159 protein-coding genes and 1 tRNA gene (1 of these 160 running past the window's edge) are annotated in these 230686 nt (G+C 44.3%); 90 read left to right on the top strand and 70 right to left on the bottom strand.

Features of this window, described 5'->3' with window-relative positions; all coding sequences use genetic code 11:
- The first annotated feature begins 86 nt into the window (after positions 1 to 86).
- Positions 87 to 1754 (top strand): alpha-L-fucosidase, encoded by a 1668-nt coding sequence (locus tag CPIN_RS21060; RefSeq protein ID WP_012791863.1) that lies wholly within the window; start codon positions 87 to 89, stop codon positions 1752 to 1754.
- A 99-nt stretch (positions 1755 to 1853) separates the two neighbouring features.
- Entirely contained in the window at positions 1854 to 2957 is a 1104-nt protein-coding gene (locus CPIN_RS21055) for an endo-1,4-beta-xylanase (protein WP_083781124.1), read from the top strand.
- 136 nt (positions 2958 to 3093) lie between these two features.
- On the opposite strand, the gene CPIN_RS21050 is transcribed toward CPIN_RS21055, so the two are convergent.
- Both CPIN_RS21050 and CPIN_RS21045 read right to left on the bottom strand, forming a co-directional pair.
- Entirely contained in the window at positions 3094 to 3417 is a 324-nt protein-coding gene (locus CPIN_RS21050; protein ID WP_012791861.1) for a nuclear transport factor 2 family protein, read from the bottom strand.
- 19 nt (positions 3418 to 3436) lie between these two features.
- The gene (locus CPIN_RS21045) at positions 3437 to 4231 is read right to left on the bottom strand and encodes an SDR family oxidoreductase (protein WP_012791860.1); all 795 of its coding nucleotides are present in this window, start codon (positions 4229 to 4231) and stop codon (positions 3437 to 3439) included.
- A 127-nt stretch (positions 4232 to 4358) separates the two neighbouring features.
- On the opposite strand from CPIN_RS21045, the gene CPIN_RS21040 reads away from it, so the two are divergent.
- Positions 4359 to 4736: a winged helix-turn-helix transcriptional regulator gene (locus tag CPIN_RS21040; RefSeq protein WP_012791859.1), complete on the top strand. Its 378-nt coding sequence runs from the start codon at positions 4359 to 4361 to the stop codon at positions 4734 to 4736.
- Between the two features lie 62 nt (positions 4737 to 4798).
- On the opposite strand, the gene CPIN_RS21035 is transcribed toward CPIN_RS21040, so the two are convergent.
- A complete protein-coding gene (locus CPIN_RS21035) occupies positions 4799 to 7114 on the bottom strand; it encodes a histidine kinase dimerization/phosphoacceptor domain -containing protein (RefSeq protein ID WP_012791858.1) in 2316 nt (771 codons plus the stop codon).
- Between the two features lie 665 nt (positions 7115 to 7779).
- Complete coding sequence (locus CPIN_RS21025) at positions 7780 to 8487, bottom strand: Crp/Fnr family transcriptional regulator (protein ID WP_044219333.1); 708 nt, start codon at positions 8485 to 8487, stop codon at positions 7780 to 7782.
- A 272-nt stretch (positions 8488 to 8759) separates the two neighbouring features.
- Here CPIN_RS21025 and CPIN_RS21020 point away from each other — a divergent pair, with 272 nt between their 5' ends.
- Positions 8760 to 9365 carry a methyltransferase domain-containing protein gene (locus CPIN_RS21020; protein ID WP_012791854.1) on the top strand — a complete coding sequence of 202 codons (606 nt, stop codon included), beginning with the start codon at positions 8760 to 8762 and terminating at the stop codon, positions 9363 to 9365.
- 467 nt (positions 9366 to 9832) lie between these two features.
- Here CPIN_RS21020 and CPIN_RS21015 read toward each other — a convergent pair whose 3' ends face one another.
- Positions 9833 to 11713, bottom strand: a complete 1881-nt coding sequence (locus tag CPIN_RS21015) for an amidohydrolase (protein WP_012791853.1) — start codon at positions 11711 to 11713, stop codon at positions 9833 to 9835.
- A 652-nt stretch (positions 11714 to 12365) separates the two neighbouring features.
- Between CPIN_RS21015 and CPIN_RS21005 the strand changes: the two genes are divergently transcribed.
- The 8 genes from CPIN_RS21005 to CPIN_RS20970 all read left to right on the top strand — a co-directional run bounded on the left by CPIN_RS21005 (position 12366) and on the right by CPIN_RS20970 (position 27326).
- Positions 12366 to 16949 carry an FG-GAP-like repeat-containing protein gene (locus CPIN_RS21005; RefSeq protein ID WP_012791852.1) on the top strand — a complete coding sequence of 1528 codons (4584 nt, stop codon included), beginning with the start codon at positions 12366 to 12368 and terminating at the stop codon, positions 16947 to 16949.
- Positions 16950 to 17767: 818 nt separating this feature from the next.
- Entirely contained in the window at positions 17768 to 18832 is a 1065-nt protein-coding gene (locus CPIN_RS21000) for a hypothetical protein (RefSeq protein WP_012791851.1), read from the top strand.
- Positions 18833 to 18849: 17 nt separating this feature from the next.
- Positions 18850 to 19500: a hypothetical protein gene (locus tag CPIN_RS20995; RefSeq protein ID WP_012791850.1), complete on the top strand. Its 651-nt coding sequence runs from the start codon at positions 18850 to 18852 to the stop codon at positions 19498 to 19500.
- Positions 19501 to 20065: 565 nt separating this feature from the next.
- On the top strand, positions 20066 to 22510 hold the full coding sequence (locus tag CPIN_RS20990) for an RHS repeat-associated core domain-containing protein (protein WP_083781122.1): 2445 nt from the start codon (positions 20066 to 20068) through the stop codon (positions 22508 to 22510).
- A gap of 129 nt (positions 22511 to 22639) precedes the next feature.
- On the top strand, positions 22640 to 23170 hold the full coding sequence (locus CPIN_RS20985; RefSeq protein WP_012791848.1) for a hypothetical protein: 531 nt from the start codon (positions 22640 to 22642) through the stop codon (positions 23168 to 23170).
- Between the two features lie 4 nt (positions 23171 to 23174).
- On the top strand, positions 23175 to 23720 hold the full coding sequence (locus tag CPIN_RS20980) for a hypothetical protein (RefSeq protein WP_012791847.1): 546 nt from the start codon (positions 23175 to 23177) through the stop codon (positions 23718 to 23720).
- A gap of 459 nt (positions 23721 to 24179) precedes the next feature.
- Complete coding sequence (locus CPIN_RS20975; RefSeq protein ID WP_012791846.1) at positions 24180 to 26102, top strand: ATP-binding protein; 1923 nt, start codon at positions 24180 to 24182, stop codon at positions 26100 to 26102.
- Between the two features lie 21 nt (positions 26103 to 26123).
- On the top strand, positions 26124 to 27326 hold the full coding sequence (locus CPIN_RS20970; RefSeq protein ID WP_012791845.1) for a ComEC/Rec2 family competence protein: 1203 nt from the start codon (positions 26124 to 26126) through the stop codon (positions 27324 to 27326).
- Between the two features lie 276 nt (positions 27327 to 27602).
- Here the strand turns inward: CPIN_RS20970 and CPIN_RS20965 are convergent, their stop codons facing one another.
- The 10 genes from CPIN_RS20965 to CPIN_RS20915 form a co-directional block, all read right to left on the bottom strand.
- Positions 27603 to 29489 carry a UvrD-helicase domain-containing protein gene (locus CPIN_RS20965; protein WP_012791844.1) on the bottom strand — a complete coding sequence of 629 codons (1887 nt, stop codon included), beginning with the start codon at positions 29487 to 29489 and terminating at the stop codon, positions 27603 to 27605.
- A 20-nt stretch (positions 29490 to 29509) separates the two neighbouring features.
- On the bottom strand, positions 29510 to 31852 hold the full coding sequence (locus tag CPIN_RS20960; protein WP_012791843.1) for an ATP-dependent endonuclease: 2343 nt from the start codon (positions 31850 to 31852) through the stop codon (positions 29510 to 29512).
- 514 nt (positions 31853 to 32366) lie between these two features.
- Positions 32367 to 33293 (bottom strand): DUF4238 domain-containing protein, encoded by a 927-nt coding sequence (locus tag CPIN_RS20955; protein WP_012791842.1) that lies wholly within the window; start codon positions 33291 to 33293, stop codon positions 32367 to 32369.
- A gap of 885 nt (positions 33294 to 34178) precedes the next feature.
- A complete protein-coding gene (locus CPIN_RS20950) occupies positions 34179 to 35039 on the bottom strand; it encodes an IS3 family transposase (RefSeq protein ID WP_245552119.1) in 861 nt (286 codons plus the stop codon).
- The gene (locus CPIN_RS20945) at positions 35036 to 35353 is read right to left on the bottom strand and encodes a transposase (protein ID WP_012788446.1); all 318 of its coding nucleotides are present in this window, start codon (positions 35351 to 35353) and stop codon (positions 35036 to 35038) included. The genes CPIN_RS20950 and CPIN_RS20945 overlap by 4 nt, the downstream gene beginning before the upstream one ends.
- Positions 35354 to 35391: 38 nt before the next feature.
- Positions 35392 to 37275 carry a GmrSD restriction endonuclease domain-containing protein gene (locus CPIN_RS20940; RefSeq protein ID WP_063715255.1) on the bottom strand — a complete coding sequence of 628 codons (1884 nt, stop codon included), beginning with the start codon at positions 37273 to 37275 and terminating at the stop codon, positions 35392 to 35394.
- A gap of 332 nt (positions 37276 to 37607) precedes the next feature.
- Positions 37608 to 38510, bottom strand: coding sequence for a hypothetical protein (locus tag CPIN_RS20935; protein WP_012791840.1), 903 nt, complete (start codon positions 38508 to 38510; stop codon positions 37608 to 37610).
- Entirely contained in the window at positions 38507 to 41755 is a 3249-nt protein-coding gene (locus CPIN_RS20930) for an RNA-directed DNA polymerase (RefSeq protein ID WP_012791839.1), read from the bottom strand. The genes CPIN_RS20935 and CPIN_RS20930 overlap by 4 nt, the downstream gene beginning before the upstream one ends.
- A gap of 197 nt (positions 41756 to 41952) precedes the next feature.
- Positions 41953 to 43064, bottom strand: a protein-coding gene (locus tag CPIN_RS20925) for an IS3 family transposase (RefSeq protein ID WP_148230517.1) whose coding sequence is annotated in 2 segments (ribosomal slippage) — positions 41953 to 42812 and positions 42812 to 43064 — 1113 coding nt in all. Because the reading frame shifts where the segments join, the coding sequence is not laid out codon by codon here.
- Between the two features lie 684 nt (positions 43065 to 43748).
- A complete protein-coding gene (locus CPIN_RS20915; protein ID WP_245552131.1) occupies positions 43749 to 43931 on the bottom strand; it encodes a helix-turn-helix domain-containing protein in 183 nt (60 codons plus the stop codon).
- 521 nt (positions 43932 to 44452) lie between these two features.
- Between CPIN_RS20915 and CPIN_RS20910 the strand changes: the two genes are divergently transcribed.
- The 5 genes from CPIN_RS20910 (at position 44453) to CPIN_RS39655 (ending at position 49047) form a co-directional block, all read left to right on the top strand.
- Positions 44453 to 45394: a histidine kinase gene (locus CPIN_RS20910; protein WP_044219318.1), complete on the top strand. Its 942-nt coding sequence runs from the start codon at positions 44453 to 44455 to the stop codon at positions 45392 to 45394.
- Positions 45395 to 45533: 139 nt separating this feature from the next.
- Complete coding sequence (locus CPIN_RS20905; protein WP_012791836.1) at positions 45534 to 45944, top strand: hypothetical protein; 411 nt, start codon at positions 45534 to 45536, stop codon at positions 45942 to 45944.
- A 1-nt stretch (position 45945) separates the two neighbouring features.
- Entirely contained in the window at positions 45946 to 46152 is a 207-nt protein-coding gene (locus tag CPIN_RS39390) for a hypothetical protein (protein WP_012791835.1), read from the top strand.
- A gap of 1118 nt (positions 46153 to 47270) precedes the next feature.
- Complete coding sequence (locus CPIN_RS20890; protein WP_012791834.1) at positions 47271 to 47528, top strand: hypothetical protein; 258 nt, start codon at positions 47271 to 47273, stop codon at positions 47526 to 47528.
- The gene (locus CPIN_RS39655) at positions 47425 to 49047 is read left to right on the top strand and encodes a recombinase family protein (RefSeq protein WP_148230797.1); all 1623 of its coding nucleotides are present in this window, start codon (positions 47425 to 47427) and stop codon (positions 49045 to 49047) included. Before CPIN_RS20890 ends, CPIN_RS39655 begins: the two co-directional genes overlap by 104 nt.
- Here the strand turns inward: CPIN_RS39655 and CPIN_RS20885 are convergent.
- Positions 48998 to 49080, bottom strand: a tRNA-Leu gene (locus CPIN_RS20885). The genes CPIN_RS39655 and CPIN_RS20885 overlap by 50 nt on opposite strands.
- A 386-nt stretch (positions 49081 to 49466) precedes the next feature.
- Here CPIN_RS20885 and CPIN_RS39385 point away from each other — a divergent pair.
- The 6 genes from CPIN_RS39385 (at position 49467) to CPIN_RS20855 (ending at position 54309) form a co-directional block, all read left to right on the top strand.
- The gene (locus CPIN_RS39385) at positions 49467 to 49637 is read left to right on the top strand and encodes a hypothetical protein (RefSeq protein WP_245552021.1); all 171 of its coding nucleotides are present in this window, start codon (positions 49467 to 49469) and stop codon (positions 49635 to 49637) included.
- A gap of 429 nt (positions 49638 to 50066) precedes the next feature.
- Positions 50067 to 50387: a LytR/AlgR family response regulator transcription factor gene (locus tag CPIN_RS37675; protein WP_012791831.1), complete on the top strand. Its 321-nt coding sequence runs from the start codon at positions 50067 to 50069 to the stop codon at positions 50385 to 50387.
- A gap of 213 nt (positions 50388 to 50600) precedes the next feature.
- Positions 50601 to 51170, top strand: coding sequence for a hypothetical protein (locus CPIN_RS20870; RefSeq protein ID WP_012791830.1), 570 nt, complete (start codon positions 50601 to 50603; stop codon positions 51168 to 51170).
- 62 nt (positions 51171 to 51232) lie between these two features.
- Positions 51233 to 51532, top strand: a complete 300-nt coding sequence (locus tag CPIN_RS20865; protein WP_012791829.1) for a hypothetical protein — start codon at positions 51233 to 51235, stop codon at positions 51530 to 51532.
- A 77-nt stretch (positions 51533 to 51609) separates the two neighbouring features.
- Complete coding sequence (locus CPIN_RS20860) at positions 51610 to 53385, top strand: ABC transporter ATP-binding protein (protein WP_012791828.1); 1776 nt, start codon at positions 51610 to 51612, stop codon at positions 53383 to 53385.
- A gap of 54 nt (positions 53386 to 53439) precedes the next feature.
- The gene (locus tag CPIN_RS20855; protein ID WP_012791827.1) at positions 53440 to 54309 is read left to right on the top strand and encodes a putative outer membrane beta-barrel protein; all 870 of its coding nucleotides are present in this window, start codon (positions 53440 to 53442) and stop codon (positions 54307 to 54309) included.
- Positions 54310 to 54356: 47 nt separating this feature from the next.
- On the opposite strand, the gene CPIN_RS20850 is transcribed toward CPIN_RS20855, so the two are convergent.
- From CPIN_RS20850 to CPIN_RS20825, 6 genes are all read right to left on the bottom strand, one after another.
- Positions 54357 to 54758 (bottom strand): VOC family protein, encoded by a 402-nt coding sequence (locus tag CPIN_RS20850; protein WP_012791826.1) that lies wholly within the window; start codon positions 54756 to 54758, stop codon positions 54357 to 54359.
- A gap of 130 nt (positions 54759 to 54888) precedes the next feature.
- Positions 54889 to 58080: a reprolysin-like metallopeptidase gene (locus tag CPIN_RS20845; protein WP_012791825.1), complete on the bottom strand. Its 3192-nt coding sequence runs from the start codon at positions 58078 to 58080 to the stop codon at positions 54889 to 54891.
- Between the two features lie 266 nt (positions 58081 to 58346).
- Positions 58347 to 60605, bottom strand: coding sequence for an FG-GAP-like repeat-containing protein (locus CPIN_RS20840; protein ID WP_012791824.1), 2259 nt, complete (start codon positions 60603 to 60605; stop codon positions 58347 to 58349).
- A gap of 138 nt (positions 60606 to 60743) precedes the next feature.
- Positions 60744 to 62993, bottom strand: a complete 2250-nt coding sequence (locus CPIN_RS20835; protein WP_012791823.1) for an FG-GAP-like repeat-containing protein — start codon at positions 62991 to 62993, stop codon at positions 60744 to 60746.
- 140 nt (positions 62994 to 63133) lie between these two features.
- The gene (locus CPIN_RS20830; protein WP_012791822.1) at positions 63134 to 63718 is read right to left on the bottom strand and encodes a Crp/Fnr family transcriptional regulator; all 585 of its coding nucleotides are present in this window, start codon (positions 63716 to 63718) and stop codon (positions 63134 to 63136) included.
- A 10-nt stretch (positions 63719 to 63728) separates the two neighbouring features.
- On the bottom strand, positions 63729 to 64190 hold the full coding sequence (locus CPIN_RS20825) for an Lrp/AsnC family transcriptional regulator (protein ID WP_012791821.1): 462 nt from the start codon (positions 64188 to 64190) through the stop codon (positions 63729 to 63731).
- Between the two features lie 152 nt (positions 64191 to 64342).
- Between CPIN_RS20825 and CPIN_RS20820 the strand changes: the two genes are divergently transcribed.
- The 3 genes from CPIN_RS20820 (at position 64343) to CPIN_RS20810 (ending at position 66540) form a co-directional block, all read left to right on the top strand.
- Positions 64343 to 64675, top strand: a complete 333-nt coding sequence (locus tag CPIN_RS20820; RefSeq protein ID WP_012791820.1) for a cupin domain-containing protein — start codon at positions 64343 to 64345, stop codon at positions 64673 to 64675.
- Positions 64676 to 64759: 84 nt separating this feature from the next.
- Positions 64760 to 65656: an EamA family transporter gene (locus CPIN_RS20815; RefSeq protein WP_012791819.1), complete on the top strand. Its 897-nt coding sequence runs from the start codon at positions 64760 to 64762 to the stop codon at positions 65654 to 65656.
- A gap of 257 nt (positions 65657 to 65913) precedes the next feature.
- A complete protein-coding gene (locus CPIN_RS20810; protein ID WP_012791818.1) occupies positions 65914 to 66540 on the top strand; it encodes a class I SAM-dependent methyltransferase in 627 nt (208 codons plus the stop codon).
- Here the strand turns inward: CPIN_RS20810 and CPIN_RS20805 are convergent.
- The gene (locus tag CPIN_RS20805) at positions 66524 to 66994 is read right to left on the bottom strand and encodes a GNAT family N-acetyltransferase (RefSeq protein ID WP_044222087.1); all 471 of its coding nucleotides are present in this window, start codon (positions 66992 to 66994) and stop codon (positions 66524 to 66526) included. The genes CPIN_RS20810 and CPIN_RS20805 overlap by 17 nt on opposite strands.
- A gap of 72 nt (positions 66995 to 67066) precedes the next feature.
- Entirely contained in the window at positions 67067 to 69796 is a 2730-nt protein-coding gene (locus CPIN_RS20800) for a family 78 glycoside hydrolase catalytic domain (RefSeq protein WP_012791816.1), read from the bottom strand.
- A gap of 358 nt (positions 69797 to 70154) precedes the next feature.
- On the opposite strand from CPIN_RS20800, the gene CPIN_RS20795 reads away from it, so the two are divergent.
- The 4 genes from CPIN_RS20795 (at position 70155) to CPIN_RS20780 (ending at position 75667) form a co-directional block, all read left to right on the top strand.
- On the top strand, positions 70155 to 72362 hold the full coding sequence (locus CPIN_RS20795; RefSeq protein ID WP_012791815.1) for a hypothetical protein: 2208 nt from the start codon (positions 70155 to 70157) through the stop codon (positions 72360 to 72362).
- A 320-nt stretch (positions 72363 to 72682) separates the two neighbouring features.
- On the top strand, positions 72683 to 73885 hold the full coding sequence (locus tag CPIN_RS20790) for an MFS transporter (RefSeq protein ID WP_044222084.1): 1203 nt from the start codon (positions 72683 to 72685) through the stop codon (positions 73883 to 73885).
- 138 nt (positions 73886 to 74023) lie between these two features.
- Complete coding sequence (locus CPIN_RS20785; RefSeq protein ID WP_012791813.1) at positions 74024 to 75217, top strand: acyltransferase family protein; 1194 nt, start codon at positions 74024 to 74026, stop codon at positions 75215 to 75217.
- Between the two features lie 69 nt (positions 75218 to 75286).
- On the top strand, positions 75287 to 75667 hold the full coding sequence (locus CPIN_RS20780) for a hypothetical protein (protein ID WP_012791812.1): 381 nt from the start codon (positions 75287 to 75289) through the stop codon (positions 75665 to 75667).
- A gap of 6 nt (positions 75668 to 75673) precedes the next feature.
- Here the strand turns inward: CPIN_RS20780 and CPIN_RS20775 are convergent, their stop codons facing one another.
- The 3 genes from CPIN_RS20775 to CPIN_RS20765 all read right to left on the bottom strand — a co-directional run bounded on the left by CPIN_RS20775 (position 75674) and on the right by CPIN_RS20765 (position 77949).
- Positions 75674 to 76159 (bottom strand): PPC domain-containing DNA-binding protein, encoded by a 486-nt coding sequence (locus CPIN_RS20775; RefSeq protein WP_012791811.1) that lies wholly within the window; start codon positions 76157 to 76159, stop codon positions 75674 to 75676.
- A 54-nt stretch (positions 76160 to 76213) separates the two neighbouring features.
- Positions 76214 to 77290: an alpha/beta fold hydrolase gene (locus CPIN_RS20770; RefSeq protein WP_012791810.1), complete on the bottom strand. Its 1077-nt coding sequence runs from the start codon at positions 77288 to 77290 to the stop codon at positions 76214 to 76216.
- 182 nt (positions 77291 to 77472) lie between these two features.
- Entirely contained in the window at positions 77473 to 77949 is a 477-nt protein-coding gene (locus tag CPIN_RS20765; RefSeq protein ID WP_012791809.1) for a YMGG-like glycine zipper-containing protein, read from the bottom strand.
- A gap of 221 nt (positions 77950 to 78170) precedes the next feature.
- On the opposite strand from CPIN_RS20765, the gene CPIN_RS20760 reads away from it, so the two are divergent.
- Positions 78171 to 79712, top strand: a complete 1542-nt coding sequence (locus CPIN_RS20760) for a right-handed parallel beta-helix repeat-containing protein (RefSeq protein WP_012791808.1) — start codon at positions 78171 to 78173, stop codon at positions 79710 to 79712.
- Positions 79713 to 79782: 70 nt separating this feature from the next.
- Here CPIN_RS20760 and CPIN_RS20755 read toward each other — a convergent pair whose 3' ends face one another.
- Entirely contained in the window at positions 79783 to 80697 is a 915-nt protein-coding gene (locus CPIN_RS20755) for a hypothetical protein (RefSeq protein ID WP_148230605.1), read from the bottom strand.
- 120 nt (positions 80698 to 80817) lie between these two features.
- Here CPIN_RS20755 and CPIN_RS20750 point away from each other — a divergent pair, with 120 nt between their 5' ends.
- The 6 genes from CPIN_RS20750 to CPIN_RS20725 all read left to right on the top strand — a co-directional run bounded on the left by CPIN_RS20750 (position 80818) and on the right by CPIN_RS20725 (position 89621).
- Positions 80818 to 81363, top strand: a complete 546-nt coding sequence (locus CPIN_RS20750) for a sigma-70 family RNA polymerase sigma factor (RefSeq protein ID WP_187294673.1) — start codon at positions 80818 to 80820, stop codon at positions 81361 to 81363.
- Between the two features lie 55 nt (positions 81364 to 81418).
- On the top strand, positions 81419 to 82567 hold the full coding sequence (locus CPIN_RS20745; RefSeq protein ID WP_012791805.1) for a FecR family protein: 1149 nt from the start codon (positions 81419 to 81421) through the stop codon (positions 82565 to 82567).
- A 190-nt stretch (positions 82568 to 82757) separates the two neighbouring features.
- The gene (locus CPIN_RS20740; protein ID WP_012791804.1) at positions 82758 to 86018 is read left to right on the top strand and encodes a SusC/RagA family TonB-linked outer membrane protein; all 3261 of its coding nucleotides are present in this window, start codon (positions 82758 to 82760) and stop codon (positions 86016 to 86018) included.
- 14 nt (positions 86019 to 86032) lie between these two features.
- The gene (locus CPIN_RS20735) at positions 86033 to 87547 is read left to right on the top strand and encodes a RagB/SusD family nutrient uptake outer membrane protein (RefSeq protein ID WP_012791803.1); all 1515 of its coding nucleotides are present in this window, start codon (positions 86033 to 86035) and stop codon (positions 87545 to 87547) included.
- 24 nt (positions 87548 to 87571) lie between these two features.
- Positions 87572 to 88426, top strand: a complete 855-nt coding sequence (locus CPIN_RS20730) for a PKD domain-containing protein (protein WP_012791802.1) — start codon at positions 87572 to 87574, stop codon at positions 88424 to 88426.
- A 145-nt stretch (positions 88427 to 88571) separates the two neighbouring features.
- Entirely contained in the window at positions 88572 to 89621 is a 1050-nt protein-coding gene (locus CPIN_RS20725; RefSeq protein WP_012791801.1) for an acyltransferase family protein, read from the top strand.
- Between the two features lie 47 nt (positions 89622 to 89668).
- Here the strand turns inward: CPIN_RS20725 and CPIN_RS20720 are convergent, their stop codons facing one another.
- From CPIN_RS20720 to CPIN_RS20710, 3 genes are read right to left on the bottom strand one after another with little or no spacing between them, the layout of a single operon-like run.
- Positions 89669 to 91819, bottom strand: a complete 2151-nt coding sequence (locus CPIN_RS20720; protein WP_012791800.1) for a DEAD/DEAH box helicase — start codon at positions 91817 to 91819, stop codon at positions 89669 to 89671.
- Positions 91816 to 93132 carry an ATP-binding protein gene (locus CPIN_RS20715; RefSeq protein ID WP_012791799.1) on the bottom strand — a complete coding sequence of 439 codons (1317 nt, stop codon included), beginning with the start codon at positions 93130 to 93132 and terminating at the stop codon, positions 91816 to 91818. Before CPIN_RS20715 ends, CPIN_RS20720 begins: the two co-directional genes overlap by 4 nt.
- Complete coding sequence (locus tag CPIN_RS20710; RefSeq protein WP_012791798.1) at positions 93129 to 94928, bottom strand: tellurite resistance TerB C-terminal domain-containing protein; 1800 nt, start codon at positions 94926 to 94928, stop codon at positions 93129 to 93131. Before CPIN_RS20710 ends, CPIN_RS20715 begins: the two co-directional genes overlap by 4 nt.
- Positions 94929 to 95161: 233 nt before the next feature.
- Between CPIN_RS20710 and CPIN_RS20705 the strand changes: the two genes are divergently transcribed.
- The gene (locus CPIN_RS20705; RefSeq protein WP_012791797.1) at positions 95162 to 96499 is read left to right on the top strand and encodes an alkaline phosphatase family protein; all 1338 of its coding nucleotides are present in this window, start codon (positions 95162 to 95164) and stop codon (positions 96497 to 96499) included.
- 83 nt (positions 96500 to 96582) lie between these two features.
- On the opposite strand, the gene CPIN_RS20700 is transcribed toward CPIN_RS20705, so the two are convergent.
- Together CPIN_RS20700 and CPIN_RS20695 are read right to left on the bottom strand one after the other, a co-directional pair.
- Positions 96583 to 97005, bottom strand: coding sequence for a VOC family protein (locus CPIN_RS20700; RefSeq protein WP_012791796.1), 423 nt, complete (start codon positions 97003 to 97005; stop codon positions 96583 to 96585).
- 101 nt (positions 97006 to 97106) lie between these two features.
- Entirely contained in the window at positions 97107 to 97607 is a 501-nt protein-coding gene (locus tag CPIN_RS20695) for a DinB family protein (protein WP_012791795.1), read from the bottom strand.
- 579 nt (positions 97608 to 98186) lie between these two features.
- On the opposite strand from CPIN_RS20695, the gene CPIN_RS20690 reads away from it, so the two are divergent.
- A complete protein-coding gene (locus CPIN_RS20690; RefSeq protein ID WP_012791794.1) occupies positions 98187 to 106688 on the top strand; it encodes a T9SS type B sorting domain-containing protein in 8502 nt (2833 codons plus the stop codon).
- A gap of 93 nt (positions 106689 to 106781) precedes the next feature.
- Entirely contained in the window at positions 106782 to 107327 is a 546-nt protein-coding gene (locus tag CPIN_RS36860) for a class I SAM-dependent methyltransferase (RefSeq protein ID WP_052306847.1), read from the top strand.
- A gap of 41 nt (positions 107328 to 107368) precedes the next feature.
- Here the strand turns inward: CPIN_RS36860 and CPIN_RS20680 are convergent, their stop codons facing one another.
- Entirely contained in the window at positions 107369 to 109027 is a 1659-nt protein-coding gene (locus CPIN_RS20680; RefSeq protein ID WP_012791792.1) for a lectin, read from the bottom strand.
- A gap of 484 nt (positions 109028 to 109511) precedes the next feature.
- Between CPIN_RS20680 and CPIN_RS20675 the strand changes: the two genes are divergently transcribed.
- The gene (locus tag CPIN_RS20675) at positions 109512 to 110987 is read left to right on the top strand and encodes a PhoX family protein (protein ID WP_044219304.1); all 1476 of its coding nucleotides are present in this window, start codon (positions 109512 to 109514) and stop codon (positions 110985 to 110987) included.
- A 73-nt stretch (positions 110988 to 111060) separates the two neighbouring features.
- A complete protein-coding gene (locus CPIN_RS20670; protein ID WP_012791790.1) occupies positions 111061 to 112857 on the top strand; it encodes a cytochrome-c peroxidase in 1797 nt (598 codons plus the stop codon).
- Between the two features lie 228 nt (positions 112858 to 113085).
- On the opposite strand, the gene CPIN_RS20665 is transcribed toward CPIN_RS20670, so the two are convergent.
- Positions 113086 to 113733 carry a response regulator gene (locus tag CPIN_RS20665; protein WP_012791789.1) on the bottom strand — a complete coding sequence of 216 codons (648 nt, stop codon included), beginning with the start codon at positions 113731 to 113733 and terminating at the stop codon, positions 113086 to 113088.
- 31 nt (positions 113734 to 113764) lie between these two features.
- Positions 113765 to 116818, bottom strand: coding sequence for a sensor histidine kinase (locus CPIN_RS20660; protein ID WP_012791788.1), 3054 nt, complete (start codon positions 116816 to 116818; stop codon positions 113765 to 113767).
- 213 nt (positions 116819 to 117031) lie between these two features.
- On the opposite strand from CPIN_RS20660, the gene CPIN_RS20655 reads away from it, so the two are divergent.
- The gene (locus CPIN_RS20655; protein WP_012791787.1) at positions 117032 to 117535 is read left to right on the top strand and encodes a 2'-5' RNA ligase family protein; all 504 of its coding nucleotides are present in this window, start codon (positions 117032 to 117034) and stop codon (positions 117533 to 117535) included.
- A gap of 346 nt (positions 117536 to 117881) precedes the next feature.
- Here CPIN_RS20655 and CPIN_RS20650 read toward each other — a convergent pair whose 3' ends face one another.
- Complete coding sequence (locus tag CPIN_RS20650; protein ID WP_012791786.1) at positions 117882 to 118346, bottom strand: peroxiredoxin; 465 nt, start codon at positions 118344 to 118346, stop codon at positions 117882 to 117884.
- 80 nt (positions 118347 to 118426) lie between these two features.
- The gene (locus tag CPIN_RS20645; protein ID WP_012791785.1) at positions 118427 to 118645 is read right to left on the bottom strand and encodes a hypothetical protein; all 219 of its coding nucleotides are present in this window, start codon (positions 118643 to 118645) and stop codon (positions 118427 to 118429) included.
- 98 nt (positions 118646 to 118743) lie between these two features.
- Between CPIN_RS20645 and CPIN_RS39380 the strand changes: the two genes are divergently transcribed.
- The 3 genes from CPIN_RS39380 to CPIN_RS20635 all read left to right on the top strand — a co-directional run bounded on the left by CPIN_RS39380 (position 118744) and on the right by CPIN_RS20635 (position 122066).
- Complete coding sequence (locus tag CPIN_RS39380; RefSeq protein WP_245552020.1) at positions 118744 to 119475, top strand: gluzincin family metallopeptidase; 732 nt, start codon at positions 118744 to 118746, stop codon at positions 119473 to 119475.
- Positions 119476 to 119479: 4 nt separating this feature from the next.
- Positions 119480 to 120622: a M1 family aminopeptidase gene (locus CPIN_RS39375; RefSeq protein ID WP_245552019.1), complete on the top strand. Its 1143-nt coding sequence runs from the start codon at positions 119480 to 119482 to the stop codon at positions 120620 to 120622.
- 205 nt (positions 120623 to 120827) lie between these two features.
- Entirely contained in the window at positions 120828 to 122066 is a 1239-nt protein-coding gene (locus CPIN_RS20635; RefSeq protein WP_012791784.1) for an IS4 family transposase, read from the top strand.
- 107 nt (positions 122067 to 122173) lie between these two features.
- Here the strand turns inward: CPIN_RS20635 and CPIN_RS20630 are convergent, their stop codons facing one another.
- Positions 122174 to 123103, bottom strand: coding sequence for an AraC family transcriptional regulator (locus CPIN_RS20630; protein WP_012791783.1), 930 nt, complete (start codon positions 123101 to 123103; stop codon positions 122174 to 122176).
- Positions 123104 to 123260: 157 nt separating this feature from the next.
- On the opposite strand from CPIN_RS20630, the gene CPIN_RS20625 reads away from it, so the two are divergent.
- The 3 genes from CPIN_RS20625 (at position 123261) to CPIN_RS20615 (ending at position 126719) form a co-directional block, all read left to right on the top strand.
- Entirely contained in the window at positions 123261 to 124790 is a 1530-nt protein-coding gene (locus CPIN_RS20625; RefSeq protein ID WP_012791782.1) for an aldehyde dehydrogenase family protein, read from the top strand.
- Positions 124791 to 124981: 191 nt separating this feature from the next.
- Complete coding sequence (locus CPIN_RS20620) at positions 124982 to 125344, top strand: DUF779 domain-containing protein (protein ID WP_012791781.1); 363 nt, start codon at positions 124982 to 124984, stop codon at positions 125342 to 125344.
- Positions 125345 to 125480: 136 nt separating this feature from the next.
- Positions 125481 to 126719 carry an IS4 family transposase gene (locus CPIN_RS20615; protein WP_012791321.1) on the top strand — a complete coding sequence of 413 codons (1239 nt, stop codon included), beginning with the start codon at positions 125481 to 125483 and terminating at the stop codon, positions 126717 to 126719.
- A 337-nt stretch (positions 126720 to 127056) separates the two neighbouring features.
- On the opposite strand, the gene CPIN_RS20610 is transcribed toward CPIN_RS20615, so the two are convergent.
- The 3 genes from CPIN_RS20610 to CPIN_RS20600 all read right to left on the bottom strand — a co-directional run bounded on the left by CPIN_RS20610 (position 127057) and on the right by CPIN_RS20600 (position 130567).
- Entirely contained in the window at positions 127057 to 128829 is a 1773-nt protein-coding gene (locus CPIN_RS20610; RefSeq protein WP_012791780.1) for a cellulase family glycosylhydrolase, read from the bottom strand.
- A 71-nt stretch (positions 128830 to 128900) separates the two neighbouring features.
- Positions 128901 to 129305: a ribosomal maturation YjgA family protein gene (locus CPIN_RS20605; RefSeq protein ID WP_012791779.1), complete on the bottom strand. Its 405-nt coding sequence runs from the start codon at positions 129303 to 129305 to the stop codon at positions 128901 to 128903.
- 20 nt (positions 129306 to 129325) lie between these two features.
- Positions 129326 to 130567 carry a helix-turn-helix domain-containing protein gene (locus CPIN_RS20600; RefSeq protein WP_187294672.1) on the bottom strand — a complete coding sequence of 414 codons (1242 nt, stop codon included), beginning with the start codon at positions 130565 to 130567 and terminating at the stop codon, positions 129326 to 129328.
- Between the two features lie 482 nt (positions 130568 to 131049).
- On the opposite strand from CPIN_RS20600, the gene CPIN_RS20590 reads away from it, so the two are divergent.
- Positions 131050 to 133935 carry a TonB-dependent receptor gene (locus tag CPIN_RS20590; protein WP_012791777.1) on the top strand — a complete coding sequence of 962 codons (2886 nt, stop codon included), beginning with the start codon at positions 131050 to 131052 and terminating at the stop codon, positions 133933 to 133935.
- Positions 133936 to 133965: 30 nt separating this feature from the next.
- Positions 133966 to 134775, top strand: coding sequence for a tyrosine-protein phosphatase (locus CPIN_RS20585; protein WP_012791776.1), 810 nt, complete (start codon positions 133966 to 133968; stop codon positions 134773 to 134775).
- Between the two features lie 103 nt (positions 134776 to 134878).
- Here CPIN_RS20585 and CPIN_RS20580 read toward each other — a convergent pair whose 3' ends face one another.
- A complete protein-coding gene (locus CPIN_RS20580) occupies positions 134879 to 138157 on the bottom strand; it encodes an RHS repeat domain-containing protein (protein ID WP_012791775.1) in 3279 nt (1092 codons plus the stop codon).
- A gap of 217 nt (positions 138158 to 138374) precedes the next feature.
- Here CPIN_RS20580 and CPIN_RS20575 point away from each other — a divergent pair, with 217 nt between their 5' ends.
- From CPIN_RS20575 to CPIN_RS20520, 12 genes are all read left to right on the top strand, one after another.
- A complete protein-coding gene (locus CPIN_RS20575) occupies positions 138375 to 139052 on the top strand; it encodes an NAD-dependent epimerase/dehydratase family protein (protein WP_012791774.1) in 678 nt (225 codons plus the stop codon).
- Positions 139053 to 139262: 210 nt separating this feature from the next.
- Complete coding sequence (locus tag CPIN_RS20570; protein ID WP_148230604.1) at positions 139263 to 143543, top strand: DUF6443 domain-containing protein; 4281 nt, start codon at positions 139263 to 139265, stop codon at positions 143541 to 143543.
- A gap of 10 nt (positions 143544 to 143553) precedes the next feature.
- Positions 143554 to 143883 carry a hypothetical protein gene (locus tag CPIN_RS20565; RefSeq protein ID WP_012791772.1) on the top strand — a complete coding sequence of 110 codons (330 nt, stop codon included), beginning with the start codon at positions 143554 to 143556 and terminating at the stop codon, positions 143881 to 143883.
- Positions 143884 to 144351: 468 nt separating this feature from the next.
- Entirely contained in the window at positions 144352 to 144825 is a 474-nt protein-coding gene (locus CPIN_RS20560) for a (2Fe-2S)-binding protein (RefSeq protein ID WP_012791771.1), read from the top strand.
- Between the two features lie 8 nt (positions 144826 to 144833).
- On the top strand, positions 144834 to 147008 hold the full coding sequence (locus CPIN_RS20555; protein WP_012791770.1) for a xanthine dehydrogenase family protein molybdopterin-binding subunit: 2175 nt from the start codon (positions 144834 to 144836) through the stop codon (positions 147006 to 147008).
- A gap of 36 nt (positions 147009 to 147044) precedes the next feature.
- Positions 147045 to 147704 (top strand): hypothetical protein, encoded by a 660-nt coding sequence (locus tag CPIN_RS20550; protein WP_012791769.1) that lies wholly within the window; start codon positions 147045 to 147047, stop codon positions 147702 to 147704.
- A 3-nt stretch (positions 147705 to 147707) separates the two neighbouring features.
- Positions 147708 to 148826 (top strand): XdhC family protein, encoded by a 1119-nt coding sequence (locus CPIN_RS20545; RefSeq protein WP_012791768.1) that lies wholly within the window; start codon positions 147708 to 147710, stop codon positions 148824 to 148826.
- Between the two features lie 11 nt (positions 148827 to 148837).
- Positions 148838 to 149437 carry a nucleotidyltransferase family protein gene (locus CPIN_RS20540; protein WP_012791767.1) on the top strand — a complete coding sequence of 200 codons (600 nt, stop codon included), beginning with the start codon at positions 148838 to 148840 and terminating at the stop codon, positions 149435 to 149437.
- Complete coding sequence (gene moaA, locus CPIN_RS20535) at positions 149437 to 150417, top strand: GTP 3',8-cyclase MoaA (protein ID WP_012791766.1); 981 nt, start codon at positions 149437 to 149439, stop codon at positions 150415 to 150417. The genes CPIN_RS20540 and moaA overlap by 1 nt, the downstream gene beginning before the upstream one ends.
- A gap of 98 nt (positions 150418 to 150515) precedes the next feature.
- On the top strand, positions 150516 to 150881 hold the full coding sequence (locus CPIN_RS20530; RefSeq protein ID WP_012791765.1) for a winged helix-turn-helix domain-containing protein: 366 nt from the start codon (positions 150516 to 150518) through the stop codon (positions 150879 to 150881).
- 83 nt (positions 150882 to 150964) lie between these two features.
- Positions 150965 to 153517: a TonB-dependent receptor domain-containing protein gene (locus CPIN_RS20525; protein WP_012791764.1), complete on the top strand. Its 2553-nt coding sequence runs from the start codon at positions 150965 to 150967 to the stop codon at positions 153515 to 153517.
- A gap of 129 nt (positions 153518 to 153646) precedes the next feature.
- The gene (locus CPIN_RS20520) at positions 153647 to 154546 is read left to right on the top strand and encodes a helix-turn-helix domain-containing protein (protein WP_012791763.1); all 900 of its coding nucleotides are present in this window, start codon (positions 153647 to 153649) and stop codon (positions 154544 to 154546) included.
- On the opposite strand, the gene CPIN_RS20515 is transcribed toward CPIN_RS20520, so the two are convergent.
- Positions 154543 to 154776, bottom strand: coding sequence for a DUF6965 family protein (locus tag CPIN_RS20515; RefSeq protein WP_012791762.1), 234 nt, complete (start codon positions 154774 to 154776; stop codon positions 154543 to 154545). The genes CPIN_RS20520 and CPIN_RS20515 overlap by 4 nt on opposite strands.
- Positions 154777 to 154853: 77 nt before the next feature.
- On the opposite strand from CPIN_RS20515, the gene CPIN_RS20510 reads away from it, so the two are divergent.
- Both CPIN_RS20510 and CPIN_RS20505 read left to right on the top strand, forming a co-directional pair.
- A complete protein-coding gene (locus CPIN_RS20510; protein ID WP_012791761.1) occupies positions 154854 to 155279 on the top strand; it encodes a hypothetical protein in 426 nt (141 codons plus the stop codon).
- 23 nt (positions 155280 to 155302) lie between these two features.
- Entirely contained in the window at positions 155303 to 160330 is a 5028-nt protein-coding gene (locus CPIN_RS20505; RefSeq protein WP_012791760.1) for a DUF4132 domain-containing protein, read from the top strand.
- Here CPIN_RS20505 and CPIN_RS20500 read toward each other — a convergent pair.
- Positions 160320 to 160538, bottom strand: coding sequence for a YwbE family protein (locus tag CPIN_RS20500; RefSeq protein ID WP_012791759.1), 219 nt, complete (start codon positions 160536 to 160538; stop codon positions 160320 to 160322). The genes CPIN_RS20505 and CPIN_RS20500 overlap by 11 nt on opposite strands.
- A 41-nt stretch (positions 160539 to 160579) precedes the next feature.
- Entirely contained in the window at positions 160580 to 162811 is a 2232-nt protein-coding gene (locus CPIN_RS20495; RefSeq protein WP_012791758.1) for an ATP-binding protein, read from the bottom strand.
- A 238-nt stretch (positions 162812 to 163049) separates the two neighbouring features.
- On the opposite strand from CPIN_RS20495, the gene CPIN_RS20490 reads away from it, so the two are divergent.
- Positions 163050 to 163895 (top strand): LamG domain-containing protein, encoded by an 846-nt coding sequence (locus CPIN_RS20490; protein ID WP_012791757.1) that lies wholly within the window; start codon positions 163050 to 163052, stop codon positions 163893 to 163895.
- Positions 163896 to 164333: 438 nt separating this feature from the next.
- A complete protein-coding gene (locus CPIN_RS20485) occupies positions 164334 to 164897 on the top strand; it encodes a hypothetical protein (RefSeq protein ID WP_012791756.1) in 564 nt (187 codons plus the stop codon).
- Between the two features lie 110 nt (positions 164898 to 165007).
- On the opposite strand, the gene CPIN_RS20480 is transcribed toward CPIN_RS20485, so the two are convergent.
- Both CPIN_RS20480 and CPIN_RS20475 read right to left on the bottom strand, forming a co-directional pair.
- Positions 165008 to 165829, bottom strand: a complete 822-nt coding sequence (locus CPIN_RS20480) for a phosphodiester glycosidase family protein (RefSeq protein WP_012791755.1) — start codon at positions 165827 to 165829, stop codon at positions 165008 to 165010.
- A 25-nt stretch (positions 165830 to 165854) separates the two neighbouring features.
- Entirely contained in the window at positions 165855 to 166403 is a 549-nt protein-coding gene (locus tag CPIN_RS20475) for a putative glycolipid-binding domain-containing protein (protein ID WP_012791754.1), read from the bottom strand.
- 80 nt (positions 166404 to 166483) lie between these two features.
- On the opposite strand from CPIN_RS20475, the gene CPIN_RS20470 reads away from it, so the two are divergent.
- Positions 166484 to 166990, top strand: a complete 507-nt coding sequence (locus CPIN_RS20470) for a hypothetical protein (protein WP_012791753.1) — start codon at positions 166484 to 166486, stop codon at positions 166988 to 166990.
- A gap of 107 nt (positions 166991 to 167097) precedes the next feature.
- Here CPIN_RS20470 and CPIN_RS20465 read toward each other — a convergent pair whose 3' ends face one another.
- The 3 genes from CPIN_RS20465 to cysC form a co-directional block, all read right to left on the bottom strand.
- A complete protein-coding gene (locus tag CPIN_RS20465; protein WP_012791752.1) occupies positions 167098 to 169467 on the bottom strand; it encodes an ABC transporter permease in 2370 nt (789 codons plus the stop codon).
- An 85-nt stretch (positions 169468 to 169552) separates the two neighbouring features.
- Positions 169553 to 170377 (bottom strand): sulfotransferase, encoded by an 825-nt coding sequence (locus CPIN_RS20460; protein WP_012791751.1) that lies wholly within the window; start codon positions 170375 to 170377, stop codon positions 169553 to 169555.
- A gap of 12 nt (positions 170378 to 170389) precedes the next feature.
- Positions 170390 to 170950: an adenylyl-sulfate kinase gene (cysC, locus tag CPIN_RS20455; protein WP_012791750.1), complete on the bottom strand. Its 561-nt coding sequence runs from the start codon at positions 170948 to 170950 to the stop codon at positions 170390 to 170392.
- Positions 170951 to 171476: 526 nt separating this feature from the next.
- Between cysC and CPIN_RS20450 the strand changes: the two genes are divergently transcribed.
- Positions 171477 to 171848, top strand: coding sequence for an RIFT barrel domain-containing protein (locus tag CPIN_RS20450; protein ID WP_336469986.1), 372 nt, complete (start codon positions 171477 to 171479; stop codon positions 171846 to 171848).
- 46 nt (positions 171849 to 171894) lie between these two features.
- Positions 171895 to 172056, top strand: coding sequence for a DUF6250 domain-containing protein (locus CPIN_RS39650; protein ID WP_222838262.1), 162 nt, complete (start codon positions 171895 to 171897; stop codon positions 172054 to 172056).
- Between the two features lie 2 nt (positions 172057 to 172058).
- Here the strand turns inward: CPIN_RS39650 and CPIN_RS20445 are convergent, their stop codons facing one another.
- The 4 genes from CPIN_RS20445 to CPIN_RS20430 form a co-directional block, all read right to left on the bottom strand.
- Positions 172059 to 172340 carry a hypothetical protein gene (locus tag CPIN_RS20445; RefSeq protein WP_012791749.1) on the bottom strand — a complete coding sequence of 94 codons (282 nt, stop codon included), beginning with the start codon at positions 172338 to 172340 and terminating at the stop codon, positions 172059 to 172061.
- An 83-nt stretch (positions 172341 to 172423) separates the two neighbouring features.
- A complete protein-coding gene (locus CPIN_RS20440; RefSeq protein ID WP_012791748.1) occupies positions 172424 to 173506 on the bottom strand; it encodes an AI-2E family transporter in 1083 nt (360 codons plus the stop codon).
- A gap of 180 nt (positions 173507 to 173686) precedes the next feature.
- Positions 173687 to 174868 (bottom strand): DUF4369 domain-containing protein, encoded by a 1182-nt coding sequence (locus CPIN_RS20435; RefSeq protein WP_083781121.1) that lies wholly within the window; start codon positions 174866 to 174868, stop codon positions 173687 to 173689.
- 100 nt (positions 174869 to 174968) lie between these two features.
- Positions 174969 to 175595: a response regulator gene (locus CPIN_RS20430; RefSeq protein WP_012791746.1), complete on the bottom strand. Its 627-nt coding sequence runs from the start codon at positions 175593 to 175595 to the stop codon at positions 174969 to 174971.
- A gap of 249 nt (positions 175596 to 175844) precedes the next feature.
- Between CPIN_RS20430 and CPIN_RS36855 the strand changes: the two genes are divergently transcribed.
- The 7 genes from CPIN_RS36855 to CPIN_RS20395 all read left to right on the top strand — a co-directional run bounded on the left by CPIN_RS36855 (position 175845) and on the right by CPIN_RS20395 (position 193579).
- Positions 175845 to 186533: an Ig-like domain repeat protein gene (locus tag CPIN_RS36855; RefSeq protein WP_012791745.1), complete on the top strand. Its 10689-nt coding sequence runs from the start codon at positions 175845 to 175847 to the stop codon at positions 186531 to 186533.
- 51 nt (positions 186534 to 186584) lie between these two features.
- The gene (gene porV / locus CPIN_RS20420) at positions 186585 to 187715 is read left to right on the top strand and encodes a type IX secretion system outer membrane channel protein PorV (protein WP_012791744.1); all 1131 of its coding nucleotides are present in this window, start codon (positions 186585 to 186587) and stop codon (positions 187713 to 187715) included.
- A gap of 139 nt (positions 187716 to 187854) precedes the next feature.
- The gene (locus CPIN_RS20415; RefSeq protein ID WP_012791743.1) at positions 187855 to 188166 is read left to right on the top strand and encodes a hypothetical protein; all 312 of its coding nucleotides are present in this window, start codon (positions 187855 to 187857) and stop codon (positions 188164 to 188166) included.
- A 150-nt stretch (positions 188167 to 188316) separates the two neighbouring features.
- On the top strand, positions 188317 to 189291 hold the full coding sequence (locus tag CPIN_RS20410; RefSeq protein WP_012791742.1) for a sugar phosphate isomerase/epimerase family protein: 975 nt from the start codon (positions 188317 to 188319) through the stop codon (positions 189289 to 189291).
- 143 nt (positions 189292 to 189434) lie between these two features.
- Positions 189435 to 190244, top strand: a complete 810-nt coding sequence (locus CPIN_RS20405) for an SDR family NAD(P)-dependent oxidoreductase (RefSeq protein ID WP_012791741.1) — start codon at positions 189435 to 189437, stop codon at positions 190242 to 190244.
- Between the two features lie 33 nt (positions 190245 to 190277).
- The gene (locus CPIN_RS20400; RefSeq protein ID WP_012791740.1) at positions 190278 to 191195 is read left to right on the top strand and encodes a helix-turn-helix domain-containing protein; all 918 of its coding nucleotides are present in this window, start codon (positions 190278 to 190280) and stop codon (positions 191193 to 191195) included.
- Between the two features lie 617 nt (positions 191196 to 191812).
- The gene (locus tag CPIN_RS20395) at positions 191813 to 193579 is read left to right on the top strand and encodes a M23 family metallopeptidase (protein ID WP_012791739.1); all 1767 of its coding nucleotides are present in this window, start codon (positions 191813 to 191815) and stop codon (positions 193577 to 193579) included.
- 145 nt (positions 193580 to 193724) lie between these two features.
- Here the strand turns inward: CPIN_RS20395 and CPIN_RS20390 are convergent, their stop codons facing one another.
- The 5 genes from CPIN_RS20390 to CPIN_RS20370 form a co-directional block, all read right to left on the bottom strand.
- A complete protein-coding gene (locus tag CPIN_RS20390) occupies positions 193725 to 194042 on the bottom strand; it encodes a hypothetical protein (RefSeq protein WP_012791738.1) in 318 nt (105 codons plus the stop codon).
- Positions 194043 to 194245: 203 nt separating this feature from the next.
- Positions 194246 to 194668, bottom strand: a complete 423-nt coding sequence (locus tag CPIN_RS20385; protein WP_012791737.1) for a hypothetical protein — start codon at positions 194666 to 194668, stop codon at positions 194246 to 194248.
- Positions 194669 to 195680: 1012 nt separating this feature from the next.
- Positions 195681 to 198200 carry a YfhO family protein gene (locus CPIN_RS20380; RefSeq protein ID WP_012791736.1) on the bottom strand — a complete coding sequence of 840 codons (2520 nt, stop codon included), beginning with the start codon at positions 198198 to 198200 and terminating at the stop codon, positions 195681 to 195683.
- A 105-nt stretch (positions 198201 to 198305) separates the two neighbouring features.
- Entirely contained in the window at positions 198306 to 199634 is a 1329-nt protein-coding gene (locus CPIN_RS20375; protein WP_012791735.1) for a hemolysin family protein, read from the bottom strand.
- 43 nt (positions 199635 to 199677) lie between these two features.
- A complete protein-coding gene (locus CPIN_RS20370; RefSeq protein ID WP_012791734.1) occupies positions 199678 to 200034 on the bottom strand; it encodes a winged helix-turn-helix transcriptional regulator in 357 nt (118 codons plus the stop codon).
- A gap of 96 nt (positions 200035 to 200130) precedes the next feature.
- On the opposite strand from CPIN_RS20370, the gene CPIN_RS20365 reads away from it, so the two are divergent.
- Together CPIN_RS20365 and CPIN_RS20360 are read left to right on the top strand one after the other, a co-directional pair.
- Entirely contained in the window at positions 200131 to 200874 is a 744-nt protein-coding gene (locus CPIN_RS20365) for an SDR family NAD(P)-dependent oxidoreductase (protein WP_012791733.1), read from the top strand.
- A 231-nt stretch (positions 200875 to 201105) separates the two neighbouring features.
- Complete coding sequence (locus CPIN_RS20360; protein WP_012791732.1) at positions 201106 to 202083, top strand: terpene synthase family protein; 978 nt, start codon at positions 201106 to 201108, stop codon at positions 202081 to 202083.
- A 31-nt stretch (positions 202084 to 202114) separates the two neighbouring features.
- Here CPIN_RS20360 and CPIN_RS20355 read toward each other — a convergent pair whose 3' ends face one another.
- Together CPIN_RS20355 and CPIN_RS20350 are read right to left on the bottom strand one after the other, a co-directional pair.
- Complete coding sequence (locus CPIN_RS20355) at positions 202115 to 203917, bottom strand: ATP-binding protein (RefSeq protein ID WP_012791731.1); 1803 nt, start codon at positions 203915 to 203917, stop codon at positions 202115 to 202117.
- Between the two features lie 231 nt (positions 203918 to 204148).
- The gene (locus CPIN_RS20350) at positions 204149 to 205312 is read right to left on the bottom strand and encodes a cytochrome P450 (protein WP_012791730.1); all 1164 of its coding nucleotides are present in this window, start codon (positions 205310 to 205312) and stop codon (positions 204149 to 204151) included.
- Positions 205313 to 205528: 216 nt separating this feature from the next.
- Here CPIN_RS20350 and CPIN_RS20345 point away from each other — a divergent pair, with 216 nt between their 5' ends.
- Positions 205529 to 205894: a toxin-antitoxin system YwqK family antitoxin gene (locus CPIN_RS20345; protein WP_148230602.1), complete on the top strand. Its 366-nt coding sequence runs from the start codon at positions 205529 to 205531 to the stop codon at positions 205892 to 205894.
- A 96-nt stretch (positions 205895 to 205990) separates the two neighbouring features.
- On the opposite strand, the gene CPIN_RS20340 is transcribed toward CPIN_RS20345, so the two are convergent.
- The 3 genes from CPIN_RS20340 to CPIN_RS20330 all read right to left on the bottom strand — a co-directional run bounded on the left by CPIN_RS20340 (position 205991) and on the right by CPIN_RS20330 (position 212838).
- On the bottom strand, positions 205991 to 207502 hold the full coding sequence (locus CPIN_RS20340; protein WP_012791728.1) for a reverse transcriptase family protein: 1512 nt from the start codon (positions 207500 to 207502) through the stop codon (positions 205991 to 205993).
- Positions 207503 to 207950: 448 nt separating this feature from the next.
- Positions 207951 to 209609 carry an SWIM zinc finger family protein gene (locus CPIN_RS20335; protein ID WP_012791727.1) on the bottom strand — a complete coding sequence of 553 codons (1659 nt, stop codon included), beginning with the start codon at positions 209607 to 209609 and terminating at the stop codon, positions 207951 to 207953.
- Positions 209610 to 209619: 10 nt separating this feature from the next.
- Positions 209620 to 212838, bottom strand: a complete 3219-nt coding sequence (locus CPIN_RS20330; RefSeq protein WP_012791726.1) for a hypothetical protein — start codon at positions 212836 to 212838, stop codon at positions 209620 to 209622.
- Positions 212839 to 213009: 171 nt separating this feature from the next.
- Here CPIN_RS20330 and CPIN_RS38695 point away from each other — a divergent pair, with 171 nt between their 5' ends.
- Both CPIN_RS38695 and CPIN_RS20320 read left to right on the top strand, forming a co-directional pair.
- Positions 213010 to 213408 (top strand): DoxX family membrane protein, encoded by a 399-nt coding sequence (locus tag CPIN_RS38695; protein WP_012791725.1) that lies wholly within the window; start codon positions 213010 to 213012, stop codon positions 213406 to 213408.
- Positions 213409 to 213411: 3 nt separating this feature from the next.
- Positions 213412 to 214350, top strand: a complete 939-nt coding sequence (locus CPIN_RS20320; RefSeq protein WP_012791724.1) for a polysaccharide deacetylase family protein — start codon at positions 213412 to 213414, stop codon at positions 214348 to 214350.
- Positions 214351 to 214473: 123 nt separating this feature from the next.
- Here CPIN_RS20320 and CPIN_RS20315 read toward each other — a convergent pair whose 3' ends face one another.
- Positions 214474 to 214929: a NanQ anomerase/TabA/YiaL family protein gene (locus tag CPIN_RS20315; RefSeq protein ID WP_012791723.1), complete on the bottom strand. Its 456-nt coding sequence runs from the start codon at positions 214927 to 214929 to the stop codon at positions 214474 to 214476.
- Positions 214930 to 215033: 104 nt separating this feature from the next.
- Between CPIN_RS20315 and CPIN_RS20310 the strand changes: the two genes are divergently transcribed.
- The 4 genes from CPIN_RS20310 to CPIN_RS36850 all read left to right on the top strand — a co-directional run bounded on the left by CPIN_RS20310 (position 215034) and on the right by CPIN_RS36850 (position 220493).
- The gene (locus tag CPIN_RS20310; protein ID WP_012791722.1) at positions 215034 to 216473 is read left to right on the top strand and encodes a sensor histidine kinase; all 1440 of its coding nucleotides are present in this window, start codon (positions 215034 to 215036) and stop codon (positions 216471 to 216473) included.
- Entirely contained in the window at positions 216460 to 217152 is a 693-nt protein-coding gene (locus tag CPIN_RS20305; RefSeq protein ID WP_012791721.1) for a response regulator transcription factor, read from the top strand. The genes CPIN_RS20310 and CPIN_RS20305 overlap by 14 nt, the downstream gene beginning before the upstream one ends.
- Before the next feature lie 89 nt (positions 217153 to 217241).
- Positions 217242 to 219785, top strand: a complete 2544-nt coding sequence (locus tag CPIN_RS20300) for an outer membrane beta-barrel protein (RefSeq protein ID WP_012791720.1) — start codon at positions 217242 to 217244, stop codon at positions 219783 to 219785.
- Positions 219786 to 219806: 21 nt separating this feature from the next.
- Complete coding sequence (locus CPIN_RS36850; RefSeq protein WP_012791719.1) at positions 219807 to 220493, top strand: hypothetical protein; 687 nt, start codon at positions 219807 to 219809, stop codon at positions 220491 to 220493.
- Between the two features lie 29 nt (positions 220494 to 220522).
- Here CPIN_RS36850 and CPIN_RS20290 read toward each other — a convergent pair whose 3' ends face one another.
- Positions 220523 to 222985, bottom strand: a complete 2463-nt coding sequence (locus CPIN_RS20290; RefSeq protein WP_012791718.1) for an outer membrane beta-barrel family protein — start codon at positions 222983 to 222985, stop codon at positions 220523 to 220525.
- Positions 222986 to 223291: 306 nt separating this feature from the next.
- Between CPIN_RS20290 and CPIN_RS20285 the strand changes: the two genes are divergently transcribed.
- The 3 genes from CPIN_RS20285 to CPIN_RS20275 all read left to right on the top strand — a co-directional run bounded on the left by CPIN_RS20285 (position 223292) and on the right by CPIN_RS20275 (position 226033).
- On the top strand, positions 223292 to 224419 hold the full coding sequence (locus CPIN_RS20285) for a sensor histidine kinase (protein WP_012791717.1): 1128 nt from the start codon (positions 223292 to 223294) through the stop codon (positions 224417 to 224419).
- Between the two features lie 7 nt (positions 224420 to 224426).
- Positions 224427 to 225164, top strand: coding sequence for a LytR/AlgR family response regulator transcription factor (locus CPIN_RS20280; RefSeq protein WP_052306844.1), 738 nt, complete (start codon positions 224427 to 224429; stop codon positions 225162 to 225164).
- A gap of 314 nt (positions 225165 to 225478) precedes the next feature.
- On the top strand, positions 225479 to 226033 hold the full coding sequence (locus CPIN_RS20275; protein WP_012791714.1) for a hypothetical protein: 555 nt from the start codon (positions 225479 to 225481) through the stop codon (positions 226031 to 226033).
- A gap of 174 nt (positions 226034 to 226207) precedes the next feature.
- Here the strand turns inward: CPIN_RS20275 and CPIN_RS20270 are convergent, their stop codons facing one another.
- A complete protein-coding gene (locus CPIN_RS20270) occupies positions 226208 to 226843 on the bottom strand; it encodes a class I SAM-dependent methyltransferase (RefSeq protein WP_012791713.1) in 636 nt (211 codons plus the stop codon).
- Between the two features lie 1489 nt (positions 226844 to 228332).
- Here CPIN_RS20270 and CPIN_RS20265 point away from each other — a divergent pair.
- Entirely contained in the window at positions 228333 to 228893 is a 561-nt protein-coding gene (locus tag CPIN_RS20265) for an NADPH-dependent FMN reductase (protein WP_012791712.1), read from the top strand.
- Here CPIN_RS20265 and CPIN_RS20260 read toward each other — a convergent pair.
- Together CPIN_RS20260 and CPIN_RS20255 are read right to left on the bottom strand one after the other, a co-directional pair.
- Positions 228865 to 229866: an outer membrane beta-barrel protein gene (locus tag CPIN_RS20260; RefSeq protein ID WP_012791711.1), complete on the bottom strand. Its 1002-nt coding sequence runs from the start codon at positions 229864 to 229866 to the stop codon at positions 228865 to 228867. The two genes, CPIN_RS20265 and CPIN_RS20260, sit on opposite strands and share 29 nt — an antisense overlap.
- Before the next feature lie 72 nt (positions 229867 to 229938).
- Positions 229939 to 230686, bottom strand: partial view of a BamA/TamA family outer membrane protein gene (locus CPIN_RS20255; RefSeq protein ID WP_187294671.1) — the 3' portion only. 419 nt of this gene lie beyond the right edge of the window; only the last 748 of its 1167 coding nucleotides appear in the window; its start codon lies beyond the right edge, outside the window — the gene reads right to left on this strand; the stop codon is at positions 229939 to 229941.

The following is a 230686-nucleotide window of genomic DNA, read 5'->3' as shown; positions in this document are numbered from 1 at the left end:
GCTTAGATGCTATTTTACGTCATTTATATCGATTTCTTTCTTAAATTATATCCGTTAACTGTAATTATAACACTTAATATTTTAAGATGAACAGAAGAACAGTAATAAAACAATTGGGGAAGGCGTTACCAGCTACGTTTTTGTCAAAGAAACTTTCAGCTATATCTGCTATCAGCTTAAATATAGGGGAGAAAATTATTGATGGACCATTTGCACCTACGTGGGAATCTTTAGCACAATTTAAGACACCGGAATGGTATCGTGACGCCAAATTTGGTATCTGGGCGCATTGGGGGCCACAGTGCCAGCCGGAGAATGGTGATTGGTATGCCCGTGAGATGTATATGGAAGGGAATCATCATTATAATTTCCATCTGAAGAAATATGGCCATCCTTCAAAATTTGGGTTTAAGGATGTGATAAATGACTGGAAGGCTGAGCAATGGAATCCTGAAGAGTTATTATCACTATATCGAAGAGCTGGTGCCAAATATTTTGTAGCATTAGCTAACCATCATGACAATATGGACTTATATGACAGTAAGTATCAGCCAGAATGGAATAGTGTCAAAATGGGGCCTAAAAGAGACCTGATCTCAGGATGGGCGAAAGCTGCCAGAAATCAAGGTCTCCATTTTGGAGTCAGTGTACATGCTGCACATGCCTGGAGCTGGATGGAGACAGCTCAGCGGGCCGATACAGAAGGTCCTTATGCCGGTGTACCTTATGACGGCAAATTGCGAAAGTCTGAAGGCAAAAGCAAGTGGTGGAATGGCCTTGATCCCCAGGCACTTTATGCGCAGGATCATCCTCTTAGCGAGAATAGTCTGGATAATAGCATGATACATCGTCAATGGAACTGGGGGAACGGTGTTTGTCCTCCAACCCGGGCCTATTGTGAAAAATTCTATAATAGAACTATCGACCTTATCAACAGGTATGATCCGGATCTGGTATATTTTGATGATACCGCATTACCATTGTGGCCTGTAAGTGACGCGGGATTGAGAATCGCCGCGCACTATTACAATCGGAGCATAAAGAACAGGAATAAGCTGGATGTGGTAATTAATGGCAAAATATTGAACGAAGAGCAGCGTAAATGTATGGTATGGGATATTGAAAGGGGACAGAGTAATAGCATTGAACCATCATCCTGGCAGACGGATACCTGCATTGGCGGATGGCATTATGACCGAAATATTTATGAAAAACATGGTTATAAAAGTGCACAGACCATCATACAAACACTTGTAGATATTGTTAGCAAGAATGGTAATTTGCTGCTCAGTATACCCGTACGTGGTAACGGAAGTATTGATGAGGACGAGCGGAACATCGTTGAGGAGATAGGACAGTGGATGCGGGTCAATGGCGAGAGCATATATGGTACAAGGCCATGGATAGTATATGGAGAAGGACCGTCACTTGAAAATGCTGTTCCTTTGAATGCACAGGGTTTTAATGAAGGGAAAGGCCGTCCTTTTGAAGCGACGGACATAAGGTTCACCACAAAAGGAGAGGTGCTGTATGCTACAGTGTTGAAATGGCCGGAAAATGGTGAAGTGAAAATAGGGAGCCTGGCGGGTAGCAGTAACCTTGAGCCGCGTGAGATCCGAAAAGTGGAACTGCTGGGAGATGCAGGCGAGTTGTTTTTTGAGCGTTCTTCTACAGCGCTCAAAATAGTTCTCCCTGAGAGACATTCGTTATCATCTTATGCTGTTGCTTTAAAGATAACTATGGCTACATCTTGATGCTGCAGCGTTTCATAAGAACAAATACTGATGAATTTTGAGCCAGGAAGGCAAAGCGGAAAAATTTGACAGTTAGGAAATTATACGCCACTTTTAGTTATGCTTAGACAATCAGGTTTTCATAGGATAACAAAACACCTGCTGATATGTGTCTCAGGCGTTTTTTTTGCAGGCTCCTCTTTAGCCCAGCGTACACCCGAAAAAGGCTTAAAAGACTACTACGGGGCCATGTTTCCCATTGGCGTAGCGGTCTCTTCGCGTGCCTTGCCGGGAAATGAAGGACAGTTCATCATTTCGCAGTTCAACAGTGTAACTCCGGAAAATGATATGAAGATGGGCGTTATTCATCCACGTGAGCATGAATATGACTTTAAAGGGGCAGATGCTATTGTTGACTTCGCGGTCAGGAACAGGATGAAGATAAGAGGCCATACGCTTTGCTGGCATAGTCAGGTGGCCGGATGGATGTTCACCGATAATAAGGGGGATACAGTATCCAAAGCAACCTTATTGCAGCGTCTAAAGGAACATATTACAACCGTTGTGACAAGGTATAAGGGAAAGATATACGCCTGGGATGTGGTCAATGAAGCGATCAGTGACAGACACGGCGAGTTTTACCGCAATTCAGCATGGCTGCGGATCTGTGGCCCTGAGTTTATTGAAAAAGCATTTGAATGGGCACATGCTGCTGACCCGGAGGCAGTGCTTTTTTATAACGATTATAATGAGATAGACCCCGACAAGCGGACAAAGATCATCCAGATGATAAGAGCGTTGCGGAAGAAGGGCGTACCGGTCCAGGGCGTTGGATTACAGGGGCACTGGGCTATTAACGAACCTTCTGGGGCGCAGTTGGAGAAGACCTTTGCAGATTTTGCTGTTTTAAAGATTCCTTTGCAGATCACGGAACTTGATATTTCTGTTTATCCGAAAGAGCATGAAGCCAGGGCAAGGCGTGCGAATGACTATGATACCAGTTTTACAAAAGAGAAGGAAATTGCCCAGGCAGCACAATACCAGGTGTGCTTTGAAATATTCCGTAAGTACAAAGCATTGCTGACCGGTGTGACTTTCTGGAATATATCAGATAGGCATAGCTGGCTGGACGATTTTCCTGTAAGGGGCAGAAAGGATTATCCTTTGTTGTTTGACAGGAATTTTCAGCCTAAAAAGGCATTTCAGGCCGTTGTCGCTTTTTAGATGCAGGCGTTACGTATTCCCGTCACCATGAGGTTCGCAAAGCCCTCTCCGTTTTCGTGATTCTGATAGTAGAAAACCGCCGTATTTACCGGCGGCTTCCGTAATCTATATAAGTGCAACTTGATGATATGCCAATTTATCCGGTGACCTTCAAAGATGCTATGAGCTCGTTCTTAAATTCCAAATGGAACTTTAATACTATTGGACTTCCTGGGAAAGTGCCAGACACTTTTGATGTTAGCACTCCGTTTGATCCGGATTGCTCATAATTTAGAGGCTCCATTGAAGATCGATAAATCTCATTTGCATGTTCGATCCATTGGCGAATTTCTTCCTTGCCGTTATGGATTCTGCCTTCGTCATGCACAATGGCCGTTACAGTGAAGCAGTCGGTATAAGCCTTGCTATCATAATTATTTTGTGTCTCTATAAAACGTCCTACTACTTTTGGTAATTCCATGATGATGTGATTTAGGTTTTTAGACTGTAGGTATTGTTCCTCCGTCGATGACGAAATTTGTTCCTGTTAAGTATTTAGCTCTCGGTGAAACTAAAAAGCCAACCAATTCTGCGACTTCTTCCGGTTCGGCGGGTCTGCCATAAGGTATTCCACCCAATGCATGCATGACACTTTGCTGAGCTTCTTCTACAGTACTATTTGCATTTCTTGCGATCTCGCCCAACCAGGCTATCGATGCTGTTGTATTTATCCATCCCGGCGAAACAGTCAGCACGCGGACACCTTTAGGCGCAACTTCATTTGATAAGCTTTTACTGTAATTGATTAATCCTGCTTTTGAAGCCGCGTACGGCAACGTAGAATCATATAGCGGCAATTTGCCCTGGATGGAAGCGATGTGAATAATTACACCACTTTTCCGATCGATCATTTGCGGTAAAAATCCTCTGTCAAGCCTGACGGGAGCAAGTAAATTTGCTTGTAAGGTTGATATCCAATCCTCATCATTCAATGCTGAAAAGCCACCGGCGGGTGTTGATGAACCACCAAGGTTGTTAACCAGGATATCCAGCCTGCCATAGGTTGACAGCACTTCGCTGATTACTTTTTGCGACTCTTCTGGCTTGCTTAGGTCTGCAGGAACAAAATAAAGGTCTGCATCGGACTGTTCGGGTTTGTTCCTCGCGGTAATGACTACTGTTGCACCAGCGGCCTTTAAGCGTTCTGCGATTGCTCTGCCAGCCCCCTTGGTTCCACCTGTTACTAAAGCTATCTTACCGGATAATTCGTTGCTGTAGTTGAATTGCTGTTCCATGTGTTTTTTTGTTTGTAGTGCAAATCTCGATAGTATGCGGGAAGCAAACAATTACGGGCTTACGAATCAGATACGGACAAATTTATCCGTATTGACCGTTCATCGGGGGTGATGTATATTTGTAACTATGTACATTAAAAAGACTACTCCGACGCTCAATTGTGGACTTGACCTGGTTGGTGAAGTATTGTATGGAAAATGGAAGATCCGTATTCTTTGGTTCATCCATATAGGCAACTTACGGCCAAGTGAACTTCAGCGGAAAATTCCGGATGTAACCAGACGGGTGTTGAATGTGCAACTGAAGGAACTTGAAGATCATGAATTGATCACTAAAAAGATCTTTCCGGTTTTGCCTCCAAAGGTAGAATACAGTCTTACTGAATTTGGCGAAACACTCATTCCGTTGATTCAATTCATTGGTCTTTGGGGCGACGAACATGAGGAGCGGCTACGTAGGGTCATTTTGCAGCACAATGCTGGGGCATCGATTACAGAAAATTAGTTTCATCGCTTTAACTGTTTCAAAGACAAACCTGACTATAACAAAGATGTATACATCTTAATTTAGTTCGCCACATATTTTGACACGGGCGGTAACTCCCGTTCCCTTTCGACAATTGTCGGTTTATTGTAGACCTTGAAAGGAAATTTTAAAAAAATAGTCAAACCATGATTATTTTCGATCGAAAAAGTCCCTTCCAGTTGTTTAATCAATCCTTCCAAAAGTGTGATCCCAAGTGTATTTGAAGTTGTGGGATTGAAATCTTTGGGCAATCCTACACCGTCATCGCTGATTTTTATCTCTATGAAGGCTCCTACGTGTTTAACAAGGACATTGATATGGCCCCGTTGATGATCAGGAAATGCATATTTCAATGCGTTGGTCACAGTTTCATTTAAGATGATGCCTACAGGTACCACCTGGGAAACATCGAGGGTGATCTCATCGATCTCACACGTTATCGCGACCTTGTTCATGCTGTGATTTAAAGAACTGTTCAATGAGTGAACTAATTTTTTAATATATAATGAAAGATTGATCTCCGTCGTGTTATCCGTCTTATATAATTGATCATGTATCAACGCGATCGCATGCACGCGGTTCTGGCTTTCCAGTATCGCTTCCTGTGCTTTCTCATTCTTTACATATTCTGATTGTGTATCCAGCAGGCTCATAACGATCTGCAGATTATTTTTTACACGGTGGTTCACTTCTTTGAGTAGCAGGTCTTTTTCCCCAATGAGCTGATTCTTGTCCGATACCAGATGCTGTAAAGAAATATTTTGCTGGTCAATCTCAGATTTCTGAAGCAACAAAAGCGCATTGCTGCGTTGTTTTAACCTGTAACGGCTATAAATAAGTGCAATAATGATCAGTAATAACACAATTCCGCCAATGGTCACCTTATGGAGAAGTTGGTTACGTTTCAATTTAATATCACTTATCAGTGCTTCCCTGGTAAGCGAGTCTATATGCCTGTTTTTTTCCAGTGTCTCATTTTCAATATGAAGTAGGGAGATCTGATAGTTTTTGGCGATATTATCAATTGAATCTTTAATCTCCTTTTCTTTAAGAAAGTGCTTCATAGCAGACTTCGTATCTCCTTGTAATGACACCAGCTTATAATAACGGTATTCGGCCGTTCTGATACCCGCTGCATAATTTAGTTTGTGCGCCATGGTGGCATACAGCTCCGTATAGCGGTAAGCTTGTTTCACCTGTCCTATCTCCGAATAATAGGCGGCGAGGGAGTTATAGGCGTTCATGCGTTCTGTGACGTTCTCACTGGAGATTGCCTTTAACAGACTTGTTACGTCCTGTACATATTTTTCAGCATCTCCGAAGCGTTCTGCATAGACCAGATTATTTAAAAGCTCCACTGTTACCGATAATTTTTCCGGGTTAGTAACAGCCCGGTTTTTCATTTCTTCGAGTAGTGCTAAAGCTTTAGAGAGTTCGCCCGTGCGGGTGTATGCTAATGCCAGTATTGAAGACCCGGCATCCATAAAGCTCCGGTCGTTGTAACGCTTTGCCAGCCTTAATGCATCAACGGCATATGGAATCGCCTTGTTATAGTCCTCCAGTTTAATATAAGTAGACGCGATAAGATGGTTAATTAAACTGACCTGTAACGTTGTATCGTTGACTTCTTTGGCTGTCTCAATCGCCAACATATTATATTTTAAGGAATTGCTATAATCGCCTAAATCATACGATATCCTCCCGATGTTCCAGTAAATCCCCTCAACAGTTCGGCGACTTACTCCTTTTCCTAAATTTAAGGCTTCGAACAATAGCCTAAGTCCTTCGGTAATTCGATCTGCATTAAATAACAGATCGGCGTTTGCCATTAGCAAAAAGGAGAGCCAAAGAATATTCCCGTTTTTTCTAAATACACTGATAGCCTTGCTCATATATAGGATCCTGTTTTGAAGGGAGACCGGATCAGAAATAGAGTAGTACTGGGCGATAAGGTGATATGATCTTCCCTCCCCATCGCTATTGCTATGCATTTGAGAGAATGTCAGCGCATTTTGAGCAGTCGTCAGACCCGTTTCGCGATCACCTCGATTATAATAAGTTTCTGCACTGAGCAGCATGGCATTAATAATTCCAAAATGATAGTCGAGCCGGCGACTTAGTGCTGCAGCCTGTGTTGCGAACGAGACAGCTGAATCAATGTCTTTCTCGTCCTGGGTAGGTTTTTGAAGCATTAAATGTCCCAGGGCCAGTTGCACCTGGACCTTAGTCGTATCATTGGCACTTTTTGCCAGTTTTTGCCTTAATTCCGACAAAGGTAATTCATCCAGATTGCTGGTTTGTGCCAGTGATGAATTTGTAAATAGAATCAAGAAAATGACCAATAATGCGTTTCTCATAATTTGTTTGCTTCGAAATGGCAAAAACTTCTACACCGCATATAACGGCAATTGAGGTCCAAACTCTAAGTTATACAAAACTACAATACCTGCTCAAAATAACCCTAAAGGAATTGAAAGGTCTAGTTGCTGGCAGCAAATGCCTGATAAAGGATTTCGTGTGATTGACTGATTACTAAAACTGAATTGGGGATGTTCTGATGTGCTACCCATGCAATAATATCATCTATCATTCTGCCTAACACAGTTGTAGGAGTAAAGTAGCTAAAACTGGACACTATTTCAAAACCGGTGTAATATTAAAAATCGGGGTTTTACAACTCCGATTTTTTAATTTTGATATGTCCAATAATTTTCTCACTTCTGAAAGTGCCGCACTCTGTGTACGAAATCTCACTTCGGTCTGGTTAAATATACCATCTCCCCAATGGCTGTATTTCTCCATAAATTCATCAAAATATAATATATGTAAATCAATATAGGATTTGATATTCAATAGCTTCCTTACGCGTGTAAAAATTTGTTCTCTTTTCTTATTTCCAACTTTAACCATAGCTTGTTATTGCGGCAATACTCTAGTGTATTATCATTTCGGAATAAGTCTTGACCTGAAAATACGCTGTACTTTTGTCAAAAAAATCCATCTCACGTGATTTGATGTGACATTATTGATAATTCGTCATTTTTATCAGTGACTTTACATCATAAATTATAATTTTTCTGCCTATTGTACCTACAATGTTATCTTTTTTTAACTCCTTTAACATTCTGACTACATTCTCTTCTGTGGTGGCGGTCATACTAGCCAGATCTTTACGGGAAATAGTGATGCAGATATCTCCCGTGTCATATTCAGACGATTTATATTTTTCTCTCAGGACAATCAGTGAGATAGCCAGACGCTCCTTCGCAGAGTGCCGGGCTACGATCGACAAACTGTTTGAAAGGACGTTGTATTCATGGCTAAGTGCCCCTAACAGGTGCCTGGACAAATTAGCAGAAGATTCTATTGCCAGAAGGAAAGCATCTCTTGGAATAAAAGCGATCATACAATCTTCCAGAGCAGCAGCAGAGTCAGGGTAAGTATTGTCCGCCAGAATGGCGTGATATCCAATTAATTCTCCGGCATTTGCCACATATATTATGTGTTCGTTGCCATTTCTGTCTTGCTTGTATTTTTTGACTTTTCCTTCTTTGATATAATAAATGCCAAAAGCGGGATTGTTTTCTCTAAAGATGATCTGTCCCTTCCGGAAATTTTGTGCTACCGCATCTGATAACAATCTCTCCGTTTCATTTGTGGTTAAACTTTCCAGTATTGACCTGGAACGAAAAATCCATTTATCTATCGGGAAGATACCTTTTAAACTCATTTCAACAGAATATAATAAGTGAAAATTGACTTTTATCAACTTTAAAGTTGATTACTTACAAAGTTAGTGAAACTTTAAGTTGATAATTTCGTGTTATGAATATGCAACACTATAAAAGTGCGCTTTATTATACCAATGATCATGAATGGATCAATTTTAAGTATAAACCTGCTATGGTCGGTATTCCCCTCCTTACATGACAACGACAATTTGTTATCTTCCCCGGAATACGCATCAAAAATACAGCCGGTATCAACGCATCGAAAACCATCATGATTATAGATAAAAGAACATTGAAAGAGACCTTTTTAACAAATAATACTTTTGACGAGTTGTATCCACCGACCATACGTAGTTTGTCCCGCTTACATTGGACACCGGTTGAGATAGCTCAAAAAGCCAGCAAATTTTTGGCGGTTACACCTGGCTCGAAAATACTCGATATTGGATCTGGTGTTGGCAAATTCTGTCTGAATGCAGGATATTATCACCCTGATTGTGATTTTTACGGTGTAGAACAAAGAGGTAGTCTGATCACAGTAGCTAATCAGGTTCAACAACAATTAGGAATTACAAACACAACATTCATCCATGCAAATTTCACGCAACTGGATTATTCAAGATTTGATCATTTCTATTATTACAACTCGTTTTACGAAAATCTGATTGATGAAAGCCTGTATATTGATCATAACATTGCTCATTCTGAGAGCTTGTACGACTATTATACAAAATATCTATATAAAATTCTCGAACAAAGACCTGAGGGTACCCGCCTTGTTACATTTCAAAGCTCGTATGAGCGTATTCCGGGAGCATATCGTTTGGTCGAAAGTGATGTGGATATGTTATTTAACTGTTGGATTAAGGCCAGATAATTATATTTTTAAGACGAAAGGACAGTAATCGAACTTTTTGATAGGATATTTGTCCGCCAAATCTGATGACCAGATCATTCGGGTTGTCTTGTGTCTTGAAGCCGCCATACAGGTTTGCATGGAAATAGCCACAACAGATCTTATCAAGTGGCTGAATAGGTGCAGTCCGATGAATGTAGATTCCAAACAATGCAGTAATATCAAATCGGCCAGGATAGCATTACAAAATAGCAATGTATCAAGACCTCAATAAAATGAAATCTGACCAGTGATAGTAGTCCTCATTTTAAATATCGGTTAAATGTTCAGATACCGCGGACAAAAACGAAGTTTTCTGCAAAATCATTTTACCGGCATGTTTACGAATCTTGGAATTGACCTGTCGCTGGCATTACTCCAAATACAGTTTATATATTCGAACTGGAGTAATTAAGAACGGCCATGTTAGTGACATGGCCGTTCTTTTATCATACTACGCCTGCTTCTTGCAGCACTGTACTATATACTTTTAAACCTGCTACCCATGTTTCCACCACCTCGATATTCCGCATATTCATAAATGGGTTCTCCATCGTCAGTGGATCCTGCGCCAGTACGACAAAGTCCGCAAAGTTCCCTGCCTTCAACGACCCAGTCCACTGCTCTGCATAACACTGCCATGCTGCATCGTAGGTAATGGCTCGCAAAGCCTGTTCGTGCGTGATACATTCTGCTCCATTCAATACCCCTGCTTCGTCATCCGCCTCCATTTTCCTTGTGATAGACTGCTCCATCATTCTCAACGGTCCCAGCGGACTTACCGAATTATCGCTATGCAGTGTGATCTTCATACCCAGTTGCAGCGAACTGTTACAGAGATCCAGCATGTTTGATTTTTCCCCAAAGATCGCCTCCTGGAAAGCATACCCCCAGTACCCCACGTGCCCAATCAGGAAACTTGGAGAGACCCCCAGATTTTTCATGTCTATTAGGTTTTGCTGTGTTGTTAGGGAGCAATGCTCTATCCTGTGTCGCACCCCCGCCGAAGGATCAGGAATAAATTCCTTAAATGCGTCAATCGCAAATTGAACTGCACGATCGCCATTCGCATGGATCATCACCGGCCAATTTTTTACCTTTACAATCTCTTGCATCAGCTGTCGGAAATCTTTTGGAGGGATCACCGGCTTTTCATCGTATTTGTCTGCGAAATTGTACACGCCATAGTTGTGAGCAGGATTACATAGATAAGGGTCTGACTGATATCCTGTCAATCCCTGGTTAGAACCATCAGAGATCACTTTCACATGACTCTTGTAGATGTCCTTGTATACGGTTGGCGGAACAGGGAAATCTTTTATTTTACTCAGGTCCTCCATAGAGTTACATACTTCGGCTGCACCGATACGAACAGTCCCCTCGTTCACTGCCAGATATGCTTCCAGTATTTCCTGCTGCCCCTTATTCATTCCCGCATCATGCATAAAGGTTACACCCCTGGAATTGGCAGTATCAAAGATCTGTTTTAAATAGATAAATGATTTCAGGAAAAAGTCTGCTTTCTGTAATGGGGGAATGGCTTTTAATGCTGGGGTCATCTCCGCGCTTTCCTGCAACTGCCCCTTTGTTTTCTCTTTGTAGTCGTCAAAGGAAGAGTAGGTGTTTAACAGGTCGATGTTATCCGGGAAATTCCAGATCAGCCACAGTGCTTTTGTATTTACATACAAGGTATGCATAGATGCTGCGATAATGCACACCGGCGCATCTGTGGTAATGCTGTCCAGCAGGTCGATGTCTATCGTTAACAGCTCTTTATTATTTTTTAATAAAGGCATCAGCGCCGGATCAAGACCTGCCCCCAGGTACCATAACGTAGGATCCAGGCTGGCTAATTTTTTCGCCTCTTTAGCAATATTTTTGCCTAGAGTGGCAATGTTGTAGTCGGGTCTCAGTATCTGGCCGTCAAATGCACTCAGGTCTGCCCAGCCCATTAACATAGCTGTAGGAACGAGGTGAATGTGTGGTTCAATCAGACCGGGCAGCAAGGTCTGGCCTTCTTCCAGTTCCCTGCTGGTATAACCGGGATAGGAGTCCTCCATAAATGCGGCTACTTCCTCTCTGGTGCCCGTCTTTACGACAATACCTTCTGCAAAACCAATAGCGCCTATAGATTCAACGGCGCCATTGATCATAGGGCGGATAATACCGCCGGTGACCATGAATGGTGTTGTTTGCGCTGCTGTTTTAAATGTCTTTTGTTTTGGGAGCTTAGCGAAATTTTCAGGAGTGAAGAGCTCATCTTTCAGGATTTTCAAAATGGGGTTGCTACACGCACAATGCGTGCATCCGTGGTGATGATGGTGTTTCATATGATTTGATTGATTACAGGGTTTGGTTATTCTACTGCGAAAAGCACATGGAGTATAACACGGAATTAGCCTTATTGTTCGCTTGACATTTGCGCTTCTTTCAATTATTCGGGATCCTATAGATCGAAATGATAAATAAGCATCAAAATCCATTTTTTGAAATAATTCAATAAATATGAATAAGAGACGGAAAAAATTGACAGTTAGCAAATTATACGCCACTTACAGGGACACTGGGCTGTTAACGAACCTTGTGGGGAACAGTTGGAGAAGACCTTTGCAGATTTTGCTGTTTTATAGATTCCATTGCAGATCACGGAACTCGATATTTCTGTTTATCCGAAAAAAGCATGAAGCCCACGCAAGGCGTGCGAATGACTATGATACCAGTTTTACAAAGGAGAAGGAAATCGCGCAGGCAGCACAATACCGGTATGCTTTGAAATATTCCGTAAGTACAAAGCATTACTGACTGGTGTGATTTTCTGGAATATATCAGACAGGCATAGCTGGTTAGACGATTTTCCCGTGAGGGGCAGAAAGGATTATCCTTTGTTGTTCGAATTGCACGCCTTTTTTTATTCGTTTACAACGGTTTATGTAAGATAAAATTGATATATTTGCGCCCTATATTGCCGATAATCTCATATTAATGCAACATCCCTACCTGAAAACAGTCTTTAAAAGCTTCTTATCCTTTGTTACTATTTATGTTTTTTCCCTTTCACCTGCATATGCTCAAATGCGACAGATGTACCTGGATGCTGATGAAGATAACAATATTAAGAAGGTGAGTTTTTATTCTCCGAATGAGGGATTTGTGGCCTTTTCGAATTGGATCGGCTATACTACAGACAGTGGCCGGACATATACCAAGAAGTTTATTACAGTCAGGAACGTCGATTACGGCAGCTATACGAACATCAATATAACTTTTGGGTTTGGTATCGGGGGCGTGAAAGCCTTCGACAAGAACACCCTTATCGTATATGGAGATTATGGGCTGGTACCATCTATTTTATATTCTGTTGATGGCGGAAATTCTTTTAAGCTGGTATTCCATTCACAGTATAATCCTTTACAACTGAGTACCGGGATAAAGGATATTGTTTTTCCTCAAAATGGTAATATTGGCTATGCTGTCGATGCCGACCGTATTCTGAAGACGACAGATAAAGGGATTAACTGGTCAGTGCAGACAGTGATGTCTGGCAGCTATTTTGACCATATCGAGGCCGTTGATAACAATAACATCATTACAATAAGTACCAACTATTATACAAACAAGTTATTAAAGACCAGCAATGGAGGAACTTCCTGGCAGCAAATGACATTGCCTCGAACGGGCATTCTGACCTATGCGTATTTTCTGGACGCCAACGTCGGGTGGTTAAGCATGTATAGCGGGGCATACCGCTACTTTTATAAAACAACAAATGGGGGCCAGCAATGGACACTTCAGAACGACGTTGAAGCAACTCCCTTCAATTGTTATAAGATGCGGTTTACCGATGCCAATACCGGCTATGCGCTGGTAGCGCCTTACCAGGTTTATAAAACAACAAACAGCGGCGTAACCTGGGAACCGCTCTCAAGGGAAAATAATTTCACTTATCTCGGTTATTCCCATAATGATCTGCAGTGTCTTTCCTCAACACAGTTGTGGGCAGGAGGGGATCATGGGTATCTGGAAATGACGACAAACGGAGGAGGTACTCCAATAGCCGCTTATTTTAAAACAGACACAACCGGAATGTATATTGCTGGCAATATTCGCCTGTTAAATTTTTCCCATACGGGATCTCAATATCAGTGGCTGGTTAATGGATCTGTGGTAAGCACCAGTTATAACGCACTCTATACACATGACATTAGCAGGTATGTTGATACAGTGCAATTAATCGTCTCTGCCGGAGGAGTCTCCGACACCCTCACAAAATACCCGCGGTTTAACGCATTGGAATCTCCCCAAGTCTCCTCCTATTATCCAAAATCGGGTAGTAAAGGCACATTCGTAACGATATCAGGTTCAAAATTCTCTAACGTATCTGGTGTTTCGTTTGGTGGTATACCTGCAGCTTCCTTTACTGTGTTATCAGATAAAGAGATTACAGCTGTCGTTGCCGGCGGTGGTACCGGAGCCATCACATTTAAGCAGCTTTATAGCAACATTAAGGTCGGTGAATTCACGTATAATCCACCACCAGTTTCACCGCCTCCGGTAATTAAGACCGTCAGTCCCTCTGCGGGCATGATAGGCTCCACGGTAACAATCACCGGTAGTGGCTTTAGTTCAACCGCTTCCCAAAACCAGGTGTTCTTCGGAACTGTTCCGGCACAGCTACAGACAGTCTCCTCCGGACAAATCGTATGTACCGTGCCTGTTGGCGCTAGTTTAGGAACTATTCAGGTGCTTAATAAGGACAATGGTCTTTTGGGAGAATCTTATTCTCCTTTCAATGTGCCGTTTGCTGACAGCACGGAGAATTTTACACTTAACTCTTTTAACGAAGGTCTTATTCTAAATAAAGGCAGAGGAATTCCCATGCGTGTGCAAGGCAGAGATATCGACGGAGATGGAAAACCTGATCTGGTTTTAAATATGAGCATGGGGCAGGGTGATTCGCTGGCTGTTTACCGTAATACAACGAAAGGAAGGTGGCTTTCCTTTGCACCGAGAGTGAATGTTGGTTATGTTTATTTCCCTACAGATGCTGGTTTTGATATAAACGACCTGGACGGCGACGGCCGCCCTGACGTCGTGATGCCAACGAATGAAGCGTTGGTAAAGGTACTCAGGAATACGAGCAGTCCGGGCCTTATTTCGTTTGACAAGGAATATCTGGTTCCTGCCGAAAGAGGTACTCAGGAAGCGGTCATTGCTGATCTCGACAACGACGGAAAGAATGATATTGCGGTGACGTCATTTGAAGATTATCGCATATGTGTAATGAGGAATACGAGCGTGTTGGGCTCCCTCTCTTTTGGTGTTACACAAAATTTCGATGCCTCAGAGACAGTAGTAGGGATCGCTGCCGGCGATCTGGACGGCGACGGGTTGAAAGATATTATCGCCTATCCTCACTATAGCAAAAATCCTGGTATTCTGTTGTATCGGAATACCAGTATCAGAGGGAATATTTCTCTCGATTCCTATGTTAGAATAAGCGTGCCGGGCGTCAGTTTTTCGGCCAGCTTTATTACAATCGTGGATTTCGATATGGACGGCAAATCAGATATCGTTATTTGCAATGACGATAACATATCCATACTTCATAATAACAGTACTTCGGGACACCTTTCCTTTTCACCCCCTGTTTCCATGTATTTGCCAGGTAGCAATGGACATGGCGGATGTGTGTCAAATTTTAGCGGAAGTATGAAACCGGATGTAATGTCAACAGCTAACGCATTGCCTCGTCAATTCGTCATGGGAAAGAATACTTCCTTGCCTGGTAGTCCTCAACTGGCTGGTCTCGTATACGGACCTAGCTACAACTCGACCCATATGTTTGCTTATTCATTTGGAGCTGCGGATTTTGACGGAGATGGCAAGCCTGATCTGGCTGCATCGACCCTTAGCGATTACCAGCAAGTTGTTGTGTATAAAAATAATGTCGGTGTTCCGATAATCACTCCTATGTGTACCAGTAGGGAAGGAGGTAACACGCTGGTGTCCGATATCAGCGGAACGGCATATCAATGGCAGCAGGATGCGGGCAGTGGGTTTGCCAATGTTGTTAAAAGTGCAAACCTGTCCGGCGAAACGACAAACACCCTGCAATTGGATAGTACACCTGTATCCTGGAATGGCTATAAATACCGGTGCGTAGTCGATGGACGTTACAGCAGCACCTTTGCACTGCAACTAAATTATACCACTAGTCCTGGCGTAATCGTTACAGCTACTGATACCACTTTCTGTCTTGGAACAAATGTAACCTTTGCCGCAACTGATTCTACCGGCTATAAACATGATTATCGTTGGCAGTGGCAGATTAATGGTAAGAACACCGGTTACTTTCTGGACGATACGCGTACCTTCAATATACTGGAGGATCTGGACCAGGTGCGGGTGATTCTCTCGTATAATGATATTTGCGGCCTCCAACATAGCGATACCAGCAGTACCATAACCGTACATGTAAACGGCGATACGGCTTCTGTGCAGATAAGCGCGTCTGACCTAACTGCCTGTCTGGGAACACCTGTCACATTTACAGCAACGCCTGTGAATCCGGGCAGCCTACCGGTATATGACTGGAGGATAAATAATATATCCCAGGGAGTTAGTACTGCGACATTTACCAGCTCAAGCCTGAGAAAAAATGACTATGTACATGTATTGATGAAAAGCGCTGCCACTTGTGCATATCCAAACCCTGCAAAGAGTAACCTTCTTACAATGGCGCTAAAGGATACGATTGCTCCGTCTGTTAGCATATGGACCCTAAACCGTACAGTTTGTAACGGAACTGAGGTTTCGTTTCTGGCAATTCCGGAAAATGCCGGCCCGGTGAACAACTATCAGTGGATGGTGAACGGTATTGCTACAGGCACGAACGCAAATGTCTTCCGCAGTTCGATGCTACAGGACAAGGACGTCGTTCAATGTGTGCTTACCAGCCCTTCTGTTTGCCGTCGTCAGCCTCAGGCAACCAGCGGTATAATTATAATGAACGTAAGCACACCTGATATCAGGATTTCAGGGGATACAGTAGTTATTGGAGGTATGAAGAGCCAGTTGACAGCTATCACCTCCTATTGGGATACGGATCTACAGTATCAATGGCAGGATAGTACCCATTTGCATGGTTGGAAGGACATTAGTGATGCTGTTGGGACTGTGATAAAGTATGCTCCAGTTAAAAGCGGGGACAAGGTCAGATGTTTGGGCAAGACCGATGCCGGTTGCATATTTACCAGCTATCCAGTTTCCATGAGGATTAGTGTGCCTACGGCTACGCCTGAAACGCCTTCAGTCAGTATGGGTTACCGCTGGTATCCCAATCCTGTGAGCTCAACGCTCTATATCCAGGACGAAAACCGACTTGACTGGGTTTCTACAATTACTGTTTTCAGCACTTTAGGTATAAAGGTAATGGTGATGAACAATGCCGATAGAAAGGAAAAGATCGCCCTCAATGTATCAGCCTTACCAAGCGGTGTGTATTTTGTGGAAACGAAAAGGAAATCAGGTAAAACGAGACATTTTGAGTTTCTGAAGATACAGTAGTTGTCTTTACCTGGTGTTAACTGGAAACATCGAAGGGGATGTGTTTTGAAGCGTTTGCTATGTTTATCAGTTTCGGGGAGTCGACATGTGCTAATAGATCTTTTAGTCAAATATGAGCTGGATCAGGAATGACAGACGCTGCACAATTATGGTAACAAAGAGGAGGCTGGGGAAAAGATACAGCTTAGCGATGCGGTGATAACAACCAAAGCCGACTTTGCTCGTTATGCGGTAAATTGAATCGATCGGGGATCTGGATGATGGAAATTATATGCCAGTCCTTGACGGATATTATGAACCGGCAGAAAGGCTAAAGACAGTTTCCAGCTGATAAAATTATTTAGGTTGGGGATTTTAGGTGTTACATGGTCTTAAAAAGCAAAAGGTCGGAGATAGAGCGGATTTTATATTTTCTGTGCCCGGTAGCGGAATAAAATCGAACACAGTTTATCAATTATTTATCAATATTTTAATCATATTTTCCATAATAGGACGGACGAAAATATCTTAGATTTAAGTGTGAGTAAAAGAGTGTAGCCGCCGGGCACTTTACACCTGGTTACGTGAACATGTTTTAGCTGAATGTAAGGGACAATGCACAGCAGCGTATCGATGCCCATCTAGATGCGGAGCCATCAACTTAGTAGCTGCGAGTGAAGTTGTTGGACTTATCCGTAAGTATCCTGATGCGCTGTTACCCGGTTTTTTCGTACTCTTATGCAGATAGCCAACTGCTTAATGAGTTTACCAGCGCCTTTTATTTTGGCTTTTCGAATTTAGCATCAGCAAATGCTTTATATTAGAGTATAATACCACCCATGATAAAAAGCTTGTTCTTTCTTGCGGCGCTGCTGCTGTCTATGATAATCCATATATCAGCTCAATCTCACGTTGCTACGAAGGGGTCCTTTTGCAGATATGCCAAAAACAGCCTGAGAAATAAAAATGTGTATGCAGAAGGTCATACGCAATGCCCTGCGTGTGATGCAGAGGATGCAAAAGAAGCTGTTGCCCGAAAAGCGGAGGACAAGCGCCGCGCGGACGTGAGAGCTGCGGAACGCGCCGCAATGGCCCTGGCGGAGAAACAGGCGCAGGAAACAGCACTTAAAAACAAAAGGGCGGCGGATAAAGGCGTTACGGAACTCGCGGTAACAATGCCCGCCAATAAAGCAAACACTGGAACTCCCACTAAGAAGGCATTCGTTGCAGTAGACGGAATGGCTGCAGGTTGCCTATACGACGACGCCGAAACGGACAATCATTTAGTATCTTCTATGATTTTTGACATTAACCAGGGTGAGCGCAATAACCGGGTTTATAAATTGTACAAGGACATTAATTACTTCGTGCTTAACAACAAGAAAATCCTGGACAATGATGAATTCAAAGCTTGTATTGGTGCAAGAAGACCTAGTCTGAATCCGGAAAACCGTGACAAATTTCCACCAAGTATCGGGATCGCTATCTTAAACGAAACAGCAGGCAATCATGTAATTTCCGATCTGGTAGACGCTACCGGCAAGCGATTGCTGAATGATGACAACATCTCGACAATAGTTCACTTTTCCGGGGACTATTTTATATTGCTGGAAGGAAAGTCTTTTGGGCGCGGTGCGGCCCCGCATGCTTCTTATGACTTTCCTAGCGGTGCAATATATAATTACAAAACCAAACGGCGGCACGAACTGCAGCCGTTTCAGTCGGCTAATCGCAGGCATGTTGAAGTAGGCTGGGTGGTGAATGGTACTTATATGGATAAAAAGAAGCTCCGCGATAAATCCACTTATGATGCTTTTTTTGAAGTGATTACCGGCGATCATGTCAGTATGATATACTACATTACCAAAGAGGGCAAACTGGAAGCCGATGAAATTAGTAAGTAAACTAAAAAAGTGACACCTTGAAATATCTTTTCCTGCCGATACTACTGTTCGTTAATATCTTTTCTGTACAGGCGCAAAAGTTAGCTTACGAGCGTGCGGATCACTATACAAAAGTATTAAGCAGCTACCAGATGGATGGCAATAATATCTCCTATACTATCCGCGGTTCAAAATATGAATTCAGCTATCCTGAAACCAGTTTCAAGATAGCTTTCTATAACCAACTGGCCACCCATGCCGTATACGTCAAATACGGAGGGAAGGAGGTGCTTTTCTTGACGGATAGCATCAACATGGCGAAATTAAAAGGAATTACCCGCCACGAAATGAGTGATGAGGTAATTATCGTCAGGATACATTTAGAAAGAGGTGCATCCTCAATTATCCGCGATATCGAAGAAGGAAAAGTAGTGTCAAGTATAAAAAAAGAACACGTCGACGTTTACTTTAAAAACGGCGCCACACTGGGTGGGTTTATCAGTACCCTTTATCGGCTGTGTTTTGAAATGAAGGTAGCGCAAGGCTTGATTACGCAGGCAGAGGTGGATACACAAAACCACGACTGGGGTATGACACCGGAAAAGTTTATCAAGAAATATCCGAATTCCATTTTTAACATGGAGGCGGAACAGATTATAGAAAAAAGAACGAAGACGCAAGGAGAGTAGAGGACCACCACGCCCATAGCAGATATTCCGCTTGTGCCCAGTAGTGGAATAAACTCGAACCAACTTGTGCTGATTATTAATAAGTTAAGTTATGAAAGCTAGATTATTTGAAATAACGTGCCGCAATCATAGCTTCGCAAAGCAAAAATTCTATTTCTATAATTACACTCGTTCACTGGTGATAGAATAACGAGCTTTAAAAACTACTATTATTCATGAAACATATATTGCGCATCTTGTTCCTTTGTATTATTTGTACTGGCAATATATGTTCCAAAGCGTTCGTAGGTCTGTCGCCATCTCCATACTACACTGGTATTAGGTATACCAAAAAGAATTGTTGTCCGCAATAAAGATGCCTTGTTTTTTAACATATGCTTGATTACTTCAGCCTTAAAAATTCCTCTATAGCTTCCGTTGCGAATGCTTAACTCCGCAAGACCACGTTCCTGATAATGTAATATCCAGTCGCGAACAGTGCTTTTGCGCAACCCAGTCTTCTTGCTGCAATTCTGCAGGATTCTTTACCGGCCTTAATAGAACGAATCGTTAAAATCTTCGTTTTTTGGCTGTATTTGCTTTGTTTATTCATAATAAGTGCCCCCAAAAGTGTCTAACTTTTTGGGGGCATTTCATATCTTCACTGACACCACTAACTTATACTTTTTACGATAATTATAACTACCCTGGTAAGCTCGCTTTTGCGGGAGCAGATACCTTGAAATTGCAGGCGTCGGATACACTTTATCCGACGAGAAGACCGGTGACAGATATGTTGCAGGGATTGGTGACAGGCACTAAAGTGCGGGTACTGGGTACAGATAAGTGGCTCACAACGACTCCCTACTATAATGATAAGTGGCAGGTTGTACAGACTATTAGTGAAAATAACCAGGGTGGTAAAGATATAATTTCAACATTGTATAATTTTAAAGGTGTAATACTGACAGCTTATCTGCGTCATCAGAATCCCAGAAGTGTGACGGCACAGACGACTTTGCTGACAAGCATGACCTATGATAACGGAGGCCGTCTATTGACAGTACGTAAGCGGTTAAATGATAATGTGGCTGACGAAAAAATTATCGCATCCAACAGCTATGATGAATCCGGCAGGCTGCGTCTTAAACGTCTGGGAGTCACAGCAGCAGGAAGTCTATTAGATACATTAAATTATGCCTACAATATCCGGGGTTGGTTACAGGGCATCAACAAAAACTTTGTAAATAGTGGTAATGTCGCATCTAACTGGTTCGGACAGGAACTGAGTTATGACTATGGTTTTACAGATAATCAGTTTAACGGCAATATCGCCGGTGTTAAGTGGAAAACCCGTGCAGATAGCGCCATGGCATATGGCTATAATTATGACAGGTCCAATCGTCTGTTAAGTGCAGCCTTTACCCAGAGAAATGGTGACAACTGGGCATTGAGAGTAAAAGACTTTTCTGTCACTAATATAAGTTATGATGCGAATGGCAATATCAAAACGATGTTGCAGAAGGGAATGGTTGGTACAGCTAGTAAAACGATTGATAGTCTGGTATATACCTATCCAGCGAATAGTAATAGGTTACTTGGCGTAAGAGAAATTGATTCATCTATTACGAGACCTGCAATGTTAGGGGATTTTATAGATGGTAATACCGGTACTAAAGATTATTCTTATGATGCGAACGGTAATATGATCGCAGACCTGAATAAAAAAATTGCTTCCATTACCTATAATCACCTGAATCTTCCTGAAGTTATTACAGTAACTGGTAAGGGAACAATTACCTACACCTACGATGCTTTAGGTACTAAATTATCAAAAACAGTCGTTGATAATATGGGTAGTAGTCCTATGACGACTGTCACAAGATACGACGGCGCATTTGTTTATAAGCAGGACAGTCTCGAATTGATCAGCCATGAAGAAGGTAGGATAAGAGCTGTTTATAACAGTGGCGCAGCCATCCAATATGCATATGATTATTTCGAAAAGGACCATTTAGGAAATGTCAGAACAGTTCTGACAGATCAGACGGACTTTACGATGTATGCTGCTACTATGGAGACAAGCATGGCAGAGAAAGAAGTTGCGTTATTCAGCAATGTGACCGAAACCAGAGTTGACAAGCCAGCAGGATATCCTCAAGATGAGACAACGCAGGAGAATAAATCCGTAGCTAAATTAAATGGCAAAATTGGAGGAAAGAAAATAGGACCATCTATAGTGCTGCGAGTAATGGTTGGTGATACTGTACAGATCAATGCACGGGCCTTTTATAAATCTGAAGGACCGACGGATAACGGAAACCAAGCACCTATTGAGGATATGGTGTCGGGTTTAGTGCAGGCTTTTGGAGGTGGCACTAGCGAAGGGTCTTCACATGCGGCGACGGATATATCAAATGGAACTCCGTTTACTAACGATTTTTATGAAAATGCCTATCAGCGCCTAAAAGAGAAAAATTCTGATAATGGTTATTCAGATCGTCCGAAATCATATTTAAATTTTGTATTGTTTGATGATGATTTTAAATTAGTAGAGGATAATAGTGGTGTTAGGCAGGTGAAGTCGAGTCCGGATGAGTTGCAGGAGATTGGTGTAGAAAAAATGGCTGTGGCGAAGAGTGGCTATATGTATGTTTATACCAGCAATGAGAGTCAGCAGGATGTGTATTTTGATAACGTAGTGATGGGAGTGAGTAGTGGGCCGTTGTTAGAAGAAACACATTACTATCCTTATGGGCTGACGATGGCGGGTATTTCTACAAATGCGTTAAAGGGAGTGAATTATGCCGTAAATCGGCATAAATATAATGGGAAGGAGTTGCAGACTAAAGAGTTTACAGATGGTGCAGGCCTAGAATTGTATGATTATGGAGCAAGAATGTATGATAATCAAATCGGCAGATGGCATGCAATAGACCCTTTGGCAAGCAAATGGAATAACTATTCTCCTTATAATTATACATTGAATTCTCCCGTAAATTATGTTGATCCCAATGGCAAAGATGTATGAATCGGTGTTCAGATAGATGGAAATGGTAATTGGACAATTACTTTTTCATCAACTATTTATGTAACTGGGTTTGAAGCCGATCAAAGAGTAGGTGAATATAACTCGTTCCTGAAAAATCACACTAACCTTTTGAGTAATACCTCAAAAAATGAAGATGGAAAGACTACAACTACTGTTAATTTAGATTTCAAGTATGAGCTGGCAACAGAGAAAGATATAGCTAGACTTAATGATGAAAAAACTAGAAATGGAGATAACTTACTTCAACTTGAGGATTCTGAATATCAATCTGCTTCTGGTGGATTTAGTAAGGAACTATATGCTAAAGATAAAAATCCTGTGCCTGGCAAATGGGACAGGATAGGCATAGAACACTTCACAGACTTTTCAACAAGAATGGGGAATTCTCATAAGCCAGAGGGACGTTATTATGGCTCTGCTCCGACAGCCTTTCATGAGGTGATGCATTTGTTCGGACTGAAAGATTGGTATAAAAATGTCACGGACCAAAGAGTGGTGGGTAATGATGATATGATGAATAATAGCCATTCAAGTTCTCCCATAATGCATCAAATTCATTGGAATAATTGGGGTAAGGATATAAAAGCTAGGCAACAGCAGGAAGGTAATAGTTTTATTTTAAATCATTTTGTTGAATAGTTTTATGAAGCGTCATCTAGTTTTATATTTTATGCTCATCGTTGGTTTCTCTTGCAACCGTGTAATGTTTGTAGAGAAAAAAGATTTAATTAATAGTCATAAAGGATATCTTATTTTTTATTATGAATCAGAAGAAGCTTTATTTTTCCCTTCGAAAGATTCTGTTGATTCCGAGTTTCTAAGTAAGTCGCATAAAGATGGATATAGGATTGCAAGTAGTGAGAACGACTTAGTTTACCTAAGAAAATTGGCCGTCAGCCAAGCTATTGTTAAAAATATATTGCAGAATGGCAGATCAATACAAGTGCCGGACTCAGTGAAACTTATTCCTGTGAAAGTAAAGTACTATTGGGGAGAAAAAAGTGCATTGAAACTTCAGAAAGCTATTGATGGTTCGAATTCCATAAGATTTGAGTATTCGAATAAGGAAATAAAGCTTTCTTATAGAATTTATGATTATAGACGTGTAATGTCAATTGATCTTATAAGAAGAAGTGATATAGAAAAATCCGCGCGGCTGTATGTGCCATCCGGTCAACATGAAAATTAGTTCTAGGTGGTGGGTGTAAGTAACATGATATGGCTAGTGAATGAGATGTTTGGTGTGATTATTAAAAAGTTACAATTTAGGTGTTCAATTCTGAAGATACAGCAACCACTGAATGACGGGGAACTCCTGGAATTATTATCCCATTCCTAACAATCCGGGTACACATTCAATCCGACCTTTCCGCTTTAGTGCCCAGTGGCGGTAGATACTCGAACCATTTAGCTTTTATAATCAGTAAATTAGTCTAATGCTGTTTGAAAACGTTGATTTGATAGTCCTTTACGTCTGACTAACAAGTATGTAAGTTTAAAACATATGGAGTGACTAGATTTATGTGTCATTGGGGGTATATAAAAAGGTGGTATTAATGAGTTTTTGGCCAAAATCTGTAAAAATTGTAGATTTATCAATTCCCGAAAATACTTTCATGAAGCCCCCATATTATAAACATTGACATCTATGAGTCAAAAACAATACGCCTCATTCTCAGACAGATTTCTTGAGTCGTTTGCTGGCTCTTCTATATTTAGCGAGCCGAAGGTTGCAATAATCGAATTAATAGCTAATGCTTGGGATGCTGGTGCAACTGAAGTCAAAATTAAATGGCCAGAAAAACATGAGGATCCTTTTGAAATAACGGACAATGGTCATGGAATGACAGAAACAGAGTTTGAGACCAGATTTATGGTACTTGCCTACGAAAGGCTTAAGGAGATGGGAGGATTCGCTCATGTTCCTCCTGATCATAAAGATAAGATTGCCTTGCGACCAGCCTTCGGAAAAAATGGAAAGGGACGTTTGGCTAGCTTTGCTTTCGGAGAATCGTTCAAGGTCTCAACAACAAAGCAGGGTATTGAGAGAATATTTAGAATTTTCATTGATAATAATAATCGTCTCGCGTATCAAAAGATTGATGAGAAAGAAAGTAGCATTTCTCATGGTACTACTATCTTTATTGAGAAGGCATTTAAACCTAGATTAAGTTTTGAGGATGCAAAGAAGGAAATCGGAATGCGATTCTTAGTAGATCCAAATTTTACTGTTTGGGTTAACACTGAAAAGGTCAGCTTTGAGGACGTTCCCAAGAATCATATCAAAGAATATAATGTTGAGATTAAAGATATTGGGATTTTTCCTGTTAAAGTTATTGACGTTCAGGCTACGGACAAATCTACGCAACTTCATGGTATTGCTTGGCAGGTTAAGAATCGTTTAGTGGGTGAGTGTACCTGGAAAGGGAGTGGAAGTGAACATTTGATAGATGGCAGAAAATCTGTAGCGAAGAGATATATATTCATAGTCAATGCTGATAGTATCGAAGATGCGGTACTGCCAGATTGGACAGGCTTTAAAAATTATGATGATAAATACAAAAAATCGTGTATTGCTATTTATACCAGTGTAAAGGAGCATATACTTGATTTGACAAAAGGACAAAGAGAAGAGGCGTTTAAAGATATAGAGGGTAGTATAAAGCCTACATTGAGGAAAATGGGTATAGTAAGCAGAGAGAAATGGGAGAAATTTGTAAGGGAAGTGCAGGAGGAATGCCCATCAATTGGAAATGACGAGTTGGAAAAAATCGCTTCGTTATTGGCGAAACTTGAAACTTCTGAATCTAAATACGGCTTAATTAACACCTTGGCGAATGCCTCTGTTGAAGATCTAGATAATCTCAGTAAGATTATTGAAGAATGGGATATTGATGTCGCAAAAATCGTATTAGACGAAATAGAATGGAGAACTAAATTGATAGAAAAGTTGCAATCGAAGGTGTTGAATGAGGGTTCAGATGAAGTTCAAGAACTTCAACCACTCTTTCACAGAGGGCTTTGGATTTTTGGTCCTGAATATGAGACTATCGAATACACATCGAATAAGGGAATGACTCAGGTGATTCAACAGTTATTTGGCTCTGAAATAAAAGGTAGCTCCACAAGGCCAGATTTTGCAATTTTAAAGGATGGGACTGTGGGATTATATTCATTGCCCAAATTTGATGAAGATGATTTTGGCGAAATAGGGGTAGATCGTTTGGTTGTAATTGAATTAAAACGTCCTGGTATTCCCATTGACCGAGAACAAAAAGGACAAGCATGGAAATATGTAAAGGAACTTTTTTCCAAGGGGTTGCTGAAAGATTACTCTCAAGTTGTTTGTTTCGTACTAGGTAGTAAAATTGATCCACTCGAATCAGGAAAGAGCACTGAGATGAACGGTAGAGTGGTGATTTTTCCCATGGAATATGATATGGTGATGCGAAGGACAAAGAGTAGATTGTTAAACTTACATGAGAAAATACGTCAGGCACCATTTCTGAAAGAGACAAGAATAAGAGCATATTTGAACGACAAAGCTCAATTAAATATGTTCGAAGCGTGATGTAACGTAACTTATGTTTGTATGTTTGAACTTTCCCATCTTAATAGTGAAATATTCATCTATATTGAATCGATAAGTATTTCTAATAAAACGCTATTAACAGATTTTATAGAATCAAATAACTTTTCTCGTTTTTTTGAAATTTTGGGGCTTGAATTTCCTATAGATGGTCCTACTATGCTTTTATTCAAAAACTATGAATATCGGAAAAGAGAAGGGTCTATTTATTCTTTGAATCTATCGACTATTGACAGATTAAGACAAGAAGAAAGAGTCTCACTTATAGAGGATTCTTTTATCGTTAGAGCAGAAATAGATTTGACGGGAATTAAAGAGGATGTCTTTGGAAAGTCAGTCAGTCATAGGTTTTTGGAAGAAAAATACTTTTGGACTTATCGTTTTCACCTTGGGTCTGCGTATGGACGCACTTTTCAACTACCGAATAAGGGCGGAACAAGATTAATTATAAAGGATGTTGGACAGGGAAGTTGGACGGAAATTGAAGTAAACAAAAAGTTGACATTGATTTTCGATGCAGGAACTCATTATTCAACAAAAGCTTCTAAGGTTGCTTCAATGTATGATAATCGAGATTTATTATATCAAAATGATTGTCCCGGATTGATAATTTCACACTGGGATGTTGATCATTATCATTTTCTAAAAGTGATGACCGATACCACAATATCATCATTGAAGTTTATTCTTTGCAGAAATTTTACACCGTCATTGATGTCCCGTGTAATATTCTCAAGGCTATCTAGACTTAATAAAAACTTCATATCAATCAACGCGGATACACGGAAAGTATTTATAAAAGAGACCCCACTTTTCTCTTATTATGATAATAAGCGATTTACAATTTTTAATTCTGGATATAGTCGAAGTAGGAATAAGGATGGACTTTCCTTACTAATTAGAACTGCAACTAAAAGCGTGCTTTTGACAGGCGATCAGCATTATGGGCAATTCGATCATTTTGTTATTCCTGGTTATCTAAACTATAAGCATCGACATTATTTGATAGTTCCTCATCATGGAGGAAATGCGGGGTCGTATAATTTTAACTTACAGCCGAACGTGAAGAAAGAGGATGCAATCATATCGGTTGGCAGTAACACTTATGGGCACCCATTCCGATCAATTCTAAAATGTCTGGGGACTGCAAAATTTAATGTACGTAGAACTGATATCGTAGGAAGGGATATAGATATTCATCTTTAGGTAAAAATTTTCAGGTGTAATATTCACGGGGCCTAGTCCGGAATCGAACTCGTTTTAGATTGATTACCAAAAAATTATAAAATATGGAGATAAGCTATAGAAACGTCAAATCCCGCTCTAAGAGCGGGATTTGACGTTTTTGTGCCACAAACCGGAGCCTTTTCGAACCAAATGGTATTAATTGTCAATAAATTAAGAGATTTGTATGGTTCGGCCTCATTACACACGCAAGTGGTAAATAATATTTCAGTAGCAAACGCTCCAATATACCGATGCTCAACCTAGTTTATGCTCCATAATTATTTGATCATCTGAAAATATACTATCTTTTAATACCGCGAGCGCCTCATCAACGTCTTGGACAAACCATATTACTGCCAAATCTTTTTGAGCTCTCGAACAACAAACGTAAAACAATCTCCTGGTACGGTCCAAAACGGATTCGGTTCCCTCTGAGATATTTTCGGTATCGGTATCCGAAAGAGGTTTAAGTCCGAGTAGTTTCTCATAGGAGTACAAAGTGGACCTTTTGCCTTCCTCGTCATCCAATATAACTATAACACGCTTAAATTCGGATCCCTTTACGTCATGCTGCGTTGAGTACACAGACTCTTCTCTTATATACTTATCATATCCTAATAATTGGTTGACTGAGCATTGAAAGTATTTCTCAAGTACACGTGATATAGCTTCTGCATTCTCAATCAATAAAGGTTCATCACGTAGCTTGGCGGCTATTCTTTCATCAAGAACAGCTAAACGTCTCGTTTCAATAAGATCTAAGATTTGGGCAACAGAAATGTTCGGGTCAGCAAACAAGGCAACTAGTTCTTTTATAGTTTGATCCAAAACCTTCAGGTCTTCTGCACTAATTTTATGCTTCTGCAAATACTCTTTTTCTAAAATCGGCGAAAATGCTCTAAGCAGAGTCATCACGTTGGACTGTTTTCCAATTGACTGAGCCTCGATTAAAGGGAGTATATATTTCTGGAATAAGGAAAGAGCCCAGCTATTTCCTTCGCTGAAGCCGCTTCCGATGGACTCTGGCGTTCCATCCTTAAAAGCAGCATGCAGTTGTTCAAAGCCTAATCTTTTTGCTGCCATTCGGTGTTCCAATACTAAAATTTTCAGATCGGAGCCACTATCATCGCGCCAGGCAGGATCTTGTTCCTCGCGAGCAATAAAATTCCTTACCTTTTCCACATTCGTTGACCTCTCTTCGTTAGCAGGTAATATGAATAACCGTGCTGAACCTACAACCGGAGTTAGCATACCGCCAACGTTTTCCATTTTACCACCTGTTTGTTCAATTTGATCTGCCGGTTTTCTTATCAGATTGATCAGTTCCAATACGGCAGAAGCACATCGAAAATTTTCCGGCTTAACAATAGTTTTCCAATTATCTCGGTCAGGAATTTTTCCAATCCCTGTTAAGTAGATTTTTTGCATGGGATCTCCAAAAAATCCTAAACAAAAATCCGACTGCTTTTGGGCGTCTACGCTAAGAAAACATTCGACAACGTTGGGGGCAGTATCTTGGCTTTCATCAATGAGTAAAAACGGAAATTTTTGTATAACTATTTTCTTTAGTAGGGTCTTACCTTGTATTAATTCTGGTACCATTCTGAGTATATCAGCATGTCCAATTATGCCCTTTGTGTAATCTGCCCCAGTCTCATAGCGAAAATTGTTCACGGAATCTATCAATCTGCTAACCTCTTCCAGTCGCAAGAACTCTGCTTGGTCTTTATCCTTAGTTTTTTGCTGTACCCTAGGGCCATATTCTTGGATAGCTTGCTGAATTTTCGCTATTTTCTCTCGTACCCGCTGTTTAACCCAGTCTTTAATGTCTTTTTGAAACGGGCTGATAATCTCCCAAAGGAAGCTATGGATTGTTGATACATGAAATAAAGAATCTCCCTGCACATCTCCGATAATTTCATCAACAGCATTGGTAGTATAAGTAACACAAGCTATTTTCTGGCGTTTTGCCCTAAGTTGATTGCCGTATCTACTTCTAATGTAATCCAGTCCTTTAATAAGCGAGGTGGTTTTTCCTGATCCTGCACCTGCAATCATCACAAAACTTTGCTTGGTATCAATACAATTCCTTAATTCGTGATCAGCTGAAGTGTCGGGTTTATTGATTCTACTGGTAGCCATAGTAATAAATAATTAAATAATCATTCAAAAGTATTGGGTTCTTTTTCTCCTTCCTCAGCAGGGAATGTTGGCTGTAGTATAGTATCCTCATGAATATTGACGTATTCAGGTAGGGTATTGAATGGGTGGGGTGGATTTAACATTTTATCTAGCCAATATAAGCCATCTTTAATATAAACTGGAACGTTCCATTCGTCCGCATTTGCCATTAATAGACCCAATGCAAAATTTGTTTTTTCGAAATTGGATGACTGTACTCGTCGGCTTATTCGAGCTGAAATTTCACTAACGGTTAGTTGCTTTGTCTTTAGAATGACTCTTAGGTTGAGGTGTTTATTTTCAATTTTTTGCGTCCATTCTAGGTTTTCGAAAGCAAATGCTTCTTCTAATGTGCGCCCGCAATTAGTATCAGTTTTACCTTCCCAATTTATCTCCACTTTGTTTTGGAAACAAACTTGAACAGAAGCGCGGTTGGTGGCCGATTGGATGCGGGTACGCTCCTGTTCAGAACAGGTTAGGATCTCAGCTATTTTTGTTTTTTTAGGTAACCAGTGCCGTAAAGTATAATTTGACGTGATGGCATCGGGCGTACTGTACGAACATGCCCCAGTCTTTTTTTTCGTTTTACCTTTCTGCTCCTCTTCTTCGCTATCCTCCTCATCATCGTAATCATCTTCTTCAATATCCTCCTCATTATCCTCTTCTTCACTTTTCTCGCTCTTATCTGCGCTTTCTGTCGTTTCATTGTTAGGAGGGAGTGGTTTAGGGGGAAACACACTATCCAGATCTGTTATGACAAGGGTGGTTAAGCCAAGAAAAGAAATCAATTGCTCGAATCGATACGCAAAGGCCCCTCCCACCTCAATTACTGATAGATAATTGGATTGCAGGCTTTTTTGGCATTTTTCGATCATCAGTGGCAATAATAATCTTTCCACATTTCCCTCAACCAAGATGGCTGCATCTGCAAAAAATAAATCGCAATGAGTCAATTTCATATACTTCTCGAGAAACTCCCGAGAGTCTTTTTCACTCTCATTGTAAAAGGTAGACAGGTTCAATACCTCAGACACTGGAGATTTTGAAACTTCGGAAGTTCGCCTGAAGTATCTTATCGGTAAAAATCCACTTTCATAAATAATATGCGGAGAGTGGGTACTGACGATCAGCTGGGTATTGAAGCCGTCATTCTGCCCGCTTGGATTAATGATATTTAGAATTTGCCGGATAAATACCTGTTGAAGTTGTGCATGTAGATGTGCTTCTGGCTCTTCTATGAGAATCAAATGTAATGGTGCTTTAGTATCTGTATCTTCTTTCCATCGCTCATGAAAATCTAGAATTTCAATCACCATATAGATTAGGTTTTTAAATCCAAGTCCATTATACTTATCCGGAAGGTCTAAATCGCCAATAGAATAATGCAATTGTGCGTACTGGCTTACTGATTCCTGACTATAGGCGGCTTTGATGACAAGTTTAGGATTAGTAAAACCTGGATAGCCTAATTTATTTAGGCTATCTAATGTGGGCTGAAATACCTTTTCCAGATGCTGGGTTAGCAGTGATTCGGAATCAAACAAAGCCTTATAGATCTCAGGATCGTTTTCTCTTTTTTCTAGGTTGCGATCGTAAAATCGGTTAAACCTTTTCGACAGATCCTCCGATCTGCCTGTGGATATGTTATCTGAGAGATGACGTTGGGCGTTTAAGAAGTCTACTTTGATCAAAGATCTGATTATAGCAGCACCAGTTTTCTTGTTGTCTTTATCTTCATGTAGAGCATGGGGAGTGTAGGAGGGATCAATGATGTTATAGTTCCGATCAAATTGTGTAGCGTCTAAAACAAAATAATTGATTTCATATTCCTGGTTAAGTCTTTTGGTTAAGTAGTCGGACAGATCCTTGGGCCAGGGCTGAAACATATCTTTCCCCTTTTTCTGGGCATCTGCCTTGGCAGTCTGGTATTCTAAAAGTAAGTTATCATGTCCTTTCGGCGCATACATTAGTCGTATTCCTACCGGTTGCGAAGCCCAATCCAGATTGGGTAGTAGGTCAATAATATAGTTCAAATCATCTTCACTAACTTCAAACCATAAATCGAGGGAGATTGTTGGCAGCTTGTAAATATCTTCGACAATATTGGTTGACTGGGAAATATCCTTAATTAGTTTCCAGCAATCGACGCTGAAGTCATGTAAGGAAAAGTCAGCCTTTCCACTGAGAAATGACTGAAATATATGAGTGGCAGAGGTCTTACCACTATTGTTGGCTCCTACAAAAATTGTTGTGTCCTTTTGTATATTAATTTTAACGTCTTTAAGCCTACGGTAGTTTTTTATGCATATCGTTTTTAGATACATAAGTTTGGGATGTTAAAGGTGTTGACAATCGTTCAATGTGGAATTTGCATTCAAGGCAATATGTGGCAATATATGGAATATCTAAAAACGTTAGCTCCCACTTAAAATAAATGGGTATCATTACTTATGTAATAGATGTGCAAACGAACTGTAAATACCAAAAAATACAAACTAGGTGGTATTTTTTTTCATGCGAGGAGGCTATCTTTATAAGACAGCGTTTAACGGATTTTTCGAGGTATAGGTACCCTTTCGGGTGTAATTAAGTTGATTTTTTTTACCAGGCGTTTGAATATATAGCTCGACCAATTTGATCTTAGTTCTGCAAGGTCTGAAGGCTATTGTAGAACGGTGTATTATGGATCCGGAAATATCCTCTGTGTATAGTATTAAGCACTATTTTTATTTCTTAGTCGTGTCGGGATGTATCAGGAGGGCCTAAATAAGGAATCTAGGCAACACGTTCAAATAATTGGAATTTTATAACTGCAAATTGTCAGAAATGCTATTTTGACTATTTGTAGATTTCCAAGATACTTCTGTCACGTGCGAAAATAGCCTTCATGCTTATGGCATGGGTTGACAGATTAAGCGTGTGTACTACAGATTGGTCAATCCACTCATGGTAGATCGTTTTCTCTATCAGCCGGTTGTCTTCTACATGCTTCGAATTCAGGTATAAACATGCCTCAGGTGATATTGGAAAATGAAACTCGTAATCTCCCTCAAATCCGCCTAAGCTGACCACCTTACCATCATATATTGTAAACCCGGGATTATCAGACGTGATGAACTGCCAGCCCACTGGAGGATGCAGTATGTATTGTTTTAACCGGTAAAAATCATTAGTTAATTCAGCAATTACTGTAAACTGGCCCTTGTTTATGAATGCACTGAGGTACATATCATATTGATAATTAGCGTCCCGGGAGCGGTTCGCAAAATGTGTTCTTATTTTCGTTTCCAGATGCGACACAGGCTCTTTAAGACCAGTTTGTTCTGACAGATATTCCCTAAACCTTTTTATGCCTTCCTCACTTTTATAACCGTTTTTAAATGCTTCAATAAGTCCTTCGCGGGTTGAAGGGTTTCTTCTCTTTATAGTGGCGAGTGTTTCCAAAAAAAGGCGATATCGATGCTTGTCTATTACTTGTGCGCCCCGTTGATATTTGATAATAGTTCCAATAATTTTTCCATAGCCAATCTCCTGGTATTTAAAAGACTCTTTTTCTACGTAGTAGTCATCGGTATTGTCATGGTTCAACAGATTACGTTTATCCTTAAAACGGTTTGCATCAACCTCGTAGCAGACTTGAGCAGGCGTTTTGAGCGATATTTTCCTGTAATCCTTTTTAAATTGCCAAAGCGAGTTTTGAAAATTGGTAAAGACTTTTAAATATCCTTCCGGAACGTAGTGATGTTTGGTGGGAGGATTGTTCATTGATGCGAATGTTTTATAAGGTTTTTTATTTTTCGTCACTCTATCCACCGGCTGTATAAAGCCGAGGCTTGGCGTTACTGCAATTTATGACTTTGTCGGTTATGTATTGCTTTTTTAAATCCAGCAACACCTTTTTGAAAGAAATCTAAAATCGATAAAGGTGTTCACACAAGCGGTGGATTTACGATTGCGTTGAATATAGCCCGTGATGTTGGGATTTTAAAGGCGAAACACCTCGAAATTGCTTGACAGGTACTCAATGCTGTCTGACAAGGTCTAGTCAACTATCATTCATGTTCTAGATGCTATATGTTTAGTCAAATGGATGTAAACTTCTTTCTTTTTAGGCTTGCTAAACTCTATGTATAACGAGAATATCTATGGATGGTATCAAACAGCATAAAACACTAAACACACTAGTATTGCGGGTTTAGTGTTTTATGTGCCCAGTAGCGAAGTATAATCGAACCCGATAGCGTTGCCATCATTAGATAAGGGTAATAGACTTCTAGGTCTAGTTCATTATAGTATTTCCTGTTTGTTTATGGGTTTTAAATTTTTTAGTGCAATGCAAAGAACATTTGGTAACATAGCGGATGCTAAATGGAACATGTCTGACTGGCTCATCAAATATTGACTATTGCATAATAAAAAGTTATCGTTCTTGGTAGTCTAATGCTTGTTGGATGAATGTCATCGCTTTGTCTATGTCGGAAATAGAGTGAATACCAAATTCTACATCGCCATTTCCCCATCTTCCAAGTCCGGTGATATCCTTACACAAATTTTCAGGATCAATAATCTCGGAGAACGGCATATTTAGCGACAAACGAAGGCGGGATTTCTGCGGATCAATGGATTTGCAACAAAAAAATAGACACCAGGTTAAGCCGCTTGTTTGATTAAAGAATTTCCAAATTGTTCAGGTGTCATATATCCCAGTCGGGAGTGTATTCTCCTTCGATTATACCAGATTTCTATGAACTCAAATATTTCTCTTCTGGCAACCTCAAAGGAATCGTAAATGATGTTAATCCCTGTTTCTGACTTGAGAATTTTGAAAAAGTTTTCACATACACTATTATCCCAGCAATTTCCTTTACGGCTCATGCTTTGCCTTATTTGACCTGATTTGAGCAATATCCGAAATTCATGACTGGCATATTGTACGCCTCTGTCTGAATGGATGATCATATGCTCTTTTACAGACCTGTTCCTGATAGCCATTTTCCACGCTGCTACTACTGTTTCTGCTGCTGTCATCCCTTTACTCATCGCCCATCCCAGTATCTTCCTGTCAAACAGATCCATAATGACAGTGAGATAGAGCCACCCGGATTTTGTACGGATATATGTAATGTCTGAGACCCATTTTTCTGATGGTGACGTTGCAGTGAATTCTCTGTTTAATATGTTAGAAGATACCTCTTTGTCATGATTAGAATCCGTAGTACAGACTTTAAACTTACCTACAATTACACTACGGAGCCCTTTTGACCTCATGATCCGGGCTACTCTCCGTTGTGATACATGTATTCCATCTGATTTGAGTACCCTGGTTACTTTAGGACTTCCATACCGGCCTTTGCCAGAACGGTATATTGCTTCAATTCTATCGCTTAGAGCGTGATTCTCAATCGCCTGTTTTGAAGGTTTTCTAATTAACCAGGCATAATAGCCACTGCGGCTTACTTTAAACACTTTACACATCTTCCCGACATCAAATTTGCCACTATGATTCTTTATGAACCTGAATATTTGTTGCCTTCCTTGGAGAAGATGGTTACCGCCTTTTTTAGGATTTGATTTTCCATTTCCGCCTCCTTGAGTGCTTTCTTCAAAGCCTGGATCTCCTTTTGCTCCGGTGTCAGATCCTGCTTCCCATTGCCAGGAAAACTGCGTGCGCCACTCTCATTATGCTCTCTGGTCCAACGACGAACCATATCGACTCCTATACCAAGGTCTTTAGCAACATCTGAAGCCGCTTTGCCCTTCAGATAAAGTTCTACTGCCATCTGCTTGAAGGCCTTATCGTAGCTACGTCTTTGTTGTTTACTCATTACTTCAAAGTTAAGAAAACGAGCTTAACTCTGTGTCCTCACAAATGTAGCAGTTCCACAATGTCAACAAAGTTAGTGGAGGTTTTATATGCGATATAGAGCTTTTTTACATCCTCTGTCACTGATTCATCTAGCGCTAATATTCGTATTCTTAACACTTCAAAAAGGCGGAGCATATCGCCAGTTAATGCGTCAAAGTTGTTAACGGAATATTGACTATCTTGCGCGCGCTGTACTTCGGCAACAGCTGTCAGCTTTGCTTCCGGAAGTTTCGGATAGCGCCAAACCGCAGACGCTATGTTCGCTAATTCTTCCGCACGTTCCTGAATCTGTTTTTCATTCCAAACATCTACCTTGCGCAGGTAGTTATTAAGGTTTAGTGGGGATTGATTGAACCCACCTTCAATCTTCTTTTTATATAAAAAAGACCGATCGCTTAGTTCTGAGTTATACCCCGTAAGCGTTAGATTCCCTAGTGTATGAAGCCAGGATTTCTGTATCTCTCTCCAATTTTCGCCCAGCATCTCCTGCCAATCAGAGTTAAGTTCTTCATTTTGCGGTAAAATATGTTCAACTGTATATGAATTGACAGGCACAACTTCCTTCCTGCGGTAGTTTTCCATTTTATCTAGGAAGTACATCTTCTGCCTGAAATTATATAAATCCTTGATCTTGATTTCTCTATTAAATTCGTTTTCTTTGGGAAAACGCTTAGAGCCTTCGAATAAACACATAGTTGCAGCAAGACTATCTACATAGTCCGACTTGTCAATGGATTTATACAAAGTAAGAAATGTTTTATTGAGGCTGTTCGTTGGCACTCCACAAACTGCTCGTCTAAAGATGTAGCTTATGATCAGATCTAAAATTTTCAGAAATGCAATCTTATCAATAGTATTCCTACTATAATCATTGTAAACTGCTAATAAGAATGGATAAGCGGTGTCAACTTTGAGGATAGTGATCACCTTGAAGGCGGCTAGTAAACTTGCGTCTTTCTCCTTTTGCAGCACCATATTTGCATAGTATGCTGCATATTTGGTAAGCTCAGCAAGGAGATCTTTTATAAGCCATCCACTGGTGTAGGTTTTAAAGTCCGCATAAACTGCTCCAGTATTAGATATTACGTTGGTTTTTGCTGATAAATAGTCCCTTACAAAGCGGTCGAAATGCGTAGTATATTCATTACCGAAGCTTTTCTCCATCGGATACCAGTAATTCTCATACAATGCTTGTTGCATATCGATGTCCTGTCCCATTAGAATGTAATTTCGGATTAGATCCGCCTGTGACAGATCTAATCCGGTGGAATTCATACTTTCAAAGATGAGCTGGGGATTGTCTTTCTCCTTTTCAAGAGTTACATCTACAACAAACAGTTTCATCAAACCGTTATATATTTGAGATGCATTTTCACTCGTAATTTGACCCTTAAAATACTCATAATTTTCTGTCAGCCGCAACGAATGATCTTCGGGTGGTCGACGGCCGTCCAGAAGATTACAGTATGTCTCTTTGTCCTTTCTCGTCAACAGTAGTTTATACCCTAGTTCTCCTTCCTCCTCTGGATTGAGCAGGTAATAGTTTCGAAGTTTTGCGACGTTTGTTTCTAACTCTACTTCGTTCGCTTTCATAAACTCGGAAAGCGCCAAAATCACAAGGCTTACAGTGGTGACACGCTGTTGACCGTCAATAATTAACAAACGCGGCACATCTGTGGTATTGTAAATACTTTCTTGGAAGTACACGACAGAGCCAATAAAATGACCATTGGACGCCGTATTTCCTCCAATTTTTATTATGTCACGAAATAGTTGCTGACATTGGCTGCGTTGCCAACTATAAGTTCGTTGATAAACAGGGATTACGAATTGTTTGGGGCCTTTAACAACTGCTAAAAGGCTAGCTGCTGTTGCTTTCATTTTAGTTAAATTGGGTACATCGTTAGAATATGCAGTCTACATTGGGCTATTTAACCTTGGCATAATGCAGTCTGTCCATATTGGAGTTTTATAAAGTGTTTGCGACTATAAGAACATAAGCATAATCAAGCGGCTCTACTTCAATCACTAATTCAATGTTAGAATGTATAAACGACTTTTTCATGTATGCTGTCATTTAAGACTATTTAAAATTTTTTAGTAAGTAAAAATCCTTTATTGCTTGCCGTGATTAAATTAAGCAGGTTCGCAATGTCAATTATCAATATTGGGATTTGTTAAAGCCGCTTAATTATCTATACTATAAAGAACACTCAAGCGTTATTGTTTGATTTTATTTTGGGATATGAAGGAGGCGAAGCTTTGAATTTAATATTCTCCTTGTCATCTCTTATAAAATCAAATTCTTGTGCGGTATTTAGTGACTTCAGAGGTATATTTATAACATGACTATTAAACATTCTTTGCCCAATATATTTGTAAATAGTCCGTTCATTAGGATCACTGTATGGAGAAATGGATACAGTGCCTCCATAATACCCTGTATTACATATTGTCACATTACAATATAAAAGTCTGGTCAATGACTCTGCCATTGCGAAATAGGTGTTTAGGTCTTTGTTTAACGAAATAATAAATAAATGATGAATTTGCCCTTGGTAAAAAGCCATACGTTCTATATCAAATATATCAGAACAGATCATGATGCCGAAATTTCCAAGATCTTGAGATTGAAATATATACATGTTTTGTTCAGGATCGGAAGAACACTTACCTATGTTGGCAATCTCTTTCTTAAACATACTTCTTTCCATATATGTAAAATAGGTTTTTCCGAATTGCATTGAGGTTAGTTTAATCGAAGGACTACCTGTATCAACTTGATCGGGGAAACATATTATTCCCCGATTGCGAATCCGAGTTTTATCTATTGGATTCTGTTGAAAGTCTATACCAGAAATTATAATAACGTTATGCCTTTTACTTAGGGATTTTATAGTATTAATTCTAGCTACTGGGAGATGTAGTTCGGGAATCAATATTATGTGTGGCTTTCCATCGACTCTAAGCATTTCAATCAATCCAGTTTTAATTTCTTCCCAAACTCGTTCAGCTATAATTGGATTGATATTTAAAGAAAACGGAGGTGTCCTATTCCACGAAATATCGGGATTAATAACAGGTTGTATCATCCCTAAGGTTAAAAACTCTTTCATAAGGTATCAAAAAAGAAGTTACTTGATTTATTTAAATCGTCAAGATTAATGTATACAAGCTGCCTTGGCTCACGATCTATAACATTCCAATGGCTTTTTTTCAACTTGTCCTGAATTTTTCTTAAAAGCGAAAGATAGTCATTGATTCCTGATATTTTTATTTCATCACTAACTTTTATATACTCATTTTGATAGAAAATGTCGTTAAAATCTGTTTTTGAAAAGATTGCATTCAGAAGAATTCGCAAGTCTGATGATATAGGCTCATTCTCAAGAGCAATATATGCGCTACTATATAGTTGATCGATAAAAGTTATCTTGTTAGCAGCAGGGGGCCAGGTGAAAGTTTTTGATAACAATTTAATTAAGAGTATTGATAATCCAATCACAATTGGTATTTCAGGACTTCCCATAAACGGTAATATGGTACTCTTCCAACGTGATTGAATAGGGTAAAAGCGATGATCATAAATAAAGTGTCTTTTATCAGCAAGTTTGATTTTATGCTTACTAACAATTTTTTCCCATTCAGCCCAGTTTAAATGATGCTGAGTACCCCATTCCACTGGAATTAGATAATTTGAAGGGTGGACATACTTATAGTTAGATTTACTAACGGCAGAAAAAATATTTTTATTGACTTGTCGATTAACTTTTAATAAGCTAGATGAAATTTGTTTTATTATCTCGATTAGCGACCATTCAGTCAATCTGGGGTCTATCCAATTTAAATCGCGACTTTCAAAGAGCAACTTATCAAGCCACTGCTCCATGCTTATATATTTTGTATCGGCTCGTGTTAGAATTTTATGAATTGAAGGATAATGTTTAACACATTTAAGATAAGATCTTGTGTTGCTTTTTTCTTTGAGAGATTTAAGCATATCGTATGTAAATCCGTTACTACTTATGAGATTTGACATTTCTGAATATGGATGCAGTAACTTATTTCCTTTTGCTGGTATATTATCAATGATTTCTGTGATTTTTTTGTAAGGGATTAGATGTGGAAAAAGTGACAAAATACTCCAGCTCAAAGGATCGCTTAAATCAACTTTATTTACGGTTTGCGAAAAGAAGGCATCTTTTAATCTCCAGTTGTAATTAGATAAGTAATACCAGATTTGATTTGTGCTGTATATTTTATTTTTAAGTGCCTTTCTGGATCTAATAACATTTTTAATATTTAAAAACTCCGTTTGGGTTGATAGCTTGAATATCTCAGGAAGCTGTTCCAGAACGAATTTCTTTGATGTATTTAGATTTTCGCGCGCTTGTTTAGAGAAAGGATATTTTCCGGATAATGATGAGAATGATTTCGTGTTAATGTCAATTGAATTACGAATAAACTCATAAGAACAATGAGTTTTCCAGAATAGTGATTGATCATCATTTAGTAAGAAAAATGATTTTTCAAGGTTGACTTGTATATTTGTAAAGCAGTACGAAATTAGGTAAGTAAAGCTGCGCTCATGGATACTACATTTTCCGATTGTATTCAGTATCTCATTAATACCAGGGTAGCCTGTTTGAAAACAAAACTCAATGCATTTCTTCCATAACTTTACTTTATCGGGATTTTCTTTTAATGCTTTTAAGAGCAAGTTGAAAATCCCTTCTTGTTTTTTTCGGACTTTGCTAATTTCTAGCGCTAGTGTGTTAGCTATAAAATGCCTCCCTGCCTTGTCTTTTAGTTTATTCTTGAATTCTTGTTCTTCTTTTTTATCTTTCGGAATTCTCTTTTGGCCTTCTTTCAATTTTTTATATAAATTCTCAACAGCATCTTTGTTATTTTCATACGATGGATCAATAATTGAGAAATCCGGTTTAATTTCTAGTGCCAACCTACATAGCTTGCTCGAAGCAAATGACATCTTCGTATCGGGCCGAATTTCAGTTTTTGGGAATTCTGCAAGTAGTAGGTGCTTAAGGTCGATTTCAATATTGTCAATATCTTCTTTTTCCAGTAGATTGAAGTCAATGTTGTTGATATGTGAGACTTTTTTCAAAGTATTGGTCATCAAAGGGGTCGGAAACTCTACATCTAATTCATAGCTGACATCTTCTTCATTCGTATATGCAAATCCATTATTTTCGTCATAACTTAAAAAGTTTGCCGGTTCGATTTTGGATGGTTGGAATTTTAAAGAAGCGTTAAGCTTTGATATATTATTATTATAAAAATTTAGGAATGTAAGAAGTGCTTCTCTTGATTGGGCAAGTACTATATGATCATCTACATATTTGAATACCGCTATATTCTTATTTTTATTGACAAATTCATCAACTGCTTTATCAAGATCTAAGACCGCTACGTTAGCTAAAAAACCACCGACAACCAATCCAGTTGGTATGCCCCTGTAATTTTGAACGTTGGGTAAATCAAAAAGATTGCTATCCCGAAGATCCTGCTGATTCCATCCTTTAGTATTTAATGGAAAAGTTAGCATTTTATCTATCAACTTTAAAATCAGATTAACATCATCTCTTCTTGAGCCATTTTCTTTCGTTAAGCAAGCTGTAATATTTTCTATTATTTTAAATGAGTTTATAGTTGGAAAAAATTTCTCAAAATCTAGACTTACCCAGCTGAGTTTCGAATATTGGCCTTTTTTCCAATAGTCTTTCTTCAAGTATTTAGCGCTCTCGAATTTTGTGGCCGCCGCTTGTTCATAGACCGATAGCTCTTTTTCATCATGTATGTCTGTTGTTTTGAAGTGAGTCGTTTTGGCTAAGACTTTTATTGTTAATGCGATATGTCTTTTATATAAAGGCCAACTCTGTCCCCATTTCCTATAAACGTATTTAGACGTGTTTTTGAGAGACCCTTTTTTGAATATTATTCTTTCATCATGGGTGTTTTTTTCAAACCAAACAGGTCTATATAATCGATTGCCATAACTCCAGTCTGGCATTTGATCTTCTACATATTTCCCAATAACGTTAACTATTGCCATCCAGATAAGCTGATCATCAAGGCTAATGTTATAATATGGTCTGATACGCTTTTCACCTGTAGAACTACTTTTCTTTGGGAAGGGGAGTGGCTCGATCGGTTTTGGCGTGTATTGATCCTTTTTTATTAAGTCGATTATGTCGGCAATTCTCTTGGGAAGGGTCGCTTCATATTCAGCTAATACTAATGGATCATACCATTCATTCAGTTGCTTTATATAGAAACTAATTTTCTTAAATGCTATAAAGAAGTTTTCTTTATCTAAAAATTGATCCTCTAATCTTAACATATTCTATAGGAATATTGGTGGGAGAGTTAATAAATAATACTTTCAGTACCGGTCTCTATAATTGATTTTGATGCCTGTATAATGGCTTGTTCGCTTTTATTATAGATGATATCGATCTTTTTTCCAGCTAAAAAATAGCCATAGCCAACTTAAACTGGTAAATGTAACCGAAGGCCGGTCAAGTGTAAGTACCCCGTTTAGCAAACAGTATTCTTCTGGAGAATCGTTTCTTCAAGAACCATGTTTTTCCACTCTTCTGGGGTAAGATTATTTAATGCTTCATGTGGTCTACGCTGATTGTATTCTTCCAGCCACTCCTCTGTTAACTCTCGTACCTGGTTAAGGTCAAAAAATAAGTATGCATCAAGAACAGCCTCACGATATAGACGGTTAAACCTTTCTATATATCCGTTTTGCATTGGCTTACCTGGCTGGATGTATTGAACGATGATATTATTCGTTTTGCACCATAGGCAAAACTTTGTAGAAGTGAACTCCGGTCCATTATCTACTCGTATACTATTCGGCTTACCACGTGTTGTCAATATTCGGTCCAGTACCCGCGTAACCCTCTTGGCAGATAGGGATGTATCGATCTCAATAGCCAATGCTTCTCTTGAACAGTCATCCATTACATTAAAAGTCCGGAAGCGTCTATTACCAGTCATACTATCACTCATAAAATCCATACTCCAACTAACGTTAATCATTTGTTGCCTGATCAGTGGTTGCTTTATCCGGGCGGGTAATCGTCTTTTCCCTTTCCTACGTTTGTTGAGTTTTAATAGCCTATAAACACGGTAAATCCGTTTATGATTCCATTTATGGCCTGCCCTCCGCAAATAAGAGGATAGCTTCCTGAAGCCGTAATTAGGATGCTTAAAAGCCAATTCCTGCAATGCAATAATAACTGCATTATCATTCTTACGGCTATTGTAATAGAATTGAGATCGTGGAAAGGATACAAGTCTACAGGCCCTACTCACAGAAATACCTTCTTCACTAACCAGCTCATGCGCTATTTGTCTTTGGGTGGCAGGGCCCAGCCTTTTTTTGTGAAGAGATCTTTAAGAAGTTGATTATCCAGGGATACATCAGCATACATCCTTTTCAGACGCGCATTTTCTTCTTCTAGATCTTTCAAACGCCTTACATCTGAGGCTTCCATACCTCCATAACGACTCTTCCAATTATAGAAAGTCGCTTCTGAAATGCCGTGTTGTCGGCAGATCTCTTTGGTCGGTATCCCGGATTCTTGTTGTTTAAGGATAGAAACAATCTGGGATTCTGTAAATCTTGTTTTTTTCATGATGAACAGATTAGTTTAAAATTAACACTTTTATCTAATTTTAAACTGTCTGCCGTTAAGGGGTACTTACACAAGGAGCTGATCAAATATGGGTATAGTGCATAAGTTGAATAGATGTGTATGTGTACAATTATTTTAATTAAGTCTAAAACAATAGTTTTTAAAAGATCAAACATTAACGGTGGAATTTTGGAGCGAATGAAGTTTTAGGCGATAATTTCCTTCTTTAAGGCTCTCCTTCTAGTTAGCGCCAAGATTGAATTTCAGAAGTATTATAACCTTGTTATATAAATATTCGAAGAGCATTTATATTTGGGTTTTAATCCTCGATATACTTTGAACAATTGGTATCCGCTAAGCATGAGGTCAGTTTATAAACTAATAAATAAGAGTTCGGAATTTTTCAAGGCGGATTATGGTATTAAAATTTATTTCTAACTTATTAATTATCAAATGTATTATGGTGGTATTACTATTTACAATTAGTACAATTTTAAATAGAATACTGTGGTCGCTTAGCTTGTTGTATGGCCTATATTTCTATAAAACTTCGACTAATAGACCAATCTATAAATTTGTTAGGATTTGCTTACAATACTAACAATTATAAAGAATCTGTTTAATAATAAGGTGATTGCATTATTACACCACCTTTAACTACAATTAGTGAACTGCTATAGGCGGCTATAGAGGAGCGTCTGGTATAAAATCTTTTATCGAACATCCAAAAAACTTCGCAATCGCGTTCAAATGTTGAAGATTGTATTTCTCCCTTCTTTTAGGATTCTCACAATGCCCCACAAATGCATCATTAAATCCAGCCCCCTGGGACAAATCGATCTGACTCACCTTCCTAGCAGTTCTCATTTCCTTTACCTTTTCAATCACATATTGGTCTAACGGGGACTTAATATTCATCTTTTTGCTCGCGAATAAAAATATTCTAAAAATATTCAGCACATGTACTTGTCCATGTATATTTATTTCTTATCTTAGACTCACAATTATCAAATTAACTATATGAAACAAGATATGCGTATAACTAATACGGATACAGGATAGTTTTGTACATTTACAGACTCAAAAATATTTTATTGAAGCTCGCTTCTTACTTAATCCAGCCCGTGGAAAGTCGAAATTCTCAGGTATGCTAGGATGATAAGGAGAGTGCTCACGTTATTGGCGTGGGCCTTCTTGTCTGCATACAGCCCTTCGACTGGCTCCACGGCGGCAAGATGTGCTTGCGCCTTTTTCTTTTAGAAAAGGTACAGCCCTCTTACGCCTATACACTTCCGAAAATCATTCAAAACTTACAGGATTAACCAAACGGTAGCTAAGATATCCATCTTGGTCCAGGATCTTATTACCTAAAGCTGTAAATCTTAAAAATGAAGAAACAAATGACTTACTCTGAAAAGAGTGGGACTAGCCAGTCATTGCTTACTAAAAGCGAAACCGAATATCCTTTACAGGTATTCAATAAGGTTTTCATGAAGTATAGCTTGGAGTCTATTCTTCAGAGTATGAAAGCGGTTTTTACGGCATCATTCAATGTTGATCTTCAAAGAATGATTGAGGCTGGGCATATTTTGGCAAGTTCATCACAGCAACCTCGAACAGATGAAGATTTTGCCAACTGCCTACATGCCAAGCTGTTATTAGTGATGATAGATATGATTGATGCTCAATTGGGACTTGCTGAAATTGCGATGAATAGGCTGATGGAAGAGCATGAATTTCATCTTTTCGCTACCAGGCCAGAGATAGCCTGTCACATAAGCACATTTCGTCTGATTATGGCCCGGAGTAGGCACTTATTACGGGATATTAATCACAAGGTCAAGTTTAGTGGAGGTGATCTCACCCTAAATCCCAATATGGCAAAGTTCAATCTGGCAATCTTTATTGATGAGGTGACAGCCCCATTTAAATTATTCGAAGATGCAACAGGCAGAGTGGTCGAGATAAGGAACACAGTTGAATCAAGTCAAAACCTACTAACGGATAAGGTCATGCTGGACATAATAATGTCCAGTCTTATACACGTTGCATATGCCCACAGTAGAAAATCGACAAGGGTGTTCATATTAGTCGAAGCAGTAGCTGAACGGCTTTCAATTAGCGTGAAAAGTGAGGGAAAGCAAATGTCCAATGCCGATGTTGAAAATCTTTTTAAACTGCTTAATGGTTCGATAACACTGGCTAATAACTGGGGAGCGAACTTATATATGGCGAAGAAATGTATTGATGCGTTAGATGGCGTGATACGAGTACTTAGTGAAAAATACGAAACAGTCATTCAAGCCAGCCTACCATGCCTTTTGAGATAGCTGTGGCCGTAATGTATGCTCTGTGCATTGGATAGATCAAATGTGCCACCGAAATAGAGCTTAAGACTGACACACAAACCATTGTTTAATAATTCCTAGGCATTATTCCTTAGTACAGTCAAGGAGTAAAAATTCCACTATGATTCCCGTAAGAGCTAAAAAGAAGCTATCAATTTGTTTGGTTGACGAAGACCGGCTAACTAGGTCTGGCTTGGCACACGTTCTGGACAATATGGATATCTATATACCAATCATTTGTTCCAATTTCTATGAGTTGATAGATGAATATTTATGTTATACGCAAAAAGGGCCGCCCAATTTTATTATCTCGGAATGGTACAAAGACTTTTCTGATCCTGATTTCCTGGTCATTTTCAGTGATAGTCCACTAGCTATAATTCCGATAATTATCCTAACGGATGCGAGTAGGATCAAATCAGTTAAACCACCACGTGAAATGGATATCATTGGTACACTAGCCAAGCCTGTCAGTAGAAAAGAGCTTAAAGAAATGCTAACCAGTTACATAAAACATAAAAACGCAGAATAAGATGACTGAAATAAAAAGCTATTCTAACAATTTTTTAAATGATCTGATGACTTCCCTTGAACATGCACCAGATGAATTTACTAGTGCCATCAGTAAGGGTCTTCGATGGAGCAAAATAAGGTTAAAAGCAAATATGGAGGCTGATGCGCCTGTGGAGATTGATCTAATGTCTATCAAGGAGGCTGAGCATGTTTTAAGAATATATTAGCATTCTATTGTCTTTCATTTACTACTGAAACGATCACTCCACTGGAAGAAAAGATTGAACACTTCGCAGAAGCCTATTCAAAATATGCTGAAGTTATCGGACACTCATTTCAATACTATGATAAGAGATTTAGTTGCAGCTTTGGAAAATGCACCGGCCTTATTCAAAGAATGTGTTTGTTCAAATTTAAAGTGGCAACCCAGTAAATTCGACTCGTATCGTTTGGCGCCTGTAGCCAAGGATTATGATACATATACTGTTTTTAACAAAAAGCAGGTTAGCATAATTATTCCAATCTATGAGTCCCTTGTTATGTGCCAGATACATGATAGAGCGTTCAGATGGGATAAGCACCAGTTAACTTAATAATGCTTCCAGCAAGCCATTGAGCTCATATTCATATTATGAAAGGATACTTATACGAATGTTCGTGAATAATCCATAGCTGAAATAAACATAGGGTTTTATCTTGAAGGGAACACCGGTAATGGATTCTTCCTCCGCCGGTTTTTATTACCAACCATAAAAAAATAACTATATCCATATGAGAAATTTACCTGAATGGCACGAGAAGCCATTGGAATTGACAGTTGAAGAGATTTCTGAACCGATGTCGGTTGTTTCAGATTTCCTTCATTCTTATCCGTTGCCGGAATTTAGGGAGTATCTGCGATCACTTCTATTAATGGCATGTAGCGATCAAGATTGTAACGCGTCATTTAATATCATTCTGTGTGAGGATGTTATTCGATTAGTAGAGGCATGTAGTATAATATTAAAACGACGCTATGGAGAACCGACAGTGTAGAGATAGCCAATTAGTTTGTCTAGGTTTCCACCATTTTCCGACTCTTTTTAACTTGTTTCGATCTATTTCAACTAAAAGTCAAATGGATTTCAACTCGCGGGCAAATGGAAGTCGACTATTAGCCGATGCAGTTTATCTAGTCTTGAAACAGATTTACGCCATTTTAAATGCTCCTGAATATGGTTTACGACTGAATGGTGGAAAATAATCTGAGCAAATTCGAGCAAGTTTTTTACCATACATGACATTTCGAAGAAAAGCGGGAAAGTAGATTTTTGGGTGGCTGTATATTGGTCTCTTATTGAATCATATGAAACATGAAGTCCAACGTCAGTTACCCGCCAAGCCCTCAATCGAGGAAGCAAAACGAATCCTTCAGGCAGATCAATACGCTTATACAGACGAGGAAGTTACAATAATAATTGATTTCATACATCGTCTGGCCGCTATTGATCTGAATATCTATGAACAATCAAATCCACAAATCCATCACCTTAAAGACTACAACAATGATCAATCAAAGAAAAGCATTTCTATATCCAAGAGTAAGCACAGACGAGCAAGCTGACGGTTATAGCTTGGCCCATCAAGAGGAAGTATTAATACGTTATTGTGAGAAAGAGAATGTACAGGTAGTTGGCATTTACAGGGAAGACCATTCGGCAAAGACGTTTGACAGGCCGGAGTTTCAGAAGATGCTGCATGTAATCAGCAAAAACAAAGGCATTGTTGATCTGATATTATTTTCTAAATGGGATCGCTTCTCCCGAAATGTCGCCGCTGCCTACGAAATGATCGGTAAGCTGAAAAGGCTATCTGTAGAACCTCAGTCCATCGAACAGCCTTTGGACATGGATATACCAGAAAGCAAGATCATGCTGGCAATCTATCTTACTACACCGGAGGTAGAAAATGACCGGAGAGCCCTAAATACACTTCACGGTATGCGGAGAGCAAAGAAAGAGGGAAGATACCTGGGTATTGCCCCAATTGGCTATAAGAATGGACGGGACGCCCAGAACAAGCCCTTCCTTATCCCCAATGAAAAGGCAGAGACAGTCCGTTGGGCGTTCGAAGAGCTATCCAGGGGTATATGGGATATTGATACACTAAGGCGTATGGCAAATAGAAAGGGACTAAAAATAGGTCGTAGCCAGTTCTGGAGCCTCGTCCGTAATCCTGTTTATTGCGGGAAAGTCTTTATAGCTGCCTATAAGAACGAACCCGCTCATTGTGTAAAAGGTATCCATGAGCCTATCATCCCCGAAGGTCTATTTGACGATGTTCAGGACGTGCTAAAAGGGAAGAAGCGGAATGTCAGGGTCAATACCTTCACAGAAATTGATCAGCAACTCCCTCTAAGAGGTTTCCTAATATGCCCTCGCTGCGGAAGACTATTAAGTGGGAGTGGATCAAAAGGTAACGGCGGTATCTATTACTACTACCACTGCCAATCCGTAAAGTTTTGTAAAGAGCGTTTTCGGGCAGATACCGCTAACGAGGCATTTGTTAGACAGTTATGCCAGATAGCAGTCAATGCACCTATCATCGACTATTATTGTCAGCTTATCAGTAATTCACTAAAGAAGGATAACCAGGGGAAGGAGCAGGAGCTAAAAGAAACACAGGCTGAAATAGACAAGCTCTATACAAGAATACAAAACGCCCGTTCTTTGCGCCTGGACGATGAATTTACCGCAGAAGAATTTAAAGAGATTAAGACAGACCTTACCAAGAAGATAGAAGACCTGGAAAAGAAGAAGACTAAATTAATATCCACCAACGACAACTACCAGGAATACCTTTCCCAAGGCGGCGAAATCATAAAGAATATTGCTAATCGCTATATCACAGCTTCCCCAATAGGCAAAAAACAAATCATTGGTTCGATCTTCGCAGAAAAGCTGATTTTTTCAGAAAACAAATTTCGAACCACAGAACCAAACGTCATCCTCGAGCTGATAAGCAGGCCCAGAGCGGGCTCCGACGACTATAAAAAGCAAAAGGTCGGAGACTTTTCCGACCTTTCCGCTTTTGTGCCCAGAACAGGAATCGAACCTGCACACCACAGGGGAACTGCATTCTAAGTGCAGCGCGTCTACCAGTTCCGCCATCTGGGCAACTACTACATTCAACACTTATCCCACAACATCAATCCTATTTTAAATTAAACCTTTTTTCGAAAGGAAAAAATACACTTCCCTTAAAAAACACATCCTGAAACACACAAAACAAAATGTTAGAACCAAGACGGTTATACAATGCAAACAATCACCTGCATCACTAACGCATTTAAATATTGTAGAAGAAAATTTATCCGACAACCATACCCGAAATTGCGTAAAACCCGCACACCTGATTTATCTATTTTTACCATAAAAACATTCTTATGGCAAAAACAAACAACCCGTTACTAACCGGGTACAAGGTTAGTAAAAACGCAACAGGCAAGCAGTTTAGCCTAAAAAGCAGAAAGGGACGCACATTCATTACTAAGTATCCTGACATGAGTAACGTAGTCCCGTCTGTAGCCCAGCTACAGGAGAAATCCAGGTTCGCTGACGCGGTAAAGTACGCAAAGAGCATCGTACATAATCCTGTTTTAAAAGCAGCATATAAACCACGACCTGGATCCACCGTTTATCATAGCGCTATTAAAGATTTCCTGGGGCATTAACATGAAAAATATATGGGCTCTCACTACAACAGCTTCAGATATTCTTTTAATAATACTTATCCTACGTTGATCCTACATTCGTGAATGTAAGATCAACGTAGGATAAGTACTATTAAAAGACATTTTTTTCACGGACTTCGCAGCGAAATGATCGCGAGGTTATTATTTTTCCTAAAATTGTACATTGAATCTTAACCCGTCCGGTTACCGGACAAATAATTAACCCACAAAAAATACAGTTATGTATTACGCAAACAATTTAACTACCAATGTAAAAATCATCACCAGCTCTTCAATCGCTCAATATCTACTGTCTGCTCCATCCTTCCTTCGACTTCGACTTAGTCTCCTTCCTGTCCTTCGACTTTGCGCATCTTTCATTTCTCACCGCATCAATTCTACATTACCTAACTTAATCCGACAAATCTTATGCAAAAGCCACTATTACTCCTTATTAAGGATACAACCCGTGAAAAAATAGAAAATGAAGAGATACTATATGCTACTGTTGAAAAGCATTATACCAAGATCGTACTTATCAATGACAGAAACTTTATAGTAAGAACCAGCCTCCGGCGATTTGAAAAGAGACTTCCCCCTAACCTTTTCATCCGCATCCACAAGAATTATATAGTCTGCCTGCGCCATATCAGGTATGTCGACACAGTCGTCACTATGAAAAACGGCGAACCGCTCCCTATCAGCAAAGAATTCAAAGAATCCTTCCTTAGCAATTTTGACATCATTTAAAATATTCGCGTGTACACGATTTGGCGTCCTATGCACACGATTTGGCGTCCTGTGTACATTGCCAAAATTCGTTAGCATAATCGGCCTAATATTGTATCAGCAATCGTGAACAACGGGTCTGCGCCTAAGACAGGAGAGGGGCGCCTCTTGTCTAACCTGGTGATCATGATTATGATTAAAACAACATTTTTTAATCACAAAAACTGAATCACAATGGCATACGTAAAAGACAATATATTTATCACCGGTGTATCCGGTACAGTGGGTAAAAAGATGAATTTCCGCGTCAGGAAAGGTAAGACAGTCGTAGCTGTTAAGCGTGGTCCTAACACGATACCGCCGACAGACGAACAACAGGAAGTACGCGAACAATTCGTTATAGCATCTTTATATGCACAAAGCGCTATGAAAGACCCTGTGGTGAAAGCGGAATATCAGAAAGTTGCCAGGGGCGGTCAGACTGCCTACAATGCTGCTTTCAAAGATGCTGCAAAACCACCAGTAATTGATAGCGTGGGTATAAACACTTATAAGGGAGTTATCGGAGATGTGATAAAAATCTCCGCCAGAGATGTCATCACCCCTAAATCCGTAACAGTAACCATCTCCTCACCGACGGGAACTGTATTAGAACAAGGTGATGCCATCATCGATGCAACTAACCAACGCATCTGGACCTACACGGCAACCGTCGCCAACGCGACATTACCCGGTACTCGCATCGTAGCTACCGCAACAGACTTGCCTGGAAACGTCACAGAGAAGGAAGTTGTCATCTCCTAAAACAATCATCGGGCGTCCGCATACAGCGGACGCTCTTTATCTCACAATTAAGCTAACATATCATGAGAAATAAACAATTACTGGCATCCGTACAGGCCAATATCCGATTCGTTATTACTGATTACTACAAAGGCGCCATCAATGACGTCATCTACATGGTCATCAGAAACACTGCCCGGGTAATTGTAAACATCATCTCCGTAGATGGTAATGTACTGGAGTCCGGTCAGGCAAATAATAACAATAACGTATGGAGCTACCGCACCCTGATCCCTAATCCGGACTTTCCAAGTGCAAAATTGCACATCAAGGCCATAGATGATCAGGGACATCAGGAGGAGCTGTCCGTCTCGTTTTTTTAACCGGTGTAAGAGAGAACATCCGGACAACCGCGTCCGGATGTTTTTATATCTTTGTACCTTACAAACCACCGAATACTATGGCCAACCCATATATATCCCTGTTGCGGACAGCCTGGATTTATGCGCGAAAAGAACGGAAAAGGTATGTATTGGTATATGCCATGTTCGTCGTTTCTGCCATTATCAACGCACTATATCCCGTATTACTGGGATGGTTTATCAACAAGATCCAGCAGGATACACAGCAGGTATTACATTATGCATTCCTGTATGCAGGCAGCTACTTTGTACTTAAATTACTGGAATGGGCCTTTCACGGCCCCGCCCGTGTAATGGAGCGTGAGCTCGCTTTTAATCTCAGCCGTAACTTCCTGCAGGAACGATATCACCAGGTATTGCACCTGCCGGTAAAATGGCACCAGGACCATCACAGCGGCGCTACGATCAACCGCATACGTAAAGCTTACGAAGCCCTGAAAACTTTCTTCGATCACGGCTTTATGTATCTGCGGGCAGTCGGTAAACTCATTTTCTCGGTAGCTGCCATCGTATACTTTTCGCCGCTGTTTGGTACCATCGGTGTTGTGCTCGGTATCATTACCATCTGGGTAATCTTTAAGTTTGACAAACCTTTTATCCGGACCCTGGATGAAGTGAACGAAAAGGAACACGTCGTATCCTCCACTCTGTTCGACAGCCTTTCCAATATCATGACCGTCATCACCCTGCGATTGGAAAAGAGTATGGAAACCGGTCTCCTGGGGAAAGTACATCAGATCGTACCACCGTTTAAAAAGAATATCCGGATCAATGAATGGAAATGGTTTGTGGCAGATGTGCTGATTACGGTGATTTATTGTGTGGTAGCCGTTGGTTATATCATACAGTACTGGCAACCCGGACAGGTGTTTTATATCGCCGGACTGGTCACCTTACTGGGATACGTGAACCAGTTCACCAGCGTATTCTACGACTTCGCCTGGCAGTATACCGATATCACCCAATACAACACCTATGTACAAACGGCAGCCAATATTGATGAAGCATTCAAAAAACAACACCGCCCGGATGCACCCACAGATCTGCCGGATAGCTGGCAGATGATCAGTATAAAAGACCTGAACTTCTCCCATCGCGAGGAATACGCCGAACATGCACCGCAAAGCCTGCACGGACTGAACATCCAGATTCCCCGGGGGAAACGTATCGCATTGATAGGAGAAAGCGGTAGTGGTAAAAGTACCTTACTGTCTTTGCTGAGGGGATTATACGATCCTCAGCCCGGTATGGAACTCTCCGTAGATGGAAAGATATATGATATGGATACGCTCAATGAAACCGTCACCCTCTTTCCGCAGGAACCGGAAATATTTGAGAATACTATTGCTTATAATGTCACACTCGGACTCCCCTTCAGCGAGGCAGATATTGAAGAAGTCTGCGAAGGCGCACATTTTACCGATGTGATCAGACAACTGCCCCTCGGACTGGAATCTGATATCCGGGAGAAAGGGGTCAATCTCTCCGGCGGACAAAAACAACGGCTTGCCCTGGCACGTGGTATACTCGCCGCCCGCGAAAGTGAAGTAGTACTGCTCGATGAACCTACCAGCAGTGTAGACCCCAAAACGGAAGTCATGATCTACACCAAACTATTCAAGGCTTTTGCAGATAAGGCAGTCATCTCCTCGATTCACCGCCTGCACCTGCTGACACACTTCGATTATGTATATATACTCCAACAGGGAAAAATTGTCGGGGAAGGCACTTTTGAGCAGCTGAAGGAGCACAGCCCTATCTTCCAGGAACTCTGGAAACACCAGAAAGATACCATGGGCAAACATTATCAATAAGCATTACAAGGTAAAAGGTTAACTTTAAACTGCCTCAAAATAATAAGGCACAAGATGAAAAGAATATATTTTCTGTTGCTTTTGCTATCCCTGCCTACACCTATATTGTACGCCCAGGAACGGAAACCATTTCCTACATCAGAAATCTCTGTCGGCGCCCAATACGCTATCCCCCTGGGGGATTTCAGAGAAGGAAGGGCCACTTTTGTTGATGTGAAAGATCCCGGATACGACTATGGTATCGGTGGAACCGTGAAATACCTGCTCCGCCTCAATAGTATGTATGGTTTTTCGCTGCAGACGGGCGCCGTAAGATACCATCCGAAAGCATCTGCTACAACCACTACCGGCGGATTTACAGCTATCCCCGTTAAAATAGGCGCACAACTCAGGTATCAGTCCTTATTCGCAGAACCACAATTCGGATTTACCTATTTCGCAGATAACAATACCTTCTATCAAAGCGGCTCAACTACCTATGGCCTCACCATCGGCACCTATATCGCTAAACATATTTCGCTTTCGGCAAACTATGAACGTTGGAATAAAGGCGGGTTTGCCGCCAGTCATATCGGTGTAGGAGTGGCATATGCCTTTTCTCTCAGAGGACTACATACCATCGACAGTTTGATGAAAGAGCGGACACCACCACCATACAAAGCCCGTCCTGTATATGATAAAACCAGTGAAGACTGGAAAACACAACGATCTTATAAAGCACTGGGCTGGGTATCAGTCGGTGTAGGGGTGCCATTGACACTCCTTGGTCTCGTAACTGCCATCGCAAGTGCGGAAACAAACAGCATTAAGCCCGCCACCTACCAGTGGTTATTGGGTTCAGGGGCTGTCGTTACTTCAGCAAGTATCCCTTTCTTCATCTTATCCCACAAGTATAAAAAGCGGACCATCATACAGCCGCTCTGATAAATAAAAACACCGGAGAAGCACTTTCTCCGGCGTTTACAATCAGTTTACTCGAACCTTTTTTGTGCTTCCTGTGACACAGGAGTGAAGAGATTCACCAGGTTCCCATCCGGATCCCGGAACAATAAAGAACGATTGCCCCAGGGCATCGTCGTAGGTACCTGTACCACGTCCTTTCCAGCTATATCGGCTACCGCAGGATATTGTTCATCTACATTATCTACCTGAAATTCAATGATAACGGAACGGTTGCTGGCAGGAACAGCGATGGGTGTTTCACCGAAAAAAGCCAGTGTACGCGTACTGCCGATCGCCAATGCCGCACGGGAAGTCTTTAATTCGGCAAAATCGTCGGTAAACCAGGTAAACTTCGCTCCCAGAGCGATCTCATAAAAGTTTACCAGGCGTTTAATATCATCGGTAATGATGCGGACTGATGAAAGCGTCATGTCTGTTGATTTTGTTTAGAATGACACAAAGTAAAAGGGGGCAAGTGACAACCCTATGTCAGCAGCCCATAAAAAAAGCCAGTACCTGGACAGGTACCGGCTTTTTCATATCTATTATTCATTATCAAAATTATTGCTTGATGATCTTCGTCATATTCACCTCTTTCGCACCGTTCCTGATCTTCAGAATATAAACACCTGTCGGTAATGTGGAAATGTCCAGCTGCGTATTCACCGGATTCATTTCACGGCGTAATACCACACGACCATTGACATCATACATCGTTACGGCAGATTTTCCTTTGAAGCCTGTCAGATTAACGTTCACTACGTTATTAGCAGGGTTCGGGAATACCGCTACTTTAGGGAGATCTCCGCTGCTTACATCCGTGCTACGGCTGGCAGTACCTAACTGTACGCGCAATGTATAACAAGATGTAGTACTGTTAGCGCCATTGTAACCATATACCTGTGCATAATAAGTACCTGGCGTCATATTTCTGCTGATCGTTTCACTGCTCGTACCACCCGCCTGTGAAATGGCCAGCTGTGTACCGGCACTGTTCAGCAGTTTCAGGTCATAGTCGCCTGGTAAGGTACCCAGGGTGATAGTGATCGTACCTGCAGTGGTGATCACAAACTTATAATGATCGATGTCACCAGACGGACTGATAAGACCCGTAATATCCGTATTGAATGGAATAGTAGCTGCACCGGCAGTATTACCATTGGTAGCAGTATCCTTGTTATTAGCACAGGTTGGCGGTGTTTGGGTAGTGAACTGTGCACTCGCATAAGCGCCATTACCATCGGAGCAGTTTGTCCTCACTCTCCAGTCGTATGTAGTGGTAGCGGTTAATCCAGTCAGGTTCGCAAATGTTGCTGTCGCTCCAGCCTGGACATTGATCCAGGTAGCACTTGCAGCTGGTTTATAATCAACATCATAACTCAATGCACCGCTTACAGCCGTCCAGCTGATAACAGCAGCAGTCGTAGTTACCGATGTACTGCTTAAACCACCAGGTGCGCTACAGGATGCACTTGGCGTAGTTGTGAGCTGTCCGACAGCATAAGAACTACTATCGCTCGCACAATGTGACCTTACTCTGTAATCATATGTATGTCCTGCCAGCAGACCTGTCAGGTTAACGCCTGTAACAGTAATGCCTGCGGCAGCACTGATCCAGGTAGTATCTGCGACTGCTTTGTAATCAACGTCATACGATACTGCTCCACTTACATCTGCCCAGGTGATCGTAGCAGAAGTAGCGGTAATCGCTGAATCGCTCAGTCCTGTCGGAGAAGTACAGGATGATCCGGATACAATCGTGAAGTTGGTATTGGAAATGTCAAAGAAGATATTTCCTACAGATTCGACTTTTATTCTGGCTGTCGTTGTTGGTGTGTTAGGAATGATAACCGACTGACTACCATCATTCGGTGTACTGCTAACTAAGGTGCTGAATGTATTACCTCCGTCAGTAGAAATGGAGATCTTAACATTCGCACAACTTACGGGAGAAGCGGTTGTATTGGCCACATTCCAGGTGATATTCTGGGAAGAATTACCCGCCCAGGAAACAGCCGTATTAGGAGCCGTTACGGAGAATGGTCCGGAGGTATTGCTGACAGTAACCGTCATATCCGAGAAGTTGGTCTGTCCGATAGTCACCGGCGCGGTAGAACTATAAGGGGCATTATCTCTTACTGTTAAACGGAAACGCAGGGTCCTGGACACAGCACTTAATGCCTCTGTATTCGCGCCTGCATCACCACCGGTTAAAGGACCAGAGACTAAGTTACCGGCGAGGACGGTCGCCAGTTTAGGGAAGTACCTGGTAGGTGAGGTAACTGGCGGCAATGAGATCCAGTTCGGACCAGTAGCTTTGGTCGGACTGGCCACACTGCTGGAGCCTGTTTGTGAAGAAGAGGCATTGTCAAATTGTTCCCAGGCATATGTCAGTACATCAGATGGATTAGCGTCAGTAGCGGAACCAGTCAGGACAAACGGCGTGCTGATAGGAATGGTAAAATTACCACCGGCACTTACTACTGGCGTAGCGTTATTGCCAGATATAACGGTTGTTACAGGACAACTCTTAGTTGCCAGGTTTGCCTGGATCTGTGCAATGGAAGCCGCATGGAAAATATCAATAGAATGCGGCGCCAGATCCTGACTGGTGATACCGGCATACCCCATGATCGTGATACCTGAACCAGGTTCAACGTTCACACCTGTACCTTCATTGCTCATAGAAAAAGTGTGGTTAGCGCCTAACTGGTGACCTACTTCGTGTACCACATAGTCGATATCGAAATTATCGCCCTGTGGAATCGCATCAGCAGGAGAGGTGAATCCACTTCCTTTTGAATTATCAACACAGATACAACCGATACAACCAGCGTTACCGCCACCACCGGATGCACCAAACAGGTGACCGATATCGTAGTTGGCAGCACCGATTACGGAGTTCAGGGTACTCTGTAATTCACCGTTCCAGGCGCCACCGGCTCCTGAACTGGCAGAAGAATACGGATCTGTGGAAGCATTATAATAGAATACACTGGTAGTGGAAGCCACCAGGTTAAGATGGATCGCAAGATCCTTCTCATACACCCCGTTACAACGGGTCAGCGTAGCGTTTACAGCGGCCAGTACTAAGGCTACCTGTGAAGCGCTGGTAGCGCCAAAGTAATTGGAGTACTCAGCGGTTACCGATTGTGCCAGCCGTAATGTCTTGGCATCACCGGTGGACCGGCCTGCAACATCAGGTATGCGGCTGCCTATGTCAGTCGCCAGTTGTTGCTCAGGAGTGGAACATTTCCAAGGTAAGGTATTCGCTCTTTTCTTGAATACAGTATATACTGTATGGTCAGCAGAATACGGCTCAATAAATTCATTTTCTTTCCCGGTACGGAATACAGTCGTCTGTATACCTTCGGGAGATATGCTCAGTTTTAACGTGGCATATTTGTCGGTAATACCCTTTCCCGAAAAGGCTCTGATATCCGGGAACCGGGCTTGTAAAGCAGGTTCGAAATTGGATGCTTCTGTAATTTCGAATTGTTCAATCTGTCCGTCGGCATTGGGTAAAGAAATAATGGTAGCATGTGCGGACTTATTACCGACCGATCTGAAAGCCTGATCTCTGAAAGGGGTGAAATTGAGATCAAACAGTTTAAACTCAGTAGGGAAAGCAAGACGGGCTACAGCTTTATCGGTACTAATTCTGGCGCCGTCGGTGTGTGGCCTCCAGTAGTCCTGTGCAAACGACAGTGTACTGCACAGTAGTGCAGTTGCGAGGAGTAGAAGTTTTCGCATTTTTACTCAGGGTTTTAATTATTAAGAATAGTAGTCTTCATAAATGTAAAAGAACTCGCTGCAGCGGTAAATGTATTGGTCTGTAATATCCACATGCCTATAGATAATTTTCCACAATATGATGTTGTTGATGCTATTCCTGACAGGCGCTCGTTATTATATAACAGGCAAAGAAGTTTAGATTGGTTGTGGGTTGCTACAATAACAATGGCCTTGCAAAAAAGCAAGGCCATTGTTTCATCTTCGGATAATTATATTATATCAGCTTATTGCTTAATTATCTTTTCCCGGAACACCTTGCTGCCGTTCCGGATCACCACAAAGTATATGCCAGCTGTCAGTCTGCTAAGGTCAACTGACTGCTGATAACTGTCTATATTCCCCGCTTTCACTACCTGCACTATTCTACCTTGTAGATTCATGATCTGTATTTCAGTAGGTAGCTGGCTGTCTAAACCCTGCAGCTGAACAGAGAGGTTGTTAACTGTCGGATTAGGAAATACTTTTACAGCGGAAAAGGGATCTGCAGGAGATGCCGTCATCTTACCGGCTGTTGTTGCCGCGAGCAATCCTGCGGAGCCTGCGCCACCGTGATAAACAAATGCTGCACCTTCCGCTTCCTGCCCGTTTGTATACAGCATAGCGCCAATCACTACATCACTGTACCCATCGCCGTTAACATCGCCTGCGCCAGCAACACTGATGCCGAGTAACGCGTCTTTCTGGTTGGATTGTATGGTTGATGCAGGTACAGGATTAAGACCGGTGGCTCTACCATAATAAACGTAGGCCATACCTTCCCCTTTCTGGTTGATATCATTGCTCTGGCCTAATGCTCCCACTACGATATCGCTAAATCCATCGTTATTGATATCTCCGGCAAAGGCGACTGATACACCGTAGGAAATAGAATCTGCGTTTCCTTCCAGGATAGTAGCCGGAATGGTGTCGATGCCCGTGGCATTACCATAATATACCCATACAGCACCTTCCTGGGACTGGCCATTGGAGTAGACGGTTTTGCCGACAATAATGTCAGTATGTCCATCTCCATTAATATCTCCGCCGGCCGCCAGCGCATAGGGAGGATGTATAGATCCTGCGGTAATTGTCAGTGAACTACCTGGTGTGGTAGCGAGACCGCCAGGTCCACCGAAATAGACTAAGACCATATTGCCGGTGCCAATGATGAGATCATTGTAGGAATCACCGTTTACATCGCCCGCGGACTTTACATGATTGCCCAGATGCAAACCTAACTGATTACCTTCAATGACTGTCCACGCAGTATATTCTGCTCCCCAGGGACTTCCGGGAATGATTGTTACAATACCTTCACCGGTTTGCCCATGGGAGCCGTATCCGGAGCCTACAACGATATCATCGATAAAATCTCCGTCAAGATCTTTAGAGATAGTAATCGCATCTGCGAACGTTCCATAGGCAGGGTTCCCATAAATGATTACAGGTGTGGTAGTAATACCGCTCGCCGCCCCGTAGTAGATACAAATACCATCCAGGTTGATCGTGCTGTCATAAGAAGCAGTAGTGACTATATCGTCAAAACCATCATCATTTACATCCCCTCCGCCGGCGATAAGTGTACCGTCCTGTCCGCTAACAATGTTGGAGGTCAGCATAGAAAATCTCGTCGGATTAATACCACGGTTACTGCCATAGTAAACAAATGCAGCGCCATTTCCGCCATTGGGATGATCATATCCCGGAGCGCCTAGAACGATGTCGTCATAGTTATCGCCATTGATGTCACCCGCACTGGATACAGAATATCCGAGAAATGCGAACGACTGATTGCTTTGCAGAAAGGTATTGGCATTCTGTGGGGTACCATTTAGTACAATCGGATCGATGGTAACAGGATAAACTGCCTTTTCAACGTCAACTGCTATCTGGAACTGGTTATTGTGTACAGAAAATTGAGCCGGTAAAATAGTGCCCTTTGCATCCCATACTTTAAGATCATTATAGGAAAGCAATTGCTGACCGTTACTGAATGTCAGACTGGTCTCATTACGCTTTGCAATCTGCCATCCTTCAGCTGCCTGTAGTTGTACATTGATTGTATGAGCCTTTACTGCCGGTTGCTGAATGATAAAGTTCTGCCGGATACCGTCCTCATTATTAACGTATTCAACGGTATAATGATTATCATGGTTAAATTGTACGGTACCATCGTTCAATTTAACAGCGGTCTGTGTGGCAGACCGGTATAGCGGACGACCATCCGCAGCGACTCCTTTTACTGTTAATCCGAATGACCATTGTTGTGAGGCATCCCGGGGAGCAATATGCATTTCCTGAGCGGTATAGGTGGCCCGCAGACTATTTTTCCGGTTCGTACTCTGGTAGATGCCCGCGTAATTTTGCCAGTGGATAAAATATTCGCTACGCGCGAGTTGTGTCTGGATCTGGTCAAGCGTACCTTTTTCAATGATAGGGTCTGTGTTTGCATGTGCGGAGCAGACAGCAAGCAGCATACTGCCAAGCAGGTAGAGTTTTTTCATGGTGAGGTAATTGTGTCGTATGATAGGTTATAAAATATAGGGTTGACTGATAATGATCGTGGTGAGGTAAATAGCTGAATGACTGTCATAACAACCTTACTGATTAACACTGTTATGACAGCTATTCAGGATATTGACTTATTGTTTAATGATCTTTTCGCGGAAGATCTTACTGCCATTCCGGACAACCAGGAAGTAGATACCAGGGGTCAGTTTGCTGATATCAATAGATTGCTGGTAGCCTTCTATACTACCCGCCTGGGTGATTTGTACGGTTGTACCCTGTATATTCACGATCTGGATATAAGTAGGGCTATGGCTATCTAAACCCTGTAATTGAACGGACAGGTTATTGACGGCGGGGTTAGGGTATACTTTTACTGCAGCGGATGCAGGTGTTTCTATTTTGGCGCTTGTTTCCGGAGGTGCTGCCGCCAGTAATCCTGCCAGACCAGCTCCACCGTGATAGACAAATCCGGCTCCTTCGAAAGGCTGCCCGTTAGCATATATAAAGGCGCCAACCAGCACATCGCTATAGCCATCACCATTCACATCCCCTGCACCAGCCACACTAAATCCCAGACATGCATTCGCCTGATTAGATTGTATCGTGGATGCAGGAACGGGATTAATACCATTAGACCGCCCGTAAAATACATATGCAAATCCTTCATTTCTCTGGTTAATGTTGTTGCTTTCAGAGATTGCACCTACAACGACATCACTGAATCCATCAGCATTGACATCCCCTGCAAAAGAAATTTCGACCGCAAATTGAGTAGAGTCTTTATTTCCCTCCAGCACCTGTGCAGGAACGGAATCAAGACCTGTAGAACTGCCATGATACACAAATACGGCGCCTTCAAGCGACTGGCCATTTGAGTAATTCGGATTACCTACAATGAGGTCACTGTATCCATCCCCGTTAATATCTCCGCCGGCTGAAATTGAAAAACGCTCATCCGGTATACTTAATGTCATAGTAGTCGCTGGTGTTATCTCAACACCGGCAGGACCGCCATAATAGGTGAGTACTTTGTTGGCAGCTGCCACTACAATATCATTGTAGCCATCATTATTGATATCGTTAGCGCCCATCACCCTGGTACCCAGCTGGAATCCGGCCTGATTACCTTCAATGATTGTCCAGGCGCTATTTTCGATACCCCATGCATTACCATAGATGATCGTTACGATACCTTCATATATCTGTCCATGTGAGGACGTGGTTGAACCTACAACAAGATCGTCTATTTCATCTCCGTTCAGGTCTTTAGCAATCGCTAAATATCCCGCCAGTGAGCCATAAGACGGATCGCCATACAAAATTTGCGCGGTAGTATCCAGGCCGGTTGAGGTGCCATAATATATGGCCAAACCTCCCTGGTGCTGGCTGTCAGCGGGAACATTAATGGCGATGTCGTCAAAATTGTCACCATTCAGGTCGCCGCCACCGGCCATACCGGCAAAATATTGTCCGCCGTTTACCGAGTGGGCTAACGTTGTTTTAACGTTTGGATTAATGCCACGGTTGCTGCCGTAATAGATGAATACTGCACCATAGCCACCCGATGTAAGGTGATAAGATGGCGCCAGCAGCATGACTTCATCGCGACCGTCGCCATTGATATCTCCGGCTGTAGCTACCCTGAAACCCATCAGTGCATTCTCCTGATTACTTTGCAGAAAGGTATTGGCATTCTGTGGTGTCCCGTTCAGCACAATCGGGTCAATGGTAACAGGATAAACCGCTTTCTTTACATCTACTTCTATCTGCACCTGGTTGTCACGTACGGAGAAATGCGCAGGTAATATCGTACCCCTGGCATCCCATACTTTCAGGTCATTGTAATAAAGCAGGTGCTCCTGGTTGCGGAATGTAAGACTGGTTTCACTACGTTTGAACGTCTGCCATCCTTCAGCTGTCTGGAGTTGCACACTCAGAGTATGCACCTGCACTGCTGGTTGCTGAATGATAAAGTTCTGGCGGATACCTTCATCATTATTGACATACTCAACGGTGTAGTGATTGTCATGATTAAATTGTACCGTACCATCATTCATTTTAACGGAAGTCAGTGCAGCAGGCTGATATAGCGGACGACCATCCGCCGCTACTCCTTTTACTGTTAATCCGAATGACCAGGGTTGTAGTGTGTTACGGGGGGTAATACTCATTTCCCGACTTGTGTATGTAGCCAACAGACTATGTTGACGGTTCGTGCTCTGGTAGACGCCGGTATTGTTTTCCCGGTTGATAAAGTATTCGCTACGCGTGAGTTGGGTCTGAATCTTATCAAGCGTGCTTTGTTCGATAATAGGGCCGGTATTTGCATATGCCGTACAGACAGCAAACAGCAAACCGCCAAGCAGGTAACATTTTTTCATGGTAAAATGGGTGTGGCTTATATAGGTGATAAAATATAGGGTTGAATGATTATTTGGGACTTGAGGTAATGGTTATTTCCGTCTTGTAAATATAATCAAAATAATAGATAATAAGTGCGGAGGTTACTGCGTTTACCGTCTTATTTCTTCGTTAATATTCTTCTTCTTAATCTACTCAATGTAGCAGGCGTCAGTCCCATGTATGAAGCAATCATGTGCTGTGGGACTCTGTTCACTATCTGCGGATATGTACTCACAAAATGCTGATATTGCTCTTCTAAAGGGAGTCTGAAAGTGGATGCAAAACGTTTTTGCAAAGCGAGATAGGCGTTGGTGATAATTAAGCGCATATACGTCTCATATTTACCTAATTGCTGAAGCAACTCTTCATGTGCGCTCTTGCTGATCAGGAGGATCTCTGTATCTTCCAATGCATCAATACTCTGGGTGGCCGGTTCGCCGGTGAGGAAACTGTAAAGGTCTGCAATGGTCCATCCTTCTACAGCAAACTGTGTGATACGCTGATGACCATTCTCCTCCGGCAGGTACATCCGCAGCACCCCCTTTTCTACAAAAGCAATATGCCGGGACACTTCTCCCTCATGCAGCAGGAACTCCTTCTTTTTTATTTTCCGGGGAACGACATGCGCTTTGATGATCGCCGTCTCTTCTGCTGTTAAAGGAACTTTCTCGTTGAATCGCTGGAAGAATAGATCGTAGGTCATGGACACTTAATTAAAAATGAAGAGCGGTGGACTGTTTGATATTGGTAATCACAAAAGAACTCTGGATTTTGCTGACATTGGGAATGACCGCCAGTTTAGTTGTGATAAACTCGTTAAAGGCGTCCAGGTCTTTTACCACCACCCGCAGGATATAATCAAAGATGCCCCCGGTTACATATGCGTCCGCTACCTCTTCCAGGGCAGTGACCTGTCTTGAGAATTCCTGGACATAATCGAGGCGCTGACTGTTTAAAGAGACCGATATAATAACGGAGAAATTCAGTCCTACCTTCCTGGGATCCACAATTGCTACATATTCCTTTATATAGCCCTCATTTTCGAGTTTCTTGATCTTGTCGTAAATCGCACTGCGCGACATGTTTAAACGTGTCGTAAGGTCTCCTATGTCGAATTTTGCATTTTTCTGCAATATCCTCAGCAGCTCAAGTTCCTGTTTATTTAGCTGTTCCATCGGATTTTTTCCGCCAAGGTAAGGAAAACGGGGAGTCTTTCTGTACAGAAATCAGGGAATAGGCATCATATCAGGACATTTTCCGTAATTATACCACATGCTTACTACTTAATTCAATTTACTATAATTTTATCCGCACAAAATGCAGTTACATGTCCAAGGTGTTTATTTTAAATGATATTGAGCGCAGAGAGATCCTGCCAGGTTTCCAGGCAAGATTCGTTCATACCGATAACATGACCCTGAGCTACTGGGATGTTACCAAAGGGGCGGTATTACCCCTGCATAAGCACCTACATGAGCAGGTGACACAGGTAGAGGAAGGTGAGTTTGAACTGACGATTGCAGGAGATACGAGGGTATATACAAAAGGCATGGTGGCAGTGATTCCTTCTATGGCAGAACACGGCGGCGTGGCCCTGACAGATTGCAGAATTTTTGACATATTCAGTCCGGTGAGGGAAGACTACAAAGCCCTCCGATAATCGAAGCTAACTCATACGGATCACTCGTTACCTTGCTGCATGTTCCCATGCGGACAGGAACAGTCATTTCCAAAAATACAGTTGATGAAAAAGTATATACTATTTGTCCTGACCGGCGCCGCCAGTTACGGGATGCTCTCTTCTTTTGCGAAAACAGCCTATCGTGAAGGATATAACGCGGCTGAGATTACTTTCGCACAGGCAGCTATCGGGGCTTTGTTACTCTGGATGCCGGTGCTTGTCAAAAGGATACGGGAAAGACAGGCGCCTTCATTGGCAAACTGGCGACTGCTACTCGCCGGTATGGGGATCGGCATTTCTACTTATACTTATTACCTGGCAGTCCAGTACATTCCAGCCTCTCTTGCCATCATACTACTGATGCAGATGACCTGGATGAGCACATTCATGGAATGGCTGCTTTTTAAACGGAAACCATTGACGATTGAGTTATACGTAACTGCTGTAATCCTGGCGGGAACCGTGCTGGCCGGTAATCTGCTACAGGTGGGAACATTTGAGTTCTCCCTGATTGGCATCGCATATGGTTTGTTGTCGGCATTGACATACGCGATAGCTGTTATTTGTACAAGCAGACTCGGGACAAAAGTGCCGATGTTTGAAAAGAGCGCCATGATGATTACAGGTTCGGCGGCTATTATCTTCATGATCAATTTCAATAGCCTCCGGCTTAGCGAACATTTTGACGGCAGACTGTTGCAATGGGGAACCTTCCTGGCACTCTTCGGTACTGTCATTCCACCGGTATTGTTTACGAAGGGGATGCCTAAAATAGGCGCCGGACTGAGTGCCATATTAGTGACGATGGAACTACCCGTAGCGGTGCTTTGTGCGCATTTTATATTGAAGGAGGAAGTCAACTCCCTGCAGATACTTGGTATACTGCTGATGCTTGGCGCCATCATTTACCTGAACATCTACAAGGAAAAGAAACCGGTACAGGAATTCGCAGAATTATAGATCCGCCTGATTATCAGGAGACTTTGTGTGCCTGTTTGGCGATCCGCTGCCGATGTACAAAATAATAAAAAACAGTCCCTGTAAAATAGGCAAGTACATCTAAGGGATCTGCCGTCGTATTCGCAGAAAAAACGGCAACAGGTATTCAAAAACAAGCCCTGTATACGCCGCCATCCATAAGAGAAAGGAGGGGGATAGCTGAAAAGGAGAGAAGCGGATTAAAACGGGCGTTCCGGAATTATCGCTTACCTTTGTTCATGGATATCAACAATCAGACAAACTACTGGGATAAGGTCGCCGACCAGAAAGTATTTACCCACCCACTTGATCTTCCCTTCTTGCAGCAACACATTGGTAAGGATGCTGCCATACTCGACTATGGCTGTGGATATGGCCGTATCGTAGCTGAATTACTGGCAGCAGACTACACAAATGTTACCGGCTTTGACACCTCAGAAAAACTGGTTCAAAGGGGATTGGATCAGCAACTGCCGCTACAGCATGTGGAGAACGTGGATGTATTGCCCCTGTCGGAAGCTACAATAGATGCGGTATTACTCTTCGCTGTACTTACCTGTATACCTACGAATGCAGGGCAGCAACACCTCATTGACATCTTATACGACAAGCTGCGCCCGGGAGGAATTATTTATATCAGTGATTACTACCTGCAGGCTAATACCGACCGTTATACCTGGTATGAAGGGGATAAAGACAATTACGGTGTTTTCACCTTACCTGAGGGCGCCACACTCCGGCACCATCCCAGGGAATGGATACAGACACTGTTAAAGCGCTTTACCATCCTGGATGAACAGATTATCAGCGTAAAGACGATGAACGGGAATCCGGCAGAGATCTTCCAGCTTATTGCCCGGAAATAGTCAGCTCCTTTTCAAAGCAGACACTATCCGGCAGGTCTGTATATGGCGGGTAACTAGGAATACGCTTATAACCGAGCCGCTGGTAGAGACCTAATGCCTCTTGCTGTTGACTACCGGTTTCAAGGACGGTCTTCCTGAAACCCAGTTCGACAGCCCAGTGTTCCAGTTCCTGCATCAGTAATTTACTGATGCCTTTTCCTCTTGCCTGTTCCCGCACAAAGACCCTTTTTACTTCTACGGCTTCTTCATCGTAAGACTTGAAACAACCGCAGCAAACGGGTATGTCATTCAGATAGATGATTACGGCAGTATCCAGTAATTCCAGTTTATTATGCTGGTCATAAATATCCATAATGTCTCCGTTGCGTTGGCGCAGGTCAGCATCCAGTTCGTGTATGAGTAACTGGAAGTCGGCATGTGAACTGGCAGTTCTTTGCAGGGTGATCTTATCCATGATGCCGCTAAGGTAATAACAAAAAGGGCCGGATGACACATCCAGCCCCATGAATTTGCAGCAATAACAATCTCAACTTCCTACTACAAAATGATATTGTCCGGAACCGACTTCCAGTGTCGTCACACCTTTATCTGTACCGGCCACTTTAATATCTTTCTGACTGGCAACAGGCTGTCCGCCTTCCAGTACTTTATTCCCTTCTTTCACCGGTATATATACCGTCGCTTTTGTGTTTGCCGGAATCTCCACATCCAGTGATAATTGTCCGTTTTCGAGCTTCCAGGAAGAACTGATCATTCCGTAATAAGTCAGCAGATTAGCGGAAACCTGGGTCAGCGTACCTCCGGGATGTGGCGCAATGGTGATATGCTTGTAACCAGGCATCTCTTCTTTCGTATCTATACCTGCGATCACTCTGTACATCCAGTCACCGATAGCGCCGTATGCATAGTGATTGAAGGAATTCATACCCGGTGTTTCAAAGGTATGATCGGGCTTTTCTCCATTCCATCTTTCCCAGATCGTAGTAGCACCCATTTTTACGGGGTACAACCAGGAAGGATAGCTTTCCTGCAATAACAGGGAATAAGCCAGATCCGTATAACCAAAACGGCTCAGCACATGACACAGGTAGGGTGTACCAAGGAAACCGGTAGTTAAGTGTGTATTATAACTTTTGATATTTTCTGCCAGACGGCCGGCTGCCTGTGCACGCAGGTTTTCCGGCAACATATCGAAGTTCAGGGCCAGTACGTAGGCGGTTTGCGAACTGGATACCAGTCGACCGTTAGGCGTCAGATATTCTTTACCAAAAGCTGTTTTGATCCGCTGTAAAAGCGCCGTATAGGTATCTACGTCAGCCTGTTTACCTAGTACTTTGGCCGCATTGATCAACAATTGTGTGGAATGTGCATAGAAACACTGCGCGATCAGGTATTTATCGGTAATAGCGGCCCTGCCGTCATTATCATCATCGGGACGGTAGAAGAGCCAGTCGCCGAAATGGAAACCGGTATTCCATAAGTCCTTCGGACTGTTCTTATGGATGTACTCCACCCATGATTTCATACTGGGGTACTGTTGTTCCAGGAGGCGTTTATCATCGTAAGCCAGGTACATATTCCAGGGTACGATGGTAGCTACATCCGCCCAGCCGGCAGAACCCATAGCATCATTTCCGAGGACGTTTGGTACAACAAAAGGTACGCTGCCATCTGCCCGCTGATCTGCTGCGACGTCTTTCAGCCATTTGGCAAAGAAGTTATTGACCTGACGGTTAAAGGCAGCCGTTCTGGAGAATGCCTGCGCATCGCCGGTCCAGCCCAGTCGTTCATCACGTTGCGGACAATCTGTCGGTACATCCAGGAAGTTGCCCTGTTGTCCCCATTGGATATTATGCTGTAACTGGTTGATCAATGCATTAGAACAGCTGAAAGAACCTGTTGCAGGCATGTCAGAATAAAGCACGATAGCGGTAAAGTCCTCCGGCTTGATAACGCCTTTATAACCTGTTATTTTCACAAAACGAAAACCCTGGAAAGTGAAATGCGGCTCAAACTGTTCTATGCCATTCCCTTTAAAAATGTAAGTATTTTTCTGTTTGGCCAGACGCAGGTTCTCTGTATAGAAATTACCCGCTTTGTCCAGTACTTCCGCATGTTGCAGTACGATACTGTCTCCTGCACGTCCATTGACGCGTACCTGTACCCATCCCACGAGGTTCTGACCAAAATCGATCACCTTTTCACCTGCCGGCGTAGTGAGTATTTTAAGTGGTTTAATTTGTTCGTGTTTCCTGATAGGCTCGTTGATCGTGGATATCAGGGTACTTTTAGTCGTATCAGGACTTAACTGTACCCCTGCCCAGTTTTTGTCATTATAATCAGGATTGCACCAGCCCTGCTTTTCTTTGCGGGCATCGATCGTCTCTCCATGATAGATCTCGGAATAAAGGATGCTGCCGGTAGATGACTTCCAGCTGTTATCGGAAGTGATTACTTCCTCCGTACCATCCGTATATTGGATATTCAGTTGAAAAAGTAAGCCGATGCGTGAGCCGAAGTGGTTCCTGCTATCTCCCCAGGCGAGATAACCGCTGTACCAGCCAACCCCCAGCGTAACACCGATGGCATTATCGCCCTGGCGTAACAGATCGGTCACATCATATTGCTGATACTGTAATCTTTTGCGGTAAGTGGTCCAGCCAGGTGTCAGAAAAGCATCCCCGACACGTTTGCCGTTGATACAGGCTTCATAAAGACCACGGGCCGTGACATAGGCAGTGGCGGACTGTATCTTTTTCCCCGCATTGAAGGTTTTGCGGAACAGGGGACTGGGCCTTGTCAGACTGTCCAGTTTAACACCGGGCTCTATCCAGCTTGCTTTCCAGTCGGACGACTGTAAAAGGGCCATCTGCCACTGTGCTACCGGGCTCCAGTCAGAAGCACGACCACTTTCATCCCAGACCCTTACCTGCCAGTAGTACTTCTTACCGGAGGAGAGCGCATCGCCCTGGTAAGGGACGTGTATGGACTGATCAGAGGTGATTTTACCACTTTGCCAGACCAGTTCTTTGCCCTGGTTTAATTGTTTGGGGGAAGTGCCTGCCCTGAGTTCGTAAGCAGACTGCCGGATATTTCGCCTGCTGCCGGATAATTGCCAGCTGAAAAGAGGATGGGTTACATCGACTCCCTCCGGATTATGGCGATTCTCACAGAGTAGTGAATCTACCTTTGTCTGTGCGGCAGTATCCGCAACGGACAATCCGAGCAGGAAGCATAAAAGACCTGTTTTGTACATGACGCGGAAATTGTGGTTAGTATTTAAGAGGTTGAATATAGAGAATGTTCATCTTAAACTGTCCTGTACTGTCCTATTGTTGCCTGACGGGAAGAGAATAAGATTCCCGTATTTACTACACATAAACCAGGTATTAATACGCTTGTCAGAAAATGGCTATTAAAAGACCTTTGTATCGGCGGGACAAGAGAACTCCAATAACGTTATCAGCACACAAGTTTTCATCACAACATCAGCATTACCCCAAAAACGCCAGCCCCCCAAAAGTAAGATTTCCATTGTCATGTGATACGCCGTGCGCCTCGCACTGTTCTATCACGTATTCCGTTTCCGTTTTTAACCTCAAAAATCAAACAACATGGAGAAAGCAATTCTGACAGACAACCTGCCTGAAGAACAGGTTAAACTGTATCTGGAAAACCGTAAATTATTATTGTTATCCAAATTCCTACCCCAGCAGACGGCCAGCATTACTTACTGGGAACAGCTGCTTTGCGTAGGCTTTAACCCCGATGTATCCCGTCTGGAAGCGGTAGTCAGCGTTAAGCAGGCTTTCGGCTACAGTGGAGGATTATGTAGTGCCGGCTCTCACGAGTTTGTACGCTTCTTTGTAGATTATCATGATGGTGCCGGTTTCCAGGATGCGGGCGTTACCAGCTTTAAAGTAGCGGATATCCCGGATCCTGCACCACAAACAAAACATCCGCTGCATTACATGGTGTACCTGTTCCTGAACGATGAGGCGCACCGCCGTTTCACCAATTGTGAAACGGCCATTATACCTACTGTAAGGGCTGTCCTGTCCTGGAATACGGTTCCTTCTCCAAACCCGAATGACATTCCTCATTTCGGCAATGTCGTAAACGCGGACATTCAGCTGAAAAGAAAACGGATCATCATCTGGGCGGATCTTATCAAGGAATTGGGCATCCAGGAAAAACTGGATATCCTGCCACATATCGACGAACAGTTTAAGGTGCCTGTGATCGATAAACCGCTTCCGCCGATTGAACAGTACTACAGGGCGTACAAGTCCGCCGGCGTGGAAGATCACCGTACCTTCTTCAGCAGTATTATGCCGAATATACCGGAAGTAGCCAAATTCCAGGCCCCGGAAGCCGCCTATGACCTGGAGGCCGCCAGTAAACTGGGGATCAAGATAGCAGATCTGACAAAGCTTATCCTGAGTCCCATATTTGATAACAACAAAGCCAATGTTAATTATGAAGAAATGACCTGTGTGGGTCTGAATACCAATACCGATACACTGGGTGCGGTCATTAAAGTGAAGAAATCCAGTGGTTTCAGTGGTAATATGTGTACCGCAGGTTCTAAAGAGCATGTTGCTTTCTGGGCGGATTGGAACAACGATGGCACTTTCGATGAATACCTGGGTACAGCCAGCGTAGTCGTACATGATATCAGTAACATTCCGAAAGATGGTCTGTATTACAATGTAGCCCTGCCGGTCGATCTGACTAAACGTCTGAGAAGCTGCGAAACACCGAATATCATCAGGATACGTGCGGTGATGTCATGGCAGACCTTACCTTCTACGACTGATCCGAATGCCTTGAATTACTATGGTAACCGTATCGATGTACGGGTACAGGTAAGACCAGGCCAGCTGGATGGTGGCAAACTGGGTATTAATCTTTTCGATGTGAATGGTGTTGCTATCAGCAACATTGACCAGGTAGCAATTACCACCAGGGGGCTTGCTTATTCAGGCGCGAGTTTCCCGAATGCAGCTTATCCTTTTGGCGGATTAATCAAACTGAGTGGTATGCTGACCAACAGTGGCGCGTCCGGTACCACTTTCTATAAAGTACAGTTCCTCGATACCAGCAGCGGAACCTGGCAGGATGTGATGGATAAACAGAAATTCCAGATCATCGAAGGCAGTGTACAAACGCTGCATGACCAGGATCCTTCTGCAACAGGAGGCTGGCTGACCTACCTTCCTGCCGTGCCTGCGAAGGCAGAAAAGCTTTCCCTGCTGGCATTCTGGGACAGCGGTAGCCGCAACGGGTTGCATAAACTGAGAGTATTGTTTACCAAAGATCCACTGTTTAATCCGGTGAATATCAGTTACTCCTCCGAAGTATTTATCTATCTGGATACTACCGGTTATACTGTCAACGGCGCGCCTTCTTCTACGCTCGATCCTGGCAGTACACTGGATGTGATCATTGCGGGAGGCGATTGTAAGTTCTACAAGAAAGGCGATATCATCAGTGGTCAGCTAAAGGTGCTGGACAAATACTTCAGCGGATGGAGTTTCAGTCTGCAGCCTGCGGCGCACATCGTACCATTGGGTACGCCACTGAGTACCTTTATTGCGCCGGCTTCCAGAACGGTGGTTAGTCTGGCGGATAATGGCGACAATGGCACTTCCTTTACCATTAACACGCAGTATTTGCAGTCCTGCGGATATACCATCCGCCTGAGTGCAACAGACAGGTCCTTGCTGGGTTATAAGATCGTCTTCCTGGACGGCTCTTATATCTACAACCTGACCAGTCATTATGCGGAAAAATACCTGGGTTTTGCAATACTACCATAAACAATTAGGAATTAAGAATTAGGAATTAGGAATTAGGAATTAAGAATTAGGAATTAAGAATTAGGAATTATATGGAAAAGCGTTCCTCCAACGAAGAACGCTTTTCTATTTAAGACAATTTGTAACGCTTTCTTCAAATCAGTCAATTCAAACCAATACAACCTAGTACCTTAAATTCTTAATTCTTAATTCTTAATTCTTAATTCTCTTCCCATTACCTCCCAATTCCACCTACTTCCACCTTCTCACTTAAATTCCTAATTCCTAATTCCTAATTTTTATCTCACTTTTGCGCAGTGAACGACTCAACAGCAACGGCAGTGACTCAAACATCTACAGCAATTCGGGCCGAAAGGGGCAGTGTCCGCTTCCGGCGTATTAAAAACAGTATTTTTCTCTCAGGGCTTTCTGTATTTGCCCAGTTATATCTTTTTCAACCCGTATTACCGCTATTATGTAAGGAATTTGGCGTGACACCGGCACAGAGCAGCTGGGCGGTATCAGCGTCGACAATGGGCATGGCAGTAGGTTTGTTTATCTTCTCTTTCAAGGCAGATACAGTACCCCGTAAGCACCTGATGGGCTTTGCAATGCTGGGATCTGCGGTATTAACCTTAGTATCTGTCTTCATTTATAATTTTCATTTGCTGATAGCAGTGAACTTTCTGAAAGGGGCTATACTGTCGGGCGTGACGGCAGTTGCCCTGGCTTATTTGTCAGAGGAAGTAGCCAGTGCATCCCTGGGACTGGCGATCAGTTTATACCTGAGTGGCAATGCGATCGGTGGAATGGCAGGAAGGATTGTGGTAATGTTGATAGCCGGTTGGGCGGATTGGCGTTGGGCGGCAGGATGTATTGGTACCTCAAGTCTGATACTGGGTTTGTTCTTTATCAAAAGACTGCCGGCTTCCAAACACTTCGTGGCCTTACCGGTGAATGTAGGGCAGAAATGGCAGCAAATGGGCTCCTTTTTCCGGCAACGGGTGATGGTACTGGTCTATTTTGCCGCCTCATTGCTGATGGGCGCTTTCGTAAGTATTTATAACTATACGGGTTTCCGCCTGGAAAGTCCGCCGTTTTCCCTGCCCCATTACGTGATTGCCGGCATCTTCCTCATGTATACTGTAGGCGTATTAGGTACGATGGTCGCCGGACGACTATCCGACAGGATACCGCCTGCAAGACTGATCAGGGTATTTATTCCTGTCATGGGAGCAGGGCTGCTGCCGATGCTGATACCGGAACTGATCTCCACCGCCGGCGGACTGGGGGTGTTCACTTTTAGTTTCTTTGCTACGCATACGCTGGCCAGCAGACTGATATCGCAGGAGGCAAAAGAAGGGAAGAGTACGGCAACCTCTTTGTACTGGTTGTTTTATTATGCAGGTTCTTCATTTATAGGTACCGCCACGGGCGTGGTACTGACCAGTTGGGGATGGGATTTGTTTATTGTTGCGCTACTCGTATTGGTACTGGGGGGAGGCGGACTGGTGTTTAGTGCAGGCAGGAAACCGGCAACCTAGCAGACCTTTATTTTAACAGAACAATACTGATTTTAGCTGTTTTTTTCGATATTTGCGCTGCCTATACGGGTACTATCCATGTCCTGATTGATGTTATTGTAGTTAATAAAGGCAAAATCCAATACCGAATTAAAAGATATGCAGCAAGCGAAAGTTTATTTTAAGGGTCTCAACGGGTTGCGCTTTTTTGCAGCCTTTCTGGTACTCATGCAACATGCGGAGTCCATCAGACAAAAGTATTCTTTATTCAACCTTGCAGACTACACACTTTTTAATTCCGGCTCTATCGCGGTAGAGTTTTTCTTTGTATTAAGCGGTTTCCTGATCACATACCTGCTGTTAGAAGAGGAAGCAAATACAGGTACAGTTAATATCAGGCATTTTTATATGCGGCGCGTGCTCAGAATATGGCCCTTATACTACATACTCCTGATCATCGGTATCTTACTGATACCTGTCGCCATTAAAGCGCTGCATATAGAATATACCTCCCATTTTCCGGTTGCTACGGCCAGTTTGCTTTTTGTCTTTTTCCTGCCCAATCTTGTCGAAAGTATCTGGGGAGCGGGCTTTCTTGCGCCTTTGTGGTCAATAGGCGTAGAAGAGCAATTTTATTTCTTCTGGGCGCCACTGGTGAAATATTTCAGGAAGAACGTCATTGTCATCTTTGTGACGATTATTGTATTACGCGGACTCTTTTATGCCTATTATGCGACGCATCCTTCCACCTCGCTGCTGCGGTTTATCTATACCATGAAGTTTGAAGCAATGAGTCTTGGCGGATTGGGAGCCTGGTTACTTTATAATTTCCGGGAGCGCATGATGCAAACAAAAATATTCAGCCTGGGATGTCAGGTGTTGTTTTTAGCACTGATCGTTGTACGACTTAGCTGTCATAAGTATTTAACAGCAGATACTACCTGGATAGGAACGATTTATACTGCTGTATTCGGGCATTTTTATTCGTTTCTTTTCACCTGCTCGCTTTTCCTGTGGCTGATCCTTAACACGTCTTCAAATCCTAAGACCATTTTCCATACAGATAATAAAGTGCTTAATTTCCTCGGGAATCTTTCCTATGGTATCTATATGTATCACGGTATTGTGTTATTTGTTACCATCATATTCCTGAAGAATACCTTGCGCGTCTTATCTCCATTAAGTGCTACCATTACACTCTATACGGCTGCTACCGGTATTACGATACTGACGGCTTATATATCTTATCGTTTTATCGAATCCAGGTTTTTATTGCTTAAAAAGACATTTGAAACAAAGGCGGCATCAAACGCAACAAAAAATAAAGCACCAGAGGCAGCGCAAGTTGCATAAAGTCTGTCCTTTTAGCTAATTAGGCTGCTTTTCGTCATATTATTAGCCCATAATGCCAATTTTACCACTATGGTGACCATTGTAAAAGACATCGATCGTATTAACGAAATACTGCAGCAACATAAGGACTGCAACGCACAGATCTGGGCTTATAGCATTTCTCTCCGGCGTATGGCCGTTCGTTTATGGACGGATATAAAAGGTGAACAACTCATGCTGGTATGCGGCGGCGTATTTTATATTCAGGGCTTTATAGAGAGGGAAAATGCGAATGTCAGTCTTTCAAGACGCCCCGATGATATGCATGAATGGGCATACACGCTGACAGACGATGCAGCAGGGTTTAAATTACTCGCATATAATGGTATTATCCTGGCCCGCGGAGATTTCAGTGATTTCAACTTGCACTTTGATAGTCTTTTTGACTTCGAGAAAGCTATTGATGAATAAGCGGACTTACTCCCTCAGTTGTAACACATTCGCCCCGATCTTTTCATCTTTTACTCTTTTAAACCGCTTATCGTGCACCGTAATCATGATCTCTACAGATCCTGTACTCACGGTGGCGCCCAGCATATGTCCACCGTAAGCCTGAAAGGTGTTGTCGGTAACCACCCCATGTGCGTGAATGGATACGGTATCCTGTTGCCAGGCAATGCTCCCCTGCATACTGGCCAGTTCTACGTTATCAAATGACCTGGGATCATATTGCTTGGTCTGCTGATTAAAAAAGCCAAATTTCGCATTCACAAAGCCCATTCCGGTGAAGTTAGCCGCCGGGATGTTCTCCTTCAGCATAAATGCTTCAAGTTGGGCAAAAAGGTCATCACCCTGCTGTAATACCATCAGATACCCTGCGGGCACTTTCACATAAGGAGATTGCGCGTTGGCTGCCAGTCCGACTGATAACAACTGTATCAGGAAGTAAGCGATCTTTTTCATAATGAAGCTTTACACTCCATCAGGAACGAATAATGTGCCATCGGCAGGTCCGGACTACCGTTTTGCAGATACTTCCAGCAATTCTTTCAGATATACGCCCCATGCGGCAGGCAGTGAATTCGTACCATGACCAACTGTTTTATCCGTAATAGGCAGGAGGACATAACGACCATATGCTACCTTTTTAATTTCCCGTTCCATTACACCGAGTTCCGCAGGATTGATCTCGTCATCCGCTGAATTGATGGCATATACGGTGGCTTTTATCTTTTGGAGATAAGGAGAGGGATCGTAATACCGGGAAGCCTCCAGGGCGTAAATAACATCATTGGCATCCAGGGCAGCCAGATTAGCACGTCTCATATGCGCCACAAGCGTATCCGCAGCAATACGTGTAGGAGCAGACAGCTGCAATTGCAGCGGACTGCTGTTCATGAAGAAAAAAGAAGACAAAGCACCACTCATACCCAATACAGGCTGTGTTTGATACTCGCCGTTATTCCAGGCAGGATCCATTTTAATAAGATCGATGGCCATTTTACGCATCATCCTGTTACGGCCGGCAATAGGTGCTGGCTGACAGGCCAGTGGCATGATTGCGTCCATAAAGTCGGGATAGGTATAACCCCATACCCAGGCGTGCATCGCTCCCATGGATGTGCCCAGTATCAGGCGAAGATGATCGATCCCCAGGTGTTTGGTAACCAGTTCATGCTCAGCAGTGACCATGTCATTGTAGGTATAGTTGGGAAACTGCATATGCAGACTGTCACTCGGACGGCTCGATTTCCCATGACCAATCGCGTCGGGTAGTATGATAAAGTATTTTGTGGCATCCAGTAACTGACCCGGACCGAATAGTTCCCCGGCAAACTGCTTTGAAAGAAACGCAGCTGCAGAAGAAGTGGTGCCATGCATGATCAGTACCGCATTGGCTATTTTACCATCTTTTCCCTTTTTCGGGCTACCAATGGTGTAATAATGCAGGTTGAGTGCTGCGAGTTCCTGCCCGTTTTCAAACGTATAATGTGCAATGGTATAATTGCCTTCCTGTGGTTTGGGATAAGCCGGTTGTGCATAGGTATTGACGGATAGAAACAGGGAGAGGAGCAGTGTATACGTTTTCAGCATGATGATGGGATTTATTGACCGCAAGCCGAAAAGTAGAGATAATAGCGCGGTTTTTATAACCGCCTGTAATATTTCCCGGGACAAGCCGGATAGCGCAAAACAGGGCTTATAAAGGGGTAATCAATAAAAATCCCGGACGCTCGATACGTCCGGGACCTCAAAAAATGTATTCCTGCAAGCAATTACTGCTTGTTAGCTTCTTTTTTCTTTTTAGCGTGATCAACGATCGCACCGATACCGGCACCTGCACCAGCACCTACTACAGTACCAATAGCCGCACCTTTCACACGGTCGTTCTTGTTGATGATCGCACCTGTTACCGCACCGGTACCAGCACCTACAACGGCGCCTTTAGCAGTATGGCTCCAGCCTTTTTTCTTTTCAGTAGTAGTAGTTGCAGTAGAAGCAGCAGGAGCGCTGTTGTCTTCACTGTTACTATTACTGTGATGTACGGTTGCTGGTGCACTGCTTGCGCGTGCTTTTTCAACAGCCTTCATGGAATCAATCGCCTGTTGTTTTGCTTCGTTTACTGCGTTCGCATTATTAACAGAATCTACAGCCGCCTGTTTGGCACTTTCAATAGCTTCTTCCTGTGACGCTTTGTTATTACAGGCGAATAGCACCGTTACGGTTGCTAAACTCAAAAATAACTTTTTCATAGCCTGACTTTTTATGGTTTATCAATTTATACAGTACAGTAGACAAAACTATGCCATTTTTTATGAATCTACCTAATTATACTGGAAATTAATTTTATGTAGATAGTGGTTTTTTATTATTCGTTTTATTTTCAAATAATTATGTTTTTGTGACGGTCCTTTTGTGGACGCAGAAACGTCTTTACCGATGAACTTTTCCCTCATTAACAAAACAAACCACTATGAAGAATGCCATCGCATGCCTGTTATTGGCGACCCTGATTGCCTGTACTAAGAAAGAAGACAAATTACAGGAACAAACGACTGATGCCCATCCCGAACTGGTCATCACCAATTACTATGTCAACGGTACTTCGGGTAATGACGCCAATGCCGGTACAACTGCCACGACTGCCCTGAAAACCATTCAGGCAGCACTCAACAAGACCACCGAAGGAGCAGGCAGCACCATTTATGTAGCGGGTGGTACCTATAAGGAACGGCTTAACTGGCCGCATTCCGGCGCTTCTGCGGCTGAACCCATTACGCTGACCAACTACAGCGGAGGTACAGTAATACTGGATGGCGTAGGCGCCACCAATAATGCGCAGAATGCCATGATTAATGTCAGTAGTAAAAGCTATCTGAGGATCAACAACATCCGTATTGCCAACAACATCAGGAGTTTTGCCTCCGGAATCTATATCAGCGGCGCTGGTACGGATGTACAGATTACTTCCTGCCGTATTTATAATATCGGCTGGACAAGCGACTCTACAGCGGTTCCTTCTTCTGCGAATAATGCGAATCCACTGGTGATAGTCGGTACTACACAAACCGCCTACTCACAGATCTATGTGGGCAGTAACCAGATATACGCCTGCAACACCGGTTATAGCGAAGGACTGACCATGTCCGGTAACGTCAACAACTTCCTGATTGAGAACAACATCGTACACCATATCAAAAACATCGGTATAGATATGACCGGGCATTATAGCTGGACGGGTGCACCGGATAGTGTGAACTTTGCCCGTAATGGGAATGTGAAAAATAATGTGGTGTACAACTGTGTATCTCCGGTGGCTACCAGTGGTGGTATTTATGTAGATGGTGGTAAGTGGATCAACATCGAAGGAAATACCAGTTTTAACAACGGCGCAGGTATTACTGTGGGTTGTGAGAATGCAAACAATACAGCGGAAGGTATCAATATCCGCAGCAACTTTATTTACAATAATAAAGAAGCAGGTCTTGTAATTGGTTCGAATGCAGCAGGTAGTAAAGTAGCCTGGTCTTCAGCTACTAACAACACCTTGTTTAAGAATTACACCAACGGCGGGTGGGGAGGAGAGATCAGTCTCCAGCATACAGATCATATCACCCTCTCTAATAATGTCGTACAGTCAGCCAGCAACATTGTGGTGATTGCCCTGTTGGGATATACCAGCACCAATCTCGCCATGAACTATAATAAATATTATACGGCTTCCGGTACGGCCAATACCATCACGTTTGACTGGGGTGGTATCAATGGTACAAGTTATGGTTCGCTGGCCACCTTCAAGAGTGGTACCGGACTGGATGCCAACAGTACTTATGGTATCCCGACTTTTATCAACAGTACGCTGGCTACACTGAACCTGCATCTGGCAAGTGGGTCGGCCTGTATTAACGCCGGTGATCCTGCTTTTGTGCCTGCATCCGGCGAACTGGATATCGACAAGCAGTCGCGTAAGCAGAATAACAGGGTGGATATAGGCGCAGACGAAACAGCATTATGATACGTGTAAAGTAGCTGGAAAGAAAAAGGTCCGCAATTGCGGACCTTTTTGAATTTATTGGGATGGTAGTTTATGCGAATTTACGAATTAATAAATGCGCTGTATCTTTTTCTATGTACATTCCGCGGGTTATTTCAATTTCATTTGTTAACGGCGCCTTATTTTGATTATCAGAATCAGGTTGTTGTTCAAACGCAGATACAGAAATAATATTGTTATCAAGACATTTTGGACAATAGTGGATAGATACCTTCACGATCTCTCTTGTTCTTGCATAGATAGGCGCAAGCTTACTATAGTAGCTTACCTCCGGCAGAAAATTATATACATGATTTTCACCTGCGCCACCCAGAATTGAAAAGAAGGAACCTGTTTCTGTTACAAAAGCATCCTTCTGATCGTAGAAGCGGTCGCATCCCTCACAATAATATTGTTTATCCTCCAACAGGAACTTCACCGGCAACATAAAAGCAATAAATTCTATCACATAAAAGAATCCTGTGAGTCCGCCGCTAAAAGGAAACCGTCCCGCCGCCCTGTTAAAATGATCCGTATCTATCTGCACGATCCGTCTTGCGATGATTTCAAAAGTCGCAAAGGGATTAAAGACACCCTCCAGGAAAGAATATCCGGAATTCCATTGCTGGTTATAAAACGTCCACTGAGCTGACCATGCCAGGTAGCAGAATAGTGCTGCCAGTGATACATTTAATACATGATGTCTGCTCTTACTGAAAAGCCGCAATAAAGTAAAAGCGACAATACTGGCACAAAGTACCCCAAAGAGTAAGATGAAGTTCAGATAAACAAAAGAGATAAAGTTGGTAAGAAAGTAAAACAACCAGCCGATCAGTACGGAAAGAGAAATACCACCAAATAAAGAAAGGAACAGTCGTTTAGGCTTAATCAATCCTGAGGCCTTATAGAAAGTACCAGCAGCGTGCATAGGGATATGGTGTTTGAATAAAGATAAATCTGTATGCAAGATAAGAAGGATAAGTATAGTTTTTTTGTATTTTTAGATAGTTAACATTTTAAAGCAGCTAAAGGGAGACAGCGGATTTTACGCATGCAGCCAGATACCGATACGGAACTGTTACAAAAAATGAGGCAAGGCGACGAAAGCGCCTTCCGGCAGCTATACGACCGGCATAGCAGGCAGGTGGCTGCGTTTATTTTCCATCTGACACATTCTGCTGTTGACGCAGAAGACATTCTCCAGGAGACTTTCCTTACACTCTGGACAAGCAGGGAACAGCTGCCCGCTATCGTCAATCCAGCCAGTTATATCTTTATCATCGCCAGGAATAAAACCCTGGATCATCTCCGAAAAATAGCCCGGCAACAGAAACTGGTGGATCATGTGTGGGCCAATATATCCGCCACTGCAGATGCCCTCGATCTGGAACTGGATGCCCGGGAAAGCCAGCAATTGATCAATACCGCCCTTTCACGGCTCAGCGAGCAGCAACGTACTATTTTCCGCCTGAGCAGACAGGACGGACTTGATCATGCCACCATCGCCGACAAACTGCATTTATCCAAGAGCAGGGTTAAAAACGTACAGGTGGAAACACTCCGCTTCATACGTCAGTTTCTGTCACAACATGCTGAATTTCTGTTGCTTCTCTGCCTCCTGAGCAACTTCTGAAAAAATTATCCAAAACCACGGTCCTTTATTCTCTCACGTTCGTCTTTATAGTTATATGCCTGATCACCAACAAAGAATTGCTTATCTATTAGCACGTTATGCAGACAAAACATGCAGCCGGGAAGAGCTGGATGAACTGTTTTCTGCTATTGGTCAGGGTGATGGTCCGGAAGGACTGGAACAATTGCTGGAAGAGATATGGCAGGCAAGACATCCTGCCCCGGAGATTGATTATGAAGCAGTGTACCGGCAGATTAAACCCGCTGTTCCGGTACGGAAGACTATTCCCCTCAAAAGAATCGCTATCGCTGCATCGTTATTGTTACTGGCTGGTACCGCCTACTGGTTGCTACCATCCAAACGGACCGGAAAGCAAGCGACGGTGCTGATACAGCCTGCTCAGCGGCGTATTCTGCCGGCGACCAATAAAGCCGTACTGACATTATCAGATGGTACGACAGTGCCGCTGGATAGTACAGGGAAACAGCTGATTCAGCAGGGTAACGTAGCGATCAGACAACAAAACGGACAGCTATTATATGCCAGTCAGCCAACAGATGGCAATATTCACTATAACAAACTCACCACGCCAAGAGGAGGACAATTCAGACTCGTATTGCCTGATGGCACTAAAGTATGGCTGAACTCAGCTTCCATGTTACGCTACCCCACCACTTTCTCAGGAAAGGAACGCGTTGTGGAACTGGACGGACAGGGATACTTTGAGATCGCAGCCAATGCGCAGCAACCATTTAAAGTAAAGGTGCGTGACATGGAAGTGCTTGTATTGGGCACAGACTTCGATGTAATGGCCTATGGGGATGAAAATTCAGTTAATACCACATTGCTCACCGGTAGCATACTGGTGAAGGAAGGCAGTACAAAACAATTGTTACAACCTGGACAACAGGCAGTGATAGACAACCAGGATCATCAGCTGACCGTAAAAACAGCTGACATCAGAAAAGTAACCGCGTGGAAGAACGGCATGTTTGTTTTCAATGACATGGCTTTACCCGCCATATTAAGAGAAGTAGCCCGCTGGTACGATGTAGACATCGTTTATAAAGCCAGCCCCGGAGCGGAATTATACGGAGGCGGTATAGGAAGAGACCTGCAGCTGGCAGACGTACTGGCCCTGCTGGAAGGGAATGGCTTTAATCATTTCGGGATTGAAGGTAGAAAAGTAATTGTATTACCATAATTAGTATCAACCAGAAAGATGCGTTGATAAAACCGGAGATGCTCGCAACACCTCCGGTCAGTTATCTGGCATCCTCAATAATCGCTGTAAAGACCATTTAAGTACTACCAAACATTGCAAAAGTATGCATTTCGACTGTTATGTACAGGCCCGCACACTGCGCGGGCTATCAACCAAAATTTGCCTGGTTATGAAATTGACCACGTTCCTGCTACTGGTGATCATCTTACAGGTGAGTGCCGCAGGATATTCCCAGAAAGTGACGCTGACGGCCAGGAATATGCCGCTCCGCGATGTGTTTACCGAAATCATCACACAGACAGGCGTATCCATCGTATATTCTGAAAGTGTACTGGCCAATACGGCCCCCGTCACTTTCCGTGTGAAAGACGCCTCCGTCCGTGAAGTACTCGACCTCTGCCTCCACAATCAGCAGGTCATCTACGCACTCGAAGGAAAGAACTTTGTCATAAAGAAAACGATACCGCCACCTGCCGGAACCTCTCCTCAGGCAGATACGACCATTACCATCAGGGGGACTGTCAGCGCTGCCGCCGGAGGACCATTACCTGGCGCCACCGTACTGGTCAAGGGTACCCGGAAAGGCACCCAGACCAACGGAGAAGGGCAATTTACCTTATCTGGTGTACGCAAACAGGACATCCTGATCATCAGCAACATTGGATTTACCACCCGGGAAGTCGCTGCAACTGAACAGGTCACACTGCAACTGGAAGAAGATACCCGCAACTTCAATGAAGTCATCGTAGTGGGTTATAGCGACAAAAAGAAAAGTGAACTGACCAGCGCCGTAAGTGTGGTATCTGCTGAAAAACTTAAAGATGTTACCACCAATGATGTCGGTAGCATGTTACAGGGTAAAGTTGCTGGGCTGCAGGTAGTGAACAGTTCCGGTGTGCCTGGTACAGCTGCCGAACTACGACTCCGTGGTGTGTCTTCTGTGAATGCCTCCCAAACGCCGCTCTTTGTTGTAGACGGTATCATCGGCGGTAACTACGACCCGAATGACGTAGAAAGCATTACCGTTCTGAAAGATGCCGGTGCTACCGCGATGTATGGTTCGCAGGCAAATGCAGGTGTCATCATCATCACTACTAAAAAGGCAAAACTGGGGAAGACGCGTTTTGAAGCAAAGGTCACTACCGGCTTCCGTAAACCGGATTTCGGGAAGATGGAAATGATGAATGGCAGCGAACTGTATGAGCGCCATAAAGAGTTTTACCGGGACTATATCCCCGGCACCGATAATAACTCCTATAAAGTAGATATCCTGAAATTCTACGCAGAAAGACCCAAAACACTGCAACAACAGAACTACAACTGGCTGACTACCATGTTCGGCACTGCTCCCGTAGAGAATGTCTATATCTCTGCCAGTGGTACTTCTGAAAAAAGTGAATACTATACCGGCCTATCGTATTATAATGAAAGAGGTACTTTCATGAATACAGGCTTCCAGCGTATCAACCTGCGTGGTAACTCCACCTACCATTTCTCCAAAAATGTAAGCGTTACCAATAATATCAATATCAGCGGTTCCACGGGCAACAGCTACAACTATGAGGATGTTTACTATGCTTATCTGAATATGCCCTGGGACAATCCTTATGACGCCAATCGTAACCCGGTATATGTAGACGGTAATGTTGGTTTTAAATGGTGGTCCAGGGATAAGGTGAATCCTATCCATACCATCAAAAACTCCAACCACCCTTATAAAAACTTTGACGTCAACTACGACCTCGGACTGAATATCAATATCACCGACTGGCTGTCTTTTTCCAGCAGTAACCGCGCAGCTGTCAGCTATAACAAAGGATCTGACTATTATTCTCCGGTTGTCGCCGGTTTGTATAACAGCACCGGTTACCTGAATGAACTCAGCACCTTGTCATATGGCGTTATCTCCAACGACCTGCTGAAATTCAATTTCCACAAGGGAGATCATACCATCAGTGGTCTGGCAGGTATTGCGATTGAAAACAGCAAAACAGAAATATTGGGCGCTTCCGGTAAAGGATTGCCTGAAGGCTTATCTGTGCTGAACGTTGTATCCAACAACCAGCTGGTAACCGGTTCTTATGACCAGGCTATCATCCAGTCGTTTATCTCGCAGCTCAGTTATGGCTATAAGGACAAATACTTCCTCACAGGTTCCTACCGTGTAGATGGATCAACCGCTTTCCCGGCCAGCAAACGTTATGGTTCTTTTCCGGCAGTATCTGCTGCCTGGCAGATCAGTCATGAAGATTTCCTGCTGCACAGCAGGCTATTCAGCAACCTGAAAGTACGTGCCAGTTATGGCGTGACAGGTACACAGGATATAGGCTCTTCCCGTTACCTGGGATTGTATGCGTTAAGCAGCCAGTATAATGGTGGAACAGCGGCGACGCCTTCTCAGTTGCCAAGCCCGAACCTGACATGGGAGAGTAAAAGGCAACTGAACGCCGGACTGGATATCGGCTTATTTAACCGCATCAACCTGACGATCGATGCTTATAATAACGTGACGGATAACCTCCTGCTACAGGTACCGCAACCCCTCTCTGTAGGGTTTGAACAACGTTGGGAGAATGTAGGTAAGGTCATCAATAATGGGATAGAACTGGGTATCAATACGGTCAATATCAAGACGGAAGATTTTGAGTGGACCACTGATTTCAACATCAACTATAACACCAACAAACTGAAGGAATTACCCAGTGATATTACCCGCACACAGCCTACCTGGAGTATTTCCCAGATCTATCGCAATGACGGTAACCTGTATGAATTCTATATGCCGAAATGGTTAGGCGTAAATAAGGAAACAGGCGCCCCACAGTGGGAGGTGATCAACAGGGATGCAAATGGCAAGGAGATCTCCCGGTCAGCCACTTCAGACTATGCCAGCGCTACCTACCAGGAGGTAGGTTCCGCTTTGCCTAAGTTACAGGGAGGCTTCACAACACAGTGGACCTACAAGAACGTATCATTAAGCGTCAATGCCTATTACCTGACGGGCAACAAAGTATTCAGCAACAGTCTGCGTTTCGTGATGAATGATGGCAATGAGCCTTACTACAACCAGATCAACCTGCCTTCGGATTACAAGATATGGACGCATCCCGGTGATGATGCAACAGAACCTAGTCCGCAAAATGCTGCCAATTCCACAGAAACCTCCACCCGCTATCTGAAAGACGGCGACTTCCTGGCCATCAGGAATATCTCCTTGTCCTACAAACTGTCAAAAGCCTGGATGACCCGCTGGCATATGGATGGAGTAACACTGTCGCTGACCGCGGATAACGTATACACATTCACTAAGTTCCTCGGACAGGACCCTGCTACGACTATTACCTCCGGCAGTTATGTAATGCCTGGCGTATCGGATTTTAAGTATCCAAATAACCGCCAGTTTCTGTTCAACATCAACATCAGGTTCTAGTAAACTTACAGCTCATGACAACCAGATCTCTTTTACTCATAATTGCATTTCCGCTGCTTTTTGGCAGTTGTCTGAAAGACGTGAATCCCAGCGATTCACTGACTACCGGTACACTGACGCAGACGGCCCAGGGATTGAAACAGGCATTAAATGGTGCATATGCTTTATTTAAAGATCACGTGGAATTTAACGGTACCACCGATCTGAATAACATGTACCTGCGGCAGTATTTTCAGATGAGCGATTTCGCCAGCGATGATATTGTGTGTGCACAGACGACCACAGATCCGCTGTATTACAGCTTTTCGCTGAATCATACGCCTACGCAGACAAACAGCCGTTATTTCTGGTATATCTCCTACAAGATCATCAATGATGTCAATACGGTTATCGAGGCAGCGGAAGCTGTCCAGAACCCGGATGCCACCATTAAACAGCTGCTGGGAGAGTGTTATTTTATGCGGGCTTTCTGTCACTTCAATCTGGTAAAACTATATGCCCGCCCTTATACGGAGAACCCGGGTGCTGATGGTGTAATATTACGTACTTCCACCAGCGATCCTTCTACCAAAGCCCGCTCCACCGTAGCAGAGGTCTATGCATCTGTGATTGCGGATGCAGAGAAAGGCGCTTCGCTGATGCAGCAACAGCGTGGCGTACAATACGCTTCACAGGAAGCTGCCTGGGCATTATTATCAAGAGCCTACTTATATAAAGGCGTGAATGACAGCACGATCTACTATAGTGATAAGGTCATCAATTCAGGCCGGTTCGGTCTGACCGATACAACAGGTTTTAAGACCATGTTTGCCAATGCAACGGGCAGTAAAGAGACGATCTTCTGTGTCGCGTTTACGACCGTGGATGATTATGGTAAAGCGGGTTCTATCGCCTCTATGATCTATTCTGATGGTAACTCCGGATGGGGAGAGGAGTTCGCTTCACAATCGCTGCGCGATACTATGTCGGCCTATACGGAAGACGCCCGTTGGGCTTATATTCTTCCTTTAAAAGATGGTAGCGGCAATTTGCAGAAAAAGAACGGTATTGAGACTTATTACATTATGAAGTTCTCCGGACAAGCAGGTAGTCCTACGCTGAGTTCCCCCATCATGTTCCGCCTGGCGGAGATGTACCTGAACAGGGCAGAAGCGAAAGCCAAGGCAGGGAATAGCACCGGGGCTTTAGACGACCTGGATATGATACGGAAGAACAGGGGATTACAGCATGCCCTCTATGGGGGAAAAGTGCCGGCAGGTAAGACGGCCCTGGAAACCGTACTAAAGGAAAGAAGGATTGAACTGGCTTTTGAAGGACACCGGGTGTATGACGTTTATCGCAACAAACAGGTGATGAACCGTACCTACTGGGGCTACCACCTGCCAGGGCTGAAAGAGTCTGATATAGACCTTAGTAAACGTCCTGCGGGCTATGAGAATATGGTCATCAATCCGGACAATAAACGGGTGATCTATTACATTCCCATCGATGAAATACAGACCAATAAACTGTGTTCACAGAATCCTTAATTCATCTTTAAATGCCTGATCATTATGCAACTCAGATATCTCTTTTTAAGCATTATAACAGCCGCATTTCTCAGTGGATGCAGCGATAAAGATAAAGTAACACCGGATGCTGATCTGTTCTACGAAGTGAGTATTAACGGGAATGACGTCACTTTTAGCAATAAGACCGCCGGCGCCGTCTCCTACAAATGGGATTTTGGAGATGGTACCAGCTCTGAGGAGGAAAGCCCGGTGCATACCTATCCGGGGAAAGGAAAATATGTACCGACCCTGTATGCCACCACAAAAGAGGGTAAGGTGACCGAGGGATCTACCGTTGTTTATATTGCGAAGTCTTCCCCTGTGAAAATGAATGACAATACTTTGTCCGACTGGGATGAGGTAACCGATTACCAGGTTACTTCCGGTGCGGGAGAAACCTATTTCAGAAAGGCTAAATTTGATTACGACGCGTCTTATGTATACGTATACCTGGAGGTGAATTCCAGGGCGGCCAATGCCGATATTTATGACTTCTACATGGATACGGATAACAACCCTGGTACCGGTCTGCTGACAGGCACGTTCCCGGGCGGAGGTTATGATGTATTGCTGGAAGGCGCTGTACTGGCCGACTGGTTTGATGCTTTCTATCATAAAGGCGCACAGGACGCTTTTACATTTGATGCTTCCGGTGTGACGGAGTTCGTTACAGTGGGGGCCACGCAGCAGGAGGGAAATGTGCTGAAGTTTGAGCTGCGTCTGTCCCGTGCGAAACTGAAAGGGCTGGCGGCTACAACAGCCCTGCGCCTGGGTATTCAGGCTACGAAAGGAGATTGGTCTGCTACCCTGGGCAATATGCCCGATGGCAGCACATCCGTATTGATCAATTTTGAGTAATATGTGTGTGTACTTATAGAATGCAGTATGGTGCAGCATGGGCATGTCCGCAAAGAATCTCTATCCATGGGATTTTTTGCGGACATTTATAAACACCAGGGAACAACATTGTCCTACAATTCTTAATCTTAATTCCTGATTTTTCATGAATAATTCCGGTCGTTTATTATCGCTGGACGTCATGCGTGGACTGATCATGATATTGCTGGCGGGAGAGAGCTGCCGGGTATATGAATCGCTCCATGAATGGCATGACAACGCTTTTATCAGACAGTTCTTTCATCATCCCTGGCATGGCCTTCGCTTCTGGGACCTGGTACAACCGGCATTCATGCTGATGGCGGGTACCGCTATGTATATCTCGTATCAAAGTAAGCTGAGAAAAGGCGTTTCCTGGTCGCAGAACTTCAAACACATCCTCATTCGTAGTCTGAAACTATTCCTGTTAGGAACAGGCTTGCATTGCATTTATGCAGGCAAACTGGTATGGGAGCTCTGGAATGTGCTGACACAATTGTCCATAACAGGCATTATTGCGTACCTGGTCATCGGACGTTCTTATACTTTTCAGATGGTTACCGGCTTTCTGCTGATATTACTCAATGATGTGTTATACCGGACTATCCTGGTACCTGGTTTTGACCAGCCTTTTGTGGAGTACCATAATTTCGGCGCTTACATGGATACCTTATTGATGGGCAAGATTAACCAGGATGGCTGGGTAGCGATCAATATCATTCCGACGGCAGCACATACCATATGGGGTGTAACGGCAGGTAAATTGCTTTCCTCCGCAATGAATAGCAGCCGTAAAACCGCCCTGTTAGCGATAGCGGGCGCTATTTTGCTTGTTTTAGGATTTGGAGTGGACCTGGCCGGTATTTCACCGATCATCAAAAGAATCAGTACCGCAGGCTTTGTAATGGCATCTGCCGGCTGGGTATTGCTGATACTGTCATTTTTATACTGGTGGATTGACATAAAAGATCACCGGCGTTATACCTGGATACCTGTAGTAGTAGGCATGAATGCCATATTTATCTATGTCTTTTTCGAAACGGTGGGTGCACAATGGGTCAATGGGGTGGTTGCGATCTTCATTCCCTGGCATATCGCTGCAGCATTAGTGACGTGGGGACTGGAATGGGGCTTGTGTTACTGGTTGTATAAGAAAGGGATCTTTTTCAAGTTATAGTAAAATGGGCTGTTCATTATAGTGAACAGCCCATTTTTATTGATTTATTATTTAACAATAGTCTCCGCCAGGATCGGTGTCGCCAGTTGCAGTCCTTCCAGGAATGCGGTAGTCCCGGGGATGTCAAAGCTGTTTTGCAATACATATTCCACCTTTAACTCAACAGGCAGATAAACGGCCCATTTGCTTAACCGGAAGCCATCTTCCCCATTTTCAAACAGGGTGCTTACATGCATCTTTATGTTCAATAACTGATGCCGCAGATTAGCAACCAGCTCGTTCAGATTGATACTGTTATCAAACACCCTGAGCCTGCTTTTTCTGTCCTCCAGTTCAGCCGCGATATGCAGTGTTTTGATAAGGAAGAATAAGGTTTCATTGATCTTAGTTCCTGTAAAGGTATAGATATCTATCTCCTTATGCTTTACGATCGCCGGCCGCACGGCAGACAGATGATCCAGTCTGAAGTCCTTAAATAACAGTTTGATTTCATTAACACTGTCAATCGCACTATCATCTGCTTCATCCCTGTTTAAATCAGCATTCAGCAATTCCATCATTTTCTGTCTGATACGGGGATGTACATCTCCGCTACCGCTGGTAAATACCGGTTTCTTGCCGTCATTGGCAGGGATGACGAATATCTTCTTTGCCTTCAGGTCAATATCGGCAATCTTCCAGATTTTAGCCGACAGTAAGATGTTGTCGTTTACCTCCAGCCAGGGTGTTAATTCCAGTTCCCCGATAGTGACGCCTGCATGAATCACCTTCAGCATGACTGCGGACATAAACATGGAGTAAAAGTCCCGGGAAGTCGTCAGCTTTTCTCCTTCAGCCCCTACAATCAATTCCCTGCGCAGGTCTTCTATATATTCCGACTTAATCATATAATCCAGCAGGGAATCTATCTCAGCGGCGCTGAAACGGCTGAATACAGGATTATTTTGCAGCCTTTGCAACAGCGCCTGTCTGCCTAAACCATTTGTCTCTTTCAGGATGGATAATGTCTGATGAAACATTAAGTCATATGGCTTTTCCTGACTGTAAACCGGTTCAACGAACTGTTCTTTGAACAGCTCCCAGCAGGCAAATGACTGTAAGGTAGACCAATGTTCTGTTGCGTATAATAACAGCTGGCTTTCGTGTCCTTCTCTTCTGCCGCTACGTCCTACGCGCTGAATAAGAGAAGCGATGGAATGAGTTGCGTCTACCTGTATCACGGTTTCTACGGTACCGATATCGATACCCAGTTCCAGCGTAGAGGTACAGGCAATACAGAAGTTATTACGCTTGTTGGTTTTGGCAAAATCTTCCACATATTCCCTTAGTTCCTTGTCGACCGCCGAATGGTGTGAAAAGAAATAAGGGTGTCCTTTCTTCCTTTCGGACACCCGTTTGAGCTTCACGGCTATTTCCTCCGCATTCCCACGGGTATTGGGGAAGATGAGTACTTTACTGTCTTTTACCTGGTTATACAGTTCTTCGATGAACTGCGGAGTGTATTCGTCCTCCTGTTTGAAGTACTTGAAACGGGCATTAATTCCCTTTGCTGTAGGATCGATCAGGACCTTTGTATGAGCAGGATCGCCGGTAAAACGTTTAGGCTCCTCATAGTCGCCTACCGTCGCCGAAAGCCCCACAATACGCGGCTTCTTGTCAGCAGCAAGATCATTGATCCTGGACAATAATGAACGCAGGTGCATCCCTCTGTCGCTACCCAGGAAAGTATGGATCTCGTCTATTACAATGAACTTCAAACGAGAGAACAGCGCTCTGGCATGTTCCGGGTGATTGGTGAAAAGAGATTCTATCGACTCCGGCGTTATCAGTAAAACCCCTTCCGGTTGTTTCAACAGCTTCTTTTTAGCCGCCTGATTGGCCTCTCCGTGCCACCTGGTGATACTGACGTCTATATAGCGGCAAAGGTCTTCCACACGCACAAACTGGTCGTTGATCAATGCGATCAACGGGGAGACATACAGCACCTGTACACCCGGCTCTTTAAAATCCACTTTGGAGAGAATAGGCAGAAAGGCGGCTTCCGTTTTGCCGGAAGCTGTTCTGGATACGAGTATATAATTGTCTTCCGTACCCAGGATCCGCTTAATAGCGGCGGACTGTATCGGTCGGAAGGCTCCCCATCGTTTGTCATTGATATACCGGCGTATCGGTTCTGAGAGTAAAGCAAATTCACTCATATTTCCTTGATATTTTCAAGGTCTTCCTCTACTGGTCTTTCGTCCTTTACTTCTATATCAGCAAAGAGTTTTGCTTTGTCAAAACCAGGGTTTTGCCGGAGTATGCTCATGATATTCAGGAAGTCCCTGATCACTTCCCTGGGTGTCAGGAATTCGCTGGCGCCCGGTCTGTTGAACAGTTCTTCCATGAACAGTTGTATATCTTCACTGGTGATGTCTACATTGGTTTTGTAATTGATATCAAAAACCTGTTTCAGCTTTTGCAGCAGTACAAAAATCTCTGTTTCATTTAAGGGCATCAGGCGGATCACTGGTTGTGCGAAATCCCTGATTTCCTGCGATTCAAACTTGTTTGTTTCCAGTCTTGATTTCAGCGCCTGGTAACTGAACAAGCCCCTTCTTTCATTTTCCAGGAACTCGCGGGTGCCGGCAAAGTTGAAGAACAGGTTGCTGACTTTACCCTGGAAACAGTCGTTATAGATGCTCAGGATCTTCTCATAGTTTTTCTCCCGCATGACAGCCGTAGGGATCTTATAGAGATTGATTGCCTCGTCCAGGTTGATCATAAAACCGCTATACCCGATGCTGACAAACAGTTTACAGAAGTTCTTCAGCATATCATAGAAGTTATCATCACCGATGATATCCCTTACACCCAGATCCTGTCTGGCTTCTGTTTTGGTATGGTATTCTCCTTTCAGCCAGCGAAGGGCATTTTTCCGGAGTAATTCATCATCTTTGATATAGCCCTGGTAATACTTCATGATCACCAGACCGAAATCAAAACCGCCTACGTCCGTCAGTTCGTTGACGGTGCGCATGATATAATCCTGGATCAGTTTTTCGTACTGTTCATTCCTGATATCCTCGATAGATATATTGTTTTCCTGCGCAGCTTTCGTGATGATCTGTTCGATCCATTTTTCCATCAGGGTAGACAATGCGCCGCCTTCCGGTTTGGTTTGTATCGCCAGGTTATCGATGATTGCGGTATATAATGCCAGGGACTTACCATCATTGGCATATATGCGGTTTTGCGGCGTAAAATCAGCATTGGCTACAACAAACTTCTGCTTCATTGCCACGGTATTCAGTAGGTGCATCATAAATGACTTACCCGAACCGAAATCGCCGATCCAGAACTTCACCATACTGTGTCCGTTCTTAACGTCTTCCAGGGCATTTATAAATGCCTGTATTTCTGCAGAACGGCCTACAGTGATATGTTGTACACCTGTTTTGGGAACAACGCCGCCTAAGAGGGAGTTTATAATGGATGTGGCTTCCCGTGGTTTAATGTTTTCTATCATCATACGGTAATGGTTTGAAAATAACTTTCGGTGATGGTATAAGTATCGTCATATTCCTCAATGAGCAGGTCGTCCAGCACCTCATAGCAACTGCTATTGATGCTTTCGATCAGCTGATCGCGGAAGAGTTTTCTTTCTTTGGCGAAATGACCCACCTTCTCTGCAGGCAGGGAAAAGGCATTTTCTTTGAATACGGACAGTAGTTCTTCCTGGTGCGTATTTAACACAATCCCTTCTGCAAAGGCGATGGCGCTTTCTGTTTTTATCTCTACCACCGGAGGCAGCAGCGTGATGGAGGCTATCGGAGGTAAACCGGGCGCTTCTTCCGGTTCGTCGTCCTGTAATAATTTATTCAGGCTTTCTACTGTTTCATTATGTGCGGAGATGACGGCTTCAATAGCAGCGGCGTCCAGTTGCACAGTTTTTCTCTTCTTGGCGAAAATACCAGGTACCTCTTCCAATGCTGCCTTCAGATTAAGCGTCTGTACCAGGTTACCCGCTACCAGCTCAAAAGACTGCTTTTCCTGTTCTGTTTTAAACAGGCTTTTATGGATGTTTTTAGGCAGCTGCTTCTGGTCGGCCTTTTCAGAGCGCAAATCGGCATGCAGGTACTTCAGGTAGAACCTGACTGCATCCTGGCGATCGTAGGAGGCAAAGAGTTTGGAGGCTTCAAAGAAGATGTTTTCCTTCTGTGGATTGTTGATATTCAATGCGGCCAGTTGCATTACTTCGCTGATGCATCCGGCATAGTTATCCTTGCTGACTTTCTGCTCGATCTCGTCAAAGTATAAACGCCACCGGGTATTGTTCTGGGCATTCAGCTGAATTTCCGTGACCCTGTCGGCAGGAGGGATGGCCTTTTCTCTGCTGACAAGCGCCTCGGCAACAAATTGACCTACCTGCTCTTCAAATGCGGCACTATATTTATCGTAAGGAAAATCCTCGTTCAATTTTCTTTTCTGACGATATTTTTCACGTACTGCATTTTCCGCCCGTTTGAAAATAGTCAGGTAAATATCGCTTTCCAGCCTTTCCCGGTAATAGACCGCATCGTTCTTTGATTTACCCGGGTAAAGCACCTGCATCGCATTATCGGTCAGGTTGCTGATACAGGTCTCAAATGAACTGTCCTGTTGTTTATATACTTTATCGATGGCCTTGATACAAGCCAGGTATAAACGGATAACAGCGATACAGCAGCCTTCTACGGACAGGAAGATATTGTCCGGATTCCAGAACTTATTCAGCCACTCAGCCTCCCGTACATTGAGATATAGCTTCTCTTTAAACCGATGCCCCAGTTTGGCATTCTCCTCATAATAGCTGGGCGTATTATCCGTAGTAGCCGCCGGCGTAACAGCAGGCGGAGGTGTTTCGCTATAATCGATGATACTGCCTTCCTGGCTGATGTCGATCACGTCGATTCCATTATAGGCAGGCGGAGGAGGCAAAGCAGGGGCTGTTGTGCCTGGATCGGCAAGTTGCTGACGTTCCTGATGATAGCTGATCACTTGTTTATACACGGTTACCAGTTGCTGTTCATCATAATGATCCGCCAGCAGGAGCTGGAGCGTACCTTCAAATAAGCAGTCATATTCATAAGGAATAACCCTTACAGGAGCGATGCCGGTATATACCTGTTGGTTTAATAATGCCTTGTTTAAAAGCGTGATCTCGTCCTTCTGGAGCAGGGAGACCGTTTTATTCGCTATCTCGTAAAAGTTCTCTTTAGGGTTGCCTGGAAAACCATAAGATTTAAGGTAATTTGTCCATTCCTCCCTGAAAAATCCGTCCATCATTTTGCGCAATCTCGGGTAATAGTAAAGGGATTATCTTGTTGACACTACATAATACGTGGTTGTCTTGCTTCCGCTAGTTTAATATATATTCCTGAGTAATTCGTTAATACCTTGTTAACGAAGTGTGAAAGTCGGCTGATTGCCCGGCAGGAGGGACGTAACAATTTCTTAACCTTCCCGGCTGACGGTACCCACTTCATTTTGCGGTTCTTTTATAAAACAACGACAGCGAAATGAAGCGTTTCTATGCAATCGCGGGCGGACTGCTGTTAACATTGTCAGCCGCCGCACAAAAGGTAAACCACGTAGTACTGATCACTATTGACGGATTCCGTCCCGACTTCTACCAGGACGCCTCCTGGGGAATGAACAACCTTCGTATGATGAAGGACAGCGGTGTATCAGCAGATGGCGTAAACTGTGTATTCCCGAGTGTTACATATCCGGATCACACGACGATTATTACCGGGGTAAAACCAGCCAAACACGGTATCTATTACAATGCGCCTTTTGAAGAGGGGAAAGCCAGCGGCAAATGGTACTGGTATTATAACGCGATCAAGGTACCAACACTGTACGACGCCGTACATGCAGCTGGTAAAACCAACGCGAACGTAATCTGGCCGGTATCTGTAGGCGCACCGGTAGATTACAATATTCCGGATGTATGGCCCCTGGGCAAAAAAACGGACAGGAGAGACGCCACCGCTGCCGCAACAACACCAGCGTCTCTGTGGCAGGAAATACAGAACAATGCCACCGGAAAGCTGGGTCCTGAAGATTTCACCATGGTCAGGGAAGAACTGGTAATGGACGAAAACGTAGCCAGAATGGGCGCTTATATCATCACTAAATACAAACCCGCTTTTACGACCTTACACCTGGCCTGCGCTGACCACTATGAGCATATGCAGGGCAGAGATGGTTTGCTGGTAAGAAAAGCCGTAAGTGGTGCAGACAGGGCAATCGGTACGATACTGGAAGCGCTGATCAGAGCCGGTATCAAAGACAGTACGGCTGTTATCGTTACAGGCGACCACGGATTTGTAAATATTAAACAGTCATTTTCTCCGAACGTATTACTTGCTGAAGCAGGACTGATTAAAGACATCGATAAGGCAGACTGGAAAGCGCGTTTCCATGCCTCCGGCGGTTCTGCATTCCTGCATCTGAAAGATAAGAACGACAAACAGTCACTGGAGAAAGTAAAAGAAATACTCGCACATCTGCCAGCCGATCAACAGCAATTATTCAGGGTGATCGATCGTAAACAGCTGGATGCAATCGGTGCAGATCCCAATGCGGTACTGGCATTGGCTGCTGTTCCGGGTGTAACAATCGGAGGCGCTGTAAAAGGTGCAGTACTGAAAGATGCAAAAGGTGGAACACACGGTTACTACCCTGATTTCCATGAAATACAGACCGGTTTTGTAGCATATGGGCCTGGTATTGCAAAAGGAAATAACCTGAAGGAAATGGACCTGACGGATGTAGCGCCGCTGATTGCAAAACTGCTTGGCTTACAGTTTAACACGGCCGACGGAAAAGTGCCTGCCGGCGTACTGAAATAATTGACCCTGCCTGTGAGAAACCCAATAAAAAGCCTTAAAGTTCTTCATTGAACTTAAGGCTTTTGCTTGTCATCAGGATCTTCTTACTGGGGTTGTACGTCAAAACTCACCATCCAGTTGATGTCGAATTTGTCGGTAACCATACCAAACAAAGGGGCCCAGAAAGTCTTATCCAGCGGCATAGTGACTTTACCGCCGGCTGCCAGTCCGTCGAAGATCTTCCTGGTTTCTTCTTCGGAAGCCGTTGAGATGGCTACGGAAAAGTTAGTACCAATCCGAATATTGGCACTCTCCGGACCGCAATCACTGCCCATCAGGATGTCTTTACCCCCCACAGGTAATGCAACATGCATGATATGCTCGGCATACTTTGGATCGACCCCTTCTCCGGGCATGTCTTTGAACTTGGATATCATTTGGAATTCTCCTCCAAACACAGACTTGTAAAGGTTGAACGCTTCCTCGCAGGTACCATTAAAAAGCAGGTAAGGATTCAATGAAGCCATATCAGTTTATTTGAGAGTTATACAATACATTAAAATTACCATGATCTCCGCTTTGTAAAGAGGGTTGAATAAGACATACACACGGTGAAAACAGGACAAGTTTATTGTCTGTCCCAGAAAGCAGGTGGCTCAATACCCAATGCCCGCAGATATACATACCCCTGTGCCCTGTGATGGATTTCATTATCGATCCAGTAAAACAGGATAAAATAAATAGGACCTTCCCACTGACCAAAAGCCAGATCAATCTCATGAAAACGCGCTACAGGTATTTGTGGCCATAAACGATTAAGCTTTTCCGTTAGTTGATCCCAGAGCGCCAGCAGGTCGGCTTTTGTTTTCGGACCACGGCCGTTTTCATACGTAGAAAAGTCGGTTGACCATTTACCGGTAAGTATACCATCAATACCTGGGTCATTCATACTGATCATTTCCAGCGCCAGTTCTGCGAAAGGACGCATACCGCCGACAGAAAATGAAAACAGGTCTTTCTCCGGAAATGCTTCAATGACTTTACGGGTTAATGTGCGGTGTCCCTGCCAGTGAGTGAGCAGTTCCGCCGGGGTAATAACAGATGGTGTGCTGATCAGTTCCTGTGTCATGTTCAGATGATTTTAGTAATGAATGTTTCGCTTGACAATACAAAGAAAATCAGGCGAAGTGACAGCCCTATGTCAGTAGTATTCCGGCACTATAAAAAAACACAAATAGGAGCTAAGGGGTTCACCTGAAACACCAAAAAGCTAAAATCAGCCCCATCTTATCGTGATGATTGATTATAAGCGAGTTGCTAATAGAGTCACAAATATGGCTTGTTAATCTGGCCTTTACCGGCAATGTGGATAACTCAAATGTGGATAACTTTTAAAAAGAGTCCTTTAGTTTTTAAACGACTGACTATCAGATTTCATAACCAGAGTCCGCTGCCTCACCATACCTGAAGCCTATATTATATTACAGTACGCATTTTTAATATTTTCATATTATTTATACTTTTAATTTTAAAATAGTAATATATTTTAGCTATACTACTTATGCCTATGAACACTCTCTACGTCTCCTGTTACATATCGATGGGAATGGAGAATGGGGCTTTTTCAAACATTAAAACCTTGTCCGTCAACTAATAGTAAATGCTTAAATGTAAAACTGTTAGTCGACTATTTACGAAATCCCTATTGATGAAAAAGCTTCTAATACTCCTATGCCTGTTCCTGGTTGGTGCATTTGAAATGGTGCATGCTCAGACAGTGTATGTGAACGTACCGGACACGGTATGTATGTCTACAACCAATGCGACAGCGAATCAGCAGAAGTTCTCAAGTATGAATGCAAGAGTAACTGGCACCGGTATTACCGTGACACAAAAGGCGACGTGGGAGATCACGACGCCTAATGGCACTGATGCCGACTACGAAGTGCTCTATTCTGAGAATAATGCTGCTGATAAGCCTACGAAACTGAAGAATACCACAACACTGACGTTGCAGTTCCTGGTACCAGGTAACTACACCTTCAAAGCCACCATGACCTATACAGGATCTGACGGGGTAACAAGAACAGTGGTAGAGACAAGAATGCTGCACGCTGTCAACTGTACGATCACTACCTGTGGTGATGGCTCATCAACAATGGCAGGTTTTTCGGAAGATTTCGGAGCAATGAATATCGGGGTTGACCGTAGAAACTATCCGGTGGATGGTGTTGTATTATATACCTACCAGCCTAACGGTGCATTGACAGAAGATAATTATGTGATTTCAAATAACCCAAGACTGGCAAGAGATACCTGGGCGAATGTAACTGACCATACCGGCGGCTTCCGTGGCGGTATGCTCGTCGTGAATTCCTCCATTACACCGCGTCAGTTTTATTCAAAGACTGTCACTGGTCTTTGTCCGGGTTCTATCTATAACTTCAGTGCCTGGTTATTAAACGTCAACACAGGAAACGACCTGACAGATTGTGGTAACTATCAGTATGCAGGTGTTACTTTCAAAGTGGTAGACGCCAAGACGCCAACAAGGGTACTGAATGCATTTGATACTCGTTCCGTATCGATGATGCTGGGGGCTAAGGGGCCCACCTGGCAACGTTATGGTGGTACCTTCGTCGTACCCTCGGATGTAGACTCCGTAATAGTATATATAGTAAATAACAAACCGGGAGGTTGCGGAAACGATATCGCCATTGACGATATCGAATTTTCTTATTGTAGCCCTAACATCGTATCAGAAATAGATGGTGATAAACAAAGCCTGGCAGAAGTATTGTGTGAAGGCGCGCCTATTACACTGACTTCCAGCTATGCGCCTGCTGACTACTTCACTGATCCGGTGTTTGAATGGCAGATGAGTGATGACGAAGGTAAAACATGGTTGCCTGTACCATTCGGAACATCTACAGGTAATAAATTGATTATAGGAGACGGAGAACTGAAAGGCACACGGAAAGTGGCGTCCGATTATTTATTCCGTACCATTATATATGAAAGAGGCAGCGACCAAAGCATCTGTGCATCTCCTTCTTCTGAGATCAGACTGACGATCCTGCCGATGCCAAACCTGACACTGACTGCCAGCCAGGTGTGTGCCGGCGATAACGTAGACCTGGAAGCTTCCGGTGGATTTGACTCCTATAGCTGGAAAGATTTGCCTGGTTATACTGGTACCACCCGTACGATCGTAGTAGACAAGGATACGGCGATCACGGTGTTTGGTTATGTGAACTATGCAGATGGTCATACCTGTCAGGATGAAAACAGCATTTTCATCGGTACCGTACGTAATCCGGTACTGGATGTTTTCGTGTCCAACTCAAATGTTTGTATCGGCGAATCAATTGACATGAAGATCAACAGCGTACTGAGTGGTTACAATATTCACTGGTTCAGAGGTCCTGACGTAAACGGTAACAAAGTAGCGATGCCTGAGTACGATGGTCTCACCGATATCACCCAGTACCAGATCGGTTCCGTTGCCGACAGTGTGTTCAGTGTAGTGGTAAGTGATCCGGCTAATATCTGTGTGGTAGAATCTGATCCTATTATTATTAAGTCCTCTGTCACACCGATCACCCAGCTGAAACCTAACACAAAGACTTTCTGCGCAAGCACGAATGCATCAGGTAACTTTACCGTGGAAGTAGACAAGGTTACTGGCGCTGCCGGTACCTGGAGAGTGGAAGAGATCTTCGGCCCTGCAGTAACCGACGACGTAATTGATGATTACGTAAGAATTCTGCTGCCATCGGCGGAAAGAACAAGGGTGACGATCAAGAAACCAGGTACTTCCGTAGTACTGTCCTGGACACTCAGAACAGCCGCTAACAGTGGTTGTACAACTGTAGTACTGGATACCCTGAACCTGCTGCTCGATCCGACCTACTCAAATGCCGGTCCGGATACAACCCAGTGTGGTACAGATAATGTCTTCACCATGAACGCCAGCAAACCTGCTCCTATAACAGAACTGTATGGAGCGGCTGAGGAAAGAGGTAAATGGACGCTGATCTCCGGTAACGCAACGATCGCTTACGATACTGCTTATAATACAACTGTAACAGCCCTCGATCCGGAAGGCGATATCGTTTTGAGCTGGACGATCACGAACCTTGGTGGTTGTGTGGCGAATACAGATATGGTGACCCTGCATAAGATCGGTAAACCGATCATCAGACTGGCAAGTCCTGCGAAGGCATGTACCAGCAAAGGGTTCTTCATGCTGGACACCTTATCTACCAAAGGCACGCCAACCATCTATTCTATTGCAGCAGCAACACCGGCAATGCCAGGATTTGTAGCAGTGAACAATCAGCCATTGTCATGGCCACTGCGGGTGAATATCCCAACTAATCTGGCGCCGGGTACATATAACTTTAACCTGAGCTACAGAACTGCTAAATCGGGTTGCGATTCTACCGTTCCGTTTACGGTGAATGTAGAAACTGCACCAATAGCAGCAACAAGTATTACTTCCAGCACAACCGGCGTATGTGGCAGCGGTTCCGCTACACTGACCGTAAATGGTGGTAGTCTTGGTCTGCAGGCTGACGGTGTAACGCCTAATGCGATATGGGCATGGTACGCGGGTGGTTGTGGTACAGGTACCCGTCTGGGTACTGGTCCGACCATTACTGTACCACTGACTGCCGTAACTACTTTCTATGTAAGAGCTGAAAGTCTGGGCGCCTGTGATACAACTGCCTGTGTGAGCACAACAGTTACCTTCACCGGTATGCCAGCGAATATCAATGCGGGTCCTGATCAGTCTAAATGTAACACCACTGCCTTTACGATGGCTGCAAGTGTAGCCACTCCGGGTACAGGTACATGGGTACTGCCTGCTGGCACAACGGCTACCGTAACAGCCGGTCAGAGCAACAATCCTGCTGCTGTTATTAATGTACCTGCCGGTATCACAGTAGACGCCGTATGGAGTGTAACTAATGGTACCTGTGTGGCAAATGATACCGTAAGACTGATCAACTATGCATTACCAACCCTCGCTAATGCAGGTCCGGATAAGGCACAATGTGGTAACACGGCCTTTACCATGGCTGCCAATGCAGCGGTAACCGGTACAGGCGTATGGACCCTGGTGGCCGGTAGCACGGCTACCATTGCTGCAGGACAGGCAAACAGTCCGACAGCATTGATCACGGTTCCAACCGGTTCAACGACAAGAGCGATCTGGACCATCACCAATATGCTGTGTACAACCAGTGATACGGTTGTGCTGACCAGCACTGCCGGACCAACTACCGCAAATGCCGGTCCTGACCAGGCACAATGTGGTAATAATAACTTTATCATGGCTGCAACACCGGTTACTACCGGTACGGGTACATGGACCCTGCCTGCAGGTAGCCCGGCTACCATTACTGCAGGACAGGCCAATAACCCGAATGCAACTATTACCTTACCAATAGGATCCACCACCTTTGCAATATGGACAACTTCCAGTGGTACCTGTACCACGGTTGATACGGTGCAACTGAGCAACGGCTTAGCTGCAACAGTAGCTGCTGCCGGTCCTGACCAGGCACAATGTGGTAACGGCGCCTTTACACTGGCAGCCAACACCGCAACAATCGGTACCGGTAGCTGGACAGTAATCTCTTCTACGCCTGCAGGGAATGTACTGCCAGCTGGTGTAGCTAACAATCCGACAGCTAGTCTCAGTTTGCCTGCCGGTACAACAGTCGTATTACGCTGGACGATCTCCAACGGCGGCTGTGCTACTTCCGATGATGTGGTACTGTCAAACAGTCTGGCGCCTAATCCTGCTGCTGCCGGTCCTGATCAGTTAAAATGTAATGTGGCTGCCTTCACCCTTGCTGCCAACAGCGCAGCTGGTGGCACCGGCAGATGGGATGTGATCTCCCCGGCAGGTTATACTTTCCCTGCTGCGGATGTAGCTAATCCTACCGCTAATATTAATATACCTGCAGGTACTGAACTGACACTGAAATGGACGATCGCTAACGGCGGTTGTACAACAAGTGACACCATCTTACTGGGCAACTATGCACAGCCAGCTGCGGCTGCTGCTGGTGCTGACCAGTCCCAGTGTGAAGGTCTTGACTTTATCATGGCGGCCAACAAACCATCTGTAACAGGAGCTGTCGGTACCTGGACCCTGGTAAGTGGTTCCGCCACTATTGCTGCCGGCCAGGCCAATATGGACACCGCACACATCACATTAGCGTCCGGCGCTACGGCTGTTTTACGTTGGTCTATTAGCAACGGTAGCTGTACCAGCTCCGATGACGTTACCTTAACAAGCATTCCTAAACCTACAACTGCGACCGCCGGTCCTGACCAGCAGCATTGCGAAAATGCACTGTTCAACATGACCGCTAACACACCGGTAACAGGTACTGCTACCTGGAGTCTGCCTGCCGGAACGACTGCAACTATTCCTGCGGCTGACAGAAACAACCCTGCCGCTGTAGTCACCGTACCTGCGGGTACGACCGTTGCCCTGGCATGGGTGATCTCCAACAGTACCTGTAACTCGGTGGACAGCATCACGCTCACCAACAGCGTAATGCCAAACAATGCAGTTGCGGGTGGTGATCAGGTACATTGTGATGACGCTAACTTCACCATGAATGCTAATAACGCTTCTCCGGCTACTGCTATCGGTACCTGGAGCGTTGTCAGCGGTACCGCCACCATTGCTGATATACACAGCGCAACATCTACCGTAACTGTTACTGCCGGTAATACGGCTACATTACGCTGGAGCATTGCCAACGGATTATGTTCTTCCACTCCGGATGATGTGGTGCTGACTAACCAGCCTGCTATCCTGGGTAATACCATCACTGCTGATCAGGTACTTTGTGCAAGTGATGCTCCTGCTTCCCTGAGAGGTGGCACCATCACCGGTGGTACCGGTACGTATACCTTCCAATGGCAGGTAAGTACGGTGAGTGCGGTAACCGGTTTCACAAACGTAATGGCTGCAGATGGTACCAATGAAATATTTACGCCGCCGGCGATCTCCCGCCATACCTGGTACAGACGTGTGGTAATGTCTGGTGCATGTACCGGTAACATCAGTAACGCAGTGATGCTCACCCTGATGAATATTCCGCCGGTTGTGATCTCCGTTCCTGATCCACTTTCTATTGATTGTGCAGGCGGTGTAGATCCTGCTACTAAATTCGGCACGCCTGTATTCAGCCATGCACCATATGATAATGAGCAGCTGGCAATCACCTATAATGATGTAACTACCGTAATTGATGCCTGTGCGACGACTGTCACCCGTACCTGGACAGCAACTGACCGTTGTGGTCTGACAACCCAGGCACAACAGGTAATCACCATTACAGATAAAACCAAACCTGTATTCACTACGACAGCTCCGGCTAATGTAACAGTGAATTGTGATGCCGTACCTGCTGCCGCAACATTGACAGCTACTGACAATTGCGCTGGTACAATGACCATCACTCCAATTGAAGAAAGACAGGACGCTGGCGCAAGCTGTCCTAGCAATTATATCCTGGTGCGCAGATGGGTCGCTGTGGATGCCTGTGGCAACAGAAGCGATACCCTGATGCAGATCATCAATGTAAGAGATATGACGCCGCCGGTATTCGATGCACCTGCGCCGGCTAACATCACCGTTGATTGTGATAAAGTACCTGCTGCTGCGCCGATGACGGCTACTGACAACTGTTCGCCTGGTGTTATCACTGCTAATCCGGTGGATACCCGCAAAGCGATCTCCGGTAGCAAATGCACCGAAAACTATCAGCTGATCCGTACCTGGACCGCTACCGACCTTTGTGGTAACAAAACAGTACTGACCCAGACAATCACCGTACAGGATACCATCAGACCAAGATTCTCCGTAATCGTACCTGCTGCTGTCACTGTTGATTGTGATAAAGTACCGGGTGTGGAAAGCGTGACTGCGACAGATAATTGCACAGCGAATGTATCCGTGAAACTGACTGAGACAAAACAATCATTGTCAAGCTCCTGTCTGAACAGTTATAAACTGACCCGTACCTGGATCGCGTCCGATAATTGCGGCAACACGGCCACTATGCAACAGGTAGTAACCGTACAGGATACCACTAAACCGGTATTCGTTGTAGCGCCTCCTGCTGATACCACCGTTAGCTGTAACGCTGTACCAGGTCCTCCGACAACCCTGAGAGCGAGCGACAACTGCGGTACCGTGAAGATCTCTTACACCCAGACACGCGAAACTATTCCTGGCGGATGTGCGGGTAACTACCTCCTGATCCGTACCTGGACAGCGAAAGATGCTTGTAATAACGCTACCATCGCCCGTCAGGTGATCACTGTAACAGATACCACTGCTCCATTGATCGATCCGGCGCCTGCTGATATCACCATTGGTTGCAGCGATGCGATCCCTGGTGCAGCTGCCCTCTATGCGGTGGACAACTGTGATGTGAACTTCCCTAAGAAGGTAACCATGGTACAGGATCCGTTCGTAGTAGACAAGTGTAACGGTTATACTATCGTAAGAAGATGGAACATTTCGGATGCCTGCGGTAATGCGGCTATTGAAAGAGTACAGACCATCACGGTAAATCCTTGTCCGAAACCGGAACTGGATCCGAACTTACCGGCGAACTGCTCTTCCAACACCAAATTTGCCATACTCTTAAAGAATAAAGTAAGCAAACCTAAATTCACCCTGATCAGCGTAATCCCTGCTACAGCAGTTACGACGCCATTGACGCAGAATAGTAACGTATTCGATCTGAACGGCGCTACACAGGCTACTTTCGCTGTAATCGACGGTAACACCGGCTGTTCTTCTGACACCGTAACCTATGACCTCCGGTATATCGAGAAACCGGTGGTTGATCTGGGTGCAGATGTAGCTGTATGTAATGGTGGATCCGTAACACTGGATGCGGGTGCCGCAAATGCCGGTTATAATATCCGCTGGTCAACGGGTGCAACTACCCAGACCATCGTAGTGAATACACCTGGTACTTACTATGCGACGGTATTCAACGGTATCTGTGCAACGACCGACTCTGTGAAAATGAGCGTGAATAATCCACCGACCATCGATATGGCTGATACCACTATCTGTGAAGGCAGCACCCTCCGTCTGGATGCGACTACTTCCGGCGCAAGCTATGTATGGAGCACGGGTGAAACAACGCCTTTCATCGATGTTTATATGCAGGGTACTTATACCGTAGACGTAACACTGAACGGTTGTACGACGCATGATGAACTGGATGTAACTGTAGCAACTGCGCCAAACATCACCCTGAGTGACGATATGGAGATCTGTCCGAATGAAACAGCGATGCTGACGGTAGATCCTGATGGTGGTAACGTACGCTGGAATAACGGCGAAGTGACCAACTCGATCGTCGTATCAAGACCGGGTGATTACTGGGTAGCGGTGAACCGCAACAATTGTGTGGTAACTGACACGGTAAGAGTAGTATTGAAGTCTAAACTGGATATCAATATAGGACCTCAACGTGATATCTGTGCCGGCGGCCGTGTAGTACTGGATGCTACCAACGACGATGCGGTGTCTTACCTGTGGAACGATGGTGATACCAACCCGATAAAAGAAGTAACAACGCCTGGCAGATACACAGTATCCGTAATGGACAGATTCTGTTCTGCTATTACCATGGATAGCGTAGATGTAGTTGTAGCAGGTATTCCGCCGTTCGATCTGGGCCGCGATACCACCCTGTGTCTCGACAATGTGCTGAACCTGAGAGTAGATGCAGGTGCAGGCAACCAGGTACGCTGGCAGGATGGTACTACAGGAAACACCTATAAAGTGACCAGCACCGGTTATTATACCGTAACGGTATATAACGATTGTGGTTCCGCAACTGACCAGATAGCCGTAACCTTCAAACCTTGTGAACCTGAACCAGGCTTGCCAACCGCCTTCACACCAAACGGCGATGGTAAGAACGATGTGTTCAGACCAGTTGTCAAAGGTCCGATGTATGACTACGAGTTAAGCATCTACAACCGTTGGGGTACCCTGGTGTTCCGCAGCGTTGAATCCAGACTTGGATGGGATGGCCGTTACCTCGGAGCACTCGTGGATAGCGGATCGTACATCTGGGTAATGGGTTACAGAGAAAAGGCGGCAGGTCCGAAGATCGTGCTCAAAGGACAGATCACTTTATTGAGATAAGAAGAAGTGTAAAGTACAATAGGCAAAGGCGTCCCGGGTTGATCACGGGGCGCCTTTTTTTAACGTACCTTTATCCATTTTGGAAGTATTATTATGGATAACAGAATGTTGTGGAATGAGCGATATACAAAAGGATTACCTGCCCTGGAAATACCAGACCCGTTTTTTGTAAAAATGTATGAGGAGCATATCAGCAAGGAATTCCCCAACGGAGGGATTGCCTTAGATCTGGCAGCAGGTACCGGCAGGCATACGCTGTTCTTGTCAACAGACAACTGGCAGGTCAGAGCAGTAGATATTTCAGATGTGGCCATGGAAAGACTGGCAGAGAAAGCGGCCGGTCGGCCGGTGCAGACAATCTGTACAGACCTGGCGGAATATGCTTTTCCCCAGGCAGCTTTCGACCTGATCGTACTGTATTATCATTTTGACCGGGCACTGTTTGCTGCTGTCGGCAAAGCCCTGAAACCCGGCGGATTACTCATCAGTAAACAGGCGGTAGGAAAACCAGTTAATCCACACACCTTACAGGCATATGAACTATTACAACTAACGGAAGGACTGGAACAAATCAGCTATGCGGAAAGACCTGTAAAGGAAAGGGGAGTAGCAGAATATTTGGGTCGTAAACCTTTTTAAATAAGAAGCGGACGTCTTTTTAAGACGTCCGCTTTCGTTTATTACTGGTTGATTTTGAACTTTTCTGCAGCACCAATTGTCGTCTTGGTGCAGGTCATACGGGCCATACCGTCTTCTGCCGACAGATAAGCGCCGTTGTTACCTCTGAAGGAAATTGTACCATCACTGTTACTGATCCATTCAAACTGTTCCCATGGACCAACAGACGCACGGTTACAATTCACCGCCTGCGTACCATTCTCTGAGCAGACATAATTACCCTGATTACGCAGCGCAACTCTGCCACCACCTGCATCCACTACGGTAAACTGTTCCCAGGACTGTGCCACGGCACGGTTACAGATCATGGGCTGTGTATTGCCTTCACTGCATACATACTGGTTGTTGAAGCCTTTAATGGTCACTGTCTGACCAATCGGGATCACCGTACCACCAGGAATAGTCGGCGTCGGACGAACAGCCGTCAATGCAATCTGTCCTTTCAGCATACGACCACCATCACCGGTCAGGCGCAGGTAATAATCCGAAGAACAGGCCGTACCATCTTCATCCAATGTACGGAAAGCGGAACCCGCCGGTATCTGACTGATATTCTCCGCTGTCTTGGCAATCTGGTTACCTTCATTGTATTCATCAAACATGGAGATGTAAATACCCTGACATCCCACTCTGACCATGTTATAGAACTGACGCCACATAAAGTCGCCATGGGCGCGTTGTCTTTCCTGCAGATCGCCTGGTAATACGCATGGCTGATAATCAATACCATTTGCATTACAATAAGCCTGGTCAGGCGTATTGACATTGGTATAGAAATTATCCGCATCGTTGACATTACCGATACGTCCCACCATCCATGGCGAGATCATATTCAGCGCTTTGTAGGTGTTCAGGAATCCGGGTCTGGAATCGCTGGTTTCATTCCGCCAGTGAGTAGGGATACCTCCGATTACATAACAACCCTGGCTTTTGAACCAGTTAATTACCTCCAGACAAACAGCTGCTGACCAGGGGTGGTTATCGTCATTAAAGCCAAAACCCCAGATACATACCACCGGCTTACCATTCTGATAAGCGTAGGCTGTTGAGGATGTGTAAGCGGACATTTTGTTGGTCCAGTCAGTCTTGATCTCTGACTGCATGTTAGTCCAGCCGCTAACATCATACATGATGTAAAACTTACGGCCATAGGTTTCTGCCGCCGTTTTCACTTTAGCAGTGATGGCATCCCTTACCGGACCTTCCTGTCCATTCGGATTGAAACGCTGTAACGCGGCAACGTCGATGTTATGCTGCTGCATCCAGAGGAAGTGAGTATTTACCGTCTGGTCAGAGAAGGAAGAGAACAGCTTTGCCGGTTGTCCGTTGTTCAGCGCAGGCCAGGCAGTTGTGTAAGTGTTGCTGTAATCCCTTACATCAGGCCAGGACTTGATACCGTTGTTGGTCGCAGAAGGCGACTGGCCCCAGTTCTGCGTCCAGTGCCACCAGGCATTGATAGGAGAGCCATCTCCTGTACAGGCAAACCAGCCCTGGTAACCGACTGTGATTTTCCCCACCACATCACCTACGGGAGATGCCTGGGCGTTTGCCAATATATTCTTTGTGCCGGAGAGAGTGTCAGCCTCAGTGAGGCTTTTTTTGGTACAACTGATAGCAAAGAGGAGACTGATCGCTACGAGTACACGATTGCTGATTTTCATAGTATGTGTGTTTTGTTCGGAATTTACCGGTAATGGATCTGGAGAATGAGGGTTTAAAATCAGTAAATAAAAAGTATATGGTTGCTGCGCGAACGATGGAATTATAGGATGCGTTACTTAAACGGCAACACGTTCCGGATTATTGTAAGCTGCCATAAGATAATTTTGGATATCGCAAGAACCGGGTTGAATGCGACTGCCGGTGAATCTACCTTCGACTTGTCAAGATTAGTTTACTATGCATCTCCCCGCTGAACCTTCCATCCTTATTTCGGTACTCCTGTTGTGCTGATCAGTACCTGCAATTAGAACGGCTCTTGTAACCTTGCCCGATATCTTCTGTCTTCTGGTTGGGATGGCGTTGTATGCTGGGGCCAGCCAATCGGTTCCCCATGCCTGATTTTTTCTTCACATTCATTTAATACCTTTTTAACATTACGGCAACATGGGCGCTGGATATTGCGAGACTCAAATCTATCAACCCATGAAGCTTAATTCTCTGATGACCCGTATCAGTCCGCTGGTGGCAGCGGCACTGATAGCAAGCTGTAGCAATGACACAATTGACAACACCAAGACACCTGAAACAGGGTCAGGTATTGAGGCACATTCCAACACGCCTTCCCTGGTAAAATCGCTCTCCGGCTTTGACAACCTGAAAATTTATCCGCTGATCAGCAGTGATGATACCCTGCCTGGTTCACCGGCATTCAGATACGGTGCACAGCCAGATGGTGCTGGTATGATGAAAGATCCTAACGGAGAGGGTTACATCATGATCAATAACCACGAGATCCTCTTTTCTGTGTCGCGCGTATACCTGGATAAGTTCCTGAAACCGGTAAAAGGCGAATACATTGTAGACGCTGAAGGCGGTAGTATGCGTCTTTGCTCTGCTACACTGACCAGTGCTGCAGAACATGGCTTTGGTCCGATGTTCCTCACTGCCGGTGAAACGGATGGTGAATCAATGATCCACGCGATCGATCCACTGGGTTCCGCTGACCTGAAAAAGTCAAACCGTACCAAACCTGCTTTAGGTAAATGCAGCGCTGAAAACGCCGTGCCTTTATCCAAAAATGCATTCCCTGGTAAGACTGCTGTCTTCATTGGTGAAGATGAAAGCAGCCGTCAGGGTCTTGGTCAGGTAAACCTTTACCTGTCCAATACCGTAGGTGACCTGAGTAACGGTACGCTGTATATGTTGCGTCGTCTTGATCAGAACATCGTAGAAACGGACATGGAAGTGGGCAAGTCATATGATGTGGAATTCGTAGCCTATGAAAACGTGCCAACCAGCACCGGCGCTGAACTGGCTGCCCAGACAGTTGCTAAAAAAGCTATCCAGTTTGCCCGTGTGGAAGACCTGGATTATGGTAAAGGTTCTGTTGAAAATAACCGTAAACTGTACTTCACTGCTACCGGTGTAAGCCAGTCCGATAAGAAAACACCTGTTGCCGGTCTGACCATGTGGGGCCGTGTATACCAGCTGGTGCTGGATGCTGCTAATCCACTGAAAGGTAAACTAACGCCATTACTGGATGGTAATGTTGATCCGGGTAACAGCGTAGTAAATCCGGATAACCTTTGTGTAACGGAGAACTTCGTCTACATCCAGGAAGATGGCGATTCTTATTATGCTGATAACAAACACGACGGTCGTATCTGGCAGTATAATATCGCTACCAAAGCGCTGAAACCTATGCTGGAAATGGACCAGCGTCGCAATGATGCTGCATTCAACAGCAAATACAACCCGGCCAATGAAACCCGCCTGGGCTCCTGGGAATATGGCGCTATGTATGACATTTCTGACCTGGTGGGTAAACCAAACACCTTTGTGGTAAATATTCACCCGCACACCTGGACGGACAATAAATTTGCCAACGCAGATGGTAGCGGACTGACAACCAACAAAGAAGGCGGTCAGACTGTGATCATCACCGGTATCGAAAAATAATCCTCTTGTTTTACTGTCCTGAAGTATACAGTTTCCCTTCGTAAGGAGGGAAACTTTTTCCATTCTACAGCATATGAAACTCAGCAAATCTTTGATTGCCGGTGTAATCGTCCTCAGTACCTGGCTATCATGTACCAACACCACACCATTTGCAACAACAAGCAGTTCTGCAGACCTGGACAGCCTTGTTCACCAGTGGCTCAATCAGCATATGGATTCCCTGGAAGCAGGCGCTACGCGTTTACAGTCACTGGCAGCAACACCGGCAAAGGAAGCGGAACTACGGGCTGCTTTTAGTGATTGCAGGCGATTGTTCAAGCAACTGGAATGGTTCAGTGTTTATTATGCACCGGCTACTTCCCGCCAGCTAAACGGACCACCTTTACCAGAGATAGAAGTGGAAGAGAACAAAATGAGTGATCCTGCGGGGCTGCAGGTAATGGAGGAACTGTTATTCCCCTATGATACAAGCGCATCCGCTGCACTGTTAAAAGAAGCAAAAGGGTTTATATCCAGCCTGATTCCTCTCAGACATACCATTGAAAATACCCGTTTTGATACCGCCCACATCTTTGATGCCTGTAAAATGGAAGTATTCCGCGTGGAGGTATTGGGTATCAGTGGTTTTGATACGCCTTTGTGTGGATGGGGCATTCCTGAAACAGGCGTGGCACTGTCGGCTGTAAAGGAAATGATGGCCTTTATAGCAGCGCCGGATAATCTCCTTAAAAGACTGGATCGAGTAATAGCGGTAACAGAGCAAGCAACAAGTCCCGGTGAATTTGACTACGCGCTATTTATGTCCCAACAGCTACATCCACTTTCGGCAGCAATGACCGACTGGTTTTACAGTGCCGGCTTACAACCTATTGCATATCCGCAGGCACTGAAGAATACCGCGCGTACCCTGTTCGACAGCAGCGCCTTTAATACCGCTTATTTCGTACACAATGCGGATGCGGTTCCTACGCCGGAAAAGGTGGCACTGGGAAAAATGTTATTCTATGAAAACAGACTGGCCGGTAACGGTCAGAGAAGCTGTAGCAGCTGTCACATGCCGGAGAAGGCATTGACGGACGGTATGCCTAAAAACACTTCCCTTGACGGCAGTGCCACCGTACTGCGCAATACCCCGACTTTATTATATGCCGGTCTGCAACAGGCCCAGTTCTATGATATGCGTTCCCCGACGCTGGAAAATCAGGTGCTGGACGTTCTGCATAACGAAGCCGAGATGCAGTCTTCTCCGGAGAAAGTAGCCAGCTGGCTGAATCAGGAGCCCGCTTTAAAATCGCAATTTAAAGCAGCTTTCCCGGACATTCAGGATACTATACTACCAAGACACGTTACAAGGGCGATCGCCGCTTATATCCGCGAATTACACCCTTTCCGCTCAAACCTGGACAACTATATGAGAGGTGACAGTAATGCGCTGACGGGGCAGCAGAAAAAAGGGCTGAACCTTTTCATGGGAAAAGCGCGTTGTGCCACCTGTCACTTTATGCCGCTTTTCAACGGTACTGCAGCGCCCTCATTTGCCACCACAGAGTCGGAAGTACTGGGTGTACTGGTTGCTCCCGGAGTAGCTAAACTGGATCCTGATATGGGGCGATATACGCATACACAGCTGGAAGGACTGCAATATGCCTTTAAGACGCCCACTATCCGTAATATCGCTAAAACGGCTCCTTATATGCATAATGGCGCTTATAAGACACTGGACGAGGTAATGGAATTCTATAATAAAGGGGGGGCTGCCGGTTACGGTATCGATCTGCCGGGTCAGACGCTGTCTGCGGATCCCTTGCATTTATCCGAAGAAGAAAAGAAAAGCATCATTGCTTTCATGGAGTCATTGACGGATCACTAATGACCTGTAGAACCAGGTAATAAAAAAAAAGAGCCCTGAGAACAGGGCTACACCAGATAAATTAACGTAAACAGATCATTTAGTTTTTTGTCTCCTGTCGGAGTATATCTTGCATAATTTCTTTTTGATACCTGAATTTCTCCCGAAGGTAGCCTATCTGCACATGTCAGAAAATCACCGAAATCGGGGAGAAGGGGGACCATTGATGGCGCCTTCCGGTAGAAAGTACTATACGATACGTTGATTTATGGCCAGCGCAACCGCCTCTGTCAGAGAAGCTACGTGCAACTTTTCATAGATCTTCTTCACATGGCTGCGCACCGTTTCGTAACTGATATTCAGGTCGCTGGCGATCATCTTGTAACTTTGTCCGTTCACAATACAGGTCAGCACTTCTTTCTCTCTGGCCGTCAGATTATAGCTGTCATTGTTCGGCTCCGGCTTCTGTACGGCACTTTTCTGTAAAAGATTCAGTACGCGGCGGGCGATGGATGGACTCATGGGAGAGCCACCCGTTTGCAGCTCCTGTATGGCGTCAATCAGCCTTGTGTTCAGGTGATTCTTCAGAATATACCCTGAAGCCCCTGCACAGATAGAGTCAAAGACCCTGTCATCGTCCTCAAACACCGTTTGAATGAGGATCTGTACATGCGGCACTTCTTTTTTAAGCTGTTTGATCGCTTCAATACCGCTGATTTCCGGCATTTCAATGTCCATCAGTACTATGTCGGCACTACAGTTCAGCACATCGTTCACACAATTCCGGGCGTCGCTGAACACGCCTACCACCTCGATGGAAGGAGCCGTATCCAGTAACAGCCTGATGCTATTGCGAATGTTTTTGTTGTCGTCAAAAATGGCAACGCGTATACTCATGTTTCGTTTTTTTGTTGTTACCCATATGCTATCAGGTAACCGGAAAGCTTAATTTTAAATATGTCCCTTTTAATGGTTCACTTTCTATGCCCAGGTCCGCATTCATTTCGCTGGCCCGGTGCCGGATATTACTAAGTCCATTACCAGACAGTGTCAGTACTTCCGGACTTTTCACCGCATCATGATCAAATCCTATACCGTCATCTTCAATATCCAGCTCCAGCATGTTTTTACGGTAGCTGATATTAACTTTGATAAAGCTGCAGGCTGCATGTTTCAACGCATTGTTGACCGCTTCCTTGAATATCAGGTAGAAGTTCTTACGCTGGTTCATGGCCAGGTTCAGGTCTTCTATTTTCTGGTCGCAGCTAAAGATGAACTGTATCTTTTTCGCGGTACATAATGGTTTTGCGTAAGATTCCATGCGTTTCACGATACTGCTGACATGGTCATTCTTTGGATTAATCGCCCAGACGATATCCGACATTTCCGAGATCATTTCATTGGCCGTATGGCCGATCGTGTTCAGCAGCTCTTTCAGCTGTTCTGTCTTTTGCTGATCATTATAGATTTTAGCTACCTCACTATAGACGGAGATACCACTTAATGTAGAGCCCACACTGTCATGCAGATCCTGGGCAATACCATTCCTGATGGCATGTCTTTTCAGCAGTTCATTGATCCGGTAACGGTACAGCAGGTAAATAGCAGCCGCAATGACCAGTGTGCATACCAGGTAAAACCACCAGCGGGTCCAGAAAGGAGGGATGATGGTAATATGCAGCGCTGTTACCCTGTTACCGAATACGCCTTTCCAGTTGCTCGCTTTGACCAGGAAGGTATATTCGCCTCCTTTCAGATTAGAGTAATAAGCAAAATTCCGTTTCCCTACGTTGTTCCAGGTCTTATCTACACCAGCCAGCATGTAGGAGTATTGTATATTATCGCCGCTGAATTCCGGGGCAGAAAACTCAATGGAGAAATAGTTTTGTTTATAGTCCAGTTCAATGGTCTGTTTTTGCAGCAGACCGCTGTAGGAATTATTGAAGATCTTAAAGTCGGTCAGGTAGACAACAGGCTCCGTATTAATCAGGGAGATCTTCTCAGGCTGAAAACTGAGGTAATAATTCGTACCGCCTACATAGATATTCCCCTGCTCATCCTGGTACATATAACCATTAACTCCTCCGTCCTTTTTCAGCGTCGGCGGTTCGTAACAGCTATAGATCTTTGCAGCGGGGTCATATTTGTGTATATGCCCGTTGCAGACCATCCACACATTGCCATCTTTGTCAGTTTGCAGTCCTTCCGTCAGATTACTTGATTCAGGGATATGCTGTGCCTTCTGGGTATGCACATCTAGGTAATTCAGTCCGCCGCCATAAGTACTGATCCAGATATTACCGGCCTGTCCTTCCATGATATCATATACATCATCATTGCTGATACCTTTGAGGTACTTTATCTGCTGTCCGTCCTTCTGTGGCCAGTCGCCCAGGCCATGCCGGGTAGTGGCGAGCCAGATATTACCACTGGCTGCCTTGTACATTTTACGGATCAGGTTATCCTTGATATTATATCTTTTTAATATTGCATGTACAGAGTCGCTACGCGTCACCCAATGCTGCTCTTTAAAATCGTAATAGCTCAGGTAATGACCATAAGGAGAGACAATGAGTACAGGGTGCGTATCCATGGTGTCTTTGACAATAGATACAATCCTGGAAGAGATCAGCTTTTTCATCACCGGATCTCCTTCCGTATTAGGCAGGGTAGACAGTGTCTGTTTCAGCGTATCATATATGAAAAGCGTGTAATCAGTGCCGATATAAAAAGTGCCGTCGCTATCCTGGAAAAACTTGGTCACACTTAAAGGTTGTCCTTTCCAGCTTAACTGCCGGTGCTCAAAGGGCTGTTTTCCGGGCGGTTTGATAAAAATCCCGTCATTGGTACCTATCCATAACCTGCCACCGGCATCCTTGTAAAAATCATAGATGCTTATGTCTTTACCCGTTCCCGGCAGGAAGACCTGTTTAAAAGGGTAGTAGAGGGGATTATGATAACTGATGCCGTTATTCGTAGCTACCCAGACAATATTATTCCTGTCGATATAGACGTCATTGATATGGTCATTGACGATCGAACCATCTGCAAAAGGCTGATGCCGGTAATGGGAGAAATGATGCTGTGCAGGATCATAGACTATCAGACCGGAGTCCTTTCCGCCCATCCAGAGGCGATTCGCTTTATCTTCTGCAAAGGCATTGACTTCATCATTCGGGAAAGAGTTTTTACCCGGCGTGTAGCTGAAACTTTCTTCCCTGTCGCGGACGTGGTCATAGTGATACAGGACTTTATCCCAGGCGCCATACCACATATCGTTATTGTGGTCGCGGAATAACGCTGTAACGGATACGTGTGACAGTTTTGCGTAAAGATCATCATAGCGCCTGTCTGCCGAGTACTTCAACGTACGTGCATTGATCTTTAACAATCCGCCGCCTGCACGACCTACCCATACACTGTCATTTGCGTCCATGCTGAGTGACAGAATAGCCGTGGTGCCAGTTTTCACCGGATGTGAAAACTCGCCTGTCTTTTTATTAAATCTTCTGGTACGATAGTTACCGGTACCCACCCACAGATAACCGTGCTGATCATCCACGATCGCATTCACATGATTATCCGGAATACTTTTTTCACTGCCGTCCGTATAGCGGTATTGCCTGAATTGCTTATCGGGGGACTGGCGGTAGTCGTATGCACTCAGGCCGCCATCTTCTGTTGCAATCCAGATAATGCCATTCTCGTCTTCAAGCAGGTCGCTGATGATATTACCCGATATGCAGGTCGTATCGCCGGGAGTCTTTCTGAATATGGTAAAATATTTACCGTCGTATCTATTCAGTCCGTCCTCTGTGCCAAACCATATAAATCCCCTTTTGTCCTGCAGGATGCAGTTAACTTTATTGTGGGAAAGCCCGTTTTCAGTCCTTAGCGTATTGAAATAAGGCGTCTCTTGTTGTGCTCTAATGGTTTGGGTTAACATGATGATCGTTACCAGTAATAGGTAAGCTTTTCTCATGATAGGTTCTTTCTCTGCTGATTTTGTTGCATCCTCAAAATTAAGCGTTTAATAATATTAAATTGTAACCGGCTGTTCATTTTTTAAGCTGTCTACGTTAATTTGTTATGCGTGTTATAACATGCGCTTTTCTATAAGCTTTATCAGTAACGGATTTCGTCGCATCTTTGTTACACAGAATCGTTTAATATTGAGTAGAATTTAATATAGAAAATGAGTAGTATCCTGATCGTTACATTGGAGATGGAAGAAGTGTATCAACGACATTTTACTGATCTGCGTGGGAAATACTTCCCTGCACATGCGAATTACCTGGATGCACATATTACATTATTCCATCACTTACCGGCAGGTGAAAGTGAGATTACAACTGCCCTGGAGAAGGCTGCACAAAGAAAGCCTGTGACGCTGAAAGTAGCGGGGATCGTACATTTCGGGAATGGGGTCGCTTACAGACTGGAATCGGAGGAGTTGCAATTGTTACATGTAAGTCTGCAACAGGCTTTTGAACCATGGTTGATCCGGCAGGATAAACAAACACTGCGACCACATATTACAGTACAGAATAAAGTGACGAATTTTAAGGCGCAGCAACTGCACGAAGCCTTGTCGCAGGATTTTACGCCTTTTGATATAAAAACAACCGGTCTGAAGACCTGGCGTTATTTACATGGTCCCTGGAAAGCAGAAAAAATGTTCCCATTTATAACGCTATAGCATTACTTAATTTAGTAAATTACGCTACTTCTTTTACTGTCTCCTGAAGATAGTCAGACTATACTTATCTTACATTAGTGCTGCGTTTTCAACGCAACACTAATGTAAGATAACCATTATCTAAGTACTATATAGCCTTCCTTATAATAATACCGGAACACCATTCATTAACCATTTCAGAAATTTCTAAAGCGTGCTGCTGTATTACCTCTTGAGAAAATCATATATAAAAAGTATTGGTACATCTGGACACACTATTCATCCATTCCTAATTCTTAATTCTTAATTCCTAATTGAAAAAATGCCTGTACAGGGCATGAACCCTATACAGGCAATATGTAATAAACTAAACATTAACACGCAACATCGCCAGCATTTTTTCTGCATGTGCATCTCCTTTCAGAAAGCCTCTGAAACTGGCTTCAATCTTTCCGTCCAGTCCTACGAGGAATGTTTCTCTACCCGTCAGGAACAGTACATTTTTGACACCGAATTGTTTCAGCAGCTTATTGCCCGGATCGCTCAGCAGCGTAAATGGTAATCGGTGATGCTCCTTAAAGGAACGGTGGCTTTCCACGCTACCGGCGTTAATACCGATCACGATAGCGCCGGCATCTGTAAAATCGGCATAACTATCCCGGAATGAGCAGGCTTCTTTTGTGCAGACAGCGCTTTCATCTTTCGGGTAGAAATAGATAACGAGCTTTTTCTTGCCGACGTAGTCGCGAATATTAAATAGCTGGCCGTTCTCGTCCTGTAAACTGAAATCAGGAATACGATCGCCGGTACTTAATGTTTGAGTCGTTGCCATTGCTGTGGTTTTATTGTGTTTGTAATTGATACAGCAAAACTACCAGCAGCAAAGCAGAAACAATTTAACCTAAGTTAAAATCACTGTTTCGCCAGATAATTATCTATCGCCATCCCTATTTCCTTGGTTTCAGGTGTTTCATTATCCGTTCCGTCTTCAAACCAGTGGTTAGCGCCTTCATTATCCTGCTTCAGGAAAAGTACCAGGGTCTTGTCAGGAAAAGCTACCTTAAAACGATGCTTATCGGCTTGTTCTATCGTCAATGGGCCGTTATTGTGATCAATGGTGAAAGTATTCATATGTGCCTGTTTTTATGATGAGTGGTACAATCATTATGCCTGTTTCAACCTACTATTCTGAGGGGTATGTATATTTGCAGGATATCTAAATACTACTTATGACCAGAATGCTGATCGCCCTGATGCTGATGCTCGGTTATGCCGGCATGGCTTCAGCCCAGGAGCTGTATGTACCCCGCAACATTAAAAAGGCCTATGCCAATAAGACCAGATCGAAGAACGGACAACCCGGGGAACGTTACTGGCAGAATAAAGGCCGTTATGATATACAGTTAAAGGTCAATGCTCCTTCCGGCGTGGTATATGGCCAGGAGAATATCCGCTATATCAATAACAGTCCTGATACACTGCGCAGTCTGGTGATCCGCCTGATCTGTAATCTGCATAAAGTAAACGCACCCCGCTCCGGTTATGTGGGGAGAGACTTCCTGACAGAAGAAGGCGTCATTATCGATACTTTTCTGGTTAACGGCGCCAATGTGCCTTTTGACAACGATATCGCCACGGTAGGTAATGTAAAACTGCCTGCGGCGTTGAATGCTAAAGACAGTCTGGACCTGCATGTCAGCTGGCATTATACTCTTTCTCAACAGAGTGGAAGGGAAGGTAAAATAGACAGTACTACTTTCTTCCTCGCCTATGCCTATCCACGTGTCTCCGTATATGACGATTACAATGGCTGGGATCTGATCGAACACATGGACAGGGTAGAGTTCTACAGCGATTTTAATGACTATAATGTGGCTGTAACTGTGCCCAAAAACTATGTAGTGTGGGGAACAGGCGTTTTGCAGAAATGCTGCCGATGTATTACAGCCGGAGATTGCTAAAAGATTGAAAGACTCTTATACGGCTGACCAGCTGATGCATATCGCCAGCAAAGAGGAAATGAGCAGTGGCAAGGTAACACAGCAGAAAGACTGGAACACCTGGAAATTCACGGCGGCTCACATCGCTGACGTTACGTTTGGTACCAGCAATCATTATGTCTGGGATGCATCCAGCGTAGTGGTAGACAGCAGTACCGGCAGACGTACCAGCGTTCAGGCCGCCTACGATGATGCTGCCGAAGACTTTCATCATTCTGTGGATTTTTCCCGCTATGCCCTGGATTGGTTCTCCCGTAACTGGCCAGGTATACCATACCCTTTCCCGACAATGACCGCTTTCCAGGGTTTTGCGGATATGGAATACCCGATGATGGTCAATGATGCGACTGTAGGCAAACAGTTAGGTTTTGCGCAACTGGTACAGGATCACGAAATCGCGCATACGTATTTCCCTTTTTATATGGGTATTAACGAAAGCCGTTATGCCTTCATGGATGAAGGTTGGGCAACCACTTTCGAATACCTGATTGGTATTGCCGAAAAAGGAAAAGCAGCGGCGGATAAATTCTACCAGTTATTCCGGGTAAGATCTTACATCAATGATGCATCCGCAGAAGAAGATCAGCCGATCATTTCGCAGTCTCACCAGTTAAGCGGTGTCGGTTATGGTAATAACGCCTATGGCAAGCCTTCCCTTGCTTATCTGGCACTGAAAGACCTGCTGGGCGATCAGGCATTCCGTAAATCCCTGCACGCATATATGAACAACTGGAATGGTAAACATCCGATGCCATGGGATTTCTTCAATTCCATTAATACCGCTTCCGGTCAGGATCTGAACTGGTTCTGGAACAACTGGTTCTTCAGCAATAATTATATTGACCTGCAATTGACAGATGTAAAGACGAAGAAAGACAATGCAGAACTGACGATAATGAATAACGGCGGATTCGCGATTCCGTTTGATGTTGTGGTGACCTTTGAGGATGGTAGCAGCAAAACAGTACACCAGACACCTGCTGTTTGGAAAAACGGCGGCAAACGTATTACCGTCAATGTACAGGTTAATAAATCAGTGAGTGCGGTAAAACTGGATGGAATCATCTATATGGATTACACGCCAGCTGATAATGAATGGAAGAAATAAAGAAAAATTAGGAATTAGGAATTAGGAATTAGGAATTAGGAATTAAGAATTAAGAATTAAGAATTGAAATGCAGCGGAGATCTTCGCGGTAATTCTTAATTCTTAATTCTATAGTGTCCGGTAAAAATATGGGATTAAGTCATAAAAAAAGGAGGCCGAGGTCTCCTTTTTCAGTAAGTTTAAGTTACCACACTAGAACTTACTTATGAGCAAAAGTAAATTTTTTTCCGGACAGCCGATTTTTAATCAACTACTTTCTTTTATACCAACCACGTTGATAGATAAAGTCTGTAGAGAGACAAACGCAGATTACTATTATAAGCATTTTAAGGCTTTTGACCATTTGGTAACAATGCTATTTAGTAGTTTTCATCAGTGTACTTCATTACGAGAGCTTCATACAGGATTGTTAGCCAACCAGCATCGGCTTCACCATTTGGGCATTAAACATACCCCGCGTCGAAGCACTATTTCCGATGCTAACAGGACGCGTCCGGTGGCGTTTTTTGAAAAGCTCTATCATCGTCTATATAACCATCATTATCAAGCGTTTTCCCCGGACAGCCGAAAGAGAAAATCGTTGGTTGACCGGTTATTCATAGTGGACTCGACGACGGTCAGCCTATTTTCTAATGTAATGAAGGGGGCAGGTGTAATTAGAATGGACGGCAGAAAGAAGGGAGGAATAAAGGCGCACGTATTGATGACGGCCAAAACAGAACTACCAAGCTTTACTATTCTGACGGAAGCTGCCAAAAATGATAGAATCATTATGCCACAGTTAGAGCTCTTGCCAGGTTCTATAATAGCCATGGATAGAGCTTATGTGAACTATAAACTCATGAAGGAATGGACTGAAAAAGAGATCACGTGGGTAACTCGTGTAACCAAGAGTATGAAAATAAAATTATTGACACGAAACAGATTAAAAATACTCCATAAAAGAAAAGGTATCCTAAAAGATTGGGTTATTCAACTAGGTAACCCTCTAACAGAGGAGAAAACTCCTGTACAGACGGCGCGTGTAATCAGCATTTACGATAGAAATACAAAAAAGAAAATACATCTGTTAACAAACAATTTTACTTATACGCCGACAACGATCAGGAAATTGTATCAAAAGCGATGGGCAATCGAAATGCTTTTTAAAAGAATTAAGCAGAACTCTCAATTAAACAATTTTTTAGGTGAAAACAAGAATGCTATAAGTATACAGCTCTGGTGCACGCTAATAAAGGATTTACTGACAAAGATCGTAAAAGACAAGCTGACAGAGAAAGGGAGTAAAAAATGGTCTTTTAGTAACCTAACTGGCTTTCTAAGGTTACATCTTTACACTTATATCCACCTAATGAATTTTCTGGCAGAACCCGAGTATGCACTTTTACAGCATAATAAGGGGCCAGATCAGATAAACCTGCAATTGAAATTATTCTCCTTTTAAAAAAAAAGGGGGGCTTACTTTTATAATAGCAGTAAGCCCCTCCCATCTATATTGAGTTTGAAAGGAATAAAGGGGTAATCCCAATTTTAACCGGACACTATAGATTCTTAATTCCTAATTCCTAATTGACACTGATAGACTTTAGGCGTAGTACCTTCTATCTTCCGGAATACCCGGATAAAATAATTTACATCGGTAAAGCCGCATAGCTTACTTACATCGTAAATGGAGCTTTGCGGCTTTGCCAATAACTCTTTCGCCAGTTTGATTCTCTCTTTGTTGACATATTCCACTGGCGTGATCCCAAACTGCTCCCTGAACCATTTAAAGAACAGATTCCTGCTCAGATACGCCTTTCTGCTCAGAGCATCTACCGCAATCTTTTCTGTCAGGTGTTCCCGGATATAGTGTAGCACAAAATTCAGGCGATTGCCGTTATTATCCGCTACACTGCTTTCTACGGCCTGTCCCAGCTGCTGACTTTGCAGGAGCCGGATCAGCAGTTCTTTCAGTTGCAGATCTGCATAGATATTCTTGGATTTATCCTGACTGGTACAGATACGGATCAGTTTATTGATGAGTTCTGTAATTTCATGATTATTCTCAAAATGGTACTGGTGGAAGGATAGCTGCCAGTTCTGCCGGCCTTCTCCGCTGTTATAGTAATTATTGAGATAATCCACCGTTTCGCGGATGTAAACGTCATCGATGGCGAGCGCAATACACTGTGTCGGATTCTCGGCGGTGGCTTCCGGAAAATCAATGATCATGGTTTCCTGCGGAGGCACAATCACAGTTTCGCCCGGGAGGTAATCAAAAGAAGGTTTATCGGAGAGATGCATCACCTTTTTGCCCCTAATCATGCTGGTGATGACCAGGTCGTTGAAAGTGAGTGGTACGTGATACGCCTGCTCATAACTTTCAAAAATATTCAGTTCACAATTGCGCAGATTGAACACGCGTCTGTTTTCGACTAAGGTCTGTAACTCACGTGGAACGGCAAGGTCAATTTTCTGCAAATAATTTTTTATCTGCATAAGAGTAATGTGTTTACTATTAACAAGTTAACCAAATTTTCCGCCTTCTCAAAATTAAGGTACGATCGTGCTATAAATAAGTACGAAAATATCCGTGTCTTCTGCTTAGTTCATGATCTTAGCAGTATTATTTCATGTTAAACCAAATTCCACTACTATGAGCATTGCATCATCTGCTGCCCCTTCAACCCTGGCGGCACGTCCTGAATTCAAACCCAGATATGATCACTTTATAAACGGTGAATGGGCGCCACCATCCAGCGGTGAATATTTCGATAACATTTCCCCGATTGATGGTAAAGTATTTACACAGGCTGCGAGGGGGAATGCTGCGGATATTGACAAAGCCATCGATGCAGCACATGCTGCTTTTACATCATGGGGTAAAACAGCTGCTTCCTACCGCAGTAATTTACTGCTCAAGATCGCACAGATCGTGGAAGACAACCTGGATTACCTGGCAGTTGTGGAGACAATAGATAACGGTAAACCGATCAGGGAAACCAAAGCGGCGGATCTGCCGCTGGTAGTTGACCACTTCCGCTATTTTGCAGGTGTAATCCGCAGCGAAGAAGGCACCATCAGCGAACACGATGAAACTACTGTAAGCATTAATCTGCACGAGCCGATCGGTGTTGTCGGACAAATCATCCCCTGGAACTTTCCCCTCCTGATGGCTACCTGGAAAATAGCGCCCGCACTGGCTGCCGGTTGTTGCGTGGTAGTAAAACCTGCTGAACAGACGCCGACCAGTATTATGGTACTGATGGAACTGATTGGTCAGGTACTGCCAAAAGGCGTATTGAATATCGTCACCGGTTTTGGAGTGGAAGCAGGTAAACCGCTGGCTTCTTCGCCAAAAGTGCAGAAAGTGGCATTTACAGGCGAAACTACCACCGGTAGACTGATCATGCAGTACGCATCAGAAAACCTGATCCCGGTAACTATGGAACTGGGTGGCAAAAGTCCGAACATTTTCTTCGAAAGCGTAGCTGACGCAGACGACGACTTTTTTGATAAAGCAGTGGAAGGCGCCGTATTATTTGCCCTCAACCAGGGTGAGGTATGTACCTGTCCCAGCCGTATACTTGTACATGAACATATCTACGACCGTTTCATGGACCGCGTGATCCAGCGTACAAAAGCCATTAAAATGGGTAATCCGCTGGATGCAAACGTGATGATGGGTGCACAGGCTTCCGAAGACCAGTACCAGAAGATCCTCAGTTACCTGGATATCGGTAAACAGGAAGGTGCAGAAGTGCTCACAGGTGGTGAAGCTTTCCGTCAGAACAGCGGTCTTGAAAATGGCTATTATGTGCAGCCGACCCTGCTAAAGGGAAACAACAAAATGAGGGTATTCCAGGAAGAAATATTCGGTCCGGTAGCCTGCGTGACGACGTTTAAAACAACAGAAGAAGCCATCGCCATCGCCAACGACACCCTGTATGGCTTAGGCGCTGGTGTATGGACCAGGGATGCGCATGAACTATACCAGGTACCCCGCGCGATCAATGCCGGTAGAGTATGGGTAAACTGCTATCATGCTTACCCTGCACATGCGCCTTTCGGTGGATATAAGAAATCAGGTTTTGGCAGAGAAACGCATAAGATGATGCTGAATCACTATCGTCAGACCAAAAACATGCTGATTTCTTATGGTAAACAGAAATTAGGTTTCTTTTAATAATCGAAATCAGCTAATTAGGAATTAGAGAATTAGGAATTAGGAATGTCAATGCGGCGAAGATCAGAGATGAAGGCTTCTATTATGCTTAAAAAATAATGCTGAATCTTGACTCGTAAGTCCTGAATCCTGATTCCCGACATTTTGTTCCTAATTTCTAATTCTTCATTCCTAATTCCTAATTGAATTTCATGACCGCTCGAATCATAGCAACAGCTGAAGCCATATCCTTGATCAATGAGCTCCGTCACACGCATGGCCCCCTTATGTTTCATCAGAGTGGGGGCTGTTGTGACGGATCTCAACCGATGTGCTTTCCGGAAGGGGAATTTAAAGTAGGCGCATCGGATGTATGCCTGGGCGAAATCGCCGGGTGTAAATTTTATATGAGTGCGGACCAGTTTAACTACTGGAAACACACACAGCTGATTCTGGACGTCATCAGAGGACGTGGTAGTAGCTTTTCACTGGAAATTCCATTGGGAGTCAGGTTTCATACCCGTTCCCGGGTGTTTACGGAGGAGGAGATGACGGAACTAAGAATTAAGAATTAAGAATTAAGAATTAAGAATTAAGAATTAAGAATTAAGAATCTATAGTGTCCGGTAAAAATATGGGATTAAGTCATAAAAAAAGGAGGCCGAGGCCTCCTTTTTCAGTAAGTTTAAGTTACCACACTAGAACTTACTTATGAGCAAAAGTAAATTTTTTTCCGGACAGCCGATTTTTAATCAACTACTTTCTTTTATACCAACCACGTTGATAGATAAAGTCTGTAGAGAGACAAACGCAGATTACTATTATAAGCATTTTAAGGCTTTTGACCATTTGGTAACAATGCTATTTAGTAGTTTTCATCAGTGTACTTCATTACGAGAGCTTCATACAGGATTGTTAGCCAACCAGCATCGGCTTCACCATTTGGGCATTAAACATACCCCGCGTCGAAGCACTATTTCCGATGCTAACAGGACGCGTCCGGTGGCGTTTTTTGAAAAGCTCTATCATCGTCTATATAACCATCATTATCAAGCGTTTTCCCCGGACAGCCGAAAGAGAAAATCGTTGGTTGACCGGTTATTCATAGTGGACTCGACGACGGTCAGCCTATTTTCTAATGTAATGAAGGGGGCAGGTGTAATTAGAATGGACGGCAGAAAGAAGGGAGGAATAAAGGCGCACGTATTGATGACGGCCAAAACAGAACTACCAAGCTTTACTATTCTGACGGAAGCTGCCAAAAATGATAGAATCATTATGCCACAGTTAGAGCTCTTGCCAGGTTCTATAATAGCCATGGATAGAGCTTATGTGAACTATAAACTCATGAAGGAATGGACTGAAAAAGAGATCACGTGGGTAACTCGTGTAACCAAGAGTATGAAAATAAAATTATTGACACGAAACAGATTAAAAATACTCCATAAAAGAAAAGGTATCTTAAAAGATTGGGTTATTCAACTAGGTAACCCTCTAACAGAGGAGAAAAGTCCTGTACAGACGGCGCGTGTAATCAGCATTTACGATAGAAATACAAAAAAGAAAATACATCTGTTAACAAACAATTTTACTTATACGCCGACAACGATCAGGAAATTGTATCAAAAGCGATGGGCAATCGAAATGCTTTTTAAAAGAATTAAGCAGAACTCTCAATTAAACAATTTTTTAGGTGAAAACAAGAATGCTATAAGTATACAGCTCTGGTGCACGCTAATAAAGGATTTACTGACAAAGATCGTAAAAGACAAGCTGACAGAGAAAGGGAGTAAAAAATGGTCTTTTAGTAACCTAACTGGCTTTCTAAGGTTACATCTTTACACTTATATCCACCTAATGAATTTTCTGGCAGAACCCGAGTATGCACTTTTACAGCATAATAAGGGGCCAGATCAGATAAACCTGCAATTGAAATTATTCTCCTTTTAAAAAAAGAGGGGGGGCTTGCTTTTATAATAGCAGTAAGCCCCTCCCATCTATATTGAGTTTAAAAGGAATAAAGGGGTAATCCCAATTTTAACCGGACACTATAGAATTAAGAATTAAGAATTAAGAATTAAGAATTAAGAATTAAGAATTAAGAATTAAGAATTAAGAATTAAGAATTAAGAATTAAGAATTAAGAATTAAGAATTAAGAATTAAGAATTAAGAATTAAGAATTAAGAATTAAGAATTAAGAATTAAGAATTAAGAATTAAGAATTAAAACGCGAAGATCTCCGCTGCATTCCAATTCTTAATTCTTAATTCCTAATTCCTAATTATTTACGGGACAGGGGACTTCTCAAAACGGATGGCCTTCAGGTCAAATCCTCCCGATTCGGCGGATAAGCGGAGGGTTTGGCGGCCATTCTTTAACGGAATGTTATTGAGGGTATAGGTCTGCCATGCGCCATTGGTGTTCTCTTTCGCCGGAATAACCGTTACTTTTCCAATAGGTTTACCGTCAATACTCAGCGCCAGTTTACCCGGAGTTTTACCAGGAGCCGCCACAAATGAAATATTATATCTGCCTTTCAGCAGTACAGTCACCGTATACTTCATCCACTCACCGGTCACAATATCCGTTACATAATAAGTATCCTTTTCTGTCGAATCAGCAACGATGTCAATACCGTCGTTACGATATGTTCTGCCGCGATTGCCGCCAGTCCATTTCGGGTTGGAAATGCGATAGTTAGCCGTATCTGTATCAAAATAAGCTGCCCGTAATGCACCCAGATCATAATCTACCGCTTTGATTTCGCCTTTGTTATTGATATTATTGGCTTTAAATGGAAGCGTTTTATCACTGAACGGCTGGCGGATCATCGCATCAATCACATCACGGTGCAGGATGTTCCGGTTGATATTTGCACCTCTGGCTACTTCCATCAGTCCTTCGTAGGCTACATCTGCAGACGGTGCGCTGCCTTTACCGCTAACATAGTCTATTACGCGCATGTAGTTGTCATTTGGCATGATCTCCAGTGGGTTATTAGCGCCTAGTTTCTTCAGCGGCCACCAGGACCAGCCTATATTGTTCTTTTCAAATAAACGGATCGCTTCTGTGAACCATACATTAGAGTTTTCACCGGTTTCACCCAACCATACCGGCACATTGTATTTCTGGCGGAAGTCAAGGATATGCTGTATAGATTTCGTGTCGTTCAGATTCCAGTATTTATGAAAACTCAGCACCATGTTCTTATCCCATGGCGGCAGGATGCCGTTGTAATTGTTTCCCCAGCCATTTCCCTCAATAATGATGATATGGCGGTCATCTACTTCCCGGATAGCGCGGGTAATATCCTGCATAAGTTTTTTCAGAGGAACGTTGTTTTGCTCCTTCAGACCGTTTTTGTCACTGTCCGGATCTTCAAAGCCATAATTAGGCTCATTCAGGATATCGTATGCACCGATATAAGGTTCATTATGGTAACGTTCGGCCAGTTTTTTCCAGAGCGCAATGGTCTTCAGACGGTCAGGCTCACTTTCCCATAAAGAAGGTTTGGAACCATCCCTGTCGGAGATATTCAGGTCATTCCCCTGTCCGCCTGGCGCTGCGTGCAGATCCAGGATCAGGTACATATGATTGGCCTTACACCAGGACAGCAGGCTGTCCGTCATCGTAAATCCCTTTTCCAGCCAGGTGTTTTGTCCGGCGACAGGCTCTTTGTCAACCGGCAGGGTATACAGATTAAAGTGCATGGGTAAACGAACGGAATTAAATCCCCAGGCTTTCAGAGAATCAATGTCCGCTTTCGTCGTGTGATTGTTCAGCCAGGCGTCGTAGAACTCCTGTGTTTTCTCCGGACCAATCAGCTTTTCAATGCCAGCGCGGATCTTATATTGCTGGCCTTCACCATTTACCCGGAGCATATACCCTTCCTGAAGCATCCAGCCTCCCATACCGATACCCCGCAACAGTACATTTTCTCCCTTTTCATTTACAATTTTGGCGCCCTGGGCTGCAAGAAATCCCTGGCTCCATCCCTGTAATGGTTTGAGGGAAATGGATGATAGTAATAATAACGTGACGCTTTTAAATAGTTTCATAACCAATTTATTATAACGAATAAAATTGCCGAAGGAGAAAATAGGCATTTATGGGAAAACAGGAAAGGAGTTTAGTGAGCAAAGCTACGGTGTTCCAGTAACCAGCCAATACCCAGACCAAGTAAGCAACCTATGAAATAGCAGACACAGTCGCTGAGGGCAAAATCATAGCCCAGTATCAGCCCAAAGGGAAATGTTCTTCTCAGTTCCACGATCCACGGGGCTTTATACAGCTGTTGTAACTCAATGGCAATGCAGGCAAGATAGCTGATAATGCCAATTTTCAGTAATTCTGTAACCGGGAAGAGAAAGCGTAAAAGGAAGAACAGACAGGTGGCATACAGTATATCACCGCCATAAACACTTATGATAGACGGAAAATAACCGGGATAACGGCGGGTAGCCAGACCTAATGGGATTGTCAGTAAAAACAGTATGAAATAAAGGAGGACTTTCCTTGTTTTGATAGGGCTCATATAGCCAAAGATAGGAAAGATTACAATGTTTCAGTCCGCATCTCGGCGACGGAACGGAGGTATGCCGTGGGCGTCAGCCCCGTTATTTTCTTAAAATACTGATTAAACGAAGACTTGGCCTTGAAGCCGCAATCAAAAGCGAGGGTCAGTACATTTACAGGAAGCGCTCTGCTACTCATAAACTGCATCTGTTGGATAGCTCGTTCGATGCGCATTTCATTAATAAACTGATAAAAGCTTTTGGAAGCATAGGAATTCAACGCTTCGGAAAGATGGTATTTGCTGATGCCAACGGAACCCGCCAGTTTATCCATATTCAGATCCGCATCCGTAAATATCCTTGTTCGTTGCAGGTGTTGTTCCAGCTTATCCATGATCTCACGATGCTCGGTAATCGACAATTGGGTTCTGCGAACAGGAGAGGACTGTGCACTGATATCTTCATCGTCTATCGCCGAATCCTGTACTATCGCAACATGCGCCGGTAATGGTTCAATTTCCATTACAGCTTCCGGTATATCGATCACATTTGCCTTCTCTGCAGGTATCTCTTCCTGAATGGCTGGTATTACAACTGTTTCCACATACATCGCCGGCGGAACGACTGCCACATATTTATAACGGATAATGATAAAACACACCACCAGCAGGATCGAATATATAATGTCCCTGCAAAAGATCTGGTCCTGATATCCTAACAGGTGCAATGCATTGATACCCTGAAAAATAAGTGAAACAACGGTGATCGCTAACAAACAATAAGAGATCCATTCTATCAGCTGTAACTCCTGTGGTTTATTGCGCAGATTTTTTCGCGCGACCCGGAGCGTCAGCATAGGAAAAAACGCGCCGGCAGCTAACATCGTCCAGGTCGAAATCTGATTATAGACCAGCAAAGCCGCATATCCCGCCTGTAAAGAGAATTCCAGTACACATACGACAGTCAGATAACCGATCGCACCTAATATAAACGGAATGAACACATACCAACGCGACGCAGGAATGAACGATTCATCTTTATTTTTAAGTGTATATAGATAAAGCAGCGGACCATAACAGAAACCAATGAAGGTGTTCATCTGTAACCGGATATGCGCATCACTGACAACAGTATAGATATAGAATTTTGTCGCCAGATGGGCGGCAATACATAACAACAGCAAAATAAGCAAAGCGTCCGCCTTACTTTTCAATCTGTTCGTCCATAGTAATAGAACGGCTGTAAATGCCTGGAAAGTCCCTATTGCAATAACATAGATCATATGTGTGCTCGTGTTGCTAAAATATAAAAACAATGTTATCACAATGTTATCTTGATGAAAACCAGTACCAAACATGATTTACAAAGACGTTATCTCTTGAAAGAGTGTTGAATGGAGACAATCCCTTCACAGCGAAGGATTTCAGATGGGGACCCTGGCCTTAGCTCTTGAAGTATGCTCAGCATTAAATAGACATCTCAAAGCCCAACACGCCTCCCAGGCTCCATATATGAGCACTTCAAAGAGCGTCAGTCGGAGATCCCATCTTAAACAACCACAATCGTTGATGGTATTCGTTGATAAAACACGCGGTTTCATCTCCTGTAAGACTATTCGGTAACGATTTCTTAACCTTCTTTAAATATTTGATTTTCAATCTTTGTACGTACGTCTCGACTGAAAAGAACGCCTGTAGGTAGCATTCGTTGCATACGGTCGCACAGGCAATCAGGAAGGGACAATTTTGTGGAAAATCATACGACATGTATTTTCTTTTTAAGCAGAAAACAACACAGGTAATATCGCCGGCAAGACTAATATTATTGTCAGCCATGGTATTGCCAGCGATGTTTACAAATGCACAGACTATTAAAGGAACCGTGTCAGGTAAAGAAGGACAGTTACCTGGCGCATCCGTACAAAGTCCTGCTACAAGACAAAGCACCTCTACTGACCTGAACGGAAGTTTTACACTCAACACACATACAACAGGCAAAGTAAAGGTCCTGGTATCTTATATAGGACATACATCAGAAGAAATAGAACTCGATGTTAAAAACGGTATCAATGATGCCGGTGTGATCATACTGACACCTACTGAAGGCCAATTGGGTGAGGTACTGGTAAAAGGTACAATGGCGCCGTCCCAGATCAAAGCCCTGAGTATCAAAAAGAACTCCCTCGCAATAATGGACGTGATCGCGGCAGATGCGATTGGTAAATTACCCGATCGTAATGCCGCGGAAGCGGTACAACGCGTACAGGGTGTCGCCGTCGCCCGCTACCACGGAGAAGCAGATGCCGCGACAGTAAGAGGAACGCCTTTCGCCTGGACATCTACCATGTTCAATGGCAGCCGCCTGCCGAGCGCCAACGTAACTGGCGGACGGAACTCTGTCCTGGATGCTGTTCCTTCCGAAATGATCCAGTATGTACAGGTTGCCAAAGCCCTGACACCTGATATGGAAGGCGACGCTATTGGTGGCAGTATTAACTTCATTACCCGCACCGCTCCGGCAAAAAGACAGTTGAATGTCAGCGCTGCCGGCGGTTACAATACCTTCTCTCAGAATGGCACCTACAATGGTTCTGTCGTATACGGTGACCGTTTCTTTAAAGGTAAACTGGGTGTAATGGTAGCCGGCGCAATCTGGGACAGACAATGGGGAACCGATTCTTATGATATCGCGTACAATACCGGTCTGACCGATCCTACCCAGCAGAAATCCATCAGTACCGTGATGCTGAAAAGATATATGGGCCGTCGCCAGACTTATGGCGGTAATGTAGGACTGGAATATAAATTCAACACCAGCAATAAGATCTATTTCCGTGGACTGATGGATAAATTTAACGATATCCGTCCTGTATATGAATCTTATGTTGACTATAATAACAGCCGTTATCAGTATAACTACCGTTACTCTTACTACCAGACCACATTAAACGGTGCAGAATTAGGTGGTGAGCATCAGCTGTCTTCCCGCATAAAAATGGACTGGGCAGTGAGCGACTATTACACTAAATTCTTCCTGGAAACACCTCCGACAAACAACAATAAAGGCTTACCTATTGCTACCTTCCGCCAGAAAATCAACGGTGGATTCAATAATCTCTCTTCAGACGGCAAACGTTACTGGGGATTTGACTCACCAGATGGCATTGGCGGAGATCCCCTGCATTTTGACGCTGGTTTAAAAGATCCTTCAGAAGTAATGGATGCCTCCAAACTGACTTTACAACAGCTGGTCATCTCTCAGCTGGATACCAAAGAGCATGACAAAACCGCACAGCTGAATTTCAAAGTGAATGTTGCTACTAAGGTGAACCTGAAATTCGGTGGTAAATACCGACATAAGGACCGCACGTCTACTTTCGGCTCCAATATCGTGTACCTGCCGGGGGCAGCCCTGGGTATCCCCAATTCGCCTGCTTTGCTGACACTTTCCCAGTTACAGCGAACAGCTTTCCCGGAAAAAGCGGGTTTCTTTACAAAACTGAAGAGCAATCATGATAATCTGATGATGGACCCTATCACCAAGGAGCAACTCCTCAATCTGTACGACCCGGCGACCTTGAAAGCCAATGGTTTCGGTGACTATACCTCCGCTTCTAACGCAACTAATATCTATACCGGCACAGAAAACGTAGCCGCTGGTTATGCGATGGCAGAAATAGATGCTACTGACAAACTAAAGATCGTGGCCGGTGTGCGAAATGAGTATACATCATTGAACATGCAGGGTTCCAAAGCGACCAAAGATGCTACAAGTGGCGCTACTAATATCAGTGACGTAGAAGTGAAAAACAACTACAATGCGCTGTTACCGATGTTGCACCTGAAATACGCGCTCAATGATCATGCAAACCTGCGTGCAGCTTATACCCGTACTTTTATCCGTCCAAACTTTACCGACCTGACACCAGGTGAGTCGATCGATAATTCAAAATCACCTGTAACCATCACCAGGGGAAATCCTGCTTTGAAACCAACCTTCTCCAGCAATTTCGATGTAATGGGAGAATATTACTTCAATAACATCGGTTTGTTATCCGGAGGAGTATTCTACAAACAGATCAAAGACGTGATCTTCTCTGACAGAACCACGTATTCTGAGAATGGCGGCAGTTATGTACTGACGCAGGCAAGGAACCTGAATGATGCTAAACTCTTTGGTTTTGAAGGCGGTATCAATAAACGCCTGAGTTTCCTGCCTGGTATCCTTGCTGGTCTGGGCGTAGAATTCAACTACACCTATATCCACTCTGAAGTGGAAGTACCAAGAACCGGTACTGGTCTGTCGGACAAAACAAGTCTTCCCAACCAGTCTAAAAACATCTTCAACAGCATCCTGTTTTACGAACGTAATGGCATCATGGTACGTCTGGCGGGCAACTACCGCGGCGCTTCCGTAGAAACGATCAATCAGGCGGCAGGTAAGGACTTCTATGTATGGACAGACAAGAACTTCACCATCGACGCTTCTGCAACAGTCAACATCACTAAAAGCCTGCGCGTTTTCGTAGAGCTGAATAACCTGACCAATGAACCCCTCAGATTATACATGGGCGACAAACGCCGTGTAACCTCGACAGAGTGGTATGGTAGCCGCGGGCAGGCAGGTATTCGTTGGGATATTATCAAATAACTTTCTCAAAAAAGACAAAACAGCTGTAATATGAAAAAATTTGTATTGGCCTGCGCCTTGCTGGTGCCGTATATCTCGTTTGCCCAGTTGGCAGATAGTTCCAAACGTGTGGTAAAGATGCAGGGCACCGTTAACTTTCGCGATGCCGGCGGATATACCACCAAGGATGGTAAAACTGTAACCTGGGGCAAAGTGTACCGTTCTGCGGATGTAAGCAAGTTGACGGAACAGGACCTGGTAACACTTGAAAAACGTAATATCCATACGGTGATCGACTTCCGTGGTGTAAAAGAATCCGCCGCTGCTCCAGATCATCTGCTACCGGGTACTAAATATACTCTCAGTCCGGCTGGCAGTGATAGTCTGCCTGGTGCAGGACAGATCATCCAGCAGATCAAAGAAGGTGGCTTCCTTGAGAAATTCTATAGCAATACAACTCCGTTAGGCGAGCGTTACAGGCCCCTGTTCCGGCAGCTGCTGGAATTACCTGAAGGTGAAGCGATCATGTACCACTGTACCGGTGGCCGTGACCGTACCGGTATGGCAACAGCACTATTCCTGTATGCCCTGGGCGTACCACAGGAAACAATTGAAGCCGATTATGTAGCGAGCAATGTATACCTGGAACCCATGAATGCCCGGATGTTCAAATCATTTACAACAGGCACAGGACTGGATGAACAGACTGTTCGTAAGGCGATGGAACTCAGACCAGAATATATCAGGGCGATGTTCGCAGCTATCGTAACAAAGTATGGCTCTGTAGAGAACTTCTTTGAGAAAGAGCTGGGCGTCGGATCTAAACAGCTGAAACAGCTGAAGAAGAAATACACCATTTAATAGCATATTGAAACCTTGATAAAATGCCTTTACTGGCATGGATGATATCGCAGGAATTGCCTTCCGTATGGAATGAGTGGTTCCTGCGATTGTATTTGAGATATCACTGACTAACAGGATGCTGGTATCTGTAATCAAAGTGTTTGATAATATTCCCGTCAACATCTTTTAACGTTGCCAGCCGTTGAAAACTGTCATATTGATAATATGTTACCCGTCCGGCAGGATCAGTTTCACTAGTCACACCTGCCTGTGGAGAATAGGTATACGTATACACCTGTGTACTGTTATCTGCAAAGGCCGTCCTGATCTTATTAATTTCATCCCGTAGTGCCTGATCAGAGACCGGATTATTAAGTACGCTGGCATTTACAAGTTTGATTACCTCGCCATATGTGGCGCCGACTATGCGGGCCACCGGAAACTCATTACGATACCCCCATAGATATACTTCAGGTACATCTTCCGTTTTCGCCTGCTCCAGTAAATGAGCATCAGTATCATACCGGACAAACTGCAGGCGGCTTTCCATTGGATCATCACCATAGATCAACTCTTTTGAAGCTGGTGCTATGAAAGTATGAAAGAACCCGAAGTTGGTTTTTTCCCTATAAATCTGCACATTATCACGCTTAACGATCGTTTCTATTTTCTCATGCTGGATATTCCTGGCAAGCATACTATCATATACCGCTATACCCCGAAAGTCAAGAGGATACTTATATGTTTTGGATAGGACACGCTGATCGCTGTTAGTGGATGTCTCATTGATTACCTGTAGGTTATATGGATCATATTGATAGCTTACTTTGCTGACCAATACATTCCCGTTGTTATCATAAGTGCTGTCCGTTCTGGAACGCAATATTGGCCAGTATTGGCAGATTTTATACATGCTACCAATAAAGCTCCATTTACTACCTTCCGGGCAGATAGTAGTCGGATAGCCATCTGATTTACGGATACCGATCTTCGCGCCCCATATCCAGGCAAAATTTGCATTTCCACCCGCATTGTTCAGTGCGTATTCATTCATCGTAGCCTTAAGAATTGTACCTGCCGCATTATAGATTTTATGCGCCAGCAATAACCCTCTCAGGTCTTCTTTGCTGGATTTAGGCGCATAGGGATACCCATTGCCGCCTTCATCATACAAGCCGGTGATGGTATAGAAGAAATCTTCCCGGCCATTTTCTCCGCGTTCCCCGCTGAGTATACTTACTTTGGAATAACCCACAGGAGATCCCTGCGTTCGTCCGAGGGAATTTAAGGAAGTAGAATACCTGGTAAAATAGGACAGATCACCTGTTTTATATGGTTGTCCGCCGCCTTCTGAAGTGGAAACATTACAATAGTAAGCGGTAAATGTAACATCCTCATATTTAGGCAGATCCAGTAGTATGCCGGACGAGATACTGTCATTGAGCATATATTGGTAACGCCTGACAATATCATTACGATGACTAACCCCATCAAACAGTGTAATACGTTTTATTCTATTGCCACCCGCCATCTTGCTATACACAGGGGCGGCAGGCATATAGTTGTATTTCTTATAGTACACACTTATCCTGGCCTGTTCGGTAGCCAGGTCCCGCCGTGCGATCAGATAGTAACGTTGTCCGCTGTTTAATGTAAGTGCCATCGTAAGTGTCTGATTACGCGAGTCTCCGGCCGCCGCTTTTAAGCGCCAGTTGGCGTCATAGACCAATACTTCCGCCAGTGCATCACCAGCGATCTTCCCTTTTACAAAGTAGGTAATCGTTGTTTTTTGTCCGACGATATCAGGCACTACAATCATTACGGTGTCGGCCGCTTTCCCTGTTGTTGTTCCGATAAAGTTTGTATTAGCGGTGAGAGCGGCATCAGTCATAACTGAATCCGTTCGCCGCGGCAAATACTGGTATTGTGCATTATAGTACGAATATCGGTGAGGTTCATAGTCAAACGTTGCTACGCCACCGGTAGGATAAGTGATTGTTTGCAGCAATCCTTTCTGCATATAAACGGAATCCGGTTCACGGTTAGCTCCCGCTAAAACATTCCCCATATTATCATCATAAGCAGGTATTAGCGTCCCGTTATTTTTCCCGTTGAAATATCCCCAGTGATCCTGTGACATTGATTGCTTAGCCGGCAATGTCTCCGGATCTATGTATGAAAAGAGATACTTTAACGTGTCAGTCCCACCTGTTTCATAAAAGGAAGATAACAGCATTCGTTTACTCAAAGGGTCTGATTTCGTGGCATTTGTATACTGCTGATTGAAAAGAAACTTTTTATATAGTGTAAATCCGGCGTAGCTGGCTGTGAAGATTTCCAGACCCATTAATCTATACTTATTACCTGAATTGACATCTTTGCGATCACTGCTCCTGGTAAGTTGTATTTTCCCGCCGTTATAAGTAATGCTATTCAATACATGCGTATGTAATGTCTGATAATTCAGTGTATAGCTCTCTCTGTGCGTATCCATGAAACCTCCCCCGGAACAGGGGGAATTGCTTTGTCCTGGCAACAGATCATACACGGTATAGGAGGGTAGGCCATCTTCATAAGTGTATGTCAGCGGCGTATAATTGAAAGTGATGCTGTCCCGTAATGTAGCAGAGACTATTCTCGTAAGAAACCATGCGGAATTGCCTGCATTCACACTTATTGCATCTCCCGGATAAGTCTCCGAACTGGTAGATGAATGTTCTATGTTCCTGAATTCATACCTGTTGCCATCTTCTGTAGTGATGGTAAAACCGGCTGTCTGATTACCTGCTAATCGCCATGTTTTGAATGGAGAGAAGAAAACCTGCCCGTTCTTATCAAAGAACATTTTCGCCGTATGCCCGCCAAAATTGAGAAAATAGATATCCGGTGAGAGATCAACACGTCCTTCTCCTATATCTTTTTTATTACAGGTACTAAGACTATTGAGCCAGCTACCGGGATTAGCATCCGTATACAGCGGCAGTTTTGTTGACTTAGCGGCGGCAGTATAACCCGGTGTGGTAACCAGTTCATCATTCTTTCCCATCGCAGACCTGGTGATGACGCCACCTACGGAAAGATCCCAGCCTAATCCGACCCAATTACCTTCCTGATCAACAGGAATCCCGCCACCGCCCGTATAATTCAGCGTGATCGGATGACGAAGCGCACCTGATTGAATGACAGCCAACGGAAAGCTGATGTTGGCCGTACCACTGTATGTACTGACTGGAATATCGGTGACTTTAACCAGTTCGCTGGCAGTAGAAGATGGCTTATAGACAGTCGTTGGCGCTGTCATGTCAAAAGAAGACCGTTCCTGTGCATAGCTGTAGCAGGTGCCAGTTACCAATAATAAAAGGAAACACCATTTCCGGTGAAATGAACAAACAGTAAACATAACAATCCTTACGGAACTTTAATGTGATGCGGTTAACCTGTGCACAATGGCCCAGGGTGTTAACAAGCAATATGGTTTAGAAAAATCGTGCAGCTGTTTCATAGGATAACAAAATGCGGTGCTGAAACAGTACGATAGCGAAATAAGGGAATTTTTTATTACGAAAACGTTAATCCGATGTGAATGACCTTTGCCGATTTATACTATCTTGCTGCTGATGAAAATAAAAGCCATTATTACAGGTGCGACAGGAATGGTAGGAGAAGGCGTGTTGCTGGAATGTCTGCAAAATCCTGATGTAGAATCTGTGCTGGTGATCAGCCGGAAGACATGTGGTGTTACGCACACCAAATTAAAGGAGATTATTCACCAGGATTTCTTTAATCTGTCGCCTATCCGTATGCAGCTGGTTGGATATAATGCCTGTTATTTCTGCCTGGGCGTATCTTCAGTGGGCATGGACCAGGAGACCTATTACCGGCTTACCTATACGTTGACACTACATGTGGCGGATGTATTGAGTGAACTTAATAGTGATATGACGTTTTGTTATGTGTCAGGCGGGGGTACCGATTCTGCAGAGAAAAGCAGGATGCACTGGGCCAGAGTAAAAGGAAAAACAGAAAACGATCTGATGAAACTGCCTTTTAAAGCAGCCTTCGCTTTTCGACCCGGTTTTATCAAAAAACTGGAGGGGCAACAGTATGTACATAAATTTTATAAGTATATCAACTGGCTGTTCCCGATTGGAAGATTCCTGGCTCCGGGAGGCTTTTGTACAATGAAAGAACTGGCCCATGGCATGATGCAGGTCACATTACAGGGATATAAAACCCGGGTTCTGGAGGGAAAAGACATTATTGCGGCAGGGAAGGCACACATGGGCGTTCAATAACGCATAAGAAAGGTGGTGATATCTGAATTTCACCACCTTTTTTTCATATTAACCTCGCATTAACTTTTTTCTGCAAAAGATTGCGTTATTTCGTTTTCATTACACCATTGCTTTGTACTTATGACACGACCATACCATTACCTATATTGTTAATCCCGTTTTCAAGGGACTTATTTATTAACCATTGTTAGTTACCAATCTGCTTTTTCTATGCAGCTAAGAACCATTATTTGTACACCCATCACGCGGTTATTGTGTGTGATGATACTGACGTCAATATTGGCGGTAATAGCCAGCCCATATTTATTGGCGCAGAACAAGCCGGCTGCTACTCGTGTGCCGGTTGCAAAGCCTGTACCCTTGCCTCCGGCTTATTCATTGACGACGATAAACAGCATACGTAGCTGGACGCCTTCCCGTCCATTTACTGATCCGGCTCAGGTAATTTCGCCGTCCAGGACAGTGGCAGAAGTCAGCTTGGAAACCCGGTATTTCGATGGGTTGGGGCGCCTGTTACAGACGGTCGACAAGCAGGCCAGTTCCATGGGGAAAGACCTGATTATGCCCTATGTGTATGATGCCTTTGGCAGAGAGCAGTTTGATTATCTGCCTTATACGCAGAAAGCAGGGGCGCAAAACGGGCAGTTTAAACAAACACCATTCAGCGAGCAACAAGCGTTTTACAGAGATATCGGTTTGTCTCCCGGAACAGGCGCTGACAGCATTTATTATTCACAGACCTTATACGAACCATCACCGTTAAACAGGGAAATACAGACATGGTCGCCCGGGAATACCTGGGCAAAAGAAGGCGGTAACCACCCTGTAAAACAACAGTATCTTATTAATACGATAAATGACTCTGTGCGGTGCTGGCGGCTGTCTCCCGGAACGACAATGCCAGTGAGCAATAGCATATACAATGGCGGATGTCTCTATAAAGAAGTGACGGTCAATGAAGCCGGCGTGCAGACAATCACTTACCGGGATCTGGAAGAACTTATCATCCTGACAAAAACACAGCTGTCCGCCAACCCGGGAAGCTCACACATGGGATGGCTTTGCACCTATTACATATACGACAACATTGGCAATCTGCGCTTTGTAATCCCGCCCAAAGCTACAGATATTCTCCGGGGAAACTGGACACTCTCCACTACAATAGCAAGTGAATTGTGTTTTATATACCGGTATGACAATCGATCACGTATGATCGTCAGGAAGATGCCTGGCGCGGACAGTGTTGAGATGGTCTATGATAAACGCGACAGACTGGTGGCCAGCAGAGATGGTATTATGCGCATCATGGGGCAATGGCATGTCTGCTGGTATGATCAGTTGAACAGGGAACTGAAAACCGGATTGGTCAATCTTGGGGATAACAGAACTACATTACAGCGACGTATTGATCTGATATCCCCCGGAAAGCAGGATACCTTTGCTTTTGTCAACGCTGGGCAAATCCGGCTGCTGACGTATACGTATTACGATACATATAATTTCCCGGACAGACAGGCATATACAATTGCCGATCTCTCTAAGTTACCCGCCGGAGCCAACCTATATGCAGAAGTCCTGCCTGATTTAGCCAGTAGTAAAACAAAGGGGCTGGCGACAGGGAAGCGCGTCCGTGTAGAAGCGACGGACCAGTTTATTACCTCTTCCGTTTACTATGATCATAAAGGGCGTATTATTCAGACGATTGCCAATAATATGGCTGGTGGAAAGGACGTTGCCAGTAGCCGCTACGACTTCCGTGGGAAAATACTCAGTACCTATCTGCGACATACGAATCCACGCAGCGTATTGACGCCGCAGACGACCGTACTCACTATGTTTGATTATGATGCCAGGGGCAGACTGGATTCCATCAAAAAACGGATCAATGATGACCTGGCGAATGAGCGAACAATTGCTGTTAATACGTATGATGAATTGGGGCGACTGCGTACAAAAAGGCTCGATGTGACAGGAGTGAATACGCAATTGGAAACATTGCAATATGAATATAATATAAGAGGGTGGTTGAAGTCCATTAACGGACAATTTGTAAATACTCCCAATTCCACTACTAACTGGTTCGGACAAGAATATTGTTACGATGATGGTTTTGACAGCATCTCATATACCGGTAATATCGCCGGCATTAAATGGAAAAGCGGCGCTGATGGTATCGCCCGCGCGTATGGTATGGGGTATGACAAAATAGACCGTTTAACATATGCAAGCTTCACACAACAAATCAGCAGTAGCTTATGGACAAACGAAAAAGTCGATTTTTCCGTTAGCGGACTAACATACGACGTAGCAGGAAATATATTATCGATGAATCAAAAGGGCTTGAACGGATTGACTATCAGGACCATTGACAGTCTGAAATATGATTATTTTGCAAATAGCAACCGCTTGAGCTTCGTCACCGACAAGGCCAATGATCCAACCAGTATTTTAGGCGACTTCCATGAACAGGACAACCGGGAAGTACAGGATTACTGGTATGATTCTAACGGAAATGTGGCCAAAGACAGGAACAAATCCGTCGACACCGTATTGTATAACTACCAGCAGTTACCAGCCATTCTCCTGGCGAAAAACAGGAAGGCAGCCATCTATAACCTCTATGCTGCAGGTCAGCGTGATCTGCTGGCAAAAATGGTATCCGATACAAGCGTAGTACCACACCAGTTCCGTGTAACGAATTATATCAATGGTTTTCAATATGAACAAGACACGCTGCGATTCATCACCCAGGAAGAAGGACGTATAAGACCCATCTATCAATCAGGTAAGCCGGTTCGGTATACAATAGACTATTTCATCAGGGATAATCTGGGTAACGTTCGGATGGTGCTTGGCACCAGGCGTGACACGACAATCTACCGGGCCACTATGGAAACGGCAGTCGCCGCAAAAGAAAATGCGATTTTCAGTAATATAGAACAGACACGTAGTAGTAAACCTGTTGGCTATCCTGAAGATAAAACGACAGCGGCGAATGCTTATGTCGCCAGACTGAATGCGGTAAACGGGCAAAAGATAGGTCCGGCTTTAGTACTGCGCGTAATGGCAGGAGACAGTATTCAGATAGGTGTGAGGGCCTTTCTGAAAGATCAGGGCGCTTCAAGAAACAGCGTAAATGCAGACGGGATGGCGGCCGCTTTGTTACATGCGTTGAGTGGCAACGCGGAAAATAACACAAAGTATAATCTGCAGGAGGATATCCCGTTCTCCGCAGGTATCAGTAGCGATATCTACACACAGCTAAAAGAAAAAGATCCTGCAGAAAATCTACCAGATAATCCAAAGGTTTATCTATGCTTTGCCGCATTTGATGAACAGTTCAGTCTTGTCGGTCAGAATGCAGGCGCGAAACAGGTACAACGTACAACAGATGTCTTACAAACGCTGGTATCGCCTTCAATGCGGATACAAAAGAGCGGATATATTTATATTTATACCAGCAATGAAAGTGCACGGGATGTATACTTTGATAATCTGACAGTTACACGAATCAGTAGTTCGTTGTTAGAAGAAACGCATTACTATCCGTTCGGGCTTATCATGGCTGGTATCAGTTCTTCTGCGATAAAAGAAAATGCATATCCAGTAAATAAAAAACTATACAATGGTATCGAGTTTAATACGGATCTTGACCTGAACGAATATGACGCATTCTACCGAACATTAGACCCACAGACCGGCAGATGGAAACAGATTGACCCAAAGATTGAAAACATGGAGGCATGGTCACCTTATGCTTCGAATTTCAATAACCCGATGCGTTACAGCGATCTGCTGGGAGATGAACCCATACCTATAAAAGGAGTCTTTAAGACATTAGGGGCTTTAGCCAATATAATGGCGAACACGCTATTCAGAGTGACTGCCGAGAACCGGAAGGAGAATATGGCGGTCGTCCGGAATGCGGTTAATAAAGGAGTAGAGAATTTTAAAGGTCGAATAGCTACCGGAACGACTACTCCACAACTGATTTATAAAGAACTGAGAGAGAATCCCCTGGCAGCAATTACTGGCCTGGGAGGTTTAGAACTGAAAGGTGCGGCATTTGCAGTAGAGGAATTTGTGGCGACGTCGAAGGCAGGTGGAACAGGAGGGAAGGTGGCAGTAGAAGGGGAAATGGGGGTGAAGATGTCGGGGAAGTTGGATGGCGCGGGTAGGGCGGCAGAATATGGAGGAGGTTGGGAGAGTGCAAGTTTGAAAGAGGCTATTGAGAAGTTTGCGCCAGGGGCTGAAGGTGTGGCGAGTGAAACAGGAGGGAAAACACTTTTTGTTAACAAAGAAACTGGAGTACAGATAGTATATGATAAAGGGGGAAATTATTTTCGAATACAGGACACGAAGATAAAAGGGCAAAGAGTCTATCTCGATTGGAATGGGACACTACCAAATAATAAAATAGTTAATGGAAAGCAGATGGGAAGATCAAAGGGAGAATATAATCAAGCTACACATTTTAGAAACGTTGACTAATTTTAAACATATGAGAAGTATAATAGTACCGAAAGATAGAGAAGCTGATATTCTGTTAGATACGGATGAAGCAACTCCAGAACAATTAATTATTATTTCATTTGATAATGCCGAATTTAAGGAATTGTGGGATGCAGGTATTTTTCATCTAATCAACGAGATGACTAATTCCTTGATAGATGTTTACGAGGACGATGCTATTCGGGAGAAATATAAACTTCAATTGGTTCTTGACAGTAAGATTTTTGATATACCTGTAGCAACTGACAAACTGAAGCAAATAAAAAACCTCTTCCAAGAGGCCCTTCAACGAGACACCGGCGTATACTTTTATTTTTAACGCTTATCGGGTCGATGAATCCATCGTCCTGATAAGCCATAACCAATACTCCATCTCTGCGATGATGACTATTTAACTAATCATCGCAGAGAACCACTCCTTCACCTAAACGAAACATCCCTTATTTAAGCAATCCAATTACCACCATTAAGTTTGATTTTTACAACCATACAACCTGTCGTTATTTCCTTAAAAACATAACGAACACACTGTTATAAGCCATATACCTCTTCACTAAACTTTGAAATTTATAGTTATCTGTTTGAATATTACAATTCTCATAAGCCCGCTTCGAACTAAATTTGCTTTTAAACGTTAACGATTCAGGAAGCAAAGGTCAAGTTTGATAAGGATTACCCATAAGGAAGCCTGCGGTACTATTACACCGTATGCGGGTTTATTCGCTGTCAATCCCCCTGCCGTACGTCAACCTATTTAGATCTATTATTTACAGAAAAGCAATTCTTTATGGTTAAGCTTAAAATCAACCAGAAAGAGTATTCAGTGGACGCCAGCCCTGACATGCCATTATTATGGGCATTAAGGGATGTACTGGGATTGACTGGTACCAAGTTCGGTTGCGGAATGGCGCAATGTGGCGCCTGTACCGTGCATTTGGATGGAGAAGCAGTACGTTCATGTGTGACACTGGTGTCAAGAGCCGTCGGGAAAGAAGTCACTACGATTGAAGGACTATCCGCAGATCCGACCAATTACCTGCAGAAAGCATGGCTGGAAATCGATGTACCGCAATGCGGCTATTGCCAGTCCGGACAAATTATGTCTGCAGCAGTATTATTGAGAGAAAATCCGAATCCAACAGATGAAGACATTGACAACGCAATGTCCGGGAATATTTGCCGCTGCGGCACCTATCCCCGTATAAGAAGGGCTATTCACTTAGCCGCACAAATGCAGCGGGAAGGAGGTAATGGAAAATGAGTGAAATAATGAACACGAGCAGGCGTAATTTCCTGAAAACCGGCGCCGTATTGGGTAGCGGTCTCCTGATCTCATTTACCATCCCTGGTGCGAAGAAAGCTGCTGCCGCTGGTGCAGCTTCCATGCTGGGCCCTCAGAGCGGAGCTGCATTTGCCCCCAACGCCTATCTGCATATCACTGCTGATAATCAGATCCTGATATATCTCGCCCATGCTGAAATGGGCCAGGGTATCTGGACAACCTTATCAATGCTGATCGCTGAAGAACTGGATGTGGACGTCAATAAGATGGTGGTACAACACGGTGACGCATGGAAACCGTATAACCATACCTTGTTTGGCATTCAGATCACCGGAGGTTCCAGTACAACTTATTCTGAATTTGACAGGTACCGTAAAGCCGGAGCGACCGCCAGGGTGCTGCTGGTAGAAGCAGCTGCAAAGAAATTCGGGGTGAGTCCGTCTGAATGTAAGACGGAAAATGGGGTAGTAACTGCGGGCGGTAAAACTGCCACTTACGGTGAATTGGCCACTGAAGCGGGTACACTGACTGCTCCTGCTGACGTACCACTGAGAGACGCAAAAGACTGGAAATACATCGGTAAAGGCGTTAAACGCCTGGATACACCGGCTAAAATAAACGGTACTGCAAAATTCGGTATGGATGTGCAGTTTCCGGGTATGCTGACAGCTGTCGTGTTACACGCACCTGTTTTCGGCGCGAAAGTGAAATCCGTGGATGCATCTAAAACAAAAGCTATCCCGGGTGTGAAACAGGTCGTAGAGATCCCTTCAGGGGTGGCCGTATTGGCGGACAACTACTGGGTGGCTAAAAAAGGTCGCGCGGCATTGAAAGTAGACTGGGACCTGGGTCCTGGTGCACAGGTTGACTCCAAAGCCATGCTGGCAGAATACAAAAAGCTGGCGCAAACGCCTGGCGCTCCTGCCAGCAAAGCGGGTAATGTTGATACAGGGATGTCCAGAGCGGCTAAAACGGTAGAAGCGGAATATAGCTTCCCTTATCTGGCTCACGCCCCTATGGAACCACTGAACGTGACCATCGAACTGAAAAATGGTCAATGCCAGATATGGTGTGGTACTCAGATGCCAGGGATGGATCAGGTGGCCGCTGCAAAAGTACTCGGACTGCAGCCCGAACAGGTTAGAGTAAATACTACTTTCCTTGGTGGGGGCTTCGGTCGTAGGGCTACGCCGGCATCTGATTTTGTAATCGAAGCTGCACAGATCATCAAGGCAAGTGGCAAACCCCTTGTGAAAATGGTATGGGCGCGTGAAGATGACGTGAAAGGTGGTTTCTATCGCCCGGCTTTCGTACACAATGTGAAAGTTGGTCTGGATGCCAATGGTATGCCGATCGCCTGGAAACATAACATCGTCGGTCAATCCATCATGGAAGGCACCCTTTTCGCCGCTATGATCAAAGATGGTATCGATGCCGCCTCCGTAGAAGGAGTAGCCGATTCTCCTTATGTGGAAGCGGTACCAGACAGACTCGTTACCTTACACTCGCCTAAAAATGCAGTACCTGTTCTATGGTGGCGCTCTGTTGGTCATACCCATACGGGTATGGTTATGGAAACCGTTATCGACGAACTGGCACATGCCGCCGGTAAAGACCCGCTGGCATACCGCCAGGAACTGCTGAAAGAACACCCGAGACACCTCGCTGCGCTGAACCTGGCTGCTGAAAAAGCAGGATGGGGGAAACCGGTAGCAGCCGGACGATTCAGAGGTATCGCCGTACATGAGTCCTTCCAGAGCTATGTAGCGCACGTAGTGGAGATTTCCCTGAACAGCGACGGTACTATCAAGGTACATAAGGTGGTGAGTGCGATTGACTGCGGACTGGCAGTAAATCCTGACGGCGTAAAAGCACAGATAGAAAGCGGTATCAATTTCGGGGTATCCGGCGCACTGCTGGGTGAGATTTCCCTGGAAAACGGTCGCGTACAACAAGGCAACTTTAACGATTACGTGGTATCAAGGATGTTTGATACTCCGGCGGAAATAGAAGTACATATCGTGAACAGTACAGGTAAAATGGGCGGTGTCGGTGAACCCGGTGTGCCTCCCGTAGCCCCTGCTATTGCCAACGCATACTTCGTTGCCACCGGCAAACGCCTGAGAGATCTGCCTTTTAATAAGACGATCCTGCATGCTTAGGCATTCGTCCTGATTATTTACACGTAAAGCGATGTTATGGCACAATCAACTAAAAACCAGAACTTTAATAAAAAGAAGGCCATTTACCTGCTGTTCGCTGTAACGGCAATTTCTTCGGTTGTAGTATCTTTCCGTACGGATGCGTTCAATATGATCCCAAGAGGGGAAAAAGTGACGCCGCCAGTAACGGAAGCCGCAGAGCCGGACAGCGTCATCTCTAAAAAGGCCTTTCTGCAGGCTTATAAGGTGCTGATGCACCCGCGTTGTATGAACTGTCACCCAACCGGAGACAGACCATTACAGGGCGACGACAGCCACATACATACCATGAACGTACAACGTGGTGTGGACGGTAAAGGACTTTACGCCATGAAATGCTCCAACTGTCACCAGCCACAGAATACGCCTGGTCTGCACATGCCTCCGGGTAATCCGAACTGGCACCTGCCACCAGCTGATATGAAAATGGTATTCCAGGGTAAATCTCCGAGAGAACTGGCGCAAACCATGCTGGATAAAAATCTGAACGGTCATAAAGACTTCAAAGACCTTATCGAGCACGTATCCAAAGATTCTCTCGTAGGTAGCGGATGGAATCCGGCCGAAGGGCTGGCTCAGCTGCCAATGACCCGCGCAGTATTTGTGAAACATTTCAAAACATGGCTGGATAAGGGTGCTTATCTGCCTGATAAATAAAGAATGAAGGAAATCGAGGATATCATACGAGCGTACAAAGCGTCCCGGCAATCGGGAAAAAAGGTAGCATTGGCGACCGTTGTACACGTGGAAGGTTCTTCTTATCGTCGTCCGGGTGCGAGAATGCTTGTGACGGAAGACGGAGAGATGACCGGCGCTATCAGCGGCGGATGCCTGGAAGGGGATGCTTTAAGAAGAGCATTGCTGGCCATCATCCAGCAACAGAATAAGCTGGTGACCTACGATACAACGGATGAGGATGACGCAAAGATCGGTGTACAGCTGGGTTGCAACGGGATCGTGCATATACTGTTCGAACCCATCGATCCGGATGCCCCCCACAATGCCATCCGCCTGCTGGAACAGGTATTGGAGAAACGCGAGGACGCCGTATTAGTAACTCTTTTCAGGTTAAACCAGGCTGCTCAGCAGCCTGGTACCTGTCTGCGCTATTCAGGTAATACCTTCTCAGGCAGCCTGGAAGACGGTGAACTGAAAACCACCATCATGAACGATGTCCTGGAAGTGTTCAGTACCAGACAGGGAATCGTTAAACAGTATGGTGAAGAGAAACCAGCCCTCCACGGATTTGTGGAACTGCTGAAACCACCTGTTTCGCTGATCATAGCCGGCGCCGGAAACGACGCTATGCCACTGGTGGAAATAGCCCGTATACAAGGCTGGCATACCACGGTGGTAGACGGAAGACCACTCTATGCGACCCCCGCCAGATTCCCGGGAGCCGGCAGAGTGATCGTCAGTAAGGCAAAAGAAGTGCTGGATAAAGTGACCATCGACGAAAGAACGGTATTCGTGCTGATGACGCATAATTACAACTATGACCTCGCACTGCTGGAATTACTGCTGCAAAAAGAAGTAACTTACATCGGTACGCTGGGGCCAAAGACAAAGCTCGAACGCATGCTGGATGAACTGGCGGCTAAAGGCATCACCGTAAGTGAAGAAGACAGGGCCAGGATCCACGGTCCCGTGGGCCTGGACATAGGTGCAGAAACAGCTGAGGAAATTGCATTGTCTGTGACGGCTGAAATAAAAAGCGTACTTTCAGAGAGGACCGGCATTCCTCTCCGGGATAAAAGCGGGCCGATACATACTTTGTAAATCGTATGGATATGGAAAAATACGGTGTAATCATTCTGGGAGCGGGTAATTCTTCCCGCCTGGGACAACCGAAACAATTGCTGATGTACAAGGGCAAAACCCTGATCTGTCAGATGGCTGAAGAGGCGATAGCAGCAGTAGGAAGCCCCGTTGTACTCGTAACAGGTGCAAATGCACCCCAGATATTGGAGAAATTGTGCGGATTCGCCATCGAAATAGTAGAGAATGAACAATGGTCGGAAGGTATGGGCTCTTCCATCAGCACCGGAATGAAAGCCATCGCCAAACATTCCGGCCTCACAGGTGTCATCATTATGGTATGTGATCAGCCTTTCGTAAATGCAGCCTTGCTGCAACAACTGATCGATCAGCAGACGATCGCCGGAAAAGGCATCATCGCCAGCACATACGATAATACAGCCGGTACTCCCGTTCTTTTCAGCAATACTTATTTTGACGCACTTACCGCTCTCGAAGGACAGCAGGGCGCTAAAAAGATATTACAGCAGTCTACCGATGACCTGGCACTTGTGCCATTTCCCTTAGGCGCGCTGGATATAGATACCGCTGAAGATTATCAGCGATTACTAACAGGGCAAGTTGCAAACTGATGATAATTGATTCGTATAACCGTGTGCATGATTACCTGCGGATTTCCCTGACAGATAATTGTAACCTGCGGTGTTTTTACTGCATGCCGGAGGAAGACTATGACTTCACGCCAGCTTCCCGGTTAATGCAGGCCGACGAAATAGCCACTTTAGCAGGCATTTTTACCGCCAATGGCGTCCGTAAAATCAGACTCACTGGTGGTGAACCGCTGGTAAGGAAAGATGCTGCAAAGATCATACTTTCCCTTTCCCGTCTGCCGGTAGAACTGACCATGACCACCAACGGTGCAAGACTGCATGAATTTGCCGATGTGCTGGAAGAAGCCGGCATACGTTCCCTGAATATCAGTCTCGATACCCTGCAGGCAGACAAATTTATGCTGATCACCCGCCGTGACCTGTTTCACCAGGTGAAAAGCAATATCGATCTGCTGCTGAATATGGGTATCCGCGTGAAGGTAAACGTAGTGATGATGAAAGGCCTGAACGACAATGAAATCAACGACTTCATCGCCTGGACCAAACACACGCCGGTACATGTCCGCTTTATTGAATTTATGCCTTTCAGCGGTAACCGCTGGACCAGCAACAAGGTCATGTCCCTCCAGGAAATCCTGCACACCATCAGCGCTGCATATGATTTCTTACCTTTGAAAGGTGGACCGCATGATACCGCTAAGGGATTCATCGTACCCGGACACGCTGGTACTTTCTCCGTGATCAGTACCATGACCGAACCTTTCTGCGGTACCTGCAACAGAATGCGGCTGACGGCTGACGGCAAACTGAAAAACTGCCTCTTTTCCAAAGGAGAAACAGACCTGCTGACAGCCCTCCGGAATAAGGAAGAAATACTGCCGCTGATACAAGGAAACATCCTCAGTAAAGCAAAAGAACTCGGTGGACAATTCACCGGTAAACTGGAAGATGTACATGCAGAACTGATCGAAAACAGAAGTATGATCACCATCGGCGGATAAAACAAATAAATAACCATCTCAATATGTGTGTAGCCAGGACAGTGAGCATCGCTACACAAGAACAATAAGCACTAAAAAGCACAACCGGCATCTGAATCATGGAAAAGGCAATCAAAGACATCCTCTCAAACGGCGTATTAAAAGTGAATGGCAGCTTATGGCTGGAAGGAAACGGTAACCGTTTCTTGGGTCCCGGCCCCGTACAGTTACTGGAACTGATACAGGAAACCGGCTCCATGAACCAGGCAGCCAAACGCATGAAGATGTCTTATAAGAAAGCCTGGGAACTCATTAATAATCTGAATAGTATGGCAGGTACGCCACTGGTCGTTACCAGTACCGGCGGTGATAATGGCGGCGGTTCTGCTATCTCTGAAGAAGCCCTTCAGCTCATTGCTTACCATCGTGAATTAAGAGTCCGGTTCGCCAAATTTCTTGAAGAAGAGACACAACGCTTAAAATAACAACACACACACAGCACATCAGATATGTGCTTTTTTTACCTGCTCGTTATATCCAAAGAGATACAACGCAACAAATAACTATTATGACCAGATATCTAATCATCGTCTCCGGCTTTGTCAGTGTAGGTGTGTACGGACAGGATGCGTCTAACATACAGAAAGACACAACTGTGAAGATATTATCTGAAGTAACCGTATCTGCCTCCCGCACCAGGGAAAGCCTGCTCCGTTCTCCCGTGAGCATTCAGAAAGCTGGTGAACAATACTTTCGCATGTCTGCTGCTCCTTCCTTCTATGACGCGCTTGAACACCTCCAGGGTGTACAGCTGATCACCCCAAGCCTGGGTTTTAAAGTGCTGAATGCACGTGGCTTCGCCAATACTACGAACGTACGTTTTGCACAACTCGTAGATGGAATGGACGTCGCGTCTCCACATATCGGTGGCCCTATCGCCAATGCGCTCGGACCCTCTGACCTCGATGTCACTAACGTAGAAATATTACCGGGTGTAGCATCCGCGCTTTATGGTATGAATACCGTTAACGGACTGGCGAATATCTCGACTAAAAATCCTTTCACTTCAGAAGGATTAAGCATACAGCAGAAGACAGCCCTGACACACCTGAGCGACGCTAACAGCGCAGTAAAAGCCTATACGGAAACAAGTATCCGATGGGCAAAGGTGATTAGTCCGAAGCTGGCTTTTAAGATCAATGGTACCTTTAATCAGGGATATGACTGGGTAGCAAATGATCACCGGGAGCTAAACGGTCAGGCGAATGCAAGTACCGGTCTGCTGGGAAAAGATAACCCTGCACGGGATCCTTTAAGTAGTTACGGCAATGAATCGTCCGACAGAAGAACGATCAGCCTTGGTGGCCGCAATTATGTCGTTGCGCGTACAGGGTATGACGAAAAAGACGTTGTTGATTATGACCTCCGCAATATCAAAGCCGATGCAGGTATTTATTATCAGCTGAAACCAGGTATGACCCTGACATACCTTTATCATATAGCCCTCCTGGACAACGTATACCAGCGCGCCAACCGCTTCCGCCTGGAAGACTACCTGGTACAGCAACATGGTATACAGTTTCAATCAAGTAGTCTGCAGCTGAAAGTCTACCTGAACAGAGAAAATACAGGTAATTCCTATAACCTCCGTTCCATGGCAGAAAACATTGATCGTAATTACAAACCAGACAATCAATGGTATGCCGACTATACCGCAGCTTTCAATACAGCCACCGGTGCAGGCGCCACTGTTGCAGATGCACATAGACAGGGCAGGGTAGCAGCAGATGCAGGTCGTCCTTTACCAGGTACGGAAGCCTTCTCTAACAGTCTGACAAAACTCGCACAGATCAATAACTGGGATATCGGTGCAGCCCTGAAAGTAAAAGCCAGCTTCATCCATGCGGAAGGACAGGTAGATCTTACCCAGGACCTGCTGAGCAGTCTGAAAGAAAAAGCTGGTTTACAGATACTGGTAGGTAGCGATCACCGGACCTACATCATTGAGCCGGATGGTAACTATTTCATCAATCCTGAAGCAGGGAAAGAATACACCAATATTCACTATGCAAAAACAGGCGGTTTTGTGTCTGTTACCAAAACATTGCTGAACGGTGAGCTGAAACTGGGCGCTATCCTGAGAGGTGATAAAAATGACTATTTCGACCTGATGATCACGCCTCGTTTTACAGCAGTCTATTCACCGGTAAACACACAACATTTCCGGGCCTCTTACCAGAGCGGATACCGTTATCCGAGTATCTTCGAAGCCTATTCCAACGTGAACAGCGGTGGAGTGAAACGTGTAGGTGGTCTGCCTGCTATGTCGCAAGGCATCTTTGAAAAAGCATGGCTGGCATCGTCTATTACCACTTTCCAGCAAGCCGTGCTGACTGACGTCAACAGCGCCGGACTCACACAAAATCAGGCCATCGAAAAGAATAAAGGACTGCTGAAGAAAAACCCTTACACCTACATCAAAGCCGAACACGTAAAATCTATGGAAATAGGCTACAAAGGCATTTTTGACGATGGCAGGTTCTTTATCGATGCGGAAGCCTACCTGAATAAGTACAAAAACTTTATCGCACAGGCGAATATGAATGTGCCGAATACAGGAGTGGCTGACTCTATTCCTTATGCCCTCTATAACAAAAGCAAACAGAGCCCTTACCGTATGTGGACCAATTCACAGACGGAAGTCAATAACTACGGTGGTAGTCTGGGCCTGACCTACACCGAAAAAGGCTATGTCGCCAATGCTAATGTGACCTATGCCAAACTGAAAATGTCAGACAAGGAAGACGGATTGGAAGATGGTTTTAACACCCCTTCCTGGACACTGAATGTTTCCCTGGCAAAGGAGCGCATATTAAAGCACGCAGGCGCCGGTATTTCCTGGAAATGGCAGAGTAGCTATTACTGGCAGTCTTTTCTCGTAAATGGCGATGTAGATGCTTATTCTACCGTAGAGGCACAGGTGACGTATTTATTTGACAAGATCAATTGTAAGGCAAAACTAGGCGCCAGTAACCTGCTGAATAAGTATTATTACTCCTTCCTGGGCGGACCATCTATAGGAGGGATGTATTACCTGACAGTGACATATGGCATACGCTGATAAAGACTATTCTTTTAAATAGCAGCTAAAATCAGTCACAGATTCCGGTGGATTTTATGCAAAACGATTTGAGTAAGACTATTTTAACGTAGATTTATGTTAGATTAGTCTTATCTCAAATTTGATAATATGGAAGCCAACGCACACAGGAGTCAGGGATTTGTTGGATGTGACGGAGTAAGGATTGAGAATGGTAATTTTAAGGTACATGTAGCCAGTAATCAATATAAAACCGCTTCTCCCTATATCCGCAGGGATTTCTATAAAATAACGCTATTCAAAGGCATTTCCAGGCTGCATTATGCAGATACTGGTATTCTCATAGATAAACCGGCACTGACATTCTCCAACCCACTCGTACCTTATGCATGGGAACCCATCTCAGACCACTGGAACGGATACTATTGTCAGTTTACGGAAGAATTCATGAACATTCATGAACGCAATCACCTGTCATTCCAGGATTCCCCTTTGTTCAAAATAGGCGGTAATCCTGTCTGTTTTTTGTCTGAAGAACAGTACGCCAACGTAGAGACGCTTTTCAAAAAAATGATTGCTGAAGAGGCCACAGATTACGTACATAAATACGAAGTCATCAAGAATTATGTGAACCTCATTATTCATGAAGCCTTGCGTATGCAACCGGCAACGCCTGTCAGCAGGCCGACCAGTGCAGCCGTACGCATTACCATGTCCTTCATGGAGCTCCTGGAAAAACAATTTCCGGTACTGGCGCCTTCGCAGGCACTGGAACTGAAAACAGCAGGGGATTATGCTAAAAATCTGGCTATTCACGTGAATCATCTTAATCACGCAGTGAGAGATGTAACAGGTAAAGCCACTACCGTACATATCCGGGAGCGTATTATTGCTGAAGCTAAATTATTGCTGAGAAATACAGACTGGAGTATTGCAGATATCGCTTACGCGTTGGGGTTCGATTATCCTGCTTATTTCAATAACTTTTTCAAGAAACAGACGGGGATGACTCCCCGTTCTGCCAAATTAGTAACAACAGGAAGTATCTAAGCTACTTCCTGTGTTGCTGGTGATAATATATTTCTTACCTGTACGAGACGATCGTAAAATACCTCAAAAATTCCCACTCCTTGTCTTAATTTCATAATCTGAAGGTGACTGAATGCAAAGGCTTTCAGGTCTGTAATAACCACGCCCGGTCCTAAAGTAAGCGTCTTTGGTAGTTCAGCTGTTTTGAAAAATTCTTCCATCTCCTGGATCTCTTTGTCGGCATATTTCATCGCGCAAAGATAACCGGAACAGTTATTTCTTTTAATTTTTTTATCTTGGCAGCGCTATTATTAACCTTTTGACCCTGATGGAGCTGATAATCAATATAAAAGTAGCGGGACGGAAACATGCCATACTAGAGAAGAAACCGATAGAGATTGATGACATTGGCAGTAACCCCACTGTTCGGGAACTCATCACCGCCGTTGTGACACAACAGGTGATCGCTTATAACAATAAACCCTTCGAAAAAAATGTGTTACCCTTTCTTACCAGTGAGCAGATAGAGGGACAAACTACCACTGGTAAAGTCGGATTCGGCAGCATTTACAATGAACAGAAGGCAGATCTTCCCAAAGCGCAGGATGCCGCATTACAAGCCTTTGAAGATGGCATGTTTGCAGTTTTCGCAGATGAAGAGGAGTTAAAATCGCTCTCCGAGCATTTTGTGCTGAACCCGGCGACTGTAATCACATTTATCCGATTAACATTTCTTGCCGGTAGCTACTGGTAATTGAAAAACCTTAAACTTTTAGAATGGACATTCGCCAATTCTTCCCCACGAAGATTATCCCTGACTTTGAAACAAACCTTGTTTCGACCCTGAAATCCGTGTACGACGGAACTGCCAGCCACGAACTACTGACAAAAAGAACTGCAGAAATTACCCTTCAGCTGATGGGTAAACTACAGGAAAAAGAGCAGGTCAGCTTTGTGTCTTATGCAATGACAGCTGCTCGCCAGGAGAGAATAACGGAACTGTTGCCCACCGAAAATGAATGGGATAACGAAGAACTGTACAACCTTTTGCGTTTTCTCTTTGGCGATGAAAAAGCCGTGTACGTAAAACATGCCTGGAGCAAGTTTCCCAACCTCATGTACATGAGCGGTTGGAATCGCCGCTCTTTCCGTGCTCCTGAAAGAAGAGAAAAATACCTGCCTAATCAGCTCACTTTTCTGAAAGGGATTATGCTGCAGGTACACGTCTACGGCATCGACACGCATTACCAGTACGAGTGCTATGATCTCACTATCAAAGAACAGATTATTGTGGACCATGAGCATGATACACAATATCTTTATCATATGTGGGCGGCAGCCATCGATCTGGGTAATGAAGAGATATTTAAGCTATTTGAAGATATTATTTACAATAAAGAGCCGGAAGGTAAAGTCAGCGACGGTATCATCAGAGCGCTCCTGTTAAGCGAACGCGAAGATGCCTGGCAACTGGTAGAGAAACTACTGTTGTCAGCACAAAGACAAGAGGGATTACGGCAGACCATACTCGAAGCACTGGACGATTGCAGTACCGGCGCTTTGAAGTATATGCTCAAAGTGGTTATAGATAACAAACTGACCAGATTTTCCTCCGTCGTAAGAGCACTGGATGTATGGGCCGGTATCAACTGGGAGTCTGAAAAAGAATCCGCTGTTATTCGCTTCCTTCAAAAAGCACATACGTATCTGTCAGATCCCTCACTGATCCCCGCGGCAATTAACGGTGACGACTTTTCTGATATATACATGGGGCTCTGGGCGCAAGGTGTATATAATGTAGAGCAGACATTGCCCTATCTAACAACATTAGCCCACAGCTCCTCCAGGCAGAAGCGGAGTATTGCCCAGCAGTTTGTAGATGATACCAGCCACTACCAGCTGATGCTCTCTGTAGGACGCATTGGTATAGAAGATGAAAGTTTAGCAGTCGTTGCCCTGGCAACCGCTGTGCTGCGTGAGCCGATTGCCGATGATCCTAAACGTTATAATGAACAGTATCCCGACCTGTTTGATAAACTACATGCTGTCATTTTACGCTCCGACGTCAAAGAGAAAACCTTTGATAAATTACCCTTCAGCTGGATGAATAATCAATATAAGCGTAGTGATGTATTACAGGCAATGCTCCCGCTGATATTCGATCAGCAGGACAGACTGGATCTGATGATGTCCTATTTTGACGACATGGATCTTGATGTGAAATCAACCATGACAAGACGGATCCTGAAAGGATATGCAAAATCATACTATGAGGATCCCGAAAAACTGGAACCTGTCACCAGTTTCCAGCGTGGCTTCAGTATGCGTATCATCAGGGAAAGAGGCGAATCTTTACAGAATGCCGGTTTCAAAGCCCTGGCCACAGTGGAACTGGACAAAGAAGAACTGAAAGTATTCAAAGACCTCCTGAAACGCAAAAGTGGCGGCATACGTAATCAGATCATCGGTATCCTGCTGAAACAGCCGGATACACTGCTGATCAGCGTACTGAAAGAGCTGCTGGAAGGAGATGGAGAGCAACGTCTCGCCGGACTCGATATCGCCCTGCAATTACAGCAGCAACAACGTTTACTGGATGCCCTGCAGCCATTACTGGAGGCATTCAGAAGCAGAAAGAGCATTCCGGAAAAGGAGGCTATTATACTCGGCCAGCTATCCGCTGAAGGGACCGGGGCTGTTGTTTATGACAGCAGTAATGGTTACGGATTATATGATCCGGCAGCTATACCCCCCATTGTAAAACCTGTTCCTGATCCGACTGATTTCTATCACCAATGCTTAGCCCAGGGAAACTTTGGCTTGTCGCAGCCGGTAGAAAAGGTTAAACAGGCGTTGCTGGACCTCTACAAGCTATTCATCGCGAACAAAGACTTCGAATACCAGGTAGAAGGTTATAATAACAATGTAGAAACGGTATTACTGGGACAGCTTTTCTCCAGGATGTCAAGAATCGCTGAAACGACGCTTTCGCCTGAAGAGGAATATGCTACGTATCCGTTACCGGAACTATGGAAAGGCTGGTATGAACAATCCGGACTAACACCAGGAGATCTGTATATTCTGAGTGAACTGACTGTCCAATCTGAGTATGACGGCTTTACGGAGGACAATCAGGTGGCGAAACCATTTATAGCAGAGCTGATGGCCTATATGCCTGAAAATCTGCCAAGCGAATACGCCTACCGATGGTCAAACCCATTATTGCAGATCATGCAGGCATTGCAGATCATCCATCCTTTCGCAGAAACAGAACCATTCCTGGTAGGTGCTGCAGCCACAGCCTTTGCAGCTTTACCGGAAGAAGTATTGAAAGCAACATTCGACACATACAGTTACTATAACGGAGGAGATGGCTGGCAGCAGGACTCCATCCTGAACTGGTATATCAATAAGATCACGATCAGCCGGCTGCCGGAAGAACTGCTTACACGCTGCTGGGATCTATATCATTGGCGTCAGTTCAGCGGTCTGCCCCAAAACAGCAAATATTATTTACCCCCACTGGACCTCTTTGGCAGAGCATTTCAGAGCGGATTGATCTCCGAAAGTGAAATGTACCGCGGTATCCTCTCCGGTGATAATATCAGGGAACTCTCCGACAGAAAAAGGGCGAAACATGAAAAGAGCTATTTCGATAGGTATCCTTTCTTACAGGCTATGTTCCTACGCGTACGGGAACATTTGCTCGATATAGAACTGAAACGGGGTGATACCGCTACTACCGTGACGGATTTTGTGAAGGAACTGGAATCACTGGAAGGTATCAATCGTTTTGCAGACATCCTGGCTGGTATGGGTAAAACCACGCTGCACAAAGGCTATATCTACTCTTCTGAAAGCGAAAACAAACAGCAGTTATTCAGTACCCTGCTAAAGAGATGTTTCCCGCTGGATACCGATACAGACGAGATGTTCGCAGCTGCTATGAAGCGTATCAAGGTCACCGAAACCCGTTTGCTGGAAGCGGCCGTATATGCACCGCAATGGCAGAAATTTGTGAGCAAATACCTTAGCTGGAAAGGGCTGGATACCGCTATCTGGTGGATGCATGCGCATACGAAGACTTCGACCTATGCAGAAAAAACGCCTGAGGCAGAAAGCGAGATCGCACGCTACTCTACCATAGATGTACAGGACTTCAAAGACGGTGCGGTTGACAAAGAATGGTTTGAACAGGCTTACCAGGAAATAGGGCAGGAGCGCTGGCAGAAGGTCTATGACGCTGCTAAATACATCAGCGATGGCAATGGTCACCGCAGAGCGAGATTATATGCAGATGTAATGACTGGCGACCTGAAGATCAAAGAAGTTACAGAGAAAGTAAAAGATAAACGTGACCAGGATTACCTGCGTGTTTATGGGCTGATACCATTGAACAAATCCAACGCAGAAAAGGATATCCTGGCCCGCTACGAATATATCCAGCAGTTTAAAAAAGAAAGTAAACAGTTTGGCGCCCAGAAACAAACCAGTGAAGGGACTGCCATCCGCATCGCCATGGAAAACCTGGCCAGAAATGCAGGTTACGCAGATCCGCAACGACTGACCTGGGCCATGGAAACCAAACAGGTACAGCAGATCCTGTCCAGGGAGACGCAGGTACAATACGACGACGTATTGATTGGCCTGATTATCGGTGATGATGGTGAAGCAGATGTGGTAGCGTTCAAAGAAGATAAAAAACTGGCTGGTATACCCGCCAAATACAAAAAGGATACGAAAGTACTGGAGCTGTTAGAGTTCAAAAAGACCTTGAGAGAGCAATTCCGTCGTTCCCGCAAAGCGCTGGAAGAAGCGATGGTAAGAGGTGATGCGTTTGAGGCGGAAGAACTTAGCAACCTGTTTACGCATCCGATTATTGCCAGACACCTGGATAAACTTGTGTTCGTCACGTCTAAAGGACATGGTTTCTGGAAAGATGGCGCATTAGCGCCTGCTAAAGGCAAAGCGACGAAAATCGCGGCTGGTGACAAAGTTCGTATTGCACATTGCGTGGACTTACACGCCAATGGCAGCTGGAGTGATTATCAGCAGTATTGCTTTGAAAAACAGGTACAACAGCCATTCAAACAGATCTTCCGTGAACTGTATGTTCCGATACACGAAGAATTGCAGGAAAAGTCCATTTCCCGCCGTTATGCCGGTCACCAGGTACAACCGTCCAAAACAGTGGCATTGCTGAAATCAAGGGGCTGGAAAGTGGATTATGAAGAAGGGTTACAGAAGGTATTCCACAAGCAGGGCTTTATGGTGAAGATGTATGCACAGGCGAATTGGTTCTCTCCGGCAGAAGTGGAAAGTCCTGTATTAGAAGAAATCATCTTCCATAATATCAAGACCTGGGAGAATGTAGCTTTTGAAACGATCGATCCACTGATCTTCAGTGAGGTAATGCGTGATATAGACCTGGTAGTAAGCGTAGCTCATGCTGGCGGTGTAGATCCTGAGGCCAGCCATTCCACCATCGAAATGCGCACGGTATTGCTGCAGGAAAGCGCCAGATTGTTTAAGCTGGATAATGTCACTGTCAGCGGTAACCACGCGAAAATAGCCGGAGAATACGGAGAATACAGCGTACATCTGGGCAGTGCCGTGGTACACCAGATGCCGGGTAAATACCTGTCTATCTTACCGGTGCATTCACAGCAGCGTGGCAGATTATTCCTGCCTTTCGCAGATGATGATCCGAAATCGGCTGAACTGATCGCTAAAGTGCTGTTACTGGCAAGAGATAAAGAAATCCAGGATCCGACCATCCTGCGTCAGCTGCGGTTTACGAATTAGCCACTATTTCGTCATCATCGGCAAAAGCAGCAACGCGGCCGATCTGACCATCCTCCAGTTTGACTTTTATACCCCGGGAATGGAACGTGGCGGAAGTAAGAATGCTCTTAACAATACCATACGTCAGCTTACCGCTACGCTGGTCTTTTTTGAGAATGATCGCCACTCCCAGTCCCGGGTATATATCTTTTCTGTATTGGCCGTCCATATTTTATGAATTGTGGACGCAAAGGTAGGTATTTTGCAGGATCATAAAGGAAAGGAGACGCTAAACACGGCGCCATGGCCTTCCTGTCCCTCCGCAGAGATCATCCCGTTGTGATTATCCATGATCTTTTTACAGATGGCCAGTCCGATACCGATATTAGACTGATTCTCCTTATTCAGGCTCTGGAAGATCTTAAAAATGATGTCGGCATACTTGTTATGAAACCCGATGCCATTGTCGCTGAAGGAAATAATATGATGCCGGGGACCGCGATGATAACTGATATTCAGTTTCAGTGGTACATCTTCTTTAGAGAATTTCAGGGAATTAGATATCAGGTTGGAGAATAGCTGTTCTGCCTGATAAGGCAATACGCTTAGTTGCGGCAGGGCATCTGTGGTGATAACCGCCTCTTTCGCATTGATCTCCTTACGGTATTTCCCCAATACCTGTGTAAGCGTATTATTGAGGTTTATTTTTTCAAATTCTTCGTTGGACTTGCTCATGGTAGCAAAAGACAGCATACTGTCCAGTAGCAATTGTATTTTGGAGGCGGCATTCTGTATTTTGACCAGGGAGTCTTTATACACGTCCAGCGACACTTCCGAATAGAAGGTTCTGGAAGCGAAAAGCTGTATTTTACGCAGTGGTTCTTTCAGGTCATGTGCACTGATCCAGTTAAAGTTTTCGAGTTCAGCATTAGCAGCTTCCAGTTTTGCCGCCAGTTCTTTATAGCGATTTTCTTCTCTTCTGATATCCGCCAGATGGGCCTGTTTCTGCAGGTTACCCGCCAGACGTGCAGCAGTAGTTAACTCAGGCACCGCCCATTCTTCACTATAATGTTTCACCACTTCCTTCCACAGCTCAAATGATTTACGGGGTGAGAGTCTGGCGCCTGCTGAGTCCATCACAATCCCCTTGCTTGGATTACCCGCCCAGTTGATTGATTTCTCCATCTCCGGACGTAGCCAGAGTGCACAGTTTTTACCACCTGAATCCAGTGCATGATAGATCAAACCGGCTGCTGTATCATTCATCGCTTCAGCAGGAGGGTAAACCGCTATCAGGTGATCGGTGGAGAATTGTCCGTTACCGGCATGTTCCTTCAGCCATTCCAGTAAAGGAAGCAATTGTCTATCGGGGGGCACTTTCCCGTTTCTGAAAATCGTATCATTCTGCACGATAACAAAGCCGGATGCGCGTATACAGTCCCTCAGCAATGTATTATGATAATGTTGTGCTATAAAGTCATCTCCTGTAGACATCAGCTCCAGCAAGGGCCGGATATTGTCTTCGATATATTGTGCGTAATTATATTCATCAGCTGCTTGTCTGACCTTGATCTGGGACGTGAAAAAATATCCCTGTAACAACGCGGATAAACGTGTATAATGCGGAATGTTTTTCTGCGAATAATGATGACAGGAGATCAGTCCCCAGAGTTTATTATCCTGCAAGAGAGAGATCGTAAGTGTCGCCTTGACACCCATATTCTTCAGATACTCGATATGTATGGGAGATACACTTCTGAGAATGGATAAGCTGAGGTCGAGGTGTTTCTCTTCCTTTTCATCTGCAATGGTATACAGCGGAACGGGTGTATAATCTACATCCACGATCATGCGTAGCATATTGGTCAGGTACAAGGCCCGGGCCTGCGCAGGAATATCGGTATGCGGATAGTTATGACCCAGTAATGGCAGTAGCTCTTCCTGTTTCGCCTCTGCGATCACTTCTCCATTGTAGTTCTTATCAAAACGATAGATCATTACACGGTCATAACCGGTGATGGCCCTGGTTTCCTGTGCAATAGACTGACATAACTGCCGCAGGTCCTGTGCATCATTCAGATAAGAAACGAACTGTTGTGTTTGTTTATAAAGGTTAGGCAGGTCCAGCGTTCCATCAGGAAAAGGTTCAAATTCCAGGATAACGGTACTGTTACTGATATGCGGTTTGGTGTTGTATTTTACATTGTTGATGGTGAAGACAAATGGTTGACTCTGGTCAAATGAGGCTGCTGTCAGAAATTCGCGTAGCAGATCTTCCTGTTCTGCACTACATAACTGTTGCAGGGGTTTACCTAAAAGCTGCTGATGTGTAAACCCTGTGTACGTGAATACATTTTCGCTGCTATACCTGATAAGCAGGGAATCCGCTGCCAGCCCAAGTAAAAAGCCATGCTCCTGGATACAACCCGGAATGTGGATCGGTTCACTTTCACAGTTCAATAAGTTGGTATTATCCTTATTGACAATACTTCTGATATTCATTAACACATTGAGATTGTTCAGGAAAATGTTTTACTTTCCAATCCTTCGGACTGGTTATCTTGAATAACGAAGTTACCCTTAGTTCACTTTAGAAAAGGCATAATAGGCATTGGTAACTAGTCGATTCAGTCCATAAAATTAAAGAAATATCTGTCTCATTGTTAACTAATTCTTAGCGGCCACAGGCTTTCTCTTAATACGACCCTGTATGATTTTACTCATTCTTAAATGCCACATTATGAAAACACTAAGCGGACTGCTAATTGCTCTGCTCAGCCCATTGTTGTTTGCCTGCCAGAAACAGGCAGTTGTTGAACAAACACCCAAACTTTCCCTGGACGGCCTTCAACAGGCTGCTGTAGCGGCTGATACCTGGGAAACCGTGATTGACAATACCAGCTTTGTCAGTTATACGGCTTTTGAAGCAAACTGGAATTATCTATACCCCTGGGGATCTGATCATAACGGAACGGCCCGTATGTATGGCAGTCCCACCGATCATAACCATATCTATCTCAACAACGGGGTATTAACTATCAAAGCGACACGTATCAACTGGAATGAAGGCAACAGCAGTAGTGATCCATATCTCCCGATCCGCTACCATTCGGGCGCTGTCAATACCAAAGAACATATCGTTGTCAATGACCAGTTTCCCAACTGGGAAGTAAAATGTGATTTTCAGGTACCTGTAGTCACCGGTTCCTGGCCTGCTTTCTGGCTGACTGGCGTAAACAGCTGGCCACCCGAAAGCGATATCATGGAATTCAAAGGAAATGCCACAAACTGGCAGAATACGTTCAGAACACCTTCTGACGTGTCCAGTACCCTGACGACAGTCGCGTCTCCAGGCAACTGGCATACGTACCGTGCCTGGATCACAAAAGTGAGTGCGACGAATGTAGATATTCACTATTACATCGATGGTGTATGGAAAGCGGTGCACAACGCAAATTTTGTGGGTAAACCGCTCTATGTGATCATTAATATGCAGATGGAAGGCTCCAGCGGGAGTCCTGGCCCCTCAGCAGATACTTATCTGAATGCCAGGAATATTTATATAGGAAGAACAAGGGCCTATTAAAAATGAGAAGCCTGTGGTGTTATATAAAAAATGAGTATGTTTGCCAGACACGGCAGCTGTGTCAGCTGTTAACCCTCTATTGTAATTGCACCTGCCACCATTACTAAACCTTATACCTAAGAGAATGTACATGCTTGACTTATTTCATCGGAATACCTGTAAGGGCAGCAGACTGTCCGGATACCCGTATTTGTGCTTTGTCTGGGCCGGATAATCCATCTATGCTTATGAGATTTACCAGATAATGATTATCCTTCGTCTGATCTTACGATTTCAATGTAGGATGAATGCAGGATAACACAAGACAGACTATTGATAAAACGACCAACCTGGCATTGATTACACAGATAAAGGTAATACAGACCCTGTATTGACGCTGCATTATTGCATAACGTCATCATCAATGATTGCCGGAAGAGACACACAACTTACTAAGCGATGAAGGACATTAACGGAAGAATAACAGGCCAGATTATCATGATCTCACTTGGATTGATTTTTATTACGTTCATATTCATAATGGCCAATCAACCTGAGTGGGACCCGACTGTACGACAAGAAACTACGAATGACTTTGTAGAACGATATATAACAGATTTCACCAAACTGGCGGAAGCCCTTGATAGCCGCGACTTTGACAAACGGGCATTCAATGCCGATTATAATCAGAAAAAAGACAAATTTGTATTATCTCCAGATGATTCCTTGTCTGATACGCCTGCATCAGACACTTTGAGAAGGATGTTATATAATGCAAGAGCTAAATACGGACTGGACTACCTGGCGCACCGCGAGCACACTAATTTTTATCGCCTGGTGATGGGCCCAAGAACAACACATTTCTCGGTGTTGGTGATGCAGGGAACAGATAGCATTCCACGCATGGAATTTATAAATGACTCCACGGCCATGAACCTGTCCATATCAGCGGAAGTCAGGAAGGCGGCATTGAAAGATCATGGCGTCACCCATGTATCCGGCAGGGTATGGGTGGATATGTAATTTAGCACAATTAGAGTCGCGGGTAATAATGCCAGGAACGATGACACTATATCGGGTAAGGGGACAATATTGACGGATGATGCTTAATATTGGATCAATCACAATGCTGTTTATCGGGCAGTTACCGCTATCATTGCGCCAAAATCTCCGTTTAAGTCTCCTGGCCGGCTGTTTTTCAGATACATCTTTGAAATAGCGCCATCCAGATACAGCGCGTCTTTACAGCCGAAACGCGCCTTAAAGATGGACGCAAAATCATAAAAAGTCGTTTGCGCTTCTTTCGATATAATAAAAACGACATTCCCGTTGGATAGTATACCAACACCGCTTCGCAGATTACGGTTAACAGATCCGGGATTGAATTTAGCGTTGATTATTCCTTTGCTGACAAGCATCGGACCGGACTGTGTGGCAGCTACGATTTTGCTATGTGCACGGGATCTTTTAAGATAATCAGTGGTTGTACTGACATGGGGACCGGTATGATCAAGGTAAAACACACCATTGGGCTGCATATAGAAATTCCCCGGTTGATCTGTGGCAGCGTCAATAGGGCGTAATTCCCTGCCTTGTGAGATGAACAAACCTACCGGTATGTTATTTTTCATAAACATCCCGCCGTTAGTGATCATGAGGATGTCTTTCTTTTTTTCTAATAATACATCCTGTAATGCCTGAATGGATTTATAAGGCGTTTGCTGGTCTGCTGACAACCAATGCAGGGATATATCGCTGACAGCAGGATTGACCACAATAGCGTCATACTGCTGCCCATTGTGGGTGAATGTAATTTCACCGACATGCCCCATCAATGTCGTAGTATCATTGACCTGTCTGCGGACTTCCTGATACGGATAAGCATGATTTTCCGCCGCAAGACTAAAGGGCAGTACGAATAACAGTATGTTGAAAAAATGAAGCATTTTGATCATGTATTTCATAGGTTAACAGAAGTCACTAATAAGCCCGTTCCCATATCCCCGGATAATCTACTACCAATCCTGCTTCATCCACTACTATTTCGGCTGTAAAGCCCGAAGAAAGACTCTCATACTTATACCTGTCTTCCGTCAGTCTGGTGTAACGTTGCCTTGCTGGCTTAACCTCTATCGCCGGCAAATCAAAATACAACACGGCTATCTCCGCCGACGCGCCAACAGGCAGTTGTAATCTGTTTATCGGTAATGTATTGGTAAACGGTGTTAAAGAAATATCGATATCAGTACAATCATCAAATATCACGTGAATAATACCCTGTCTATCATGCCAGCGATTATCCCGCCTTGTAAACTGTAATGCGATTTCAGTATGCTCCAGTATGGTAATGTGTACACTACTCACTTCCCACTGTGTGTTTGTTTCGATTTTGTAGCGTACATGCAGTGGCTGTTCATTCACAAGGCCAGTAATATTACCTTCAGTCGTATGACCCATATCTGACTGGATATGAAGATATTCCAGCGTGTTGTAATAAATCCCCTTCCAGAGAATGCGCCGTGTACTCATAATAAAACAGTTTTACTGAAGTTACGCTAAACAACAAATAATACGAAATACATATTTTTTATTAGCTATTTTTGCCGCCCATGAAAAAAATAACTGTTCCTATAGCCCTCCTTGTTTTCGCATTTGCCTGTTCGGATGCAAAACAAGTAAAAACTGTAGCAGGTAAGGGCATTACAGATACGGCAACGTATATGCGCATTGGCAATCCAGATACAGCACTTGCCATTTTTATGTTCAGAGAGTGCTATCATTATGACTATCCTCTTCAGCGCGAATCATATATCAGATGGGAAACAGAACGCGAGAAAATACATCCGCTGATCGTTTCATTATTTGGTACGCATAAAGACTTTGAAGAACGTAGTCGTCAGATCGATGTTAATCAGCTACGTTTTCTCAATGACGCCCGGAAAGAACTGGCCATGAGTGCGGACGAGTTCAATACAATCAGCGATATGATGGAGTTTGAATACCTCACAGGTAGAAAAGACAGTGCAGTAAGAGTATTGATGGAAGGCATGATCGCTGATGAAAAAGTGAGCGACGATGAGAAAAGTACGCTAAAAAACACACTTGAAAGTATGTAATGTAAGCAAAGAAAAAACTGCATGAAGTGATGCAAACAGCATACTCCATGCAGTTTTATCAATTTATTTTTACTACCCGATTAACAATACATTGTACGCCACAGGAATTATTCTGCTTTTAACACCTTCACCGGATTCTTTCTTGCGGCACGAATGGATTCCCAGCCGACCGTCAATAGCGAGATAAGTAGAACGATCATTGCAGACAGCCCTAACATCCACCACTGAATATTAACCCGATATGCGAATCCTTCCAGCCATTTATTCATCGCCATATATGCTAAGGGCGTTGCAATCAATAAACCAATTACTACCAGGCTGATAAAATCCTTTGTCAGCATGGTAACCATACCCGTAACAGAAGCACCGAATACTTTCCTGATACTGATCTCTTTATTTCTTGCTGCTGATATAAACAGTGTAAGTCCGTATAATCCGAGGCAACCCAGCAATATCGCTACGACTGCAAACACCTGTATTAGTCCCAGTAATATATTTTCTGTCAGGTAAAAACGGGCCAGCATATCATCTACAAAATTCATTCTGAATACCTGATCCGGATAGATTGTACTCCACGTTTTTTCTATTCCGGGAATGGTAGCCGCAGTGCCTGTTTTTATTGCAGCGATACTGTATTCCGACGGGAGGTTTAATAAGATGACGGGGCGCATGGCATGATGCAGATCCTGTGAATGGAAATCTGCCACGACACCAACAATACGTTTATCTCTTCCCCATATATTGATCTTTTTACCAATCGCCTCCTGTGGAGATACTAATCCTAATTGTTTTATCGCCATTAATGACAACATTGCTTCATCATTGAGTGTGTCATTGTTATGAAAGTTAGTGCCTGCAAGTAATTGCAAACCAAATAATCCTGCGTAAGCTGTATCTGCTATTTTCACATTGACAGGGAATCCCGCCTTACGATTTTCATAGCTGAAAGAAACAGGGTCGTTACGGAAAGAGGAGGGAATTTCAGCTGCCAGGGATACCTGCTCCACCCCGGGTGTCTTTTCAAGCAGTTGACGCAGGGTTTCCTGCTTACTGCTACTGCCAGCAAGGGGTACGGTAAGGATGGCGGCCTTATTGAATCCCAGGTTGGTCTGGCGGATATACCTCACCTGTGCACTCATGACAATCACTGCAATGAGGAAGAACTGTGTGATAAAGAATTGTGTAATGACCAATACTTTTCGCAGAGAAACGCCTCTCGTCCGTATACCATTTGCACGCCCCTGTAATACGGCTATAGGTGTAAAGCGACTCAGTACAAGCGCCGGATATAAACCGGAAAGCAATATAACACCAGCTATCAAAGCCAGAAACCAGCTCAGAAAACGGGGGCGGAATAACCAAAGAACAGACATATCTGCATGTAGTACAGACAAGGCATTATTTAACCAGGGAAGACATAATTGTACAATGATAACAGATATAATAACGGCTGCCAAGGTCACCATAGCTGTTTCTGTCAGAAACTCGATAATCAGCTGTAACCTCGTACTGCCGATTGCCTTACGGATACCCGTTTCTTTCGAACGCCTGATAGACTGCGCAGTAGCCATATTGATGAAATTCATACAGGCCGCTGCTACCAATAGTATACCGATCACTGTCAGGACATATAGCAAGGGTCGTGGTACGGTGCCGCCATACTGTGTATTATGGCTCAATTCCTGCAGGGGAAGCGCCTGGAAATGTAATAAGTCAGCTTGTTCAGCGGATAAATATTTCCTGGAGGTCGTCTGGAGTGCCTGTTGTAAATGCCCGATTGACTGTGCTGTTTTCATGGTAACAAAACAGAGCGAAGGCGTATTGTTCCAGTCTGGCTTCTCATCTAAAGTCCCCTGTAATTGCGGCACCAGGTTATAAGACACCATGATATCATATCCTAACCTTGTATTAGATGGCGGATCTCCGATCAGGCCCTTTACAGTCAGATCGTGCTGGTTATTAATACGTAAAGAACGACCGATTACATCAGTCGTTCCGAAGTATTTAAGAGCATATCGTTCTGATAATACAACACCATCCGCTGCGTCCAGGGCTTTGTTTTTATCGCCAGTTTTCCAGTCCACGTCAAACACCTGGAAGAACTGTGATTCTGTAAAACAGATATTACGGGACTCTTCAAACTTACGCGTACTACCCGGAAGGGATATAATCTGTCCGAAAAGTGTTTCTAAACGCACAGCGGTTTCTACCGCTGTAAACTCTTCCCTTAAAATCCTGCCTAAGGGACGGGGAGTAGCGTCAGCATGTAGGGTATTTTCTCTGCGGATATCCGTAACGATCCAGAAAGTCCTGTCTGCTTTATGATGGTAGCGGTCGAAGCTAAACAGGTAGCCGACCAGCAGGAAGATCAGGATACCGCAGGATAAGCCTACGGTCAGACCAATAACATTGATAACAGTTGACCGCCGGCTGTTCCAGAGGCGCCGGAGCGAAATACGACAATAGTTGCGCAACATAACGAGGATCTGTTTAAGTGTACGTACTATTGTTATAGATGCCCGGTTGCCGGTTTTCCATAAAAATTCCTGTAGACGGGTCCGGCTATAGAGCCATCGCCAGCAGGCGGCATTGAATATCGGCTGCCTTCTGTAAAAGCGAGGGGTCTTTTACATAATGGATAATATCCAAAGGATCGCTGACCAGCTTCTCTTTATAGAGTGTGTCAAAATCATGGTATTGCAAGTCAAAGTTCCAGCTACCGGAAAGATGGCTAAATATCTCTTTGTTACTGGTTTTCAGTTTCGTGTTTTCTACTACTATATAAGCCTCTGCAGGCAGTTGCTGCAGGTGTTTAAGAATTGCTTCGTTATAGGTGATCCAGACGGCCAGGTGTTCATCACAATATTGCTTCAACAGCTTATTCTTCCGGTAAGGCTTTTTAAAATATCGCCAGATCAGTTTTGTAATCAGGTCACTTTGTTCATATTTCCAGGCGTGGAGGGTATATAGCCGCTGTACCAGCGAACTCACTACCGTTTTATAGTCACGCAGGATGACCAGGTAACGTGCGTGTGGTAATGTTTCCCTGTAAAAGGGCAGGAAAAGGCAGGTCCGTGGATCCTTCCATCCCCATTGCGTATTACCGGCAGCTTTACGATGTAACAAGGCTTTCAGGGAGGTACGCTGCGCTGTTGTAAGTGCCTGTGGAGACGCCGGGACCAGGCCATCGGAGGGTAGTTCATGCTCCGTCAATACCTGTTGATGGTAGTTATAAAAATCGATATCCTCATAGTGGCCGTCATTGTTGCCGATACCGGCTCCAAGGAAGCTGTCGCCCACATGCAGACCACACTTATAAAGCCATTGCGTAAGCAATGAGGTGCCCGAACGGTGCATGCCCGTTATAACCAAAACCTTATTGTTCATTTGTCTGTGCTGTTAAATTGAAGCCGCGTGGCTATATTGCTGCTCCTGTTTTTTTACGGCTTGCTGAATGAATTGGAAAAGTGTATTAGTACACGTCTGAATGCTGTTCCTGTGCGTCTGTAAGTGCAGATCAGGATGCGCAGGCGCCTCAAATGGATCATTGACGCCTGTCAGATTATTAAGTTTGTCAGGATGACTCTCTGGTAACAATGCTCTCTTATATAGTCCTTTCGTATCTCTCGCTATTAATTCATCCAGTGAACAATCGATATACACGGTTTTTACCTGCGCATATTTCATAGCCAGTTCGCGGCGGACCGCTTCATAAGGGTTGATGGCACTGATAATACAGGTAATACCATAACTGGATAAACGGCTGGCGACAAAACCAAGCCGACGAATGTTCTCACAGCGATCTTCTTTTGAAAAAGTCAGATCTCTGCAAAGGGATTCACGATAAGCATCACCGTCAATAATTTCGATAGGAATTCCGCATGTGGAAGCTTTCTGTTGTACGCTTCTGGCAATAGTTGTTTTTCCTGCGCCGGATAGGCCACATAGTTGTATAATCATCGCATATTGATTTACAGGTTGAACAGCTGACAGCAGTATCAGGGTAAATGGGACAGATGTTATAGGCGAATGGCAGGAATATGAGTATGCTAGTGCTCTTGCTCGTGTGCAGTTATAGGATAATGGTGGGTCACATATAGTGCTCGTATGCCAGTAATGCGAATATAGTTCGTTTACTGTCAGCGGCTAACAAATATAGATGAAATGCAAAAATCTGCCGATGTACGGCAAAATTGTTCCGCAGTAAAAAACTACATTTTAAGACATACTTTGATATCAATCTGGTGAAGTATATATTTGTCTACTTAATTAGTAGACTCATTATATGAGCCAGCTTTTCTGCAGAAAATATCAAATGACTATCAGTTTTAGTTATTTTACTATTAATTGTCCTATCGACAGGATATCATATAACCCTACCACTCAAATCATTTACCCAGCTAATGCGTTATGCTAAAAAAAAAACAGTTTATCAAGACGCGCATTTGTAAAAAACGCAGGACTATTAACCGCCGGATGGCCTGTTATATCCTCACTACCTGCTGTCACAACACAAATACCTCTCAATAATGATACTACTACAGCCGCGTTACAATGGCTGGGTGGTGCTGCTCCTGTGATAACTACCGGTACTACCTGGGGCGTACCCTGGCCCAAAGGAGTGGTGAAAAAAGAGGCAGGATTTTTATTGTCAGCCACCAAAGGGGAGACGGTGAATATGCAATCCTGGACCCTGGCTACATGGCCGGATGGTCCTGTCAAATGGAGCGCTCATGCGATAGGAGCAGACAAGGGACGCAACGCAGATCAACTGACCTTATCTGTTGCTAAAAACAGCACGATCAAAGGCAATCTGAAAGTCAATGATCATCCGGATCAGAATCGATCCGCATATTAGATAGTATCGTATTTGACGGCGACGAACAAAAAGACTTTATCACTGTATCGATATATGGGTACAAAATGGCACGGTTGTATTTGCTGTAGATGGAATTGAGTATTTCCATTACAGTGATCCTGCATCATTGCAGGAGGGCTATTTGGGTTTCCGTTCCACCTGGTCGAGACAGGAGATCAGCCAGTTTCAGATCACTACAATACAATAAAATTATACGGTAAATCGCTTAAAGATCGCCTTAGTAATAATCTTACAGTTTTCGGCAAGCTGGTCTAATGTGCAACTCAGTATTTCCATGTTGTATGGAAGATTGTCGCGCATCTCTATGAACTCAAGACACAAACCACATTGATCCGTGACATCAGGATTTCCTTTTAACTGGCTAAAGAGTTTATATGCCATCGTTCTGTCGGCTCCGAGGAAAAATCTGCCGAGATTTTCATGTCCGTCAGATGTCTTCAGGTGTAACAAAATGTGAAAGGTTGTTTCCATACGATATGTCATTTAGGCCATTAACGAAACTGACTATAAATTTACCAATTTCGGCCCGGACAGTCGTTGACCAGACAGAATTTTTACTCTTTTTTATGATTTGATTTGATGAGGTTGCCGGGGTTATTATCACCCAATAATTTACCCCAGGGTTTTAGTCCGTCGATATGGTCAAAAATGATCTTCAGAATCGCCACAAAAGGGATGGATAGGAACATACCACTAACTCCCCACAAGGCGCCTCCCATAAGAACTACCACGATAGAAATAAGCGCATTGATAGAGACTTTCGAAGCAACTACTTTGGGTACGATCAGGTGATTATCGATGAACTGTATCAGCAGGTAAACGCCTACTATCAGTAAAGGAGTTGTAAAGTTATCATTGGTAACGGTGGCGATCATTACAGGCAAAGCAATGGCGATCAATCCGCCGATATAAGGAATCAGGTTCAGAATAGCGCCGATTGTGCCGAGCAGTATGGCATATTTTACACCTAAAATCAATAGCGCAATTGAATTCAGTACAGCTATGATAGCTGTTTCAATCAGCAATCCTGCGATATAACTCTGAATTGCTCCTTTGGTTGATTGCAATACATCCTGTACATGCTCTTTGTGTTCGGAGCCGAAGCTTTCATATATAAAATTGACCAACTGGTTTTTATACAACAGGAGCAGAAATGTGTACACCGGTAGCAGAAAAAACACCCCTAATACGCCGAAAATAGACCCTAAAGTATGCCCGAGGTATTGTTGACCGTTATCAGTTAGTTTATGCAGCATATCGGTCTGTTTTTCCATGGAAATACCTAGTTTCAGTGCAACCCATTGCTGTAGTTCTCCCATCAGTTCCTGTGAGCGGGTTTTCAGGGTGGGAATCAGTTCTCCAAACTGACTGATCTGTGCGGATAAAAAATAGAACAAGCCAGCCAATACAAGTGCGGCAAGCAGCAGGCTGAGGGAAATCGCCCACACTTTGGGAATCCGGAGTCTCTCCAGTCTGTTACAGAGAGGATTCAGGAGAATGGCTATTAATCCTGCGAATGCGAAAGGTACCAGGATTTCTTTCAGCAGAAAGAGGAAATAAAAGAAAAGATAAAGGCCGATAAGGATCAGGGGCGCTTTAATAAGAAACGGGGACTGCTTGTTAGCGTTAGCTTGCATATGATATATTTTGGATCAGCTTGTATTGATCCCTATACCTTAATCATGCCAACTTCTGCCGCAGTACCCGTTGTAAATACCTGCATTATAATAGTCATGCTATACTTACGCTTTGTTAGTGCTACGTCCAAAAGACAGCGCTAACGGAGAGTAAGTATCGGATGACTGGATTACAAATATTTATAAGATTTCAGCCAGTTTTGTATCCAGCAGTTCGTAGTTTTCACCGCCACTGCCAAAACGGGCGATGATCATACCTTCAGGATTGATCAATATCTGCGTTGGTACGGCATGTACACCATACATATTGTAGATATCGCCTGGTTGTGGTTTACCATCCTCCTTGAACTTATTAGCGTCCAGTCCGCGGAGAATATTCGTCCAGATACCAATACCATCTTTGTCGATTGCTTTTTTCCAATCCTCTGGTTTGCTGTCATTATCAGCAATACCAATGATGGCGAATCCCTTGTCTTTGTAGCGGGCATAAAGCTCTTTCAGATGTACATTGTTTTTACGGCAGGGCAGGCACCAGCTGCCCCAGAAATCCAGCAACAGGTATTTCCCCTTAAAATCCAGCGGTGTAACGGCCTTACCGGTTGCGTCCCGCTGACTGAATAACTGTGCCTGGCTACCAGGTGCACCATTCTGTAGTTTGTTCAGAATGTCGGATAGCTCTTGTCCGTAAATACTGGTTTGCAGGAAAGGGGCGAGTTTGCCAATATGAGATTTCAGGTCTCCTGGTTTCATGTATGTGGCAAAGTACCGTAGTTCTGCTGCCGTTACATAAGAATCCGGGTGGGAGCGGAAGAAATCATAGCTGACTTCACGTGCCCTCTCTTCCAGGGGTGCAAGACTGCCTTTGGCTACATCCGCCTTCGATTTCAGAGCGGTCAGCTCTGCATCGGATTTTCTTGACTGAATGGCGCTCAGGTACTGTTTGTTGGCGTCTTCCAGTGATTTGGCAAGAGGTGCGATTTCCCTTTGTACATCTGCCCTGGCTGTCAGCAGTTCCTGGTACTCCGTCTGAGAGGCAGAACCAGTGACGGCGGCGTCCTCGAAGCTGGGAGATTTTACATTGATCGTCATCTGACCCGGATCAAGGTAAAAATCATAGCCATCTTCGCCATCACCACTGATGGTAGCCATGACAGGTTCACTTAGCATGCCTTTAAAGGAGAAACTGCCGTTTTTAATGGCGCAGCTGTCTTCCATGTAAAAGCCGTTGCCGTAGCGCAGATGGACAAATCCGCTGTTTTTCCCAGTGATTGTGCCATCTAACTGGAAAGGTCCCTTTTTCTCCTGGGCCATAGAATGCGTGGTTACAGCAATGCCTGTAACGATAACAAGTAGTCGTTTCATAGGGTCGTGGTCGGAATAATGATTAATGCTTACGTAAAAAGATTTCAGTTGTAATCAGGGGCTGAATATAGAAATTTTTTTTAATAAAATAAATAGGGGATTATGAGTAGAGCTGTACTTTCTCTATCATTTCTATGACATTGGAGACCTGCAGTTTTTCGAAAATCCTTTTCTTATAGGTGCTGACGGTAGATATCTGTAAACTGAGTTTATCTGCGATTTCGGCCACACTGGAACCTTTAATCAACAACTGCATGATATTATTTTCACGGCTGGATAAACGTTGAATAGGATTTGTAGCGCTTTTCTTATTAGTGAAGTTATTTAATAATGTCTGTTTCAGGGTAGGACTGAGGTATTTTTCATCCCTCAGCAGCGTTTTAGCTGCATTTTTAATTTCTTCTATACCCGTTTTTTTAGACAGGAAGCCATCGGCGCCTGCCTCCAGATATCTCCATCCAAAGATCTGTTCATCGTAGCTGGAGAAAATAAGGATCCTGATATCTGGATGGCGTAAACGAATCACATCCAGCATCTGGTGATTATTTCCCCCCGGCATATCGATATCCAGGATGACAAGATCAAATTTTTTGGTAGATAATATCTTCAGGGTGTCTTCAAAACTGCCCGCTTCACTGACCTGCGCGTCGTCGATTGACTTCTGCAGGATGAGTGTAGTACCGTAACGAACTACCTCCTGATCATCTACAACAAGTATATTAGGCATAGTAAGTAATTGTGTAAAAGTACGTTACAACGTCTAAATAAACAACGAATGTAATATACAGTACCAGATTTTGTAGTAAAACTACTACATATTAATACAAGTTATTCTAAATAATTATATCAAACAAGTATATAAATTTGTAACATATGAAAACCGTCTTTTGACACCAGACTGGCATATACCTATGAGTGATCCGGGAAACCCTGGCAATGTATCCCGTTCCTATACAACTTCACCAATTATTTTCAGATGAAATTATTTCTACGTAAATGCTTGGGCTGCATTCTTTTGTGTTGCCTTTTCAGTATTTCTTTATTTGCACAGACGGGACCTGCGGGCGTTAATAACGGCGTGGTGTTGTGGCTGGACGCAAATGATGTACTGGCAGGAGCGACTGCACCCGCTTATGGTAGTACGCTTTCTACCTGGTATGATAAATCAGGTAGCGGGCATAATGCTGTCAGCTCAGGAGCTAACCCCGTGATTTACAATAGTGGCGGCGCCAATGATCGTCCGGTTGTTCATTTTAACCGGACGTCCGCCAGTGCAGGTTCAGGGATGACTGTCAACGGGATGGATATACGGGCAGGGACGCTGGCCGATGTAACCATCTTCGCGGTATACCGGCCAGGGACAAACGATGGTAACGCCCAGGCAGTCTGGGGAGCAGATGTCGGGGCCACCCAGCAACGCTACTTCAACAACAAGGCTGCTACCGGAACGACGGATGCCAGTCTGAATACAGGAGGGACCGCGGTCGTCATACCCGGGGGTGCAAAATCCGGAGAAACGAGACTGGTCACGGCCGTCTATAGTAAAGGAACGAGTAACGCATCTGCAGTTTACCTGAACGGTAAGCTGATTTCTGCATTTACGGACAATACAGGCGATGCCACCGGCAGGGCTGATCTGAGGATCGGCCTGGATGGAGATAATAACTATTATAATGGTGATATCAGTGAACTGATTGTTTACAACAGGAAACTGAGTGCATGTGATATAGAAAAGATCAACATTTATCTTGCCAATAAATATGCAACGGATTTTACCGATATGGCTTCTAACTATACACTCGGTATTCCATATAATAATGATATTAATGGGGTAGGTATCCGTACCTCCGCCTGTTCAGGTACTTATAATATGAGTGCCTCTTTCAGTGGCATCCTTTCGGTGACCAATCCATCTCAGACCAATACCAATGTGGTACTGAGCTTTGGTAACGACCGCGCGGGATACGGACAGTCCACGCAAACCCCGTCGTCCCACATTTCCCGTCTGCAACAGGTATGGAGAGCCGACCTGAATGGTAATATCGGTACGGTCGATGTCTGCTTCGAACTGACAGGATTGGGTATCGATGTATCTAATTCGGGTAACTTCGCCCTGCTGATCGACAAAGACGGAGATTTCAGTAATGCAACCGCGATCAGCTCCGGTATCACTATCCTGGTGAATAGGGTATGTATATCTGGTGTAAACCTCACAAAGGGCGACTATTTCACCCTGGCTACCAGGGCTGCTACCAGTGTTGCTTCAGAGATTACTTCTGCGAATGAAGGCATTCAGCAGAAATCCCTGTTTACTGTCGCTTCAGTGATCGATGATCAGATCCTCGTAAAAGGAGCTGCCAACGTAACAGATGGACGTGTATATATAGATACCGGATTTGTTTCGGGAGACGTGATCACCTGGGGAACATTACCTTCCGGCGTGACAGCTGCCTATAATGCGACAACCGGTGTTGCTTCCTTCACCGGTTCTGCTACAGCTACCGAATGGCAGGCATTTTACCGTACGGTGAAGTTTAATACGACCAGTGGTAATACCGGCAACAGAACGATTCGTTTTGTACTGGGTAACGTGGTGAGTTACACCGTAGGTACAAAGCCTCACTACTACGAATACATTACGACTCCAATGAGCTGGACAGCGGCAAAAGCTGCTGCAGAAGCCCGCACACTGTATGGTTTGCAGGGTTATCTGGCTACCAGCACCGCACAGATTGAAAATGACTTTATCACGTCTAAGCTGTCCAGCGATGGATGGGTGGGCGGTACCTGTGACTATCAGATTGTAAATACTGTTCTCGGACGCACTGCTTATAATGACCAGGCATCCGCTTATGGCGCTTATTACTGGGTAACAGGACCTGAAAAAGGAACCCCGATATCTACCGGCCTGAATAACCCGGTAGCAGTAGGCAGTGCATACATGAAATGGAATGGCGGGGAACCTAATAACTATCAGAACACAGATGAACGTTACATGCAGCTCTATTCTACCAATCAGGGTAGATGGAATGACCTGAACAACTCAAACAACCTGGGTTATGTGGTGGAATATGGTGGATATGCATCCGATCCGGTATTGAATATTGATTACAGCAGGGTAGTGACCAATGCACCACCTGCGCCAAATATTGTTTCCATTACTGATGATACAGGTCTCAGCGCAACTGATACCATCACCAATGATGCTACACTGAAATTGAACGGTACAGGTCAGGCATCTGCTACCATAAATGTATACAGGGCTGATCTCGGATCTACTTCATTAGGTACAGCCTCCGTGAATTCTTCCGGCAACTGGACATTCGACTATACGGGTACGACCCTGACGGATGGTACTTATTCCTTTACCGCAACAGCGACAACAGGAGGTAATACCAGTGCTGCGAGTCCTGTATTTAAAGTGACCGTCGATCTGACGGCGCCTGCTAAACCAGGAAGACCAACTTTAGCGCCAACATCTGGTAGCGGTAATGCTACTAATGATGTGACGCCTGATCTGACAGGATCTGCGGAGCCAGGTTCACAGATAAAAGTATATGACGGTGCAACACAGATCGGTACAGCGACGACAAATGCTGCTGGTCAGTGGACAATGACCGCGCCTACCATGACGGCGACACTCCATAATATTACAGTAACAGCGACAGACGTTGCTGGTAATACGAGTATGCCGAGCGATCAGTTCCCGCTGACAGTAGACGTTACGGCTCCTGCAACTCCTCCTGCACCAACCCTGGTAGGTGGTGTTGGTAATGTTACCAACGACAATACTCCTGACATTAAGGGTACTGCAGAGAATAACAGTATAGTAACTATATATAGTGGTACTACCATTGTAGGAACTGCTAATGCGAATAGCAGTGGTGATTACATATTCACTTTCCCGACACTGGCGGATGGTTCCTATACGATCCGTGTGACTGCGACTGATGCTGCTGGTAATACCAGCGCGAAAAGTCCGGCATTAACGTTTACGGTAGATACACAGGCACCGGCAGTGCCAACACTGACAACGGCTGTCAATCCTACCAGCAACAACACGCCGACCGTTACAGGAAAAACAGATCCTAATACCAGCGTAACCATCTATAAAGACGGTACCGCCGTTACAACAGTAACCTCAAATGGTAGCGGTGATTATATTTATACGTTTAGTCCGGCGCTGGCGGATGGTACTTACGCACTTACTGCTACTGCAAAAGATGCCATAGGTAACGTGAGCAACACAAGTGCGACGCTGAATCTTACAGTAGATGCAACAGCACCTGCTGCACCGGTGATTACCACCAGCAAACTGGTTACCAATATCAATACACCTGTTATTACCGGAACCGCTGAAGCTAACACGACGGTCACTATCTACAGAGGTGCTACCGCTGTTGGTACAGCACCTGTAAATGCTTCCGGCAACTTTACTTATACATTTGCAACACTGGCCGATGGCACTTATGCCGTATCTGCAACTGCAAAAGATGCAGTAGGCAATGTGAGCCCGCCCAGCAACGTATTAAATATTACAATTGACACACAGGCGCCACCTGCGCCGGTTGTTAGTTCCAGGACTACACCTGCAAATGACAATACACCTACTGTTATCGGAACTGCAGAAGCTAACAGCACTGTCACTATCTACTCAGATGGTGCTATCGCTGGTACGACTACGGCGAATGCTTCCGGTGCATTTACATTCACCTTTACGGGTGCGCTGGCTGACGGTCTGCGTGCTATCACAGCAACGGCGACAGATGCTGCAGGTAATACCAGTGTATTAAGTGCTGCCCTGAATATCATGATCGATACACAGGAGCCGGCAAGACCAGCTGCACCAACCTATGCAGATGGAAGAGCAGGCGGGCTGACGAATGACAATACACCTGATATTAAAGGAACAGCAGAGGCAAATAGCACTGTCACTATTTATGTAGACGGATCTTCTGTAGGTACTACTACGGCTGATGGCAGTGGTAATTATACTTATACACTACCGGTTCAGGTGGATGGTCCACACACGGTAGCGGTAACCGCGACAGATGCAGCAGGTAATACCAGCGCTATGAGTCCGGCTATGAATTTTACAGTAGACACTCAGGCCCCGCCTGCCCCAAGTATCACTACGGCGAAGAATCCGACAAACGATAATACACCGGATGTAAGCGGTACGGCAGAAGCTAACAGCACCGTAACGATCTATATTGGTGGTTCTTCAGTAGGAACAACTACCGCTGACGCTAGTGGTAATTACACCTTTACGCTGCCAGCACAGGCGGATGGTACATATGCGGTAACTGCTACAGCAACCGATGCATCAGGTAACACCAGTGCACCAAGTGCTACCCTGAATCTGAAAATAGATACACAGGCACCTTCTGTACCAACTATCACTACGGCGAAGAATCCAACAAATGATAATACACCGGATGTAAGCGGTACGGCAGAAGCTAACAGCACGGTAACGATCTATGTTGGCGGTTCATCAGTAGGCACAACTACCGCTGATGCCAGTGGTAATTACACCTTTACGCTGCCAGCACAGGCAGATGGTACATATGCGGTAACCGCTACATCGACTGATGCATCAGGTAATACCAGTGCACCAAGTGCTACCCTGAATCTGAAAATAGATACTCAGGCACCTTCTGTACCAACTATCACTACGGCGAAGAATCCAACAAATGATAACACGCCGGATGTAAACGGTACAGCAGAAGCCAACAGCACCGTAACTATCTATATTGGTGGTTCTTCAGTAGGAACAACTACCGCTGACGCTAGTGGTAATTACACCTTTACGCTGCCAGCACAGGCAGATGGTACATATGCGGTAACTGCTACATCGACTGATGCATCAGGTAACACCAGCTTACCAAGTGCTACCCTGAATCTGAAAATAGATACTCAGGCACCTTCTGTACCAACTATCACAACGGCAAAGAATCCGACAAACGATAATACACCGGATGTAAGCGGTACGGCAGAAGCCAACAGCACCGTAACGATCTATATTGGTGGTTCATCCGTAGGCACAACTACCGCTGATGCCAGTGGTAATTATACCTTTACGCTGCCAGCACAGGCAGATGGTACATACGCAGTAACTGCTACCGCAACCGATGCATCAGGTAATACCAGCGCCTCAAGTGCTACACTGAATCTGAAAATAGACACTCAGGCACCTTCTGTACCAACTATCACTACGGCGAAGAATCCGACAAACGATAATACGCCAGATGTAAACGGTACAGCAGAAGCCAACAGCACGGTAACGATCTATGTTGGTGGTTCCTCCGTAGGTACAACTACTGCTGATGCCAGTGGTAATTACACCTTTACGCTGCCAGCACAGGCAGATGGTACATATGCGGTAACTGCTACAGCAACTGATGCAGCAGGTAACACCAGTGCGCCAAGTGCTACGCTGAATCTGAAAATAGATACACAGGCACCTTCTGTACCAACTATCACAACGGCAAAGAATCCGACAAACGATAATACACCGGATGTAAGCGGTACGGCAGAAGCTAACAGCACCGTAACGATCTATGTTGGTGGTTCTTCAGTAGGCACAACTACTGCTGATGCTAGTGGTAATTACACCTTTTCGCTGCCAGCACAGGCAGATGGTACATATGCGGTAACCGCAACATCTACAGATGCTGCAGCAAATACCAGCGTACCAAGTGCTACGCTGAATCTGAAAATAGATACACAGGCACCTTCTGTACCAACTATCACTACGGCAAAGAATCCGACAAACGATAATACACCGGATGTAAGCGGTACGGCAGAAGCTAACAGCACCGTAACGATCTATATTGGTGGTTCTTCAGTAGGCACAACTACTGCTGATGCTAGTGGTAATTACACCTTTACGCTGCCAGCACAGGCAGATGGTACATATGCGGTAACTGCTACATCGACTGATGCATCAGGTAATACCAGTGCATCAAGTGCTACACTGAATCTGAAAATAGATACACAGGCACCTTCTGTACCAACTATCACAACGGCAAAGAATCCGACAAACGATAATACACCGGATGTAAGCGGTACGGCAGAAGCTAACAGCATGGTAACGATCTATATTGGTGGTTCTTCAGTAGGCACAACTACTGCTGATGCTAGTGGTAATTACACCTTTACACTGCCAGCACAGGCAGATGGTACATATGCGGTAACCGCAACATCTACAGATGCTGCAGCAAATACCAGCATACCAAGTGCTACACTGAATCTGAAAATCGACACTCAGGCACCTTCTGTACCAACTATCACTACGGCAAAGAATCCGACAAACGATAATACACCGGATGTAAGCGGTACGGCAGAAGCCAACAGCACGGTAACGATCTATATTGGTGGTTCATCCGTAGGAACAACTACCGCTGATGCCAGTGGTAATTACACCTTTACGCTGCCAGCACAGGCAGATGGTACATATGCGGTAACTGCTACATCTACAGATGCTTCAGGTAATACCAGCGCCTCAAGTGCTACGCTGAATCTGAAAATAGATACTCAGGCACCTTCTGTACCAACTATCACTACGGCGAAGAATCCAACAAATGATAACACGCCGGATGTAAACGGTACAGCAGAAGCCAACAGCACCGTAACTATCTATATTGGTGGTTCATCAGTAGGAACAACTACCGCTGACGCTAGTGGTAATTACACCTTTACGCTGCCAGCACAGGCAGATGGTACATATGCGGTAACTGCTACATCGACTGATGCATCAGGTAACACCAGCTTACCAAGTGCTACCCTGAATCTGAAAATAGATACTCAGGCACCTTCTGTACCAACTATCACAACGGCAAAGAATCCGACAAACGATAATACACCGGATGTAAGCGGTACGGCAGAAGCCAACAGCACCGTAACGATCTATATTGGTGGTTCATCCGTAGGCACAACTACCGCTGATGCCAGTGGTAATTATACCTTTACGCTGCCAGCACAGGCAGATGGTACATATGCGGTAACTGCTACGTCGACTGATGCATCAGGTAACACCAGTGCACCAAGTGCTACACTGACTCTGAAAATAGATACTCAGGCACCTTCTGTACCAACTATCACAACGGCGAAGAATCCGACAAACGATAATACGCCAGATGTAAACGGTACGGCAGAAGCCAACAGCACCGTAACGATCTATGTTGGTGGTTCTTCAGTAGGAACAACTACCGCTGATGCCAGTGGTAATTACACCTTTACACTGCCAGCACAGGCAGATGGTACATACGCAGTAACTGCTACCGCAACTGATGCAGCAGGAAATATCAGTGCGCCAAGTGCTACCCTGAATCTGAAAATAGATACTCAGGCACCAACTGTGCCGACCATCACTACGGCGAAGAATCCGACAAATGATAATACACCGGATATAAGCGGTACAGCAGAATCTAACAGCACGGTAACGATCTATATTGGTGGTTCATCCGTAGGAACAACTACCGCTGATGCTAGTGGTAATTATACCTTTACGCTGCCAGCACAGGCAGATGGTACATACGCGGTAACTGCTACCGCAACTGATGCATCAGGTAACATCAGTGCACCAAGTGCTACACTGAATCTGAAAATCGACACTCAGGCACCTTCTGTGCCGACCATCACTACGGCGAAGAATCCGACAAATGATAACACGCCGGATGTAAGCGGTACGGCAGAAGCTAACAGCACCGTAACGATCTATATTGGCGGTTCTTCAGTAGGTACAACTACCGCTGACGCTAGTGGTAATTACACCTTCACCTTACCAGTACAGGTAGATGGCACACACGCCATCTCTGCAACATCCACCGATGCAAGTGGTAACACGAGCGCGAAAAGCAATGTCCTGAACTTAGTAGTTGACACACAGGCTCCAGCTGCTCCGGTAGTAACTGCCAGAACAACGCCGGCTAATGACAACACGCCAACCGTGATTGGTACGGCAGAAGCGAATAGTACCGTCACCATTTATGCAGATGGTACAGTTGCCGGTACAACCACAGCTGATGCCAGCGGTAAGTTCACTTATACCTTCGGTGCATCCCTGTCAGATGGTAACCATGCCATTACAGCTACAGCAACAGATGCAGCAGGGAATACCAGCACAATGAGTGCTCCGTTGAATATCAATATCGATACGCAGGCGCCAGCTGCTCCAACCATTACGACTGCAAAGAATCCTACCAATGACAATACACCAACTGTAACCGGTAAAGCGGAAGCTAACAGCACCGTGACGATTTATGTGGGTGGTAGTGCTGTAGGAACAGCCAGCGCAGATGCAAGCGGCAACTATACTTATACTTTCGGTACAGCGCTTTTAGACGGAACACATGCTGTAACTGCAAGGGCGACAGACGCCACTGGCAACACCGGTGCCTCCAGCGCAATCCTGAACCTGATTATTGATACACAGGCGCCGGCGGCTCCGACCGTAAAAACTGATAAGAATCCGACGAATGACAATACACCGGTAATTACTGGTAAAGCAGAGCCCAACAGCACGGTGACAATCTATGATGGCAACACCGTTGTAGGTACAGTTCCTGCTGATGCAAATGGCGACTATACTTATACCTTCAATCCTGCATTATCCGACGGTACACATACTATTACCACTACCGCCACTGACGCAGCGGGTAATACAAGTGGAAAGAGCAATCAGCTGCCAATCAACATCGATACACATGCACCAGCGACACCTCCTGCACCGGTACTGGCCGATGGAAAACCTGGTGGACTGATTGACGATGCCACTCCAGGTATTAAGGGTACTGCGGAGGCTAACAGCACCGTAACGATCTATCTGAACGGTAATGCGGTGGGTACAACTACAGCAGATGCCGCAGGCAACTATACTTATACATTTAATCCAGCACTGGCCGACGCCAGCTATGCTATTACCGTGACGGCAACCGATGCCGCAGGTAATACCAGTGCACAAAGCCCGGCCTTGAATATCACCATTGATGCAACTGCGCCTCCAACGCCAGCTGCGCCTCAACTGATTGATGGCAAGAATGGCATCACCAATGATGCCACGCCATCTATCAGAGGCGATGCGGAACCTAACAGCACGGTAACCGTATATGTTGATGGTAAACCAATCGGCACTACAAAAGCAGATGCCGACGGTCATTATACCTACACTATCGAACCAGCACTGGCAGATGGCAAACATGATGTAACCGTAACTGCTACAGATGCAGTAGGTAACACCAGCGGTCAAAGCCCGGCACTGTCCTTCGTAATTGATACACAGGCGCCGGCTGCGCCAACGGTAACAACCGACAAGACGCTTACCAATGACAATACACCAACCGTAACCGGTAAAGCAGAACCTAACAGCACCGTAACTGTATATGTTGACGGTAAGACAGCTGGTACGGTAACTGCTGACAACAACGGTAACTACAGCTACACCATCAGTCCTGCAATGATAGATGGTGGCCATAACGTAACAGCTACCGCAACTGATGCTGCAGGTAACACCAGCGTACCATCAGCTACGCTTAATATCACTGTTGATACACAGGCGCCGGCTGCTCCGACAGTTGTACTGGCCACACCGGCTGTTCAGGGTGTGGTAAGTACCACCAGACCAACCATCACCGGCGAAGCGGAAGCCAACAGCACCGTAACGATCTATGCCGATGGTGTTGCAGTTAGTACTACAGTTGCTGACGCCGATGGTCATTACACCTATACTTTCAACCCTGGTTTATCTGAGGGTGCGCATACGATCACGGCGACTGCTACTGATGCTGCCGGTAATACCAGCTTGCCAGGTACTCCGCTGAAGTTTTCAATTGATGCGGTTGCACCGGAAGTGCCGGCTCCACCAATCTTACCTGGTATCAATGTACCAGGACTGGTGAACACCACTGAGCCGACAATCACCGGTACAGGCGAACCAGGTACACTGATCATCATTTATACAGATGGTAAAGCAATCGGATCTGCTATCGTGAAAGCAAACGGAGAATGGTCTTATACCTACAACCCTCCGCTGAGCGAAGGTCCGCATAAAGTATCTGTGACAGCATCCGACGAATTAGGTAATGAAAGTGGTCATAGCCGTGAAGTAATCCTGACCGTCGATGTTACAAGACCAGACGTTGCGATTGTTACACTGAGCGCTGAACCATTATCCGGACCAGTAACATTCATGTTCACATTTACAGAAGATGTACTCGGATTCGAATCATCTGATATCAATGTAATGGGAGGTAAGGTGACTGAATTCAAGCAACTGACGCCAAGCACATATGCGGTGATCATCCTGCCGGAATCAGAAGGCATCATGATGGTGAACGTTCCTGCCAACGGAGCAACTGACCTCGCAGGTAATGGCAACAGGGTATCCAGTACAATCGCGCTCCGCGTCAAATTCGGTGCAGGTGTCGAAATGGTATATCCACAGCCGGCAACGGATATCGTGAATGTGCGCTTCAGTGGGGTAGATGACGGCAACGCGAATGTAACCATGACCAGCATGGCAGGACAGGTGGTATTACAGCAGAACGCTGCTTTAAGAACCAATATTCTGACCCTTAATACCCAGCGTGTACCTTCCGGTACTTACGTACTGCTGATCAGATTAAAAGAGAAGACTTTCACGACTACGATTGTAATAGCAAGATAAATACACTTATAGCCCCGGTAAGATCTGCCGGGGCTATACAAAAAAATTGAGATGATACGTTTCCGTTTCCGCTCTGCAGCATTAGCTTTTTTAATGGCGACAGGCCTGCCTCCAATATTGCAGGCACAGGACAAAACCCTGAATGTGGCAACTTCCGCCGCTCCGTTTCTTCGTGTATCTCCGGATGCACGCGCGGGTGGTATGGGAGATATGGGCATTGCTACACAGGCGGATGCCAATTCCCCGTTTTATAATTTGTCCAAGATCGCATTTGCCGAAGCTCCCAATAGTCTGGCGGTGTCCTATGTTCCCTGGCTGAGAGAGGTCAGCAACAAGATCTATCTCGCCACGGTGAGTGGTTATCACAAGCTGGATGACGATCAGGCCATTAGCGGTTCCTTACGCTATTTCAACCTGGGCAAGGTTCAGTTTGCGGATGCTCTTGGCAATGCACTGGGTAGCTCCAGTCCGAGGGAGTTTTCCCTGGAAGGCGGCTATGCCCGTAAACTGGGAGAGCATTTCAGCCTGGCCCTGGGCGCTCGATACATCTATTCCAAACTGGCAAGTGGTAATGCGAATAACTCAGGTGTTAATTATAAAGCAGGTAATGCTTTCGGAGTGGACCTCTCCATGACTTATAACATGGTTGACGAAGAGGGGAAAGGACTGGCCATGGGAGCAACTATTACCAATCTAGGTTCCCGTGTCAATTACAGCAACAATAGTACATCCAAGGAATACCTGCCTTCCAACTTTGGTCTGGGCGCGAACTACAGACTGCCGATGGAAGAAGGACATAAAATAACGTTCGGGCTGGAAATCAACAAGTTACTAACGCCGGTTGTACCGAATGATTCCGCTGGTATTGAATCTTACTACGACTACAGTGTGGTAAAAAGCTGGTTCAAGTCTTTCAGCAGCGCCAATGGAGGATTCAAATCCTTTCAGGTGTCACTGGGCGGTGAGTACAGCTTTACTGACCAGTTCTTTGTAAGAGCAGGTTACTTCTGGGAAGATAAAACCCATGGCGACCGTAAATACGTTACTACCGGACTGGGGTATAAATACGGCTCGGCAATGATCAATGTTGCCTATATCGTACCCTCAGGGAATGGGTTCAACCGTAGTCCGCTGTCCAACACAATACGTTTCGGTGCGACAGTCGACCTCCCCTGGGAATAATTTCGCATCCTCAATCCTGTATATACCTACACCTATCTGAAGGTCCGCCGCCCCGTGGACCTTCTTGCTTATTATTAAAAATGTTCATATATTGCCGGTCCTAAATAGCATATCTCCTAAACCTAAACCCAAAACCTCTATGATCTTCTTTTATGGACGCAACAGTTTCAAAGTAAAAGCTGTGCAATTGGCGGAAATTGGCATTCAAGAGTCAGTACCGGGCGTTGTGCAGTTTGAATACAGACAACAGTATGCGCATCTGTACTGGATACCAATGTTTCCGATAGGCTCCATGTGGTGTGTACGCAAAACCGACAACAAGTTGTACGAAGTAAGTAACGAATTATTACCTGCTTTAAATGCTATACCAAGACCCAAAATGGGCTGGCTGGCATTTGCAGGTCCTATTGTTATTGCTGTTGGATTGCTGTTTGCAAAAATCTTTCTGTAAGCAATTTTTACAGTCAAAAAAACAGGAAAGGGAGTACCGTGGGGGTATTCCCTTTCCTGTTTTGGACCCGTTCCTCCTTATACTTTTCTTGTCATCACCGTTTTTTTGTATTTTCAGATCTGCACCATGCCACGTTAAAAAAACTAAAATATGAGCTCAAGAAGAATTTTTATGCAGCAGGCTGGCTTAATAGCAGCCGGATTGATGATCAATCCCTCAGGTATTTTCAGTCGAGGCAGAGAAAATACAGTGAACAGGATAGGAATTCAATTGTACACCCTGCGCGACCAGCTCGCGAAGGATGTTAAAGGTACCATCGCCAAAGTAGCGGAAATAGGCTACAACCACGTGGAAACCTTCTACGGTTACAAGGCGCCTGACCAGAAAGAGCAGTTCTGGGGCCTGGATCCCAAAGGACTGAAAGCCTTACTGAAAGAACATAAGCTGCTCACCCACAGCGGTCATTATCAGCTGAATGACTACCTGACCCGTGGCAATGGGAACGATGAAGCACTGAAAGTCCAGATTGATATTGCAAAGGAACTGGGACAACAATACCTGGTTGTACCTGTACCTCCGATAGCGTTGTGGGACAAACTGACTGCGGACGACTATAAATTCATCGCTGAACAACTGAATAAAGCAGGAGAACTGGCAGGAAAATCTGACCTGAAGGTGGGCTATCATAACCATTTCTGGGAATTCAGAAACCAACCTGACGTGAATACCACCGGTTATGAAATCATGCTGAAAGGTACTGATCCTTCTTTAGTAGCATTTGAACTGGATTTATTCTGGGCTATCAAGGCAGGCATGGACCCAGTAAGACTGTTTAAGGAACATCCTGGCCGTTTTGCGATGTGGCATGTGAAAGATATTGATAAGGCAGCCCAGGAAAAGATTGCGGGTGGCGACAATGATAAGAAAACGTCCATGGAGATACTGCCCAAAGTGAAATTTGCGGAAGTAGGTACCGGGGCTGTGAAGTTTAAGGAGATCTTTGACAATGCAAGCCTTGCCGGTGTTAAATACGCCTTTGTCGAGCAGGACCAGATCTCTATTGATCCATTTGATAGTATCAAAAAGAGCTATGGGTATGTAAAGAGCAATTTGCTGAGACGATAAGTCCGGAGGATATATAACTGAAAACGGGTAGTAGCTGCCAGATAGCGCAACTATTACCCGTTTTCTTTTTCGGATACAATAACCGGCTATATGGATACATTTGGTTTCCTGGTCTGTAGTTCCTTTGTATCAAAGAACAATACATGACGAAAGTAGCTTTGATAACAGGGGCATCCACAGGTATAGGAGAGGCCTTTGCCAGACGGTTAGCCGCCGCAGGACACCACCTTATGTTAGTTGCCCGTAACGGAGAGAAATTACAGGCTTTAAGCCAACAATTAATGGCTCAGCACAAGGTTAAGGTATATTATCAGTCCCTGGATCTATCGATTGCAGATGCAGATCAGCAGCTGGTCGCCGAGGTAGCTGATAAGGGACTGGATGTCGATCTGCTGATAAATAACGCGGGTATCGGCAGTGCAGGTGATTTCACTTATTTACCACTTGCCGGCGAGTTGCGCATGATGCAGTTGAATATGCAGACCCTGGTGGCACTGACCCATCATTACCTTATCCCGATGCGGATACGCAAACAGGGTACTGTTATAAACGTGGCTTCTATGGCATGTTTCCAACCATCGCCTTTTATGGCTACCTATGCTGCCTCTAAAGCATTCGTACGCTCTTTTACAGAAGCTGTTGCAGAAGAAAACAGCCCTTTCAATATACAGGTCATGTTGTTATGTCCTGGCGCTACAGAAACCAGTTTTTTTGACAATGCGCAGATGAAGAAAGATGACCGGCAAACCATTCTGGGCAATACTCAATTACAAACTCCTGAGCAAGTGGTAACGGCCGCCCTGAAGGGATTACAAAAAGGAAAGCGGATCACTATCTCCGGAAGTAAGAATCTGCTGCTCATGAGGATCGCTTACTTTTTTCCTAATAAAATGATCACCCGTATTTTTGCGAAGGCTTTCCGCCCACATTTCCAGCAACAGGCATCCTCTTAATTCTTTGTACATTTACCACACAGTTTCCTTCATATGAAAAAAGAGAACATACCGTTTCATATCGCTACTATCATACAACAAGCGGAACTGACAGGTATAAGTGCTCCCTTGCATCCGCTGATATCGATTTTCAGATTAGAACATGTACCTGTTAAGGAGATAGGAGAGACGATGCGGTTTACCACCGGATTTTACTCTATTGCGCTGAAACATGGCTGTCCTTGTAAGTTAAAATATGGTCAGACAAGCTATGATTTTAATCAGGGCGTCTTATCCTTCTTTGCACCCAATCAGGTACATACGCTGGAAGCAGGTGATGCCATCGCGCCTGCAGGCTGGTGTATGAATATACATCCGGACTTTATCCGGAATACGTCACTGGATGCAAAGATGAAACAGTATCATTTCTTTCAGTACGCGATAAACGAGGCATTGATCCTGTCAGAACAGGAAGAAGCGATGATCAAAGCTATTTTGCAGGGTATTGCACAGGAATACCAACAGCCTATCGATCGTTTCAGTCAGGATATTATTATTAATCAGTTGGAGCTGCTACTCAATTATAGCAATCGTTTTTACAACAGGCAGTTTATTACGCGTAAACCTGCATACAATGATATACTTGAAAAAGTAGAACGGGTATTGAATACATATTTTGAGCATGACAAGACAGCTACTGAAGGCTTACCTACTGTCAGTTATCTTGCAGGACAGCTGCATATGTCATCCAAGTATCTGAGTGATACACTGCGTCAGCTCACCGGACAAAGTGCGCAACAGCATATTCATGATTGTCTAATAGAGAAAGCCAAGGAAGTATTGGCAGGTACACGTCTTTCTATCGGAGAGATTGCCTACCAACTCGGGTTTGCCTATCCGCAGGCATTCAACAAACTATTCAGGAATAAAACTGCGATGTCTCCTATGGAATACAGACAGCTGTTTAACTGACCGCAGTATCATATACTCAGGTTCCTGTGTGTATGATATACTTCCGGAGCAGATATTCCCAATGCCAGTTTTAGTTATTAGTTATCGCACACACTTGCTAACGTCTGATTAAAACGAATAACCAGACGGGGATTAACGCCACTGATGTGTGATTGATTAATCTCATTTATCCTATGTGCACAATTCATCCGATGCTGACTTAAAAATCAAAAATCCTCCTCCTTTGCAGTTGCCCCGATACAGCGTATAGCTACATTGAGAGTATGCTGCATCAAATGCACCTTCTTACCGGGCATACTAATTAAACCCGGCGTTACTCGCGCCTGCTTTCCAGGACACGAATGTTTATAGCCCCGAATGCCCCATGTTTCCCCTTGTAATCCCTACAAAAGTGTACTCCGCTTCATTTACTGCCTGAAATACCTGTATACTGCGTACTTCCCGAAATACGTATTTCCCGCAAAACCCTTTACCAACATACGTTTCCCGCCTCTTATTTTCTCAATACCGCCATTTACCATTGAAATCTCGCCAGATAGGAATTGGCATTTTTCTTTGCCTGAAGGATGTCCTTATTTTGCCTTCGTAATAATTTTTAACCCCGAAATTTTCACTTTATGAAACTTTTACTTTCTGCGGCAGCTGCATTGTTATGTATGCAGACATTTGCGCAGGATCCACAACAAGAAGAGAAGGAATCGCCTGAACTTTTGTATAAGGCTATTCAGAAACCAACCTTAGCTATTCCGCAGGGAGCTGATGGAGATGAGATCAGTAATAAACCTGCGGTCAGCCGATTCAGAACGATCACTCCTTCGAGAAAGATAGTCGCTCAAAAGCAGGTGATCTTTACAGAAGCAGACGCTCCCGGCATTGCCATGTTTCGTAGTGGCAGCTGCGCGCCTCCCGTAGTAGAAGACGGCCTGGACCCTGTATACAGTGGTGTAAAAGCACATATGCCTTTATACCTGCCTTACAAAAGCGGCAGCGTAGGTATCTGGCAAGGCTTTTATTACAGCTGGGACAACGACAATAACGGCGCTAAAGACCCTCATCGTGCGATTGACTATGGCAAGTCATCCGTAGCGTCTAATGAGGATCCGACTTTTGGTGTTTACGCCATTGCACCTGGTAAGGTAATAGACGTTTATTGGTCTAATGGCGGTGGTAATATAGTTATCATCGAGCACACTGCTCCTGACGGATTCAAATATCGCAGCCGCTATCTCCATTTACGTAACGGCTATGACAATGACCGTGGATTAGCCAAAAACTCTCCGACCGCCAAATACAAATCCTTTGCTACCAGTGGTACCAGCAGCAACCTGTGCTGGGGTACCAATAGCCAGACCATCAAGGTAAAGAAGAACGATATCGTACAAGCCGGACAGTTCATTGCCTATTCCGGCAATACCGGCTCAGGAGGTATTGGTGTCATTCTTAATGATGACGGTACATTGAAAAACGCAGATACCAAATCCTTCAATGTACACCTGCACTTCGAAGTAAGCGTACTGGATACCCGTACCGGCCATAGCGGCGAATGGGTAAATGTTGACCCATATGGCACTTACAACCACAGCAGTGTAAGTTGTTATGACCTGGGAGCGGTTACTCCTTATGAGCGCCTTTTTGCGCCTTTCTATCCTAGCTTCCATAATGTACCGCTGGACCTGGTAAATAAGTACTGGGCATATTATACCGGTATGGGTATGGCATTACAGACTGTCAGCGTAGACCGTAATGGTAGTTCACTATATGCAGCAGGTTCTTTCCAGTGGGGACTGTCAACAGCATGGTATGCCCGTTTTTATATGACTGGCTCTACCTACCAGACCTACTTCAATACCTATAATGCACAAGGTATGCGTCCACGTCAGATATCTGTGACCAAAGACGGCAGTGGTAACCCGCGCTTCTCTGTAATATGGGAAAAGAATCCTGGCGGACAGGCAGCCTATTCTGTGCACAATGCAGATGATGCAACTTTTGACAATGCCTGGAAGACATATGTTACTACTAAAAAGTGGCATGTGCAGGAACACGTTGACTATACTGTAAACGGGAAAAGGCTTCATGCGGCAGTATTTGTTAACAAGCCAAATGACAATGGGTTTTACCTGTACTATGGTATGAATTCCACCGATTTCAACAACAAGTTCAACGAACTGTATCCAAACTGGGAACTGAAAAGTATCTGTGTGAATGGCAGTAAAGTAGGAGGGGTATGGCGTCCTAAAAAGAACAACTATGCCGCCTACTATGGTATGTCATCATCAGATTACCAGTCAAAATTCAATCAGTTTTCTTCACAGGGTCTGCGTCTGTTGAAAGTCCAGAACTATGACGATAATGCACGTTTCAGTGCAGTATGGGGAAAATAATCAAAGAGATGCGTCCGCTGTGTCAAATATCGGACGCATCTCTGATCACCTCTTTTTATCATTCGGTTTGTTATACACCTTAAAGAAGTTTCCATAGCTCAGCGTGCGGCCTTTCAGACACGGTACGGTTCTTTTATTGTACCACTTACACCTTACCTCTGCCTTTGGGAGGCGTTTTACCGGGATGTTTATTCCAGGCAGGGTTAGGTTCCGTGTTTTTCTCCAGGAGTACTTCAATAGAATAGAAACGGCTTTCAATCTGGATCTCATGTGCGATCTGCCTTTGTTCTATATCAATCATCCTGGACTCCATATTGTTAAACCTCGTTCCAATACCGGTCAATATAAGTTCGAGAGATGTCAACCTTTCATCCATTGTTTTAAACCCCTCTTGAACCGTTTTTTCCAATGCGGATATCCGGGAAATAAGCATGTCTATCGTTTCGTTGGATACATCAGCCATAAGAAATATTTGATTAATCAGCACGCACGGCCCCAATCTGCCTTATTACTACAACGACACAGCTCTTTCTTCTCTCTATAAACATTCTGGGTACCGTGCGATGCTATTTTGATATAATTGCAATGGGCGGCTTTCTGTCTACTCCGGATAAGCCCGCGGTTACATTCCCCTCTTTTGATATCCTCATGTCGTTCCTACACAATTCATGCAGCTGCTTCCTTTACTGCATTTTCGGCTGCCGGGTCCTTTTTCTCTTCGCTGTTATCTGTCGGAGCCATATTAGCGCCCTTTAATGCAATCAGTTCATTTTTTAACTCCACTAGCTCGTTGCCGAATTCCACAGTCTTACTATAAATGAAATCAGCCCTGACATTGGCATGTTTCAGCTGTCGCTTCAGCTTGTGATTGCTCAGCACCATTGTGATCAGGTTTGATTGCAATGTCGTCTGATCTGTCCTTATCGCCTGTGCGGCTGATTCTATTTTCCTGATCCTGCTATCGTGGCTAACGATATTATCATACAATTGTCTGAATGTAATCAGCAGTCTTGCGAAGGACACATCAAGTTCCTGGAATTTATCCTGGACAATACCTGCAATCTGCTTGTGGAATTTACGTTCTTTCATAAATGTTCTTTTTAAATGATTCTAAATGATTCCTGAATAAAAAGTTGGTCCCGCCCCAAAATGAGTTAGGGAAGAAGGAGCTGACAACTCCAGATACTTGTTGCTGTTAAGGTGTTTGTTAAGGTGCTTTGGCAGCGGCTTTTATGTAACTGAGACCATTTCGACCCTACCACTTTTATCAACGGTATCGTTCATCATTGTCTATTGTTAATACAGTTCAGTAAGGGTAATCTGTACTTCAAACTCTATCGCAATGGCAATAACGATAGCATTGGCAATACAATAGCGATAGCATTAATAATTACAGCAGCAATTACTTTCAGCCAATACGAGCGCATAACCAGCCCGTAGGATAAACCTACAGGACAGTAAGATAAGACTGCGGAATAATCCCTGAGATAACCCAATAGGACAGCTCACAGAATATCTCTGTAAAGAATTATCCCCGTATCACAGACATAATATATCGTTCCGTCAACAACAGACGGAAACCTATGTTATCATTGCCTCGTTATTTCATGATTATTACTGTAGATGAATATTACAGCAGTGTATTTCAAATAGGGGTACAAACAAACGCATACAGATGCATCTTCTTTTTTATTTCTATACTCTTTTAATTTCCCTCCAGCAAATCAACCTGTTCAACAAATACTACAACCTCTTTCCAATGTAATGGTCTTTGCTTTAATCGCCGCATCCTGGCGCTTTTCATGCGATGTTTGGTCATAAGATGTCTTTATAAAATGGTTGGTAAATTCTTTAGGAAAGAAGATCTCTGTTTATTAAAATCTAAACAGAGATCTTCTTTTATATTGCTCTTTTAATGCCGTTTAATATTCAGATATAGCGTCCATCTATATTCGGCGAAATGCTATTCTCTTTACAAACAGCTGCTATTCATGACGCTAAAACAACGGTATTCGCGCTACCCACTATCGCTGACAAACATACGCTTCAACCCTCTATATACCTTATTCTATCTATGATTGCCGTCTCTGCCTCAAAATTATCAAACACTTTTTGATTTCTCCTCATTCACTTTGTTCATTCTAAAATTCAATACTATGCCTCCGGTCAGCAGTAATAACATTACCAGGTAACTACCAATCGATAACTTCATACCAGTATAGTATGCAGCCGGTTCAAACCTGAACAGAATAGTATGTTTACCTGCTGGAACCGGCATACCGCGTAAAGCATAGTTCACTCTTGCATACGGTACTTCTGTACCATCCACATACGCTTTCCAACCCTGGCTATAGTAAACTTCTGAGAATACCGCAAACTGCGGACTCACCGTATTGGAATTATAACTGATCTCATTCAGATTATTGGCAATCAGGCTGATCGTTGCTGTTGAATCGTATACCGGCTCGCTACTCACCGTGTTTTTGTAACGTCCATCAATCACCACAGAATCACGGGTATTCATATGATCCAACATGCTCATTTCCTCCTCAGCATTTTTCGCCCACACGATCTGTTTTACAAACCATGCATTGCCTAATGCCTCAGGGTTACGCTGAGCCACCGGTTGCCCATCTGCTCCTGGTACGATCACATATTTTGTATTGAGCATATTGAGTACCTGCAAATTATTCCTGCTGATCTGCCGTTCAATAAGATCGGCATAGAGTTGGAGCTTTGCTGCATGGTATCCACCTACACTCTTGTGGAAGTAGGATGTCATCGCATCATCAAAAGGATGAGCCGTCAGGTTAAACACCCTGTAGTGAGGATCTTTATCCTGTAATATCTGTTGGTCAGCCGCTGATGCCTGGAATGGTCTGCTGTAGTTACTCTCATCCATAAAACTCTCACTATTGAGATACCTGCTATCTACCTGCAAAAGATCTATTGTCGCCAATATACCAATACCCGCCAGCAGATAAGTAGTATTGAATCCTTTTTTCAGGAAGAACCATAGTAACAGGAATACCAGACCTGCAAAGAATGCTGCCCGCCATACATCGTGATGATACAGCTGTTCCCTGTCTGCATATAATGCGCTCATTAACTCTCCGCTCAATTGCGTATTGCCCTGCAACATCTGCGTCAGTTCTGACTGGAACCTGTCATCTCCGCCTGGATTCTGCGGATCATGAGTGGCGTTGGTATAATTCGCGCTCAAGGATGCTGCATAAATGATTACCAGCAAACCTGCCATAATCAACCCTGTCCATTTCAGTTTTTTCATCAACACTTCCTTCGTTATTTTACCACCTATCAGTTCCTGCAAGGTTAATACAGCTAGGATAGCGAAAGAGAACTGCGGAATAATCAAAGCCTGTGATGGTGCACGGAATTTATTATACAGTGGGAAATGATCAAACATAAAGTAGTTAAATGCAGGGAAGTTACTGCCCCAGGCCAGGACAATGCCTAATACACTGATAGCGATCAGCCACCATTTATGCCAGGACCTGATAATGAAAAGTCCCAGTAACACCAACATACAAATCACAATACCCAGATATACAGGTCCGGAGGTGCCTAACACCGACTGGTCTCCCCAATAAAGATTCCAATGTTTAATCAGTTGTTCTGACTGATTCTCCGGTACACCCATAGCCGACAACTTCTTAAAAGTCTCTGAATCTTTACTCAATGAACCGGAAGAACTACCGCCGTAGATATCAGGAACCAAGAGCGTAAAGCTTTCAAACTTTCCATAGCTCCAGGCAAAAGCATAACTTCTTTCCAGTCCTCCCTGTGGTTTATCTGCTGTTGCGGCAGTCGGCAGTGGTGTCAATTCTGAAGTGCCTCCACGGGTACTTTCTTTTGAATATTCGTAGGTCGTCCACAGACTAACCGCGTTTGTGGCTAATGCAAGTCCGACGGCCAGCAATACGGCTAGTCCACCTATAATCAGTTCTTTATATTGTTTCTGAAGTATACTGTAAACAGCATATGCTACACCAATAACACCCAGTATAAGGAAGAAATAATAAGTGATCTGCAGGTGATTTGCACCTATCAGATAGGTCAGTGCCAGGGCCATAATACCAGTCCCCAACAGGTAACGCTGACGAATGATCAGTATAAGCCCGGCGATTACTGCCGGCATATAAGCCATCGCGAGCATTTTAGTTTCATGCCCTGTTACAATAATAATAGGCGAGTAGCTGGCGTAGGTATACGCAACTGCTCCCAGAAATCCGAGCCAGGGATTTGCGCCCAACGTTATGCATAAAAGATAAAAACAAATCGCTGAGAGAAACAGCACATTCACTGGCTTTGGAAGCCCCAGCGTCAGTATGGCGGGTATATAGTTAACAAAGTCATAAGGCGTTTCAAGTGCAATCTGGTATGTCGGCATTCCGCCAAACATGCTGGTCGTCCACAGCGGCGTAATGCCATGTGCCTGTTTATAATCCATTGCTTCTTTTGCCATACCCTGCCACTGTACATTATCACTCTGGCTGAGTATTTTGCCGTTCATAGCAGGCCGGCAGTAAATAATTGAAAGCAGCAGCAGCGCCAAAATGGCAATTGCATGTGGCAACAGTGACTTTAATCGTTTGATCATCGCAGGATATTATTGGCTAGTTTACTTTTCAAGATAAAATTTTCCAGGACAAAAAAAGAGCACCATTATAAAACGGTGCTCCCTTTATTTTTTTAACAGCATGACTTATTTATTGTCATCCTTCTCTTTGTCTTTATCGAAATTACAGATGTGTACCTTGGCGATACGGTGCTGATCCATTTTGATCACTTCCAGCTTCAGGTTACGCCAGTTGATGCTATCGCCGGCCTCAGGGATCTTACCCATTCTGTCCAGGATGAAACCACCCAGGGTCACGAAATTCGTCACGTTTACCTTCTGCGGATCTGCATCAATACCCATCATTTCAAGGAATTCAACAAACGGCAGCTGACCATCCACCAGGATACTACCATCTTCATTGCGAATTACCTCATATTCAAATTCATTCGTTTCAGAGATATTACCTACCAGTGCATCCACGATATCGTTGATCGTCACCAGACCTTTAATGGAACCAAATTCGTCCACCACCATTGCCTGATAGATCCTCTCACGTTTGAAGAGCTCCAGCAACTGATAGGTACGGTTGTGTACTGTTACCACCAGCAGTTTACGGCTGATCGCTTCCAGGTTATTGACAGCGCCGTTGAAGTTATCGCTCAACAGGTCTTTGGAATATACAAAGCCGGTCGTATGGTCCAGATCACCTTTAGCGATCGGATATACAGTATGTTTCTGCGTCAGGATCTTCGCCTTATTCACTTCCGGATCATCATCTACGTCCAGCCATACCACCTCATTACGAGGGGTCATCAACGCAGATACATGACGATCTCCCAGATTGAAAACGTTCTGGATAAGCGCCTTTTCTGTTTCCTCAATAACACCACCCTGATGGCTTTCTGCTATGATTACACGTAATTCTTCTTCTGTGTGAATGTCTTCGTGCTCGTGTACCGGACGAATACCTACCATACGCAGGATCACGTTGGCAAAACTGTTCAGCATCCAGATAAACGGTCTGAATACTACATAAAACAATTTCAGGGGCAGCGCCACTGTAAATGTCGTAGGAACAGGTTTACGGATGGCCAGTGATTTTGGCGCCAGTTCACCGAATACGATATGCAGAATGGTAATTCCCAGGAACGCTATAGGAATAGCAATCTTATGCGCAACAGCTTCCTGCATGTTGAAATTGAGAGCATGGAATATATTGAGGATCAATTCAGTCATTACCTTTTCCCCAACCCAGCCCAATCCGAGAGAAGCTAACGTGATACCCAGCTGTGTTGCAGCAAGGTAACCGTCCAGATTATTGACAATGTTTTTGGCTACCTGCGAAACCGTCTTGCTGCGGCCCGCACTTACTTCGATCTGCGACGATCGGACTTTCACAATCGCAAATTCTGCTGCTACAAAAAAACCGTTCAGCAGCACCAGAAAGATGGTGAAAAATATGTCTAAGGTCATGTATGGTGTGTCTTATTTTAAACTAAAGTTTCTTAAGATAGTACTATTTTGTCTTTTCAGGCCGATGTTTATCACCCCAGTCAGAGATGCATTCCAACATCGGCTTCATTGATTGTCCGTCGTTTGTGAGTTCATATTCCACTCTCGGTGGCACTTCCGCATACACCAGTCTCGTGATGAGACCATCCTTTTCCAGCTCTCTTAGCTGTAATACAAGGATGCGCTCGGATACGTCAGGAATCACCTTTTTCAGTTCACTATACCGCAGTTTGCCATCCAGCAGGGCCCAAAGAATGTTAGGCTTCCACCTTCCACCTATCAGATCCAGCGTATAGGCCATGCCGCAATTTAAGTGTATCTTATTCCTGTTCAATGTATTAGTTGAGCTTTCCTTTCTCATTACTTACATTTTAGTCAGTACTTAATAATCTTGTCAGTACCTGTAAAATTACGGCTACCGCTTTACTTTTACAAACAATTAAGAAAAAAATTAATTATGAAACATCTTGAAAACAAAGTCGCACTGATCACAGGCGGTAGCCGTGGCATGGGTGCAGCGATCGTAAAACAGCTGGTAGCTGCCGGCGCCAGGGTGGCTTTTACATATGTACGTTCTGCCGATCAGGCGGCAGCGCTGGCCGACGCCATCGAACAAGGCTATGGACAAAAACCACTGGCTCTACAAGTAGATAGCGCTGACCATAACGCGGTTACGGCCGCCATTGAAACCGTTGTTTCCAGACTGGGAGCTATTGATATCCTGGTCAATAACGCCGGTGTATATGGAGAAAGACCGTTTGAAGAGCAAACCGTTGCCGACTATGATCAGATGATGGATATCAACGTGAAAGCCGTATACGTAGCCTCAGTAACTGCCGCCAGACATATGAGAACAGGTGGTCGTATCATCAGCATCGGCAGTAATATGGCCGATCGTGTAGCGCATCCCGGTGCAACGCTCTATTCCATGAGTAAATCAGCGCTGGTAGGCATGACGAAAGGGATGGCCCGTGAACTTGGACCCAGAGGCATCACTGTCAACCTGGTTCAACCTGGCCCCATCGATACCGATATGAATCCGGCCGATAGTGCTTATGCAGCTGGTCAGATAGCCCGGCTGGCATTGACACATTTTGGTAATGTGAACGATATTGCCAGTCTGGTGAACTTCCTGGCAGGACCTGAAAGCGGGTTTATCACTGGCAGTGCATTGACGATTGACGGCGGCTCAAATGCCTGAATTTTAATCCCTGTTGGCACTGTTGCTTAAATTTCGGCGACAGTGCCAATAAGGGATTGTTAATTGTGTTTCCCCATAAAGCTGTAAATTCCATCCTATTGTTGTCGAAAAACCTGTCTGGCAGCAATCAGCAATAAGCCCTTACCGACCGTACTACTTACTTTCTCATTTTGATACACAAGCCCCTGTGTAGTGTTTGTTCATTTCTCATTTAAAAACCAATCAACTATCATGTACACACAGCAATTGCCGGGCTTGTACTGCCCCTTTCCGTCCCTTTTAAACCAGTATGTAGAAAAAGCTGACAAACACACAACGCTTTGGGTGAAAAAATACCAACTGGTGACCAATGAAGACACCTGGTCCTGTTATCACAGACAAAAATTTACCTGGATGGTGGCCCGGATGTTTCCGACAGCCGATCTGAATGCCCTGAGCATAGCGGCGGATCTCAACACACTGCTGTTCATACTCGATGATCAGTTTGATGAACATGGAGAAGGCTCAGCTACCATCAAACAGCAAGAACAATTTGAACGACTGGTACATGCCCTGATTGGTATTATGAAGCATAACAGCCTGGTATCCCTGGAAAAAGGCGGTCCGGTACTAAGTGCTGTAAGCGACTTCTGGAAACGCATCCGTAAACTCGGCAACCTTGGCTGGCAGGTGAGATTTATTGAAAGTCTGCAACAGGCTTTTGCAGCAAATCTCTGGCGTATAGAACAAGTCAGCCGCGGACAGTTACCCACGCTGGAAGAATACATGAAATGGCGGCCCTTTTTCAGCGGCGCCAGCTTCTTTGCACACCTTTTAGAGGCGATAGAGGCATTCTACTTACCTGATTATGTATTCCTGGACACCACGGTTAAAACGCTGATTATGCTGTGCAGTAACACAATCTGCTGGGCCAATGACCTCTTTTCTTTCAACAAGGAACTGGAACAGGGAGACGAAATGAATATCGTCATGCTGATCTGTAATACCCGGGGCTGTTCCCTGGAAGAGGCTATTGCCACAGCCGCAGCCATCCATGATGACCAGGTCAGACAATTTGAACTGCTTTCTGCCCAACTACCTTCTTTCGGTACTGTCACGGATGCACAGTTAGGCCGTTACATCGCGGCATTATCCGTTATGATGAAGGGGAATATCGAATGGAGTGTAAAAGATACGGCAAGGTATCGTTTTACCATGCAGACAGTATAAACAACAGGTGCCCATCACTGATAACAGGGGATCAGGGGTGGGCATTTGCTCTCAGGTATTTGGAGAGCGTAGCCTGCAAGGCTTTAAACTCGATTGGTTTTACCAGGTAATCATCTGCGCCCGCCAGCAGCAGTTCCTCGCGGTTTTCCTTAAATGCATCGCCACTGGCAATGATCACGGGGATATGCTGTAACATTTCATCCGCACGGATCTGCGCGAGCGTGTCCTTACCGCTGAGACCAGGAATGTGAGAATCCAGTATGATGATATCAGGACGCGAAGCTTTTGCCAGCAGGAGTCCTTCCATGCCATCACCAGCTACGATAATACGGCTTCCCAATCCGCTGAGAAAACGCGACAGAATCAACTGGCTCATTTTATCGTCTTCAATGATAAGGATACTGGTATCAGTCAGACTACAAAGATCAGCATCTGCATCATTATCATTATCATTATTACAGGCAGTCTCCGCAGGTACCTGCAGGGGAAGGTTGACGGTGAATGTCGTGCCCTTGCCCATTACGCTATACACTTTAATATCGCCGCCCATTAATGTAGCGAGGTGACGGGTGATATGCAATCCCAGACCTGTACCTTCCAGAAAGATGTTCCGTTCAGTGACGAAAGCATTGAAAATGGTAGATAACCTGTCTGCACGGATGCCTTCCCCCTGATCTGTGACCTGCAAACACCATTTATTATCATCTCTGAATACATCGAGTGTGATCGTGCTTTCCTGTGCGGTGAATTTGATTGCGTTGGATAACAGGTTGTTCAAGGTCTTACTCAGCAGGATTTTATCGCCACTGATCAGCTGCGGAAGATCGTCTGCTACTGAAGCCCTGATACGCACCGTCTTCACACTGGCGACGTACTGGTGCATATTGACAATCCCTTCCAGCCATTCCCGGACATTCAATGTTTCCAGTTGAGGTGTATCGATCTTACCCGCTTCGATACGGGAGAATTCCAGTACATTATTGATAATCTCACGAGTGTTGTAACTGGCAGCATACAGATGATCTGCCAGTTGACGGATGGGAGCGAGAGAGCGGTCCTGTTCTACTTTTAGCTGCAGGAGCTGACTAATTCCGAAAATAGCATTCAACGGTGTACGGATCTCATGACTGGTCTCTCTTACAAAGACCGTTTTAGCGTCTGTGGCCTTCGCCAGTTGCGCAGTCAGGATTTCCAGTTCGCGATTGTGTTCCTTAACCGTTTGCAGCATTTCCTGTACCTGCCGCATTTCCTTTTTACGCTGACGCTCCATGTTTCTTACATAGTAATAGATCACCGTAAGATCGAGTATCAGTATACTGGGGATAGTCACCCACCTTATAACGAACTGTACCGGAGAACGCTTTTCAGCAGTAACAATAGGTGTGATGAAACCATTGTACATATTGATCTCGCCGACGAGGAATGCCAGGATGGTCAATCCTATACTAAGCGCACGCATTCGCCTGTCTTTCTCAAAGACCAGCAGTGAGAGGCCCACCAGGAAAATAAAAAGGAGATGCACTTCCGTTACCCGTCCCATGATAGCGCTGTAGTACTGGATACTGAGGTTGTTGATCAGGATCAGTGCCAGTCCGGCGGAGCTAAACTTTCCGAAACGGTTTGTAACAATAACGGCGGCAAGCAGGAGGGATTCGATGAGAGCAGGTGCTGATAGCTGCAGATCCCATGTCATAACATAACAGCCAAGGCCAAATATACCTGCCATCAGCGCAGTTACAAGTGCCAGGGTGTTTACAATTTTCAGTGATCGTCGTTGGTCTTCATCGGTCACTCTATCATAGCCAGTTGTAGAGATGTGTTGAAATAGACTCATGTACCGGGCATTTACGTTTGCGGAACATTACTATTATGGGACTACATACAGGTTCCCAGCATGTACATAGCGCCATTCAGTGTTTTCCAATTCAGATAATCGTTCTGCAAGTAGGGTTATTGTAAATTATGGGGCTTTAGCTAGTTCTACCTGCAATTTACGTACATTCAAAAATATATCACTTAGTATAGTGAGTATACTTTTCATTTTTCTTTAGTGCCTCCCTGATATTTATTTTGGCTCAAATACAATCGGCAGATCCAGAAACCCTGCCACGATGGTGCTCGGATTCCTTGCAGGCGTGACACCTGGCTTCAAGGTGACATTTTTTATGGCAGAAAAGATGATTTCAAAAGCGATTTTTGCTTCCATTCTCGCCAGCATAGCGCCGATGCAATAGTGCGCACCATGACCAAAGCTGACCATTTTTATATTATTCCTGTGTATATCAAAGGTATCAGGATTACGGAATACGGACGGATCACGGTTAGCGGCTGACAACCATGCATTTATCAGATCCCCTTTACGGATCAGTTGCCCACCCAGTTCCACATCCATCTTTGCAATACGGCACATACTCTGTACCGGCGGCGCATAGCGTAATACTTCATTTAAAGCCGAAGGCAGGTCTTCAATATGTGCCTGGAGATGCGACTGTACATCCGGCGTAGTGGCAAACGTGTACATGGCATTGGCCAGGAAACCATTGGTCGTTTCATTGCCCGCTATTAACAACGCAATACAAAAAGCAAGGGTATCCGGCATACTTAATCGTTCACCATCTATCTCTGCGTGTAAGAGATGCGATATAAGGTCAGATTGAGGCGTTTTAGCACGTTCTTCCAGTAAAGCAGTAAACAACCTGCCCATTTCCTGCTGCGCCTGAAAATAAGCATCCATACCAATAACGGCAGGATCACTGGAAATGGCATTGACCCACGCGTTTACCTGGTCATGGTCCTGATCAGGTACACCTAATAACTGCGCTGTAACACGACCGGGTAGAGGAATAGAAAACACTTTCACAAAATCCATTTCTCCTTTTGCCAGGACTGTCTGCAGCAGCTCCTTACATTCGTGATGGATCCATGCCTCCAGTTTTGCAATAACAGCAGGAGCAAATGCCTTACTCACCAGTGCACGTAACTGCCGGTGACGCGGAGGATCCGTCTGGTTGAGATTGCTCCCCAGGAGATTATCATCTGACTTGGGCATATATTCATTGGAAAAAACTTCATGGTCACTCAGTACGCGCTGTACTTCCTTGTGACGGAATACCTGCCAGGCGCCCTGGCCACCAAAATAAAACCTGAATGCCGGATCAAAATAAACTGCTTGTTCATCCTGTAATTGCTGATGCCAGGATAGGGGGGATTTTAACGTAGATGGAGTCATACGATAAGTTGTAAAGTCAGATGATGGTTAGTCCCAGTAAAATGTAATAAGATAAGATTAAAACGAGATGGCCGTTGCGGCGATGTACATACACATGTCTAAAATAGATCAATGTGGTGAGGAAATAGTTAACTCGTTGTTAATGAGGAATTATTTTTACCCTACAGCATGACTTGTTTCAAAAAAAGGGATAGATTGCTTCCACAATACCACATTATGAGATGCTATACATCCGTTAAGATTGTCGCGATAATGATCGCCTGTTACGCCTGTCAGTCCAGATCATCCTCCGCCAGCAATGATCCCTACGCGCTGACCGATACGGCCGATTATAGGTTAACAGAAACATTACAGGGACAGGGAGGCGTATATTTCAAAACAGAAGTCTATACCAACCCGAAAGACACAGCGCTTTCCTACGTGAAGGTTTTTAACTACGACCAGCAGATTGCAGCCGTACAGTTTTATAAGAGCAATAAGAAACATGGACCAACGATCACCTTCAACGAAAAAGGGCAAAGACAGCTGGGCACTTTTTATAGAAATGATACGGTTATCGATATGCATCCGTTTAATCAATAAAATTGCCTAATTTTATACCTATTGATTTACTGACCTCCACCATAAAAAAGCCCCGTATACAAAAAGTATACGGGGCTTTTAATTTCAATTTAAGCGTTACATAACATCCCACCATGGTTTCTCGCCATCCTTAGGAGGATCCTGCACTGGTGGCAGTGCCGTAGGAATGATGATAGGTGCGGTATTGTTTTTAGATGCAGGTACCTGGCTTTTTATATCTTCCCGACCCAGCAGGGCCTGCCATTTCGTTTTCAGTTGTTTACCTGCTTCAGGTTTTACCATCTGTACATAGTTGATATAACCTTCTATGCTGTTGATAATACCGCCCTTGCCCCATTGCTTATCAGCAATACCTGATACACCGATCTGGTGGAGGAGGGCCCTGAACTTCCTGAGTGTTTCCCTGTCAATGCTCAGCTTCTCATTTACCACCACACCTGTCACTTCCCGCTTATCGCCTTTGCGCATCACCTTCAGTTTGTCAGGGTGGATCACAAATCCTTCTTCTTTTACCACCTGCTTAACGCCCCATATCAGTTTTCCCGCATCAGCGGCAGCGCCCTCTTTTGCAGAGAAAGTCATATCATCTGCATAACGGGTGTAGGTATAATTAAAACGACGCGCCAGTCCTTCAAACCTGCGGTCCATTTTATAACAAATGATATTAGTGATCGCCGGACTACATGGCGCTCCCTGTGGCAGGTGCCGCGCAGTTGTAGCCACATGATAGTCTTTTCCGTCCAGTGTCACCGGCTCCATTTCAGGCTCTGTACACAGTAACGCCAGGATAGTGGCTACCTGTTCGCTGTAACCGAATTTATTGAACATTCCTTTCACTCGCTTATAGTCGAGCGTAGGGAAGAAATCGCGCAGATCAATATTGATAACAATATCCTGTCCGACGTGATTAGCCGCATTCGTCACAATAGACTTTTGTGGTACAAATCCATGTGCCGCTTCACTGAGTTTTACTTTATAGAGAATATTCTCCAGGATCCAGTATTGCGCCGCTTTTAACTGTGGCATCGGCGCTGAGATCAGTCGTTTACCGCCTGACTTCTTAGGAATATAAAAGCGCTTGTAATGTGTTACACTGGCTACTTTCCTGTTAAAAGAGAGGAAACGTAATTTACCGATACTAATTCCCATCGCTGCAGCCAACGCGATACCATCATGGCATACGGGCAGCCCAGCAGTGGTTAGCTTCTGTTCGTCGGAAACTACTTTATTTAAACCGGCAGAAACATCTTCTCCCAAGTATACAATACTCTTTTCTTTTTCAATCGCCCATTGTGCGGCTCTCTCTTTACGCTTCTCCTCATTACGCTTTTTCGTTTCCGCTCTTCTTGCTTTTGCTGCCGCCATACGCTGTTTGCGCATTTCGTTCAGCATCTGCTCACGGTTACGATAACGTTGCTTTTCTTCTACTAACTTATTCAGTTCCCTGCGCAACTCACTTTCTCTGCGGATAAGCACCTCCGAAGGAGATGGCATACTTGTGTTCTTTGCCCAGAAACCGAGGCGGGTCATCTCCTCAAGAATAACTTCATCTTTAGTGGATGATCTGATACGGTCATATAATTGCTGACGCGTCAATCCTACTGCCATAATCTTTCAGACGGTTTATTGCTGATAAAAGATAGTTCGTTGATAATTAAAGTGAAGCGGGAAAAAGAAAAGGGGAGAAGAGGTTAAACAGAAAAAACAATGTAAAGAGGAAACCGGCCTTCGTGCAAGCCATTGACTAAATCAATCAACTCCAGGGCGGGGCGTACCTACTGGTGATTTGGAGCCCCCGGGGCTCGTACCGTAAATCACTAGTAGGTACGCCCCGCCCAAAGTAAAGATTGCATTTAGTGAAGCATGATAATGTCATGTTACCTGAGTGACGAAACATCACTCTTCCTGAAACCAGGCGCAAGTGCAATCAATTTCCTCTTTACAAAGAACTATTGTTTTTCTGACCTGAAAGATAGAGAGAATTATTAAAAGAACAAACACATATTGCATTTTTTTCTTTCTTTTTCTTCACACTCTCACCTTTTCTTTTTACAGCTTATGCGTTACTGTTAGCCTTCTGCTTTTCATACGCCATACGTAATGCCAGCATATGTTCGCAGGGGCCTTTATATAACTTGTTGGTCTGGTAGTCGTAACAGTCACAATGTGCAGTGCTCATACGTTCATCTCCATCAATTACAATAACAGGATGATACGGACGACGTGCTATCGTGACTTCGCCTGTTACCTGTGTGCCCACGCCCGGTACTTCCTGTGCAGAGAAGGTAATTTTCCCATCTGTTACTAGACGGGTTGCTGATGCTTCCTTAGGATTGGAGAAGCGCAGCTGATCCATTGGTAATGGCTCTCTGCTCAATTCACGCAAACGGTAATAACCTGTATGCAGATCATAAATCACCTTACCTGCCTGTGTATAGATACCCAGCGCCGCCAGTACTGATGGTAAAGGCTGCCCGGTTTTAGCGGCGATTTCTTCCGCTTTACCCATCCAGGTTTGTTTCAATTCATTATAAACGAGCTCCTTGGTCATGTCGCTGACGTCAGCGCGTGGCGCCATCAGATCGAATTGTCCTGCACGTGACCAGTCATTCGCCGTCCATCCGGAGAGACCCAGTGTAAACTGCATATCGCCCAGGTCTGCTACATAGAATGAAGGAAGACCACTACCAGTGAGATGTACCGTGAATTTCTTGGCCACGGGGATCAGACGTTCCAGGATCAGCATTCTTCTGCGTCCCCAGATACGGATCTCACGGCGTTGCGGACCGGTATAAATAGATCTTGTGCAGACAATCTCTTTGTTCCATGGTTCGAAGATCGCTTTCACCGGTTTACCTGGCTCCAGCACAAAACGGATAGAACGGGGACCATTCTTTTCCTTAAAGCGACGCAGCCAGCTACAGAAATTATATACATCCATCGGATGCAGATCAAAACTGGCTGCAGGTAATGTCATTGCTGAACTTACCTGCAGGAAGCCACGTACCCAGCTATCAGGCAGATCGATCTTTACCTCGCGGAACATTTCCTCCCGGGTCGTCTGAACGGAGAAACCGCCCGGATCCACGGAGAAAGTCGTTTCCTTATAGTCGCGGATCTTCTGAAATTCGTTATACAGATTGGCAGAGTAGTCAATGTTGGTTGTACCACACTGAAACTCATTCACCTCTTTAAATACATTGTAGTTGGCGCTCAGCTTACCATAAGCTGATTCATCCTGGCTGAAACATTCAAAGAAAATTTCATCAGGATGTACACTGATCACCGGGTCCAGTACAAACCAGGCATCCCTGTCTTTCTGGTACAGATAGTCGAAATAAGCACGGCGTGACTTATAATAAGGCGCCATTACCTTTTCTTTCTCATGGTAAATATTGTTCAGCTCATCTCTCAGTGCTTTCATCTGATTCTCGGCAGCAGCGGCATCATAATGGCCCATAGCCTCTGCCAGCCACACAGATTCCTGTTGGGCGGCCCATTCTTTATAAGCTGTTTTGTCTTTGGGTTTGAAACGCAGGTCGGATACCACTACATCATGCAAAGCGGAAATAGCTTCGCGGAAAGCGATTTTCTTACGCAGTTTGCCATTGAAGAAAGTAGGTTCCCGGTGTGTATCAGGCGCAAAGGAGATACCCGCCGATGTGGCGTTGCTGTATACCTCTGTCTGCCCGCTATATCTATAGTTAAATAACATCCTTCAGGGTTTAAAAATGTTTCATCGGAATTTCAGAAAAGCGCACTGGCAGCAACACATCAGGATATGCCTGGTGGATATTACGCATGATACTGATGCAACGTGCTTTATCGCCAATGGCCACCGTAGCGGAAATATCAGCGATGATACTTCCTACATATTCAGCTGCTTCCGCTGTTTTTACGGATTCCTTCTCCAGGAAATTAAAGATCCTTTCCTTGGCGACACGTGCTTTATTCACCCTGGATAATACAGATCTGAAATAATGTTCCAGGTCTTTCATATAAGCCAGGTTATCCTTCGCATAATTCTCCAGGTAATTGGTGGCAAACAACTGCATGGTCACTCCCGGGTGCTGACTGAGTTTCATCAGGTATACCGTACCATCTTCTTCACGGAAGAAGCGGGTCAGCAATTCACGGCCAAATGCCTGTACCAGCGGATTGACGCTGTCAGCAATCGCTACCAGTGACTCCGGTGACCAGTCCTCTGCCTGAAACTGTGTACGGAAGAATTCAGCTGCAAAGTTGCGGGTATCTTCCCAGGTTGCATCCAGCAAGGCTACTGCCGCATCTCTCTCATATTTGATACGCGCCACATGCTGATTAAAAAAGCGCCAGCACCAATCCCTCACAGCCAGGAGTTCATGGTTACCTGCCGCTATCACCTGTTTGATCGTCAGACCTTCCGCAGGAATATATTTGTCCAGTACCAGCACACCAAACGCCTGTGCCGGACGATAATTAGAATAAAGTAAACGTAATGCAGTTGCCTGATCAATATCCTGCAGATGGGATACCAGTTCATTGCTCAGTACCAGCGCCAGGTCTTCATGCAGTCCCTCAGAAGTCTCCTTGCGCATCAGTAATGGTACCAGTTCATTTACCAGCCATATCGCCAGTGCGGCTTCCCGCTCAGCAATACGTTTTATCAATGGTCTGATAGCACTTCTGACATCTGTATAAGGCGCTGTACAACCATATAGTAATAAACCCTGGCGTTTTACCAGCTCTTCGTCACTGATCGCAGAGAGTATGTCAACGCCTGCTGCTCTTACTGGTTGATAAGTGTTTTCCAGCAGACGAAGTAACAGACTATCATTGATATGATCCAGTTTAAACTGCTGTTTTTTAAGCAGCAACAAACGGGCAGCAAAAGCCTGTGTGGCAGGTGATAATGCCTGCAGCAGGTTCTCTATTACATTGAAATCAAGCTGGATCAGCACTGTACCAAAGAACTGTTCCAGTATACGACAGCCTTCTGTAAGGATATCGTTTGTTGCAGGGTCTTCGTCTCTGAAGGATATCAGGTAAGCGATTGTGTTACCGATCAGCTTTTTAGCCTGATCTTCAGAGAGTGTTGCCTTCGGCATCAGTTGTACGCCAAAATCACGTACGTCTTTATGTTTACTGAAGATCAGTTCCTGGATAAAGTTAATGTCCGCCAGACAAACATCCGGTCTTGCACCAGCCCATTCCATCCCTTGCTGACGTGCTTCTTCAGAGATACTGTTCAGCAATGCCAAGATAATAGAAAGGTCAGGCGCGTTGATATTGAATTTCTCTCTTGCCAGCTGCAAACCGTATTCCTGCGGTAATCTGAAAGGATTACCCAGCAAGGCGCGGATCACATTGCCATCCATCCTCTCTTTGAGTGTATTGTAGTCGGGATGCTGCAATAGCTGATGCAGGGCAAAATCATGGACTTCCTCCATTCTGCCTTTGATCAGCAATTGTATAAACGCCTGTGGCAACTGACGCCATAGATGCAGGAAAGGCACTTCACTTTCTGTCTCGGGTGTGGCTTTTACCACCTGTTCGGCAGAAATAGTTGGCTGTACATCCGTCTGTTTACGGCCACGGAACAGAGAAGCTACTTTCTGTAAGAGGTTTTCTCCTTTACGGGATTGTTCTGGCGCAGGCGCCTGGGTAGTCCCTTCCGGAGCGGGTGTTCTGTACCAGATTGTCCTGCTGGTATTCAGTGTGAGGGCTTTGTTATTGCCCTCCAGGATATAATGCAGGAAAACAGCGCCTGCATTCTTCGGAAACGCGGTTGTTACATGCGAATAAGAACGACTGTTTGTGTTCCAGACATATGTGCTGGTACTATACTCCTGTTTATTATGTTTAGCGGCGTCGTACTGTAACAACAGGGCTGTTGCCAGTCGTACGTACTGTATATCATTGCGTCTACCCATCTGCTTCACCCTGCGTAACACGCGGCGACGCAGATAAGCGCGGGTCGTCTTTGTATATGCTCTGCTACTGTTGCGGGCATACGGATCGCTCTTATTGTCTTCCTCCCATTCAAAACGGGCGCCTAACAATGCAACCAATTCGTGATCATCCCTGAGCTCCGCCTGTTTGAACAGGTGACGTACATGCTGGAAGTAGTTCCGTTTGAATGGCAGTTCTGTAATGAATTGCAACAGTACCTCCCGCACCGTCGGATTGGTAATACTGACAACATACAGTTCCTCCAGCACAGGGTAGGCTGGCTGTACCAGTACCTTGACACGCTGGTTGATTTCCGTCAGCAGATTGGCTTTGCTACCACTTTTGATAGCGTTCTGAATATCGGGATCCAGCCCTTTTTCATACTGGTCAATATATTCCTTCCGTGCTGCTTCCGGTGATAATAATATCAGGGCGTGAACAGCAATCTGTCGCTGATAATAAGGATAAGTACTATTCTCCGCATAGGCTTTCAGTGTACCCGTATCTGATTCATTGCCGCAACGGCCCAATGCCCACAGGGAGGAGTAACGCTGCATGGCGCTTTCCCGCTCTATGAGTTTGGTAATAAACGGAGCAGCTTCCTTCAGACGCAGTTCGCCTGCCTTCCAGATCACACGGGAAGTCTTCCATTCAGTCTTGAACCGGGAATTTCTTTTGAGGGCATATTCCAGCCTTCTGAGAATGGCTACCTGTACAGGATCGGTTACCTGAGAAGTGTCTGGGGCGACAAATTCTGCTACCGGACCAGCATCCTGTTCCGCCGCATATCCTTTGGAGCGTTTTTCTTTTTCAAGGGCATCATAGATAGCTGTAGCAGCTGGCAGGTCCACAGGATTTACCGTTTTACTACCTTCTTTCAATGCACTTCCCCGCTTACCGTAGCGGAAATTAACGACGTATTGTCCGGGGCCAACTTCACATAAATCAATCTCATAAGTCTTGTCCGAATTCCCCTCTCTGAAAAAAAGCTTTGTTTGCTTTATAAATCGCATGAGCTAACAACATTAAAGACGGCGACCAAAATAATTAATTATTTTTAATATCTAAACCTTTATTTTTTTAAGGTATCTTAAAAATATACAGAAATATCCGCTAATCGTACAAGTAACACGTTAATCCACTATCCGAACTTTGTCCCATCAAACAGATAAAAACAGCTAATCATGATCAACAACACAACCTCCTTTCTGATAGTGCGCCTCGCCATTGGCGCCAGCATGTTTGGTCACGGACTCGTAAGATTACCAAAACTGGATAAATTCAGTGCATGGATGGTAGGTAGTTTCAAAGACGCCATGTTACCCGCAGCACTGGTTACACCTTTTAGTTATGCGCTGCCCATCGCAGAATTCCTGATCGGCCTCCTGCTGATTATTGGTTTACTGACAAGACAAACGCTGGTAGCCGGGGGTATTGTAATGATACTACTGATATTAGGCACTACACTGATAGAAAACTGGGAGGCCCTGGTATCACAACTCCTTCATGCAGTCATTTTTGCCTTGCTGCTGAGCAGCATTTCCTATAACAGTTACGCAGTCGATAACCTCTTCAAGAAATAATATATGGCTACAAGAAAAGAATTTTTGAAAACAGCCGGCCTGTTAGGAATGGCTGGTATGATAGGACCAGCCTCATTGGTCGCAGCACCCGCTCAACAGAAAAAACCAGCATCTTCCTGGATTGACGGCTCCCGCCTTGTCGTGAGTGTATCCATGCAGTTTGAAGCAGGTGGCCAACCCGTAAATGCGGAAAGTCCGTTTCCGCAGAATATGGTCAAAGGATATAAAGACCTTCCTTCCGAAACATGGTACCAGTATGGTTACAAGGAAGGCATTCCCCGTATGCTGGATACCTGGGATAAACTGGGTATCAAAGTAACCTCTCACATGGTAGGATCTGCTGTATTAAAGAACCCTTCCCTGGCAAAAGAAATCGTACAACGGGGACACGAAGCCGCTGCACACGGCAGAGACTGGGCCACACAGTATACCATGTCCTACGAGGAAGAACGCAAATTTATACAGGACGGTGTTGATGCAGTGAAACAGGTAACAGGTATGACGCCGAAAGGTTATAACGCAAACTGGTTACGCAGAGGGGAGCATACCCTGCAGATCTTACAGGAACTGGGCTTTACCTATCATATTGACGATCTTAGCAGAGACGAGCCCTTTATCATCCAGGTGAATAACAAAGACTTTGTCGTAGTGCCTTATACCTTACGCAACAATGACATTGTACTGGTATCCGGTCAATGGTATTCGAGCGATCAGTTCCTGCAGCAGGTGAAAATGGAGTTTGATCAGTTGTACGAGGAATCCGCCAATCGGAGAAGGATGATGTCCGTTAGCTTCCATGACCGTATCGGCGGTACGCCACAGATGGTAAAGGCAGCAACCGAACTGTTTACCTATATGCAGCAACATAAAGGCGTGACATTCAGGAGAAAAGACGATATCGCACGGATGGCATTGAGTGACAAAACCACTATCAGGGAATAGATATAAATTAAGAATTAACAATTAAGAATTAAGAATTGGAATGCAGCGGAGATCTTCGCAGTAATTCTTAATTCCTAATTCTTAATTCCTAATTCTTAATTCTTAATTCTTAATTCCTAATTCCTAATTGTTCCTCACCTTCATCACCACCTTCTTCACCTTTACCGGTTCATTGACCTTGATATTCGGCATGTGTAAGTCTGTAGGAAAGAAGATCGCGAACATACCCTGTTGCAGCTTAGAGAAAAATACCGGGGCCTCGCCAAACAGCATAAAATCCTCTTCCTCACTATACGCTTTAGAAGGCGTCTGTTCCTGCAGAAAATCATGTCCGATCAGTTCCTCTCCACTGACGATATACTGTATGTCTGTATACTTCTTATGAGATTCCATCTGTTCACCGGTAGTAGGGATGGTATCATACTCATTTACAATGGCAATGATATTACTACCGTCAATTTCATAACGTCCTTTCTCCACTTTGGAAAAATCAGTTTCCTGCAGATATTGGAAGGCTTTTACAAATCTGTCGCCCAGACCATCATAACGTCCGGCATGCTGTAAAGTATCGATAATCATGTCTGTCTATTATGCCGGGCAAGATACGACCTAATGGGAAGAAACGTTAATGATTGTTAAAGAATCCGCTTGTGGACGCATTAGAAGGTTAAATTTGCAGGAATATGGGCAAGGTTAGCAGAAAGATATGGTGGATCGCTACGCCGGCGTTACTGGCAGCATTACTGTTCCAGTTATACTGGCTGAGGCAAACATACCGGTCGCAGCAGGAAGCATTTGTAGCCACAGCTACGGAGGCATTCCACAGCGCCTATGACCACTCAATCATTATCACCGCCCGTCTCAAGGCAGGTGTAGAACCCAAGGAAAAAAGACGGTATTCCATACAAACAACCATTGACCTGGACGAAAATGGTAATACACCGGCAGAAGGGATGCCCAGGGCCAAGAGAGTGATCCGTTATAACAGCAATGCAGGAACGCCGCCGCCCGGCGGACCGAAAGACATCCATATCGATAGTACGATGGCTAATCAGCAGATGCGCCTGGATGAAACGCCTCCTTCACTGGCCCATTTTGTATCCACCATCTTTTCCTCTTTCACGGATGTTGTCCCAGATAAAGATACCCTTCGTAAGTATTACAGGTCTGAGCTGAATCAGAAGGAAATTCCGCTGCCTTTTAATATACAGACCAATAGCAAGGAAATAGATACTATCAATCAACGGCCCTCACTGATCATTCGTCCTGGCCTTAATAAACCAGACCATCTTATAGGCATCTCATTTGAAGGACTGCCTGCATACCTGTTGAAGAAAATGAGCAGCGCCATTATCCTGTCTGTATTCATCGCCTTTCTGATCACCGGTTGTATCTGGACCTTATGGCGTATTATCCTCCGGCAGGAAAAACTGGAACGAATGAAACGGGAGTTTATCAGTCATGTGACGCATGAACTGAAAACACCGGTCTCTATCCTGCAAGCCACTAATGAGGCGCTGTTAAGCTTTCAGGGAATGAATGACGCAGAGAAAACAGCCCGTTATCTGCGGCATTCCCGCGCAGAACTGAACAGACTTCAGGACCTGATTGACAAGATTATGCAGGTGAGCAGGGAAGAACAGGAACAGGAAGCCCTGCATATCACGGAAACTGATATAGGGACACTGATAGACGAAAGTATTAACCGTTTCGGGCACCTGCCACAGGTTACTATTAAACAGCAGGCAGAGATCACCCATACCCGTTTAAACACAGATGCTGCTGCCTTTACCACCATTCTCACCAACCTGATAGACAATGCGGTCAAGTACAATGACAAGCCTGTGCGTGAAGTGCTGATTGCAGCCAAAGAATATCCGGGACATTATACCTTCAGTGTAAAAGACAACGGGAATGGCATTGAAAAGCAGCACTTTCCGTTTCTGTATGATAAATTCTACCGCGTGGTGCAGGGAGATACACATGATATCAAAGGCTACGGTCTTGGCCTCAGTCATGTAAAAGCACTTTTGCAACAACTCAATGGTAGTATCGCGGTTACCAGTAGTCCTGGTAATGGCAGTACCTTTACTTTCCAATTGCCGAAATATGAAAAAGATTAAACTACTGCTGGTCGAAGATGAAATAGTGCTGGCTGGCGTAGTCAAAGAAACCCTGGAAGCAAACGGATTTCAGATCAGTCATGCCGAAAATGGTCAGCAGGGATGGGAACAATACCTGTCCTTCCGCCCTGAACTTTGCGTTGTAGATATCATGATGCCCCGGAAAGACGGATTATCGCTGGTAAAGGACATCCGCAGTGTGGATGAACAAACGCCTATCATTTTCCTCACGGCTAAAAGTGAAACCCAGGACGTTATTAAAGGCTTGCAAACGGGTGCGGATGACTATATAAAAAAACCTTTCAGTATTGAGGAACTGATACTGCGTATTAAAACCCTGCTGAAACGCACACAACCACTGCTTACGCCTTCCAACGGCAGTAATGGTATCTATTGCATGGGCGCCTATATCTTCGATTATAACCGCCAGGAACTACGGCATGAAAAAGAGCAGATCCGCTTATCCCTGCGGGAAGCAGATATACTGAAAATGCTGGCTGAAAAGCCCAATGTCACCACACACCGTAAAAACATCCTGCTGGATCTATGGGGAGATGACAATTTCTTCAATGCCCGTAACATGGACGTCTATATCAGCAAGATCCGGAAATACCTGCAACACGATTCTTCAGTTCAACTGATCAATGTCAGGGGGCTGGGATATAAACTCGTCTTTTAGTATTAACAATCATTAACTATATAACAAGGTTCGTTAACCCAGTCGCCTTATGCACAGCACTAGTTTTGTGTGGTCACTAACAAGATACCATGCGAAACTTTACCGCCATTCTGATTCCTTTTCTTGCTTTGTCTGCGCAGCTAACTGCACAGACAAAGCCTGCTACGCCCGCCGATACCAGCATCAAATCCAAAACATTAAAAGAAGTAGTGGTAGAAAGCCGTCCTCCTGTACGGATGAAAGGAGATACCGTAGAATACAATGCTTCACAGTTCAAAACAAAAGAAAACGCGGTTGTCGAAGATCTGCTGAAAAAGCTGCCTGGCGTGAAAGTAGACCAGGGTGGTAACATTACTGCGCAAGGGGAAACTGTCGGCAAGATACTGGTAGACGGAAAGGAATTCTTTGGTAATGATCCTGCTATTGCGACTAAGAATCTGCCTGCTGATATGGTTGATAAAATACAGGTTTTAGATAAAATGAGCGATCAGGAGGAGTTCACTGGTATAGACGATGGCAACAAAACAAAGACGATCAATATCGTAACAAAGAAGGACCGGAAGAAAGGCTATTTCGGTAATCTGTCTGCTGGTATTGGCCCTGACGGCAAATATGAGGGCGGCGTCAATGTGAACAGCTTCTCTGGTGAGCAGCAGTTCTCCGTATTATTCAAAGCCAATAACGTCAACAAATCAGGTTTCTCCGCATCAGAACTTGTCAGGATGCTGGGCGCCAATCCGGAGTTATTTAACAGCCTGCCTTCTTCCGCTATCGCCGAACTGAGTAAAATGAAAGGCATCCATATCACCAGTGATGATCCCGCCGAAAAAGTACAGCTGGCAAGACCTACCGGGTTGAATAACACACAGTATGGCGGCGTCAATTACAATAATGACTGGTCTGACAGACTAAAACTGCGAAGCAGCTATTTCTATAATCGTTTTACATCTGCGAATAATTACATGTACGACCGGCATTATCAGTTACCTGATACTGCCTATAACTATCTGCAGCAGGGAAGATCGCTCCAGGAGAATAACAACCACCGGGTGAATGGTTCTTTCGATATAAAACTGGATAAATACAATTCCCTGAAGATCTCGCCTGTATTTAACAGCAACACGGCTGATCTCAACAGTAACCGTAGCTACCGGTCTACAAGTGCTGATGGTAAACAATTACTGAATGAAGGTACCCAGCAACTCAATACGCATACTACTAACAACAGCATTTCAGGAGATATCTTATACCGTCATCGCTTTCAGAAACCGGGGCGTACCTTATCACTAACTGTAACACCGCAATACCTGAAATTGGACAATAGCAGTCTGAATATCTCGCAGAACCATTACCTTAATCTACATCAGGAAGACAGTATCAATCAGCAGCTTACAGGGCATTCAGAGAGCTACTCGCTGAATAACAATCTTGTCTACACGGAACAGCTTTCCAGGCATACTGCCCTTAGACTCACCGAACAATTCAATGTTACAAAAGGGGATTATGAACAAATAGCACGCAATTATAATCATGCAGATGGTAATTACAATGTAACCGATTCCCGCTACAGCGATATATACAACAACGCCATTACCAGGAATGTGGCAGATGTATCTGTTGCAGGGAATTATAAGAAATTAACCTATACCGCAGGACTTAGTCTTGAGAACAGTATACAGCAGGCTAACTCCGCTTACAGAAACTATCAGCTGAAAGATCATTACAACACCCTGTTGCCTCACTTGTATGCCCGTTATCGTTTTTCCCGTTCCAGACAACTGATGCTGCGTTATGCCAGTCAGGCGTCATTGCCAGGCATCAGTCAGTTACGTCCGATTGAAGACATCAGTGACCCTTTGTATACCAGGAAAGGTAATACGCAGCTGCGGCAGGCAGTAAATCATGCGCTGACAATCGGCTACCTCTCAAACAATATGTATCGTCGTACGTTCAGCAATGTGCAGCTCCGTTTGTCAACCATCAGACAACAGTTTACCGATGCCTATACTATTGACAGTACTGGCCGACAACTCATTATGCCGACCAATGCAAATGGTTATTATAATGGTAGTCTGCATGGCGAATACTCTTTTCCTGTGATTGCTAATGGATCGACGCTGACATTGGGTACAGAAGTGGCCTACAATCAGTATCCCAGTTACTTTAACGCTATATCAGATATGATCCGTCAATGGACAATCACACCTGATTTCGACTTTAGTTATTATCCGGTTAACGCCCTGGTTATAAATTTAAGAGGAAATGCTACCTGGAATAACAGGCACAGTGAGGTAAATAAGGCCGCCGGACAGCAATACTGGTTCTTCCAATATAGCCTTGACTTCCTGGTATCCCTGCCCTGGAAAATGAATGCAGAGGCAGGATTGGAGTGTTACACGACTACCGGACTGAATCAGTCTTTCAACAATACCGTTTCCTTACTCAATATGGCGCTGACCAAAGACATTGGCAAAACCTATGCGCTCCACATAGAGGCCAGGGATCTGCTGAATCAGAACAATAGCTATAGCAGGATTGCAAAGAACGGCTATATCGAGGACAGGCAGAATATCGTATTGGGCAGATATTATATGATCAGCCTGATCTGCAAGATCAAAAAATTCAAAAAATAGTCACTCATAAACAACACACATATGTACAACATCATCCGCATACTGGTACTGGCAACAGGCATCAGCGGTATTTGCTACCAGGGCTACGCGCAGGATAAAACGCAGGGGCAGATACACTACGAATTAACCTTTAATCTGCATGCCTCTATGAAACCAGATCAGCTGCAATACAAAGACCTGGTCCCGGAAACGCTGGTAGACAAAGCAGAACTGATCTACAAGGGACAACATTTGAAATCCTTTTTTCCTGATGAGATAAATAAGGAGGAAGATGGTCATAAAACCAGTATCCGTGTGGCTACTGAAGAAGGCAGTGAGCGTTATGCCGATATTGATAGTAAAAAGCTATGGTGGGTAGACCGGAAAAAGAATCCGCCCGTACTGGTAGAAAAAGAGCTGGCAGTAAATGAGGAAGAGAAAGTACAGGAAACAGCCGAAACCCGTAAGATCCTGGATTATACCTGTAAAAAGCTCTTTCTGAAAACAAAGAAAAATGGAACAGTGACCATCTGGTATACGACTGAATTACCACTGAAGGCAGGTAGTCCGTTTGGGAGCATTACTGATAAAGGTGTCGTACTCGCGATGGAAAGCAAACGGGCCAGTTTCAAGGCCATAGGTATTGACTTTACTATAGTGGATGAAAAAGAGGTAATGCCCCCTGCCGACATGAAAATCGTGAAAACGCAGGAGGAGTCTGCAAAGTAAGGGGCTAAAAGAGACAGGAGGGAAGGGGCTTAATCCTTCCTGATCCTGTCTCTTTCATCTTTTGCTCCTTCCTGCTGTCTGGTTTGTCGAACGGACCCCATACCGAATGACCGGGAATAAGACAATTTGAAAACAGGCGACCTGCTGGATTCTGTATTGATCTTCACATGATTTTTAATGTAAAAAGCCTCGTCCGTCAAGGTGCCATAATACACATTGATCGTCATGGTTTTCAGCAGATCTGCCACTGATAATTGCAGGGTTCCGCCATTGTTCTTCAGTTCCTTTTTGATACCTGCGCTGAGTGTGCCCATAGGGCCTACCTTAATTGTACCGTTATAGGAATTCCCGTTATACCAGCCTGTAAGTTCCAGGCCGAAGTTTTGGGGTAATCTGAATGATTCGGTAAAATTACCGGAGTATCCAAAGTAGCTTTTTATAACGGGTACCAAGGGGTAATCTGCCCTGAACTGGCGGTATCCTCCTATAAGATTGTAGCTCATATCCCACCAGTCGTTTACCTTCCACGGCAGGGTGGCCTGTAGGGTGATGTTATGCTGATAAGCCAGATTTTGCGGAGAAACATATAACAGATTGGCCGCAGGACTTTGAGTAAGCTGATAACGAGCTATTGGGTTATCATCACGGCTGAATAACAGGGAGAAACTATAGGATTTATAGTTGTAACCCAATTTGATGTTGTGGGTAATGGAAGGCTGCAGGAACTGGTTACCGGTATACACCGCTGTAGGATCGCTATACCCCACAAAAGCGGCGAGGTCATTATAAGAAGGTCTGCTGATCCTTTTAGTATACGATAGTTGCAGTTCTGTATGATCATTCAGTTTCTTTGAAAAGGCAAGATTTGGGAACAGGGCAGATAATGTACGATCAACCGTCCTTTCTCCTGTGCGTTCATTGGTCATTTTCGTTCTTGTATACTCATAGCGGGTGCCTGCGGTAAGGCTGAGTGATGGAGCCAGCTGCAGATTCGCAGAAATATAGGCCGCCCCGATACTTTCCCGCATCCGCATATCGTTGATGGTTTCTGTCCTGCCGATCCATTTTCCATCTATCAGACTTTCAATACGGGAGGTACTGTTACTGACAGTATAGGTTCCTTTCAGACCTGCTTCCAGTTTGAGCTTCCTGTTTAATTGTCTGCTGTAATCTGCTTTCAGGACGCCTACCTGGATAACGGTATTCGCCATTCCCCGCTGACTGGGTGCAAACAGGCTATCATTGCTATCGACCTGTTTACCATGACTGGTAATGAAACTGCTTTGTACCTGCGAGGGATTATCATTCTTAAAATAAAGATAATCGGCGGTGAAATTCAGCCGGGCGTCATGCTTCATTGTGCGTTCAACATACACGGAGGATACCAGGTTACGCCATTGTGTTTCCCTGTTGATCTGCCCATTATAAGTCAGTACGGAATCGGGATATAACAGATAGCGGCCGTAATTATAGTCCGTTACAGCTGCCCTGCTGCCATTATAAGATACGCTGGCGCCGAGGCTTGTTTTTGCATTCGCTTTCAGGTCTATGCCCAGGCTTGCATCATGGTTGTGTTGCAGATGGCGCGTAGTATCGTAGCCGAGTACTTCCATTCTGCCACCGAAGACGGGCATATCCTGGTAACTGAGAATGTAGATATCGCTGTAGGTCCGGTTCCGCGAATAGGTATAGGAACCATAAGAGCTGAGCTTTCCTGTGTTATGTGACAAATGAATGCCTGCAGTTGCCTTTTCTCCGTAGCCATATCCACCCGTCAGGGACAGCGTGCCATTGGTACCCTGTTGTTTGTCTTTTTTCAGTACGATATTGATAAGACCTGCGCTCCCTTCTGCGTCGTATTTGGAGGAAGGGGATGTCAGGAGTTCAATTTTCTCGATATCATCGGCACTCATGCCATTCAGGAGATGCACGAGTTGTTCCATGGGAATACGGATCAATTTTCCGTTGAGCATGACCATGACACCATTTTTACCATTGAGTGCGATACTATTATTGCGATAGTCAATCATGACACCGGGGGATCTTTCCAGGATAGATAAGGCGGAACTGCCTTTTGTCAGCAGACTGCTTTGTACATTGACGACCATCCCTTCCAGTTGCGGCTGAAAAAGCGGTTTTTCTGCCTGTATGACCACCTCGCCCAGTTGGTGCGATAATTCATGGATGGTGATTTGTCCGAATGACTGGCTTTTCCTGGTAGCCGAGATATCAAACAGGGGAGAGTGCCATATTTGAAAACCCATACCGGTAAAGCGAAGCAGGTATTTTCCTGCAGGAGGGGAGGCGATGCTGTACAGACCTTTTTCGTCCGTCAGTGCGGCTTTTACAAGGGTTGTGTCGGTTCCGTTGAGCAGTAGTACGTTGGCAAATGGAATGGGCTGTCCACCGGTATTTACAAAGCTGCCAGAGATCTGTGCGATGGCAGATGGGCCCAGGCAGCAGCTTAAAAGATACAAGCAAAGTCTTTTCATATCTCATTGGTTTTAAGGAAAACAATCGCGCTATTCCAGGCTTTCTTTGCAAAGAAACGGGCAGCAAGAAGGCTGAAAAAACCGGAATGACCACCCGTAACAACGGATTGATGAAGGGTCGGAAAATGAGCAATACGGGGCAAAAAGCTCAATTTTGGTGGGAGAGGGGTCTCTCCTGCCGAAAAGCCTGCATTTGGTCAATTATTTCATACCATTCAGGCATTGGGGCTTTATAATAACTTAAAACTGGCGTAACTTTCTAAAAAGGCCATTTTTCAATAATCAGTGCAGATCAATACAGGTGAGATGAACACTTTTGTAAATAATCCTTCCAGGCTGAACTGGCTCTACCGGTACAAACTTTATCACATTCCTTTCTGGGCCGCCTATCACTTTATGTGGTGGACGGTGGCCATCGGGAATCCGTTTAAAGCTGCCGATGCAATATTTCTGACGCCTTATGTGATGAAATTCCTGTTTTACGTCGTTTTTCAGGCTTTGGCTGCATATTTCAATCTCTACTACCTGATCCCGAAATACCTTGAAAAAGGCCGCTTTACGCTCTATATAAGCTATCTTTTACTGACGATCGTCACAGCCTCATTGCTGATCGTTCCCGGATATTACCTGAGTGCATGGCTATCTGGAAAAACAATGCAGGAAGCTTATGGCAATAACGGCGATTGTTTTTACCAGTTTCTCGGCAATTCTATCCCGTCTACACTGGCTGCCATGACACTCGCGATGAGTATCAAACTGGGTAAAAACTGGTTACAAACGCAACGAAAGCAGCAAATGCTGGAAAAGGAGAAACTGGAAACGGAGCTGAATTTCCTGAAACACCAGTTCAATCCTCATTTTCTGTTTAATACCATCAATTCGATTTTCTTCCTGATACATAAGAATCCGGATATGGCTTCAGCATCCCTGGCGAAATTCTCAGAACTGTTACGGTATCAGTTGTACGAGTGTAATGATAAACAGATCCTGCTGGCGAGGGAAATTTCCTATATGGAAAACTCCATAGAACTGGAGCGCCTGCGGCAGAATGACAATATGGAGCTGAATGTGAAGGTTGAACAGGAAGAAGCCGGACAATGGGGTATTGCGCCATTTATTCTGATGACCTTTGTGGAGAATGCCTTTAAACATGTATCCATACATATGGACAGACCGAACTGGATCCGGATTGAGCTGGAACAACGCGGAGATACGCTGACATTCCTGGTATCTAACAGTACTTCTGAGGTCGCATCCAGGGATGTTGTGCAGTGCGGGGGTATCGGACTTAAAAATGTACAGCGCCGACTGGACCTTATTTATGCCGGACAATACCAGCTGGATATCTGCCAGGATACGCACCGTTTTGACGTCCAGCTTCAACTGCGGCTTTCTCCGCTTGAAATGCCTCAACCTTTACAGAAAACAGCCTGATAATACAATGATGAACTGTGTAATTATAGACGACGAACCGCTGGCCAGGGAAGGACTTTCCAGTTATGTCCGGGAGGTCGATTTCCTGCAACTTGTCGCTACCTGTACCAACCCTGTTGAGCTGATCAGGTTACTGGATGAACATCCGGTAGATCTTATTTTTCTGGATATCCAGATGCCGAAAATGAACGGGATCGACTTTCTGAAAATCGTTCAGAAACCACCGATGGTGATTATTACTACTGCATTTCCCAGTTATGCACTGGAAGGTTTTCAATTGAATGTGATGGATTACCTGCTGAAACCCATTACGTTTGATCGCTTTTTTAAAGCTGCGAATAAGGCGAAAGATTATTATCAGCTGTTACATAAACCAGTTGGTGAGGCGGCTAAAACAGCGAAAACGGAGGACTACTTTTTTATTAAATGCGGGAGCAAGTACGAAAAGATCTTCTTTGACGATATTCTTTATGTGCAGGGTATGCAGAACTATGTCACCATACATACCCGTAAGGGCAAATATATGACTTTACTGTATCTGAAGAATCTTGAAGAGAACCTTGACAGGAAGGCGTTTATAAGGGTACATAAATCCTATATTGTTGCGGTCAGCAAGATTGAGGGGATCGAAGGCAATGAGATCTTTATTCAGTCTGATAAAATTCCTATCAGCAGGAATTATCACGACATGGTGATTGAGCAGGTGGTGAAAAATAAGCTCTGGGATAAGATCAGGTTTTCCTGACTGATACTGAGCCGCAATGGCGTACTAACACTGATTGTCGGGAATTACGCACAGAGATTATGCTTCAATATTGGAACATTTTTTTATATATTTAACCCCGGTTTATCACTATGAGTGTTAAGAGAAAAGCAATATCGCCTCAAACTGCGTATGAACATATAAGTAAGTGGCATATTTGACTCCTTGTTCATCGAACTGAATCTTTTTGAAAAACCTCAGTTCAGACGTCAGTAAGCTGACGCCCATAGTTAACCCTCAGTTTAAATCAGGAGAAAACCTCCTTTATTACAAAACCTCTTAAATACAAAGTTCCGATGTCAGAACTGCGTTCACTGTATGTGAGCATTAAAACAAGAAAAGAAAACCTCGAACGTTTTTTCCAGGCTAGTCCGATAAAGCCTGTAGTTGACCAGGATTGGACTGCCTGGTGGGATAGTCGTGAAATGTATTCAAAATCAACACTGGACGAGATTCCTTTTTTCGATGCTGCGACCAATGGAGCGATATTGGAGGGGTATAAAGACAATCCGCAGACAGCAGGAACAGAAACCTGGGATGAAGCCGCGGGTACCTGGACTTTTGATGTATTATTCCTCAGTGAGAATTATATCGAAATAATGCCTGTATTGGGTTGGTTGAAAAATATAGCGCCATTTTTGGAATCGGGTGATGAAGGGGTTGCTGTTATCTATGATTATTTCTGGGGAGACAAGGATGTGATGGCACATCTGGAGTTTAAGGATCAGCAGGCGAAATTTAAATTAACCAGTCATGCCTCTAAGCTGAATAAGCAGGTGCTGGCGGCAGCTGAAGCGGCATTGCAACGAGCGTATGATCGTATGAGTGAGATGTATAAAGATGTTGATTGATCATCTTTTAGTTAGGAGCTGATATGAAATTCAGAAGATTTGGTTAGACTTTTAATCAATAGAAGGGATTGAATCCCTTTCACTTCGCCCGGAAAGATCCATTGCAGGTGGGTATTTAGCACTTGTTAGCTGAACAATTGATTGTAGAATAAACAAAATGGATGACAGATCATTTTATACAACCTGCTGATCATTCTTGCTGCATTTGATCAAATAAAACGGATAATTTTCAGTTATCTCTGTGACTTCAAATAATCCGGCATTACCAAATTCCTCCTGGATAGACTCCCGATCATAAAAGAACATCCTGACACCACCAAACATTTCATAACGATCTTTGCTAATGAAAGTACCCTGGCCGTAAGTATGGGCTTCTTTGGTGATGGCGGTGAACACCATATATCCATTCTCTGTAAGCTGGTTATAACAATCCCGGATCAGTTTTGCTCTGTCGTCACTGTCCAGCAAATGAATCAGTCCATAACAGAATATACCATCATATAAAACTTTATCAAAGGGCATCTCTGTAACAGAACCGTGGTAAATAGTCATCTCCGGACCATAATGCTTTCTTGCCAGTTCGATGGCTGTTTTTGATATTTCGATTCCTGTAACTGAGATGCCGTTGTCTCTGAAAATTTGTGCATTTCGTCCGTAGCCAATGCCGGGAATGAGCATGTTTTTTACCGAATGTCCGAGAAAGAAATCATTGGTTAATACCGCAGATTTTGAAGGTTCAAAGCCCCACATTTCCTGCTTCTCAGTGAAGCTTTTCTCCCAAAATTCAGGTTTTTCCATTTCGTTTGCCATGTGTCCTTGTCTTTAAGGAATGTAAATTACATTTTTGCAACAATATTTCAAAAATCAAAAAGCGCATGGGGCAGATCCCATGGGAGCGGGGTTGGTAACTATGAGTAACTGATTATAGTGTCAGGCCATTTCAGCGCAGGTAATTAAATTTGATTAGAGATCATAAATGGCACAGTTGGCGATTCATATCGCAGTATGTTTTGGGTTATTTACTGTGCTTATATTGTGGTCTGATCTTCTTTAGATATTCATTATCCTTCGTTAATCTTACGTTGATGAACGAAGGATTAACGAAGGATAATGAATATCTAAAGAAGATTATGCAAACCTGAAACAGGTTTATAATGACGAAGAAAGTGTACAGCTAATACGTGATAATAAGCTCATTTACGAAGACATAAAATGAGCCTTTAGCGAATTCAATAAAAGAGGGAAATCAGACAGTGGGAGAATATCTTCCTAATTCTATTTAACATAATATAAATTATAAGTATTTCATAGAACTAGATTAACAGGGTCTTATAAGGATATAAATTAGCCTATAAATAAGCTGTTACATAATCAAGGCAATAGCCTAACCGCACATACACAAAAATGAGCGCGCAGCTATAAGTTCCCATTATGTGTCTATTTGTTTGCTGGCAGCATTTACCCGGTTCGATATTTATAACCAGGTCATGATGACCAGCGTAGACGGTTTAAAATTGTCAGAATTGATAAAAATAACACCGCTAATCCCACAGGCATCATCCATAAGTTTCCTGGATAAAACGACAACTCATATACCTGTACATCATCATGTTTGCCGTAAGTACATATTGTAACGTAGTTCTTCAATATATGAGTTAATATTGTCTGTAAGTTACGGTTAAGCCCTGAAATGACCTGTCAGCCGTTTCATTCATTTCGCATTCAATTGTTCAGTCCAGAAATAATTAAAAATCGAATATTAAGCCCATATGAAGTCAAGTAAACAGAGCACGTTCAGAAGACTTGTCAGCCATTCTGTTCGTTCTATATTCAATTTATCAGCCACCAGGCGCCAGATAATTTAACATTAACATATATAAAAATCCCGGAGCTGATTAGCATCCGGGATGAATTATTTGCATTGAACTACCTCTTGTTGTCTAAGCACTTTATAAACTAACTTTCCTCGTTATCTCTCAGAGCATCCATTTCCTCATATACGCAGTTTGAAGCGATAATGATTTTTCTTTAAACACTCATAGGATAAACCGGGACTAAATATAAAAAAGTCTCAATTTTGAGCACTATCGATATAAGTAACCGCAGGACTTTCTTAATGAAATTGCTGAACCTATGGGAATGGCTAACCTATCTCATAACCAATGTTTGAATAGAACGCTGTCGATAAAATATTCAGCATATTTAGAAAGGAATCTGTGTAAATGCTTCAGGGTAGTTACAAAATTAAAACCGGGGTTAAATATATAAAAATTAGGCATACAGGATTAAACGGAAACATATGGCATTCAAGATTCTTGGTATCTCCGGTAGCCTCCGGAGCGCTTCTTCAAATACTTCATTATTAAGAGCCTGCGCAGCAATTGCGCCTGCAGACATGGTATTTTCTATTTATGATGGCCTGGATAAACTGCCTTATTTCAGTCCGGAACTGGATACGGAACAATCCACAGCACCTTTAACCGTAGCCGATCTCAGGCAGCAGGTACAGGCTGCGGATGCTGTTGTATTCAGTACACCCGAATATGCTTTTGGCATACCGGGCGTACTGAAAAACGCACTGGACTGGCTGGTATCTTCAGGCGAGTTTACGCATAAGCCGACCGTGGTGATCAGCGCATCTCCGCTTGCTACGGGTGGCGAAAAAGCGCATGCTTCACTGGTACAGACTTTAACTGTGATGACTGCTGATATCCGCGAGGAATACAAGCTGATCATACCTGTAATACGTACCAAAATAAATCCTGAAGGAATATTGACCGATGCTGTGCTGGAAAAGACTTTACGGACGCTGATAAGTGACCTCGCAGCGGCTAAAAGCGCCAGCGAAGACCAACATTAGCACCCAGACCGCCAATATTGATATAAGATTTCAGGTCATTCGCAGGCTTGTTGTCATCCTTGTAATTGACTTCAGCGCCTTGCTGACCTACGGGTGTATTGGAGCTCTGATCAAGCGTGGTCACGTATTTCGTATGACGTTCAGCTGTAGACAGATCATCTAAACCACGATGCTGCGTACTGATAACAGCACCGGTTGCCGGATTTCTCAGTGCGACCGTTTCATCATAGCTGGTTACTTCTTTTTCCTTGCTACGTACCGGAATATTGCGGTATTCAGCTTCTACGATAATATCCAGTTTTTTCGCAATTGGAAAAGCAACACCCACAGCACCCTGGAAACCCAATGTAATGTTTGGTTTTACTTTTTCATTACGGTGAACGGTCAGCTGTGTCAATACTGTCTGTCCACCAACTGTAGCAGTTCCGCTGCGGCTGGCATCTGTTTCAATCTTCAGATTACCCCACAGTGGTACGACCATACCAAAGCGAACATAAGGATTGACTTTTTTGAATCCCGGACTGATCACCACACCGGGCGCAAAATCAATCGCGTCAACAAATCCGTGCGATTCAACTTTACCGACAGTCTGGCTGGTGTTGATCAACGTGGTTTCTTCGCGTGTCATCAGGTTTTTCTTACTACGGTAATAGTTAAACGAGGCTTCCACAGCGATGTATTGATTCAGGTTCCAGCCGAAGGAGAGTCCTCCCCTCCCACCAGCGCCATACGATCCCGTCAATACTTTTTCTGAAACAGTTGTTGAGGCACCGGTCTGAGGATTGTATACCAGGTGTTCATCATGTGGCTCGTAGCTGCCAACCTTGGGGAACTGACCCGGGAATACGCTGAAGTAATAGCTACCGGTGACTTTAACGTAAAACTTAGACGTAGATTTAACATCCTGTGCCTTGATTGTTTGGGTGGACACAATTGCGCAGAGGGCGCAGAATAGGGCTGCACTTTTTTTCATAAAGGAATTTTTGGATCAACTATAGTTACTATTCAGTTAACAATTTACGTGCCCAATGCCCGTGGAGATAGCTTAAAACGCCTCTGCCAGAGAGAGGTATAATCCGGATTGACGCTCCTCTCCTGTGCGTTTTTCTCCCCATGCGTAGTCAATACGAACAGTCAGCTTTGCGCCTTCATCGTAGAACCAGCGTACGCCCATTCCGTAGCTTGGTTTGAGGTGCGACATCGCGATGTCCTTGTTGTTAAATACTGCACCAGAGCCGCCAAACGCAGCCAGTGCAAACTTGGGTTGCATATGCAGGAACCAGATATTGATGGGTATCTTAGGATCCAGGAAATAACGATATTCTACTTGTCCTGCGAGATAATTCTGATCTCTGTAACGGCCAGTATAATAGCCACGCATTATCAGGTCATTACCCAGTTCAGGTAAGAGATAAAATGGCAAAACACTTCCCTGTAAAGAGTTAAATAATCCGTTGAAACCAACAGTACTCTTCGGTGAGATCGGTACAAAATGACGCACCTGACCGTCGAATTTCCACAGTGCATGCTTACTCAGAAAGGCCGGAGCAAATGCTACGTTCAGCCGTACCCAGCTGCCTTTCGTTGTATAGTTCTGGTTGTCACGGTTATCATAAATACCCGTCGCTCCGATAAAAGTAACATGGCCGCCATTCTTGTCTATCAGTGTCATTCCCGGATAAACACCTTTGGTTTCTTTACTGCTATAGGTATCATGTTGATACAATACCGACATGCCTGCGTAGAAGTGACCTCCTATACGTCGCTCGCCTTCCAGCTGTACTTTATAGCGT

Source organism: Chitinophaga pinensis DSM 2588, from assembly GCF_000024005.1.
GTDB lineage: Bacteria > Bacteroidota > Bacteroidia > Chitinophagales > Chitinophagaceae > Chitinophaga > Chitinophaga pinensis.
This window is presented reverse-complemented; position numbering and strand designations above follow the sequence as displayed.

Coding starts and splice junctions, on each gene's coding strand:
- CPIN_RS21060 (WP_012791863.1), top strand. CDS start 87: ATGAACAGAAGAACAGTAATAAAACAATTGGGGAAGGCGTTACCAGCT.
- CPIN_RS21055 (WP_083781124.1), top strand. CDS start 1,854: ATGCTTAGACAATCAGGTTTTCATAGGATAACAAAACACCTGCTGATA.
- CPIN_RS21050 (WP_012791861.1), bottom strand. CDS start 3,417: ATGGAATTACCAAAAGTAGTAGGACGTTTTATAGAGACACAAAATAAT.
- CPIN_RS21045 (WP_012791860.1), bottom strand. CDS start 4,231: ATGGAACAGCAATTCAACTACAGCAACGAATTATCCGGTAAGATAGCT.
- CPIN_RS21040 (WP_012791859.1), top strand. CDS start 4,359: ATGTACATTAAAAAGACTACTCCGACGCTCAATTGTGGACTTGACCTG.
- CPIN_RS21035 (WP_012791858.1), bottom strand. CDS start 7,114: ATGAGAAACGCATTATTGGTCATTTTCTTGATTCTATTTACAAATTCA.
- CPIN_RS21025 (WP_044219333.1), bottom strand. CDS start 8,487: ATGAGTTTAAAAGGTATCTTCCCGATAGATAAATGGATTTTTCGTTCC.
- CPIN_RS21020 (WP_012791854.1), top strand. CDS start 8,760: ATGATTATAGATAAAAGAACATTGAAAGAGACCTTTTTAACAAATAAT.
- CPIN_RS21015 (WP_012791853.1), bottom strand. CDS start 11,713: ATGAAACACCATCATCACCACGGATGCACGCATTGTGCGTGTAGCAAC.
- CPIN_RS21005 (WP_012791852.1), top strand. CDS start 12,366: ATGCAACATCCCTACCTGAAAACAGTCTTTAAAAGCTTCTTATCCTTT.
- CPIN_RS21000 (WP_012791851.1), top strand. CDS start 17,768: ATGATAAAAAGCTTGTTCTTTCTTGCGGCGCTGCTGCTGTCTATGATA.
- CPIN_RS20980 (WP_012791847.1), top strand. CDS start 23,175: ATGAAGCGTCATCTAGTTTTATATTTTATGCTCATCGTTGGTTTCTCT.
- CPIN_RS20975 (WP_012791846.1), top strand. CDS start 24,180: ATGAGTCAAAAACAATACGCCTCATTCTCAGACAGATTTCTTGAGTCG.
- CPIN_RS20970 (WP_012791845.1), top strand. CDS start 26,124: ATGTTTGAACTTTCCCATCTTAATAGTGAAATATTCATCTATATTGAA.
- CPIN_RS20965 (WP_012791844.1), bottom strand. CDS start 29,489: ATGGCTACCAGTAGAATCAATAAACCCGACACTTCAGCTGATCACGAA.
- CPIN_RS20960 (WP_012791843.1), bottom strand. CDS start 31,852: ATGTATCTAAAAACGATATGCATAAAAAACTACCGTAGGCTTAAAGAC.
- CPIN_RS20955 (WP_012791842.1), bottom strand. CDS start 33,293: ATGAACAATCCTCCCACCAAACATCACTACGTTCCGGAAGGATATTTA.
- CPIN_RS20945 (WP_012788446.1), bottom strand. CDS start 35,353: ATGAGTAAACAACAAAGACGTAGCTACGATAAGGCCTTCAAGCAGATG.
- CPIN_RS20940 (WP_063715255.1), bottom strand. CDS start 37,275: ATGAAAGCAACAGCAGCTAGCCTTTTAGCAGTTGTTAAAGGCCCCAAA.
- CPIN_RS20935 (WP_012791840.1), bottom strand. CDS start 38,510: ATGAAAGAGTTTTTAACCTTAGGGATGATACAACCTGTTATTAATCCC.
- CPIN_RS20930 (WP_012791839.1), bottom strand. CDS start 41,755: ATGTTAAGATTAGAGGATCAATTTTTAGATAAAGAAAACTTCTTTATA.
- CPIN_RS20915 (WP_245552131.1), bottom strand. CDS start 43,931: ATGAGAACTGCTAGGAAGGTGAGTCAGATCGATTTGTCCCAGGGGGCT.
- CPIN_RS20910 (WP_044219318.1), top strand. CDS start 44,453: ATGAAGAAACAAATGACTTACTCTGAAAAGAGTGGGACTAGCCAGTCA.
- CPIN_RS20905 (WP_012791836.1), top strand. CDS start 45,534: ATGATTCCCGTAAGAGCTAAAAAGAAGCTATCAATTTGTTTGGTTGAC.
- CPIN_RS39390 (WP_012791835.1), top strand. CDS start 45,946: ATGACTGAAATAAAAAGCTATTCTAACAATTTTTTAAATGATCTGATG.
- CPIN_RS20890 (WP_012791834.1), top strand. CDS start 47,271: ATGAAACATGAAGTCCAACGTCAGTTACCCGCCAAGCCCTCAATCGAG.
- CPIN_RS39655 (WP_148230797.1), top strand. CDS start 47,425: ATGAACAATCAAATCCACAAATCCATCACCTTAAAGACTACAACAATG.
- CPIN_RS39385 (WP_245552021.1), top strand. CDS start 49,467: ATGAGTAACGTAGTCCCGTCTGTAGCCCAGCTACAGGAGAAATCCAGG.
- CPIN_RS37675 (WP_012791831.1), top strand. CDS start 50,067: ATGCAAAAGCCACTATTACTCCTTATTAAGGATACAACCCGTGAAAAA.
- CPIN_RS20870 (WP_012791830.1), top strand. CDS start 50,601: ATGGCATACGTAAAAGACAATATATTTATCACCGGTGTATCCGGTACA.
- CPIN_RS20865 (WP_012791829.1), top strand. CDS start 51,233: ATGAGAAATAAACAATTACTGGCATCCGTACAGGCCAATATCCGATTC.
- CPIN_RS20860 (WP_012791828.1), top strand. CDS start 51,610: ATGGCCAACCCATATATATCCCTGTTGCGGACAGCCTGGATTTATGCG.
- CPIN_RS20855 (WP_012791827.1), top strand. CDS start 53,440: ATGAAAAGAATATATTTTCTGTTGCTTTTGCTATCCCTGCCTACACCT.
- CPIN_RS20850 (WP_012791826.1), bottom strand. CDS start 54,758: ATGACGCTTTCATCAGTCCGCATCATTACCGATGATATTAAACGCCTG.
- CPIN_RS20845 (WP_012791825.1), bottom strand. CDS start 58,080: ATGCGAAAACTTCTACTCCTCGCAACTGCACTACTGTGCAGTACACTG.
- CPIN_RS20840 (WP_012791824.1), bottom strand. CDS start 60,605: ATGAAAAAACTCTACCTGCTTGGCAGTATGCTGCTTGCTGTCTGCTCC.
- CPIN_RS20835 (WP_012791823.1), bottom strand. CDS start 62,993: ATGAAAAAATGTTACCTGCTTGGCGGTTTGCTGTTTGCTGTCTGTACG.
- CPIN_RS20830 (WP_012791822.1), bottom strand. CDS start 63,718: ATGACCTACGATCTATTCTTCCAGCGATTCAACGAGAAAGTTCCTTTA.
- CPIN_RS20825 (WP_012791821.1), bottom strand. CDS start 64,190: ATGGAACAGCTAAATAAACAGGAACTTGAGCTGCTGAGGATATTGCAG.
- CPIN_RS20820 (WP_012791820.1), top strand. CDS start 64,343: ATGTCCAAGGTGTTTATTTTAAATGATATTGAGCGCAGAGAGATCCTG.
- CPIN_RS20815 (WP_012791819.1), top strand. CDS start 64,760: ATGAAAAAGTATATACTATTTGTCCTGACCGGCGCCGCCAGTTACGGG.
- CPIN_RS20810 (WP_012791818.1), top strand. CDS start 65,914: ATGGATATCAACAATCAGACAAACTACTGGGATAAGGTCGCCGACCAG.
- CPIN_RS20805 (WP_044222087.1), bottom strand. CDS start 66,994: ATGGATAAGATCACCCTGCAAAGAACTGCCAGTTCACATGCCGACTTC.
- CPIN_RS20800 (WP_012791816.1), bottom strand. CDS start 69,796: ATGTACAAAACAGGTCTTTTATGCTTCCTGCTCGGATTGTCCGTTGCG.
- CPIN_RS20795 (WP_012791815.1), top strand. CDS start 70,155: ATGGAGAAAGCAATTCTGACAGACAACCTGCCTGAAGAACAGGTTAAA.
- CPIN_RS20785 (WP_012791813.1), top strand. CDS start 74,024: ATGCAGCAAGCGAAAGTTTATTTTAAGGGTCTCAACGGGTTGCGCTTT.
- CPIN_RS20780 (WP_012791812.1), top strand. CDS start 75,287: ATGGTGACCATTGTAAAAGACATCGATCGTATTAACGAAATACTGCAG.
- CPIN_RS20775 (WP_012791811.1), bottom strand. CDS start 76,159: ATGAAAAAGATCGCTTACTTCCTGATACAGTTGTTATCAGTCGGACTG.
- CPIN_RS20770 (WP_012791810.1), bottom strand. CDS start 77,290: ATGCTGAAAACGTATACACTGCTCCTCTCCCTGTTTCTATCCGTCAAT.
- CPIN_RS20765 (WP_012791809.1), bottom strand. CDS start 77,949: ATGAAAAAGTTATTTTTGAGTTTAGCAACCGTAACGGTGCTATTCGCC.
- CPIN_RS20760 (WP_012791808.1), top strand. CDS start 78,171: ATGAAGAATGCCATCGCATGCCTGTTATTGGCGACCCTGATTGCCTGT.
- CPIN_RS20750 (WP_187294673.1), top strand. CDS start 80,818: ATGAGGCAAGGCGACGAAAGCGCCTTCCGGCAGCTATACGACCGGCAT.
- CPIN_RS20745 (WP_012791805.1), top strand. CDS start 81,419: ATGCCTGATCACCAACAAAGAATTGCTTATCTATTAGCACGTTATGCA.
- CPIN_RS20740 (WP_012791804.1), top strand. CDS start 82,758: ATGAAATTGACCACGTTCCTGCTACTGGTGATCATCTTACAGGTGAGT.
- CPIN_RS20735 (WP_012791803.1), top strand. CDS start 86,033: ATGACAACCAGATCTCTTTTACTCATAATTGCATTTCCGCTGCTTTTT.
- CPIN_RS20730 (WP_012791802.1), top strand. CDS start 87,572: ATGCAACTCAGATATCTCTTTTTAAGCATTATAACAGCCGCATTTCTC.
- CPIN_RS20725 (WP_012791801.1), top strand. CDS start 88,572: ATGAATAATTCCGGTCGTTTATTATCGCTGGACGTCATGCGTGGACTG.
- CPIN_RS20720 (WP_012791800.1), bottom strand. CDS start 91,819: ATGAGTGAATTTGCTTTACTCTCAGAACCGATACGCCGGTATATCAAT.
- CPIN_RS20715 (WP_012791799.1), bottom strand. CDS start 93,132: ATGATGATAGAAAACATTAAACCACGGGAAGCCACATCCATTATAAAC.
- CPIN_RS20710 (WP_012791798.1), bottom strand. CDS start 94,928: ATGATGGACGGATTTTTCAGGGAGGAATGGACAAATTACCTTAAATCT.
- CPIN_RS20705 (WP_012791797.1), top strand. CDS start 95,162: ATGAAGCGTTTCTATGCAATCGCGGGCGGACTGCTGTTAACATTGTCA.
- CPIN_RS20700 (WP_012791796.1), bottom strand. CDS start 97,005: ATGGCTTCATTGAATCCTTACCTGCTTTTTAATGGTACCTGCGAGGAA.
- CPIN_RS20695 (WP_012791795.1), bottom strand. CDS start 97,607: ATGACACAGGAACTGATCAGCACACCATCTGTTATTACCCCGGCGGAA.
- CPIN_RS20690 (WP_012791794.1), top strand. CDS start 98,187: ATGAAAAAGCTTCTAATACTCCTATGCCTGTTCCTGGTTGGTGCATTT.
- CPIN_RS36860 (WP_052306847.1), top strand. CDS start 106,782: ATGGATAACAGAATGTTGTGGAATGAGCGATATACAAAAGGATTACCT.
- CPIN_RS20680 (WP_012791792.1), bottom strand. CDS start 109,027: ATGAAAATCAGCAATCGTGTACTCGTAGCGATCAGTCTCCTCTTTGCT.
- CPIN_RS20675 (WP_044219304.1), top strand. CDS start 109,512: ATGAAGCTTAATTCTCTGATGACCCGTATCAGTCCGCTGGTGGCAGCG.
- CPIN_RS20670 (WP_012791790.1), top strand. CDS start 111,061: ATGAAACTCAGCAAATCTTTGATTGCCGGTGTAATCGTCCTCAGTACC.
- CPIN_RS20665 (WP_012791789.1), bottom strand. CDS start 113,733: ATGAGTATACGCGTTGCCATTTTTGACGACAACAAAAACATTCGCAAT.
- CPIN_RS20660 (WP_012791788.1), bottom strand. CDS start 116,818: ATGAGAAAAGCTTACCTATTACTGGTAACGATCATCATGTTAACCCAA.
- CPIN_RS20655 (WP_012791787.1), top strand. CDS start 117,032: ATGAGTAGTATCCTGATCGTTACATTGGAGATGGAAGAAGTGTATCAA.
- CPIN_RS20650 (WP_012791786.1), bottom strand. CDS start 118,346: ATGGCAACGACTCAAACATTAAGTACCGGCGATCGTATTCCTGATTTC.
- CPIN_RS20645 (WP_012791785.1), bottom strand. CDS start 118,645: ATGAATACTTTCACCATTGATCACAATAACGGCCCATTGACGATAGAA.
- CPIN_RS39380 (WP_245552020.1), top strand. CDS start 118,744: ATGACCAGAATGCTGATCGCCCTGATGCTGATGCTCGGTTATGCCGGC.
- CPIN_RS20635 (WP_012791784.1), top strand. CDS start 120,828: ATGAGCAAAAGTAAATTTTTTTCCGGACAGCCGATTTTTAATCAACTA.
- CPIN_RS20630 (WP_012791783.1), bottom strand. CDS start 123,103: ATGCAGATAAAAAATTATTTGCAGAAAATTGACCTTGCCGTTCCACGT.
- CPIN_RS20625 (WP_012791782.1), top strand. CDS start 123,261: ATGAGCATTGCATCATCTGCTGCCCCTTCAACCCTGGCGGCACGTCCT.
- CPIN_RS20620 (WP_012791781.1), top strand. CDS start 124,982: ATGACCGCTCGAATCATAGCAACAGCTGAAGCCATATCCTTGATCAAT.
- CPIN_RS20615 (WP_012791321.1), top strand. CDS start 125,481: ATGAGCAAAAGTAAATTTTTTTCCGGACAGCCGATTTTTAATCAACTA.
- CPIN_RS20610 (WP_012791780.1), bottom strand. CDS start 128,829: ATGAAACTATTTAAAAGCGTCACGTTATTATTACTATCATCCATTTCC.
- CPIN_RS20605 (WP_012791779.1), bottom strand. CDS start 129,305: ATGAGCCCTATCAAAACAAGGAAAGTCCTCCTTTATTTCATACTGTTT.
- CPIN_RS20600 (WP_187294672.1), bottom strand. CDS start 130,567: ATGATCTATGTTATTGCAATAGGGACTTTCCAGGCATTTACAGCCGTT.
- CPIN_RS20590 (WP_012791777.1), top strand. CDS start 131,050: ATGTATTTTCTTTTTAAGCAGAAAACAACACAGGTAATATCGCCGGCA.
- CPIN_RS20585 (WP_012791776.1), top strand. CDS start 133,966: ATGAAAAAATTTGTATTGGCCTGCGCCTTGCTGGTGCCGTATATCTCG.
- CPIN_RS20580 (WP_012791775.1), bottom strand. CDS start 138,157: ATGTTTACTGTTTGTTCATTTCACCGGAAATGGTGTTTCCTTTTATTA.
- CPIN_RS20575 (WP_012791774.1), top strand. CDS start 138,375: ATGAAAATAAAAGCCATTATTACAGGTGCGACAGGAATGGTAGGAGAA.
- CPIN_RS20570 (WP_148230604.1), top strand. CDS start 139,263: ATGCAGCTAAGAACCATTATTTGTACACCCATCACGCGGTTATTGTGT.
- CPIN_RS20565 (WP_012791772.1), top strand. CDS start 143,554: ATGAGAAGTATAATAGTACCGAAAGATAGAGAAGCTGATATTCTGTTA.
- CPIN_RS20560 (WP_012791771.1), top strand. CDS start 144,352: ATGGTTAAGCTTAAAATCAACCAGAAAGAGTATTCAGTGGACGCCAGC.
- CPIN_RS20555 (WP_012791770.1), top strand. CDS start 144,834: ATGAACACGAGCAGGCGTAATTTCCTGAAAACCGGCGCCGTATTGGGT.
- CPIN_RS20550 (WP_012791769.1), top strand. CDS start 147,045: ATGGCACAATCAACTAAAAACCAGAACTTTAATAAAAAGAAGGCCATT.
- CPIN_RS20545 (WP_012791768.1), top strand. CDS start 147,708: ATGAAGGAAATCGAGGATATCATACGAGCGTACAAAGCGTCCCGGCAA.
- CPIN_RS20540 (WP_012791767.1), top strand. CDS start 148,838: ATGGAAAAATACGGTGTAATCATTCTGGGAGCGGGTAATTCTTCCCGC.
- moaA (WP_012791766.1), top strand. CDS start 149,437: ATGATAATTGATTCGTATAACCGTGTGCATGATTACCTGCGGATTTCC.
- CPIN_RS20530 (WP_012791765.1), top strand. CDS start 150,516: ATGGAAAAGGCAATCAAAGACATCCTCTCAAACGGCGTATTAAAAGTG.
- CPIN_RS20525 (WP_012791764.1), top strand. CDS start 150,965: ATGACCAGATATCTAATCATCGTCTCCGGCTTTGTCAGTGTAGGTGTG.
- CPIN_RS20520 (WP_012791763.1), top strand. CDS start 153,647: ATGGAAGCCAACGCACACAGGAGTCAGGGATTTGTTGGATGTGACGGA.
- CPIN_RS20515 (WP_012791762.1), bottom strand. CDS start 154,776: ATGAAATATGCCGACAAAGAGATCCAGGAGATGGAAGAATTTTTCAAA.
- CPIN_RS20510 (WP_012791761.1), top strand. CDS start 154,854: ATGGAGCTGATAATCAATATAAAAGTAGCGGGACGGAAACATGCCATA.
- CPIN_RS20505 (WP_012791760.1), top strand. CDS start 155,303: ATGGACATTCGCCAATTCTTCCCCACGAAGATTATCCCTGACTTTGAA.
- CPIN_RS20500 (WP_012791759.1), bottom strand. CDS start 160,538: ATGGACGGCCAATACAGAAAAGATATATACCCGGGACTGGGAGTGGCG.
- CPIN_RS20495 (WP_012791758.1), bottom strand. CDS start 162,811: ATGAATATCAGAAGTATTGTCAATAAGGATAATACCAACTTATTGAAC.
- CPIN_RS20490 (WP_012791757.1), top strand. CDS start 163,050: ATGAAAACACTAAGCGGACTGCTAATTGCTCTGCTCAGCCCATTGTTG.
- CPIN_RS20485 (WP_012791756.1), top strand. CDS start 164,334: ATGAAGGACATTAACGGAAGAATAACAGGCCAGATTATCATGATCTCA.
- CPIN_RS20480 (WP_012791755.1), bottom strand. CDS start 165,829: ATGATCAAAATGCTTCATTTTTTCAACATACTGTTATTCGTACTGCCC.
- CPIN_RS20475 (WP_012791754.1), bottom strand. CDS start 166,403: ATGAGTACACGGCGCATTCTCTGGAAGGGGATTTATTACAACACGCTG.
- CPIN_RS20470 (WP_012791753.1), top strand. CDS start 166,484: ATGAAAAAAATAACTGTTCCTATAGCCCTCCTTGTTTTCGCATTTGCC.
- CPIN_RS20465 (WP_012791752.1), bottom strand. CDS start 169,467: ATGTTGCGCAACTATTGTCGTATTTCGCTCCGGCGCCTCTGGAACAGC.
- CPIN_RS20460 (WP_012791751.1), bottom strand. CDS start 170,377: ATGAACAATAAGGTTTTGGTTATAACGGGCATGCACCGTTCGGGCACC.
- cysC (WP_012791750.1), bottom strand. CDS start 170,950: ATGATTATACAACTATGTGGCCTATCCGGCGCAGGAAAAACAACTATT.
- CPIN_RS20445 (WP_012791749.1), bottom strand. CDS start 172,340: ATGGAAACAACCTTTCACATTTTGTTACACCTGAAGACATCTGACGGA.
- CPIN_RS20440 (WP_012791748.1), bottom strand. CDS start 173,506: ATGCAAGCTAACGCTAACAAGCAGTCCCCGTTTCTTATTAAAGCGCCC.
- CPIN_RS20435 (WP_083781121.1), bottom strand. CDS start 174,868: ATGAAACGACTACTTGTTATCGTTACAGGCATTGCTGTAACCACGCAT.
- CPIN_RS20430 (WP_012791746.1), bottom strand. CDS start 175,595: ATGCCTAATATACTTGTTGTAGATGATCAGGAGGTAGTTCGTTACGGT.
- CPIN_RS36855 (WP_012791745.1), top strand. CDS start 175,845: ATGAAATTATTTCTACGTAAATGCTTGGGCTGCATTCTTTTGTGTTGC.
- porV (WP_012791744.1), top strand. CDS start 186,585: ATGATACGTTTCCGTTTCCGCTCTGCAGCATTAGCTTTTTTAATGGCG.
- CPIN_RS20415 (WP_012791743.1), top strand. CDS start 187,855: ATGATCTTCTTTTATGGACGCAACAGTTTCAAAGTAAAAGCTGTGCAA.
- CPIN_RS20410 (WP_012791742.1), top strand. CDS start 188,317: ATGAGCTCAAGAAGAATTTTTATGCAGCAGGCTGGCTTAATAGCAGCC.
- CPIN_RS20405 (WP_012791741.1), top strand. CDS start 189,435: ATGACGAAAGTAGCTTTGATAACAGGGGCATCCACAGGTATAGGAGAG.
- CPIN_RS20400 (WP_012791740.1), top strand. CDS start 190,278: ATGAAAAAAGAGAACATACCGTTTCATATCGCTACTATCATACAACAA.
- CPIN_RS20395 (WP_012791739.1), top strand. CDS start 191,813: ATGAAACTTTTACTTTCTGCGGCAGCTGCATTGTTATGTATGCAGACA.
- CPIN_RS20390 (WP_012791738.1), bottom strand. CDS start 194,042: ATGGCTGATGTATCCAACGAAACGATAGACATGCTTATTTCCCGGATA.
- CPIN_RS20385 (WP_012791737.1), bottom strand. CDS start 194,668: ATGAAAGAACGTAAATTCCACAAGCAGATTGCAGGTATTGTCCAGGAT.
- CPIN_RS20380 (WP_012791736.1), bottom strand. CDS start 198,200: ATGATCAAACGATTAAAGTCACTGTTGCCACATGCAATTGCCATTTTG.
- CPIN_RS20375 (WP_012791735.1), bottom strand. CDS start 199,634: ATGACCTTAGACATATTTTTCACCATCTTTCTGGTGCTGCTGAACGGT.
- CPIN_RS20370 (WP_012791734.1), bottom strand. CDS start 200,034: ATGAGAAAGGAAAGCTCAACTAATACATTGAACAGGAATAAGATACAC.
- CPIN_RS20365 (WP_012791733.1), top strand. CDS start 200,131: ATGAAACATCTTGAAAACAAAGTCGCACTGATCACAGGCGGTAGCCGT.
- CPIN_RS20360 (WP_012791732.1), top strand. CDS start 201,106: ATGTACACACAGCAATTGCCGGGCTTGTACTGCCCCTTTCCGTCCCTT.
- CPIN_RS20355 (WP_012791731.1), bottom strand. CDS start 203,917: ATGAGTCTATTTCAACACATCTCTACAACTGGCTATGATAGAGTGACC.
- CPIN_RS20350 (WP_012791730.1), bottom strand. CDS start 205,312: ATGACTCCATCTACGTTAAAATCCCCCCTATCCTGGCATCAGCAATTA.
- CPIN_RS20345 (WP_148230602.1), top strand. CDS start 205,529: ATGAGATGCTATACATCCGTTAAGATTGTCGCGATAATGATCGCCTGT.
- CPIN_RS20340 (WP_012791728.1), bottom strand. CDS start 207,502: ATGGCAGTAGGATTGACGCGTCAGCAATTATATGACCGTATCAGATCA.
- CPIN_RS20335 (WP_012791727.1), bottom strand. CDS start 209,609: ATGTTATTTAACTATAGATATAGCGGGCAGACAGAGGTATACAGCAAC.
- CPIN_RS20330 (WP_012791726.1), bottom strand. CDS start 212,838: ATGCGATTTATAAAGCAAACAAAGCTTTTTTTCAGAGAGGGGAATTCG.
- CPIN_RS38695 (WP_012791725.1), top strand. CDS start 213,010: ATGATCAACAACACAACCTCCTTTCTGATAGTGCGCCTCGCCATTGGC.
- CPIN_RS20320 (WP_012791724.1), top strand. CDS start 213,412: ATGGCTACAAGAAAAGAATTTTTGAAAACAGCCGGCCTGTTAGGAATG.
- CPIN_RS20315 (WP_012791723.1), bottom strand. CDS start 214,929: ATGATTATCGATACTTTACAGCATGCCGGACGTTATGATGGTCTGGGC.
- CPIN_RS20310 (WP_012791722.1), top strand. CDS start 215,034: ATGGGCAAGGTTAGCAGAAAGATATGGTGGATCGCTACGCCGGCGTTA.
- CPIN_RS20305 (WP_012791721.1), top strand. CDS start 216,460: ATGAAAAAGATTAAACTACTGCTGGTCGAAGATGAAATAGTGCTGGCT.
- CPIN_RS20300 (WP_012791720.1), top strand. CDS start 217,242: ATGCGAAACTTTACCGCCATTCTGATTCCTTTTCTTGCTTTGTCTGCG.
- CPIN_RS36850 (WP_012791719.1), top strand. CDS start 219,807: ATGTACAACATCATCCGCATACTGGTACTGGCAACAGGCATCAGCGGT.
- CPIN_RS20290 (WP_012791718.1), bottom strand. CDS start 222,985: ATGAAAAGACTTTGCTTGTATCTTTTAAGCTGCTGCCTGGGCCCATCT.
- CPIN_RS20285 (WP_012791717.1), top strand. CDS start 223,292: ATGAACACTTTTGTAAATAATCCTTCCAGGCTGAACTGGCTCTACCGG.
- CPIN_RS20280 (WP_052306844.1), top strand. CDS start 224,427: ATGATGAACTGTGTAATTATAGACGACGAACCGCTGGCCAGGGAAGGA.
- CPIN_RS20275 (WP_012791714.1), top strand. CDS start 225,479: ATGTCAGAACTGCGTTCACTGTATGTGAGCATTAAAACAAGAAAAGAA.
- CPIN_RS20270 (WP_012791713.1), bottom strand. CDS start 226,843: ATGGCAAACGAAATGGAAAAACCTGAATTTTGGGAGAAAAGCTTCACT.
- CPIN_RS20265 (WP_012791712.1), top strand. CDS start 228,333: ATGGCATTCAAGATTCTTGGTATCTCCGGTAGCCTCCGGAGCGCTTCT.
- CPIN_RS20260 (WP_012791711.1), bottom strand. CDS start 229,866: ATGAAAAAAAGTGCAGCCCTATTCTGCGCCCTCTGCGCAATTGTGTCC.